Source organism: Loktanella salsilacus, assembly GCF_024206795.1.
Lineage (GTDB): Bacteria > Pseudomonadota > Alphaproteobacteria > Rhodobacterales > Rhodobacteraceae > Loktanella > Loktanella salsilacus.
The window spans coordinates 2,070,737-2,299,124 of sequence record NZ_CP072994.1 but is presented as its reverse complement, the minus strand read 5'-3'; the positions used below and the strand labels follow the sequence as shown (position 1 = coordinate 2,299,124).

The 228,388-nt window shown below is 60.5% G+C and carries 206 protein-coding genes, 3 tRNA genes, 6 pseudogenes and 1 riboswitch (2 of these 216 cut by a window edge); of the genes and pseudogenes, 132 read left to right on the top strand and 83 right to left on the bottom strand.

Annotation, left to right across the window (positions count from 1 at the left end):
* The 5 genes from KBW81_RS11175 to KBW81_RS11155 form a co-directional block, all read left to right on the top strand.
* A protein-coding gene (locus KBW81_RS11175) for a PaaI family thioesterase (RefSeq protein WP_090189192.1) crosses the window boundary here: on the top strand, positions 1-460 show its 3' portion. It extends 50 nt beyond the left edge of the window; 460 of the gene's 510 nt are visible here — the last part of the coding sequence; its start codon lies off the left edge, out of view; the stop codon is at positions 458-460.
* Position 461: 1 nt separating this feature from the next.
* Positions 462-1,778, top strand: coding sequence for an MATE family efflux transporter (locus tag KBW81_RS11170; RefSeq protein ID WP_254247220.1), 1,317 nt, complete (start codon positions 462-464; stop codon positions 1,776-1,778).
* 108 nt (positions 1,779-1,886) lie between these two features.
* The gene (dnaG, locus tag KBW81_RS11165) at positions 1,887-3,860 is read left to right on the top strand and encodes a DNA primase (RefSeq protein WP_090189197.1); all 1,974 of its coding nucleotides are present in this window, start codon (positions 1,887-1,889) and stop codon (positions 3,858-3,860) included.
* A gap of 178 nt (positions 3,861-4,038) precedes the next feature.
* Complete coding sequence (gene rpoD / locus KBW81_RS11160) at positions 4,039-6,018, top strand: RNA polymerase sigma factor RpoD (RefSeq protein WP_090189199.1); 1,980 nt, start codon at positions 4,039-4,041, stop codon at positions 6,016-6,018.
* Between the two features lie 2 nt (positions 6,019-6,020).
* Entirely contained in the window at positions 6,021-6,296 is a 276-nt protein-coding gene (locus tag KBW81_RS11155; protein ID WP_254247219.1) for an HlyU family transcriptional regulator, read from the top strand.
* A 55-nt stretch (positions 6,297-6,351) separates the two neighbouring features.
* On the opposite strand, the gene yghX is transcribed toward KBW81_RS11155, so the two are convergent.
* A complete protein-coding gene (gene yghX / locus KBW81_RS11150; RefSeq protein WP_090189203.1) occupies positions 6,352-7,239 on the bottom strand; it encodes a YghX family hydrolase in 888 nt (295 codons plus the stop codon).
* A gap of 146 nt (positions 7,240-7,385) precedes the next feature.
* Positions 7,386-8,060, bottom strand: coding sequence for an SDR family oxidoreductase (locus KBW81_RS11145; RefSeq protein WP_254247218.1), 675 nt, complete (start codon positions 8,058-8,060; stop codon positions 7,386-7,388).
* Positions 8,061-8,121: 61 nt separating this feature from the next.
* On the opposite strand from KBW81_RS11145, the gene KBW81_RS11140 reads away from it, so the two are divergent.
* The 3 genes from KBW81_RS11140 to ribD all read left to right on the top strand — a co-directional run bounded on the left by KBW81_RS11140 (position 8,122) and on the right by ribD (position 10,218).
* Positions 8,122-8,526: a secondary thiamine-phosphate synthase enzyme YjbQ gene (locus tag KBW81_RS11140; protein ID WP_254249052.1), complete on the top strand. Its 405-nt coding sequence runs from the start codon at positions 8,122-8,124 to the stop codon at positions 8,524-8,526.
* Between the two features lie 139 nt (positions 8,527-8,665).
* Positions 8,666-9,133, top strand: coding sequence for a transcriptional regulator NrdR (gene nrdR / locus KBW81_RS11135; RefSeq protein WP_090189208.1), 468 nt, complete (start codon positions 8,666-8,668; stop codon positions 9,131-9,133).
* A complete protein-coding gene (gene ribD / locus KBW81_RS11130) occupies positions 9,130-10,218 on the top strand; it encodes a bifunctional diaminohydroxyphosphoribosylaminopyrimidine deaminase/5-amino-6-(5-phosphoribosylamino)uracil reductase RibD (protein ID WP_254247217.1) in 1,089 nt (362 codons plus the stop codon). Before nrdR ends, ribD begins: the two co-directional genes overlap by 4 nt.
* Here ribD and KBW81_RS11125 read toward each other — a convergent pair.
* From KBW81_RS11125 to KBW81_RS11115, 3 genes are all read right to left on the bottom strand, one after another.
* Positions 10,215-12,233: a capsular polysaccharide biosynthesis protein gene (locus KBW81_RS11125; protein ID WP_254247216.1), complete on the bottom strand. Its 2,019-nt coding sequence runs from the start codon at positions 12,231-12,233 to the stop codon at positions 10,215-10,217. The two genes, ribD and KBW81_RS11125, sit on opposite strands and share 4 nt — an antisense overlap.
* A 5-nt stretch (positions 12,234-12,238) precedes the next feature.
* Positions 12,239-13,369: a polysaccharide biosynthesis/export family protein gene (locus KBW81_RS11120; RefSeq protein WP_245754209.1), complete on the bottom strand. Its 1,131-nt coding sequence runs from the start codon at positions 13,367-13,369 to the stop codon at positions 12,239-12,241.
* A 169-nt stretch (positions 13,370-13,538) separates the two neighbouring features.
* Entirely contained in the window at positions 13,539-14,825 is a 1,287-nt protein-coding gene (locus KBW81_RS11115; RefSeq protein WP_254247215.1) for a capsule biosynthesis protein, read from the bottom strand.
* Positions 14,826-14,967: 142 nt separating this feature from the next.
* On the opposite strand from KBW81_RS11115, the gene KBW81_RS11110 reads away from it, so the two are divergent.
* From KBW81_RS11110 to KBW81_RS11080, 7 genes are all read left to right on the top strand, one after another.
* Positions 14,968-15,564 carry a riboflavin synthase gene (locus KBW81_RS11110; RefSeq protein WP_254247214.1) on the top strand — a complete coding sequence of 199 codons (597 nt, stop codon included), beginning with the start codon at positions 14,968-14,970 and terminating at the stop codon, positions 15,562-15,564.
* Positions 15,565-15,672: 108 nt separating this feature from the next.
* Complete coding sequence (gene ribB, locus KBW81_RS11105) at positions 15,673-16,803, top strand: 3,4-dihydroxy-2-butanone-4-phosphate synthase (RefSeq protein WP_090189214.1); 1,131 nt, start codon at positions 15,673-15,675, stop codon at positions 16,801-16,803.
* Positions 16,803-17,330 carry a 6,7-dimethyl-8-ribityllumazine synthase gene (locus KBW81_RS11100; protein WP_090189215.1) on the top strand — a complete coding sequence of 176 codons (528 nt, stop codon included), beginning with the start codon at positions 16,803-16,805 and terminating at the stop codon, positions 17,328-17,330. Before ribB ends, KBW81_RS11100 begins: the two co-directional genes overlap by 1 nt.
* Positions 17,327-17,794: a transcription antitermination factor NusB gene (nusB, locus tag KBW81_RS11095; protein ID WP_090189217.1), complete on the top strand. Its 468-nt coding sequence runs from the start codon at positions 17,327-17,329 to the stop codon at positions 17,792-17,794. The genes KBW81_RS11100 and nusB overlap by 4 nt, the downstream gene beginning before the upstream one ends.
* A gap of 139 nt (positions 17,795-17,933) precedes the next feature.
* Positions 17,934-18,482, top strand: a complete 549-nt coding sequence (locus tag KBW81_RS11090; RefSeq protein WP_254247213.1) for an HdeD family acid-resistance protein — start codon at positions 17,934-17,936, stop codon at positions 18,480-18,482.
* 267 nt (positions 18,483-18,749) lie between these two features.
* The gene (locus KBW81_RS11085; protein ID WP_090189221.1) at positions 18,750-19,226 is read left to right on the top strand and encodes an MmcB family DNA repair protein; all 477 of its coding nucleotides are present in this window, start codon (positions 18,750-18,752) and stop codon (positions 19,224-19,226) included.
* Between the two features lie 4 nt (positions 19,227-19,230).
* Positions 19,231-19,641, top strand: coding sequence for a thioesterase family protein (locus tag KBW81_RS11080; protein WP_090189223.1), 411 nt, complete (start codon positions 19,231-19,233; stop codon positions 19,639-19,641).
* 4 nt (positions 19,642-19,645) lie between these two features.
* Here KBW81_RS11080 and KBW81_RS11075 read toward each other — a convergent pair whose 3' ends face one another.
* Positions 19,646-19,837 carry a DUF6324 family protein gene (locus KBW81_RS11075; protein ID WP_090189225.1) on the bottom strand — a complete coding sequence of 64 codons (192 nt, stop codon included), beginning with the start codon at positions 19,835-19,837 and terminating at the stop codon, positions 19,646-19,648.
* Between the two features lie 82 nt (positions 19,838-19,919).
* On the opposite strand from KBW81_RS11075, the gene KBW81_RS11070 reads away from it, so the two are divergent.
* Positions 19,920-19,996 (top strand) — tRNA-His (locus tag KBW81_RS11070).
* A gap of 365 nt (positions 19,997-20,361) precedes the next feature.
* Here KBW81_RS11070 and KBW81_RS11065 read toward each other — a convergent pair.
* Together KBW81_RS11065 and KBW81_RS11060 are read right to left on the bottom strand one after the other, a co-directional pair.
* Positions 20,362-21,639 (bottom strand): O-antigen ligase domain-containing protein, encoded by a 1,278-nt coding sequence (locus KBW81_RS11065; protein WP_254247212.1) that lies wholly within the window; start codon positions 21,637-21,639, stop codon positions 20,362-20,364.
* On the bottom strand, positions 21,636-23,081 hold the full coding sequence (locus KBW81_RS11060; protein ID WP_254247211.1) for a GumC domain-containing protein: 1,446 nt from the start codon (positions 23,079-23,081) through the stop codon (positions 21,636-21,638). Before KBW81_RS11060 ends, KBW81_RS11065 begins: the two co-directional genes overlap by 4 nt.
* Before the next feature lie 508 nt (positions 23,082-23,589).
* Here KBW81_RS11060 and KBW81_RS18765 point away from each other — a divergent pair.
* Complete coding sequence (locus tag KBW81_RS18765) at positions 23,590-24,969, top strand: WecB/TagA/CpsF family glycosyltransferase (protein WP_302059197.1); 1,380 nt, start codon at positions 23,590-23,592, stop codon at positions 24,967-24,969.
* 92 nt (positions 24,970-25,061) lie between these two features.
* On the opposite strand, the gene KBW81_RS11045 is transcribed toward KBW81_RS18765, so the two are convergent.
* Positions 25,062-26,249 carry a polysaccharide biosynthesis/export family protein gene (locus KBW81_RS11045; RefSeq protein WP_254249050.1) on the bottom strand — a complete coding sequence of 396 codons (1,188 nt, stop codon included), beginning with the start codon at positions 26,247-26,249 and terminating at the stop codon, positions 25,062-25,064.
* Positions 26,250-26,489: 240 nt separating this feature from the next.
* Between KBW81_RS11045 and KBW81_RS11040 the strand changes: the two genes are divergently transcribed.
* Genes KBW81_RS11040 through KBW81_RS11025 form a run of 4 tightly spaced genes read left to right on the top strand, consistent with a single transcriptional unit; the run spans position 26,490 to position 30,684 of the window.
* On the top strand, positions 26,490-27,725 hold the full coding sequence (locus KBW81_RS11040) for an oligosaccharide flippase family protein (RefSeq protein WP_254247210.1): 1,236 nt from the start codon (positions 26,490-26,492) through the stop codon (positions 27,723-27,725).
* Between the two features lie 6 nt (positions 27,726-27,731).
* On the top strand, positions 27,732-28,652 hold the full coding sequence (locus tag KBW81_RS11035; protein WP_254247209.1) for a glycosyltransferase: 921 nt from the start codon (positions 27,732-27,734) through the stop codon (positions 28,650-28,652).
* Between the two features lie 20 nt (positions 28,653-28,672).
* Positions 28,673-29,653, top strand: coding sequence for a glycosyltransferase family 2 protein (locus tag KBW81_RS11030; RefSeq protein ID WP_254247208.1), 981 nt, complete (start codon positions 28,673-28,675; stop codon positions 29,651-29,653).
* A complete protein-coding gene (locus KBW81_RS11025; RefSeq protein WP_254247207.1) occupies positions 29,650-30,684 on the top strand; it encodes a glycosyltransferase family 4 protein in 1,035 nt (344 codons plus the stop codon). Before KBW81_RS11030 ends, KBW81_RS11025 begins: the two co-directional genes overlap by 4 nt.
* A 219-nt stretch (positions 30,685-30,903) precedes the next feature.
* On the opposite strand, the gene KBW81_RS11020 is transcribed toward KBW81_RS11025, so the two are convergent.
* Positions 30,904-31,458 carry a hypothetical protein gene (locus tag KBW81_RS11020; protein ID WP_254247206.1) on the bottom strand — a complete coding sequence of 185 codons (555 nt, stop codon included), beginning with the start codon at positions 31,456-31,458 and terminating at the stop codon, positions 30,904-30,906.
* 1,033 nt (positions 31,459-32,491) lie between these two features.
* On the opposite strand from KBW81_RS11020, the gene KBW81_RS11015 reads away from it, so the two are divergent.
* The 9 genes from KBW81_RS11015 to KBW81_RS10975 are packed head-to-tail and all read left to right on the top strand — an operon-like array spanning position 32,492 to position 41,751.
* Positions 32,492-34,036, top strand: a complete 1,545-nt coding sequence (locus KBW81_RS11015) for an ABC transporter substrate-binding protein (protein ID WP_254247205.1) — start codon at positions 32,492-32,494, stop codon at positions 34,034-34,036.
* 42 nt (positions 34,037-34,078) lie between these two features.
* Complete coding sequence (locus tag KBW81_RS11010) at positions 34,079-35,032, top strand: ABC transporter permease (protein WP_090189248.1); 954 nt, start codon at positions 34,079-34,081, stop codon at positions 35,030-35,032.
* Positions 35,029-35,922, top strand: coding sequence for an ABC transporter permease (locus tag KBW81_RS11005; protein WP_090189249.1), 894 nt, complete (start codon positions 35,029-35,031; stop codon positions 35,920-35,922). The genes KBW81_RS11010 and KBW81_RS11005 overlap by 4 nt, the downstream gene beginning before the upstream one ends.
* Entirely contained in the window at positions 35,909-36,952 is a 1,044-nt protein-coding gene (locus KBW81_RS11000) for an ABC transporter ATP-binding protein (protein ID WP_254247204.1), read from the top strand. The genes KBW81_RS11005 and KBW81_RS11000 overlap by 14 nt, the downstream gene beginning before the upstream one ends.
* Complete coding sequence (locus tag KBW81_RS10995) at positions 36,949-37,920, top strand: ABC transporter ATP-binding protein (protein WP_254247203.1); 972 nt, start codon at positions 36,949-36,951, stop codon at positions 37,918-37,920. The genes KBW81_RS11000 and KBW81_RS10995 overlap by 4 nt, the downstream gene beginning before the upstream one ends.
* Positions 37,917-38,378, top strand: coding sequence for a RidA family protein (locus KBW81_RS10990; RefSeq protein ID WP_254247202.1), 462 nt, complete (start codon positions 37,917-37,919; stop codon positions 38,376-38,378). Before KBW81_RS10995 ends, KBW81_RS10990 begins: the two co-directional genes overlap by 4 nt.
* The gene (locus KBW81_RS10985; protein WP_254247201.1) at positions 38,375-39,493 is read left to right on the top strand and encodes a diaminopropionate ammonia-lyase; all 1,119 of its coding nucleotides are present in this window, start codon (positions 38,375-38,377) and stop codon (positions 39,491-39,493) included. Before KBW81_RS10990 ends, KBW81_RS10985 begins: the two co-directional genes overlap by 4 nt.
* The gene (locus tag KBW81_RS10980; RefSeq protein ID WP_254247200.1) at positions 39,486-40,391 is read left to right on the top strand and encodes an N-carbamoyl-D-amino-acid hydrolase; all 906 of its coding nucleotides are present in this window, start codon (positions 39,486-39,488) and stop codon (positions 40,389-40,391) included. The genes KBW81_RS10985 and KBW81_RS10980 overlap by 8 nt, the downstream gene beginning before the upstream one ends.
* Positions 40,392-40,398: 7 nt before the next feature.
* The gene (locus KBW81_RS10975; RefSeq protein ID WP_254247199.1) at positions 40,399-41,751 is read left to right on the top strand and encodes an amidase; all 1,353 of its coding nucleotides are present in this window, start codon (positions 40,399-40,401) and stop codon (positions 41,749-41,751) included.
* Here KBW81_RS10975 and KBW81_RS10970 read toward each other — a convergent pair.
* The 3 genes from KBW81_RS10970 to KBW81_RS10960 form a co-directional block, all read right to left on the bottom strand.
* Positions 41,708-42,463, bottom strand: coding sequence for a hydratase (locus KBW81_RS10970; protein WP_254247198.1), 756 nt, complete (start codon positions 42,461-42,463; stop codon positions 41,708-41,710). The two genes, KBW81_RS10975 and KBW81_RS10970, sit on opposite strands and share 44 nt — an antisense overlap.
* Positions 42,456-43,100: an aspartate/glutamate racemase family protein gene (locus tag KBW81_RS10965; RefSeq protein WP_254247197.1), complete on the bottom strand. Its 645-nt coding sequence runs from the start codon at positions 43,098-43,100 to the stop codon at positions 42,456-42,458. Before KBW81_RS10965 ends, KBW81_RS10970 begins: the two co-directional genes overlap by 8 nt.
* Before the next feature lie 299 nt (positions 43,101-43,399).
* Entirely contained in the window at positions 43,400-44,689 is a 1,290-nt protein-coding gene (locus KBW81_RS10960; RefSeq protein WP_254247196.1) for a M23 family metallopeptidase, read from the bottom strand.
* 318 nt (positions 44,690-45,007) lie between these two features.
* Here KBW81_RS10960 and KBW81_RS10955 point away from each other — a divergent pair, with 318 nt between their 5' ends.
* The 3 genes from KBW81_RS10955 (at position 45,008) to KBW81_RS10945 (ending at position 48,136) form a co-directional block, all read left to right on the top strand.
* Positions 45,008-46,039 carry an RluA family pseudouridine synthase gene (locus KBW81_RS10955; protein ID WP_090189262.1) on the top strand — a complete coding sequence of 344 codons (1,032 nt, stop codon included), beginning with the start codon at positions 45,008-45,010 and terminating at the stop codon, positions 46,037-46,039.
* A 163-nt stretch (positions 46,040-46,202) separates the two neighbouring features.
* Positions 46,203-47,099, top strand: a complete 897-nt coding sequence (rpoH, locus tag KBW81_RS10950) for an RNA polymerase sigma factor RpoH (RefSeq protein ID WP_090189264.1) — start codon at positions 46,203-46,205, stop codon at positions 47,097-47,099.
* Positions 47,100-47,179: 80 nt separating this feature from the next.
* Entirely contained in the window at positions 47,180-48,136 is a 957-nt protein-coding gene (locus KBW81_RS10945; RefSeq protein ID WP_254247195.1) for a Gfo/Idh/MocA family protein, read from the top strand.
* 41 nt (positions 48,137-48,177) lie between these two features.
* Here KBW81_RS10945 and KBW81_RS10940 read toward each other — a convergent pair whose 3' ends face one another.
* The 6 genes from KBW81_RS10940 to KBW81_RS10915 form a co-directional block, all read right to left on the bottom strand.
* Positions 48,178-49,998 (bottom strand): M3 family oligoendopeptidase, encoded by a 1,821-nt coding sequence (locus tag KBW81_RS10940; RefSeq protein ID WP_254247194.1) that lies wholly within the window; start codon positions 49,996-49,998, stop codon positions 48,178-48,180.
* A 55-nt stretch (positions 49,999-50,053) separates the two neighbouring features.
* Entirely contained in the window at positions 50,054-51,103 is a 1,050-nt protein-coding gene (locus KBW81_RS10935; protein WP_254247193.1) for an endonuclease/exonuclease/phosphatase family protein, read from the bottom strand.
* Between the two features lie 12 nt (positions 51,104-51,115).
* Complete coding sequence (locus KBW81_RS10930) at positions 51,116-52,705, bottom strand: ATP-dependent DNA ligase (RefSeq protein ID WP_254247192.1); 1,590 nt, start codon at positions 52,703-52,705, stop codon at positions 51,116-51,118.
* Positions 52,702-53,724, bottom strand: a complete 1,023-nt coding sequence (locus tag KBW81_RS10925) for a ligase-associated DNA damage response exonuclease (RefSeq protein ID WP_254247191.1) — start codon at positions 53,722-53,724, stop codon at positions 52,702-52,704. The genes KBW81_RS10930 and KBW81_RS10925 overlap by 4 nt, the downstream gene beginning before the upstream one ends.
* 214 nt (positions 53,725-53,938) lie before the next feature.
* A complete protein-coding gene (locus KBW81_RS10920; protein WP_254247190.1) occupies positions 53,939-54,874 on the bottom strand; it encodes an alpha/beta fold hydrolase in 936 nt (311 codons plus the stop codon).
* The gene (locus KBW81_RS10915) at positions 54,874-55,161 is read right to left on the bottom strand and encodes an SCP2 sterol-binding domain-containing protein (RefSeq protein WP_090189276.1); all 288 of its coding nucleotides are present in this window, start codon (positions 55,159-55,161) and stop codon (positions 54,874-54,876) included. The genes KBW81_RS10920 and KBW81_RS10915 overlap by 1 nt, the downstream gene beginning before the upstream one ends.
* Positions 55,162-55,233: 72 nt before the next feature.
* Here KBW81_RS10915 and KBW81_RS10910 point away from each other — a divergent pair, with 72 nt between their 5' ends.
* The 5 genes from KBW81_RS10910 to KBW81_RS10890 all read left to right on the top strand — a co-directional run bounded on the left by KBW81_RS10910 (position 55,234) and on the right by KBW81_RS10890 (position 60,141).
* Positions 55,234-55,794 (top strand): tetratricopeptide repeat protein, encoded by a 561-nt coding sequence (locus tag KBW81_RS10910; RefSeq protein WP_090189278.1) that lies wholly within the window; start codon positions 55,234-55,236, stop codon positions 55,792-55,794.
* A gap of 28 nt (positions 55,795-55,822) precedes the next feature.
* The gene (locus KBW81_RS10905; protein ID WP_254247189.1) at positions 55,823-58,660 is read left to right on the top strand and encodes a helicase-related protein; all 2,838 of its coding nucleotides are present in this window, start codon (positions 55,823-55,825) and stop codon (positions 58,658-58,660) included.
* On the top strand, positions 58,657-59,043 hold the full coding sequence (locus KBW81_RS10900) for an RNA-binding S4 domain-containing protein (protein ID WP_254247188.1): 387 nt from the start codon (positions 58,657-58,659) through the stop codon (positions 59,041-59,043). The genes KBW81_RS10905 and KBW81_RS10900 overlap by 4 nt, the downstream gene beginning before the upstream one ends.
* A gap of 51 nt (positions 59,044-59,094) precedes the next feature.
* On the top strand, positions 59,095-59,430 hold the full coding sequence (gene fdxA, locus KBW81_RS10895; protein WP_090189285.1) for a ferredoxin FdxA: 336 nt from the start codon (positions 59,095-59,097) through the stop codon (positions 59,428-59,430).
* Between the two features lie 201 nt (positions 59,431-59,631).
* On the top strand, positions 59,632-60,141 hold the full coding sequence (locus tag KBW81_RS10890) for a CarD family transcriptional regulator (protein ID WP_090189287.1): 510 nt from the start codon (positions 59,632-59,634) through the stop codon (positions 60,139-60,141).
* Between the two features lie 152 nt (positions 60,142-60,293).
* On the opposite strand, the gene purD is transcribed toward KBW81_RS10890, so the two are convergent.
* Positions 60,294-61,562 (bottom strand): phosphoribosylamine--glycine ligase, encoded by a 1,269-nt coding sequence (gene purD, locus KBW81_RS10885; RefSeq protein ID WP_254247187.1) that lies wholly within the window; start codon positions 61,560-61,562, stop codon positions 60,294-60,296.
* Between the two features lie 72 nt (positions 61,563-61,634).
* Between purD and xseA the strand changes: the two genes are divergently transcribed.
* Positions 61,635-63,092, top strand: coding sequence for an exodeoxyribonuclease VII large subunit (gene xseA / locus KBW81_RS10880; RefSeq protein WP_254247186.1), 1,458 nt, complete (start codon positions 61,635-61,637; stop codon positions 63,090-63,092).
* Here the strand turns inward: xseA and KBW81_RS10875 are convergent.
* Both KBW81_RS10875 and KBW81_RS10870 read right to left on the bottom strand, forming a co-directional pair.
* Positions 63,089-63,472, bottom strand: a complete 384-nt coding sequence (locus KBW81_RS10875; RefSeq protein WP_254247185.1) for a hypothetical protein — start codon at positions 63,470-63,472, stop codon at positions 63,089-63,091. The genes xseA and KBW81_RS10875 overlap by 4 nt on opposite strands.
* On the bottom strand, positions 63,469-64,569 hold the full coding sequence (locus tag KBW81_RS10870; RefSeq protein WP_367305284.1) for an alkane 1-monooxygenase: 1,101 nt from the start codon (positions 64,567-64,569) through the stop codon (positions 63,469-63,471). The genes KBW81_RS10875 and KBW81_RS10870 overlap by 4 nt, the downstream gene beginning before the upstream one ends.
* A 101-nt stretch (positions 64,570-64,670) precedes the next feature.
* Between KBW81_RS10870 and KBW81_RS10865 the strand changes: the two genes are divergently transcribed.
* The gene (locus KBW81_RS10865; protein WP_254247184.1) at positions 64,671-66,356 is read left to right on the top strand and encodes an NAD(P)H-dependent oxidoreductase subunit E; all 1,686 of its coding nucleotides are present in this window, start codon (positions 64,671-64,673) and stop codon (positions 66,354-66,356) included.
* Positions 66,357-66,365: 9 nt separating this feature from the next.
* On the opposite strand, the gene KBW81_RS10860 is transcribed toward KBW81_RS10865, so the two are convergent.
* Positions 66,366-67,247, bottom strand: a complete 882-nt coding sequence (locus KBW81_RS10860) for a lytic transglycosylase domain-containing protein (RefSeq protein WP_254247183.1) — start codon at positions 67,245-67,247, stop codon at positions 66,366-66,368.
* Between the two features lie 114 nt (positions 67,248-67,361).
* Between KBW81_RS10860 and ftsY the strand changes: the two genes are divergently transcribed.
* The 3 genes from ftsY (at position 67,362) to KBW81_RS10845 (ending at position 70,080) form a co-directional block, all read left to right on the top strand.
* The gene (gene ftsY / locus KBW81_RS10855; protein WP_254247182.1) at positions 67,362-68,480 is read left to right on the top strand and encodes a signal recognition particle-docking protein FtsY; all 1,119 of its coding nucleotides are present in this window, start codon (positions 67,362-67,364) and stop codon (positions 68,478-68,480) included.
* A 73-nt stretch (positions 68,481-68,553) separates the two neighbouring features.
* Positions 68,554-69,456 (top strand): DMT family transporter, encoded by a 903-nt coding sequence (locus tag KBW81_RS10850; RefSeq protein WP_254247181.1) that lies wholly within the window; start codon positions 68,554-68,556, stop codon positions 69,454-69,456.
* A 12-nt stretch (positions 69,457-69,468) separates the two neighbouring features.
* On the top strand, positions 69,469-70,080 hold the full coding sequence (locus KBW81_RS10845; protein WP_254247180.1) for an inner membrane-spanning protein YciB: 612 nt from the start codon (positions 69,469-69,471) through the stop codon (positions 70,078-70,080).
* Between the two features lie 12 nt (positions 70,081-70,092).
* Here the strand turns inward: KBW81_RS10845 and KBW81_RS10840 are convergent, their stop codons facing one another.
* The 3 genes from KBW81_RS10840 to KBW81_RS10830 are packed head-to-tail and all read right to left on the bottom strand — an operon-like array spanning position 70,093 to position 71,538.
* On the bottom strand, positions 70,093-70,422 hold the full coding sequence (locus KBW81_RS10840) for a PilZ domain-containing protein (protein WP_254247179.1): 330 nt from the start codon (positions 70,420-70,422) through the stop codon (positions 70,093-70,095).
* Between the two features lie 55 nt (positions 70,423-70,477).
* Positions 70,478-71,185 carry a glutathione S-transferase N-terminal domain-containing protein gene (locus tag KBW81_RS10835; protein WP_254247178.1) on the bottom strand — a complete coding sequence of 236 codons (708 nt, stop codon included), beginning with the start codon at positions 71,183-71,185 and terminating at the stop codon, positions 70,478-70,480.
* A 29-nt stretch (positions 71,186-71,214) separates the two neighbouring features.
* A complete protein-coding gene (locus KBW81_RS10830) occupies positions 71,215-71,538 on the bottom strand; it encodes a hypothetical protein (protein WP_254247177.1) in 324 nt (107 codons plus the stop codon).
* 102 nt (positions 71,539-71,640) lie between these two features.
* Positions 71,641-71,718, top strand: a riboswitch (SAM riboswitch).
* 45 nt (positions 71,719-71,763) lie between these two features.
* Here KBW81_RS10830 and metZ point away from each other — a divergent pair.
* From metZ to KBW81_RS10815, 3 genes are all read left to right on the top strand, one after another.
* Positions 71,764-72,939 carry an O-succinylhomoserine sulfhydrylase gene (gene metZ, locus KBW81_RS10825; protein WP_090189308.1) on the top strand — a complete coding sequence of 392 codons (1,176 nt, stop codon included), beginning with the start codon at positions 71,764-71,766 and terminating at the stop codon, positions 72,937-72,939.
* Positions 72,940-73,053: 114 nt separating this feature from the next.
* Positions 73,054-74,157, top strand: a complete 1,104-nt coding sequence (gene folE2, locus KBW81_RS10820) for a GTP cyclohydrolase FolE2 (protein ID WP_254247176.1) — start codon at positions 73,054-73,056, stop codon at positions 74,155-74,157.
* Positions 74,158-74,211: 54 nt separating this feature from the next.
* Positions 74,212-75,660 carry a TrkH family potassium uptake protein gene (locus KBW81_RS10815; RefSeq protein WP_090189312.1) on the top strand — a complete coding sequence of 483 codons (1,449 nt, stop codon included), beginning with the start codon at positions 74,212-74,214 and terminating at the stop codon, positions 75,658-75,660.
* 36 nt (positions 75,661-75,696) lie between these two features.
* Here KBW81_RS10815 and KBW81_RS10810 read toward each other — a convergent pair whose 3' ends face one another.
* The 3 genes from KBW81_RS10810 to KBW81_RS10800 all read right to left on the bottom strand — a co-directional run bounded on the left by KBW81_RS10810 (position 75,697) and on the right by KBW81_RS10800 (position 78,678).
* The gene (locus KBW81_RS10810) at positions 75,697-76,179 is read right to left on the bottom strand and encodes a hypothetical protein (protein ID WP_090189314.1); all 483 of its coding nucleotides are present in this window, start codon (positions 76,177-76,179) and stop codon (positions 75,697-75,699) included.
* Positions 76,180-76,339: 160 nt separating this feature from the next.
* On the bottom strand, positions 76,340-76,777 hold the full coding sequence (locus tag KBW81_RS10805) for a PACE efflux transporter (RefSeq protein WP_254247175.1): 438 nt from the start codon (positions 76,775-76,777) through the stop codon (positions 76,340-76,342).
* A gap of 98 nt (positions 76,778-76,875) precedes the next feature.
* Positions 76,876-78,678 carry a trypsin-like peptidase domain-containing protein gene (locus KBW81_RS10800; protein ID WP_254247174.1) on the bottom strand — a complete coding sequence of 601 codons (1,803 nt, stop codon included), beginning with the start codon at positions 78,676-78,678 and terminating at the stop codon, positions 76,876-76,878.
* A 171-nt stretch (positions 78,679-78,849) separates the two neighbouring features.
* Between KBW81_RS10800 and KBW81_RS10795 the strand changes: the two genes are divergently transcribed.
* From KBW81_RS10795 to glmM, 8 genes are all read left to right on the top strand, one after another.
* Positions 78,850-79,770, top strand: a complete 921-nt coding sequence (locus KBW81_RS10795) for a glycine--tRNA ligase subunit alpha (RefSeq protein WP_090189318.1) — start codon at positions 78,850-78,852, stop codon at positions 79,768-79,770.
* Complete coding sequence (locus KBW81_RS10790) at positions 79,767-80,294, top strand: DUF6446 family protein (RefSeq protein ID WP_254247173.1); 528 nt, start codon at positions 79,767-79,769, stop codon at positions 80,292-80,294. The genes KBW81_RS10795 and KBW81_RS10790 overlap by 4 nt, the downstream gene beginning before the upstream one ends.
* Entirely contained in the window at positions 80,294-82,342 is a 2,049-nt protein-coding gene (gene glyS / locus KBW81_RS10785) for a glycine--tRNA ligase subunit beta (RefSeq protein WP_254247172.1), read from the top strand. The genes KBW81_RS10790 and glyS overlap by 1 nt, the downstream gene beginning before the upstream one ends.
* A gap of 139 nt (positions 82,343-82,481) precedes the next feature.
* Positions 82,482-85,016 (top strand): putative PEP-binding protein, encoded by a 2,535-nt coding sequence (locus KBW81_RS10780; RefSeq protein ID WP_254249048.1) that lies wholly within the window; start codon positions 82,482-82,484, stop codon positions 85,014-85,016.
* A 138-nt stretch (positions 85,017-85,154) separates the two neighbouring features.
* A complete protein-coding gene (locus KBW81_RS10775) occupies positions 85,155-85,829 on the top strand; it encodes a cell wall hydrolase (protein WP_254247171.1) in 675 nt (224 codons plus the stop codon).
* Between the two features lie 63 nt (positions 85,830-85,892).
* A complete protein-coding gene (locus tag KBW81_RS10770) occupies positions 85,893-86,816 on the top strand; it encodes a dihydroneopterin aldolase (RefSeq protein ID WP_254247170.1) in 924 nt (307 codons plus the stop codon).
* Entirely contained in the window at positions 86,813-87,820 is a 1,008-nt protein-coding gene (gene folP / locus KBW81_RS10765) for a dihydropteroate synthase (RefSeq protein WP_254247169.1), read from the top strand. Before KBW81_RS10770 ends, folP begins: the two co-directional genes overlap by 4 nt.
* Positions 87,820-89,163 (top strand): phosphoglucosamine mutase, encoded by a 1,344-nt coding sequence (gene glmM, locus KBW81_RS10760; protein ID WP_254247168.1) that lies wholly within the window; start codon positions 87,820-87,822, stop codon positions 89,161-89,163. Before folP ends, glmM begins: the two co-directional genes overlap by 1 nt.
* Positions 89,164-89,237: 74 nt before the next feature.
* Here the strand turns inward: glmM and KBW81_RS10755 are convergent, their stop codons facing one another.
* Positions 89,238-90,152: a DMT family transporter gene (locus tag KBW81_RS10755; protein WP_090189329.1), complete on the bottom strand. Its 915-nt coding sequence runs from the start codon at positions 90,150-90,152 to the stop codon at positions 89,238-89,240.
* 158 nt (positions 90,153-90,310) lie between these two features.
* On the opposite strand from KBW81_RS10755, the gene KBW81_RS10750 reads away from it, so the two are divergent.
* Positions 90,311-91,717: an aldehyde dehydrogenase family protein gene (locus KBW81_RS10750; protein ID WP_254247167.1), complete on the top strand. Its 1,407-nt coding sequence runs from the start codon at positions 90,311-90,313 to the stop codon at positions 91,715-91,717.
* Between the two features lie 48 nt (positions 91,718-91,765).
* Here the strand turns inward: KBW81_RS10750 and ilvC are convergent, their stop codons facing one another.
* Positions 91,766-92,788 (bottom strand): ketol-acid reductoisomerase, encoded by a 1,023-nt coding sequence (gene ilvC / locus KBW81_RS10745; protein ID WP_090189418.1) that lies wholly within the window; start codon positions 92,786-92,788, stop codon positions 91,766-91,768.
* 133 nt (positions 92,789-92,921) lie between these two features.
* Between ilvC and KBW81_RS10740 the strand changes: the two genes are divergently transcribed.
* The 3 genes from KBW81_RS10740 (at position 92,922) to KBW81_RS10730 (ending at position 95,026) form a co-directional block, all read left to right on the top strand.
* Positions 92,922-93,377: an Lrp/AsnC family transcriptional regulator gene (locus KBW81_RS10740; RefSeq protein ID WP_090189333.1), complete on the top strand. Its 456-nt coding sequence runs from the start codon at positions 92,922-92,924 to the stop codon at positions 93,375-93,377.
* Complete coding sequence (locus tag KBW81_RS10735; RefSeq protein WP_090189335.1) at positions 93,377-93,826, top strand: Lrp/AsnC family transcriptional regulator; 450 nt, start codon at positions 93,377-93,379, stop codon at positions 93,824-93,826. The genes KBW81_RS10740 and KBW81_RS10735 overlap by 1 nt, the downstream gene beginning before the upstream one ends.
* Before the next feature lie 66 nt (positions 93,827-93,892).
* Positions 93,893-95,026 (top strand): aminotransferase class V-fold PLP-dependent enzyme, encoded by a 1,134-nt coding sequence (locus KBW81_RS10730; RefSeq protein WP_254249047.1) that lies wholly within the window; start codon positions 93,893-93,895, stop codon positions 95,024-95,026.
* On the opposite strand, the gene KBW81_RS10725 is transcribed toward KBW81_RS10730, so the two are convergent.
* The gene (locus tag KBW81_RS10725; RefSeq protein WP_254247166.1) at positions 95,023-96,213 is read right to left on the bottom strand and encodes an FAD-dependent monooxygenase; all 1,191 of its coding nucleotides are present in this window, start codon (positions 96,211-96,213) and stop codon (positions 95,023-95,025) included. The two genes, KBW81_RS10730 and KBW81_RS10725, sit on opposite strands and share 4 nt — an antisense overlap.
* Positions 96,214-96,322: 109 nt before the next feature.
* Here KBW81_RS10725 and KBW81_RS10720 point away from each other — a divergent pair, with 109 nt between their 5' ends.
* A complete protein-coding gene (locus tag KBW81_RS10720) occupies positions 96,323-96,976 on the top strand; it encodes a GntR family transcriptional regulator (protein WP_090189341.1) in 654 nt (217 codons plus the stop codon).
* On the opposite strand, the gene KBW81_RS10715 is transcribed toward KBW81_RS10720, so the two are convergent.
* Together KBW81_RS10715 and carA are read right to left on the bottom strand one after the other, a co-directional pair.
* Positions 96,930-98,846, bottom strand: a complete 1,917-nt coding sequence (locus tag KBW81_RS10715; RefSeq protein ID WP_254247165.1) for a glycosyltransferase family 2 protein — start codon at positions 98,844-98,846, stop codon at positions 96,930-96,932. The genes KBW81_RS10720 and KBW81_RS10715 overlap by 47 nt on opposite strands.
* Before the next feature lie 89 nt (positions 98,847-98,935).
* Positions 98,936-100,099 carry a glutamine-hydrolyzing carbamoyl-phosphate synthase small subunit gene (gene carA / locus KBW81_RS10710; protein WP_090189345.1) on the bottom strand — a complete coding sequence of 388 codons (1,164 nt, stop codon included), beginning with the start codon at positions 100,097-100,099 and terminating at the stop codon, positions 98,936-98,938.
* 158 nt (positions 100,100-100,257) lie between these two features.
* Here carA and KBW81_RS10705 point away from each other — a divergent pair, with 158 nt between their 5' ends.
* Positions 100,258-100,722, top strand: coding sequence for a GatB/YqeY domain-containing protein (locus KBW81_RS10705; protein ID WP_090189346.1), 465 nt, complete (start codon positions 100,258-100,260; stop codon positions 100,720-100,722).
* Between the two features lie 130 nt (positions 100,723-100,852).
* Here the strand turns inward: KBW81_RS10705 and KBW81_RS10700 are convergent, their stop codons facing one another.
* Complete coding sequence (locus tag KBW81_RS10700) at positions 100,853-101,341, bottom strand: DUF2244 domain-containing protein (protein ID WP_090189348.1); 489 nt, start codon at positions 101,339-101,341, stop codon at positions 100,853-100,855.
* Between the two features lie 129 nt (positions 101,342-101,470).
* Between KBW81_RS10700 and KBW81_RS10695 the strand changes: the two genes are divergently transcribed.
* Positions 101,471-101,923 carry a GNAT family N-acetyltransferase gene (locus tag KBW81_RS10695; RefSeq protein ID WP_254247164.1) on the top strand — a complete coding sequence of 151 codons (453 nt, stop codon included), beginning with the start codon at positions 101,471-101,473 and terminating at the stop codon, positions 101,921-101,923.
* On the opposite strand, the gene KBW81_RS10690 is transcribed toward KBW81_RS10695, so the two are convergent.
* Positions 101,920-102,336 carry an ASCH domain-containing protein gene (locus KBW81_RS10690; protein ID WP_254247163.1) on the bottom strand — a complete coding sequence of 139 codons (417 nt, stop codon included), beginning with the start codon at positions 102,334-102,336 and terminating at the stop codon, positions 101,920-101,922. The two genes, KBW81_RS10695 and KBW81_RS10690, sit on opposite strands and share 4 nt — an antisense overlap.
* 58 nt (positions 102,337-102,394) lie before the next feature.
* Entirely contained in the window at positions 102,395-104,068 is a 1,674-nt protein-coding gene (gene ctaD / locus KBW81_RS10685; protein WP_090189354.1) for a cytochrome c oxidase subunit I, read from the bottom strand.
* A gap of 271 nt (positions 104,069-104,339) precedes the next feature.
* On the opposite strand from ctaD, the gene KBW81_RS10680 reads away from it, so the two are divergent.
* Positions 104,340-104,729 (top strand): hypothetical protein, encoded by a 390-nt coding sequence (locus tag KBW81_RS10680; protein ID WP_090189356.1) that lies wholly within the window; start codon positions 104,340-104,342, stop codon positions 104,727-104,729.
* 11 nt (positions 104,730-104,740) lie between these two features.
* Here the strand turns inward: KBW81_RS10680 and lipB are convergent, their stop codons facing one another.
* Entirely contained in the window at positions 104,741-105,403 is a 663-nt protein-coding gene (gene lipB, locus KBW81_RS10675) for a lipoyl(octanoyl) transferase LipB (protein ID WP_254247162.1), read from the bottom strand.
* 112 nt (positions 105,404-105,515) lie between these two features.
* On the opposite strand from lipB, the gene KBW81_RS10670 reads away from it, so the two are divergent.
* The 6 genes from KBW81_RS10670 (at position 105,516) to KBW81_RS10645 (ending at position 111,517) form a co-directional block, all read left to right on the top strand.
* Positions 105,516-105,602, top strand: a tRNA-Leu gene (locus KBW81_RS10670).
* A 325-nt stretch (positions 105,603-105,927) separates the two neighbouring features.
* Positions 105,928-107,022, top strand: a complete 1,095-nt coding sequence (locus tag KBW81_RS10665; RefSeq protein ID WP_090189360.1) for an ABC transporter ATP-binding protein — start codon at positions 105,928-105,930, stop codon at positions 107,020-107,022.
* 76 nt (positions 107,023-107,098) lie between these two features.
* Positions 107,099-108,214 carry an extracellular solute-binding protein gene (locus KBW81_RS10660; protein ID WP_090189362.1) on the top strand — a complete coding sequence of 372 codons (1,116 nt, stop codon included), beginning with the start codon at positions 107,099-107,101 and terminating at the stop codon, positions 108,212-108,214.
* Between the two features lie 113 nt (positions 108,215-108,327).
* Complete coding sequence (locus KBW81_RS10655; RefSeq protein WP_090189364.1) at positions 108,328-108,615, top strand: DUF1330 domain-containing protein; 288 nt, start codon at positions 108,328-108,330, stop codon at positions 108,613-108,615.
* A gap of 2 nt (positions 108,616-108,617) precedes the next feature.
* Positions 108,618-110,282, top strand: a complete 1,665-nt coding sequence (locus KBW81_RS10650) for an ABC transporter permease (RefSeq protein ID WP_254247161.1) — start codon at positions 108,618-108,620, stop codon at positions 110,280-110,282.
* A 5-nt stretch (positions 110,283-110,287) separates the two neighbouring features.
* Positions 110,288-111,517 carry an ABC transporter permease gene (locus KBW81_RS10645; protein WP_254247160.1) on the top strand — a complete coding sequence of 410 codons (1,230 nt, stop codon included), beginning with the start codon at positions 110,288-110,290 and terminating at the stop codon, positions 111,515-111,517.
* 25 nt (positions 111,518-111,542) lie between these two features.
* On the opposite strand, the gene KBW81_RS10640 is transcribed toward KBW81_RS10645, so the two are convergent.
* From KBW81_RS10640 to KBW81_RS10610, 7 genes are read right to left on the bottom strand one after another with little or no spacing between them, the layout of a single operon-like run.
* Complete coding sequence (locus tag KBW81_RS10640; protein ID WP_090189371.1) at positions 111,543-112,472, bottom strand: AEC family transporter; 930 nt, start codon at positions 112,470-112,472, stop codon at positions 111,543-111,545.
* Positions 112,473-112,528: 56 nt separating this feature from the next.
* Complete coding sequence (locus KBW81_RS10635) at positions 112,529-113,323, bottom strand: MBL fold metallo-hydrolase (RefSeq protein WP_254247159.1); 795 nt, start codon at positions 113,321-113,323, stop codon at positions 112,529-112,531.
* Positions 113,320-114,105 (bottom strand): TatD family hydrolase, encoded by a 786-nt coding sequence (locus KBW81_RS10630; protein WP_254247158.1) that lies wholly within the window; start codon positions 114,103-114,105, stop codon positions 113,320-113,322. The genes KBW81_RS10635 and KBW81_RS10630 overlap by 4 nt, the downstream gene beginning before the upstream one ends.
* A 16-nt stretch (positions 114,106-114,121) precedes the next feature.
* Positions 114,122-115,240, bottom strand: a complete 1,119-nt coding sequence (locus tag KBW81_RS10625) for a DNA polymerase III subunit delta' (protein WP_254247157.1) — start codon at positions 115,238-115,240, stop codon at positions 114,122-114,124.
* Positions 115,237-115,848: a dTMP kinase gene (gene tmk, locus KBW81_RS10620; protein WP_254247156.1), complete on the bottom strand. Its 612-nt coding sequence runs from the start codon at positions 115,846-115,848 to the stop codon at positions 115,237-115,239. The genes KBW81_RS10625 and tmk overlap by 4 nt, the downstream gene beginning before the upstream one ends.
* Positions 115,845-117,047, bottom strand: coding sequence for a D-alanyl-D-alanine carboxypeptidase family protein (locus KBW81_RS10615; RefSeq protein WP_254247155.1), 1,203 nt, complete (start codon positions 117,045-117,047; stop codon positions 115,845-115,847). Before KBW81_RS10615 ends, tmk begins: the two co-directional genes overlap by 4 nt.
* A 20-nt stretch (positions 117,048-117,067) precedes the next feature.
* On the bottom strand, positions 117,068-117,958 hold the full coding sequence (locus tag KBW81_RS10610) for an SPOR domain-containing protein (protein WP_245754215.1): 891 nt from the start codon (positions 117,956-117,958) through the stop codon (positions 117,068-117,070).
* Between the two features lie 223 nt (positions 117,959-118,181).
* On the opposite strand from KBW81_RS10610, the gene KBW81_RS10605 reads away from it, so the two are divergent.
* The 7 genes from KBW81_RS10605 (at position 118,182) to istB (ending at position 124,809) form a co-directional block, all read left to right on the top strand.
* Positions 118,182-118,271, top strand: a tRNA-Ser gene (locus KBW81_RS10605).
* Between the two features lie 167 nt (positions 118,272-118,438).
* Positions 118,439-118,648, top strand: coding sequence for a helix-turn-helix transcriptional regulator (locus tag KBW81_RS10600; RefSeq protein WP_254247154.1), 210 nt, complete (start codon positions 118,439-118,441; stop codon positions 118,646-118,648).
* A 159-nt stretch (positions 118,649-118,807) separates the two neighbouring features.
* Positions 118,808-119,632, top strand: a complete 825-nt coding sequence (locus KBW81_RS10595) for a recombinase family protein (protein ID WP_254247153.1) — start codon at positions 118,808-118,810, stop codon at positions 119,630-119,632.
* Positions 119,633-120,137: 505 nt separating this feature from the next.
* Positions 120,138-121,289 carry a recombinase family protein gene (locus tag KBW81_RS10590; RefSeq protein ID WP_254247152.1) on the top strand — a complete coding sequence of 384 codons (1,152 nt, stop codon included), beginning with the start codon at positions 120,138-120,140 and terminating at the stop codon, positions 121,287-121,289.
* 694 nt (positions 121,290-121,983) lie between these two features.
* Positions 121,984-122,376 carry a DUF2177 family protein gene (locus KBW81_RS10585; protein ID WP_254247151.1) on the top strand — a complete coding sequence of 131 codons (393 nt, stop codon included), beginning with the start codon at positions 121,984-121,986 and terminating at the stop codon, positions 122,374-122,376.
* 116 nt (positions 122,377-122,492) lie between these two features.
* A complete protein-coding gene (gene istA, locus KBW81_RS10580; RefSeq protein ID WP_254247150.1) occupies positions 122,493-124,025 on the top strand; it encodes an IS21 family transposase in 1,533 nt (510 codons plus the stop codon).
* Entirely contained in the window at positions 124,015-124,809 is a 795-nt protein-coding gene (istB, locus tag KBW81_RS10575) for an IS21-like element helper ATPase IstB (protein WP_254247149.1), read from the top strand. The genes istA and istB overlap by 11 nt, the downstream gene beginning before the upstream one ends.
* 185 nt (positions 124,810-124,994) lie before the next feature.
* Here istB and KBW81_RS10570 read toward each other — a convergent pair whose 3' ends face one another.
* Together KBW81_RS10570 and KBW81_RS10565 are read right to left on the bottom strand one after the other, a co-directional pair.
* Positions 124,995-125,279 (bottom strand): hypothetical protein, encoded by a 285-nt coding sequence (locus KBW81_RS10570; RefSeq protein WP_254247148.1) that lies wholly within the window; start codon positions 125,277-125,279, stop codon positions 124,995-124,997.
* 495 nt (positions 125,280-125,774) lie between these two features.
* The gene (locus tag KBW81_RS10565; protein WP_254247147.1) at positions 125,775-128,225 is read right to left on the bottom strand and encodes a GcvT family protein; all 2,451 of its coding nucleotides are present in this window, start codon (positions 128,223-128,225) and stop codon (positions 125,775-125,777) included.
* Positions 128,226-128,422: 197 nt separating this feature from the next.
* On the opposite strand from KBW81_RS10565, the gene KBW81_RS10560 reads away from it, so the two are divergent.
* A complete protein-coding gene (locus KBW81_RS10560) occupies positions 128,423-128,926 on the top strand; it encodes a helix-turn-helix domain-containing protein (protein ID WP_254247146.1) in 504 nt (167 codons plus the stop codon).
* Positions 128,927-129,852: 926 nt separating this feature from the next.
* Positions 129,853-131,223, top strand: a complete 1,371-nt coding sequence (locus tag KBW81_RS10555; RefSeq protein ID WP_254247145.1) for an amidase family protein — start codon at positions 129,853-129,855, stop codon at positions 131,221-131,223.
* Between the two features lie 130 nt (positions 131,224-131,353).
* Here KBW81_RS10555 and KBW81_RS10550 read toward each other — a convergent pair whose 3' ends face one another.
* Positions 131,354-133,099 carry a S1 family peptidase gene (locus tag KBW81_RS10550; protein ID WP_254247144.1) on the bottom strand — a complete coding sequence of 582 codons (1,746 nt, stop codon included), beginning with the start codon at positions 133,097-133,099 and terminating at the stop codon, positions 131,354-131,356.
* Positions 133,100-133,298: 199 nt separating this feature from the next.
* On the opposite strand from KBW81_RS10550, the gene KBW81_RS10545 reads away from it, so the two are divergent.
* Positions 133,299-133,694 (top strand): XRE family transcriptional regulator, encoded by a 396-nt coding sequence (locus tag KBW81_RS10545; RefSeq protein ID WP_254247143.1) that lies wholly within the window; start codon positions 133,299-133,301, stop codon positions 133,692-133,694.
* Positions 133,691-133,861, top strand: coding sequence for a hypothetical protein (locus KBW81_RS10540; RefSeq protein WP_254247142.1), 171 nt, complete (start codon positions 133,691-133,693; stop codon positions 133,859-133,861). The genes KBW81_RS10545 and KBW81_RS10540 overlap by 4 nt, the downstream gene beginning before the upstream one ends.
* Positions 133,862-134,250: 389 nt before the next feature.
* On the opposite strand, the gene KBW81_RS10535 is transcribed toward KBW81_RS10540, so the two are convergent.
* From KBW81_RS10535 to KBW81_RS10525, 3 genes are read right to left on the bottom strand one after another with little or no spacing between them, the layout of a single operon-like run.
* Positions 134,251-135,183, bottom strand: a complete 933-nt coding sequence (locus KBW81_RS10535; RefSeq protein ID WP_254247141.1) for a beta-keto acid cleavage family enzyme — start codon at positions 135,181-135,183, stop codon at positions 134,251-134,253.
* A 1-nt stretch (position 135,184) separates the two neighbouring features.
* Complete coding sequence (locus tag KBW81_RS10530) at positions 135,185-136,096, bottom strand: 3-hydroxyacyl-CoA dehydrogenase (RefSeq protein ID WP_254247140.1); 912 nt, start codon at positions 136,094-136,096, stop codon at positions 135,185-135,187.
* 12 nt (positions 136,097-136,108) lie between these two features.
* Positions 136,109-136,846, bottom strand: coding sequence for a GntR family transcriptional regulator (locus KBW81_RS10525; RefSeq protein WP_254247139.1), 738 nt, complete (start codon positions 136,844-136,846; stop codon positions 136,109-136,111).
* Between the two features lie 186 nt (positions 136,847-137,032).
* Between KBW81_RS10525 and KBW81_RS10520 the strand changes: the two genes are divergently transcribed.
* The 7 genes from KBW81_RS10520 (at position 137,033) to KBW81_RS10490 (ending at position 142,986) form a co-directional block, all read left to right on the top strand.
* Entirely contained in the window at positions 137,033-138,022 is a 990-nt protein-coding gene (locus tag KBW81_RS10520) for a DctP family TRAP transporter solute-binding subunit (RefSeq protein WP_254247138.1), read from the top strand.
* 79 nt (positions 138,023-138,101) lie between these two features.
* Entirely contained in the window at positions 138,102-138,599 is a 498-nt protein-coding gene (locus tag KBW81_RS10515; RefSeq protein WP_254247137.1) for a TRAP transporter small permease, read from the top strand.
* Entirely contained in the window at positions 138,596-139,864 is a 1,269-nt protein-coding gene (locus KBW81_RS10510) for a TRAP transporter large permease (RefSeq protein WP_254247136.1), read from the top strand. The genes KBW81_RS10515 and KBW81_RS10510 overlap by 4 nt, the downstream gene beginning before the upstream one ends.
* An 11-nt stretch (positions 139,865-139,875) precedes the next feature.
* Complete coding sequence (locus KBW81_RS10505) at positions 139,876-140,643, top strand: SDR family oxidoreductase (RefSeq protein WP_254247135.1); 768 nt, start codon at positions 139,876-139,878, stop codon at positions 140,641-140,643.
* 9 nt (positions 140,644-140,652) lie between these two features.
* Positions 140,653-141,963: a histidinol dehydrogenase gene (hisD, locus tag KBW81_RS10500; protein WP_254247134.1), complete on the top strand. Its 1,311-nt coding sequence runs from the start codon at positions 140,653-140,655 to the stop codon at positions 141,961-141,963.
* On the top strand, positions 141,963-142,715 hold the full coding sequence (locus tag KBW81_RS10495) for an SDR family NAD(P)-dependent oxidoreductase (protein ID WP_254249046.1): 753 nt from the start codon (positions 141,963-141,965) through the stop codon (positions 142,713-142,715). Before hisD ends, KBW81_RS10495 begins: the two co-directional genes overlap by 1 nt.
* Before the next feature lie 166 nt (positions 142,716-142,881).
* Positions 142,882-142,986, top strand: coding sequence for a hypothetical protein (locus KBW81_RS10490; RefSeq protein WP_254247133.1), 105 nt, complete (start codon positions 142,882-142,884; stop codon positions 142,984-142,986).
* A gap of 64 nt (positions 142,987-143,050) precedes the next feature.
* Here KBW81_RS10490 and KBW81_RS10485 read toward each other — a convergent pair whose 3' ends face one another.
* Positions 143,051-143,800: a sulfite exporter TauE/SafE family protein gene (locus KBW81_RS10485; protein ID WP_254247132.1), complete on the bottom strand. Its 750-nt coding sequence runs from the start codon at positions 143,798-143,800 to the stop codon at positions 143,051-143,053.
* A gap of 383 nt (positions 143,801-144,183) precedes the next feature.
* Between KBW81_RS10485 and KBW81_RS10480 the strand changes: the two are divergent.
* Together KBW81_RS10480 and KBW81_RS10475 are read left to right on the top strand one after the other, a co-directional pair.
* Positions 144,184-144,321 (top strand): annotated as a pseudogene (locus KBW81_RS10480) (GntR family transcriptional regulator); the annotation flags it as partial.
* Positions 144,322-144,402: 81 nt separating this feature from the next.
* The gene (locus KBW81_RS10475; protein WP_254249045.1) at positions 144,403-144,885 is read left to right on the top strand and encodes a FadR/GntR family transcriptional regulator; all 483 of its coding nucleotides are present in this window, start codon (positions 144,403-144,405) and stop codon (positions 144,883-144,885) included.
* 181 nt (positions 144,886-145,066) lie between these two features.
* Here KBW81_RS10475 and KBW81_RS10470 read toward each other — a convergent pair whose 3' ends face one another.
* The gene (locus KBW81_RS10470; protein WP_254247131.1) at positions 145,067-145,558 is read right to left on the bottom strand and encodes a hypothetical protein; all 492 of its coding nucleotides are present in this window, start codon (positions 145,556-145,558) and stop codon (positions 145,067-145,069) included.
* 76 nt (positions 145,559-145,634) lie between these two features.
* Positions 145,635-146,702, bottom strand: a complete 1,068-nt coding sequence (locus KBW81_RS10465) for an IS630 family transposase (protein ID WP_254247130.1) — start codon at positions 146,700-146,702, stop codon at positions 145,635-145,637.
* A gap of 140 nt (positions 146,703-146,842) precedes the next feature.
* Between KBW81_RS10465 and KBW81_RS18795 the strand changes: the two are divergent.
* The 5 genes and pseudogenes from KBW81_RS18795 (at position 146,843) to KBW81_RS10435 (ending at position 150,939) form a co-directional block, all read left to right on the top strand.
* Positions 146,843-147,352, top strand: a pseudogene (locus KBW81_RS18795) (sodium:calcium antiporter).
* 43 nt (positions 147,353-147,395) lie between these two features.
* Positions 147,396-147,788: pseudogene (locus KBW81_RS10450) on the top strand (sodium:calcium antiporter).
* A gap of 298 nt (positions 147,789-148,086) precedes the next feature.
* On the top strand, positions 148,087-149,043 hold the full coding sequence (speB, locus tag KBW81_RS10445; RefSeq protein ID WP_254247127.1) for an agmatinase: 957 nt from the start codon (positions 148,087-148,089) through the stop codon (positions 149,041-149,043).
* A 723-nt stretch (positions 149,044-149,766) separates the two neighbouring features.
* On the top strand, positions 149,767-150,018 hold the full coding sequence (locus KBW81_RS10440; RefSeq protein WP_254247126.1) for a helix-turn-helix domain-containing protein: 252 nt from the start codon (positions 149,767-149,769) through the stop codon (positions 150,016-150,018).
* Between the two features lie 639 nt (positions 150,019-150,657).
* Complete coding sequence (locus KBW81_RS10435) at positions 150,658-150,939, top strand: fumarylacetoacetate hydrolase family protein (protein ID WP_254247125.1); 282 nt, start codon at positions 150,658-150,660, stop codon at positions 150,937-150,939.
* Between the two features lie 28 nt (positions 150,940-150,967).
* Here the strand turns inward: KBW81_RS10435 and KBW81_RS10430 are convergent, their stop codons facing one another.
* Genes KBW81_RS10430 through KBW81_RS10410 form a run of 5 tightly spaced genes read right to left on the bottom strand, consistent with a single transcriptional unit; the run spans position 150,968 to position 156,225 of the window.
* Positions 150,968-151,900, bottom strand: coding sequence for an SMP-30/gluconolactonase/LRE family protein (locus KBW81_RS10430; protein WP_254247124.1), 933 nt, complete (start codon positions 151,898-151,900; stop codon positions 150,968-150,970).
* Positions 151,897-152,838 (bottom strand): ABC transporter permease, encoded by a 942-nt coding sequence (locus KBW81_RS10425; protein WP_254247123.1) that lies wholly within the window; start codon positions 152,836-152,838, stop codon positions 151,897-151,899. The genes KBW81_RS10430 and KBW81_RS10425 overlap by 4 nt, the downstream gene beginning before the upstream one ends.
* A 5-nt stretch (positions 152,839-152,843) precedes the next feature.
* Positions 152,844-153,779 carry an ABC transporter permease gene (locus KBW81_RS10420; protein WP_254247122.1) on the bottom strand — a complete coding sequence of 312 codons (936 nt, stop codon included), beginning with the start codon at positions 153,777-153,779 and terminating at the stop codon, positions 152,844-152,846.
* A complete protein-coding gene (locus KBW81_RS10415) occupies positions 153,776-155,215 on the bottom strand; it encodes a sugar ABC transporter ATP-binding protein (protein ID WP_254247121.1) in 1,440 nt (479 codons plus the stop codon). Before KBW81_RS10415 ends, KBW81_RS10420 begins: the two co-directional genes overlap by 4 nt.
* A gap of 5 nt (positions 155,216-155,220) precedes the next feature.
* Positions 155,221-156,225, bottom strand: a complete 1,005-nt coding sequence (locus tag KBW81_RS10410; protein WP_254247120.1) for an ABC transporter substrate-binding protein — start codon at positions 156,223-156,225, stop codon at positions 155,221-155,223.
* 224 nt (positions 156,226-156,449) lie between these two features.
* On the opposite strand from KBW81_RS10410, the gene KBW81_RS10405 reads away from it, so the two are divergent.
* From KBW81_RS10405 to KBW81_RS18790, 3 genes are all read left to right on the top strand, one after another.
* Entirely contained in the window at positions 156,450-157,661 is a 1,212-nt protein-coding gene (locus tag KBW81_RS10405) for a GAF domain-containing sensor histidine kinase (protein WP_254247119.1), read from the top strand.
* A complete protein-coding gene (locus KBW81_RS10400) occupies positions 157,658-158,371 on the top strand; it encodes a response regulator (protein ID WP_254247118.1) in 714 nt (237 codons plus the stop codon). The genes KBW81_RS10405 and KBW81_RS10400 overlap by 4 nt, the downstream gene beginning before the upstream one ends.
* A 71-nt stretch (positions 158,372-158,442) precedes the next feature.
* Positions 158,443-158,643: a type I restriction enzyme endonuclease domain-containing protein gene (locus KBW81_RS18790; protein WP_367305282.1), complete on the top strand. Its 201-nt coding sequence runs from the start codon at positions 158,443-158,445 to the stop codon at positions 158,641-158,643.
* 54 nt (positions 158,644-158,697) lie between these two features.
* Here the strand turns inward: KBW81_RS18790 and KBW81_RS10395 are convergent, their stop codons facing one another.
* From KBW81_RS10395 to KBW81_RS10385, 3 genes and pseudogenes are all read right to left on the bottom strand, one after another.
* Positions 158,698-159,954 carry a tyrosine-type recombinase/integrase gene (locus tag KBW81_RS10395; protein WP_254247117.1) on the bottom strand — a complete coding sequence of 419 codons (1,257 nt, stop codon included), beginning with the start codon at positions 159,952-159,954 and terminating at the stop codon, positions 158,698-158,700.
* A 369-nt stretch (positions 159,955-160,323) separates the two neighbouring features.
* A pseudogene (locus tag KBW81_RS10390) lies at positions 160,324-160,431 on the bottom strand (IS5/IS1182 family transposase); the annotation flags it as partial.
* Positions 160,432-160,455: 24 nt separating this feature from the next.
* Positions 160,456-160,584: pseudogene (locus KBW81_RS10385) on the bottom strand (IS5/IS1182 family transposase); the annotation flags it as partial.
* Positions 160,585-160,692: 108 nt separating this feature from the next.
* Between KBW81_RS10385 and KBW81_RS10380 the strand changes: the two are divergent.
* The gene (locus KBW81_RS10380) at positions 160,693-161,046 is read left to right on the top strand and encodes a hypothetical protein (RefSeq protein ID WP_254247116.1); all 354 of its coding nucleotides are present in this window, start codon (positions 160,693-160,695) and stop codon (positions 161,044-161,046) included.
* Positions 161,047-161,178: 132 nt separating this feature from the next.
* On the opposite strand, the pseudogene KBW81_RS10375 reads toward KBW81_RS10380, so the two are convergent.
* Positions 161,179-162,317, bottom strand: a pseudogene (locus KBW81_RS10375) (IS3 family transposase).
* A 292-nt stretch (positions 162,318-162,609) separates the two neighbouring features.
* Between KBW81_RS10375 and KBW81_RS10370 the strand changes: the two are divergent.
* Positions 162,610-164,283, top strand: a complete 1,674-nt coding sequence (locus tag KBW81_RS10370; protein ID WP_254247115.1) for an FAD/NAD(P)-binding protein — start codon at positions 162,610-162,612, stop codon at positions 164,281-164,283.
* Positions 164,284-164,522: 239 nt separating this feature from the next.
* The gene (locus KBW81_RS10365) at positions 164,523-165,266 is read left to right on the top strand and encodes a DUF2461 family protein (RefSeq protein WP_254247114.1); all 744 of its coding nucleotides are present in this window, start codon (positions 164,523-164,525) and stop codon (positions 165,264-165,266) included.
* A 27-nt stretch (positions 165,267-165,293) separates the two neighbouring features.
* On the opposite strand, the gene KBW81_RS10360 is transcribed toward KBW81_RS10365, so the two are convergent.
* The 3 genes from KBW81_RS10360 to KBW81_RS10350 are packed head-to-tail and all read right to left on the bottom strand — an operon-like array spanning position 165,294 to position 166,321.
* Positions 165,294-165,689 (bottom strand): group III truncated hemoglobin, encoded by a 396-nt coding sequence (locus tag KBW81_RS10360; protein WP_254249044.1) that lies wholly within the window; start codon positions 165,687-165,689, stop codon positions 165,294-165,296.
* A gap of 2 nt (positions 165,690-165,691) precedes the next feature.
* Positions 165,692-165,847 (bottom strand): hypothetical protein, encoded by a 156-nt coding sequence (locus KBW81_RS10355; protein ID WP_254247113.1) that lies wholly within the window; start codon positions 165,845-165,847, stop codon positions 165,692-165,694.
* Positions 165,848-165,880: 33 nt separating this feature from the next.
* Positions 165,881-166,321 (bottom strand): RrF2 family transcriptional regulator, encoded by a 441-nt coding sequence (locus tag KBW81_RS10350; protein ID WP_254247112.1) that lies wholly within the window; start codon positions 166,319-166,321, stop codon positions 165,881-165,883.
* Between the two features lie 129 nt (positions 166,322-166,450).
* Between KBW81_RS10350 and KBW81_RS10345 the strand changes: the two genes are divergently transcribed.
* Positions 166,451-166,807, top strand: coding sequence for a globin family protein (locus tag KBW81_RS10345; protein ID WP_254247111.1), 357 nt, complete (start codon positions 166,451-166,453; stop codon positions 166,805-166,807).
* Positions 166,808-167,013: 206 nt separating this feature from the next.
* On the opposite strand, the gene KBW81_RS10340 is transcribed toward KBW81_RS10345, so the two are convergent.
* Entirely contained in the window at positions 167,014-167,604 is a 591-nt protein-coding gene (locus KBW81_RS10340; protein WP_254247110.1) for a rhodanese-like domain-containing protein, read from the bottom strand.
* Between the two features lie 390 nt (positions 167,605-167,994).
* Here KBW81_RS10340 and KBW81_RS10335 point away from each other — a divergent pair, with 390 nt between their 5' ends.
* Positions 167,995-169,062 (top strand): OmpA family protein, encoded by a 1,068-nt coding sequence (locus KBW81_RS10335; protein WP_254247109.1) that lies wholly within the window; start codon positions 167,995-167,997, stop codon positions 169,060-169,062.
* Complete coding sequence (locus KBW81_RS10330) at positions 169,059-170,585, top strand: caspase family protein (RefSeq protein WP_254247108.1); 1,527 nt, start codon at positions 169,059-169,061, stop codon at positions 170,583-170,585. Before KBW81_RS10335 ends, KBW81_RS10330 begins: the two co-directional genes overlap by 4 nt.
* On the opposite strand, the gene KBW81_RS10325 is transcribed toward KBW81_RS10330, so the two are convergent.
* From KBW81_RS10325 to KBW81_RS10305, 5 genes are read right to left on the bottom strand one after another with little or no spacing between them, the layout of a single operon-like run.
* Positions 170,586-171,956 carry a DUF4384 domain-containing protein gene (locus KBW81_RS10325; RefSeq protein ID WP_254249083.1) on the bottom strand — a complete coding sequence of 457 codons (1,371 nt, stop codon included), beginning with the start codon at positions 171,954-171,956 and terminating at the stop codon, positions 170,586-170,588.
* Entirely contained in the window at positions 171,953-172,360 is a 408-nt protein-coding gene (locus KBW81_RS10320) for an ExbD/TolR family protein (RefSeq protein ID WP_254247107.1), read from the bottom strand. The genes KBW81_RS10325 and KBW81_RS10320 overlap by 4 nt, the downstream gene beginning before the upstream one ends.
* On the bottom strand, positions 172,357-172,752 hold the full coding sequence (locus KBW81_RS10315) for an ExbD/TolR family protein (RefSeq protein ID WP_254247106.1): 396 nt from the start codon (positions 172,750-172,752) through the stop codon (positions 172,357-172,359). Before KBW81_RS10315 ends, KBW81_RS10320 begins: the two co-directional genes overlap by 4 nt.
* Before the next feature lie 3 nt (positions 172,753-172,755).
* A complete protein-coding gene (locus tag KBW81_RS10310; protein ID WP_254247105.1) occupies positions 172,756-173,376 on the bottom strand; it encodes a MotA/TolQ/ExbB proton channel family protein in 621 nt (206 codons plus the stop codon).
* 3 nt (positions 173,377-173,379) lie between these two features.
* On the bottom strand, positions 173,380-173,763 hold the full coding sequence (locus KBW81_RS10305; protein ID WP_254249043.1) for a hypothetical protein: 384 nt from the start codon (positions 173,761-173,763) through the stop codon (positions 173,380-173,382).
* Between the two features lie 357 nt (positions 173,764-174,120).
* Between KBW81_RS10305 and tssA the strand changes: the two genes are divergently transcribed.
* The 19 genes from tssA to KBW81_RS10210 all read left to right on the top strand — a co-directional run bounded on the left by tssA (position 174,121) and on the right by KBW81_RS10210 (position 197,495).
* Positions 174,121-175,137 carry a type VI secretion system protein TssA gene (tssA, locus tag KBW81_RS10300; protein WP_254247104.1) on the top strand — a complete coding sequence of 339 codons (1,017 nt, stop codon included), beginning with the start codon at positions 174,121-174,123 and terminating at the stop codon, positions 175,135-175,137.
* A gap of 78 nt (positions 175,138-175,215) precedes the next feature.
* Positions 175,216-175,725: a type VI secretion system contractile sheath small subunit gene (tssB, locus tag KBW81_RS10295; protein ID WP_254249042.1), complete on the top strand. Its 510-nt coding sequence runs from the start codon at positions 175,216-175,218 to the stop codon at positions 175,723-175,725.
* Between the two features lie 2 nt (positions 175,726-175,727).
* Positions 175,728-177,215 carry a type VI secretion system contractile sheath large subunit gene (gene tssC, locus KBW81_RS10290; RefSeq protein WP_254247103.1) on the top strand — a complete coding sequence of 496 codons (1,488 nt, stop codon included), beginning with the start codon at positions 175,728-175,730 and terminating at the stop codon, positions 177,213-177,215.
* Positions 177,216-177,291: 76 nt separating this feature from the next.
* Complete coding sequence (locus KBW81_RS10285; protein ID WP_254247102.1) at positions 177,292-177,789, top strand: Hcp family type VI secretion system effector; 498 nt, start codon at positions 177,292-177,294, stop codon at positions 177,787-177,789.
* A gap of 81 nt (positions 177,790-177,870) precedes the next feature.
* Entirely contained in the window at positions 177,871-178,680 is an 810-nt protein-coding gene (locus tag KBW81_RS10280) for a type VI secretion system accessory protein TagJ (protein ID WP_254247101.1), read from the top strand.
* On the top strand, positions 178,673-179,170 hold the full coding sequence (gene tssE, locus KBW81_RS10275; protein ID WP_254247100.1) for a type VI secretion system baseplate subunit TssE: 498 nt from the start codon (positions 178,673-178,675) through the stop codon (positions 179,168-179,170). Before KBW81_RS10280 ends, tssE begins: the two co-directional genes overlap by 8 nt.
* Before the next feature lie 4 nt (positions 179,171-179,174).
* Complete coding sequence (gene tssF / locus KBW81_RS10270) at positions 179,175-181,049, top strand: type VI secretion system baseplate subunit TssF (RefSeq protein ID WP_254247099.1); 1,875 nt, start codon at positions 179,175-179,177, stop codon at positions 181,047-181,049.
* On the top strand, positions 181,046-182,083 hold the full coding sequence (gene tssG, locus KBW81_RS10265; RefSeq protein ID WP_367305281.1) for a type VI secretion system baseplate subunit TssG: 1,038 nt from the start codon (positions 181,046-181,048) through the stop codon (positions 182,081-182,083). Before tssF ends, tssG begins: the two co-directional genes overlap by 4 nt.
* Entirely contained in the window at positions 182,080-184,776 is a 2,697-nt protein-coding gene (gene tssH / locus KBW81_RS10260; protein ID WP_254247097.1) for a type VI secretion system ATPase TssH, read from the top strand. The genes tssG and tssH overlap by 4 nt, the downstream gene beginning before the upstream one ends.
* Positions 184,777-184,813: 37 nt before the next feature.
* Entirely contained in the window at positions 184,814-186,943 is a 2,130-nt protein-coding gene (locus KBW81_RS10255; RefSeq protein ID WP_254247096.1) for a type VI secretion system Vgr family protein, read from the top strand.
* Positions 186,944-186,957: 14 nt separating this feature from the next.
* Positions 186,958-187,566 carry a DUF6931 family protein gene (locus KBW81_RS10250; RefSeq protein ID WP_254247095.1) on the top strand — a complete coding sequence of 203 codons (609 nt, stop codon included), beginning with the start codon at positions 186,958-186,960 and terminating at the stop codon, positions 187,564-187,566.
* A complete protein-coding gene (locus tag KBW81_RS10245) occupies positions 187,563-187,868 on the top strand; it encodes a PAAR domain-containing protein (protein WP_254247094.1) in 306 nt (101 codons plus the stop codon). The genes KBW81_RS10250 and KBW81_RS10245 overlap by 4 nt, the downstream gene beginning before the upstream one ends.
* Before the next feature lie 9 nt (positions 187,869-187,877).
* The gene (gene tagH / locus KBW81_RS10240) at positions 187,878-189,323 is read left to right on the top strand and encodes a type VI secretion system-associated FHA domain protein TagH (RefSeq protein WP_254247093.1); all 1,446 of its coding nucleotides are present in this window, start codon (positions 187,878-187,880) and stop codon (positions 189,321-189,323) included.
* Positions 189,324-189,344: 21 nt separating this feature from the next.
* Positions 189,345-190,685 (top strand): type VI secretion system baseplate subunit TssK, encoded by a 1,341-nt coding sequence (gene tssK, locus KBW81_RS10235; RefSeq protein ID WP_254247092.1) that lies wholly within the window; start codon positions 189,345-189,347, stop codon positions 190,683-190,685.
* Positions 190,686-190,703: 18 nt separating this feature from the next.
* A complete protein-coding gene (icmH, locus tag KBW81_RS10230; RefSeq protein ID WP_254247091.1) occupies positions 190,704-192,068 on the top strand; it encodes a type IVB secretion system protein IcmH/DotU in 1,365 nt (454 codons plus the stop codon).
* A complete protein-coding gene (gene tssM, locus KBW81_RS10225; protein ID WP_254247090.1) occupies positions 192,065-195,631 on the top strand; it encodes a type VI secretion system membrane subunit TssM in 3,567 nt (1,188 codons plus the stop codon). The genes icmH and tssM overlap by 4 nt, the downstream gene beginning before the upstream one ends.
* Entirely contained in the window at positions 195,628-196,227 is a 600-nt protein-coding gene (tagF, locus tag KBW81_RS10220) for a type VI secretion system-associated protein TagF (RefSeq protein ID WP_254247089.1), read from the top strand. The genes tssM and tagF overlap by 4 nt, the downstream gene beginning before the upstream one ends.
* On the top strand, positions 196,224-196,937 hold the full coding sequence (locus KBW81_RS10215) for a PP2C family protein-serine/threonine phosphatase (RefSeq protein ID WP_254247088.1): 714 nt from the start codon (positions 196,224-196,226) through the stop codon (positions 196,935-196,937). Before tagF ends, KBW81_RS10215 begins: the two co-directional genes overlap by 4 nt.
* Before the next feature lie 42 nt (positions 196,938-196,979).
* The gene (locus KBW81_RS10210) at positions 196,980-197,495 is read left to right on the top strand and encodes a hypothetical protein (RefSeq protein ID WP_254247087.1); all 516 of its coding nucleotides are present in this window, start codon (positions 196,980-196,982) and stop codon (positions 197,493-197,495) included.
* A gap of 7 nt (positions 197,496-197,502) precedes the next feature.
* On the opposite strand, the gene KBW81_RS10205 is transcribed toward KBW81_RS10210, so the two are convergent.
* Complete coding sequence (locus tag KBW81_RS10205; protein ID WP_254247086.1) at positions 197,503-199,671, bottom strand: serine/threonine-protein kinase; 2,169 nt, start codon at positions 199,669-199,671, stop codon at positions 197,503-197,505.
* Between the two features lie 31 nt (positions 199,672-199,702).
* Positions 199,703-200,296, bottom strand: coding sequence for an OmpA family protein (locus KBW81_RS10200; protein ID WP_254247085.1), 594 nt, complete (start codon positions 200,294-200,296; stop codon positions 199,703-199,705).
* Positions 200,297-200,487: 191 nt separating this feature from the next.
* Between KBW81_RS10200 and KBW81_RS10195 the strand changes: the two genes are divergently transcribed.
* Entirely contained in the window at positions 200,488-201,342 is an 855-nt protein-coding gene (locus tag KBW81_RS10195; protein WP_367305333.1) for a M15 family metallopeptidase, read from the top strand.
* Between the two features lie 6 nt (positions 201,343-201,348).
* Here KBW81_RS10195 and KBW81_RS10190 read toward each other — a convergent pair whose 3' ends face one another.
* Positions 201,349-202,005, bottom strand: a complete 657-nt coding sequence (locus tag KBW81_RS10190) for a hypothetical protein (RefSeq protein ID WP_254247083.1) — start codon at positions 202,003-202,005, stop codon at positions 201,349-201,351.
* A gap of 393 nt (positions 202,006-202,398) precedes the next feature.
* Between KBW81_RS10190 and KBW81_RS10185 the strand changes: the two genes are divergently transcribed.
* From KBW81_RS10185 to KBW81_RS10175, 3 genes are read left to right on the top strand one after another with little or no spacing between them, the layout of a single operon-like run.
* Complete coding sequence (locus KBW81_RS10185) at positions 202,399-204,102, top strand: ShlB/FhaC/HecB family hemolysin secretion/activation protein (protein WP_254247082.1); 1,704 nt, start codon at positions 202,399-202,401, stop codon at positions 204,100-204,102.
* Positions 204,053-208,354: a two-partner secretion domain-containing protein gene (locus tag KBW81_RS10180; protein ID WP_254247081.1), complete on the top strand. Its 4,302-nt coding sequence runs from the start codon at positions 204,053-204,055 to the stop codon at positions 208,352-208,354. The genes KBW81_RS10185 and KBW81_RS10180 overlap by 50 nt, the downstream gene beginning before the upstream one ends.
* 18 nt (positions 208,355-208,372) lie before the next feature.
* Positions 208,373-210,307, top strand: a complete 1,935-nt coding sequence (locus KBW81_RS10175; protein WP_254247080.1) for a caspase family protein — start codon at positions 208,373-208,375, stop codon at positions 210,305-210,307.
* A gap of 103 nt (positions 210,308-210,410) precedes the next feature.
* On the opposite strand, the gene KBW81_RS10170 is transcribed toward KBW81_RS10175, so the two are convergent.
* The 8 genes from KBW81_RS10170 to KBW81_RS10135 all read right to left on the bottom strand — a co-directional run bounded on the left by KBW81_RS10170 (position 210,411) and on the right by KBW81_RS10135 (position 220,317).
* Positions 210,411-212,744, bottom strand: a complete 2,334-nt coding sequence (locus tag KBW81_RS10170; protein ID WP_254247079.1) for a xanthine dehydrogenase family protein molybdopterin-binding subunit — start codon at positions 212,742-212,744, stop codon at positions 210,411-210,413.
* Positions 212,741-213,211: a (2Fe-2S)-binding protein gene (locus tag KBW81_RS10165; protein WP_090189902.1), complete on the bottom strand. Its 471-nt coding sequence runs from the start codon at positions 213,209-213,211 to the stop codon at positions 212,741-212,743. Before KBW81_RS10165 ends, KBW81_RS10170 begins: the two co-directional genes overlap by 4 nt.
* A gap of 454 nt (positions 213,212-213,665) precedes the next feature.
* Positions 213,666-214,658 (bottom strand): ABC transporter ATP-binding protein, encoded by a 993-nt coding sequence (locus KBW81_RS10160; protein WP_302059182.1) that lies wholly within the window; start codon positions 214,656-214,658, stop codon positions 213,666-213,668.
* On the bottom strand, positions 214,655-215,632 hold the full coding sequence (locus KBW81_RS10155) for an ABC transporter ATP-binding protein (RefSeq protein WP_254247078.1): 978 nt from the start codon (positions 215,630-215,632) through the stop codon (positions 214,655-214,657). Before KBW81_RS10155 ends, KBW81_RS10160 begins: the two co-directional genes overlap by 4 nt.
* A gap of 4 nt (positions 215,633-215,636) precedes the next feature.
* Positions 215,637-216,542 (bottom strand): ABC transporter permease subunit, encoded by a 906-nt coding sequence (locus KBW81_RS10150; protein ID WP_090189897.1) that lies wholly within the window; start codon positions 216,540-216,542, stop codon positions 215,637-215,639.
* A gap of 1 nt (position 216,543) precedes the next feature.
* Positions 216,544-217,551 carry an ABC transporter permease subunit gene (locus tag KBW81_RS10145; RefSeq protein ID WP_090189894.1) on the bottom strand — a complete coding sequence of 336 codons (1,008 nt, stop codon included), beginning with the start codon at positions 217,549-217,551 and terminating at the stop codon, positions 216,544-216,546.
* Positions 217,545-218,654 (bottom strand): M24 family metallopeptidase, encoded by a 1,110-nt coding sequence (locus tag KBW81_RS10140; RefSeq protein ID WP_254247077.1) that lies wholly within the window; start codon positions 218,652-218,654, stop codon positions 217,545-217,547. The genes KBW81_RS10145 and KBW81_RS10140 overlap by 7 nt, the downstream gene beginning before the upstream one ends.
* A gap of 73 nt (positions 218,655-218,727) precedes the next feature.
* Positions 218,728-220,317, bottom strand: coding sequence for an ABC transporter substrate-binding protein (locus KBW81_RS10135; protein ID WP_090189892.1), 1,590 nt, complete (start codon positions 220,315-220,317; stop codon positions 218,728-218,730).
* A gap of 481 nt (positions 220,318-220,798) precedes the next feature.
* Between KBW81_RS10135 and KBW81_RS10130 the strand changes: the two genes are divergently transcribed.
* From KBW81_RS10130 to KBW81_RS10100, 7 genes are all read left to right on the top strand, one after another.
* The gene (locus KBW81_RS10130; RefSeq protein WP_254247076.1) at positions 220,799-221,914 is read left to right on the top strand and encodes an MHYT domain-containing protein; all 1,116 of its coding nucleotides are present in this window, start codon (positions 220,799-220,801) and stop codon (positions 221,912-221,914) included.
* Positions 221,915-222,047: 133 nt separating this feature from the next.
* Positions 222,048-222,902 carry an FAD binding domain-containing protein gene (locus tag KBW81_RS10125; protein WP_254249040.1) on the top strand — a complete coding sequence of 285 codons (855 nt, stop codon included), beginning with the start codon at positions 222,048-222,050 and terminating at the stop codon, positions 222,900-222,902.
* 14 nt (positions 222,903-222,916) lie between these two features.
* Complete coding sequence (locus KBW81_RS10120; protein WP_090189888.1) at positions 222,917-223,411, top strand: (2Fe-2S)-binding protein; 495 nt, start codon at positions 222,917-222,919, stop codon at positions 223,409-223,411.
* Positions 223,408-225,834, top strand: a complete 2,427-nt coding sequence (locus tag KBW81_RS10115) for an aerobic carbon-monoxide dehydrogenase large subunit (protein ID WP_090189886.1) — start codon at positions 223,408-223,410, stop codon at positions 225,832-225,834. Before KBW81_RS10120 ends, KBW81_RS10115 begins: the two co-directional genes overlap by 4 nt.
* 54 nt (positions 225,835-225,888) lie before the next feature.
* Positions 225,889-226,764 carry an AAA family ATPase gene (locus KBW81_RS10110; RefSeq protein ID WP_254247075.1) on the top strand — a complete coding sequence of 292 codons (876 nt, stop codon included), beginning with the start codon at positions 225,889-225,891 and terminating at the stop codon, positions 226,762-226,764.
* On the top strand, positions 226,761-227,948 hold the full coding sequence (locus KBW81_RS10105; protein ID WP_254247074.1) for a vWA domain-containing protein: 1,188 nt from the start codon (positions 226,761-226,763) through the stop codon (positions 227,946-227,948). The genes KBW81_RS10110 and KBW81_RS10105 overlap by 4 nt, the downstream gene beginning before the upstream one ends.
* Positions 227,945-228,388, top strand: the 5' portion of a protein-coding gene (locus KBW81_RS10100; RefSeq protein ID WP_254247073.1) for an XdhC family protein. The gene runs 342 nt beyond the window's last position; 444 of the gene's 786 nt are visible here — the first part of the coding sequence; the start codon lies at positions 227,945-227,947; its stop codon lies off the right edge, out of view. Before KBW81_RS10105 ends, KBW81_RS10100 begins: the two co-directional genes overlap by 4 nt.

The window sequence follows — 228,388 nt, the reverse complement described above, 5'->3', positions numbered from 1 at the left end:
ACAGCGCCGCGATGCGATGCTGCAAAGTCTGGTGCAGGGCGTGCCCTATATCCAGTTCCTTGGTATCCAATTCGAACGCCACGGGGACGAGCTGACAGCCGTGCTGCCCTACGCGGACAAGCTGATCGGCAACCCGATGATCCCCGCCTTGCACGGCGGCGTCACCGCAGCCTTCCTAGAGGTCGCGGCCATCATAGAACTGTCATGGACGGGGATCTGGGAAGACATGGAGGCCGGCGCCGAACCCGTCCCCCGCCGCCTGCCCAAAACCATCGACTTTAACGTGGACTACCTGCGCTCTGGCTTGCCGCGCGATGCCTATGCGCGCGCGCGGGTCAACCGCAGCGGGCGGCGCTATGCGTCCGTCCATGTCGAGGCATGGCAGGACAACCGCTCGCGCCTATTTGCGCAGGCAACGGGGCATTTCCTGATGCCATTGCGCGGCGAAAAAGGCGAATAACGTGACCCTGACCCACCGGCGTGTGCTGCAAATCGCCTTGCCGGTGGTGATCTCAAACGCCACCGTTCCGATCCTTGGCGTCGTCGATACGGGCGTTGTCGGCCAGTTGGGGCAGGCGGCCCCGATTGGCGCAGTCGGCATCGGCGCGATCATTCTGACGGCCATCTACTGGATCTTCGGCTTTTTGCGCATGGGCACATCGGGCCTGACCGCGCAGGCCGTCGGCGCGGATGACACGCCAGAGGTCGCAGCCCTGCTGTCGCGCGCCTTAATGATCGGCCTCGCCGCAGGCACCGTCATCATCGCCGCGCAAGCGCTGCTTTTCGCCGGGGCCTTCGCGATTTCCCCCGCCAGCGCCGAGGTTGAAAGCCTTGCGCGGCAATACATGGGCATCCGCGTCTGGTCTGCCCCGGCTGCCATCGCGCTTTATGGAATCACCGGCTGGCTGATTGCGCAGGAACGCACCGGCGCGGTGCTCGCGATTCAGGTGCTCATGAACGGGGCCAACATCGCCCTCGATCTGCTGTTCGTGCTGCATCTGGACTGGGGCGTGCCGGGCGTCGCATGGGCGACCTTCATCGCCGAATGGGGCGGCTTTGCGCTGGGCCTGTGGCTGTGCCGCGCCGCGTTCCGTGTGCCCGCATGGCGCGACTGGCCGCGCGTGTTTGACCGCGCCAAGCTAATCCGCATGAGCATTGTCAACGGCGACATCATGATCCGGTCCGTGCTGCTGCAAGCGATCTTTGTCAGCTTCCTGTTCTGGGGTGCGGACTTCGGGGACGTCCAGCTCGCCGCCAACCAAATCCTGCTGCAATTCCTGCACGTCACCGCCTATGCTCTCGACGGCTTTGCCATCGCCGCCGAATCGCTCGTGGGGCAAGCCCTTGGCCGCCGCAATAGGCAGGCCCTGCGCCGCGCGTCGGTGCTCACCTCTGGCTGGGCCGCGGGCATCTGCGCCGCGATGGCGCTGGCCTTTGCGCTGGCAGGCGGCATCGTCATCGACACCATGACCACCGCCCCAGACGTGCAAATCGCCGCACGCTACTACCTGCCTTATATGGTCGCGGCCCCGCTGATCGGGGTCGCCGCATGGATGCTAGATGGCATCTTTATCGGCGCGACCCGCACGACCGACATGCGCAATATGATGGTGATCTCCGCCATCCTCTACTTCGCGAGCGTCATCCCGCTGATGACGGCCTTTGGCAATCACGGCCTCTGGCTTGGCTTGCTGGCCTCTTTTGTCTTTCGCGGCATCACCCTTGGCCTGCGTTACCCCGCGCTTGAACACAGTGCGGTTCCTCCTTCTTCTGGTTAGAAATACCTCGGGGGGCCGCGCCAGCGGCGGGGGCAGGGCCCCCTCTCACCTGTCAAAGTGATCGCGCACCCCCTCGACTCTGCCGCCCCCTAGCGCGATAAATGCGCCATGTCCTTGCCCCCCGGTTTCCTTGACGAATTGCGCACCCGCCTGTCGCTGACACAGGTCGTCGGGCGCAAAGTCATGTGGGACAACAAAAAGTCCAATCAGGGCAAAGGCGACATGTGGGCACCGTGCCCGTTCCATCAGGAAAAATCCGCCAGCTTTCACGTCGATGACCGCAAGGGATTCTACTACTGCTTCGGCTGTCACGCCAAAGGCGACGCCATTTCTTTCGTGCGCGAAACCGAAAACGTCGACTTCATGGAAGCCGTTAAAATCCTTGCGGACGAAGCCGGCCTGCCGATGCCCGAACGCGACCCGCGCGCGCAGGAAAAGGCCGACACGCGCAGCGAACTGGCTGACGTGATGGAACAGGCGGTGCAGCATTTCCGCCTGAACCTGAACACCTCGAACGCGACCGATGCGCGCGCCTATCTGGAACGGCGCGGCCTGAACAAGGACGCGCTGGCGCGGTGGGATATCGGTTTTGCCCCTGACAATGGCGGCGTGTTGGCGGCGCTGACGGCCAAGGGCGTGCCGGTCGATCAGATCATCGCCGCTGGCCTTGCCGCCAAAAGCGACCGGGGCGGCGCGCCTTATGACCGCTTTCGCGGCCGCATCATGTTCCCGATCCGCGACGCGCGGGGGCGGGCGATTGCCTTTGGCGGGCGGGCGATGGACCCCAATGCCAAGGCGAAATACTACAACTCTCCGGAAACCGAACTTTTCGACAAATCCCGCACGCTGTACAACGTGCAAAAGGCCCGCACCGCTGCGGGCAAGGGGCAGCCGCTGATCGTGTCCGAAGGGTACATGGACGTCATCGCGCTGGCAGAGGCCGGGTTCGAGGCCGCTGTCGCCCCCCTTGGCACCGCTGTCACGGAACATCACCTGCACATGCTGTGGCGCATTGCGCCCGAACCCATCATCGCGCTGGACGGCGATACCGCTGGCCTGCGCGCCGCGATGCGCACGATTGATCTGGCGCTGCCGCTGCTGGTCGCGGGGCAATCCTTGCGCTTTGCCATGATGCCCGCCGGGATGGACCCGGATGATGTGCTGAAACAGCAGGGCAAGCAGGCGATGCAGGACATCATCGACGCTGCGATCCCCATGGTGCAGCTGCTGTGGCAGCGAGAGACCGAAGGCAAGGTTTTCGACAGCCCCGAACGCAAAGCGGCGCTGGATAAAACCCTGCGCGAAAAGATTAAGCAGATCGTCGATCCGTCCATCCGCAGCCATTACGGCGAGGCGATTAAGGAAATGCGCTGGGACCTGTTCCGCACGCGCAAACCCCAGCAGGGCGGCAAGGCGTTCACGCCGCGCAAATCGGCCGCGTGGAACCCCAAGCAACAACCGTGGGAGCGTGACCGCGCCCCTGTGGCCAGCAACCGCAGCTCTGCCCTTGGGGCGGGGATCGGCGATCAAAGCCATATGCGCGAAGCTGTCGTTCTGGCCACGCTGATCGCGACGCCTGCGGTGCTGCCCAAGTTCATCGCCGCGCTAGAGCTGATGGATTGCAGCGATCCGAACCATGTGCAGATGCGCAATGCGATTCTGCGTGCCCCCGACGGGGCCGATCTGCGCGCAGCGCTGGAACAAGAGCTGGGCCATGACGTCGTCGCCAGCCTTGTCGGCAACCGGATGGTGCAGATCACATCGGGCCTGTGCAAGCCGGGTGACACAACGTTTGCGGCAAGCTGCCTGACGGAAAGCTTTGCCAAACTCGCCGCCAGCCGCGCCATGCCCCGCGAAGAAGAAGAAGCGCGCTATGCCATCGACGCCGCAGACGAGAGCCTGACATGGCGTATCCGGCAGGCGAAAGAGGCGCTTGATAACTCTGACGTCATCGCCAGCGGCAGCAGCGCCGAGATGGTCGTCGCCGAAAACGGGGCCACATTGGACAGCGAACAGCTGAAAATTTCCCGCGCGCTTTGGGAAAGCCTGACGATTGCAAAACCCGGCGGCGACCCTAAGTAGTATCATTAGCGGTCCGCCGGGGTGGATACTGCTTTGGATATGGTGCAACAGGGCTGGGAAATCAGCCCAATTGCGGTTGCGAATCGGACGCACAGAGCGTTGATTCGATCTAACCGAATCACCGGACCAGATGATTCGCCCTGACGCATCGTCGCCCGCGACACGAGGAGCCCGCCACATGGCCGCCAAAGATAACGACGACCGCAAGGACGATGCCGACAGCGACATCAGCCTTGATATGAGCCAGGCTGCGGTCAAAAAGATGATTCAAGACGCGCGCGAGCGTGGCTATATCACTTATGACCAGTTGAACGCCGTCCTGCCGCCCGAGCAAGTCAGCTCTGACCAGATCGAAGACGTCATGTCGATGCTGTCCGAAATGGGCATTCAGGTCACCGAAGAAGAAGAGTCCGAGGAAAGCGAAGAGCCCGCTGGCCCGACTGACATCGCCACGATCCAAGGTGGCCGCGACGTCACCCTTGGCGGCGCTGAAGCTGAAAAGCTGGACCGGACGGACGATCCCGTCCGTATGTACCTGCGCGAAATGGGCAGCGTCGAATTGCTATCGCGCGAGGGCGAGATCGCCATCGCCAAGCGCATCGAAGCTGGCCGCAACACGATGATCCTTGGGCTTTGCGAAAGCCCGCTGACCTTTCAGGCGATCACGATCTGGCGCGACGAACTTCTGACCGAAGACATTTTGCTGCGCGACGTCATCGACCTTGAAACCACATTCGGCAACCAGCTGGGCGACGACGACAGCGAAGTGCCCGTCGTCACCCCGGGTGCCGATGCGCCGTCGAAAGATAGCGATAGCGGCTCTGACCTTGACGCCGACGGCAACCCGATTGCCAAAGACGACGACGAGGATGACGACGAGCAGGCCAACATGTCGCTGGCCGCGATGGAAGCCGCGCTGAAGCCGCGCGTGCTGGAAACGCTGGAAATCATCGCCAGCGATTTTGGCAAACTGTCCGAAATGCAGGACGCGCGGATGTCCGCGACCCTGAACGAAGACAGCAGCTTTTCCACCAACGAAGAGGCGCTGTACCAGTCGCTGCGGTCGGAAATCGTGGAACGCGTGAACTCGCTTCACCTGCACAACAACCGTATCGAAGCGCTGATCGACCAGCTGTACGGCATCAACCGCCGCATTATGCAGATCGACTCTGCGATGGTGAAACTGGCCGACCAAGCCCGGATCAACCGCCGCGAATTCATCGACGCATATCGCGGCCGCGAGCTTGACCCGAACTGGCTGGAAGAGATCGGCGAAAAGGCTGGTCGCGGCTGGCAGGCGCTGATTGAACGGTCCACCGACAAGATCGAAGAGCTGCGCGGCGATATGGCCCAAGTCGGCCAATACGTCGGCGTCGACATCACCGAATTCCGCCGCATCGTGAGCCAAGTCCAAAAGGGCGAAAAAGAAGCCCGTCAGGCCAAGAAGGAAATGGTCGAGGCGAACCTGCGCCTCGTGATTTCCATCGCGAAAAAGTACACGAACCGCGGCCTGCAATTTCTTGATCTTATTCAGGAAGGCAACATCGGCCTGATGAAGGCCGTGGATAAGTTCGAATACCGTCGCGGCTATAAGTTCAGCACCTATGCAACGTGGTGGATTCGTCAGGCGATCACCCGGTCCATCGCGGATCAGGCGCGCACGATCCGGATTCCGGTCCACATGATCGAGACGATCAACAAGCTGGTCCGCACGGGCCGCCAGATGCTGCACGAAATCGGCCGGGAACCGACACCGGAAGAGCTGGCCGAAAAGCTGCAGATGCCGCTGGAAAAAGTGCGCAAGGTGATGAAAATCGCCAAAGAGCCGATTTCCTTGGAAACGCCGATTGGCGACGAGGAAGACAGCCAGCTTGGCGACTTCATCGAAGACAAGAACGCGATCCTGCCGCTGGATTCCGCCATTCAGGAAAACCTGAAGGAAACCACGACCCGCGTGCTGGCGTCCCTGACCCCGCGTGAGGAACGCGTGCTGCGCATGCGTTTTGGTATCGGCATGAACACTGACCACACGCTGGAAGAAGTCGGTCAGCAGTTCAGCGTGACGCGCGAACGGATCCGTCAGATCGAAGCGAAGGCGCTGCGCAAGCTCAAGCATCCGTCGCGCAGCCGCAAGCTGCGGTCGTTCCTGGATCAGTAACGATGGGTTGGCTGTCAAAACTTTTCGGCGGGTCTGCTGCACCAGCAGCGCCCGCCGGCGAAGACTATAACGGGTTTCACATCACGCCCCAGCCGATCAAAGACGGTCAGGTTTGGCGCATCGCGGCGAAGATTACCGCGACAGATGAGGGCACGGCGAAGACGCACGAGATGATCCGCGCCGATACGCTGCAAAGCCAAGACGAGGCGAGCGCCGCGTCCCTGCGCAAGGCCAAGCAGATGATCGACGAACAAGGGATGCGCCTGTTCGGAAACTAAACGGCACGGACTAGATTTTTGAAAAGGCGGGGGCAAAACCCCCGCCTTTTTGCTTTTACACCAGATATTTGCGGAAGTGATCCACGGTGCGCTGCCAAGACAGCTCTGCCGCTTCTTCGTCATAACGCGGTGTGCTGTCGTTGTGGAAACCGTGGTTGGCCCCCTCGTAGATGAAAGCCTCGTAATTCTTATCGTTGGCGTCCAAAGCGGCCTGATACGCGGGCCAGCCCTCGTTCACCCGCTCGTCCAGACCGCCGTAGTGGATCAGCAGGGGCGCTTGGATCGCGGGCACATCCGCCGCGTCAGGCTGGCGGCCATAGTAGGGCACGGCGGCTTTCAGCTCTGGGTAGGCGACAGCCGCAGCGTTGGCGACACCGCCGCCATAGCAAAAGCCGGTGATGCCGACGGCCCCGGTAGAATCCTCGTGCGTCATCATGAATTCAACAGCGGCAAAGAAGTCGTTCATCAATTTGGTTGGATCGACGGTCTGCTGCAGATCGCGGCCTTCGGTGTCATTGCCGGGATAGCCGCCGACAGAGCTAAGCCCGTCGGGCGCAAGCGCGATAAAGCCCGCCTTGGCCAGACGGCGGGCGACGTCTTCGATATAGGGATTCAAACCGCGATTTTCGTGCACGACGACAACAGCGGGCAGGGGGCCTTCCGCGTTCGCGGGGCGCACCAGATAGCCGCGCACATCGCCATGCCCGTTAGGGGATGGGTAGGTGATGTATTCCGGGACGATGCTTTCGTCATTGAACGACACCTGTTCGGCCAGCGCATAGTTCGGGGCCATCAGGCCAAGGATGCCCGCGGCGGTCATGCCGCCAACGGCGAACTTGGCTGCGCCATCCAGAAACTGGCGCTTGGTGATCATGCCGTGGGCGTAGAAGTCGTAAAGTTCTAGCAGTTTGGGGTCAAAGTCCTTGGCGGTCAGTCGGGTCATGTCGCATCCTTTGATGTGGCGATGGGATGCGGGCAGCTTAGGCAGAAATTGCGGCAGCCAAAGCAAAAGCGGGCGGTGATCACCAAATGATGAACGCCGCCCGCGTCAAAGGCCGATTTTTCGGCGAAAAATCGGAATGCCCAGACTTAGCCGCGCGGCATCAAAAAGACTTCGCGCACGTCGTTCACCTGCGATGCGTTCAGCGCCAGCATCACCGCATCCGCCACATCGGCCGGTTGCAGCTTGTCGGGCTTGGGTTCGTCAAAGAAGGCGGTGTTAACCATGCCCGGCGCGACGACGGTACAGCGACCGCCCCATTCGCGCATTTCTTCCGCCAGATTGCCAGCGTAGCCGTGAACGAACCATTTCGTCGCGCCGTAAACAGAGCCTTTGATATGCGCGCGGCCCGCCGCTGATCCGGTCAGAACCATATGCCCCCGCGTCTTTTTCAGATGGGGTAGGGCCGCTTTGACCGTTTTCAGCAGGCCCATGATGTTCAGATCCACCATGCCCTGCCAGTCTTCGATATTGCCGCCCTCGGCCCCGCCGCTGGATGTGCCGCGCCCGGCGTTGGCAAAGGCGGCATGCACGTCGCCATAGCGATCAGATAGCGCTTTCAACGCCTTGGCTTGGTCGTCATAGCTGGTTGCGTCGCCGGGCAACGCCATGGCGTTGTCACCAAGGTCGGCCACCAGATCGGTCAATTTGCCCTTGGACCGGGCGAACAGCCCGACGTTCCATCCTGCCGCGACGGCCTTGCGCGCGGTGGCTTCGCCGATGCCGCTGGATGCGCCCGTGATGAAGAGTGTCTTGCCGGCCATGCCGTGCTCCTTATGCTATGTGTTGCCGGCTCAACGCGCGGCGCGGGCACAGGTTCAAATGATGCAGCATGTTTTCACGATATCGACGCAAGGTCAGGGGCTTTACGAATTCACCCGCGACGTGGCGGGGTGGGTGCAGGGGACGGGTCTGCTGACGCTTTTCGTGCGCCACACCTCTGCCAGTTTGCTGATACAGGAAAACGCCGACCCAGAGGTGCAGACCGATCTGCGCGCCTTTTTCGCAAAACTCGTGCCGCCGACCACGGACCCCGCGATGGCCTATCTGACCCATACCTACGAGGGGCCGGACGACATGCCTGCCCATATCAAGGCGGCGATGATGCCTGTATCGCTGAGCATTCCTGTGGCTGATGGGCGCATGGTGCTGGGCACGTGGCAGGGCATTTATTTGTTCGAACACCGCGATGCGCCGCACCGACGTCAGGTTGTGGCGCAACTAGGGTGACGTGCACAAAAGACTCACACGCGGCCTCCATATGCGGGGGGTGATTCTGGCCCCTACCCAAAGCCTAGGGCTGCCCCTATAGTCGCTGTGGATAACTTGGGGCATACCCCAAGAGGCGGACAGAATACGAGGACTGGCTATGCGGTGCCCCTTTTGCGGAAACGTCGATACTCAAGTAAAGGATTCCCGTCCGGCAGAGGATCATGTCGCGATCCGGCGCAGGCGGTTTTGCCCGGCGTGTGGTGGACGTTTTACAACCTATGAGCGCGTGCAGCTGCGCGATCTGGTGGTAATCAAGTCCACTGGCAAGCGCGAGGATTTCGACCGCGACAAGCTGGAACGCTCGATCCGGATCGCCTTGCAAAAACGTCCCGTAGAGCCGGAACGGATGGACCAGATGATCAGCGGCATCGTGCGGCGCCTTGAAAGCATGGGCGAAACTGACATCCCATCTGGCACGATCGGAGAGATCGTGATGGAAAGCCTCGCGCGGATCGATACCGTCGCCTATGTGCGGTTTGCCAGCGTTTACAAGAACTTCCAAGCGGCTGACGACTTCGAGAAGTTCATGAACGATCTGCGCCCGAATACAAAACCAGACGCATGACCGCCGCCGCTGACGCCCGCTTTATGGCGCTGGCGCTGGCCTTGGGGCGGCGTGGGATGGGGCAGGTCTGGCCGAACCCCGCGGTGGGCTGCGTCATCGTCAAGGATGGCGTGATCGTCGGGCGCGGGGCCACCCAGCGGGGTGGTCGGCCGCATGCGGAACGCGTGGCACTGGAACAGGCCGGTGACGCCGCACGCGGCGGAACCGTCTATGTCACGCTGGAACCCTGCGCCCATACTGGCAAAACACCCCCCTGCGCCGATGCATTGATTGCGGCTGGCGTGGCGCGGGTTGTCGTGGCGATTGGCGATCCTGATCCGCGTGTGGCGGGGCAGGGGCTGGTACGTTTGCGCGAGGCGGGGATCACGGTTGAACTGGGGTTGATGCAGGAACAGGCTGCCCGCGATCACGCAGGCTTTTTACAGCGCGTCACGCAGGGGCGGCCATTCGTGACGCTGAAACTCGCTAACAGTCTGGACGGGCGCATCGCGACAGCGAGCGGTGAAAGCCGCTGGATCACGGGGCCGCAAGCGCGGCGGGCGGTGCATGCGCTGCGCGCGCGCCATGATGCGGTGCTGGTTGGCGCGGGCACGGCGCGGTCGGATGATCCGATGCTGGACGTGCGCGATCTGGGCGAGGTGCGCCAACCGGTGCGCGTCGTGATCTCTCGGGATTTGCATTTGCCGATCAACGGACGGCTGGCCCAAACCGCCCGCGCGCAGCCGGTCTGGCTGTGCCACGGCCCGGATGCCGACACCCGCGACTGGATCAAGGCTGGCGTGCAGACGTTAGAATGCACGGTCACGCATCACCGGATCGACACGCTGTCGGTGCTACGCGCGCTGGCGGATCGCGGCATCACCCGCGTGCTGTGCGAAGGCGGCGGTCATCTGGCGGCAAGCCTGTTGCAGGCGCGGCTGGTGGACGAATTGGTCGTGATGCAGGCCGGGGTCGCGATTGGCGCGGACGGGCTGCCGTCGCTGTCGGGGCTGGGCGTGCAAGAACTGCAAGACGCGCCGCGTTTCACCCTGACGGATGTGTCAGCGATTGGCGGCGATGTGCTGCAATACTGGCGGCCCGCTTAGCGCCGCCAAAGCCACGCTTGGCTGGCAAAGGCACCCTGCAATTTCGCCAGCGCGCGATTGGCGCGGCTGGGGCTAGGCAGATCGCCTGCGATCAGGCGGTCCACGACGACTTCGACCGGGCAGGGCAGGCCCGTGACGGGGTCAAAGTAGCGCGGATAATCGATCAGCACGGCATGAACGAGGGCCGTCAGGTCCGGGTTGGCGGCACGGCGCGGGATCGGCATGGCGCGATCATCGGTCAGGCCCCAGCCCGCATAGAACGGCGTGCCAAGGCAGGTGACGCGTTTGCCGCGCAAAAGCGCCTCGAACCCCAGGGTGCTGGTCATGGTCCACACCTCGTCCACCAGCCCAATCGCGGTGATCGCATCCATGCCGGACAGCACGGCGTCGGCATAGTCGGCGGCGTCCGGCACAGCGCCATTGCGCAGGCCTTTTTCCACATCGGGGTGCGGTTTATAAAGGACGACTGCCGCCGGATTGGCCGCGCGGGCGGCGCGCAGCAGGTCTGCGTTCGTGGTCACATCGGATGTGCCCAACCGGATCGAGGCATCGTCCGCCACTTGCCCCGGCACCAAAATCCGCCGCCCCGCAGGTAGGCCGCGCAGTGGGTCGGTAGTGCCAAGGTTGTATTTCGACAGCCCTGCCTTGATCAGCTTTGCAATCAGCCGGTCCGCGCGGGCGCGGGCCCCGGCGGGCAGATCGCAGGCGGCGGCGATCAAGGTTTCCAGCTGCGACGGCTGGGTTGGGTCATAGTAAATCCCGACCGGGTCCAGCACCAGCGACAGCGGCGGGATCAGGTCGGCACCAAGTCCGCGAGAGCGCAAAAAGCCATCCTCGATCCGGACCATATCGGTGTCTTGCGGCGCTTTTGACGCCCAGATCATATGACGGCGGCTGTCCACCGCTGCGGTGTCATCCTTGGTAAAGCGCATCGGTAGTTGCTGGCCAAAGACTTTTTGCAGGGGGCTGCGTTTCCAAAGGCTCAGCTTGTGTCCCGTCCAGCCGGTATGGTCGTCGCGCCACGCGCGGGCTTGGGCACCGAGGGCAGTGATCACATCCTCAAGCTCGCACAGCGTGTCGCGGTAGGGGTCGTACCATGTCGGATACAGGATCATTGCCCCTGCAAATAGCTGCGCCCGCGTTAGGCGGCGTTGCCGGCGGTCGAGCGGCATACGGTCATCGGTCAGGCCCCAGCCCATGTAGAACGGCTGGCCAAAGACGACGGGTTTATGGCCCGCCAAGATCGCCTCGAACCCCAGTTGCGACGACACGGTATAGACCGCAACGGCCCCCGCCAGCAGCGCGTGAGGCGAGATCGGATCATCGCAGAGCGTGATGCGCGGGTCGGCGTATTGGTCGGTGAAATAGCCTTGGCGGTGGCCGGCTGTGGTTTCGGGGTGGGTCTTAATGATGATGCGCGCGTTCGGATGGTCGGTCTGCGCGTAGAACAGCATTTCGCGAAAGGTGTTGGAATCGGCCTTGCTGGCGGCGACGGCCGCGTCGCCCCGTGTCTGGTCGATCACCAGCACATAGCCGGGTTCCGGGGCGGGCAGGGCGGGATCAAAGGCGTTGTATTTCGACAGATGGGCGCGGGCGATGTCATCCATCGCGGCGCGGGCGCGGTCCAGCAGGGCGGTATCGCCAAGGGGATCGTCGCGCAGGATACATTCCAGATCACTGGGCTGGGCGGGATCGTAATGCATGCCCCGGCTGTCGATCACGAGGCCCATGGGCGGCTCTCCATCCCGGCCGGGCAGGACAGAGCGTAGAAAGGCATCTTCGACCCGCACAATAGGGGCGGCGTGTTTGGCGGCGACAGCTTCGCCGCGCGGGGCGGTGGGGGAATGGCCCCAGACGCCGACGGTATCGCCGTCACTTGGCAGGCCAAGCGATATGTCCCAGCCCGCCAGCGCCAGAATACGCCGCACGCGGGTCTGGGTCAGAAAGCCGCCGTTATAAACGAAAAGCCGCCGCAGGTTTTCACCTGCGGCGGCTGATGTCAGGTCATGACGCACGCGGATCAGAGCCCGGTTGTCGACGATACGGATTCAACGGCGCTCAGCGAACCTGTCGCGGCAGCGATGGCTTTGTTGAACTGCACAAACGGCGCTTCGGTCACATAGACGGTATCGCCGTCGCGAATCGCAAAGTCGCGGGCCATGAACATGCCGTTGGGCCGGGTCAGGTCCAGCACATAGACGACGCGTTGCACGCCAGTCACGTCTTGGCCGACCAGCTGCTCTGTGATCTCTTCCGGCTCGTTGCGGAACACGAAGACACCTGTGGGATCAGCTTGGGTCGAGGACAGACCGCCCACTTGCGCCAGCGCTTCGATGGCCGTGATTTTCTGGCTTTCGAATGTCACGCGGTCCTGCGAGCCTGTCGCGCCAAGCACGGTAAAGGTGCGGCTGTCGGATTTGACGATGATCGCATCGCCATCGCGCAGGGCGACATCGTTGCGCGGATTGTTGAACAGATCGTTATAGAACACTTCGGCTTTTTGATCGCCGCGGGCCACAGTGACGCGGGCGATGTCAGGTTCAATCGCAACGCCGCCAGCGGCCGCCAGCATGGGGATCAGCGACCGGGTGGGGCGTTCAATCGGATAGACGCCTTGACCGTTCACCGCGCCAGATACGGACACGGTTGCACCGTCACCGGCCAAGCGGCGAACCTGCACTTGGGGGTCGGGGGTTTGATCGGCCAGCTTGCCCGTGATGATGCGGCGGATCGCTTCTGGCGTATTGCCAGCGGCCAGAATGCGGCCAGCGTAGGGGACAAAGATGTAGCCCTGACCGTCAACCTGCACTTCTTCCAGCACGCTGGCGTTCTGGCCTTGCGGCACCAGCAGGCCGTCATCGACGTTTTCAAAGATCGTCAGGCCCAGCGTGTCGCCAGCGCGAATCGTATCGGACCCCAGTTCCCCAGCATTCAGGAACCCGGCGGTGAACCCCAGCGCGGGGGCCACGGCGGCGATGGCGTTGACGCGGTCGTCTACGGTCAGGATGAACGCGTCACCTTCACGCAGGACAGAGCCCGCAAAAATTTCGGATTTGTTCGGTCCCACGCGGGGTAGGGCGCAAGCGGCCAGAATACCCAGCGTGACAACGAGGGCGGCGCCCCGTGAAAGGCGCAATGTCAGGAATAGCACTGCTCGGTCTCCTCGACCTGTTATTGTTCTGCCTCGGTCGTCTTTTCTTTTTAACCTACGGGAAAGACGCGGGGAAAGATAGTTTGGCAGAACGCAGGCCGGGGTCTGACTTGCGCTAGTGTTGCTTTCGTGTCGCTGCGGGATGCTGCCACGCAAGGTGTTGTGTGTTTTAGCCTACGATCCGCAAGGGCTGGCGCGGTGGCGTTTTGCCCAAGGCAAGGCTGTCGTAGGGATCGGCGTCCGCCAGCATCATATCGACGACTTGCCGCATCAATTGCCGCCGCCCGCGCGTGGAATAAAAGCCGCCGGGGACTTGGGACGTTTCCAGCAAAAACCGGCGGTAATCCTTGTACGCGCGGCTGTCGGGGCGGTCAGAGGCGGTAAAGAAGTCGGGCAGGGCCTGATCGGACACGAATTCCGGCTTGTTATAGACGGCATTGCCGAAGACCTTCAGCGGGATGCCGCGCCACAGCACCTGATGCGCGGCCGTCGAATTGACGGTCACAGCGGTGCGGGCATGGTCCAGCATCCGCGCCAGCTTGCCCCCGCGCACATAATGCACCCGGTCACTGACGCCTGCCTGTGCGGCAAGGCGTTTGATGATCCGCTTTGTCGGGCTGCGGTCATTGTCCAGCGGGTGCGCCTTGAACACCAGATGATGATGCCGCGGCGCGCCTTTGGCGAAACCGTCCATGACGACGGTCAGGAACTCTTCCATCCGGGTGAAGGGAGAGTGTTTTTGAAAGCTGGCGTCATGTTCCAGTTGCAGCAGCACCAGATGATAGGGAAATCCGCCATAGCGGATGCGCAGCGTCGCAATGCGCCGGTCCAGCGCGATATAGGGCATCAGCAGCAGGCGTTTGGTGTAAAGCCAGGTTTCCACGGCGACTGGCAATTCGCGGTGGCGGGTAAAGTTGCGGTAGTCCCGATTCCGGAACATCACGAACCAATGATATAGCGCGCCGTAAAACACGTGGTGGCGCATATCGCCCCAATGGGCGGGCGGCGTCGGCATTTCCAGATCGGACATCGCCAGCGCCGTGCGCATGTCATCAACGCTCATGTCCATCAGGCGCGAATGGCCGTTGGTGCCGCCGCGCTCGTACGTCACCCAGTAGGGGCGCATGTAGCCTTCTTCAAAGACGTGGATGCGCAGGCCAAGTTCATTTGCAATGTCGACCGCTTGGGCATGGATCGGGCGGGTGTCGCCGTAAAGCACGATATCGGTGATGTCATGCTGCGCCACGATGGCGCGAAAGGTGTCCGGCCACTGATCGTGCGGGTCGCGAAAGGGGATGTAGTCTTGCCCGCCGAACCAGAACGCCCTGTCGCCCGCATTGAACCCGACACGCCACACCTGCGCACCCGCTGCCCGCAGCATGCGCGCAAGGCGGTGCAGAAACGGGCCGTGGGGCCCTTGTAGGAACAAAAACTGACGGTTGACGGGATCGGTCACGGGGGCAATCTGACTTGGGCTTTGTAAGCGGTTAACCCTTTTGGTGGGCAAAAATAAGGCGCGTTGGCGTTAACACGGCATGCGGTGCTTGTCTGACTTAGCATGAGGGGCTACCTCGAAACAAACCGTGAAGGAGCATGTTATGTTTACCGGAATTGTCACCGATATGGGCCGTATCCTAGAGCTAGAGCAGCGCGGCGATCTGCGCGCGCGCATTGGCACCGGGTATGATGTGGACGGGATCGACATCGGCGCGTCCATCGCCTGCGAAGGCGTGTGCCTGACAGTCGTCGCGCTGGGCCGCGAGCCGCAGAACTGGTTTGACGTGGAAATTAGCGCCGAAACCGTGGGGGCCACGAATGTGGGCGCTTGGACCGTGGGGCAGACGCTGAATTTGGAACGCGCGCTGAAAGTCGGGGACGAACTGGGCGGGCATATCGTGTCAGGTCATATCGACGGCGTGGCCGAGGTTGTGGGCGTGCAGGACGAAGGCGACAGCACGCGGTTCACCTTTCGCGCGCCAGAGGCCTTTGCCAAGTTCATCGCGCCCAAAGGGTCCATCGCGCTGAATGGCACATCGCTGACCGTCAACGCCGTCGATGGCCGCGATTTTGGCGTGAACATCATCCCGCACACCAAGTCGGTGACGACATGGGGCGCGACCAAGGTCGGCGATGCGATCAACCTAGAGGTCGACACGATGGCCCGCTACGTCGCCCGCCTGCGCGAATACGACTGATGACGCAGGGTACCTGTGCATGGGCTGCGGCCTGATAGCGCTGCCACGATCTTTCCAAACCGCCTTGGCTGGGCTATTGGCCGAGGCAACACGCTAAAGGAATCCCCGATGACCCAACCTTTCGAGACGCCAGGCCCGGTTGAACGCGACTGGTCCGACGCGATCAGCAAGATTGAAGACATCATCGAGGACGCGCGCAACGGCCGCATGTTCATCCTTGTCGACCACGAGGACCGCGAGAACGAAGGCGATCTGGTGATCCCGGCGCAGATGGCAACGCCCGATGCAATTAACTTTATGGCGACCCACGGGCGCGGGCTGATCTGCCTATCGCTGCCGGGTTCGCGCATTGACGCGCTGGGCTTGCAACTGATGTCGACGAATAATTCGTCGCGGCATGAAACGGCGTTCACCATTTCGATCGAAGCCCGCGAAGGCGTCACCACTGGTATCAGCGCCCACGACCGCGCGCGCACCGTGTCTGTGGCCATCGACGCTGGCAAAGGGGCCGCCGATATCGCGACCCCGGGCCACGTCTTTCCCTTGCGGGCGAAAGAAGGCGGCGTGCTGGTGCGGGCCGGACATACCGAAGCTGCCGTTGATATCAGCCGCTTGGCTGGCCTGAACCCGTCGGGCGTGATCTGCGAAATCATGAAAGACGACGGCGAAATGGCACGCCTGCCGGACCTGATCGCCTTTGCACAGCTGCACGGCCTAAAGATCGGCACGATCAGCGACCTGATCGCCTATCGCCGCCGCCACGACAATCTGGTGCGCGAACAGTCCAGCCAGACCATCACCAGCGAATTTGGCGGTGACTGGGACATGCGGATTTACACCGACGAGACGCAGGGCGCAGAGCATATCGCGCTGGTCAAAGGCGACGTGACCACGGATGACCCTGTGCTGGTGCGGATGCACGCGCTGGACCCGATGCTGGACATCATCGGCACCGGCCCGCGCGGCCGCAGTGCCGAGTTTCATGCCGCAATGGAGCTGATCGCAGCCGAAGGTCGCGGCGTGCTGGTGCTGCTGCGCGATCTGCACATGAAAATGGTCCCCGATGACGAAGTGTCGCCCCAGACGCTGCGGCAGTATGGCCTTGGCGCGCAGATCCTGTCGTCGCTGGGCCTGCACAAGATTGAACTGCTGACCAATTCGCCCCGGCCCAAGGTCGTCGGGCTTGACGCATACGGGCTGGAAATCACCGGCACGCGCAAAATCTCGGAGATCGGATAATGGCCGGACCCTCGCACTATTCCATGCCGTTGCCGACGTTTGATGCACCGGTGAAATTGCTGGCCGTGGCCTCGCCTTATTACAAAGACATCTATGACCAGCAGATCGCAGGGGCGAAGGCCATTTGCGATCAGGCGGGCGTGGAGTTGGAGGTCATCGAGGTCCCCGGCGCGCTGGAAATCCCCACCGCTATCGGTATCGCTGAACGGCTTAGCAACTTTGACGGCTATGTCGCGCTGGGCTGCATCATTCGCGGCGAGACCACGCATTACGACACGGTCTGCAACGATTCCAGCCGCGGTTTGACGCTGCTGGGCCTGCAGGGCCTGTGCATCGGCAATGGCATCCTGACGGTCGAGAATTACGAGCAAGCCGCTGTGCGTGCGCAGGCGGATGGCCAGAACAAAGGCGGCGGCGCTGCGGCTGCCGCGCTGCATTTGATCGCGCTGGAACGGCGCTGGGGCAACGCGGGCAAGACCGTGGGCTTTACGAGCGGAAATCTGGCCAAAGGCGGAGAGACGGTATGACGATCTCGAATAACCAGCGGCGCAAAATGCGGTCTGCTGCTCGTTTCTTTGCGGTGCAGGCGCTGTTTCAGATGGAAGCCATCGGCCAGACCGTTGACGGTGTGATAACAGAGTTCGAAGACCACCGCTTTGGCGAGGTCTTTGACGATGTGGAAATGCTGGAAGGCGATGTCGACACCTTTCGCGGCCTGCTAGAGCGGGCTGTGGAAGATCAGGCGCGCATTGACCAGCTGACTGACCGCGCCTTGGTGGCGAAGTGGCCGCTGGGCCGGATCGACCCCACCCTGCGCGCGCTGTTCCGGGCTGCCGGCGCTGAGCTGATCGCTAAGGATACGCCGCCCAAAGTCGTGATCACGGAATTCGTGGATGTGGCTGGCGCATTTTTTCCCGACGGCAAAGAGCCGCGGTTTGTGAATGCTGTGCTGGATCATATGGCGCATGAACTGCTGCCAGAAGGCTTTTAAGCGCGCGTTTTGTGATGTGAAGGGGGGGGGCGGGCCCGCCCGCCCACCCCTTTCGGGGCTTTGCCCCGGACCCCAAGATACTTTAGACCAGAAGAAGCAGGGGCATTGATCCTGCGCTTTTTCTGCGAGGTATCTTGCGATGACTGATCCCCTGTCCGGCCTTCCCCCCAGTGTCATGGATGCGGTGCGCGCCCATCGCGGGCGATTCCGCAACGTTGGCATCGTCATGATCGCCGTCGGGGTTTTGGCGATCCTGTTTCCTTTGGTGTTTTCTGTCGTGGCGAAGGTCGCGCTGGGCTGGGTGTTTTTGATCACCGGTGCGGTGCTGCTTTGGCACGCGGTGCAATCACGCGGCTGGCGATCTGGCTTGCTTGCTGGCGTGATCGCGCTGATGCATCTGGCGCTGGGCGTTTATCTGGCGTTCTTTGCGCTGACGGGCCTTGTTGGGCTGACGCTGCTGCTGGGCGCGGTGTTTTTGATGCAGGGTGTGGCCGAGGGCATGATCGCCATTCAACACCGGCCTGAAAAGGGCTGGGGCTGGCTGGCCGTGAACGGCATCGTCACGCTGGCCCTTGGTTTCTTGCTGATCGCCGGGTTGCCGGGAACAGCGCTGTGGGCGGTTGGCGTCATGCTCGGCGTGAACTTTGTGTCGACCGGCATCGCCATGATGGCGCTGAGCCGGGTCTGAGGTGGCGGGAACCGCAGCGACCGTGCAGGGACTTATTCCCGAGGACCTGTATGTACAGGTGGGCACCAGATAACCGGACCAGGGTCCGGACAGAGCCAGCGCCCTCGGATTTGCTTAAGGCCACTGGAATGTAGCCCCCATACGCACGGGAAGAGCAGAAGCCCGCCAAGGGTTGAGGTAAGCCTGCGAGCGCGGTTCGGCAAGGGGCGGGATGCAAATATCCTTGGCGGCCTTGACCGATGTTTACGTTTTGTTCATATTTGCGCCATGCCTGATGATATGAACCTCCCTGTTTCGATGCCAACTTTGATGCCAGGCCAATTGCTGGCGCGGGGCGTGTCGCGCCATTTGCGGGGCCATGATTTTGTCTGCGTCGAGGAACTGGTGCCGACCTCTGGCCTGCGGGTAGATGTGATGGCGCTGGGGCCGAAGGGCGAGATTTGGATTATTGAGTGCAAATCATCCCGCGCTGACTTTCAGTCTGATTCGAAATGGCAGGGCTATTTGCCGTGGTGTGATCGATTCTTCTGGGCTGTCGGGCCGGAATTTCCGACCGAACTGCTGCCGGAAGACACAGGTTTGATGATTGCCGATGGCTATGACGCGGAAATCCTGACGATGGGACCACAAACAAAGCTTGCACCAGCGCGCCGCAAGGTCATGATCCAGAAATTCGCGCGCCATGCGGCGGTGCGGGCGCAAACGGCGCGGGATCCGGGATTCGTGCTGCCATTCGGGGGGTGATACGATGCTGACAGTGGGTTTGAAGGCCGAGGCGCGGATGGTTGTGACCGCGAATATGCTTGTGCCGGGCGTCACGGGGGTCTTTGGCGATTTTTCCACAATGCCGCCGGTGCTGGCGACGATGTTTCTGGTCGGGTTTCTAGAGGAAACCGCCATTAAATGCGTTTTCCCGCATCAAGAGGCGGGGCAGCATTCGCTGGGCACGGACATTAATGTCACCCATATCGCGCCCACGCCCGAAGGGATGGAGATCCGCGCCGAGGCGGAATTGATCGAAATTGAGGGGCGCAGCCTGCGATTTCGCGTAAAAGCGTGGGATGCGGCAGGTTTAATTAGCGAAGGCACGCATCGCCGCGCCACGATTGACGTGGCGCGTTTCAATGCAAAAGTCGCCGCGAAATCTGGCGCGGCCTAGCGGTTTAGCGCGGTTTGACAGCGCGGGCCGCTGCGGCAGCCGCGCGAATTTCTTCTGCAATTTCCTCGGCTTCTTCGGGATCGAAGTCCATCGGGACCTCTACCGTGCCCGATGTAATGAACAAGCGGACCATGCCCAGTTCGGTCGGGCCGATCTGCATGTTGGCTTCTAAATCGCGTTCGTCGTTGATACCCATCGGGGCCTCCTGTTTTTTTGGCTTTTACGCGGGGCTTTCGGCTCTTGCAATCATGGATGGGGTTCGCTAAATCCGCCGCAGTGCCGCGTTAGCTCAGTTGGTTAGAGCGCTTGATTGTGGATCAAGAGGTCCCTGGTTCGAGACCAGGACGTGGTACCATATATCCTCCTTTCATGGTTGATATTGCTGCACTCTGCTAGAGTAGCGCCGAATTTACCCAGATTTGTGCCCGAATGGCTTCTTTTGACGCGGCTTCTGTTTGCGCCGCCGTGCCCCAATGTGAACCGCGTCATAGCTAGAGGTTGCGACGGCTTAAGAATCGGTCGCGCTTTCAGGCGCGAACATGCGCGTGCGCCTCGTGAACCCGCATTCCTATGTCTATTTTGATTCCATCGATGAAAACGGCGATGTCGTGAACCTGCGCTGCGCATTGCAGTCTGGATCGCTGCCCTGGTCAATATCGCCTTCTGGTCCAAGATGGGGCTGATCGTGATCGCCAGAACCGCCGCGGTGCCGCTTGTCTTTTACCGCTTCATCGCCGCCATCGGATCCTGTTGGACCTCGCGGGCATGGACGCCCAACAAAAGCAGAGCGGGCCACAGCAGATAGGCCTCAATCTCCAAGTTCTCGCCCAAGGTAAGCAGGATGATCGTCATCATCAGCCCCATCGGCAGGCGGCCGCGTGGGCCGCAAGCCGCGTCGCGCAGGGTCAAAAGTGTCTGCCAGAGCAGTGGTACCAGCAATGCGCCGAAACCGATCAGGCCTTTGACGAACAACAAGCCGTACCACGTGTGGTGGCTGCCGATGGGCATGTATTCGACCGCGTGGGACCCCGGTTGCACGGTGCCGTGACCGAACCAGACCGCCTCTTCTCGCCAGCGTTCGGTGGCGATGCGTTGCAGCGTTTCGCGCACCCGCGTGCTGTCAGCACGCGCATTTTTGAAGGCAGAGACGGCGTCCTTGGCCGCGGCCGCCAAGGCTGCGCCGCTAATCGCGAGCGAGGCGGTCAGGCCTGACAGGACGCGCCATGCCCAGCTTTGCAGGATAAGGGGCATCATGCGCGGGGCGACGGTGCAGGCCGCCAGACCCACAAGGCCCATCCGGGATTTTGACGCAAAGATCATCAGAAGACCTGCCGCGATCCCGATACGGCGCCAGCGGCGGTCGTCTTCTTCGAGGGCAAATAGCACTTGAACAACGCCCAGTAGCGCCGCGAAGGGCGACCAAGGCGCGTAGAACTGCCAGCGCGGTGTCCAGCTGCCGGGGTCCCATGTGAACAGGTAAACCGAAAAATACTCTGGCCCCGGACCGCCAATCGCCTTGAGCGGCGAGGTGAAAATCCGTTCCGGCAGTCCGATATGGGGCGCGGCCAGCATCAAGGGCGCTAGGATCAGCGTGCCAAGGCCAACAACACATTGTCCGCGCACCAGCACGCTGCGCCTGATCGGCAGCACAGCGCCGATCAGGGGAAAAAGCGCCAGCAGCGCCCACCCCTTTGCCCAGCCGATCGTTGATTTGATCGTCTGCTTCAGGCTCAGCGACCAGTTCAGGTGTCCGGCCCACAGGGCAAACAGCATGATGGCCATGCCGATGATCCACAGCCAGACCACGACAGGCACCGGGCCGGCCGCACGCATATCTGCGCGCACGGCGTTGCCAAGGTAAAGGATCAGCACGGCCAGCCCGCCCAGCGTCCAAGCCAGCACCGGCCCCACGACGTAAAGTGCGCCGATGGCATAAAAGGGCCAGGTCCAGACTAACGTGCGATAAACCAGACGTTCGACTGGATTCAGGTCGGTCATGCCTTGGCTGCGGGCTTGGTCAGCAGCCGGCTGATCAAGGCAAGCCGGACCCAGACCATCGCAAGGGCCATAAGCATCATCAGCGTGGCGGCGATGCCAGCCGCGATGGCAAGTTTGCGATTGGGCGACGATGGGCGATCCGCCAGCGACGGATTTTCCAGCACCTGCACCAGCGGGTAAGAGGCGTAGACATCCGATTTGCTCGACTGGGCACGGGCAATGGCCGAGGCAAAGACTGCCTCTGCCACCGAAAAATCGCGCTCCAGATCCTGAAGCTGCGCGGCCGCGGCGGCCTTGCTGGTCAGGTCCGTCTGTCCGTCAGCGAATTGCGCCTGCAATGTCGTCAGTTCCTGAAAAAGCCCGGCCCGGTCGACGTCCTTGCGCACAAGGTCCGACAGCAGGTCAGCCCGGACGCCGTGCGGGGCAAGGTCGAGGGTGGAAAGTGTGGCCGTGTCCAGCCCGGTTGTCGCCGTAGCCAGTTGCAAGGCGGCAGCGCGGGCTGTGTCGCGCGCGCCGTGCGCGGCAACGACCTTGGGATGCGCCGCGCCGTATTGGGCGGATGCTGCGGCAAGTTCCGTGCCAAATAACGCGACCTCGTCGATCAGGGCGAGGTAAGAGCCGTCGGCGTAAAGCTTAAGCGTCTTGGCGGCGGCTTCCGGATCTAGGCCAAGCTGACGCGACATCGCCGCGACCGCAGCATCGGCTTCTGAAAGGGCTGCGGCGCGGCTGCGGATTTCGGTCTGCAGCGCGAGGTTACGGTCCAGCAGCACATCGTATTGCTGAACTGACAACAAACCCGTTTGATCCTGAAGCGTCGAAATCTCTGCCCGGGTCCCGGCCACAGAGTCGCGGTAGTCGGCAATCGCTTGCAGGCTGCTGCCTTGGCGCGTGTTAACCTCGTCCGTCCGAAGGGCGTCAAGTTCGCGGAAAAAGGCCGTCAGGATCGCGTCGCCGCGCGCTTGGGCATCCTGCGGGCTGCTGCCGATCATCTGAAAATGGATCAGGCTGGTTTGATTGACCAGTTCGACGCGCGGCTGGCCAAGGTCGCTTTGGCCAATGTCCAGCGACTTTGCAGCAGCGGCAAGAATGCGGTCTGCGCTCAGCAGGCGTTTGTAGGTTTCAGTCGGACTAACGGCATTGCTGGAAAACGCCGAGTTTGCAGAGGATGACGCCTGACCGATCCCGTTCAGGTTCAATGATGCAGAAGCGCCAGAGCCGGGCAGGATCAGCGAGGTAGAGGATGTGTATTTTAGCGGTGCGGTCCGCAGATAGCCCATGATCGGGGCCCAGATCATCGCGGCACCAAGAATGGCAAAGGCGGCATACCGCGGCAACCGGCCCAGATCGCTAAGCTTGCCACCGACAAAAGCGCGCTTGACCTTGCCTTTGCGGCGGCCAGGCCGGGGGGCGGTCAGGGTCGTGTCGGCTGGCGCATAAGACATGGGTTAACTTTCCTTTAACCTAGGTCCTAACAATTTGAACCGCATGCATCACTCGCCCGAAAGGGCACCTGCGGGTCGCATCGGGCGCGGTGGCCTATCCGTCCGGATAGGTCCGCAAGATCCGGCCGTGCGGGCGGTCAGCGTTTTGGTGCGCCAGTTTGTTACCTTCGCTTTGACCGCTCGCATGAACGAAAAAGGGGCGTTGTGTGCGCCTAAGCCCAGCGAATCGGGCAACTGGTCGCAGTCGTCGGCGATCAAAACGCCCATGACGGGTCCGCGGTTCAAAGGTTCCACATTCGGGCGTGCGGGCATTCGGGGCCTGATTTCCGGAAAATTTAACGCGCATTCTACTCAAAAAGTATATGCGCGTTAACCATTGGCACAGGACAGCATCACCGCATGGCTGTCGCAGTATCCTCTGCCCAGCGAATCTACCCGGTCGTTCCGTTGCACCAAACCCCTATTTTCATTGATCTGATGGCAACCGAACTGAATACCGGATGCCCAGATGAAACATGCAACTTTCGACTTCGATGCCAATGTCACAGCCTTTGCCGGTGCCCAGACCTATCTTCCGGCGCTTGATCTATCGCTTGTTGATAGCACCCTTCAGGGTGCAGTCGATGCGTTGCTTCTGCCCGGCAAGCGCAAGGCGTTTTTCATCAATGCGCATTGCTGCAACGTGATGCACCGGGACCGGGCCTATATGAAAGCGGTGCGCTGCGCCGACGTGCTGTTGCCAGATGGGATCGGCGTGGAATTGGCGGGCAGGATGACCGGACAGCGCCTTGCCGGCAACCTGAACGGCACGGACCTGATCCCCGCACTGCTGGCGCAGGCGGCGAAGGCTGGCAAGTCGGTCTATCTATTCGGGGGCACGCCGGGGACAGCGGACGCTGCGGCGGCCACCCTGATCCAGCGCATTCCAGATCTGCAGGTCGCGGGTACCCGCGACGGGTTCGCAGGTGCGCAGAACACCGACGCCGTCATCGCTGATATCAATGCCAGCGGCGCACACATTGTGCTGGTCGCCCTTGGCGTGCCGCTGCAGGAAAACTGGATCGACAAACACGCCCACAAACTGGACGCGCAGTTGGTGACGGGTGTCGGCGCGGCACTGGATTTTCTGGCTGGCAATGTCAGCCGTGCGCCCGTTTGGGTGCGCCGCGCCCGGTCCGAATGGATCTGGCGTCTGGCGCAGGAACCGCGCCGCCTTGCACGTCGCTACCTTGCGGGCAATCTGACCTTTCTGGCGCGCGCAGGTATGGCAACATTGCGCCGTGTGTCAGCGGCAAGCGCGATGCGCAGGACGCTTGATGTCACAGTCGCAGGCGCCGCCTGTGTGGCGCTTGCCCCGGTTCTGGCGCTAACGGCGATCGCGATCAAGGCAGACTCGCCTGGGCCGGTGCTGTTCAAGCAGACCCGCATTGGACATAACAGCCAGCCCTTCACGATATTCAAGTTCCGGTCGATGGTGCAGGACGCCAAGGCGCGCCGTGCGGCCCTTTTGGCCACGTCTGACCGCGACGGCATCTGCTTTAAATCCAAATCCGATCCGCGCATTACAAAGGTTGGCAAGGTGATCCGGCGTCTGTCCATCGACGAGCTGCCGCAAATCCTGAACGTTCTGCGCGGGGACATGGCAATCGTTGGTCCGCGCCCTGCGCTGCCGGACGAAGTCGCGGCCTATCCGGCCCGCGCGATGCAGCGTTTGTCCGTAAAGCAGGGCATCACTGGGATGTGGCAAGTTTCTGGTCGTGCCGATATCGCATTCGACGAGATGATCGATATGGACCTGACCTATGCCCGGTCGCGGACCATCATGCTTGACCTGACGCTGATCGCCCGCACATTCCGCGCCGTTCTGTCGGGGCGCGGCGCCCACTAACTGACTGGTCACAAAGTGGCAAAGCAGGCAGCCCTAGGGCTGCCTGTTTGCGTTTGCAGATAGCAGCCAATCACCACATGCCCGCGACGTGTTTACCTTGCCAGCAGGGTCGCGGCCCCCAAAACGCCGAAGATCCGACCGATCTCTGCTATATTTGTGACCGTGCTATCGTAACAGGCCAGCGCATCGCCGGGCAGCAAGTAGGGGTCGTAATCGTCCCGGTCGGCGCGGCGCAGCAAATCTTCGATATCGCGTTCAATCACGGCGGACACGCCGGTGATCGGGTTGCGGGTGAACAGCACCGATGATCGGTCCGCGCTTGTGCTACGCGGCCCGCCGACACAGTTCGCGTCGATCACCGCCTGCAGGTAACGCGTGCCGTATGGCACCTCTCGGACGGTTTGGCCGATGGCAGATGACGCGTTATTGGTCGCGGGCTGGGTCAGGTTCGACAGGAACAGGCTGACGCCCGGCGGGCTGATCGGGCTGGGCCGCATCAGGTCTTCTTGGAAACACTGGCGGCTTGGGACGCGGATTTCGTCGCCGCTTAGCAGCATGATGTCGACGGCATTCTGCCCTTCGAATACGCCGCGCATGTCCAGCCGGTACAGCGCACCGCCGCGCCGCACTTCAACTGCGGATATGTCGGCATCAGGCCGCACGCCGCCGACAGCGCGCAGGGCGGCGGATAGGTTGCGCCCTTCGGTCGAGGCACCAAGGGCCGTTTGACGCACGACATCAAGGCGATCGCCCATCACGCCGCCAATTTCCACCGCATGTGGTTCGAACACAGCGCCCGATACGGCCACGTTGACAGAGGCGAAATCCGTCACGCGGACCGACAGCTGCGGTGTATCGGCGTAGAAATCCTTGGAGTGCAGGCCGCGCAGGATGTCTGCCTCTACCTCGGATGTAGATCGGCCCTGCGCTTGGATCGGGTCAAGGAACGGCAGTTTCAACGTCCCGTCGCGTGACACGACGTAGGATCCGCTAAATGTCGGATCGTCGCCAACACGCACATCAAGAAGGTCGTTCCGGGTCAGCCGTTCGCCCTGCAGGATGGAAGCGGCCATCGTGCTGCCTTTGCCAAGACTTGCGCCAGCCGCGTCGACGCCGCCCAAGGGCAGACACTTTTGCGCGTTCAGCGGCTCTGACCGCAGGTACATTGCATTCTGGCGGGTCACGGCAGGGTCGCGATACTGGGCCTGATAGGCATCGCCTTTGGCCACCGCCTCGATGTTGTCGGGCGTGTCGTAAGCGGTACAGGCCGGCGTCAACATCAGGACTGACAGGGCGCAGGATAGGTGGAGTGAATGGGCCAATGCGAACCTCTGCTATCTGTCGTTGTAAGTAGCCTATGCCGATTCAACGTGACGGTCCAAGGGGCAGCTGGATCAAGCCCTATCCGGACGGGTAGGATGTTGCCCTTTTGCGCGTGTCCGCTGGCCTGAGGGGGCGGGGACAGACGGGGTAGGGTGCCTTTAAAGTTTGTTTACCGCAATCACCGGGACAACTGAAACATGCAGGCGACGTCACGATCCAAGGACCTGATCGGCAATCTGATGGCCTACGGCGCATCCGAAGTCGCGGCCAAGGCGTCGCGCCTGATCGTTGTCATCGCCGTCGCCCGGACGCTGGACTTGACGCAGATCGGTGTCGCCGCAACGGCGATGGCGGCTGGCGACATCCTGAAATCGCTGACGCAAAACGGTGTCGGCCAACGGATCATCGCCGCGCGCGACGACGCGCTAGAGGCTGTCTGCGCCACCGCACACCGGATCTTTTGGGGGTGGAGCATCGGATTGTTCGCTGTGCAGACCGCCATCGCCGCCGGCTTCTGGCTGTCGGGCGGCAGCGTGACGCTGTCGATGCTGGTTTTCCTGCTCGGTGCTGAATACCTGTTCATGCCGGCAGGTCTGGTTCAAGGCGCGCTTGCGATGCGGGCAGGCAAGCTGCGCCGCACCGCATCCATCGCGGGGGCGCAGGTCGTGGGGGCGAACCTGATGTCTGTGCTGCTGGTGCTTGTCTGGCCGTCAGCGCTTGCGCTGATCCTGCCGCGGCTGCTGTCCGCGCCGATCTGGTTGATCGCCATGCGCCGCCTGCACCCTTGGACCCGCGACGCCGCCGCAGGCTTTGCCCCGCTGCGCCCCTTCGTCGATTACGGATGGGCTGTGCTGGGGGTGGAGCTGGTCAAGGCGCTGCGGATGCAGGCTGACAAGCTGATCGTCGGCCTTTTGATGGGATCAAAGGCGCTGGGCCTATATTTCATGGCCTTCAACGCGGGTCTTGGCCTGTCGAACGCCTTTACCGTCGCCTTTGCCACGGTCCTGTTTCCGCATCTGACCCAGACCGCCAACCGCAATGCGGCTTTGCGCGGCAGCTTTCTGATCGGTGTTGGCGTGATCGGTCCGGTGGTGGTCCTGCAAGCACTGGCAGCCCCCTATTACATCCCGGTCCTGCTGGGCGAGAGTTGGGCCGAGATCGGTGACATCGTATCGATCCTTTGCCTTGTGGCGATCCCCACGACGCTTTGGACCGCCGCCGCTGGCTGGCTGCGGGCCAACAACCGGCCGCAGGTTGAACTGGCTGTGACCGTGGCGCTGGCCGCCGGCGTCATTGCCAATACGGTTTTGCTTGCCCCGCTAGGCCTGACCGTCGTCGCCACCGGCTATGCCATCACCACGACGACCATCTTCGTCGCCGCCTCGCTTCCTGCGATCCGCGCCGCCTTTTTCCCCCGTCCAGCACAGGTTTAATCCAAAATGAAATTCACAGTTGTCATTCCTTGCTACAACGCCGCTGCGACACTGCTGGACACGCTGTCCAGCATCACATCCCAGACCCACCCGGCGTTGCAGGTGATCTGCGTTGACGATGGATCCAAGGACGCGACCCGTGCCATCTTGCGCGCAGTGTCCGCGCAAGATGCGCGCGTCACGCTGGTCCGCAATCGCGGCAAAGGGCCATCCGATGCCCGCAATCACGGCGCATCATTTGCGGCACCCGGCGATGTCATCGCCTTCTGCGACGCCGACGACATCTGGTCGCGGGCGAAGCTGGCACAGCTGGCCGTCGTCTTGGCCGACCCGTCGATTGATGCCGCCTTCGGTCAGGTCGCCTTTTTCAAAGGCGCACCAGCAAGCGCATCGTCGTTTTCAACCGTGCCGCAAGGGCCGCTGACCATCCCGATGCTGCTGGGCGAAAACCCTGTCTGCACCATGTCAAACATCGCAATCCGGCAGGACGTTTTCGCAGCATCTGGCGGTTTCGACACAAGGATCGTGCACAACGAGGATCTGGAATGGCTGATCCGCGTGGTCGGAGCAGGGGCCAACATCGTCGGCACCCCCCAGCGCCAGACATGGTATCGGGCCAGCACCGGCGGACTATCCTCTGACCTTTCTGCGATGGCGGAAGGACGCGATATGGCGCTGCAGACGGCGGCCGAATTTGGCTATGCGCCGGACCGCGCCGCCGAGGCGGTGCATCAGCGTTACCTTGCCCGCCGGGCCCTGCGCCTTGACCAAGGGCGCATCAAACCGCTGCGCTATACACTGCGCGGTTTGCTCTTCAGTCCCAAAGCATTCTTTTCGACGCCCCGCCGTGGGGTGCTGACGCTGCTTGGGGCCTGCGGCGCGCTGATGATGCCGCGCAGGCTGTCCCGCCGCCTTTTTGCGCGCTGAGTTTTTAAAGGAGATCGATCATGCCCCGTGTCACCATCGTCGTCCCTGCCTATAATACCGCCCGGACCCTTGCGGGCACGTTGTCTGCCTTACTGGACCAGACCTTTCGCGATTTCGAGATCGTCGTTGTCGACGACGGGTCCAGCGACGCGACAGCCGCCATCGCGACATCCTTTCAGGGTGATCTGCGTGTTCGCCTGATCCAGCAGCCCAACCACGGCCTTGCGGGGGCCCGCAACACGGGTATCGCGGCCGCGAAGGGTGATCTTATCGGGTTCTGCGATGCCGATGACCTGTGGGAGCCGTGGAAGCTGCATGCGCATGTCCGGCACCTGGACGCGTCACCGCTTGTCGGCGTCAGCTACGCAGGCTCTGCCTTGATCGATGACGATGGCAGGTTTTTGAAACAGGCGCAGCACCCGCGCCTGACCGGGGTCGACGCGGCGCATATCCTTAAGCGCAATCCTATCGGGAATGGGTCAGCGCCGGTCATCCGTCGCGCGGTGTTTGACGCCATCGCTTATCGCCCGGCGTTCCAGATCGCGCGTGACTGGTACTTTGACGAAACCTTCCGGCAATCCGAAGACATCGAATGCTGGGTGCGGATCGCGCTGACGACCAACTGGCGGTTCGAAGGCGTGCCCGGCCTGCTGACCCGCTACCGCATCAGCGCTGGCGGCTTGTCCGCCGCGACCGATCGCCAGTTGGCCGCGTGGGAGGCGATGATCGCCAAGCTGACGCCCCTTGATCCAGCAATGATGACCCGTCTTGCCCCGGCGGCACGCGCCTACCAACTGCGCTATCTTGCGCGGCGTGCGGTCAGCGACGGTGACGGTGTGCGCGCGTGGCGGATGATCACCGACGCACTGCGCCAGTCCTGGATTCCGCTGGTCGAAGAGCCGATCAAGACCGTCACCACGGCGGTCGCAGCCCTTGCCCTGCGGCTGGGCGGGCGGGCTGTGATGGCATCGCTGCTGACACTAAAGGCGCACAAACCATGACCCGCCGTCCCACCGTGCTGCACCTTGTCGATGACACCAACGCTGGCGGTGTGATGCGCGTCGTCGATTTCCTCGTGACCTCTGGCGACCTGCAGGCGCAGGCCCGGCATGTCACGCAGCAGGTCGCCCGTGGCCGCATCCGGCCCGCGCGTCTAAAAGCGGACGTCATCGTCTCTCATCTTACCTTAAACTGGCGCGGCATGCCGGGGCTGGCTGCATTGCGCGCCGTCAATCTGCGCACCCCGATGATCCACGTCGAACACAGTTATACGGCTGGGTTTGTGACGCATAATGTTTCCTCCCCCGGGCGTTTCCTTGCGATGCTGCGGCTTGGGTTTACCAACTTCGACAAGGTCGTCGCTGTCAGCGCCGCGCAGGCGAAATGGATCGACGAAAATGCCCTGTGCCCCGCTGACAAAATCACGGTCATTCCATCCTGCGTTGATCTGCAAGCCTTTCGCGCCGTCCCTGGTCACGCTGGCCCGGTTCGGGTGTTTGGCGCGATTGGGCGCCTTGATCGGCAAAAAGGGTTCGACACCCTCATCGCTGCTTTCCGCACGCTATCAAGTCCAGACATGGCCCTGCACATCTACGGTCAAGGTGATGAAGAGGCGTCACTGCGCCGTCTTGCGTTAGATGATCCGCGCATACATTTCAAAGGCTTCTCTGCCGCGCCGACCCTTGCTTTCGCGGCCGTCGATGCGGTGATCATGCCGTCCCGCTGGGAGGCTTACGGCCTTGTGGCCATCGAAGCGTTGAGTGCGGGCAGATCTGTGATTTGCGCCGATGTGGACGGGTTGAACGATCACGCCGCCCACGGTGGAATGGTCGTGCCGCTTGGCACAAAGAGCGAGATTTGCCACGCGCTGTCGCGTGTTATGACGCGGGGGACCGGCCTTGTGGCGCAAAACCGGTCTGTGCGTGTGCTCGAGGATGCATTCCTTCAATCTTGGAGCGACCTGATAGCGCATCAAGGCGCGTCACACCGGTGGTCCGCAAGGGGGCCAGGGCTACAGCCGTCTCAAAGCTGACTTCGGTGGCAAGCTGAGTGAGAGTCTGCTGTGCGGACTAAGCAGGCCTTCCTGACAAGTTCGCCAAGGTCAGCACTGAGTACGTTCAAAAACGTTGGTTTCTGAACGTACTATGCAAACGGGAAGGGCGGGCTGGTAGCCGTTTATGTCTGTGGTCCATGAGACCCCGGGTGCGCTTTCAAATTACTGGGACGCATTGATTCAGAAGCGCGCTAACCGTCAAAGTGGTTTGATCGAAAAGCTCTCAACATCTGCAAATGTCATGTTTGGAATGTAGAACTGCGTCCCACCACCCGGAAGCTTTTTGCTGCCCCTCGCCTCGATGGCACTGTTGCGTTTACTTTGACCCCCGCTAGAGCGATCCATTCCTTTGAAGCCGCCGAACCAACCATAGACCGGGTTAGCCAGAACGATCTCGAGGATATACTCGAGCGAATTCCACTCTTCCTTGATCACTGACGTCAGACGCCCCCATTCACGGGCGGAAACCCCATTTGCTTCGGCCATCTTGAGCTTTTGCACGAGGCCGCCATCGTGCTTGTACGGAAGTGATGACGTCCACCAAGGGCTCATCGCGAAATCCGCAGGCGGCGGGTCGTTCGGGCTGACACTGGGATAGCTGTTGAATTTGTAGACCTTCATACCCTTAGGCAGCAGGTCCTTGGTCGGCGGACCGAACATAAGCTGGAATGCTTCCGATACAGTTGCGCCAGATGCCGGATCGGTGACAATCGCACCAACCTGCGCCCAATTCAGTTCTTCATTTAATGGCATTTTGTACAGAATCCTTGCTTATCTGAACCTATAAGAGCGCCGCGGCTAAAAAGCGGAGCATCCATCCAGACCCAACCGATATTCCCTAGGTCGCCAGCTTACCGGTTGACGTTGCTCTTGTTTCACAAAGCGATCAAGTCTTTGTTACCCGCTGTGCGGTGGTTTGGACTTCAGACCCCTACTTTATAATCGCCTGCGGTCATGTGATGTTGTCCGCCACTTAAGAAACGCGAGCGGATGGGGTGGATTTAAAATACGGTGCCCGCGTTTATGGCGGCTTCAAAATCCCTCGTGTGTGGAATGGTCAAAAATCTTATCGTTTCACGCGGCCACGAACCCGTTCAGGACTCAGACAGTTTTTGAACGTTTTGGCTCACAGTTGAACGCAGCGATGCATGCGCCGCGCAGCCTCAAAACAAAGGGCTCGCGCCAGCCGTTCGCTACGGACCTCACGAACGTCCGGCATAGGCCCCAGGTGACGCGCCGAGGGGATGTACACCTCGATTATGTCTCAGGTCGTTTTGAAGCAGCGGCATCAGGGCGCCAATGACCGTGGCTTAAACTCACGAACAGCCTGCAACGCGGACCACGCTTTGCTTTGCAATTTGTACAGCCAAGGCGCGCAGCGCTGCGATATTCTAAGTTTCGCGGTCCCTGTCGTTGCAGTCAGCGAATGACATTTAGCGACCTGTCCCGCTACCCCGCACTACCGAAAATAGGTGCGGACAAATTCAGATCATCACGGGGCCAGAGGTCAGGCTAGGGCAAGCAGCCCGCTAATGTGCCTCTATCCTTTCGAACTGACCTCAAATCTATCATCGCACCCGCACAGGCGCTGCAAATTTAAGCATGGCAGAATCCCTGACTGATTTCGCGCAACCTTTCTGCACGCCGGTTTGACAGGGCAGATGATTAATCGCCGGTTGGTCCCCAGCGGCAGGGTTGCCTGTCACGCCACGCACATTCGGGGAACACACGTATGATACATCGGATCAAAACCAGACTTCTCAGCTCGGCCGTCGGACTTGCGCTTATGGCGCTTCCGGCTTGGGCCGACGGCACCTTGCGGATCGGCATGACGGCCTCTGACATTCCGCTCACGACCGGCCAGACCGACCAAGGGGGCGAGGGGATGCGCTTCATGGGGTATACGGTGTATGACGCGCTGATTAACTGGGACCTGACCTCTGCCGACAAACCGTCGGGTTTGATCCCGGGCCTTGCGACGGAATGGACCGTTGGCGAGGATCAGCTGACATGGACCTTTAAGATCCGTGAAGGTGTTAAATTTCACGACGGGTCTGACTTTACGGCAGACGATGTCGTGTGGAACTTTGACAAGCTGCTGGATGATACGTCCGAACAATACGACCCGCGCCAGTCCGCGCAGGGTAAATCGCGTATTCCGGCTGTCGCCAGCTACCGCGCTGTTGATCCGCAAACGCTAGAAATCGTCACCAACGTGCCTGACGCAACGCTGCCTTACCAGTTGGCGTGGATCCTGATGTCGTCCCCTGCCCAGTGGGAAGCGCTTGGCAAAAGCTGGGATGCCTTTGCCGAAGACCCCTCTGGCACTGGACCTTGGATCATGGACAGCTTTGTGCCGCGCGAACGGGCAGAGCTGCTGCCGAACGCGGCCTATTGGGACGACACCCGCGTGCCGCAACTGGACAAGATGATCCTGATCCCGCTGCCTGAACCCAACGCCCGGTCTGCCGCGCTGATGTCCGGTCAGGTCGACTGGATCGAGGCACCGGCCCCCGACATGATCCCCGCCTTGCAAGGCAACGGATTCGAAATCGTGTCCAACACCCTGCCGCATAACTGGACGTGGCACCTGTCCCGCGTCGAAGGCTCGCCTTGGAATGACATCAACGTGCGCAAGGCGGCCAACCTGGCCATCGACCGCGAAGGCATGTCGGTGCTGCTGGGCGGCATGATGGTCCCGGCAGAAGGCTTCTTGCCGCCCGGCTCGCAATGGTTTGGCACGCCGGATTTCAAGGTCACCTATGACATCGAGGCCGCCAAGGCGCTGATGGAGGAATCCGGCTATGGCCCCGACAACCGCCTGACGGTCAAGGCGCTGATCTCTCCGTCCGGGTCTGGTCAGATGCTGCCGCTGCCGATGAACGAGTTCATTCAGCAAAACCTTGCAGAGGTCTGGATCGACGTGGAATTCGAGGTCGTCGAGTGGAACACGATGATCAACATCTGGCGTGCTGGCGCGGCTGACGACAGCAGCCAAGGTGCCCAGTCGATCAACTTTACCTACTTCATTCAGGACCCGTTCACCGGTCTGATCCGGCACCTGTCTTGCGACCTGATTGCCCCCAATGGCACCAACTGGGGCCACTACTGCGATCCGGAAATGGAAGAGCTGATCAAGCAGATTCGCACCACCTTTGATCCCGAAGAGCAGACTAAAGTCCTGCAAAAGACGCATGAGAAGTACGTCAATGACGCGCTGTTCCTGATGGTCACGCACGACGTGGCACCGCGTGCGATGAACGCAAATGTCAAAGGCTTTGTGCAGGCGCAGAACTGGTACCAGAACTTCAGCTCGATCACGATGGAGTAGAAAGGGCAGGGGCGGCCACAGCGCCGCCCCGTCCGATATATCATGTTTACATATCTTCTGCGCCGCCTCGTTTACGTGATCCCTGTCGCCCTTGGCGTCAGCCTGATCTGTTTTCTTCTTGTTCACATTGCCCCGGGCGATCCGCTGGTCGCGGTCATGCCCATCGATGCCACAGCCGAGCAAGAGGCTGAAATGCGCGCCGTCTACGGCTTTGATAAACCGCTGCCTGTGCAGTTCGGTATCTGGCTGGGAAATGCGGTGCAGGGTGATCTGGGCCGGTCCATCGCCACCGGCCGCGCCGTCGCACCAGAGGTGACGCGCGCTGTCGGCAACACTCTGCTACTGGCCGCCGCCGCCAGCGTGATCGGCTTTCCGCTTGGTATCTTCTTTGGTTTCATGGCGGGCTATCTGCGCGATACGGTCTGGGACCGGATCATCACTGCCACCGCCATCGCCGGGGTATCAACGCCGAATTATTGGCTGGGGATGGTGCTGGTCATCATCTTTTCAATCACCTTGCCGTGGCTGCCGTCTATGGGTGCGGGGCCGGGTGGATCGTCTGATTGGACATGGGATTGGCTGCATATGCGCCACCTTGTCCTGCCCGCGATCACCTTGGCCGTGGTTCCGATGGGGATCGTCATGCGCACGACGCGGGCGCTGGTGTCGGACATTCTGGATCAGGATTTCGTGCAGGCGCTTTATGCCAAAGGCATGACGAATAGCGGCGTGCTGCGCCACGTTGCCCGCAACGCCGCCCCAACGGCGCTGTCCGTCATCGGTCTGCAACTGGGCTATCTGCTGGGCGGGTCTATCCTGATCGAGACTGTCTTTAACTGGCCCGGCTCCGGCTATCTGCTATCGGTCGCGATCCTGCAACGGGATTTGCCGATGCTGCAGGGCACGATCCTTGTGCTGGCGATGTTTTTTGTCACGCTGAACCTACTGGTGGATATCGCCCAATCCATGATTGACCCAAGGATTTCGCGCGCATGACCTATACCGCAACCTCCACATCCACTGCGCTAGAGGTGCCAGCCGCCCCAACCGTCGGGTATTGGGCCGGGGTCTGGCGCCGTTTGCGCCGCGATCCTGTGTCGCTGATCTGTGCGGCGATCCTGCTGGCGCTGATCTTTTGCGCCATCTTTGCGCCTTGGCTCGGCTTTGCTGATCCATACACCGGATCAATGATCGCGCGCCTGAAACCCATCGGGACGCCGGGGCATATCCTTGGCACGGACGAGCTTGGCCGCGATATGCTGGCCCGGCTGATCTATGGCGGACGGCTGACGCTGTTCCTTGGCATCACGCCTGTCGTTGCAGCCTTTGTGATTGGCACCTCGCTTGGTCTGATCGCGGGCTATGTCGGCGGCTGGGTCAATTCGATGATCATGCGCGTGACGGATATCTTCTTTGCCTTCCCGTCTGTGCTGCTGGCCATCGCGATCTCTGGTGCGCTGGGGGCGGGGGTGGTGAATTCGCTTGTGTCGCTGACCATCGTCTTCATCCCGCCGATCACCCGCGTCGCCGAAAGCGTCACCGCATCCGTGCGCAAGCTGGACTACGTCGATGCGGCGCGCGCCAGCGGGGCGGGCAACTTTACCATCGTGCGGGTGCAGGTGCTGGGCAATGTGCTGGGGCCGATCTTTGTCTACGCTACCAGCCTGACCAGCGTGTGCATGATCATTTCCGCTGGCCTGTCGTTCCTTGGCCTTGGCGTCAAACCGCCAGAGCCAGAGTGGGGTCTGATGCTCAATACCCTGCGTACGGCAATCTACATCAATCCATGGGTGGCGGCGTTGCCGGGCATGATGATCTTCATCACGTCCCTTTGCCTGAACCTGCTCAGCGACGGTCTAAGGAGCGCGATGAATGTCCGCCAATAACACCATCACGACAGCCCCGTCATTGGCGGACATCGGCGGCCCGCGTCAGCCCTTGATCACCGCCAAGGACCTGACCTGCCACTTTCCGGTCCGCGCCGGAATACTGGCCCCGAAAAAGGTGGTCCGCGCCGTCGATGGCATCGATTTTACCATCGCAAAAGGAGAGACCCTTGGCGTCGTCGGCGAGTCCGGTTGCGGCAAGTCGACAACCGCCCGCTTGCTGATCGGTCTGGTGCCGATCACGGGCGGCAAGATCATCTATGACGGGCAAGAGCTGAACGCGGACCTTAGCCTGCGCGATCTGCGGCGCGGCGTGCAGATGGTGTTTCAGGACAGCTTTGCATCGCTTAACCCGCGCATGACGATCGAGGAAACGATTGCCTTCGGCCCCAAGGTGAACGGCGTGCCGCAGGCCGAGGCGTTGGCGATTGCCCGCGATCTGCTGGACCGGATCGGCCTTGATCCCGCGCGGTTTGCGGGGCGTTACCCGCACGAGCTGTCCGGCGGCCAGCGGCAGCGGGTCAATATCGGGCGCGCCCTTGCGATGCGGCCCCGGCTGTTGATCCTAGATGAAGCCGTGTCCGCGCTGGATAAATCGGTCGAAGCGCAGGTACTGAACCTGCTTGAAGACCTGCGGCGCGATTTTGATCTGACTTATATGTTCATCAGCCACGACCTGAACGTGGTCCGCTTCATCTCTGACCGGTTGATGGTGATGTATCTGGGCGAGGTGGTCGAGGTTGGCCCCGCAGAGGCGCTGTATCACAAGCAGGCGCATCCTTATACGGCAGCGCTATTTTCCGCGATGCCGTCAATGGACCCGGACGCGCGCACGCAGGTGCCGCCCTTGGCTGGTGATCCGCCCAATCCCATTGATCCGCCCTCTGGTTGCCGGTTTCACACCCGCTGCCCGCTGGTCAAATCGGTGTGCAGCAGTCTAAAGCCCCGCGCCATCACGCTGAATGAGGGGCATCAGGTGGCTTGCCACATCCATGATCCCGCGTCCGGGTATGAAGAGGTCGCAGCATGAGCGCGCTTGTCGAAATCGAGGACCTGACCGTCCGCTTTAGCGGCGAACGTACGGTTCATGCGCTGAACGGCGTCAGCCTGTCGGTGGAAAAGGGCGAAGTCGTCGCCCTGCTGGGGGAAAGCGGATCGGGCAAAAGCGTCACGCTGAAATCCTTGATGCAGCTTTTGCCCGGCAAGCGCACCAAGATTGGCGGTAAGATCGCCTTTGACGGCCGCGATGTGCTGAAACTCAAGGGCCGAGAGCTGGCGAACTTTCGCGGGCCAGAGGTCGCGATGATCTTTCAGGACCCGTCGCTGGCGCTGGACCCGGTCTATGCCATCGGCACCCAGATCGCCGAAACCGTCATGCGCCACGAGGGGCTATCCCGCCCCGACGCCAATGCGCGCGCCCTTGATATGCTTAAGCGGGTGCGCATTCCCTCGCCGGAACGGCGGCTGTCGAACTACCCGCACGAGATGTCGGGCGGCATGCGGCAGCGGGCGATGATCGCGCTTGCGCTGGCCTGCGGCCCGCGCCTGCTGTTGGCGGACGAGCCGACGACAGCGCTGGATGCCACGGTGCAGATGCAGGTGCTGCTGCTCCTGCGAGAATTGCAGCAGGAAATGGGCATGTCGGTGATTTTCGTCACCCATGACATTGGCGTCGCGGTTGAAATCGCGGACCGGGTGGCGGTGATGTATGCGGGCACCATTGTTGAAACCGGCACCATCGCCGAAATCATCAAAGATCCTCGTCACCCCTACACAAAGGGACTTTTGGCCGCGAACCTGCACGGCGCGGTCAAGGGCGCGCGCCTTGATGCCATCCCCGGCGCGCCGCCCACACTCGAAGAACCACCAACAAGCTGCCCCTTTGCCCCCCGGTGTCCGGTGGCCATGGCGGCTTGTCGCGCTGCCCGCCCGCCGCTGATCAGCAAAGGACCGGGCCGCGCCGTCGCATGTATATTAGAGGCAGAGAGCGTCCTATGAGTGAGATTGAAAAAAAACTGGCAGACATGGGTCTGGAACTGCCGCCCGATTGTCCGTCGCGGGCCAGCTATCTGAAATACCGCACGTGGAACGGTCTGTTGTTCCTGTCGGGGCAGATTTGCGAATGGAACGGCACGCCCAAATGGCTGGGCCCGATCACGCCCGAAACGTCGATGGAGGAAAGCCGCAAAGCCGCGCAGTTGTGTGCCCTGAACCTGCTGTTCTGCACCAAAGAGGCGCTAGGCTCGCTGGACCGCGTCAGCGCCGTGCTGCGCGTCGGCGGCTTTGTGAATGCGGGGCCGACCTATAAAACCGGACCTGCGGTCATCGACGGCGCGTCGCGGCTGTTCATTGACCTGTTCGGGGATGCGGGCCAGCATGCACGCACGGCTGTCTGCGTATCAAGCCTGCCCGAAAACGCCGCGGTCGAGGTGGACGCCGTGCTGGCCTATACATGAGGCTGGTGCCCAACGCGCTGGCGCAGCGCAGCGCGCCTTGGACGCAGGTGCAAGACGCGATCCTGTCCGATGCGGCGCTAAGGGCGGCGCGACAGGTGGTGTCATCATGGGATGGCTATGCGCCCACGCCGCTGCACGTTTTGCCGGGGTTGGCCGCGCAGGCGGGGATCGCGTCGCTGCACATTAAGGATGAAAGCGGCCGCTTTGGCATCGGCAGTTTCAAGGCGCTGGGCGGGGCCTATGCCGTGGCGCAGGTGCTTGCGCAGCACCCCAGCCCGGCTGACATCGTCGTGACCTGCGCCACCGACGGCAACCACGGCCGGTCCGTCGCATGGAGCGCGCAGCGCTTTGGCTGCCGCGCTGTGATCTTTATCCACGAAACGGTATCGCAGGGCCGGGCCGATGCGATTGCCAGTTTCGGGGCCGAGGTCCGGCGCGTGCCAGGGGGCTATGACGACAGCGTGCGCAGCGCCGCCGATGTCGCGGCGCGCGAAGGCTGGCACGTGGTGTCCGACACCTCTTGGCCCGGCTATACCGACGTGCCGCGCAACGTCATGCAAGGCTACGAGATTATGGCCGCCGAGGCCTTTGACGCGCTGCCCGCGCCGCCGACCCATATCTTTATCCAGACGGGCGTTGGCGGCGTTGCGGCTGCGGTCGCCGGTTTGGCAAAACGTCGCTGGGGCGATGCGCGGCCTTGTATCATCCTTGCCGACCCAACCGGTGCAGCGTGCTGGGCCGACAGCTTTTCCGCAGGAAAGCCGACTGTTGCGCAGGGCACTGTCGACACCCTGCAGGCTGGACTGGCGTGTGGAGAGGTCTCTGAACTGGCTTGGGACATCCTGAAGGACCACGGGGATTTCGCCATCACCGTGCCCGATCATCTGGTCGGCCCGATGATGCGCCAACTGGCCGCCCCCGCGAACGGCGATCCCGCGATAGAGGCGGGGGAATCTGCCGTGGCCGGCTTGGTCGCCTGTCTGTCTGCAGACGGCGCAATGCGGCATGCGATCGGCCTTGGCCCCGCGTCAAGTGTGCTGACCTTTGCGACCGAGGGCGCGACTGATCCCGCGCTGTACCGGTCCATCATCGCGGGGGATGATTTGCATGCGTAACCTGATCGCCGCCGTCGCCCAGATGGGGCCAATCGCACGGGACGCGCCGCGCAGCAGCGCGGTCGCGCGCATGTGTACGATGATGACCGACGCGGCGGACCGCGGTGCATCGCTGGTCGTCTTTCCCGAATTGGCGCTGACAACCTTCTTTCCGCGCTGGCATCTGGAAGGTGCCGATTTGGATCAGTGGTTTGAAACAGCGATGCCGAACGCGGCCACGCAGCCGCTGTTCGATTTGTCGGCCAAGCTGAATGTGGCCTTCCACCTTGGCTATGCCGAACTGACGCCGCAGGGGCAGCGATTTAATACGGCAATCATGGTCGAGGCGGGCCAGATCGTCGGAAAATACCGCAAAATCCACCTGCCGGGTCATCAAGAACCAGAGCCGTGGCGTCCGTTTCAGCACCTTGAAAAGCGGTATTTTGAAACCGGCGATCTGGGCTTTTCAGTCTTTGACGCACTTGGCGGCAAGGCGGGGATGTGTATTTGCAACGACCGGCGCTGGCTGGAAACATGGCGGATGCTGGGCCTGCAGGGTGCGGAACTGGTGGCGCTTGGCTACAACACGCCGCTGCATTATCCGCCCGCGCCGGAACATGATCACCTGCAGTATTTCCACAACGCCCTGTCGATACAGGCGGGCTGCTATCAAAACGGCCTTTGGGCGCTGGCGGCGGCCAAGGCCGGGCACGAGGAAGGCTGCGATCTGATCGGCGGCAGCATGATTGTCGCCCCGACCGGCGAAATCGTGGCGCAGGCCCTTGGGGTCGGGGACGAGGTGATCACCGCCCGCATCGACCTTGATCGCTGCGCCGAGATACGCCGCAATATCTTTGATCTGGCCAAGCACCGAGAGCCGCAGACCTATGGCCTTCTGACTGCGCCCAAGGCGGGGTGAGCGGGCCTTGGACGATTTAGAACATGCCGATGTCACCGCGCTTCTGGCGCAGTTCGCCGCAGGCATGGCCACGCCGAATGATGCCGCGGCGCTGGTGCTGGACCGGATCGCGCGGATTGACCCCAAGCTGAATGCCTATTCCACCCTTTCCCAAACCCTGCTGGCCGAGGCGCAGGCCGCGACGGACCGCTGGGCGCGGGGAATGCCGCAAGGGCCGCTGGACGGTGTGCCGATCGTCGTGAAGGACAATCTGGTGTCGCGCGGCTTGCCCGCGTCATGGGGCAACGCCGCGCTGTCCGCCCGCGTGGCCGCGCATGATGAGGTGCCGGTCGCGCGGCTCCGCGCCGCTGGTGCGCTGGTCATCGGTAAGGGCAATACGCCCGAATTTGCCGTCGACGGCTACACGGAAAACCTGACCTTTGGCGTGACCCGCAACCCCTTTGACCCCGCTCTGACGCCGGGTGGATCATCCGGCGGGGTGGTGGCGGCGGTGGCCTCTGGCATGGCCTTTGCGGGGCTGGCGACAGACGGCGGCGGGTCGATCCGCAGACCGGCAGGATATACCGGGCTGGTGGGGCTAAAGCCGGGGATGGGCCGCGTCGCCCGGGGCGGCGGCTTGCCGCAACTTTTGCTGGATTTCGAGGTTGCCGGACCCATCGCCCGGTCACTGCGCGATCTGCGGTTGCTGGATGCTGTGCTGTCAGGCCAAGCGGGTCGTGCGCAGGGGCGGGCACAGGGTCGTATTCTTGCGATCCCGGTTCTGGGCGATGCGCCGTGTGACCCTGTCATCCTGCAGGCTTTCGCGGACATGTGCGAGGCGCTACGCGGGCAGGGACACAGGGTGATCACGGGTGATCTGCCATATGACCTGTCGGACCTGAACGCCGGATGGGGCCATATCGCAGAGGTTGGTTTGGCCGCCTATTTCCAGCAGGACCCTGCTGTTGCTGCTGCAGCGGCGCAGAAATATCAGGCGATGGCAGCGCGTGGCCGTGCCTTTCCTGCCAGCGAATTTCAGGCCATTCAGCACGCTGTAACGGATCTGCGCCGCGCGGCGCAGGGGCTGTGGGGCTATGATGCGATCCTGATGCCGACCTCTGCCGCGCAGCCTTGGCCCGCCCATGAAAGCCACCCGGCGATGATCGCAGGCAAGCCTGCCGGGCCGCGCGGGCATGCGGTCTATACCGGTTGGGTCAATGCCGCAGGCCTGCCCGCCATCGCCTTTCCCGCGACGATTGCGGCGGGATTGCCGATGGGTCTGCAGCTGATTGGACCCGCCCAAAGCGAAGGCTGGCTGATGGACGTGGTAGAGCCGATTATAAGTCCGTTTCGCTGGCCGGATTTGCCGCCTGCAGGTTGATCGACACCTCACCAAAGCCCGCGATCCATCCGGTGACGATGGCGTCCGGCGTGAACCAAGGCAGCCCGCATAAGGACCCCGTTATCACCGTCTGACCCACCTGAAGCCCGCCGCAATGGTCCCCAAGATGGGCCAGCAACAAGGCAAGGTTCGCCAGCGCCGACCCGCCCGGCACGGTCGCGGGACCATCAAGGGTGACTTGCGCCTCCGTCCCAAGCCACGCGTCCTGGGTTCCAAAATCCGACCCGTCCCATGCGGGCATCGCGGGGCCCAGCACCAGACCGGCGTTGATCTGGAAATCGGCAAACTTCAAATCCGTCCGTGTGGCCGCGTCGCCGGTCAGGCGGGTGTCCACCAATTCCAACGCGATGCAGGGCACAAAATAATCCTGCGGCCGCGGCGGAAGGGTGGCAGCGGGCAGCGGTTGGGTCAGGGTAAAGCCGATCTCAAGCTCGACCCCTAAACAATCCGCGACGATCCGCGTGCCGCCGCCCGCGACGCGGTATCGCGACTGGATCGGCGCAATAATCGGCGGGCCGCCATCGGCCGCATGACCGACCTTGAACCCGGTCACAGGCCCAAGCGCCGCGCTGACGCGCGATTGGATCGCCAAGACTTGCGCGCGCGGCAGCACGTCCCAGTCCGGCGTGATGCGGGTGCCGTTTTCGTGGGCGTTAATCAGGGCCTGCGCAATGTCAGTCGTGTTAGGCATGTTCGCTTTCGATCAATAGGCGCAATGCACGCGCGGCGCTTAGGATGGGATTAATCAATGGCACGGGGGACGCGGCGCGAAGCCGTTCCGCCGCTGTTCCAAGGGGCCCGCCGCCGATGATGACACGGGCCGCGCCAGCCGCATAGGCCCGGTTGATCTGCGCGAGCAGGGCTGCGTCCAACGCCCCTCGGTCCGACATCAGCGCCGCAGGGTCGGCATCAGCGCAAAAGCATCCAACATAGGTGGCATTGCCCGCATGTTTAGTCATCAGGACATCAATGGGGGCGGCGAGCGCCGGGGTCGTGGTGGCGACCGCAAAGGGTTGCCCGGTCTGCGCCGCCTGACGCGCGGCGGCTGCACCAATGCCGATCACCGGGCAAGGCGCGCGCTGGGCAAGGCGGGCCGCCCCCGGATCGCCGAAGGCAGACACGATGATCCCATCGGGCCACAGGGGTAGGGCGGCACTGGCAATCAGGTCTGCCGCATCAGCAAGCGCCGCTGGGTCGGTAATCAGATCCGGACCCGACGGCGCGGTCCAAGGTGTCGGGGGCGCCCCAAGGCCAACTGCCGCGATCTGGCACATCGCCGTGGTGGTGGCCGGATTGTGGTTCGGGTTCATCAACAGGACGTGCGCCAACGTAAAACCTCGCTTTGATCTGGCTGAGATGGCCCAGCCTACGATGGGAAGGGCTGCCAGAAGAAGGGGGCGCGTTGTCTGTGCGGGATAGGACGCGCCGCAGGGCGACGGGTTGCATGACATCGCTGAAAGAAACGGCAAAGGTGCTGTATTCAGTGCGCCATCTGAATGTGCTTTGCCCTCGTTTGCCGCGCATGCGCTGCAATTGCCTGTCAGGCGTTGTTGGACGGTCGCCACTCTCGGCCGTCATCATCAGACGCTTAGAATAGACTACCAAGACCGCCGAAATGCTTTGCGCATCAACCCCTTATCGCGAGCAAACGATCAAGTTTGCTTTTCACGCTGCTTAAACGCGTGACAGAGCCTGCGGTGGCGGCACCAGCGCCCAAATCCCGCAACCGCGTGTCAGCAAGCGGTGATACTGCTTTGCCACCCACACGGATTTCGTAATGCAGATGCGGCGCGGTCGACGTGCCTGTTGATCCGGCGCGGCCTAGTTCGGTGCCAGCGGTTATGCGATCGCCGACTTTGATCGCGTCATTCAAGGCGCTCAGGTGGGCATATAGGGTTTGAACGCCGCTTCCGTGGTCAACCTCGACAACCGTTCCGTAACCGCTGCGCTCGCCCATGAAGGCCACTTTGCCAGCTTGGGTCGCTTCCACGGGCGCGCCTTGTTCGGCCGCAAAGTCCAGACCGCTGTGCATCCGCTTTGTCTTGTGGATCGGGTGCATGCGCAGCCCAAACGCGGAACTAAGCCTTGCGCCGCGGATTGGTTGCTCGAAGGTCTGCAGCAGTTCGCCGTCTTTCATGATTTGGGTCCGGCGGGAATTGTCGTCCGGCCATAAAATCTCATAGCGGCCGTCGTTCAGATCCAGTTGCGCGAAATCGATGGTCGGTTCCCCAACAACACGGTCGCCCGCGCGGTACTCGCGCCACATCACGCGCATATGCTCGCCGCCGCTTAGCTGGGTGCGCAGATCGAAGGTTTCGTCTAGGATCAGTTCAAGGTCTGTCGCAAAGCGTGTGGGAATCCCGGCGGCTTCTAGCGCGCCAAAGATCGACGTTTTCACAATAGCCTCGCCAGCGCGCGGAACACTGACAAGGTCAGGCGCAAGCCGTTCGACCGAAGGCGCAGGTGCGAAACGCGCCAAAATGCGCGAGCCATCTTCGAGTTCGAGCGTCGCCGTGTAAGGCGTGCCCGCGGGGGATGTTTTCAAAGACAGGAGTTGCCCCGGCTTTAGTTGACGTAGGTCGAATTCGGACCCAATCGCAGCGGTCACATCACGGCTGGCGTCTGTGTCGAGTCCCGCCTCGGCCAGAAGCCCTGAAAGGCTGCCACCTGCGTCGACGACGCGCGACCAGCTGACGGTGTCGGCCGCCTGTTCGGGCAAATCGGCCACGGGCGTTGTCACGGCAAAATCGTCGTCACCGGACGTGTCTTGCGCCGTACCACCTGCGGGGGACGGAAGCGCGGCGACCTCTTTGGCTGGGCCGGGCAGATTGGCCGGTTCGTCAAGCAGCTGCGATACGCTAAACGCGATGCCGCCGGTCACCAGCAGCGCTGTCCAGTATCGTAGTCTTATTAACATTGCATGTCCCGCACCGCCTCGTGCCTCTACGCAGTTTGCGCGAAATACTTTTTAGGGGTTAGTGAAGTGCTCTGCATGATTTTGCAATGAAGGGTGGGCACAACCGGCGGGACCTTGCCTTCACGCTTTGGTGTCAGGCTTTGGTGTCTGGCTTTCGCACCTTAGCGTGGTGCCGTCTTGTCCATCTTGCTAGGTGTCTGATGTACTGGCGCAGATCAGAGCCTTCGGCAAAGGTATTTAAGACCACAAGAAGCCACTGCGTGCTGCGTGACAAGGGCATGCGGGCAGGGTAGGAGGCGCGTTCAAGGAGAGACTGCCATGCCCCAGACCACCGTCGAATTCACCATCCAAGCCAATCCGCTGCCGCGGCTTGATAAAGTTCTGGCGCGCGACGTGCCCGAGGATGCGACGCTCTCACGCTCGCGTCTGGGCAAGTTGATTGCGGACGGTGCGGTGCAGGTGGACGGCGTCGTTGTGACGGACCCGCGCGCGCGGGTGGCCGAAGGGGCGCAGGTCGCAATTACCGTAGAAGAGGCGCAGGAAAGTCACATCGTAGCGCAGGATATTGCGCTGGATATCATCTATGAAGACGACGACCTGATCGTGCTGAACAAGCCTGCGGGCATGGTTGTGCATCCTGCGCCGGGCACGCCGGACGGCACATTGGTCAATGCGCTGATCCACCATTGCGGCGATGACCTGAGCGGCGTTGGCGGCATGAAGCGGCCGGGGATCGTGCACCGGATCGACAAGGAAACCTCTGGCCTGTTGGTCGTGGCGAAATCCGACGCCGCCCATCAGGGGTTAGCTGCACAGTTCGCGGCACACACGGTCGAGCGGCGCTATCTGGCAGTGTGCTTTGGCATGCCCGACGCGAATGACCCGCGACTGCGCGGCGTAAAGGGCACGAGTTTCGACCCTGGCAATATCCTGAAGGTGCAGACTTTCCTTGGACGGCACAAAAGCGACCGGCAAAAACAGGCGGTTTCGTTTCAAACCGGGCGCCATGCCGTGACGCGCGTGCGCATTATTGAAACATTGGGCACGCCGGCTGTCGCGACCTTGGTGGAATGCTGGCTAGAGACGGGCCGCACCCATCAAATCCGCGTGCATATGGCCCACTGCGGTCATGGCTTGATCGGTGACCCGGTGTATGGCGGCCGTCAGAAGCTGGCGGAAAAGGCCGTGGGGCCAGCAGGCGTGGCCGCTGCGCGCACCTTCCCGCGTCAGGCGCTACATGCCGCAACCCTTGGCTTCAAGCACCCGATTAGCGGCGAATTCATGGAATTTGCTGCGGAATTACCCGCGGATATGTTACAACTCTTGCAAGATTTGCAGTATAAGGGCTGAAAATCGCTGCTTGATGTGCATTTATGCGCAGACTTTGGTGGTGCGCGACGGAACGCACAGGTTCATACGTTGTTAAACCATTGCACCGAGGATGATTGAAAGACCGCCCTTGGACACCCATATCCATGTTAAGCCCATAAACATTGGGCAGAGGGGAACCGACATGAGCGATTATAAGAATCTTCCAGCGCCGTCACCTGAACAGGGGCTGAACCGCTACATGCAGGCGATCCGCAAGTTTCCGATGCTGGAGCCTGAGAACGAATACATGCTGGCGAAGCGTTGGACTGAAAACGAAGACACCGACGCCGCGCACCAGTTGGTGACGTCCCACCTTCGTTTGGCCGCCAAAATCGCGATGGGCTATCGCGGTTACGGTCTGCCGCAGGCCGAGGTGATTTCCGAAGCGAACGTCGGTCTGATGCAGGCCGTGAAAAAGTTCGACCCGGAAAAAGGCTTCCGTCTGGCGACCTATGCGATGTGGTGGATCCGCGCTGCGATTCAGGAATACGTCCTGCGGTCGTGGTCGATGGTGAAACTGGGCACCACCTCTGCCCAGAAGAAATTGTTCTTTAACCTGCGCAAGGCGAAAAACCGCATCGGCGCGCTGGAAGAAGGCGATCTGCGTCCCGAGAACGTGCAGCGGATTGCGACCGATCTGGGCGTGACCGAAGCCGAAGTCGTGTCGATGAACCGACGTCTGTCGGGCGGTGATGCGTCGCTGAACGCGACCGTCGGGTCCGAAGGCGAAGGCACGATGCAATGGCAGGATTGGCTGGAAGACGAAGACGCCGATCAGGCTGGCGATTATGAAGAGCGTGACGAGCTGGAAAACCGCCGCGCCATGCTGGCCGAGGCAATGGGCGTTCTGAATGACCGGGAAAAAGACATCCTGATGCAGCGCCGCCTGAACGACGAAACGATCACGCTGGAAGACCTGTCATCGCAATATGACGTCAGCCGCGAGCGGATTCGCCAGATCGAAGTGCGCGCGTTTGAAAAGCTGCAAAAGCGCATGCGCGAATTGGCGGCTGAGAAGGGGATGCTTGAGAGCGTCTAATCCTTTCGCTAGGCTTGTTCTAAATGCTCCCGCCGGTACCTCCGGTGGGAGTTTTCTTTGCCAGATGAAAAGGACACGCGATGCGTTGGGGAATACTCGGGGCGGCGAACTTTGCGCGCCAGCATATGGGGCCGGCGATTCATGCGGCCAAGGGCGCGGAACTGGTGGCGCTTGCAACATCCGATCCGGTCAAGGCGACTGGCTTTAGCGACTTTGCGCCGGGCCTGCGGGTGCACAGCGACTATGATGCGCTGCTGGCGGATGATGGGATTGATGCGGTTTACATCCCGCTGCCGAACCACCTGCATGTGGACTGGACGATCAAGGCGCTGGAAGCTGGCAAACATGTGCTGTGCGAAAAGCCGATTGCGCTGAAAGCCGAAGACATTGACCGGGTGATTGCCGCGCGGGATGCCAGCGGCAAATTCGCGGCAGAGGCGTTTATGATCACGCACCATCCGCAATTTGCCCGGGCCCGTGAATTGGTGCAGGGCGGCACGATTGGCCAGTTGCGCCATGTCGATGCGCTGTTCAGCTTTAATAACCCCGACGCGGGCAATATCCGCAATAAGCCGGACACAGGCGGCGGGGCGCTGCCTGATATTGGCGTCTATGTCTTGGGTGCCGCGCGGTTCGTGACGGGGGCAGAGCCGGTTGCGGTCACCCATGCGCGGGTCGATTTTGAAGGCGGCGTGGATGTGTTCGCTCAGTTCGCGGCGGAGTTTGAGGGTTTCACGTATTCCGGCCTTGTGTCCACCCGGATGCAGCCCGCGCAGCGTATCACGTTTCACGGTGACAAAGGGATCCTGACCATGACCGCGCCCTTTAATGCGGGCGTTTATGATCAAGCAGAGTTGGTGATTGAGACACAGAACGGCAGCCGTACGGTCGAACGTTGGCCCGGCGTGAACCAATATGTGTTGCAGGTCGAAACCTTTGCCGCAGCGGCGCTGCACGGCGCGGATTACGCTTGCCCGCTGGAATTCAGCCGCGGCACGCAGGCGATGATGGATATGGTCTACGCCGCCGGCCGCTGAATGAATAAGGCCCCGGCGCAGTGCCGGGGCCTTATGATCGTTTAGTCTTCTTCCATCGCCTCTAGCTCGTCGATCATCCCCTCGATCATCGACAGGCCTTTGTTCCAGAATGCCGGGTCAGACGCGTCAAGGCCGAAGGGGGCCAGCAGTTCGGTGTGGTGCTTGGACCCGCCCGCTTTGAGCATGTCGAAATACTTGGTTTTAAAGTCGGGATCGCCTTCGGCGTAGACCGCGTAAAGCGCGTTCACCAACCCGTCGCCAAAGGCATAGGCGTAGACGTAGAACGGCGAGTGGACGAAGTGAGGGATGTAGGACCAGAAGGTCTCGTATCCGTCTTGAAAGTCGAACACTGGCCCAAGGCTTTCGGCCTGCACCGACATCCACAGCGCGTTGATATCGTCGGGCGTCAACTCTCCTTGCGCGCGGGCGGCGTGCAGTTTGCATTCGAAATCGTAGAACGCGATCTGGCGCACGACCGTGTTGATCATGTCCTCGACCTTGCCCGCCAGCAGGACTTTGCGTTCTTCTTTGGTCTTTGCCCCTTCGAGCAATTTCTGGAACGTCAGCATTTCGCCGAACACGGATGCGGTTTCCGCCAGTGTCAGCGGCGTCGACGAGAGCAATTCGCCCTGACCCGCGGCAAGGCGCTGGTGGACGCCGTGGCCAAGTTCATGCGCCAGCGTCATCACGTCGCGCGGTTTGCCAAGGTAGTTCAGCATCACATAGGGGTGCACGGTGCTGACGGTGGGGTGGGCAAAGGCACCGGGCGCTTTGCCGGGCTTCACGCCCGCGTCGATCCAGCCGTCGGTAAAGAACGGCTTGGCCAGTTCTGCCATTTCAGGGGCAAAGTCGGCGTAGGCGTCCATGACGATCTTTTCCGCCTCGGGCCAAGTCACGATGCGGTCAGCGTCCATGGGCAGCGGCGCGTTGCGGTCCCATGTTTCCATCCGCTCTAGTCCCAGCCATTTGGCTTTTAGCGCGTAATAGCGGTGCGACAGGCGGGGGTAGGCTGCGACGACGGCATTGCGCAGCGCCTCGACGACCTCTGGCTCGACATGGTTGGACAGGTGGCGACCGTATTGCGGGGTCGGCATTTTCCGCCAGCGATCCTCGATCTCTTTTTCCTTTGCCAACGTGTTGTGGACGCGGGCAAAGAGTTTGACGTTCTTGGCAAAGACATCGGACAGCGCGCGGCTACCGGCTTCGCGCTTGGTGCGGTCGCGGTCGGTCAGCAGGTTGAGAGTGGATTCAAGGTTCAGCTGTTCGCCGTCCACATCGAACATCAGCGCGGCCATGGTTTCGTCAAACAGCCGGTTCCACGCGGCCGCGCCGACAGTGGATTGGTCGTGCAGGAACTTTTCCATCTCGTCGGACAGCTGATGCGGCTTCATGGCGCGCATGCGGTCAAAGATCGGCTTGTAGCGGCGCAGTTCGGCGTTTTGCGCTAGCAGGTCCGCCAGATGCGCGTCCTCTAGGCGGTTAAATTCCAGACTGTAGAACACCAGCGGCGTTGTGTAAGTGGTCATGCGGTCTTGCGCGTCGGCCATAAACTTGCCGCGCTCGTCATCGGTGGTGATCTGGTAGTAGCGCAGGCCCGCGTAGGACATGATGCGCCCGGCGATGATGTCGATATTCTCGTACCGCTTGACCGCGTCCAGCAGGCCAGCGGCGTCAAGATCGGCCAGCTTACCTTCGTAGTCGGTCGCGAAATCGGCGCAGGCGGCTTCGAGCCAGTCCATGTCGCGCTTAATCTCGGCGCTATCGGGGGACGGATAAAGGTCGGTCAGGTCCCATTCGGGCAGATCGCCAAAGGCGGCGGCGCCAGCATCTTGCGGGGCGTCATAGGCGATGGATCGGGTCATGCGGTCATCCTGTCTGATGGTGTTGCCTTTGACATAGGTCTTGCGGTGGGTCCTCTCAACCCTTTGCAGCCGCGTCAAAGATGGCTTGCACGGCGCCAGCGTCGCCATCGCGGGGGGCTGCGGGGGTGCCTTCGGCGCTGGTGGTCAGGCACAGATCGGCCTGCACGGGGTAATGATCTGACCCGACGGCGGGCAGGACGGTAAAGTCCAGCAGCCCCGGCCCGCCTTGCCACAGGATCTGATCCAGCGGCCATTTCATCCAGCGACTTTCGGCATCAAAGCTGACCATCGGTTCACGCCCTTGGCGCGGGTCGAGCAAGCCGCCGGTGCGCAGGGCCAGCCGCGAGGTATCGCTCCAACTGGTGGCATTGAAATCACCGGCGACGATGCTGACAGCGTCGCTGTCTTGCGCAAGTTGGGCAGCAGTCAGCACAGCGGCGTCGCGCATCGTGCTGGACTGGCCGATTTGCGGCGGGCGCGGGTGGACGCCGATGAATTGCACGGTCTGGCGCGGGTGTTCGACATCGCCGACAAACAGCGGCGTATCGCTGTCAAAAGGGTATTCAAAGCGCGCCTCTGCCAGTGGATAGCGTGAATAAACCTGCATCCCGTAGTAGCGGGCATCGACGGGCTGCGCCTGCATGACATGTTCATAGGTCTGGTTCAGGGGGGCAAGGTCCCGGTCCCAGCGGTCATTGGTTTCCATCACCAGCACGATATCGGCGTTGCTGTCCGTGATCATATCCAGCACTTGGCCCGCGTCTTGATTGCCCAGCTGCACATTCGTCGACAGCACCCGCAGGCGGCCATCATCGGCGCAGCGCGGGGTGTGGGCGACCATCTTGGCGGCGATGGGCTGATAGGGCCACAGCGTCCAGACCTGCATGCCAAGTGCCCCGAGCGCGGCGGCGGTCACGATGAAACCGCGCCAGCCTGCGATCAGCGCATAAAGCGCGCTCAGCGCCGCCAGCCCCGCTGCAATTTGCAGACGCGGAAAGTCTAAGGCGCGCACCCACCATTGGTCGGTGTTCAACTGCCCGATAATCGTGGCGATGATCAGGACCAGCAGCGGTAAAGCGATGATCCGGGTGATCCAACGACGCATCGGCGCCTCCTGTTATCCGTATTGGGCCAACATCCCCTTTAGGTCTGCTAGCGTATTCGCCTCGCGCAGCGGTTTGTCGTGGCGCCAGCGCAGCATCCGAGGGAACCGCAGGGCGACGCCGGATTTATGGCGCGGGCTGGCTTGAATGCCCTCGAACGCAAGCTCGAAGACATGTTCTGCCGTGACTTGCCGCACTGGGCCAAATTTCTGCAAGGTGTTCTTGCGTACCCAAGCGGTGATTTGCCGGAATTCCGCATCCGTTAGGCCGGAATACGCCTTCGCAAAGGGGACAAGGTCGTCGCCGTCCCAAACCGCAAAGGTATAATCGGTAAATAGATTGGCGCGGCGGCCTGATCCTTGCTGCGCGTAAATCATCACGGCGTCAATCGTCAGCGGATCAACCTTCCATTTCCACCAGTCGCCTTTTTTGCGTCCCGCAAGGTAACGGCTGTCGCGCCGTTTTAGCATCACGCCCTCGGCCAGACGGTCCCTGCTGGTGTCGCGCTGGGCGGCAAGGCTGTCCCAATCGGTGAAATCCACGGCAGGCGACAGGCGCAGCGGGGCGCTGTCTGGTGCGGCACCGACGATCTGCGCCAATCGGGCGCGGCGGTCGGCAAAGGGATGGTCGCGGATATCGGTGCCAGCGTCCTCTAGCAGATCATAGGCCATCAGGATCACGGGCGCTTCGGTCAGCAGCTTTTTGGGCACGGTTTTGCGGCCGATGCGGGCTTGCAGGGTGTTGAACGACAAAGGCGCGCCATCGCGGTATCCTAGCACCTCGCCGTCGATCACCGTGCCGTCCGGCAGATAGTCGCGCAGCTGCGCCAACTCGGGAAAGCGGTCGGTCATCAGGTCTTCGCCGCGCGACCACAGGTGATGCTCGCCGCCGCGCATGATGAACTGGCCGCGAATGCCGTCCCATTTCCACTCTGCCGACCAATCGCTGGCGGGGCCAAGATCGGCAAGATCCTCTAGCCCGTAAGCAAGGTAGAACGGGTATGGGCGTGACAGATCGGTGCTGGGATCGGTGGTTTCGATCAGCGCAGCCCATGTCGTTGTATCAGGCGTCCAGTTGCCCATCAGGCGGTGGGTCAGGTTCGCTTCGTCCCCGTTTGTTGCCTGCGCCAGCGCGCGGGTCATCAGTTTGCGGCTGACGCCGACGCGGAACGATCCGGTCAGCAGTTTGGTGAAAAGATAGCGTTGCGGGCCGGGCAGGCTGTCCCATGCGGCAAGGATGCCAGCCTTGCGCGTGTCATCGTCTGTGGCGGACAGGCGGGCAATCTCACCGATCCAATAGGTCAGCGAGCAGTCGTCACTGCCTGTGGCGTCGGGCAGGATCAGGCTGATGGTTTCCGCCAAATCGCCAACGATGCCGTAGGATTCCTCGAACAGCCACAGCGGGATGCCGCCCCGTTCTGCCGCCCATTCGCGCAGACGCGTGGCAGTGATGGTGCGTTTGGGGCGGCGGCCGGAAAAGAGGGCGACGGTCCATAACTTGTCGTCATCTGGCGCGGTGCGGAAATAGTCGGCCAAGGCAGCGACCTTGACCGTGGTCTTGGTGGATTCGTCAATGCGGGCGTAAAGAGCGGCAAACTCTTTCATGACGGCTCTGCCGCGGTGTCGTCAGCCTCGTCTACCTGCTCTCCGCTATATTCGGTGCTGACGATATGGGCGTCATAGCCTTCCTCTGCCAGCCAGCGCTGAAAGGCAGCGGTGTAGCCGTGGGTGGCGAAAATCTTGGTCGCGCCAGTTTCGCGGATCGCGGTGTTCAGCCCGTCCCAGTCGGCGTGATCGCTGACGACAAAGCCCCGGTCCGCCGCCCTGCGCCGCCGCACCCCGCGCAAGGCCATCCAGCCAGAGGCAAAGGCCGTGGACGACGGCCCGAACCTGCGCCCCCAAGACGTGCCAAGCGCGCTGGGCGTGGCGATCACCAGGGCACCCGGGTGGTCGGCACCTTTGGTTTCGGGCGTCACGCGGATGGTATCCGGCAGCTTGACGCCCTGCGCCCGCAGCACCGCGTTGGTGTTTTCCACTGCGCCATGCGTCAGGATCGGGCCGATATCGGGGTCGACGCAAGTCAGCAGGCGCTGCGCCTTGCCAAGGGCATAGGCCCCGATGATTGACGTGCGTCCCTCTGCCGCGTTGGCGGCCCACCAGGCGTTGATCTGGGTGGTTAGGGTGGCTTCTTCGAGCCATTTAAAGATCGGCAGGCCAAAGGTGCATTCGGTAATGAAGGCATGGCATTGCACCGGTTCGAACGGTTCCGATAGCCCGTCAGTCACGGTTTTATAATCGCCCGAGGCGACCCAGACCTCGCCCGCGACCTCGACCCGGATCTGGGCTGATCCGGGGACATGGCCAGCGGGGTGGAACGACACCTTGGCCCCGCCGATCTGGCGGGTTTCGCTGTAGCGGATGGTGTCGATCGACACATCGCCAAGGCGGTGCCGCATCACAGGGGCGGCGGCCTGCGTTGCCAGATAACTTTTCATCCCCCAGCGCGAATGATCGGCGTGGCCATGGGTGATCAGCGCACGGTCTACGGGCCGCCAAGGGTCGATATAAAAATCGCCTGCGGGGCAGTAAATGCCGCTGTCGGTGAAGGTGAGTACATCTGCCATGAAGCGGATTTAGGGCAGGGGGGCGGTTTGGCGAGGGGGATTTGTAGCGAGGGGGGATTTACGGCGCGGGCGGATTGCCTTGGCGGGGATCGAGCCTCCGGCGGGAGTATTTGGGGCAAGATGATGGGGATTGAACTGAGGTTTTTAGCGATCTGAGCGATAAGGGTGCCGTAGGCGGGCGGATTTGGGGGGAACGAAAGCTTGGGGACTTGGCCTAAGTATGTGCGGCGAAGAGGGCGGCGGCGGTGTCGAAGAAACGGCTGCGGACCTCTGGCCCTTCCATCATGGTTTCGTGCTTGCCGCCTTCGACGATTTCCAATGTGCCGCCGGGCCAGCGGGCCATGCGGTCGTGGATGCGGGCGGGGTCGACGATGGATTCGGCGGTGCCAAGAAAGGTTGTCGCGGGCACGCGGGGGGATGCGAGGCGGGACATGCGGCGCATATCAATCAGCGATTCGTTCAGCCAGCGGAGCGATGGGCCGCCCAAGGCGAGATCAGCGTGGGTCGCCAGTTGGTGCTGCATATGGGCGAACATCTCTGGATCAGAGGTGAGGGTGTTTTCACCCATTGCAATGCGGTTCAGGTAGGTTTCACGCTCTTGCCCCGGGGCCATGCGGGAATCGAGGCCGACGCGGCGGGCGATGGATGAGATACCCCAAGCGAAAGGACGCAGGGCGGCGGCCATTTGGATGCCCCACATCGGGGCAGAGAAGACAGCGGCGCGCACCGGCAGGCCTTCGATCAAGGCCCGCAGGCCGATGGCACCGCCCATGGAGTGCGCGATCATATAAAATGGCTTGGGCAGGCCCAGATCGCGGGCATGGGTGAGCATGGCGGCGACGTCTTTTTGAAAATCACCAAAGTCGGCAACGTGGCCCGTCGCGCGGTCGGGTGCGGCGCGATCTGATAGGCCTTGGCCGCGCCAGTCGATCGTGATTGTGGCATAGCCGCGTGCGCGCAGATCAGCGGCTGCGCGGCCATATTTTTCGATATATTCGGTGCGGCCGGGCAGCAGCAGGACTGTGCCGCGATCCGCGTCCGAAACCCAGTGACCGACGCGGATTTTCGCGTTGTCAGTGGTTTGCAGCCAATGCGCCGCCCCTGCATCCGGGCCATCCGCGACGTCCGCATGCAGGGGGGCGTACCGCATTAGGCCAGCACGGCGGCGAGCTGCATCGCCTTGCCCATGTCGCCGTCGATCGTCAGCTTGCCGGTCATAAAGGCGGCAGTCGCGTTTTCTTCGCCGTTCAGGATGCCCTCGAACGTGTCGCGGGATGCGGTCAGGGTCACGTCTGCGTCGTCGTCGCCCGCGCGTGCACCGTCCTGATCGATCATGATCGCGCCTTCGCCTTCGACAACGAACTTGGCCGTGCCGTCAAAGCCGCCGTCCATTTTTTCGTTCAACTGGGCCACGGCCTGGGTGATGACATCGCTCATGTGATTAATCCTTTGTCGCGGTTGTGAGGGAGCGCCACTGGTATCGGGCGCTGGTTACGTTACATTGGATGTATGGCCAAGGTTAGAAAAGTCATCAATCGTGCCGCTGCGGCATTTGTGCTGGGGATCCTCAGCACCGCGCCTGCGTTTGCGCAAACCGCAGAGCTGGACGCGCTGTTTGACCGGTTGGTTCAGGCGGACCCCGAAGAGACATCGCAGATCCAAGGGCAAATCGCGGCGCAATGGTCGCGCAGCGGGTCTGCTGCGATGGATTTGCTGCTGCGCCGGGGGCAGGATGCGATCACTGCGGGTGATCTTCCGCTGGCGATCCAGCACTATAGCGCGCTGATCGATCATGCCCCCCAGTTTGCCGAAGGCTATAACGGCCGCGCCACGGCGTTTTATCTGTCTGGCCAAATTGGTCCAGCACTGGCCGATATTCAGGACACGCTGGCGCTGAACCCGCGCCATTTTGGTGCCATGAGCGGTCTGGCCGTCATTTTGGAAGAACTGGACCGGCCGCAAGACGCGCTTGAGGTCTATGCGCGAATCCTAAAGATTGCGCCCAACGCGGAAGGTGTGCAGGACGCTGCCGACCGTCTGACTGTCGAAATGGACGGCGTGACCCTGTAAGGTCAGTGCCGTTCCTGCGGGGACCGATATGCAACCATCCCGCGTGACGGCCGTTTTGGGGCCGACAAACACCGGCAAGACGCACTATGCGATCGAGCGGATGCTGGGGCACCGCACGGGGGTCATCGGCTTGCCGCTGCGGCTGCTTGCGCGTGAGGTGTATGACCGGATTGTTAAGGCGCGCGGACCCGGCGTTGTCGCGCTGGTGACGGGCGAAGAACGCATCGTGCCCCCGCGTACTGCCTATTGGGTCTGCACTGTCGAGGCGATGCCAGAGGGGCTGGGATGCGATTTTCTGGCGGTGGATGAAATCCAGCTTTGCGCAGATGACGCGCGGGGCCATGTCTTTACCGACCGGCTGCTGCATGCACGCGGCCTGCATGAGACTCTGTTCATGGGCGCTGACACCATGCGGCAGGCGATCATCGCGATGATCCCAGAGGTCACGATCATGCGCCGAGAGCGGTTTTCGGAGCTGACCTATGCAGGTTCGAAAAAGCTAAGCCGGATGCCGCCAAGGGCCGCGATTGTCGGGTTTTCGGTTGAAAATTGCTATGCCATCGCCGAATTGATCCGCCGCCAAAAGGGCGGCGCTGCGGTTGTGATGGGCGCGCTATCCCCGCGGACCCGCAATGCGCAGGTCGAGATGTATCAAAATGGCGATGTGGATTATCTGGTCGCCACCGATGCCATCGGCATGGGGCTGAACCTTGATATTAAACACGTCGCCTTTTCGGCCACGACGAAATTCGACGGCCACCGGATGCGCGAGTTGCGCCCCGACGAGCTGGCGCAGATCGCGGGCCGGGCCGGGCGGCACCTTGCCCCCGGCACCTTTGGCGTGACGGGAGAGGCGCAAGAGCTGGACGAGGGGGTGATCAATCAGATCACCAATCACCAGTTCCAACCGATCAAAAAACTGCACTGGCGCAACTCATCCCTGCAATTCGGCTCTATCAAGCGGCTTTTGCAAACGCTCGAAGAGCGGACTGACAACGACTGGCTGACCCGCGTGCGCGAAAGCGACGATCTGGCAGCCCTGCGCGCGCTGGGCAATGACGAGATTATCGCAGCCCGCGCCAAGGACGGCCCTTCGGTGCGCCTTTTGTGGGATGTGTGCCGCGTGCCGGACTTTCGCGGCATCAGTAAAGGGGAACACGCGGGCCTACTTACGCGTATATTCACTGACTTGCACCAGATCGGTCATATCGACGAAAACTGGTTTGCATTGCAGGTTGCGCGGATTGACCGGGATGACGGCGATATCGACACATTGTCGAAACGATTGGCATATATCCGCACTTGGACCTATGTGGCACAGCGCAAAGGCTGGCTGCGGGACGAAAACCATTGGCGTGACCAGACCCGCGCTGTAGAAGACCGCCTATCGGATGCACTACATGGTGCATTGGCGCAAAGATTTGTGGACCGGCGGACATCCGTATTGCTTCGCCGGCTCAAACAGAAGGAGAGCCTCTTGGCTGACGTAAACGACAAGGGCGAAGTGACGATCGAGGGTGAATTCATCGGTCGTCTTGAAGGTTTCCGGTTCCGTATGGACAAAGCCGGAAGCCCGGACGAGGCCAAGACGCTGCGGCAAGCAAGCGCGCAAGCGCTGGTGCCGCATTTCCATCTGCGGGCGGACCGTTTCTATAACGCCCCCGACACGGAAATGGATTTTACCGAACAGGGTGGCCTGATGTGGGGCGATCAAGCCGTGGGCAAACTGGCCCAAGGCGATGATCCCATGAAGCCCAAGGTTGTCGCTTTTGTTGATGACGAGGCTGGCACGGATGTTGCTGCCAAGGTGCAGCGCCGCCTGCAGCATTTCATCGACCGCAAGGTTGCGACAGCGATGGAGCCGCTGCTGGCGCTGAAAAATGACGACACGCTGACCGGTCTTGCCAAGGGCTTTGCCTTTCGCATGGCCGAACACTTCGGCATCATCCCCCGCGGCGACGTCGCCGACGAGGTGAAGGCGCTGGACCAAGAAGCCCGCGGCGCATTGCGCAAGCATGGTATCCGCTTTGGTCAGTTCACTGTCTTTCTGCCGCTGCTGCTGAAGCCCGCGCCGACACGGCTGCGGCTGGTGCTCTGGTCCCTGCAGAACAACCTGCAGGAATTCCCCGAAAGCCCGCCCCCCGGTCTGGTAACAGTGCCTGCCAGCACGGATGCCCACGCCGGTTATTACGCCATGGCCGGTTACCGCGCCGCTGGCACACGTGCGATTCGCATCGACATGCTGGAACGTCTGGCCGACCTGCTGCGCGACAAAAACAGCAAAGCCGGGTTCGAGGCTGTTCCTGACATGCTGTCGATCACGGGCACCACGCTGGACCAATTCGCCGACCTGATGGGCGGCCTTGGTTATGCCGCCGAAAAGGGCGAGCGGGCGAAGGTGAAAGCCGCTGCCGCACCGGCAAAGGCTGAAATCGTCACACAGCTGGACGCCATCGGCGATTCGACGACTGGTATGGTCGAAGAAGGCAATGCGCCAGAGGTTGAGGCCGCGCCTGCGGTCGAACCCGCCGCTGATGCAGCACCTGCTCCAGCAGCAGAAGCAGACGCTGTGGCACAGGCTGATGCGCCTGCTGCAGAGATGGAGGTGTTCTACACCTTCACTTGGGGTGGCCGCGCCGCACGTCAGACGGGTCGTCCGGCTGGTCGCGGTGGTGATGCGCAGCGCAAGCAGGGCGGCGACAAACCCGCTGGCGACAAGCCGCGTCGGGGCAAGCCGCAAGGCAAGCGCGGGCCAAAGCCTGACGACAAGCCGCAAAACTTTGCCGCGAAGCCGCAGCGGACTGAGAAGAAAATCGACCCGGACAACCCCTTTGCGGCCGCCTTGCAAGGCTTCAAGCCAAGTTGACCGAAGAGCGTGACACGGTCCGGCTGGACAAATGGCTTTGGCATGCGCGGTTCTTTAAATCGCGCAGCATCAGCGCCGGTGTCATCAGCGCGGGCCATGTCCGTGTAAACGGCGCGCCTGCCCCTAAACCCGCAAGGGCGGTGGGGCAGGGCGACGTTTTGACCTTTTCCCAAGAACGCCAAGTGCGTGTGGTCAAGATCATCGCCTGCGGCACCCGCCGGGGCCCCGCGCCAGAGGCGCAAGCGCTGTACGAAGACATGTCACCGCCTGTGGAAAAGACCCCCGCCAATCCGCGATTCGACGGCGGCGGACGTCCGACAGGTAAAGATCGCCGAGACTTGATGGCCGCCAAGGGCCGGGGCGATCCATTCGCGCTTGAATGATCCCGCCCGCTGGCCTAGCAAGTCCCCCAAACCAGAGCCGGAACAACGCCCATGACCTATATCGTCAACGACAACTGCATTGCCTGCAAATTTACCGACTGCGTCGAAGTCTGCCCCGTGGACTGCTTCTACGAAGGCGAAAACATGCTGGTGATCCACCCTGACGAATGCATCGACTGCGGCGTGTGCGAACCTGAATGCCCTGCTGACGCGATCCGCCCTGATACAGAGCCGGACATGGAAAAGTGGGTCGAATTTAACCGCAAGTATTCGGAAAAGTGGCCGGTCATCATCACCAAGAAAGATCCTTTGCCAAATGCAGAGGAAATGGACGGCAAGCCGGGCAAGATGGACCTGTTCAGCGAAGCCCCCGGCGAAGGCGGCTGATTCGGTACAAAGCTGCTGCGCAAGCCTTTGGTTTTGCGCAGCTTTGATCTACCATACACGACCCTTTCGCGGGGGTGAATTTTGTGGTATGGTAAGCGCAATGCTGCCAATGACCTGACCCAATTTCGGTGCCACCAGCCCTGACGATGACGACTGTCACCGCCGGGGTCTTTTGCCGTTCGGGTCACAGAAAGGATTGCCATGAGCAAGTCAAAGAAAAAAGAGTTCCAACCAAACGAATTCGTTGTCTACCCCGCCCATGGCGTCGGTAAAATCGTCTCGGTCGAGACGCAGGAAGTGGCGGGATTTGAGCTGGAAATGTTCGTCATCGCCTTTGAAAAAGACAAGATGACGCTGCGGGTGCCGACACATAAGGCCACCGAAGTCGGCATGCGCGCTTTGTCCACGCCTGACGTCGTCAGTCACGCCATGAAAACGCTGCGCGGTAAGGCCAAGGTCAAGAAAGCCATGTGGTCACGTCGCGCGCAAGAATATGAGCAAAAGATCAACTCTGGCGATCTAATTGCTATTGCAGAAGTCGTCCGGGACCTGCATCGTGCAGATGACCAGCGCGAACAAAGCTACTCTGAGCGTCAGCTGTATGAGGCCGCTTTGGAGCGTCTGACACGCGAGATTGCTGCCGTGGCCGGCAACGATGAGAAGGCCGCAGCAGAAGAGATCGGTTCGGTTCTGGTGGGTCGCGCGGCGTAAGCCCGATCTATCAGGGAGGAGGGAAGGCCGCACTTGGGAGGGTGCGGCCTTTCTTCGTATCGGGGCTTATTTTTTAATGAAGCGAGGCGCTTAGGCGAAATGCCTGCGCCTGATCGCTGCCGATTTTCCGTCCGAAAAATCGGCAGCTAGCCTTAGCTAAGTGCGCGCCAGCCGATGTCACGGCGGCAGAACCCTTCGGGCCAATCAATCGCATCGACCATGGCATAGGCCCGCGCGTGGGCCTGTTCCAGCGTGTCGCCGCGTGCGGTGATTCCCAGCACGCGCCCACCGTTCGCGATGATCTGACCTTCGCTCGATTCGGCCGTGCCCGCGTGAAAGGTCATGTGAAAGCTGTCCTCTGGCAGATCGCCAAGGCCGTGGATCGCGGTGCCCTTTTCATAGGTGCCCGGATAGCCATTGGCGGCCATCACGACCGTCAGCGCATGATCGTCTGCCCAGTGCACCTGCTCGCCGTCCAGCCGCCCTTCGGCGCAGGCTTGCAGCAGATCCAAGACCTGACCGCCAAGGCGCATCATCAGCCCCTGACATTCCGGATCGCCAAAGCGGACGTTGTATTCCACCAGACGCGGCTGGCCGTCCTTGATCATTAGCCCGACGAACAAAACGCCGGTAAACGGCGTGCCGCGCGCGGCCATTGCAGCCATCGTCGGGCGCACGATCTGGTCCAGCGCCTTTTGCGTCACGGCGTCCGTCATCACCGGGGCAGGGGTGTAGGCCCCCATGCCGCCCGTGTTGGGGCCGGTGTCGCCATCATAGGCGCGTTTGTGGTCCTGCGCTGTGCCGATCGGCAGCACGGTCTTGCCGTCGCACAGCACAAAGAAAGACGCCTCTTCGCCGTCCATGAACTCTTCGACCACAACCTCGGCCCCGGCGTCGCCGAATTGGCCGCCCATCATGTCGTCGATGGCGGCCAGCGCTTCCTCCATTGTCATGGCGACGACGACGCCTTTGCCTGCGGCAAGGCCGTCAGCCTTGATCACGATGGGCGCGCCTTGGGTCTGCACGTAGTCCCGCGCGTCATCGCGGTGGGTAAAGTGGCCATAGGCGGCTGTCGGCGCGTCGCAGGCATCGCAGATCGCTTTTGTGAAAGATTTCGACGATTCCAGGGCCGCTGCGGCAGCAGAAGGTCCGAAAACTGAAAACCCTGCGGCGCGGCATGTGTCGGCAACACCGGCAGCAAGGGGGGCTTCTGGCCCGACGATGATGAAATCAATCGCGTTCTGCGCGGCGAAATCGACCACCGCTGCCCCGTCCAGAATGTCCAGCGCGGCGCACTCGGCAACCTGCGCGATGCCCGCATTGCCGGGCGCGACGATCAGGCGATCGCACTTTGGGTTCTGCTTGATGGCCCAGGCCAGCGCATGTTCGCGTCCGCCGTTGCCCAGGATCAGGATGTTCATGGGGGTCTCTCCGCTTGGCCTTGGTTGGGATGCGTTCTAAGGTCAGCGCCGACACACCACAAGGGCGCACCGATGGACCTTTTTGAACACGCCACCCCCGCCAGCAATGCACCCGAATTTACGGTCAGTGAAATTTCTGGCGCCGTGAAGACGATGATCGAGGGTGAATTTGGCCATGTCCGCATCCGCGGCGAGGTCGGGCGCGTGTCGCGGCCTCGGTCCGGGCATATGTATCTGGACCTAAAGGACGACCGTTCGGTTATTTCTGGCATCATCTGGAAAGGCCGCGCTGATGCGCTGCCGCAACTGCCAGAAGAAGGCATGGAAGTCGTCGCCACAGGCAAGCTGACGACCTTCCCCGGTCAGTCTAAGTATCAGATAATCATCGAAGATATCGCCCCCGCCGGGGCCGGTGCCCTGATGGCGATGCTGGAAAAGCGCAAAGCGTTGCTGCAGGCCGAGGGGTTGTTCGAAGCCACGCACAAGCAGCCACTGCCGTTCCTGCCGGACATCATCGGCGTTGTCACATCCCCCTCTGGCGCGGTGATCCGCGATATTTTGCATCGTCTGCGGGATCGTTTTCCGCGCAAGGTCTTGGTGTGGCCCGTGGCCGTGCAAGGCGCGAAATGCGCGGCAGAGGTCGCGGCGGCGATTCGCGGATTTAACGCGCTAACCCCCGGCGGGGCCTTGCCGCGCCCTGATTTGTTGATCGTCGCGCGCGGCGGCGGCTCGCTCGAGGATCTTTGGGGCTTTAACGAAGAAATCGTCGCCCGCGCCGCATTCGACAGCAACATCCCGCTGATTTCTGCCGTGGGGCACGAAACGGACACGACGCTGATCGATTTCGTGTCGGACCGCCGCGCGCCGACCCCAACGGCAGCGGCCGAAATGGCTGTGCCGGTGCGGATGGATCTGTTCGCGGCGCTGGACAACCAAGGCGCGCGCATCAGCCGGGCCGTGACCCAAGGGCTTGGCCTGCGCCAGCAGCGCGTGCGCGATCTGGCCCGCGCCTTGCCGCAGTCCGACGCCTTGTTGCAGGGGCCGCGCCAGCGGCTGGATTATCTGGGTGAACGCCTGCCTGCGGCCTTGAATGCGGCGGCGGCGAAAAAGCGGGTGCAGCTGGCGAATGCTGCCCTGCGCCCTGCGGTCTTGCAGCGCGGCATCGCAGAGCAGCGGCGCAGGCTTGATACCCTTGGCGCGCGGCTGGACCCGGCCTTGCAGCGCCGCGTGGCTGACGCCGGGGCGAAACTGGCTGGGCAACGGCTGATCCCGCCTGACCTGACTCGCAAGCGAGAGCGGCTGGACGATTGGCTGCAACGTCTGTCTGACCGCGCCGCCCGCCAGCAAGATCAGCGCCGCGCCCGTCTGGCGCAGCTTGACCGCGTCCGTGAAACGCTGGGCTATAAGGAAACGCTCAAGCGCGGCTATGCCGTGGTGCGCGCGGATGGTGCGGTCGTGACGACGGCGCAGGGTGTCAAAGATGCAGCGCAGGTCGAGATTGAATTCGCCGATGGCCGCGTGACGGTCTAGGACAGCAGCTCTGGCCCCGGGCAGACCAGCGGGATAGGGGCCTCTGTCGCCTCGAACAGCACGGTGCCGGTGGTGGATTGCGCCCGCAGACCCCGTTCGGTGCGGGTGACGGTCCAGCATTTCGGGGCCGGATCAGTGTCGTAGGTAAAGCAAATTAGCTCGCCCCGGTCGAACCAGCGCCCCGTCTGGCACAGGCCCGGCGCGGCGGACCATGTCACGCTGCGGTCCGCGCTATAAGCCTCTACCCCAAAGGGTGTGCCGTCGGGCTGGGCAAAGGTCAGGGTTTTGCCGCTGACATAGGCGTCAAAGCCATCCCCATCCAGCACCTGAGCCGCCGCAGGCGTGGCGAAGCATATCGCCAATGCCAGCGCTCGAATCATGCCTGCGTCCAGCGCCGCACGCGGCGGTCCATCACGCGCCGCCACAGCGGTGGGACCAGCGCCAGCGATGCCATTGCGGGCAGGGACCTTGGCAGGGTGGGGCTTGCCTTGTCGATATTCAGCGCCGGAAACGGACGCGCGGGATGCGCATGGTGATCAGCATGGCGCGGCGCATTCAGCATCAGTGCGGCGGAAAACCAATGCGGCGCGTTCCAGCTATGGCGGGCACCGACCGGCTCTAGCTTGCCGTCGGGGCCAGTTTTGCGCATCAAACCATAGTGTTGCACATAATCCGACAGCAGCAGTTGCACCTGCGCATAGGCGACCAGCGCCAGATATCCGGCAAACCCGCGTACGCCGCCAAGGGCAAAGGCCGCGATCAGCATCGCCGCGCCGCCGCCCAGATAGACAACATAAGGATGATGCCACGTGCTGCGTCCGACACGGTCCAGCCGCGCCGTTTCGGCCTGCATCCCTGCGCGAAAGGCACCGATCCAAGCGCGGGGGGCGTAGGCCCAAAACCCTTCGCCAAGGCGCGCGGTCGCGGGGTCATCAGGCGTGGCGACAAGGCGGTGATGGATCAGCACATGCGCCGAGGTGTGATGTCCGTAAAGCATCGAGATATAGACCCATTGCCCCAGCCGGTGCAGTCCGTGCCCACCCTTGTGGATCAGCTCGTGCGCGTTCGAATTGCTCACCTGCCCGAAATAAAGCCCCGCCGCCGCAACCAGCCCGATCGTGCTGGGCAGCCCAAGGGGACGCTGCCCGATGGTCCAGACGATCAACGCCAGCAGCGCCAGATGGCCAATGCCAAGCATGACGCATAGTGCGTCAGCGGCGGGGAATTCAGCAGTGGGATCAGCGGCTTGCGGCTGTGCGATGACAACGAGCTGGTCCAGCAGATAGGTGAAAACCGTCATGTAAAGCAGCGCCGCCAGCACCCAGACCCCGCCCTGCAGGGCAGCGAGCGCGAGCAGGGGCAGCGGTAAAAGCGTGGCGAAGGCGAACAGGAGCATGGGGAACCGGCAGGTCAGAGTTGGATTCGCCTCTGCTATACCATCATCCGCACGGCGTTTGGCGGCAAATGGCGCGGGCATGATCATTGGTCGCACCGCAGGCGTGGCGCAAGGTGTCGCTTTTCCATCGCCCCGCGCGCGCCGCCCCCTTATGCTGGCCGAACAAAAGGCGAGGGGCAGTCATGGCGCTGGATCAAAAGGACGGGGTCTGGAAATCGGGCCGTGGTAAGGGACGGCGCACGCCAAAGGGGCGGCAGCTGGTTGACGCGGCATGGGCCGAGGTGCGCGCGCTGATCGGCGACGGGCCGCACCCACGCGATATGCTGATCGAATATCTGCACCTTGTGCAGGACCGCTATGGCCACTTGTCCGCCGCCCACCTGCGCGCTTTGGCCGAGGAAATGCGCCTGTCGCAGGCCGAAGTTTACGAAGTCGCAACCTTCTACGCCCACTTTGACGTGGTCAAAGAAGAGGAAACACCGCCCCCCGCCCTGACCATTCGCGTCTGCGATTCGCTGTCTTGCGAACTTGCCGGTGCGCAGGCGCTGAAACAGGCGCTGATAGACGGGCTCGATCCCGGGCAGGTTCGCGTGCTGCGCGCACCTTGCATGGGCCGCTGCGATACCGCGCCGGCCGTGCATCTGGGGCACTACTCGGTCGATCACGCCACGCTGGATAAGGTGAAAACCGCCATCGCTGCGGGCCACATTCATGCAGATATGCCCGCATACCAAGGCCTTGATGCCTACCGCGCCGATGGCGGCTATATCAAACTGGCAGAGCTGCGCGATCACGGCGATTGGGACGCGGTGCAGGATAGCATCGCATCATCCGGCCTGCGCGGTCTTGGCGGCGCAGGTTTCCCATCAGGCAAAAAGTGGAGCTTTGTACGATCCGAAGAGGCCCCCCGCCTGATGGCCGTCAACGGGGACGAGGGCGAGCCGGGCACCTTTAAAGACCGCAAATACCTAGAAGACGCGCCGCATGTATTCCTAGAAGGCATGCTGATCGCCGCCGCTGCCGTCGATGCGGCGCGGATCTATATCTATATGCGCGACGAATACCCCGCCGCGATCCAGATCTTGCGCCAGGAAATTGCCGCGCTGGAAACCGCCCGCATTATCGCTGCAGGCTACGTCGTGCTGCGGCGCGGCGCGGGCGCCTATATCTGCGGCGAAGAGTCCGCGATGATCGAAAGCATTGAGGGCAAGCGCGGCATCCCGCGCCACCGCCCGCCTTATGTCGCGCAAACCGGTGTCTTTGGCCGCCCGACGCTGGTGCATAACGTGGAAACGCTGGTCTGGGTCTCGCGCATCTGCCGCGAGGGGCCGCAGATTCTGTCGGATGTGGTGAAAAATGGACGCAAGGGTCTGCGCAACTATTCGGTCTCTGGCCGGGTGGCACAGCCGGGCGTTTATCTGCTGCCGGCCGGATCAACGATTCTGGACGTGATCGATGCGGCGGGCGGCATGGCCCCCGGCCACACCTTCAAGGCCTACCAGCCGGGCGGGCCGTCCTCTGGCCTGCTGCCCGCCAGCATCAACGACGTGCCGCTCGATTTCGACACACTCGCGGACTACGGCACCTTCATCGGCTCTGCCGCTGTGGTGGTGCTGGGGCATACGGACAGCGCGCGCGGCGCGGCGCTGAATATGCTGGACTTTTTCGCCAGCGAATCCTGCGGGCAATGCACCCCGTGCCGGGTGGGCTGCGAAAAGGCGGTCGGCCTGATGGCCGCGCCTAAATGGGACGCCGATCTGCTGACCGACCTGTGCCAAGTCATGACGGACGCCAGCATCTGCGGCCTTGGTCAAGCTGCGCCGAACCCGATAAAATCGGTGCTGACCCACTTTAAGGACGAGGTGTAAGGCGCTGACTTAGTTTCGATAAACGGCGCAGGTGCAGCCCTGACGCCGGATGTCGTTACATAGCTTGTTCGCCTCGCGAGAGGACTGCGCGCCAACGCGGGCCATGTAATAGCCTTGCCGCCCCGACACCCGATTGCGGGTGAAAATCAGATCGACGGGCTTGCCCGACAGCGTCCCGCGGCACGCCTGCGCCCGCCGATCAAAGGCAGCGCGGGCTTGGCTTTCCGATTTGCCAAAGGCCAACTGCACACCCCACGGCGCATACGAAGGCGCGGGCGGTTTGAACTGCGTATAGGTCCGATTGCGCGCCATATCGTGACAGGCGGCGCGAAACGGCATGTCCCCCTGCAAGCGGAAATCAGGTACCTCTGGCGGGGCGTCGCGCCATGTTTCTGCCGTCAGCCCGGTGATGATCTGGACGTAATCGACGGTTTCCCGGGCCAATCCACCGCTTTTTGCAATCAACCCCGTGGCGCGGGACTCTCCACCATTATAGGCCACAGCCGCCAGCCCCGGATTGCCGAAGCGGCCGATCAGATCGCCTAGATATTGCGCTGAAAATTCAAGCGCTTCGGCCGGGTTGTAAGGGTCGCGCAGGCCCCGCATCTCAGCGGTGCTGTCGATAAACTGGGCAATGCCGCGCGCCCGCGCAGGCGATAACGCGTTGGGATCAAAGCGGCTTTCCTGCCAGATCAGCCGCGCGAAAAACGCGGGATCCATGGCGTTGACCCGCGCAAAGGCGTCGATGGCCTGACAGGTGTCGGCCACGAAATGCGCGGGGCGAATGCACTGCACCGCGCCAAATTGCCCGGTGCTACACAGCGTGCCCCCTTCGGCGCGGGCAAGGCCCGGCAAGGATAGCAAAAGGACAAGGCTTATCAGGCGCAACATGGCACCAGCTTAGACGCGGGCAGTGCCGTGCCGTCAACTGGCAGGGCGCGCACTCTTTCCTTTGCCCCGGCTTGGCACTAGCTAAAGCCAACACTTATCCGCGAGGCAGCGCTCATGGCATTTTTCAAGAAGCTGAAGGACCGCATGTTCCGGTCGTCGGACAAGCTGGACGAAGGCTTGGACGCGATTGTCAGCGCAGGGGGTACCGCACCCGAACCGACTGCGCCTGAACCTGTCGCCCCCCAACCGGTCGCGCCCGAACCTGCCGCGCCGCCGCCTGTTCCGCAACCGCCCGCGCCGACCCCGACCCCAACGCCAGAACCTGCACCCACGCCGCCCGCCGCCAAACCCGCAGGCATCCTTGGCCGCATGTTCGGCACCGAGCAAAAAGAGGTTGTGCGCCGCACCCTTGACGACGCCATGGTCGAACAACTCGAAGAGTTGCTGATCGCGGCCGATATGGGCGTGGATACCGCCCTGCGCGTGACCGCTAATATGGCCGAAGGCCGCATGGGCCGCCGCCTGTCCGTGGACGAAATTAAACAACTGCTGGCCGACGAAGTCACCCGCATCATGGAACCCGTCGCCCGGCCCATGCCGCTGTATAACCAAAAACCGCAGGTCGTGCTGGTCGTGGGCGTGAACGGCTCTGGCAAGACCACGACCATCGGCAAGCTGGCCAGTCAGTTTAAGGCGGCGGGCAAATCCGTTGTCATCGCTGCTGGCGACACCTTTCGCGCGGCGGCTGTTGAACAGTTGCAGGTCTGGGGCGACCGCGCTGGCGTGCCCGTTCTGACTGCACCGGAAGGGTCTGACCCTGCCTCACTCGCCTTTGACGCCATGGCCAAGGCGCAGGCGGATGGCGCTGATCTGCTGATGATCGACACCGCAGGCCGCCTGCAAAACCGCGCCGACTTGATGGAGGAGCTGTCCAAAATCGTTCGCGTGATCCGCAAGAAAGACCCAGACGCGCCGCACAACACCCTGCTGGTGCTTGATGCCACGACGGGCCAAAATGCCCTGCAGCAGGTCAAAGTGTTTCAGGAACTCGCGGACGTCTCTGGCCTTGTGATGACCAAACTCGACGGCACCGCCAAAGGCGGCGTGCTGGTCGCGCTGGCGGATAAGTTCGGCCTGCCGATCCACGCCATCGGCGTCGGAGAGCAGATCGACGACCTTGCCCCCTTCGATCCCGAGGATTTCGCCCGCGCTTTGGTCGGGCTCGACGCATGATCCCTTCATCTGGCCCGGAAAACTCCGGGGGGCGGCGACAGCCGGGGGGCTGGCCCCCCTGCGCGGTGCGGTAATGGGCGACTGGCTCGTGCAAATCGCCGGCACGCCAGAGGGCGCGCGGCTTGCGACACTCCTCGCGCTGATGTCCGCCGTTGCGCATGCCGCCTTTGGCGCGCTGCAAAAAGGGCGGCATGATCCATGGCTGTCGCGCGGCGCGATTGACGGCTGGCTGGTGGTCATTTCGGCCCCCGTCGCGCTGTTTGTTGTGCCTTGGCCGACGGGTCAGGTGGCGTTTCTGCTCGCAGGCGCATTGGTGATCCATTTCGCTTACAAAGTCACAATGGCGCTATCGTATGAACGCGCGGCCTATACGGTTGTCTACCCAGTCGTGCGCGGCACGGGGCCGCTGGTCACGGTATTGGCCGCGAGCGTGATTTTCCACGAACATTTTACGCTGGTGCAATGGCTCGGCGTCATGTGTCTGTCGGGCGGTATTCTGATGCTGGCTTTCGTCAACCTGCGCGAAAATAGGCTGGACTTGCGGGCCATGCAAATAGGCCTGCTTTGGGCATTGGCGGCAGGTATTATCGTTGCGATCTATACCACTTACGACGCCTACGGCATCCGGCAAGCTGCTGATCCGTTTACGTTTTTAGCGTGGTTCTTCTTTATCACCGCACTTGATTTTCCCATACTTGCCACGATCCGCTATCGCCGCATGGATAACCCGCCCGCCCTTGGGCCGCTGATGCTGCGCGGCTTTTTCGGGTCTTTCATCGCGTGGCTGTCCTTTGGCGGCGTCATGCTCGCCACTCGCCTTGATAAAGTCGGAGAGGCCGCCGTGCTGCGCGAAACCTCGACCGTGTTTGCGGCGCTGATCGGCTATTTCATTCTGGGCGAGACAGTGGGTAAACGCCGCGCCGCGCTGATGGCGCTGGTTGCCTTGGGCGCGGTAATCGTGGAAATGGGCGGCTAGAGGGAGACCAACATGGCCACGCAACCGATCAATCCGTTTCTGAAACAGGTGCTGGAACTTGGCCCGACGGTCATGTTCTTTATCGTCTACACCCGGATCAAGGACGACGTTTTTACTATCGGCGGGACGGAATATTCCGGCTTTATCCTATCCACGCTGATCTTTATCCCGATTCTGCTGGCCGCAATGGGTCTGCTGTGGGCGCTGACCAAAGAGCTAAGCCGCATGCAGATTTTCACCGCGTTTATGGTGATTTTCTTTGGCGGGCTGACGGCTTATTTCAATGACGAGCGGTTTTTTAAAATGAAAACCTCTATCGTGTATGCCGTCATCGCGGCCGTGTTGGGCATTGGCCTGCTGCGCGGCAAATCCTATATGGAATGGGCGATGGGGTCGGCCTTGCCGATGGAACATAAGGGCTGGATGATCCTGACCCTGCGCGTTGCGCTGTTCTGTGTCGCCTTGGCGCTGTTCAACGAATGGCTGTGGCGCACGCAATCGACAGACCTGTGGGTCAAGATTGAAACCTTTGCCTTTCCAGTGATCAGCATGATCTTTCTTGGTTGGCAGTTCTATGCAGTGCGTGACTACATGATCGAAGAAGACGCCGGGCCCAAAGCCTAACCGCCCTTTATCTTATCGCATTTCGCGCAGCGCCATAGAGTTGAAGCGCGCTGCAGGACTGCTGCGCACGCCTTGGCGCAGCAGATCCACAAGCGCGGGGCGCGCAGGCATTGTAAAGGCGACCCCGATACGGTGCGCGGTGACCCAGCGCACGGTGCCGGTGACCCTTTCGGACATCACCTCTAGCGCGACACGTTCGCCGCTTACGACATTTTCCACACCTTCCAGACGCGCGCCGCCCTGATTGACGTCAATCAAGGTGGCCCGTTGTCGGTCGCGCGGCGTTGTCACCGTCAGGACAAAGGCCGTCGGATAGCGGTGTTTGCGGAATTTCTGGTTCATGTTCAATTCCCCTACGATAGCAAACCAGTGCTAGCGCAGGGATATGAACATTCGGTTAGGACGGTTTAGAGAACAGCTGGTCCTGTGCCCCGCGATCCTTGGCAAAATCCCCGCGCAGCTCTGCATGCAGGGCGCGGCCGCGCAGCACGGCGGGGCGGGTGCCGACTTGGTCCAGCCAGCGTGCAAGGTGGGGTTTGTCGTCCAGCGTCTGCTGTTGGCCTTCCCACAGGGACGCCCAGCCCCAGCAGGCCATATCGGCGATGGAATAATCGCTGCCCGCGATAAATTCGTTTTGCGCTAACTGCTTGTCCATCACGCCATACAGGCGCGCGACCTCGGTGCGGTAGCGGTTCTTGGCGTAGGGCAGATCGTTGGGCGGATCCATTGCGGGGGCATATTTCAGGAAATGATGCGCTTGGCCCGCCATGGGGCCAAGCCCGCCCATCTGCCACATCAGCCACTGATCGACGGCAATCCGGTCACGCTGGGTCGCGCCGCCAAATTTACCGGTTTTGCGCGCCAGGTATTGCAAGATCGCCCCGGATTCAAAGATCGAGATCGGCGCACCATCCGGCCCGTCTGGGTCGGTGATCGCGGGCATGCGGTTGTTGGGGGAAATCGCCAGAAAATCCGGCTTGAACTGGTCACCTTTGCCGATGTTCACCAGATGCGTGGTATAGGGCAGGCCGAACTCTTCCAGCGCGATGGACACCTTCCAACCATTTGGAGTGGGCCAGAAATACAGATCAATCGGGGCGGACATAGCAGGCCTTTCGCAGCAGGCGGCCAAATTTAGCCGCGTCTGCGATGGTAGTTCCTCAGCGCCGTTGCGCAATGGCAGACTTCGGCCCGCATGATCTGGCAATATAGATCAATGCCGCCCCGCACGATCCGCCAGATCGCGCAGCCTTTGCCGCCGCGGTCACAGGCCAGCGCGGTGCGGGCGGAAAAGGTCATGTCGGCGGGGCCAAAGGTGGCCCGGTTGAGCACCAGCGACATGCGAAACAACATAACCTCGGTGATTTCGTCGTCCAGCACGTCGGGTGGCAAGGCAAAGGCGTCTTGCAAACGTGTGCGAAACGGACGGCGGCGGTCTTCGGTTGTCTGGTAGGTCATGGGCAAACCCGCGCTACATCTTGTGTGCCGTTGTGGTAGCCTGATTTCGTAACCAGCCCGTGACACCTGCGCCCGCCTTGACGCAGTTTTGCGCGCCGCCTATAGCGGACCCGTGGTGATTTGATGCCAGATTGCGGGCCACGTTAAACAATTCGCTAAAAGGGTAAGGGGTTTGCCCCGATACCTGTCGGTGTCGGGGTTTTTCTTTGCCGGAAAGGGCACGCCATGACCGAATGGAACAAGCGCACCAAAGCCGTTCACGCAGGCACGCGCCGCAGTCAGTATAACGAAGTCTCAGAGGCGATCTTCCTCACGCAGGGGTTTGTCTATGACACAGCAGAGGACGCGCAGCAGCGGTTCCTGAAGGCGGGCGAGGATGAGTTCATCTATGCCCGCTATGGCAACCCGACGACCGCGATGTTCGAAGACCGCATCGCCGCGATTGAAGGGGCCGAAGACGCCTTTGCCACAGCATCTGGCATGGCCGCCGTGTCTGGCGCTTTGATGTCTGTCCTGAAGGCTGGCGATCACGTCGTCAGCGCCCGCGCGCTGTTCGGGTCCTGCCTATATGTGCTGGAAGAGGTGCTGACCCGCTACGGCGTCGAAGTCACATTCGTTGACGGCACCGATCTGGCTCAGTGGAAGGCCGCCCTACGCCCGGACACCAAGATCGCCTTTTTCGAATCCATCTCGAACCCCGCGCTGGAAGTCGCTGACCTGCCGGGCATCGCCAAGCTGGCGCACGACGTCGGCGCGATGGTCATGGTCGACAACGTCTTTGCCACGCCGGTTTATTCCCGCGCGCTGGAACTGGGCGCAGACGCCGTGATCTATTCCGCGACCAAGCATATCGATGGGCAAGGCCGGGCCCTGGCGGGGGTGATCCTTGGCAGCAAAGAGTTCATTCGCGGCACGGTCGAACCCTATATGAAGCATACCGGCGGCTCCATGTCGCCCTTCACCGCGTGGATGCTGGTTAAGGGATTAGAGCACATGGACCTGCGCGTGCGCGCACAGACGGCCAGCGCGCTGCACATCGCCAAAGGGCTAGAAGGCCACCCCAAGCTGACCCGCGTGATCTATCCCGGGCTGGAAAGCCATCCGCAGTATCAACTGTGCATGGATCAGATCGGCGCGGGCGGCACGGTGCTGGCGATTGACGCTGGATCACAAGAGGCGTCGTTCAAGCTGCTGAATGCGCTTGGTATTTTCCTGATCTCGAACAACCTTGGTGATGCGAAATCCATCGCAACGCCGCCTGCATCCACCACGCACCAGCGTCTGCCCGCTGATCAAAAGGCACATCTGGGCATCACCCCCGGTCTGATCCGCCTGTCGGTCGGCCTCGAAGACCCGGATGATCTGCTGCGCGATCTGCTTGCAGCGCTTGACGCGGTCTAAGGAGATGTCGCACCCTTGTGGTGCGACATTATGCCAAACTGTCGCAATAAAGTTGGAAACTGGGCAGCGACGCCCCACTTAACGGGGTGAGAAACGCAAAAGGTGTGTGCTGCCATGAACATTCAGTCCCGTGACCTTGACCGCCAGCCGAGCCGTACCGAGGCAGAGGCCGCGCTGAGCCTGCTGCGGCGTTGGGCTGGCGATGCAAGCGCCGAGGAAATTGTGACCCTTGATCCGCAGATCGGCAGCCTTTTGCCGGGTCAGTCGGCGTCTGATTATCCGGCCATGGCGCGGGTCTACCCCGAGGATTTTGTGGTCGATGCCGCCTATAAAGCGACTTTGCCCGACCTGCAGAACGGCCCCACCAGCCTGATCCGGGGCGCCCAGCGTCAGATCCAACACGTCGGGATTTCCAACTTCCGCCTGCCGATCCGGTTCCACACCCGCGACGCGGGCGATCTGACGCTCGAAACCAGCGTGACGGGGACTGTGTCGCTTGAGGCGGAAAAGAAGGGCATCAACATGTCCCGCATCATGCGGACATTCTACAAGCACGCCGAGGAAACCTTTAGCTTTGAGGTGATTGAGCGGGCCTTGGACGCCTATAAAACAGACCTTGAAAGCTTTGATGCCCGCATTCAGATGCGGTTCAGCTTTCCGATGAAAGTTGAAAGCCTACGGTCCGGTCTGTCGGGCTATCAATATTACGATATCGCGCTGGAACTGGTGGAAACAGACGGCGTGCGCCGCAAGATCATCCACCTTGATTATGTTTATTCCAGCACCTGCCCATGCTCGCTGGAGCTGTCCGAACACGCCCGCCAGTTCCGCGGCCAGTTGGCCACGCCGCATTCGCAGCGGTCGGTGGCGCGGGTGTCGGTGGTGCTGGAACCCGGCCAGCAGACCGCCTGGTTCGAAGACCTGATTGAGATGGCACGCGCCGCTGTGCCGACGGAGACGCAGGTCATGGTGAAACGCGAGGACGAGCAGGCCTTTGCCGAACTGAACGCCGCCAACCCCATCTTTGTCGAAGACGCGGCCCGTTTGTTTGCCGAACAGCTGCAAATGGACCCGCGCATCGGTGATTACCGCATCGTCGCCAGCCATCAGGAAAGCCTGCACAGCCATGACGCCGTGTCGGTCCTGACCGAAGGTCCGACCTTTGCTGCACAGTCCATCGACCCGCGCCTTTTTGCGTCACTTTTCCACGTCGGTTAGGGCGGAACGCGCAGGACGCTTGACAGCGCGGCGGCGTCGATGCACCTCGGTTGAATGATTGACCTACGCCCTGTTGGATATGTAATCGGCCTTCTGGTCGCCACGTTGGGGCTGACCATGCTGCCGTCATTTATGGCGGACCTGCTGGCAGGGAACGGGCATTGGCCGGTCTTTCTGGAATCCGCAATTATCACCAGCCTGACTGGCACGCTGCTGGCCATGTCCTGCGCCAATGGCGTGACCGCTGGCCTGACCGTGCGGCAGACGTTTTTGCTGACCTCGACGATCTGGATCACGCTGCCGCTGTTTGGCGCGATCCCGTTCATCATCGGGGCGACGAACTGCGACTTCACCGATGCCTATTTCGAGGCGATGTCAGGCCTGACCACCACCGGGGCCACCGTGCTTGGCGGGCTAGAGGCGCTGCCAGAAGGCATCAAGCTATGGCGCGGCACGCTGCAATGGCTGGGCGGCATTGGTATCATCGTTGTGGCCATGGTGTTCCTGCCGGAACTGCGCGTTGGCGGCATGCAGATTTTCCGCTCTGAATCCTTTGACACGATGGGCAAGATCCTGCCACGTGCCGGCCAGATCGCGTCGCGCATTTCGGTCATCTATGTCGGCCTGACGCTGGCCTGCGCGCTGACCTACAGCGCGCTGGGTATGCCAACCTTTGATGCGGTGGTTCATGCGATGACAACGCTATCGACGGGCGGCATGGCGAACACTGACAGCTCTTTTGGGATCTACGGCGCGGGCATCCACTATGTCGGCGCTTTTTTCATGTTCAGCGCCGCGCTGCCCTTTGTGCGTTATGTGCAACTGCTTGGCGGCTCTGCCAAGCCGCTGATGCGCGACAGCCAGGTGCGCACGTTCTTTTGGATCATCATGGTCTGCGTGCTGATGATCACAGCCTGGGTCTGGGGCCGCGAAGGCCAAGTGACCGAACTGGCCTTCCGCGAGGCGCTGTTCAACGTCGTCTCGATCATTTCCGGCACGGGCTATGCCAGCGCGGATTACATGGCTTGGGGCACATTTCCGGTCGTGATGTTCTTTTTCATCGGCTTGATCGGCGGCTGCGCCGGATCGACGGCTTGTTCGATCAAGGTGTTCCGCTATCAGCTGCTCTTCGCCTCGCTCAAGGCGCAGATCCGGCAAATCCACTCGCCCCACGGCGTGTTTATTCCCCGCTACGAAGGGCGTCCGGTGGGGCAGGACGTGCTCAACTCTGTGATGGCGATGTTCGTTTTGTACATCTTGCTGGTCGGCATCTTTTCCGTGCTGCTGGGCCTGACGGGGCTGGATTTCATTACCTCCGTGTCTGGCGCAGCCACTGCGCTGGCCAATGTCGGCCCCGGTTTGGGGACGGAAATTGGCCCCGCTGGCAACTTTGTCGGTCTGAATGACACCGCCAAATGGCTGCTGGCCGCGGCGATGTGGATCGGCCGGCTGGAAATCATGGTGGTGCTTGTCATCATGACGCGGCGGTTCTGGCGCGAATAAAGCGCCCTTCGACCAGATCGGCCGAAGGGCAGGGGCCTAGGCCGTGGCAAGCCGCTTGGGTGCGCCTGTCAAAAAACGATCCATCAGATAGGACATCAGCAGCGTCATCCCGACATGGCCGACAAAGGATGACTGGGTGTAAGTGCCGAAATCCATCATAAAGCTGCGCCCGATAAAGGGTGCTAGCATACCTTGGGCGACGAACCACAAGATCAGGCCTGAAACGAGCCCGGTCAGGAAGACCCGCGCGGGCATCAGCAACCGGATCAGGTAGACAAACACGCCAAACCCGACAGAACCGATGGCAAAGTGGACCGGGAACGCGGTCAGATGCGAAATCTGCAAACCCGCCAGCTTTTCCGCAAGCGCGATGACAAGGTTCGAGGGTTGCAGCGTTGGGCCAAACAGCAGCGGCGATATAAGCCAAGCGTAAAGTTCGAACACGATCTCTCCAATCAGGCCGGCGAGGATGACAGATGCGGCGATCTGTATGCGAGGGGAGGCATGGGGGAGAAGCATTGTTATCGGGTCCTAACTGTTTGCTGCATCTGCAAGATGAACAGGTAGGTAGGAGGGGGGTGCAGGCGGGGCAATCAACGCTTCTCTGACGCGAATTCTCTTTTGCGCGACGTATGTTACCGTTTTTACGGCTAGAAGTTGGGGGGCAGGCGGCGGTGCGCTAGTCCTGCGCGGCTGCCTGCTTCCATTCGGCCAGCGGAAACATCCAGTCATAGGCCCAGTTGAACGCAAAGGCATAGGCCATGTAAAACAGCGCAAATGACACGTCCATGACAAAGGCCTGCGCCAGCGTAATGCTAAGATACCACGCGATAAAGGGCATCAGCGCGATCAGCAGGCCGCCCTCGAACAGCACCGCGTGCAGCACGCGCACCCGGCGCGATTTCAGCGTATTGCCTGTGGTCCGCTTCAGCCACAGATCGAACAGGAAGTTATAGGCGACATTCCAAAGCATCGCGATCGTCGCGCTGACGACGCTGATCACGCCAATGTCGTGCATCGGCTGGTGGAATACGAAGGACGCGAGCGGAATAACCAGCATCAAGGCGAGAACCTCGAAGCTGATGGCGTGACGGATACGGTCGGCTAAAGTGCGCATGACACCCTCTGATTAGGTGCTGGGTCGTCCCGGCTATGATCATGTCTCAGAGGTCGTCCTCGCCCCTTACATGGCCGTTTCCCCGCGCAACTTCAAGCCTACCAACAGCTGACCAGCACCGTGCTTTCGGCGGCGCGCAGGGTCAGGGTTTCGGGGGGCATAAAGGCCAGCGTGTCCGTGGTGTCAGTCGCGATCCCGGCATCAGACAGGGCCGCGACAATCCGGTCAGCATCGATGATAAAGCTGACGTCAGGCGGCAGCAGCTGGCCGTCCTGCGCGACCTTTGGCAGCAGCATCCCCAGCACCGCGCCGCCGTTATCGAACACTGGCCCGCCTGCGTCGCCGTCACGGGCGGTCAGGGTCAGACGCTTCAGGTCTTCTTCGCCATTCAGGCCGCGAATATCGGCCAGGCGGCCAAAGGTCAGCGTCGGCGTCACCAGCACACCGCCGTACGGATAACCCGCGACGGCGATTTCGGTCTGCAAGCGCGGGACCTGCGTTTGGAACGCGGCGACAGATTGGGGCGACAGCGCCTCATCCGGGGTCAGCACGGCGATGCCAAGGTCTGTATCGGTCATGGTGACCGTGGCCGGGTGGCTGCCGTCGATGCTGATTTCTTCGCAGGATTCCACAGCCATCGCATCGGTCAAAACGCGGCCTTGCATGTCGATATAGAACCCGGTGCGCGACGTTTTAGGTTTGCGGATTTGCAGGCCAGCCACCAGATCAATCGCCTGATCCTCGTCCGGGCTGGCAATTGCGGGGTCCAGCACGCCGTCGATGGCGTTAAAGCTGCCCTTCATCTCGTCCCGAATGCGGTCAAAGCGCGCAGAATCGCCTGCGGGCCAGACAAGGGCGAACCCTTTGATCTGTCCGTCCTCAAGCTGGGCCGAGACGTAGGATTGGACCTCTGCGCTTGTGCCCGCGATTTCAAAGCTGGCGTCCTTGCGGCTACGCTCGCCCTCTGGCGGGAAAATCGCCAAGGTTTGCAGGATTTCATAAAGGCCAAACAGGCGGTTCTGGTCGCCACTTTGGCTGATCAGCAGCACCTGCGCGGGAATGTCGCCCTTGGGACCAAAACGGGCAAAGGGCGGCTCGTATTCGGTAAAGCTGACAGCGCCGGTGGGGATCAGGACCTCGACCCCGGCGGCTGTGTCGCGCACCAGTTGCAGGTTCATGCCGTCCAGTACGCTGTTATACGCGCCCACCAACTGCGCGCGCTGCGCGGTGGTCAGCACGCCTGTGGGCGCAAAGCCTTGCGCCAGCTGCCATGCCTCCATCGCGCCGCGGGTGCCGCGGCCAAAGGCACCGTCAACGGCGGCGTCATAGAAACCAGCCCAGCCAAGGGCGGTTTGCAGCAGCTCTTTTTCGTCTTGGGTCAACGCCTGTTCGGACACCCGGGCGTCTTGCACGGATTCCTCTGGAATAGCCTCAACTTCAGGGGCGGGTTCCGGTGCGGCTGGGGCTGCATCAACGACTTGCGGTGCGGCATCTTCAACAGCCGGGGCGGTTTCGGCCTCTGCCTTTGCCGCAGGGGCAGGTGCGGTCACGGGCGGGCGGGCGTCGCCCGGCGCCGGCCAATACTGATCGCCAAAGCGCTCTCCGTTCGTCAGGAACGCATCGGACGGGGCCAGACCCGCTTGCCGCATCTCGCGCAGGGCAGCTGTGGCGGCCTCTCGGCTCGCATAGGGGCCCATGACGACGGCAAACCAGCTGCGGCCAAGCCGGTAGCCAAAGACATTTTCCGTCTGGCTGGCATAGACCCGCACCCGCGTATCGGCGGCGGTCTGGGTCGGTTGCGCTTCTAGCTGAATATAGGTGCCGCTCGCGGCCTGTGCGAAAGCGATTTGGGACGTCAGGCTAAAGCTTGCGGCTGCAATCCAGATTGCCAATGGTTTCATCTGCTTACAGTCCTTCATAACTTCGCACACATCACTCGCGCGCGCTTTTACCAGACACGCCCCTGCTTGCAGCACAATTCGGCGTGTTCCCGCGCAAATTAAGGCGCTGTGGCACGATTGACCCTGTGGCCTGCGCGGCCTATGCAACACCGACTTTGCAAAGAGGGCGAGATGTCAGGCCAACCGCGCAGTTTTCAAGAGATCATCCTGCGGCTTCAGTCCTACTGGGCCGCGCAGGGCTGCGCCATGCTGCAGCCTTACGACATGGAGGTCGGTGCAGGCACCTTCCACCCCGCCACGACCCTGCGGGCGCTGGGATCAAAGCCGTGGGCCGCGGCCTATGTGCAGCCATCGCGCCGCCCCACCGACGGGCGCTATGGCGAAAACCCGAACCGGTTGCAGCACTATTACCAGTATCAGGTCATCATCAAACCAAGCCCGCCGAACCTGCAGGATCTGTACCTTGGCTCGCTCAAGGCGATCGGCATCGACGCATCGGTGCACGATGTGCGCTTTGTCGAAGATGACTGGGAATCCCCGACGCTGGGCGCTTGGGGCCTTGGCTGGGAGGTCTGGTGCGACGGCATGGAAGTGTCGCAGTTCACCTATTTCCAACAGGTCGGGGGCCATGATTGCAGCCCCGTGTCGGGCGAATTGACCTACGGGCTAGAGCGTTTGGCGATGTATGTGCTTGGCGTCGATCACGTCATGGATATGCCGTTCAACGACCCGGACGCGCCGACACCGCTGACCTATGGCGACATCTTTTTGCAGACCGAACAGGAATACGCCCGTTGGAACTTTGACGTGGCCGACACCGACACGCTGCTGCAGCACTTTAAGGATGCAGAGGCCGAATGTGCCCGTATTTTGGATCAGGACGCCGTCGATCCGAAGACAGGCAAGACCATTCGCATGGCGCATCCGGCTTATGACCAAGCGATCAAGGCCAGCCATCTGTTCAACCTGCTCGACGCGCGCGGCGTGATTTCGGTCACCGAACGCCAAGCCTATATCGGCCGGGTGCGCAATCTGGCCAAGGCCTGCGCTGATGCCTTTGTGCAGACGCCCGCAGGCGGTGCCGCCGCATGATCGCGAAAATTTGGATTATCTTCATCATGTTGACAGCCCTGATCGCCGGTGCCGCCCTGTATTATCTGCAGGTCTATGCCTATTACGTCGAAATCGCACCGCAGGACGCAAATGTGCAACTTGTGTCCCTGACCAGTGGCGACGCAGAGCCGATTGCGTTCGATAACTTCAAGGCGATCGACAGCGACAGCAGCCCACTGCGCTACCGCGCCTGCTATGACATGCCCGCTAGCCTTGCGATGCTGACGGAAACTTACCAGATCGCCGACGACGCCGAACCCCGCGTCGCGCCGGGCTGGTTCGACTGCTTTGACGCGAACCAAATTGGTGACGATATCCAAGCGGGCGTTGCCGTCGGCTTTGTTGGCCAGAATGACGTAAAATACGGCATCGACCGCATCGTCGCCGTCTACCCCGATGGCCGGGCCTATGCTTGGCACCAAATCAACGCCTGCGGCGAGGTCGTCTTTGACGGCAACCCCGCCCCCGAAGGCTGCCCAACCCCGCCAGAAAGCACGCGCTGATGCCTGATCTTCTGATTGAACTCTTCTCTGAAGAAATCCCCGCCCGCATGCAGGCGCAAGCCGCCGCCGATCTGCAGAAGCTGGTCACGAATGGTCTGGTCGAGGCTGGCCTGACCTACGCCGCCGCCGCCGCCTTTGCGACGCCGCGCCGTTTGGTGCTGTCGATTGAAGACCTGACCGCAGAAAGCCGCGCCGTGCGCGAAGAGCGTAAGGGCCCCAAGGTCGGCGCGCCGGAAAAGGCGCTTGAAGGGTTCCTGAGATCCACCGGGCTGACGATTGATCAGCTGGAACAGCAAGAGGACAAAAAAGGCGCGTTCTACGTCGCCGTGATCGATAAGCCGGGCCGCAAAGCCGCCGAGATTATCGCCGAAGTGCTGGAACAAACGATCCGCAATTTCCCGTGGCCCAAGTCGATGCGCTGGGGCAACGGCACCCTGCGCTGGGTCCGCCCGCTGCATACGATCCTATGCATCCTTGTCGGTGACGACGGGGCAGAGGTCGTGCCGATGGATGTCGACGGCATCGTCGCTGGCAACACCACACGCGGCCACCGCTTTATGGGGCCGGACGCATTTTCTGTAACCTCTTTCGAGGATTACGAGGCGAAGCTAAAGCGCGCCAAGGTCATGCTGCGCGCAGAAGAGCGCGCCGATGCGATCTGGCAGGACGCCACATCGCAGGCCTTTGCGAACGGCCTCGACGTGGTCGAAGATCGCGGTCTGCTGGCCGAAGTCGCAGGTCTTGTCGAATGGCCCGTCGTGCTGATGGGCCGGATTGACGACCAGTTTCTGGACTTGCCGGCAGAGGTTTTGCAGACCTCGATGAAAGAGCATCAGAAGTTCTTCTCTGTCCGTGATGCGAAATCGGGACGGATCGAACGCTTTATCACCGTGGCCAACATCGAAACCGCCGACGATGGCGCGACGATTTTGAACGGTAACCAGCGCGTGCTGTCTGCCCGTTTGGCGGATGCAAAGTTCTTCTGGGACAATGACTTGCGGGTCGCTAAGGCTGGCATGCAGCCTTGGCTGGACGGTCTGGCCAATGTCACATTCCACAACAAACTGGGCAGCCAGCGCGACCGGATCGACCGGATCGCCGCCCTAGCGCGCGACATCGCGCCCGTTGTTGGGGCTGATGCGGACCAAGCGTTCGAGGCTGCACAGATCGCCAAGGCTGACCTGCGGTCCGAAATGGTCGGGGAATTCCCCGAACTTCAAGGGCTTATGGGCCGTTACTATGCGCTCGCCGCTGGCCGCGCCGAGGCCGTCGCCGCCACGTCCGAGGCGCATTGGAAGCCGCAAGGCCCGTCCGACATGGTCCCCACAGCGCCCGTATCCGTCGCCGTCGCGCTGGCTGACAAGCTGGACACCTTGACCGGCTTCTGGGCGATCGACGAAAAGCCGACGGGTTCCAAAGACCCCTTTGCGCTGCGCCGTGCCGCCCTTGGCGTCATTCGCCTCGTGCTGGAAAACAACCTGCGCCTGCCGCTGAACCGGATTTTCGGTGAAAATTCTTGGTCTCCGTCGCTGCTGGCCTTTTTCCACGACCGCCTGAAGGTCTATCTGAAAGACCTGAACATCCGCCATGACGTCATCGATGCCTGCATCGCAATGCCGGGCAGCGACGACCTGACGTTGTTGGTCAAGCGCGCAAAGGCGTTGCAAGCGACGTTGGAGACTGACGACGGTGAAAACCTGATCCAAGGCTTCAAACGCGCCAACAATATTCTGACGCAGGCCGAAGAAAAGGACGGCGTCGAATACTCTTATGGCGCGGACATCAAATTCGCCGAAGATCCGGCTGAAAAGGCGCTGTTCACAGCCCTTGATACCGCCGAAGCCCAGATCGCCCCAGCGATGGAGGCCGAGGATTTCGGCGCAGCGATGGCGGCGATGGCCACATTGCGCGGCCCGATTGACCAGTTCTTTACCGATGTGCAGGTAAATGCCGAAAGCCAGATCTTGCGACGCAATCGCCTGAACATGCTGTCGCGCATTCGCCAGATCTGTCTGTCAGTGGCCGATCTGACCAAAATCGAAGGCTAACGCTGCGACGAAAGTCTAACGGCGTTACCTTTTCTTTACACACGCTCATGCTGCACCCTATGCTGCGTGTGAACAAAGGATCGCCGCAGTGCAGCAAATCGACTTTCAGGACGTGACATTGATCACGCCAACCGCAGCCATGTCAGCGGCCGTACACGGCGGGCGCGCCAAATGCTTGCAGCGGCTCATCCGCCTTGGCATGCCAGTGCCGACAACGCTCGCGCTATCATTCGATGCGGTCTTGCAGATTGCCAAAGGGCATTTGCCAGATTTGGCTGCAATGCTGGACCCCTTTGGGCCAAGTCCCTTGCTATCCGTGCGGCCGTCTTCGCAAGACCCTGACTGGGGCGGGCCGGGGGCGATCCTGAATATCGGCATGAACGACGAAAGCCACGCCGCACTGTCCAAGCGCGTGGGCGAGGCAGCGGCAACGGCGCTTTATGTTCGATTTGTGCAATCTTATGCAATCCACGTGGTCCGATTGGACCCTGATGTGTTCGATTTTCCCAACCTTTCGGATGCGAGCGTTCTGCGCGCCGCGCTTGAAACCTTTGAAGCAGAGGCTGATGAGCCTTTTCCTCAGGATGTCTCGGTCCAGTTGTCCGAAGTTTTGCGGTCGATGGCGCGCGCTTGGGACGGCACGAGTGCCCGCCTGCTGCGCGAGGCGAAAGGCGCACCCGTCGATGCGGGCCTAGGTTTGGTTGTGCAGGCGCTCGCGTTAGGGGTTGGCGCGGATGAAAGCGGCTCTGGCGTTATTCAGTTCGTCAGCTCTGCCACGGGGCAGCCACAGATTATTGGCCGCTACCTGAGTCAAAGTCAGGGCCGCGAGGCGCTGAATGACCGCGCAGGCGCGATTTACCTGACCTCTGACCCGCGCGGCCCCGCGCTAGAGGATATTAGTCCTGATAATTTCGCAGCGCTTGTCAGTTACGGCGCGATTGCCCGGACCCGTCTGCGCGAAGAGATGCAGATCGAATTTACGTTAGAAGACAACGTGCTGCACATCCTAGACGCGGTGCGCATCCAGCGGTCTAGCCGCGCATTGGTGCAAATTGCTGTGGCGCTTGCCACGGATGAAGTGATCCCGCGCGAAGAAGCCGTGATGCGCGTGCCGCCCAATGCGTTGTCCGAAATGCTGCACCGGCAAGTCGACCCCTCTGCCATCCGCGACATCATTGTGCGCGGCATCGGGGCTAGCCCCGGCGCGGCGACGGGCCGGATCGTATTGACCGCTGCCGAAGCGCAGGCCAGCGCGGCGCGCGGCGAGGCGTGTATTCTGGTCCGCCGAGAGACGACGCCAGAGGATATTCGCGGCATGCACGCGGCGCAGGCCGTGCTGACGATGCGCGGGGGAATCACCAGCCATGCCGCCGTGATCGGGCGCGGCCTTGGCGTGCCCTGCGTTGTGGGTGCGTCTGACCTGACGATCGACCGCAAGCGGCAGGAAATCGTGGCCCCCGGCGGGCGCCGATTCGCGTCCGGCGACACAATTACGGTGGATGGCACAACCGGAACGGTCCTTGCGGGTGCGCCAGACATGCTAGAGGCGACTTTGGACGATGCCTTTCAAACTTTGCTGGCTTGGGCCGATGATTTTCGTGACATTGGCGTGCGCGCCAACGCCGATACGCCCGCCGATGCGCAGACCGCCAGCAACTTTGCCGCCGAGGGAATCGGGCTGTGCCGGACGGAACATATGTTCTTTGAAGGTGACCGCCTTGGCGTGATGCGAGAGATGATTTTTGCCGAAACCGCCGATGATCGCCGGGTGGTTTTGGACCGTTTGATGCCCATGCAGCGCGCTGATTTCGTCAAGCTTTTCAGCATTATGGACGGGCGGCCCGTGACGATTCGCCTCTTTGATATGCCGCTGCACGAATTCCTGCCCTACGATAAGGCAGGCCAGCGCGATCTGGCGGAACAATTGGCCATGCCGGTCAGCATCGTGACCGACCGTGTGCAGGCGCTTTCGGAATATAACCCGATGCTGGGCATGCGCGGCGTGCGGCAGGGAATCGCTGTGCCCGAAATCTATGACATGCAGGCCCGCGCCATCTTTGAGGCGGTCGCCGATGTCGCCGGGCGCGGCCTTCCGGTGCAGCCAGAGATCATGATTCCCTTGATCAGCGCCATGCGCGAGGTCGAGCTGATCAAGGGCCGCATCGACGCCATCGCAGCAGCCGTGCAACGCGAGACGGGGGTCAGCTTTGCCTTCAAGCTTGGCGTTATGGTCGAAACACCCCGGGCCGCATTGCGGGCGCAGGATATCGTTAAGTATGCATCGTTTTTATCGTTTGGAACGAACGACTTAACGCAGATGACCTATGGTCTATCCCGCGACGATGCGGGGCGCTTTATGTCTGCATATGTGCAGCAAGGCGTCTATGAAGAGGACCCTTTTCACACGCTGGACCTTGATGGCGTAGGAGAGCTTTTGGCAATTGGCGCGGCGCGTGGCCGGGCCGGGCGGCCTGATGTTGTGGTTTCGATTTGCGGCGAACATGGCGGTACGCGGGCCGCGATCGGATTCTGCAGGACTCAAAAATTCAATTATGTCTCCTGTTCTCCGTTTCGGGTGCCGCTTGCGCGACTTTCCGCCGCCCAACTGGCGCTGGCAGAGCAGATGCCCGCAGGTGGGCGCCGTGCGACCATGCCGCCAATCTCAATGAAATAAGGTGAATCGGGCGCGGATTTAGGGGCCAAGACAGGTACGGCAAGAATCTGCCAGCCCCAAAGGTGGACCATCAGATAAATTTTCCCTATGACGACGCGGCCTGTACGGGGCTGACCGTGCGGAATGAAAGCCCGACTGATGACCATCACCCTGCGCCGCACGCTGATTGCAGCGATTACCCTTGTCAGCGTTTCGATCGCCGCACCAGCGTCCGCTGAAGAAGTGATCTCTGCCCGGTTGGGTGCGGTTTTGGGTCAAGAACGTCAGGCCTTGCAAATTGTTCCCGATACCCGCCTGTCTGCGTTGACGGCCGTTCCCGAAAGCGCCCGGCGCAACGCGATGCCAACGGACGGCGATGCGGTCATGACGGAGTCGTTTTTGTCCACCATGACCACGCCCAAGGGTAATTCCGAATGGGAATGCCTGGCCGATGCCCTGTATTTCGAGGCACGCGGCGAATCGCTTCAGGGCATCTTTGCCGTGGGCGAGGTGATTATGAACCGCGTCGACAGTGCCGAATACCCCAACACGATCTGCGGTGTGGTGCATCAGGGCACGGGCCGGAAATTTGCCTGCCAGTTTACGTGGACTTGCGACAACAACTCTGACGCTATCGGCAATCCAGCCGCCTTTGGCCGCGTCGGCAAGGTTGCCAAGCTGCTGGTCGACGGTCTGCCGCGCCGCCTGACGTCTGGCGCGACGCATTACCACACCAAAGCCGTGCACCCGTCCTGGGCGAACCGCTTTCCACGCACCGCCAGCATTGGCGCGCATTACTTCTATAAGCAGCCCACGCGCAGCGCCTCGAACTAAGGTTCCTTGCGGCCTTGCGGTGTCGGCGTTATGCCGACGCCATCACAAAACGCGGGGCAGGGCATGACCGACGACATTCGACTGGCCTTTGCGCACCCGTCAGAGCGGGCCGCTGCCAGCACCGATATCCCCTATGACCGGATTTCCCTGCGGGATTATGTGGTCGAGGTCGAAATCGGTGCCTTTCAGCAGGAACGCGGCCACCTGCAGCGTGTGCGTTTCAACGTCGTGGTCGAGGTGTTGCCGCAGACTGGCCCCATCGACGACGACGTCGACCGTATCCTGTCCTATGACCGCGTGACCGAAGCCATCGGCGAAGAGCTGAAGGCAGAGCGGATCAACCTGCTGGAAACCCTCGCGGCGCGTGTTGCGGAACGCATCTTGCTGGAACCGCAGGCCGAGCGGGTGTTCGTGCGCATCGAAAAGCTGGATCGCGGTCCGTTTTCGCTGGGCGTTGAAATCATGCGCGCGCGCGGCGGTGACCGCGCAGCCGGGCAGGAACACGCCGTCGCCCCGCATCCGCGCGTGCTGTTCTTGTCGCAAGAGGCGGTGCATGCCGATCACCTGACCGGCTGGCTGGATCAGGCGATCGCAATGGACGCCCCGCTGATCGTGTGCGTCGGCGCGGCTGACAGCCCCGCCCCGCAGGCCCGCCACGCCTTGGCCCAGCGGCGGATTGATTTGCTGGCGATTGAGCAAAACGCGTGGGTCTTGGCCGCCCGCGATCCGCGCTTGATTGTGGTTGGCAGCCGGACGGAACTGGATTGGGCGATGAAAAACGGCCAGACCTGTATCTGGGCCCCGTCTAAAATCGTGCTCGATGCTGTCGACGGGCCGTCAGCGGGATCACAGGACACGGCGGCCTTGGTCGCGTGGTTTGCTGGCCAGATGGACGCGGCAGAACTGGTCTTGATTGGCGCGGACACACCGCAGGGCGCACCCGTGCCAGCACGGTCTTTACCTGTCGATGCGCCGCGCCTGACATGAGCCTTTATTACCGCCCGCTGCCGCAGCTAGACGCCGCGCGTCCGGCTGACGCCCTGACCCTTGCGGGGGGCTGGTGCTGGTTCGACCGGGTCGAGGTCTTGTCCCGCACCGCGCCGCACCGGATTGTTCCCGCCGCTGATGTGCCCCAAGACGTGCTGCTGCGCCTGACCGCGCCGCGTGCGCCGGTCGCAGGGCTGGGCATGGGCCAAGTGCAGATCATGGGCATCCTGAACGTGACGCCGGACAGTTTTTCCGACGGCGGTTCCTTCATTGCCCCCGATGCGGCGCTGGCCCAAGCCTTTGCGATGCAGGCGGATGGCGCAAGTATCATCGACGTTGGCGGCGAAAGCACACGGCCCGGCGCAGCGCTCGTGCCCGATGCCGAAGAGCTTGCCCGCACCGCCCCGGTGATCGCCGCCCTGCGCGAACATAGCGACATCGCGATCTCTATCGATACGCGCAAAGGCGGTGTTGCGCGCGCGGCGGTCGCTATGGGGGCGGGCCTGATCAACGATGTCTCTGCCATGACCTGGGACCCGCAGATGGCGCAGATTGCGGCGGATAGTGGCCAGCCGATCTGCCTGATGCATGCCAAGGGTGACCCCGAAACGATGCAGTTGGGCCCGCAGTACGACGACGTGGTCCTAGATGTCTTTGACTATCTGGCAGGCCGCATTGCCGTGGTAGAGGCAGCGGGTATCCCCCGGGATCGCATCGTCGTCGATCCGGGCATCGGATTTGGCAAGACGCAAGAGCATAACCTTGCCCTATTGCGGCGTCTGTCGCTGTTCCACGCCTTTGGCTGCCCGATCTTGCTGGGCGCTTCGCGCAAGCGGTTCATTGGCACGATCACAGGGGCGCAGGCGGCGGCGGACCGGATGGCGGGCTCGCTTGCGGTGACATTGGCAGGCGTGGCGCAGGGGGTGCAAATCCACCGTGTGCACGATACAAAAGAGGCAAAAGCGGCCTGTGATATGGCCCGCGCCCTACGAGGACAGGACTAATGGCAGATAAGATTTTCGGAACCGATGGCATTCGCGGCAAGGCCAACGCCTATCCCATGACCGCCGATATGGCCCTGCGCATCGGGGCTGCTGCGGGTCGTTATTTCCGCAATGACGGGTCCAACGGGCACCGCGTTGTGATCGGTAAGGACACGCGCCTGTCGGGCTATATGTTCGAAAACGCGCTGACGGCGGGTCTGACCAGCACGGGCATGAACGTGCTGCTGCTGGGACCGGTGCCAACGCCTGCGGTGGGGCTGCTGACCAGTTCGATGCGGGCGGATATGGGGATTATGATCTCTGCCAGCCACAACCCGCACCACGACAACGGGATCAAGTTCTTCGGCCCTGACGGTTTCAAACTGTCGGACGCCGCAGAAGAGGAAATTACCCGTCTGGTTTTTGACGGGGTGGAGCCTGCGCAGGCGAACAATATCGGCCGCGCGAAGCGGATCGACGATGGCCGTTTTCGCTATGCGGAACGGCTCAAGGCGATTTTCCCAGCGGGTATGCGGCTGGACGGTCTGAAGGTCGTGATCGATTGCGCCAATGGCGCGGGTTACAAAGTCGCGCCAGAGGTGCTGTGGGAGCTGGGGGCCACGGTCATCCCTGTGGGCACCGCGCCGAACGGGTACAACATCAACGATGGTTGCGGCTCTACCGATACGTCGGCTGCGGCGAAGGCGATTATCAGCCACGGTGCGGATGTGGGCATCTGTCTGGATGGCGACGCGGACCGGGTGATGATCCTAGACGAGACGGGCCGCGTGGCTGACGGCGATCAACTGATGGCGCTGATGGCGCATCGCTGGGCGCAAGCGGGCAAGCTGGCGAATGGCACGCTGGTCGCGACTGTGATGTCGAACCTAGGGCTAGAACGCTATTTAGAGGCGCAGGGGCTGAGGCTGGAGCGCACGAACGTCGGCGACCGCTATGTGGTCGAGGCAATGCGCAAGTCGGGCCATAATCTGGGCGGTGAACAGTCAGGCCACATCGTGATGACCGACTATGCCACCACGGGTGACGGCCTGCTGGCGGGCCTGCAATTTCTGGCTGCGATGATCGAGACGGGCCAGCCCGCATCAAGCCTGACCCATAGCTTTGAAACCGTGCCGCAAATGCTGAAAAACGTGCGCTACGCCGCTGGCAGTGATCCTTTGGCAGCGCAGGCGGTGCAGGACTGTATTGCAGCCGCCGAGGTGCAGCTGGTCGGCAAAGGGCGGCTGCTGATCCGGAAATCTGGAACCGAGCCGCTTATTCGCGTCATGGCGGAATGCGAGGACCCAAATTTGCTGTTGCAGGTCGTGGACGGGATTGTCGACGAAGTTTCGCGGGCGGGGTGAGTTTAAGGCATTGGCGGACTGGGGCTCTGCCCCAGACCCCGAGGTATTTCCGACCAGAAGAAGGGTGGCCCGGGTCAGGCGCGGGCGAAGAGTTTGCGCAGGCTGCCCCATTGGCTGATTGCGAGGCCGCAGAGGATCAGGGCAAGGGCTGCGAAAAAGCGGAGCGGCAGCGTTTCTGACAAGATCAGCGCACCGCATAGGACCGACCACAGCGGGACTTGATAGTTCACCAGCGTCATAAAGACCGAGCCTGCCGAGCGGATCACGATGACGCGCAGGAGTGTGGCAAGGGCTGTGGGAAACAGGCCGAGGAATACGATGGCGGCCATGTGCAGCGGCGCGGCGGGGCCGGGGACCCCCTCGAACAGCAGCATGGCGGGGATCAGCACGGCAGAGCCGACGCCGAGGGTCAGCGCGCCCAGCACAATCGGGTCGATTGGCGGACAGCGCCGCGTCATGATGCTGGCGATGGCATAAGAGCCTGCGGCGGTCAGGCAGGCGAGTTGGCCCAGCGGCTCCATCCCCGATCCGATACGCAGCACGCCGGGGCCGATCAGAACCAGCGCGCCCAAGAAACCCACGCAGACGCCGATCAGGCGGCGGGTGGAGAGCGGCTCGTCGCTGAAAATATGCGCCAAGGGCAGAACGAAAAGCGGCAGCGCCGCCATCGAAATTCCGGCGAAGGCAGAAGGCACATATTGTTGCCCCCACGACAGCAGGGCAAAGGGCAGCGCCGTGTTCAGCACGCCAATGAAGGCAAGGTATTTGATCAGGCGCGGCGTGAACTCTGGCCAAGGGCGGCGCATGGCCGCTTGCAGTATAAAGAGCGCCAGCGCGCCAAGCGATGTGCGTGCGCAGGCGACAGTCAGCGGGCCGTAGCCCTGCAAAGCCACGGCGACGACCATGAATGTGCCGCCCCAGATGACGCCTAATAGCCCGATCGAGGCCCAGTTGCTGGTGGTCGGGGCGGAGGCTTGGGCGGCTTGCATGGGGATGGGCAACTTTGGATTGGGAACTGGCCCTGCCTAGCGCAGGATTGCGGGCATGGGAACGCGCAAAGGGGGCGCGCGTGCCAAAGTGTCGGGCTAGGCCGCGCCGTGACGACGCGTTAGACTTGATTGCTGCGCGCAAGCAGGGATCATGGGGCATGACACAAACACATCAAGATCTTGCGGCCCTGTTTGCCGCGCATAAGGCGGCGGTTCCCGCGCGCCGCGTATCCTTTGATCGGCATGCGCGGCTGGCGGCTTTGGCGAAGCTGCGCCAAGCAGTGCTGGACCGGCAAGACGATATCATCGCCGCACTGGCCGCCGATTTCGGCAAACACCCGGTAGAGGTGCGTCTGACAGAAATCCTGCCCATTTTGCAGGACATCAGCCATGCCCGTCGCCACTTGCGGCGCTGGATGCGGCCGCGGCGGGTGTTGCCGACGCTGATGATGATCGGCACCTCTGCCCGGATCGAGGCGCAGCCGCGCGGTGTCGCGCTGATTATCGCGCCGTGGAATTTTCCGTTTCAACTGGCGCTCGGGCCATTGGTGTCGGCGCTAGCCGCTGGGTGTAGCGCGATTATCAAGCCGTCAGAGATGACGCCTGCGACCTCTGCGCTGATTGCGGACATGGTCGCGGACTGCTTTGCGCCGGATCTGGTGGCGGTGGTTCAAGGCGGGGTAGAGGCCTCGACGCAGCTGCTCGCGCTGCCGTTTGACCATATTTTCTTTACCGGCAGTCCGGCGGTGGGCAAGATCGTGATGGCGGCGGCGGCCAAGTCACTGGCTTCGGTCACGTTAGAGCTAGGCGGAAAGTCCCCGGTGATTGTCGGGCCGGATGCGAATATTGCGAAGGCTGCAAAGTGGATCGCTTGGGGGCGGTTCATCAATGCGGGGCAGACCTGCGTCGCGCCGGACCATGTGTTTGTGCATGCCAGCCAGCGCGCGGCGCTCACGGATGCGCTGCAGGGGCGGATTGCGGCGATGTACGGGGCTGATCCCGCGACGTCACCCGCTTTGGCGCGGATTGTCGATGATCGCAATTTCGCGCGGGTGACCGGGCTGATCGCGGACGCGGTCAAGGCCGGGGCGAAGGTTGTCGCGGGCGGACAGGCCGACAGGGGCGCGCGGCGGCTGGCACCGACATTGCTAGAACAGACCGCTGCAGACATGGACGTCAGCCGCGAGGAAATCTTTGGCCCTGTGCTGCCGCTTATTCCCTATGATGATCTGGATGTCGTGCTAGAGCGTATCAATGCTGGCCCGCATCCGCTGGCGCTTTATGTCTTTGGCAGCAAGGGGTTGGCGGGTGAAGTTGTTGCTGGGACCACGTCGGGTTCTGTCGGGGTTAACCTGACGGTCATGCCTGTTATCCACGGTAATCTTCCGTTTGGCGGGGTGGGCACGTCGGGCATGGGGGCGGCGCATGGGCAGGCGGGCTTTGCTGCGTTCAGCCATATGCGGCCCGTGCTGCGGAACCGCTTTCTGCCGATGTCGCTGCTGTTTCCGCCCTATACGGGGCGGGTGAAAAAGCTGGCCAAACTGGTGCAGCGCCTTGTGCAATAAAAAAGGCCCGCCAGAGTGGCGGGCCTTTTCGTTACTTATCCGGTCGGATTAGTTTTTCGCCTTGTCGACCATACGGCCGGCAGAGATCCAAGGCATCATGGCGCGCAGCTTGGCACCGACGACTTCGATCTGGTGCTCGTCGTTCGAGCGGCGCGAGGCTTTGATGGTGGGCTGGCCCACAACGTTTTCCTGCATGAAGTCACGCACGAACTTGCCGTTCTGGATGTCCGTCAGCACGTCTTTCATGCGCTTCTTGGTTTCCTCGTAGGGCAGGATGCGCGGGCCGGACACGTACTGGCCGTATTCTGCGGTGTTCGAGATCGAGTAGTCCATGTTGGCGATGCCGCCTTCATAGATCAGGTCAACGATCAGCTTCACTTCGTGCAGGCACTCGAAATAGGCCATCTCGGGCTCGTAGCCAGCTTCGACCAGCGTCTCGAAGCCCATACGGATCAGTTCGACCAGACCGCCACACAGGACAGCTTGTTCGCCGAACAGGTCGGTTTCGCATTCCTGACGGAAGTTGGTTTCAATGATGCCGGAACGACCGCCGCCGATGGCAGAGCAATAGGACAGGCCGATTTCCATCGCCTTGCCGGTTGCGTCCTGGTGGACAGCCACCAAGCAGGGCACGCCGCCGCCTTTGGTGTATTCGCCGCGGACCGTGTGGCCTGGGCCTTTTGGCGCCATCATGATGACGTCGATGCCGGGCTTGGTTTCGATCAGGCCGAAGTGGATGTTCAGGCCGTGGGCGAAAGCGATGGCAGAGCCGTCCTTCAGGTTGTCGTGGACGTACTTCTTATACGTCTCGGCCTGCAGCTCGTCCGGCATGGTGAACATGATGACATCGCACCATGCGGCAGCTTCGGCGATGCCCATGACTTTGAGGCCTTCGCCTTCGGCTTTCTTGGCCGAGGGGGAGCCTTCGCGCAGGGCGACGACGAGGTTCTTCGCACCCGAATCGCGCAGGTTCAGCGCATGGGCGTGGCCCTGAGAGCCGTAGCCCAGAATGGCGACTTTTTTGTCCTTGATCAGGTTCACGTCGCAATCGCGGTCGTAGTAAACGCGCATGGGGAATATCCCTTGGTTGGTTGCATTGAAGCGCACAATATGGATTTTCGCGGTCGGCGATAGGTCGATTTTTTGAGTATTTTTGGCAAGATGATATATATCATGCGCGAGATTGGCATTTTTCGGGATATTCATGCTTGATGACAAGGACAGGGCGCTTTTGCGCCGATTGCAGGCAGATCCAAGCCTGACGGTGCCCGAACTGGCGGCCCTTGCTGGTGTGACGGCGGGGCAGGCGGCGCGGCGGCTGGACCGGATGACGGATCAAGGGTTGATCCGGGGGCAGACGGCGGTGATCGACTGGGCCAAGCTGGGCTATCCACTGCAGGTCAGTCTGCGTGTGACGCTGGATAAGACAGTGCCAAGCGCCTTTGACGCCTTTCTGGCGGCAGCGCGCGAGGTGGCGGAGGTGCTGGAAATCCAGACCTTCCTTGGCCGTGTTGATGTGCGGCTGGTCTTGGTGGCGCGGGATTTGAAGCATTATCAGACGCTGTACCGGGACCGCATCCTTGCCTTGCCGCATATCGCGGATATCGAGGCTTTGATGGATGTGGCAGCGGTCAAATCGGACGAGAGGTTGCCGCTGTGATGCTGGACGAGACGGACCGCGCCTTGCTGACCTTGCTGGTGGCGGACGCCGGACAATCGGCCAGCGCGCTGGGGCGGCAGCTGGGGTTAAGCCAGCCTGCAACGTGGCGGCGCATCAAACGGCTGCAAGAGGCGGGGATCCTGACCGGGCGGCGGCTGTTGCTGGACGCGGAAAAGCTGGGATTTGGCGTGACGGTTTTTCTTGGGATCAAGCTGGCGACCAAGGGCCGCGTCGGGATGGAGGATTTCGAGCGCGCCGTTGGCGGCATCCCAGAGGTGCAGGTCGTCACGCATGTCTTGGGACTTTACGACTACCGCCTGCGCGTTGTGGCGCGGGATCTGGCGGACTTTGAACGCGTGCTGCGGCGGCGGATCATGACGCTGCCCGGCGTCGGCAACGTCGAGGCAAATGTCATGCTAAGCGAGGAACGCCGCCCCGGACCGCTGTAGGCGCAGATAGCTTTTGCCAGAGGCCGCTTTCCGGCCTAGCTGTTGCGGCAACGCAAGGAGAGTATGATGAACACTGCCGCCCCCCGCACCCCCGTCGATCCCGATGGCCTGATGGAATTTTCCGTTGTCTTTACCGACCGCTCGCTTAATTCCATGAGCAAGGTTTTTCAGCAGGTGATGCGGGATGTGTCCGGTATGTTGAAGGACGTCTATAAGGCCGACGCGATTGCGATTGTGCCCGGCGGTGGCACCTTTGCGATGGAGGCTGTCGCGCGGCAGTTTGGCACCGGGGCACATTGCTTGATCGTGCGGAACGGTTGGTTTTCCTATCGCTGGTCGCAGATTTTCGACATGGGCGGTTTTGCTGCTGAAACGACCGTCAAGATGGCGCATCAGACCGGCAACGACAGCCGCGCGCCCTTTGCGCCCGCACCGATTGCGGATGTCGTGCAGGCGATCCGGGATGCGAAGCCCGATGTGGTGTTTGCGCCGCATGTGGAAACGAGCGCGGGGATGATCCTGCCGGATGACTACCTGAAAGCGATGGCCGATGCCGCGCATCAGGTCGGCGCGATCATGGTGCTGGACTGCATCGCGTCCGGCTGCATCTGGGTCGATATGAAGGCGACGGGCGTGGACGTGCTGATCTCTGCCCCGCAAAAGGGCTGGTCCGCGACGCCTTGCGCGGGTCTGGTGATGCTGTCGGATCGCGCGGCAGAGCGGTTAGAGGCGACGACGTCGAACAGCTTTGCCGGGGATTTGAAAAAGTGGCGGCAGATCATGAAGGCCTACGAGGACGGCGGCCATGCCTATCACGCGACGATGCCCACGGACGGGCTGCGCGATCTGCGTGATACGATGATTGAATCGCGGGACTATGGCTTTGAGCGGCTGATGGCCGCGCAGTGGGAGTTGGGCCGCGGCGTGCGGGCGCATTTGGCCGATATGGGCGTTGCGTCAGTTGCGGCGCAAGGGTTCGAGGCCCCCGGCGTCGTGGTCAGCTATACCGATGATCCGGCGGTCAAGTCTGGCGCGGCTTTTGTCGCCGAGGGTATGCAGATCGCTGCTGGCGTGCCGTTGCAGGTGGGCGAGCCTGCAGATTTCATGACCTTTCGGCTGGGGCTGTTCGGGCTGGACAAGCTTTACGATGTGCCAGCTACCTTGGACCGCTTGCTGCCGGTGTTGACCCGCGTCCTTTAGGACGCGCCAAGGCCCAGCTTCATCAACCGATGGCGAATGGGCGCTGCATCGTGCAGCGCCTTGACGCCCATGGCCCGCAGATCGTGGATCAATGGGTTGGCTGCCATCGACGTGCGGTTTAGGGCGTCGATGCCCGTCACCCGCAGGCGCATATCGCTGTGCCGGGCCTTTTCATAGGCTGCCAGCATCGCAGGCTGACCAAGCGTGTCACGGTTTCCGACCGCCAGGTCCAGCAGGCTTGCCATATCGGCCAGCGACATATTCAGGCCCTGCGCTCCGATGGGCGGCATGACATGCGCCGCCTCTGCCACCAGCGCGGTGCGGGGGGCGGTGATGCGATCCGCGATCTGGGTGATGATCGGCCAGACCGACCGTTTGCCGACCAGCGTTAGCGGGCCATTCACGCCTGCGCTGCGGGTGTTCGCGGCGGCGGTAAAGGCGGCATCATCCAGCGCCATCAGCGCAGCGATTTTGGGCCCGGTATCCATCCAGACGACGGAGGAGCAGGGCTGGCCATCGACATCGGGCAAGGGCACCAGCGTGAACGGGCCGCCGTCGCGGTGCACCTCGGTCGAGATGCCGCCGTGCGGCTGCGGGTGCGTGACCGCAAAGGTCACAGCCTTTTGGCCATAGCGAGTGGTCGCGGCGTCGATATCATTCGCCTGCCGCACCGCCGAATTGCGACCATCTGCACCGATGACCAGTTTGGCTGATACTTGCGTTCCATCACTCAGCCGGACCAGCGCCTGATCCAGCCGCGCCACCATACTGGCGAAACCGGTGCCCGTGCGCAGGGTCACGTTTGGCATCTGCGCGATCCGGTCGACCATCACCCGGCGCAGCAGCCAGTTCGGCAGGTTCCAGCCAAAGGGCGCGTCGGAAATGTCATCGGCGACGAAATCACGGGTGGTCGCAGGCTCTTTTGCGGCGTCCACGATGCGCATGACGTCCAGCGCCGTGGCGTGGGGGGCTAGCGCCTCCCACAGACCGGCGCGGTCCAGAAACGCTTTGGCGGGCTGCAGGAATGCGGTGGTGCGCAAATCAGCGCCGCCTTGGGCGGCATCGGTCACGGGCGGGGCGGGGTCCACCACGATCACGTCAAAGCCGGCCGCGCCGAATGCAACCGCTGCGGCCAATCCAGCGACGCCGCCGCCGCTGATCACGATGTCTGTGCGAATTCTATCCATGTCCCTGATATAGGCCGCACTAGGCCATTGGGAAAGCCCGCGCCCTGCGACATCCTTGCCCGCCCGCCGTAATCGCGGCTATGGTCCGGCGAAGATATAAGGAAGCACGATGCAGGACCGCGCGACACCGCAAAAAGACGCCTATGCCCTGATATTGGAGGCGATCGATAGCCATTTTTACAAGCCGGGCGATCGGTTGGTGGAAAGCGAACTGGCCGACCGCCTTGGCGTCAGCCGCACCCCGGTGCGAGAGGCGTTGCAGCGGCTAGAGACGCAAAGCCTGCTGACCCGTGACGGGCGGTCATTGATCGTGGCGTCCTTGGATCATACGCAAATGGCAGAGCTATATGTTGTGCGCGGCACATTGGAAGGGCTCGCCGCGCGCCTTGCCGCCCGCCACGCCACGCCAGAAGAGGTCGCAGTGCTGCGCGATATGCTGCGGGCTGATCAGGCGCTGAAGAACGATCCAGACGCACTGGCCCGCGCCAATCGGCGGTTTCACAAGCAGATCCATTTGGCGTCGCATAACCGGTTTTTGGTGCAGCAGCTGGACCTTGTGCACCGATCCATGGCGCTGCTGGCGACGACATCCATCGCCGCCGAAGGGCGCGGCAGCGATACCTTGCAAGAACATGGCCGCATCGTCGAGGCGATTGCCGCTGGCGACGGCGAGGCGGCGGATGCGGCCCTGCGCGCCCACATCTCTGAGGCGTTTGTTACTCGGCTGCGGCTTGATGCGGCAAAGGTGGAGGCGGCTGACTAGGCTGCGGTCCATTCGCCGCCGCGGGTTTTGGCAGCAGGATGCCGTGGGCGGTTTTGTCCCAGTAAAACGGCTTCCACGTCAGCTCTAACAGGCCCTTGTAGACGGCTATGGCCCCGAGGGGGAAATACAGCTGCAAGGTCAGCGCCCATGGGGTCAGGCACGCCTTGCCTGCGCGGCGCAGGGCGAGGGCCGAGATGGCGAAATTCACCACTTCTGATGTGATAAATAGGCCGACCATAGTCCAAAAAGCCCAAGGCGGCAGCAGGTTCACCGCTGGATGGTGAAAGCCCAGCGGGATCAGCCAGAACGACCAGATCAGCGGTGCGAGCAGAAATTGCGAGAGCGTGCCCGCGAACAGGATCTGCACGCCCCAAAACCGCCGCGCCCCCAGATCACGCCAAAGCTGGGCGGGATTGCGCATATGGACGCAGTAGGTGACCGCATAGCCCTTAAGCCAGCGCGAGCGTTGCTTGACCCACGGCCAAAAGCGGCCATTCGCCTCTTCTTGGGTGACCGAGGGGATAAAGACAGTCTCGTACCCCGCGCGGGCAAGACGCAGGCCCAGATCCGCGTCTTCGGTCACGTTGTGGGCGTCCCAGCCGCCCAAGTTTTCCAGGATGTCGCGGCGAAAGAACAACGTCGTGCCGCCAAGGGGCACCACCAGCCCCATGCGCGCATAGCCGGGCAGCACGACGCGAAACCAGCTGGCATATTCAATCGTAAAGCAGCGCGTCAGCCAATTGGCGGCGCTGTTGTAGTAGTCCAGCACGCCTTGCAGGCAGGCGACTTTTGGCCCGGCATTTGCGAATGTTGCGGCGACGATATGCAATTGATCGGGGTCTGGCGCATCCTCTGCGTCATAAACGCCGATGATGCTGCCGCGTGCAAAATCCAAGGCATAGTTCAACGCACGCGGCTTGGTGCGCAGGGTGCCTTCGGGCACGATGATGGGGCGCATCCATGTCAGTAGGTGAGTGCGGCCAAGGGCGCGGCGGGTCGTGTCGTCGTTGTCTTCGAGCACCAGACACACATCAAGCCGTTCGCGGGGGTAATTCAGCGCCTCTAGCCGGGTGAGCAAATGTTCCGCGATGGCGCGTTCACGGTAAAGCGGGATCAGTAGGGTAATGACCGGCAGCTGCCCGCTGCCGCGGGGCGGAGGCTGCGGCGGACCCACACCGCAGAGCGCCGCTGCCGCCTTTACCGCGCCCGAGAGCACCAGCAAGATAACCGCAAGCGCCGACAACGCGGTGATGACGGCCACCGGGGCCAGCAGCGTCAGGCCCCCCAGCAAAACCGCGCCAAGGCAAGTTGCTTGCATTGCCCGGCCCGACTGCCAGCTTCGACTGCTTTGCGCGTCTGGCAGGCGCGTTTCGGCGCGGTGGGTCAGATCAGCGGCAAAGCTGTGCACCAGCGACGCACTGATCTGATCACGGGTACACAGCGCCATGCGGACGGGGCCAAAGACGTCTTGCAAGCCTTGGCGGTGCTGCAGAAAAACATCGTAGCAGGGGGCCAGTATTAGGGTGCAATTGCCAGTGGCCCGCCACGGCAGCACCATATGCGTCATCGCCCGCGCCGGACCGTAACGGCGCACAAGCGCGGTATGGGGGGGCTGCAACGCGGGATCGATGACGCGGGTGCCAAGCAGTTCGCCTTCTGCCATCAGCATGACGCGGGGCGAAACGCTGAACCGCGTGCGCAGCACATCCAGTACAGGAAGCTGTTCGTGCAGCGCGATATCGCGGGCCTGCCGGGCGGTTTTGGCACAGATATGCTGCGTGCTAAGCAGATGCCCGACCACCAGATCGGGACCGACATCTAAGGGGGCATCATGGCCGTGGGTGGGTGTGATCGTGGCGGAAACGTTCATGGCCCTGCTTTCACTGCAGGGCCATTTGGCAGATTGATCGTTAATTTGGCGTTAAATTAGGGTTAAGATGACCCTAATCCGCGTTAAGATCAGCCGGCTTTGCTGGCTGTCATCGCATCGGCAAAACGCTCGAACAGGTAATAGCTGTCTTGCGGGCCTGGGCTTGCCTCGGGATGGTATTGCACGGAAAACACCGGGCGACCTGTCATGGCGATGCCGCAGTTGGACCCGTCAAACAGGCTGACGTGGGTTTCCTGCACACCTTCTGGCAGCGTTTGGCTGTCGACGGTAAAGCCATGGTTCATCGAGGTGATTTCCACTTTGCCGGTGGTCATATCCTTGACGGGATGGTTCGCACCGTGGTGGCCGTGGTTCATCTTGACCGTCTGTGCACCCAGCGCCAGCGCCAGCATCTGGTGGCCAAGGCAGATGCCAAAGACCGGCAGATCAGCCCGTTCCAACACACCCTTGATCATCGGCACGGCATAGGCTCCGGTCGCGGCGGGATCGCCGGGGCCGTTGGACAGGAACACGCCGTCAGGGTTCAGGGCCAGCACGTCTTCGGCCGTGGCGGTGGCGGGCAGGACGGTGACGTCGCAACCAGCAGAGGCCAGGCAGCGCAGGATGTTACGCTTTGCGCCATAGTCGATGGCGACGACCTTATGGCGCGGCGCGGTTTGGGTTTTGTAGCCGTCAGGCCAAGCCCAAAGCATTTCATCCCAGCGATAGCTTTGGGCGCAGGTGACGTCTTTGGCCAGATCGAGGCCAACCAGACCGGCAAAGCCGCGGGCGGCTGCAACCAGTGCTGCGATATCAAAGTTGCCGTCCGGATCATGGGCCAGTGCGACATGCGGCGCGCCTTGCTGGCGGATCGCGCGGGTCAGGCGGCGGGTATCAACGCCGCCCATGCCGATGCGGCCGCGGCGGGCAAGCCAGGTCGTCAGCTCTTCGGTAGAGCGCCAGTTCGACGCCTCTGTCGGGTCCCACTTGACGATCATGCCAGCGGCGACAGGATCGTTCGTCTCGTCATCCTCGGCGTTGACGCCGGTGTTGCCGATGTGGGGGAAGGTGAAGGTCACGACTTGGCCCGCGTAGGACGGGTCGGTCATGATTTCCTGATAGCCGGTCATGGCTGTGTTGAAACACAGCTCGGCGGTGGTTTGGCCGGTTGCGCCGAACCCTTTGCCGAAGAAGACGGTGCCGTCGGCTAGGGCAAGGCAGGCAGTCGGTTTTGCGGTGTCGGTGGCGGTCATCCGGGGTCCCCTTTGGCAGTGCGGGCGCGCAAATTCGTGTCGTCTTACGGGGGCAGGCGGGCCGGGTCAAGGCGGTGTGGGTGACGCGGCGTTCGGGTGCTTGTCAGTGGGGTGCCGCGACCCTATGTTGCGCCGATCTAAGATATGGGACGACTGACATGGACGTGCGACAGCGACTTTCCGCAGCACTCAAGGATGCGATGAAGGCCAGAGAGGCAGACCGTCTGTCCACCTTGCGGCTGATCAACGCCGCAATCAAGGACCGGGACATCGCATTGCGCGGCACCGGGGCCGAAGAAGGGGCGACTGTGTCCGAAGGCGACGTGCTGGCGATTCTGGGCCGCATGGTCAAACAGCGCCAAGAAAGCGCCCGCGCTTATGAGGAAGGTGGCCGCTTGGAGCTGGCGGAAAAGGAGCTGTCCGAGATCAAGGTGATCGAGGAATTCCTGCCGCGTCAGCTGAGCGAAGATGAAGCCGCCGCGGCCGTTGAAGCCGCGATTGCAGAGACGGAAGCTGCAAGCCTGCGCGACATGGGCCGGGTGATGGCTGTCCTGAAGGACAAGTATACGGGCCAGATGGACTTTGGCCGCGTCGGGCCGATGGTAAAGAACAAACTGGGCTGATGGTCTGAGTTTAAGGGGTGTGCGGGCCCGCCCGCCCACCCCTTTTTTAGGCTTCGCCTGTGCCGGTGGCCACTGAACCAGTTGCGCACAGCCCGCGAGTCCCACGATATATGTGACCCGAAGAAGAACCTTAGACGCGCAGCGCGCGTTTAAGGTCATCGTAGAGCGCAAGGCGCTCCGCTGCGTCGAGGAAAGCGCCGATTTCGACCTCTCGATCACCGCCGCGTAGGGTGATGTAGTTTTCCACCGGCCCGCCCTTGGGGTGTAGGTGAACCGTCACCCAATACCGATTTGCCTGCCAATCTTGACGCGGTCCTTTGGGGTTGTGGCGAATAAGCTGTGCCACCTGCGCGGTGACGTGCAGCTCTTCTAGGACCTCGCCGCGTTTGTAGCTGAGGTTTAAGGCGTACCACAGACCCGTGAACATGATGGCAAAGAAGGGCAGCAGCGCCCAGAGCACCGCCGTGCCAAGCACGGTCAGCAGCGGCAGGGTGATGATCGTCGCCGTCGCCCCCATGAAGAGCACAAAATCCCGGCGCAGCAAGGATCGATAAGGCCAGAGCGACAGGCTCCAGTCTGGGGTCGTGTGCGGCGGTTTGGGCGTCCATTCGTAGGGCATAGCGTAGTTCTAGCAGGGGGCGATGCGCTGGCAACTGCGCCCGTTGGTCGCGCGGATGCCTCCGGCGGGAGTTTTCTTTGCAAGGTGAATGGGGATCTGTGACAAGACGTGAGTTGATTGTGAAGGGTGATGGCTGTGACTGTGATGATACGGGCTGTTCAGCCTGCGGACCGGGCGGCGTGGGGCGCGCTTTATGCGGGGTATGCCGCGTTTTATCAGGTGCCGCAGACCGAGGCGATGCGTGATACCGTCTGGGGCTGGTTGATGGATGCGGGGCATCAGACTTGCGGGCTGGTGGCCTGCGACGGGGACGGGGCGCTGATCGGGCTTGCGCATTATCGCGCCTTTGCCCGGCCGCTGTCCGCCAGCACGGGCGGGTTTCTGGACGATTTGTTTGTGGACCCGGACCTCCGCGGCAGCGGGGCGGCGGATGCGCTGATCGCAGGCCTGCGCGATATTGGCGCGGCGCGGGGGTGGACGGTGATCCGCTGGATTACGGCAGAGGACAATTACCGCGCGCGCGGGGTTTATGACCGGGTCGCGGTGCGCACGCCTTGGGTGACATACGACATCAAGATCTAGCAATCCTCGATCAGTTTAAACCGTTCCCAGACCACCAGCATGTCCGGCGCGAAGCCGCCGGTGCGGGTGAAGTAGGCGATATGGTCGGTTTGCCAGCCAATTAGGTCCGTATTTTCGCCTTCTGCCAAGGCCATCTCTGCGGTGACCTGATTGAAGGGGCAGGTGATGACCTGCTGCGTTTCAATCACGCAGGCCGGGCGGCCGTCCCAATGCAGCGCGATGTCGCGGCGGCCGGGGACGGGCATGGGATCGCCGCTTTCAAAGTCGCGCAGGGCCCCGGTGCTTGCGGTTTTATGCCCGCTGCGCACAAGCGTCAGCAGGCGCGCGCATAGGTCCGGGCCATCGCCAAAGGTGAAAGTTTCAGCGCCGGGATAGCGGTTGCGCAGGGCGGTCAGGGCGGCGGGGTCGGTCATAGCGTTACCTGAGATAGAAAAAAGGCCCCGGATCGCTCCGGGGCCTTTTGCGTTTGGATTAGTGGGCGTGGACTTTGTCCCAATCGCTCTGCTTTGGCAGCTGCTCGAACGTGTGCTCGGGCGGCGGGCAGGGCAGGGTCCATTCCAGCGTGTCTGCGTATTCGTTCCACGGGTTGTTCTCGGTGACTTTTTTACCGCGGAACAGGGTGTAGAACAGCACGCCGATGAAGAACAGGAACGACGCGAAAGACAGGAACGCACCCCAGCTGGAGACGTAGTTCCAGGTGGCGAAGGCTTCTGGGTAGTCGATGTAACGACGTGGCATACCCTGACGGCCAAGGAAGTGCTGCGGGAAGAAGGTGATGTTCGCGCCGATGAACATCGCCCAGAAGTGCAGCTTACCAGCCCATTCGGGATACATGCGGCCCGACATCTTAGGCAGGTAGAAGTAGATACCCGCAAAGATGGCAAACACTGCACCCAGCGACATCACGTAGTGGAAGTGTGCCACAACGTAGTAAGTGTCGTGATAAACGCGGTCGATACCAGCCTGCGACAGCACGATACCGGTCACGCCGCCGACGGTGAACAGGAACAAGAAGCCCATTGCCCACAGCATCGGTGTCTTGAACTCGATCGAGCCGCCCCACATCGTCGCGATCCAAGAGAAGATCTTAACGCCGGTGGGCACCGCGATCACCATCGTGGCCATCATGAAGTAGGACTGCTGCGTCAGCGACAGACCAACGGTGTACATGTGGTGCGCCCAGACGACGAAGCCCAGAACACCAATCGCAACCATCGCGTAGACCATGGGCAGGTAGCCAAACACGGGCTTCTTAGAGAAGGTCGCGATGACGTGGCTGATGATACCAAAGCCGGGGATGATGATGATGTAGACTTCCGGGTGGCCAAAGAACCACAGGATGTGCTGATACAGGATCGGGTCGCCGCCGCCTTCTGGTTGGAAGAAGGTGGTGCCGAAGTTACGGTCCATCAGCAGCATCGTGATCGCGCCAGCCAGAACGGGCAGCGCCAGCAGGATCAGCCATGCGGTGACAAAGATCGACCACGCAAACAGCGGTACCTTGTGCATGGTCATGCCAGGGGCACGCATGTTTAGGAAGGTGGTAATCATGTTGATCGCGCCCAAGATGGACGAGGCACCCGACAGGTGAACCGCGAAGATCGCGAGGTCCATCGACATGCCGCCCTCGGACGTGGACAGGGGCGGATACATGACCCAACCCACACCAGAGCCAGCCTGACCGCCGCCGCCGGGGGCCAGCATGGACGCGACGCCCAGAGCCGTACCAGCAACATACATCCAGTAGGACAGGTTGTTCATACGCGGGAACGCCATGTCTGGCGCACCGATCTGCAGCGGCATGAAGTAGTTGCCGAAGCCGCCGAACAGGGCCGGAATAACCACAAAGAACATCATCAAGATGCCGTGGTAGGTGATCAGAACGTTCCACAGGTGGCCGTTTGGCGTACAGGTGGACGCGGCATCTGTGAACAGGCGCGCGCCTTCCATGCACATGTGCTGGACGCCGGGCTCCATCAGCTCGATGCGCATGAAGACTGTGAATGCCACCGAGATAAAGCCGACAAGGCCCGAGGTGAACAGGTACAGAATCCCGATGTCTTTGTGGTTGGTGGACATGAACCAGCGGGTAAAGAAGCCCCGCTCGTCGTGATGGTCATGGCCGTGGATGGCGGCGTCTGCCATGTGGCTCTCCCTCAGAATTGGCTACGGATACAGGGGCGCGAGTCGTAGCCCCGCATCCTGAATATAGCTGGTTCTAGTGGACCGGCCTGCCTATCGCAACATTCAAAGCCGCGCAGAGCATGGGATATATTGGCGCAGGGCGCGCAAATTACGAGGGGCGGGGCGGCGGAAAATCGTAGGCCGCCGGTCGCAGGGCAGGGCGGCGGTCATAATCGTGCCGCAAAGGGCGGCTATTCGGTGTGAGCTTTCAAGTTCAAACAGGATATCTGCGATGATCCGCCACTCAAAAACGTTCTTTTATGCAGCGATTGCTGTCGCCAGCGCCTTGATGGCGCCTGCAACGGCCCAAACGCAAGGCGGTGCCGAGCCGCAGGGCGGGCAGGTGGCCTGCGCTGAATTTCTGGCAATGGAGGATGGCGAAAAGAACACAGTCGCTGCTGTGGTAGAGCAGGCATTGGATGCCGAAATCCCCCAGCCCACTGCCGAAGACCTTGCCGCGCTGGCTGCCGCGGGCATTGATCCTGCCGCCGCCGTCGCCGCTGCGCCGCCAGAGCCGGGCGAAACGATGCGCGTTATGCGTGAAGCCTGCGAGGCCAATGCTGGCGCGACCATCATGGATGCGCTGACAATGCCGCCAGAGGGGGCTGCCACCTCTAACTAAATCACCCCGATTTACGCCCGGGGCGCTGCGCCAAAAATTGTATCAAAGCTTTGGCGCAGTGCGACATCTAGGTCTGCCATGGTGACCGGCAGACCCAGATCAACAAGGCTGGTCACCCCGTGATCGCTGATGCCGCAGGGCACGATGCCATCAAAATGGCTTAGATCCGGTTCGACGTTGATCGACAGCCCGTGGAACGACACCCATTTGCGCAGGCGAATGCCAAGGGCGGCAATCTTGTCCTCTTGCACCGCGCCCGTGGCGGTCAGCGGCCTATCGGGGCGCGTGACCCAGACGCCGACGCGGCCGGGGCGAATTTCGCCTTTGACGTTGAACTGGTCCAGCGTCGCAATGACCCATGCTTCTAGCTCTTGTACAAAGCGGCGCACATCGCGGCCGCGTTTGCCGACGTCCAACATAACGTAAGCCACGCGCTGTCCGGGGCCGTGATAGGTATATTGTCCACCGCGCCGCGCCTCGAACACGGGAAAACGGTCTGGATCAACCAGATCGGCGATCTTGGCAGAGGTGCCAGCGGTATAAAGCGGCGGATGCTCCAGCAGCCAGATCGCCTCATCCGCGGTGCCGGCCGCAATCGCTTCGGCCCGCGCCTCCATAAAGGTCAGCGCATCGGCGTAAGGGACGGGCGTGTCAGAGGTAATCCATTCAACCATGACCGCTATATGACCCTGCGCGCGGGCATTGAAAAGAGCTTGGTAAAATCAGCTGCAATTCCCCCCTTGGCATGCCCGGTTTGCTGTTCTATACGCGCCGCAGCCCTGACTTGCGGTCGTGGCGGAATTGGTAGACGCGCAGCGTTGAGGTCGCTGTTCTTTAATCGGAGTGGGGGTTCGAGTCCCCCCGACCGCACCAGGGTAAACAAATCCCTAAATCGTTGAATGTCCCGTTGAACGCGGCAGCTTTTGTGGCTGCGGCGCAAGCGCGTTTGCGCGTGGCGCGCCTGTTTCGGGCGGCGTTATGCTGCTATGCGCCGCAACCCCCGGTATACTGCGCGCCGCTTTCATCGGCAGTTCGCTAGCCATTTGTCCTGCATTTTAAGCAAGGCGCAGATCAATCCACTCCATTTAGGCCGATCTCGACGTTGACCGGGAAATCAGTTGCACTTTGCTTGGGCGGTTGCTTTATTTCAAAGCTGAAGAGTGCGGGATAACCCGCCGGAGACAACGGGGAGACTGGCGTGGCGCAAAGCGACGACGCTTTCGTGGAATTTGACCACGTTCAAAAGAGCTATGATGGTGAAAACCTCGTAGTCAAAGATCTGAACCTGTCGATGCCAAAGGGCGAGTTTCTGACGATGCTCGGGCCATCGGGGTCCGGCAAGACGACTTGCCTGATGATGCTGGCCGGGTTCGAGACAGCAACTTATGGCGATATTCGTCTGGACGGCAAACCGATCAATGACATCCCGCCGCACAAACGCGGCATTGGTATGGTGTTTCAGAACTACGCCTTGTTCCCGCATATGACGGTGGCGGAAAACCTCGCGTTTCCGCTGCAAGTCCGCAAGATGAGCAAGGACGTGCAAAAGCAAAAGGTGATGCGCGCACTGGATATGGTCCAGATGGGTAGCTTTGCCGGACGCCGTCCGACTCAGCTCTCTGGTGGTCAGCAGCAGCGGATCGCCTTGGCGCGTGCGCTGGTGTTTGAACCTGAACTGGTGCTGATGGACGAACCGCTTGGCGCGCTGGATAAACAGCTGCGCGAGACGTTGCAGTTCGAGATTACTAATCTGGCGCACCAGCTTGGCATCACCGTGGTCTATGTGACCCACGACCAGACCGAAGCGCTGACCATGTCCGACCGCGTCGCCGTGTTTGAAAACGGCCGCATTCAACAGTTGGCCGCGCCGGCCACCTTGTATGAAGAGCCGCAGAACAGCTTCGTTGCGCAATTCATCGGTGAAAACAACACGCTGGAAGGCGTTGTTGCGGAAATCAAAGGTGACACCTGCGTTGTGAAACTGGACAGCGGCGAAGTGATCGACGCGGTTCCCGTGAACGTCAGCAAAGTTGGCGAACGCACCAAGGTCAGCATCCGCCCAGAGCGGGTCGAGGTCGATACCGCCAAGCTGGGCCCCAACGCCCACACGCTCAAGGCCGAAGTGCTAGAGTTCATCTATATGGGTGACATCTTCCGCACGCGGCTCAAGGTTGCTGGCATCGATAACTTTGTCATCAAGACACGCAATTCGCCCGATCAGACCAAACTGACACCGGGCACTACAATCGACATCGGCTGGCTGCCGCGGGATTGCCGCGCGCTGGACGCCTGATGTGGAACAGGGCTTTGCCGCGCCCGGCGGCATCGCCCGACAATATAAGACCGGGTAACCTAACGGGAGTTTACGAATGACTTTGAAGACAACACTTGCCGCGACAACTGCACTGACACTGGCTGCCACCGGCGTTTTTGCTGAATCGCACGCTGCAATGTCCAACGACATGACCATCGTGTCTTGGGGCGGCGCATATCAGAACAGCCAGCTGAAGGCCTATGTAGAGCCCTACGTCGCCCTGCACCCTGAAGTGAACGTCGTCTGGGACGAATCCTCGGCCGAGGCTGTCGCAAAACTGCGCGCCATGAACGAAGCCAACAACATCACTTGGGATCTGGTCGACGTCGAAGCCGCTGACGGCATTCGTCTGTGCGACGAAGGTCTGGCAATGGAAATCGACGTTGATGAGGCGCTGGCCGCTGGCGACGACGGCTCCACCGCAACGGACGACTTTGGCGATAGCCTCGTGTCCGACTGCTTTATCCCGCAGATCGTGTTCTCGACCACTGTTGGCTACCGCACAGACATGGTTGGCGACACGCCTCCGACAGACATCTGCGCTGTGTTCGACACCGAAACCTATCCAGGCAAGCGCGCGCTGAACAAGCGTCCGCTGGCGAACATGGAATGGGCTTTGCTGTGTGACGGCGTGGCCAAGGACGACATCTATGACGTGCTGGCCACCGACGAAGGTCAGACTCAGGCGTTCGCCAAGCTGGACAGCATCAAGGCAGACACCGTTTGGTGGACCGCTGGCGCAGAAACCCCGCAGCTGCTGGCTGACGGCGAAGTCGTGATGGGCTCGACCTACAACGGCCGCTTGTTCTCTGCGATTGCAGAGCAGGACCAGCCCATCGGCATGCTTTGGGATGCAGAGATGCTGGACTTTGACGGTTGGGTTGTTCCCGATGGTCTGTCCGAAGAGCGTCTGGCCCGCGTCATGGACTTCTTGAAGTTCGCGACCGACACCCAGCGTCTGGCCGATCAGGCGAAATACATCGCTTACGGTCCGGCCCGTGCGTCGTCCGCACCGCTGGTCAGCACCCACGCTGAACTGGGCATCGAGATGGCAGAGCACATGCCAACCGATCCGGCCAACGCCACCAACGTCTTTGTGACGAACTACGGCTTCTGGTCCGACTACCGCGATGACCTGGACTCCAAGTTCCAGGCATGGCTGGCCCAATAAGTCAGGCTTAGCCTGATTTAGCGAATAGGGGCGGGCCTTTGCGGGCCTGCCCCACCCCCCAAGATTAAGACCAAGACCAAGATGCCCAAGATTAAGATGCAAGGATGCACGCAATGCCAAAAGGCTACATCATCGGCCACGTCAAAGTGACGGACCCCGAAGGCTACCCAGAATATGTGGCGCGTGACACGCCGATCCTGCAATCGCACGGCGCACGTTTCATCGTGCGCGGTGGCCAGTCCGAAACGCCAGAAGGCGAAGACATGGGCCGCCACGTCGTCATCGAATTTGACACATACGAGGCCGCCAAAGCCGCCTACAACGATCCCGACTATCAAGAAGTCGCCGAGATCCGCCGCCGCTGTGCGACCAGCACCATGATCCTTGTCGAAGGGGTCTGAGCATGACCGACGCAACGCATGGTTCTGCCGCTGATAAAAGCGTGACAACCGATCCCAGTGGCCCGATGCTGGCTGCTGACGGCACGCCGCTTAAAACATCGCTGAACCGCGCGCTGCGCAAACAAAAGCGGCGCGCGCTGTTTCTGATCGCGCCGCTGCTGGTCTTTATCCTTGTCACATTCATCTATCCCATCGGCGAAATGCTGTTCCGCTCTGTCGAGAACCAGATCGTCGGTGACACCCTGCCGCGCACCGTGCGTGTGCTGGCGGATTGGGACACAGAGGCATCCGACATTCCTGGCCCGGCCGTATTTTCGGCGCTGGCCAAAGACATGATGGTCGCCACCGAGGAAAAGAACCACACGCGCTTAGGCTCGCGCCTGAACTACGAAGCCTCTGGCCTTTCGTCCCTGTTCCGTAAAACCGGGCGCGGCGTCGATGACGTCGGCGAAGGGTATACCGAACAGTTCGTGGCGCTTGATCCCGCATGGGAAGATCCGCAAACCTTTATCGACATTTTCGCCGGTCCGCGCTGGCTGGATGCGAACGCTGAATATGACGGCGAGGGGCCGCGCCCGACCTTCCGGCTGGCCGCCGGTATTGGGGAGGTGCTGCCGCAAACTGCAAGCATTTACCGTGACTTCGCCCGCGTTGTTCAGACCGAAGATGATGACAATCCGGCAGAAGAAGAGCCATGGAACGCGGTCTATCTTGCGCTGTACGAAGACCTGCAAGCGGGTGCCGTCATCCCCGCCGATATGGCGCATGCCGACATGCTGAACGCAGCGCAGGTCGCCGCCGCAAGCTTTACGACCACCGACGTGCTGGCCGACTTCGTTTCTTTCGACAAAGACTGGGCCGACCGCGATGTCTGGCGCATCATTCAAACCTATTCCGCGCCCTACACGACCGGTTACTTCCTGAATTCCGCCGACCTGCAGCTGACGCCCGATGGTGTCGCATGGCGGCCAGAGAACGAGCGCGTCTATGTCACGCTGTTTATCCGCACACTGATCATGTCCACCGCGATCACAGTGTCCTGCATCCTGCTGGGTTATCCCATCGGTTGGCTGCTGGCGAACTTGCCCAGCCGCCAAGCGAACCTGCTGATGATCCTTGTGCTGCTGCCGTTCTGGACCTCTTTGCTGGTGCGCACCTCGGCCTGGAAGGTGCTGCTGCAGGATCAGGGGGTGATTAACGATCTGCTTGTCTGGATCGGGGTCGTCGCGGACGACAACAGGCTCGCGCTGATCAACAACGCGACGGGCACGATCATTTCGATGACGCATATCCTGCTGCCGTTCATGATCTTGCCGCTGTATTCCGTGATGAAAACGATCCCGCCGTCCTATCTGCGTGCCGCCAAATCACTGGGCGCGACGAACTGGACCGCCTTCTGGCGCGTCTACTTCCCGCAATCGGTGCCGGGTATCGGCGCAGGCTCGATCCTCGTGTTCATCTTGGCCATCGGTTACTACATCACGCCGGAAATCGTGGGCGGCACCAAGGGTGTCTTCATCTCGAACCGGATCGCCTACCACATCTCGACCTCGCTCAACTGGGGTTTGGCTGCGGCTTTGGGTGCCATTTTGCTGGTGATCGTGCTGGGCTTCTACTGGGCCTACGACCGGATCGTCGGCATCGATAACGTCAAGCTAGGAGGCTGAAGCATATGTCTTCTGTTGCGTTCAACCCCGAGCAGGGCCGCCCCCTGCACCCCTTTGCCACCTTTACCTTGCCGCTGGTCGCTGTCTTTGGCGGGTTGCTGGGGTTCATTGGCGGGCAAGCCGCTGGCCTTGGCCCGCTAGAAGGGTTCATCTTTGGCGCGGTCATCGCGGCTGCGCTGGCCTTTGGCCTAACGCGCTTTGTGGCGCCCCGGCCGGGGCGCTGGCTGGCCACCGCAATCTGCGCGGCTCTTGGTTTCAGTGCTGGCGGGTTTCCGGGCGCATTGGGCGGTATTATCCTTGGCGCACTGCTGGGCTGGGCGATTTATTGGCTGCACCGGGGCGATTACCGCCAGGGCGTGCCGGTCTATGCGACCTCTGGCCAAGTGCTGTGGCACAACAGCTTTAAGTTCATCTGCGGCGCGATCTTTTTCTTTTTGATCGCCCCGATCATCACGATCATCCCGCTGTCGTTTAACGCGCAAAACTTCTTTACCTTCACGCCGGAAATGCTGGCGCTGGACCCGGCGGGCTATAGCCTGAAGCATTATGCTGACTTCTTTAGCAATGATGCTTGGCTGCAGCCGCTGAAAAACTCTTTGATCATCGCGCCCTTTGCGACGGTCATCTCGGTCACGCTGGGCACCTTGGCCGCCATCGGCCTGTCGCAATCCCACGTGCCGGGCCGCCGCGCGATCATGGCCATTCTGATTTCGCCGATGATTGTGCCGCTGATCATTTCCGCGACGGGTATGTTCTTTTTCTACAGCCAAATGGGCCTGTTCATGGAGAATTACCTTGGCATGTCCAAGACCCTGACCGGCTACATTAAGGTCATTCTGGCCCATGCCGCTTTGGGTGTGCCTTTCGTCATCATCACAGTGACCGCGACGCTGGTCAGCTTTGACCAGTCGCTGACCCGCGCTGCGGCGAACATGGGGGCGAACCCGGTTACGACGTTCTTTAAAATCCAGATGCCACTAATCTTGCCCGGTGTGATTTCTGGCGGCCTGTTCGCCTTTATCACGTCGTTTGACGAAGTTGTCGTGGTGCTGTTCGTTGGCGCTGCTGCGCAAAAGACGCTGCCTTGGCAGATGTTCACTGGCCTGCGCGAGCAGATCAGCCCGACCATTCTGGCTGTGGCGACGATCCTTGTGATCGTGTCAATCACGCTGCTGACTGTCGTGGAAATGCTGCGCCGCCGCTCGGAACGCCTGCGGGGCATGTCGCCGGGCTGATCGAGGGAAAGACTATTCGGTTTCCCTAGGGCAAGATCGCCAGCCAGCCCCAGACGGTCAGGATCGATACGCCCGTCGCTATCAGCACCGCGCTGGCAGCGACGCGGCGGGCCCGGCCGTACATATTTGCAAAGACATAGGCATTCACCCCCGGCGCCATAGCCGAGGTCAGAATGGCCGAGCGCAGTTCAGGCACGCTAAGGTGTGCAACGCCGGACAAGCCCCAGACGATAGCCGGGTGGATGACCAAGCTAATGGCCACCACGAACAAAATCGCGCGCATGTCGCCCTCTGGCCGGTAGCGATAAAGCACGCCGCCAAGGCCGAAGAGCGCAGCTGGCAGGGCAGAGCGGGCGACCAGATCGACCGCATCCGTAAACACACCGGGTAGGGGCAGGCCCGTCAGGTTCACGATCAAGCCGAGCGTGATGCCAATGATCAGCCCGTTGTGAAACATCGCTTTGATGACTTTGAGGGGCAGGGCGCGGGCGGATTGGCCGGTGTTACGCACGATTTCCATCGCGGTGATGCCCAGCAGGTAGCCAAAGGGCGAATGGATCGAGATGATCGCGTAGTTATAGCGCAACGCATCGGTGCCATAGGCGCGTTCGGTGATCGGCAGACCCAGCAGCAGCGTGTTGGAAAACAAACAGCAAAACCCGATCGCCACGCAGTCTTCCCAGTCGCGCTTGAATAGATAGCGCGCGCCAAGGATGCCGCCGATAAAGCAGACCGTCGCCCCGGTGTAGAAGGTCGCAAGGAGCGCGACGTCGAAGTTCTGCGCCAGATCGAGCTGGCTGATGGCGCGGAACAGCAAGAAGGGGATTGCAAAGGTCTGGGTGAAGCGCATCAGGCCATCGACGCCCTCGTGGCTGAAAAGCCCCTTCCAGACGGCCACATAACCAAAGCCCATAACGATAAAGACAGGCAGGATGACGACGAGCAGATCGCTCATGGTGGCGCTTTCCGAAAGGCCGGATGCCTCCGGCGGGAGTATTTATCGCCAGGTGATCAGCCCGGGAGGGTCAACGTGCGGCCGTCGTAAGCAGGGGTGACGCCGCTGGGGAGTTCTGCGCAGAGCGTGGCGTAATCAAGGTCGATATGCATGTTCGTCAGGACAGCCTGCGCTGGTTTGACGCGGGCGATCCAGTCAAGAGTTTGACTGAGGTGGCTGTGGCTGGGGTGGGGTGTGCGGCGCAGGGCGTCGACGATCCACAGATCAAGGTTTTGCAGCACGTCCCATGACGGGCCGGGGATGTCTGATACATCCGGCAGATAGGCCATGCCAGCCACGCGAAAGCCAAGGGCCGGGATGGTGCCGTGTTCAACCTCGAACGGGGTCAGGACGATCTGGCCGCCGGCACCGTTGACGATGATATCACCGCGAATGTGGCGCAGATCGCAGATCGGCGGATAGGCAGAGCCGGGCGGCGTCTCGAACGCATAGTCAAAGCGTTCGCGCAGCGCGGCAGAGGTTGGCGTGTCGGCCCAGACATCAAGGCGTTTGCGCATGTTGAACACCAGCATGCGCAGGTCGTCGATGCCGTGGACGTGGTCGGCATGAGGGTGGGTGTAGACGACAGCGTCGAGTTCGCCCACGTCCGCATCAAGCAATTGCGCCCGCATATCAGGCGAGGTGTCGATCAGCACACGCGTGGTGCCATCCTCGCCATCGCGTTCGACAAGCAAGGAGCAGCGGCGGCGGTTATTCTTTGGCTCGTTCGGGTCGCAGTCGCCCCAATGCCCGCCAAGGCGCGGCACACCGCCCGACGATCCGCAGCCTAGGATCGTGAAGCGATAGCTCATGCGGCTTTCCAGAATAGGCGATCAAAGTTGGCGCTGGTGGCTTTTGCAAAGTCGTCGAGCGATAGCTCAAACGTATCTGCCCCGACCTGCGCGGTATGGGCGGTATAGGCCGGTTCATTGCGGCGGCCCCGGAAGGGCGGCGGCGCAAGATAGGGGCTGTCGGTTTCTGTCAGGATACGGTCCAGCGGCGCGTCTTTGAAGATATCGCGCAGCTCTTTTGACTTCGGAAACGCGGCGATACCGGACATGGACAGATAGAAGTCCATGTCCAAAGCGGCCTCTGCCAGCGCGCGCGTGGATGAAAAGCAGTGCATCATGCAGGTGTATTTGCCTGCGTCATATTCCTCGCGCAGGATGCGGGCCATGTCGTCGTCGGCGTCGCGGGCGTGGATGATCAGGGGCAGCTTGGTCTGGCGGCACGCCTCGATATGCAGGCGCAGGCTGTCTTGCTGCGCGGCCTTGGTTTCGGCGGTGTAGTGATAGTCGAGACCGGTTTCGCCAATGCCGACAAACTTGGGGTGCTGGGCCAGTGTGACCAGCTCTTCCACGGTGACGGGGGCGTGTTCGCCCACGCTCATCGGGTGTATGCCTGCGGCCCAGAATACGCCGTCATATGCATCCGCAATCGCAGCGACGCGCGGGGCGTTGGGCAGTTTCGTGCAGATCGTCACCATGCGGGTGACGCCAGCGGCGCGGGCGCGGTCAATCACCGCGCTGCGTTCGTCGTCGAAATCCGGGAAATCCAGATGGCAATGGGCGTCAACGAGGATGGGCAGTGTCATAAACCGGGGGGTGCTTTCAGGCTGAGACGCTGGCCTGCGCCGTCTGTTCGATGCTTAACACCATATCAAGGATCAGCGCCGCAGGGTCAAGGTTGACCGCCCGTCCATGCCGCGCGCGAGCAGAGGCTTTTTGCTGCAGATCAGCCCATGCGCGGGCGGCGTAGTCATGCGGCGCAAGGCGGGTCAGCAGGCGCGCTTCGCCGGGGGCACCTTGGCTTGGCGGCTCGCCCAGCAGGCCAGCGCGGGCGGTACGGGCCAAGAAGTGGTCGATCAGGTCTAGGACAAGGGCAAAGCGGGTGTCGTTGACCTTGCCCGCGCAGCTTTCGGCCAGTTTGATCGCGGCGTTGCGGTCCAGATGGGGCAGGCCGCTGAGCAAGCCGATGATCTGCGCATAAAGCTGCAAGCCGTCCTGCGTCAGCAGGCGCACGGCGTCGCCGGCCGATCCGGCAGAGAGGGTGGCGAGCGATTCTGTCGCATCCGTCGACAGGCCCGCCTGTTCGAGCGCTGCGCCAAGGTCGTCTGGCGATAGCGGCGCACAGCGCAAGACGCGGCAGCGCGAGCGGATCGTGGGCAGCAGGCGCGAGGGCTGGTGCGCGACCAGCAGCAGGGATGTGCGGGCAGGGGGCTCTTCGAGTTCTTTCAGGATCGCGTTGGCGGCAGAGCGGTTCATTTCGTCTGCGGCGTCGACAATCACAACGCGGCGGCCGCCGTCGGTGGCGGACATGTGGAAAAAGTCCCGCATGCCGCGCACGGCGTCCACGGTGATTTCCGATTTCAGCACGCCGGTTTTTTCGTCCGCCGGGCGGCGTACGACGTAAAGGCGCGGGTGCGCGCCGGATGCGATCAGGCGGGCGTCTGGATTTTCAGGGTCGATGTTCAGCGATGTGACAGGGGGCGGATCGCCGAATAGGCCGCCTTCTGCCGGGCGGTCAGCCAGCAGAAACGTCGCCAGTTTCCACGCCAGCGTTGCCTTGCCCACGCCGCGCGGTCCGGTGATCAGCCAGCCAGAGTGCATGCGGCCCGCGTTCCATGTGTCCAGAAAGTCGTGCATCGCGGCGTCTTGGCCGAAAAGCGCAGGCGTGTCGCGCGGGTGCGGGGCACCGGCGATGCGGTCAGGCTCTGGCGCGTCACTCACAGGTAGGCCCGGATTTCAGAGGCGACAGCAGCGGGATCGCGATTCCCGTCGATCACGACGCAGCGATCAGCGTTGTCGCGTGCCAAGGTCAGAAAGCCGTGGCGCAGGGTTTCCTGAAAGCTTAGTCCCATATCCTCGAAACGGTCTTCGCCGCTGGACCGGGCAAGGCCGCGGCGCAGCGCAATCGCGGGGTCCATGTCGATGATAAAGGTCAGGTCAGGCTCGCGGCCGATGGTCAGCTTGTGCAGGGCATCGACGGTGGGGCGCAGATCGCCGCGCGTCGCGCCTTGATAAACGCGGGTGCTGTCGGCAAAGCGGTCGCTGATGACGATTTTGCCCGCGTCCAGCGCAGGGAGCACGGTCTTTTCCAGATGATCGCGGCGGGCGGCTGTGAACAGCAGGATTTCCGTCATCGCAGACCAGCGGTCGGTGTCACCGGTCAGCAGCAGGTTGCGTATTTCTTCGGCCCCCGGACTGCCGCCGGGTTCGCGCGTCAGGACGACATCCGTGCCACCCGTGCGCAGGGCATCGGCCAGCAGGCGGGCCTGCGTGGATTTGCCGGACCCGTCGATGCCTTCGAAGGTGATGAAACGTGGCGCTTCGCTCATGCGGGGTCGGCGGGGGCGTCAGCCTCTGCCGGGGTGTCATTCGCGGCGGCGTCGGTGATTTTGCCCATCAGCACATTCGCGGCAGTTTTCATGCGGGGCATAAAGCCGCCAAGCGCTACGTCGCGGTCGGCGACCAGCGGGATGCGCTTTTCAGGCATGCCTTCAAGGTTGATCACCAGCTCGCCCAACTGCTCGCCCGCTGCAATCGGCGCGCGCACGGGGCTGTCATAGACGACATCGGCGGTCAGGTTGTCTTGCTGCATCACGGGGATCAGCAAGGACAAATCGTTCGCCACGGTCAGACCGACCTCCTCAGCCTCGCCCATCCAGACGGAGGCGTCGGCGATCACGGTGCCTTTGGTTGCGACGTCCTTTTGCGCAAACTGGCGAAAGGCCCAGTTGACGACTTTCTCGCTTTCCTCGCGCCGCTCTGCGGTGCTGTCCATGCCCGACAGGACAAAGATGATGCGGCGGCCGTCCTGTTTGGCGGACCCGACAAGGCCGTAACCCGCCTCTGTCGTGTGGCCGGTTTTCAGACCGTCAGCCCCGATGCCAAGCCCAAGGATCGGGTTGCGATTCTGGCTGTTGGACGGCACGCGGCCATCGAACAGGAATTCCTGTTCGGAAAAGATCGGATAGAACGTGGGGTAGTCGGTGATCAGGTGATCGGCCAGCGTGCCAAGGTCGCGCATCGACATCTCGTGGCCTTTGGCAGGCCAGCCGTTCGAATTGGCAAAGGTCGAGTTCATCATCCCCATCTGCCGCGCCCGGTCGGTCATCATGCGGGCAAAGCCGGCCTCTGTGCCGTCTGGCGACAGCGCCTCTGCCAGCACGGCAGAGGCGTCGTTGCCGGACAGGACGATCACGCCGCGCAGCAGGTCTTCGACTTTGACGCGGTCGGTGGTGTCCAGAAACATGCTCGACCCGTCATAGCTGGCGGCATGTTCCGACACGGGCAGTTCTTCGTCGATGCGCAGGCGGCCATCGGCGATCGCCTCGAACGCCATGTAGATCGTCATCAGCTTGGACATGGACGCAGGCGGCAAGGGCCGGTCGGCGTCTTTAGCCAGCAGGACCGTGCCAGTGCTTTCGTCCAGCACATAGGCCGCGCGCGCAGAGGTGTTAAAGGCCTGCGCCTGCGCGCTGCCAGCGACGGCGCAGATCAGCAGGGCCGCAAAGGGGCGAAGAGTGGCAAACATGAAAAGCGCTCCGGCAGGGTCTAGTTGGTGACGGCGTAGGCATCCGGGAAGCCAAGTCCCTTGATCTTAGTCAGCACGGCGCTGCGGTCGCCCGCTGTTGGGGCGGGGCCAACGATGACGCGCCAGAAGGCTTTGCCTTGGCTGTTTCCGGCCAGAACCTGCGCCGACAAGCCGTTGTCGCGCAGACGGTCAGCAGTGGTGTTGGCGTTTGCCTCTACGCTGAAAATACCAATCTGGATGAAAGGCTTATCAAGCGAAGAGCCTGTCGCAGCGGGCGCTGGGGCCGGGGCGGGCGCAGGTGTTGCGGCGGCCAGTTCGGTCGTCACGGCAGGGGCAGGCTCTGCGCCTGTGCTGGTGGGCTCGGTGCTGGCGGGTTCCAGCGGCGTGGCGGCGATGACTTCAGGTGCGTCGAAATCAGTGATCGCAGTTTCCGTCGGCGCTGGGGCCTCTTCACGGCGCAGGGCAATCACGCTGAGCGTTGTGGGTGATCCAGCAAGGATACCAAGCGTTTCTGCCGCGTCAGACGACACTTGCAGCGCGGGGCCGGGGTTTTCCAGCTCTCGGCGGAACAGGGCACCGATCACGAACTTACCGTTGGACGGGTTGCGGATGATCACGCGCTCTGGATCGGTGACGGTGGGGTGGGCGACCCAAACGCCGCCCAGCGACGGGCGACCGTCCCACAGGCCTGCTTCTGAGATCGAAAACACTTCTGGTGCTTCGATGTCGCGTTCGACCAGCGACATGCCGTCCGTGGCAACCGCACCTGCCGCGCCGTTCCCGGTCGCGCCCGCGCCAAAGCTTGGCATCTTGTCACATCCGGCCAGTGCCGTCGCTGCCATCAAAGCCATCACCCCGGCGGTCCGCCGCAGTGTGTTCGAAGCTGCCGTGATTTGCGATGTGTCCGCCATTGCTCGCCCTTTTGATCTTTGGGCGTGGCCTACCGTTTCACACGGCCTTGATCAGCGCACACCCGTATGCGCAGCCCGCCCCCAAGGGGGAGGCCGCAATTAACCGCACCCTAGCGCTATGCCTGCCGTTTTGAAAGAGTTCCGCGCAGCCCCTGCGCGGATTTCCCCAAAGCGTGAAGTGACTTTACGCGCCCCGCAGCTTGCCTTATGACGCGCGCATCGCGGAGGCTTGGCAGAGTGGTCGAATGCACCGGTCTTGAAAACCGGCGAGGGTGTGAGCCCTCCCAGGGTTCGAATCCCTGAGCCTCCGCCAGACCCCTTTGATATTATTGGGATTTTATGGTTCAGGGTGATCCTTCCCACCATTGTTCCCACCTATAAAATTTCATAAAGATTTTTGAGAAACCCACGCAATCCCATCCGACCGGCCGCTATACATAATCAGACACTTATGTCCGCCGTTGGCAAAGGGACCCCATCGTGGCTCAAACCGTCTATCTTACCGTTCGCCAAGTTGCTGATCGACTCGGCGTCTCGACCGACTCCGTCTATCGCTGGAAGCGCCATGGTGAGTTTCCCGATGCCGTAAAGCTGGGACCGGGTTCCATCCGGTGGCGTCTTACCGATGTGGAAGCTTGGGAACTGTCACGCCCCGCGTGCTTCGCGATGACCTTCAGTGGGTTTGATTAGTAGCAGCTACCGCTGGAACGGTGCGCTAACTGCAACAGTATAAGCGCACCCCCTATCACACCTACTAACCCCTTAAAGAGTAATGATTAAACGTCTGTCTGGCTGCGCATGTGCTAAGAGCATTTCGGGCCTACGACAGATGTATTCTAGGATGAACACGTGACGAAGAAATCTTACCCCAAACACTTCCATGGTCTTGCTCGTGTGTCGACCGAGAAGCAGGCCGACGATTATCTGAGCCTGGTGAACCAGACGAAGGCGATCCGAGAATACGCCAACAGCCTCGGCGTGATAGCACCTATCCACAACGAGGAAGGCAGCGGCGGGCTTCCGTGGGAAGACCGTGAAATCCTGAAGCAAGTGCTGCGTGAGGCAAAAATGGACAACGCCGCGATCTTGGTGACCGCGGTCGATCGCTTGGCGCGGGAGCTAACTGTTTTTCACGAGATTGTCCGGCTCGGCATTCCAGTGTGTGTTGTCGGCCGCGGCAAGATCACGCGCAAGGAGCTGTGGGACGAGCTGAAGATGGCCAAGGCTGAACACGATCGCATCGGGCGCGTTGCGAAGCAGGACCACGCCGGCCGAAAGGTGTCTGGCAAGAAAGTTGGTGGCACTTTTACATACGAGACCAGCATCCGTGGCGGCATTGCAGGTTATTTGCGCGCCGGCGACCGTGACCGACGGATGTTCGAGCGACTTCGTGAACATCCGGAGTGGACTGAGATGTCCCACAAAGCTCTCGCGGAGCATCTGAATGCGGTCGGCATCCGGAACGTCGTTAAGAAGTCCGGTTTTGAGAATGACTGGACTCGCAATAGCGTCCAAAAGCTGCGGGCGCGCTACCGCCAGGAACAGGCATTCGAAGCTGACCTCGATGTTGAAGACGGCATCCCGCCCCTCGACCTGAATGGCGTGCACACGCGGGTCAGAGCCGCCGATAGGGAAAAGGAGATGGATGGTCGGTCCTCGGATGACCAGCCGTGATTGGTCGGTCTCGACAACCCCGGAGCGGCCCACAGGCGACTCTGTGGTGCCGTTGCGTGATTACCGGCGGTCGCAGGGCGCCAGACTTGTCGGCGATTCCTAAGGGCCCTCACAGCGCCTCAGACGATGGGCGCGCCGATACTGACGTCGCACAGATGGATCAGATCCACAGCCACATGGTGTCTTGTTCCCTGATCGCGAACGTCGCACAAGTGCAGCGCTCCGACACCCAGCACATAGAATTGCCCACCCTTCGACAAGAAGTGCCGTCCCTCGCGATGCAGGGTGCTACTGCAGCCTCCCCGCGCCGTCACCGGAACATGGTTTTGCCTAGGGGTGTGCAAATTTATGTCTACGTCTCCGGACGACCGTTTGCCCAGGGGTGTGCAATTCCAAATTTAAAGGTGTTTTCTTCGAGCCCTATGGGGGTGCCCACCCCCTATCACCGCATCTGTGTTCCTCATGAGGTATACCCTGGTCAGACCCATACGCGGAGGGTGGCAGCATGATGCGCGTTAATGCCCACGCCCGCAAAAGGACTGCTGAGGTAGATCACGTCGTTGGGTTGGATGCGGCTGGAGGGAGCCATGGCCTCAGCACGTCATCCGGGGCCGTGCGCGCCTTGCCCCAAGCTCTGGGCTACGTCAGGGTTTCGACACAGGACCAGTTCGACGAGCAGCATCTGGCGCGACAAATCGAAAAGGTCCTCGCACATGCGAAGCGTCGCGGCCTCGAGATTACGCTCATCTTTCAGGAGGTCGTTGATGGCGCTCTTACATCGCGAGAGGATCGTCCGGCGCTGCACAACTGTCTGGACGAGGCGCTGGCTCGTGGCTGCCAGATCGTCGCGACGAGCCCATCCCGGCTAATGCGCAGCTCAGCACACGCGCATCAGCTTTATGACCCGCATCCAGACAGGTTCGATTTCGTAGAGCCCCTGAACGTTTATGCTGATAAGCCATGGCATCTCGAGGTAGCTGACTGCCATGCTTCATTTCCGGACCACACATCAACGGGAACGATTATCGCAATGGACAAGAGCAGAGCCGCCGGCAAGAAATACGGCGCAGGCGACGGCGGTGTCGCCGGTCGTGCGGCCGCTGACAAGGTCATCAAGGCTAATAAGCAAGCGCGTGTAGAGCGCATGGCTGACATTCTCGCCGGCCACTCGTTATGGCAGACGTTTACGCGCGCTGAAGCGGGCAAGCTTTTCAGTGACGCCGGCGTTCATCCGCCTCATAGCTCCATCTCGTCTTCCGTGCCATGGACCAAAGACACCATCACCAGGCCGTTCCGCGCGGCGAAGGAGCTTCTGGCTGCTCGGAACCATATAGTGCAAACGATCCCCCTACAGAGTCCTGCCAACGCCGCTGCGCTACCTTCTGGCGGTGTGCAGCGGCCTATGTCACCCGAGGCCGGGAACTTACAAGTAACCTCTGCCACGGCAGATCACGATCCGCAGTCTTTGCCAGTGGAAAAAGCGCAAAGCACGGAGCCATCCGCCAGCAGTCATGGGGTGGCAATAGGTCAGGTCAGCGTTGGACCCCGAGCAAGCATGCCCAGCGAAATAGGCTTTCAGGACGATGTGAGGGGCGATGACAGCGAGGCCGTCGAGGTCGAACCCTGGACGAAGAATCCATTGTGGGGGCGCTTCTGAGCGAAGTGTTGCCTTGCGCACGCCTTGCGGGAAGAGGGAAATGTAAACGTTCTGCCCTAAAAATGTAAACGTTTGACAAGGTTCGTGGCTAAGGGCCGCAAGGCCTGTTTTCCGAAAAACCCTTGTAAATTAGGCTTTTCATGCATTTTGTCTTGCATGCAGGGCGCAACCCCTTTTTTGACCTTATGCAAGGCGCGGACTAGGTCAGAGGCGGTCATCGAGGCCCACGATCAGCTGTGTGAATACGTCCGATCTGCAATGCAATTATCGCTGCACTCGTCTCCACGAACATGAGCTAAGCTGCAGTTGACGCTATTTTGCTATTTGTCCCCGTGAGCCTCTGGTCACGGAGTATCAACCTGGATGGGTGGGGTAGGGGGACTGTATTGGGAATAGCCAAGCAGGCTTCGGTCTTGGCTGACTGACCAACTTCATTGCATTAGCTTACGAGAACTGCTCGGGCAGGGATTGCTTGCCGACCCAGTAAGTTTGATGAGCTCACCGGTCACTCTGGTTCAACGCACTAACATGAGGCCCCCAAGGCGACAGTAACCGATTACGTGCGGCGGAAGGCAGAATGCTTCATCCACACCATCTCGTCTGCCCCGTCGCCAGCCACGCGATTCTACCCTGTCGCATCGCCGTCGGACGGCACCGCCCTAGGTTAATGCGAACCTAGCTCAGGAGTGCAACCATGATTTTATACGTAATCACCGCCGTTCTTTTCCTGGCTATTGATGCCGTTATGCTGACGTCATTAATGAAGCCTCTCTTTAGCCGTCACCTTGGCGAAACAATGCGAGACAGCCCGATGCTCGCACCGGCAGGATTGTTTTACTTGGCCTATGTCGCGGGTCTCGTTTTTCTGGTGTCGATCCGGGCATTGCGGGACGCCGCACCCAGGCGCGCAGCGCTTCACGGGGCCATCGTAGGCGCGATGGCTTATGGCACCTACGAGTTCACTTCGATGTCGATCATGAAAGACTGGTCTTGGCAAATGGTCGCCGCCGATACGGTGTGGGGCGCAGTGCTGACCGGTTTTAGTGCATGGGCTGGCGTTGCGCTTATGTTGCGCTTTAAGGGCTAACTGTGGAGATTTCCACGCAGAAGTGAGCCGGGTAAGCGGATAATTTCCACTGAGATTTGAGCCATGTGACCTTTCCTCCAGCGCGATGCGCAATGGGGGACATTGGAGTGATACACATGGGACTTTTGAACATCATTCGACGTATGGCACTGCGCGAGAAACTATCGACCCGCGAGATCGCGCGTCGCACGGGCATGTCGCGCAACACCATCACCAAATATTTGAACGCGGGCACGATCCAGCCGCAGTTCACGACGCCGGAGCGGCAAAGTAAGCTCGATCCGTTCGCCGACAAGCTGACCGGGTGGCTGAAGACGGAGGCCGGCAAGTCGCGCAAGCAGCGGCGCACGCTGAAGCAATTGCATGCCGATCTGATGGTTCTCGGATTTGACGGATCTTACGGCCGGGTTGCGGCTTTTGCGCGTGAGTGGCGGGCCGATCGGCAACGGGATCAGCAGACGACGGGGCGCGGCACCTTTGTGCCGCTGTCGTTCCGCCCGGGCGAGGCGTTCCAGTTCGACTGGAGCGAGGATTTTGCCGTTCTGGGTGGTGAGCGCACGAAGCTGCAAGTCGCCCACATCAAGCTGTCGCACAGCCGTGCCTTTCTGATCCGAGCCTATCTGCTGCAAACGCACGAGATGCTGTTCGACGCTCATTGGCATGGGTTCCGGGTCTTCGGTGGCATCCCGGGGCGCGGGATTTACGACAATATGAAGAGGGCAGTCGATCGCGTCGGTCGCGGAAAGGAGCGACAGGTCAACATGCGCTTTCTCGCAATGGCGAACCACTATGTATTTGAGCCAGCGTTCTGCAATCCGGCCGCAGGCTGGGAGAAGGGGCAGGTCGAGAAGAACGTGCAGGATTCCCGACATCGACTGTGGCAACCCATGCCGGACTTCCCCGATCTTGCGGCCCTGAACGACTGGCTGGAACAGCAGTGTGTCGCATTATGGGGTAAGATCCCGCACGCAGCATTACCTGGGAGCGTTGCTGACGTTTGGGCCGCCGAACAAGCAGCTCTGATGCCGTTACCACCCGCATTCGATGGCTTTGTCGAGCATAGCAAGCGGGTATCGCCGACCTGTCTGATCAGCTTTGAACGCAATCGCTACAGCGTTCCAGCGTCATTTGCGAACCGCCCGGTGAGCTTGCGGGTTTATCCTGAACGTCTGGTGATCGCCGCCGAAGGACAGATCCTGTGCGAACATATGCGGGTGATCCAGCGCAGCCACCAATTGCCACCACGCACGATTTACAACTGGCGGCATTACCTGGCCGTTCTCCAGCGCAAGCCCGGTGCCTTGCGGAACGGTGCCCCCTTTTCCGAATTCCCTCCGGCCTTCAAGCAGCTGCAAGATCTCATGTTGCGTCGTCCCGGCGGTGATCGGGAGATGGTCGATATCCTAGCGCTGGTTCTGCATCACGACGAACAGGCTGTGCTGGTCGCCGTGGAAATGGCGCTGGCTGAAGGTGTCGCGACCAAGACCCATGTGCTGAACCTTCTGCACCGTCTTATCGACGGAAAGACGATCGGCGGGCCCGACATCGATACGCCGCAGGCGCTGATCCTTCAGCGCGAACCAGAAGCCAATGTCGAACGCTATGATGGCCTGCGGGCCCGGACCGCCGGAGGTCATCATGCGTCATGATCCCGCCAGCGGCGCCATCATCATCATGCTCCGCAGTCTGAAGATGCACGGCATGGCGCAAGCTGTCACCGACCTCATGGAACAAGGCGCACCAGCATTCGACGCTGCGGTGCCGATGCTTGCCCAGTTGTTGAAGGCTGAGGTCGCAGAACGGGAGGTGCGCTCCATTGCCTATCACATGAAGGCCGCACGCTTCCCGGCTTATAAAGATCTGTCAGGCTTCGACTTTGCGGCCAGTGAGATCAACGAGGCCACTGTAAGGCAGCTGCATCGCTGCGAGTTCATGGATGGTGCCCAGAACGTTGTGCTGATCGGTGGCCCCGGCACCGGCAAAACGCATGTCGCGACAGCCCTTGGCGTGCAGGCTGTCGAACATCACCGCCGCAAGGTTCGCTTCTTCTCGACCATCGAGCTCGTCAACACGCTCGAACAAGAGAAGGCAAAAGGCAAAGCTGGGCATCTTGCCGAAAGCCTCGTCCGCCTGGATCTCGTGATCCTGGACGAACTTGGCTACCTGCCGTTCAGTGCATCAGGCGGCGCGCTGCTCTTCCATCTGCTCAGCAAACTCTACGAGCGCACCAGCGTCGTCATCACCACGAACCTGAGCTTCAGCGAATGGGCCACCGTCTTCGGCGATCCTAAGATGACGACCGCACTCCTCGACCGCCTAACCCACCGTTGCCACATCTTGGAGACCGGAAACGACAGCTTCCGCTTCAAAGCCAGTGCAGCCGTAGCGGCGCAGAAAAAGAGGGAGGACAATCATGCATTGACCAAAGCCTGACACCCGAAACATAACTTAAAGGTGGCTCACTTCTCGATGGAAAACCCGGCTCACTTCCGCGTGGAAATCTACAACTATTGGCCAGAGCGTCAGTAATCGGGCATGACTCACGCATTTTGCATTGCGAAAAGATGCGGCGCGATCAGTCAAGCGCGCCGCAGGTAAGCTACGACTTCTTGCGCCGATCAACCATGCGCGAAGACCGATCCAGCGGACGCACTGGCCATCGTCATCGGTAGTTCTTCCGCAGCTTGGCCACGAATTTCTGCGATGCGTTTCTGGGCTTTTTCTGCTGTCTGCGCGTCGACATATTCAGTTATAACACAAAAGCTTTTGTCTCCTGTGCGAACCATCTGAACTCGGTCTGCGCCGACAGACATGATCATCGGCACGAATTTATCCCGTGCAAGCGTCTCATGGGCATCGGTCCAATCCGTCACGTCCCAGAGTGATATGGTAGAATAAGACATAGCATATTCCTTTTTTGCAATCCGAAGCGGAGTTGCATTCAGACACTTGCACATAAGTCGCCCTGCGTCACGCTGTGGCGCAGCATCATCCCTATAGCACCCGCGGAAATGGATGGCGTCGCAGCCGACACATCCCATTAGCCACCGTTCATAGATGGCGCAGCAAAGGTCTGCTTGCCGCCGTCTCTTCCAGATGCCGCGCAAGCGAGACGAGAGAGGATGCACCCGCGGCGAACGGCAGGAAGGTCCGCGAACCGGGCCTTGGTGCAAAGCGCAGCGAAGGTCCGCAAACCGCCCTTAGTGTCGTCAACTATGAACACAGGTGAGCAGTCACCACCGACATTCTCGGTTCATAGTATCGGACCTTCATAGTGGGCATGTCGAGTGTCGGCAGTGGGGACATTGCGGACTTTCCTTGCGACAACATTTAACCCCGGTCTTCGTCCAGCTGTAGTTGGACGAAGACAAGCGCAGTGCAACTATGCCGAGACCTTTCTACACGCGAATGCGTTGCGATTTTGGGTCATAGAGCGGGCTAAGCGACGCCTCAGCACCGACCATACGGCCGGCCACGTCGATCTGATAAGTCGAGGTCAGCATCTCTTTCACGGTCTCGCCTGCGTGGCGGCAGGGCACATAGCCAAGGCCCACGGCACCGCAGAGCGCATGACCGTAGTTGCCTGAGGTAAGGTAGCCCACAATCACGCCGTCGCGCAAAATCGGCTCGTTGTGGAAAAGCAGCGGTTCGGGATCGGTCAGGCGGAACTGAAGCATCCGGCGCGCGAGGCCGTTCTCGCGTTTGCGCAGCACGGCCTCGCGTCCGATGAAGGTGCCTTTGTCTGTCTTCACTGCAAAGCCAAGGCCCGCCTCCAGCACGTGGTCTTCGTCGGTAATGTCGTGGCCGAAGTGGCGATAGCCCTTCTCGATCCGGCAACTGTCCATGGCGTGCAACCCGCACAGCTTCAGCCCGTGATCCGCACCGGCTGCAACCAACGCCTCGAACACATGCGCGGCCTGATCAGTTGGGATATAAAGCTCCCAGCCCAGCTCTCCCACGTAAGTCACGCGGTGGGCGCGTGCCAAGGTCATGCCGACCTCAATCTCGCGCGCAGTGCCGAAGGGATGCACATCGTTCGATAGATCTGCGGGCGAGATCGCGCTCAACAGGTCTCGCGCATTCGGACCCATCAAAGGCAGGACAGCCTCGGCTGCGGTCACGTCGGTGATGACGACAAATTCATCGCCAAGATGCCGCCGCAACCATGCCAGATCCCGTTGCAGGGTCGCCCCCGGCACCACCAAAAAGAAGGCGGTTTCCGACATTCGCGTAACGGTTAGATCGCATTCGATCCCGCCACGTTCGTTGAGCATCTGGGTATAGACGATCCTGCCAATGGCCACGTCCATCTGGTTGGCGCACATCCGCTGTAAAAAGATCAGTGCATCGCGTCCCTCGACCCTGATCTTCCCGAACGAGGTCATGTCGAGTAGCCCCACGGTTTCGCGCAAAGCCATGTGCTCGGCGCGGGAATTCTGGAACCAGTTCGGTCGGCCCCAAGTATATTCATATTGGGCTGTCTGACCTTCATCGGCAAACCAGTTGGCGCGCTCCCAGCCGGCGACTTCACCAAAGACAGCACCACGCGCTTTCAGATGCTCGTGCAACGGCGAACGGCGAATGCCGCGCGAGGTTGCCATTTGCCGATAGGGAAAGTGATCGGCATAAAGCAGACCCAGCGTTTCGGTCACGCGCTCTTGCAGATAGCGGCGGTTCTTTTGGAATGGCTGCGCACGCCGGATATCGACTTCCCACAAATCGAAGGGTGGTTCGCCATCGTTCATCCATTGCGCCAGCGCCATGCCAGCCCCACCTGACGACACGATCCCGATTGAGTTGTAGCCCGCCGCCACCCAATAGCCCGTCAACTCTGGCGCTTCGCCCAAATAGTAGCGGTCATCCGGCGTAAAGCTTTCAGGCCCGTTGAAGAAAGTGTGGATGCCCGCCTCTGCGAGAATTGGCATTCGGTTGACGGCCGCTTCCAAAATCGGCTCGAAATGGTCAAAATCCTCGGGTAGTTGGTCAAAGCAGAAGTCCGCTGGAATGCCATTCATGCCCCAAGGCTTGGCCTTCGGTTCAAACGCACCCAGCAGGATCTTGCCCGCATCTTCCTTGTAGTAGGCACATTCGTCCGGCACGCGTAGCACCGGCAATTGGGCAAGCCCCGGGATGCTCTCTGTCACGATGTAGAAATGTTCGCAGGCATGAAGCGGCAGGGTGACACCGTTGCGCGCGGCCAGATCGCGGCCCCACATGCCGCCGCAGTTCACCACATGTCCGGTGGCGATCGTGCCCGTCTCTTCGCCTTGTTGCCAGGTCACGCCGGTGACACGGCCATCAGCCTGCGTGACCTCGTTCACAATCACGCCCTCGACAATCTGTGCACCCAGCATTCGCGCACCCTTGGCCAAGGCCAACGCGATATTGCCGGGATCGGCCTGCCCGTCGCCCGGTAGGTGCACGCCAGAGACAACATCTTTCATGTTCAGATGCGGATAGAGCGACAGGATGTCCGACGGGGAAAGTTCGTTCACCTCGACCCCAAAGACACGCGCCATCGCAGCCTGACGGCGCAACTCCTCTTGCCGTTCAGCGCTCAGCGCCACTGTGATCGACCCACATTGGCGCAGGCCTGTCGCCAACCCGGTTTCTGCCTCCAGCGTGCGATAAAGATCGGCGGAGTATTTCGCCAAGCGCGTCATATTCTGGCTGGCGCGCAACTGTCCAACAAGGCCTGCTGCATGCCATGTCGTTCCGCTGGTGAGTTTCTTGCGCTCCAGCAGCACGATATCTGTCCAACCCAGTTTAGCCAGATGATACGCGACAGAGCAGCCAGAGATGCCGCCGCCAATGATGACGACACGCGCAGAGGATGGGAGGACGGCCATGATGGAGACTCTTCCAAGGGATGCTTCGTTATATCAGGAGCCGCCGCACTAAAAAATCAACACATATTTTTAGTAGATACGATATTTGTTCCAAATTATTTCTTCATCGGTATGTTTGGCAGGCAATGCAACGCAAGGAGACGCCGTTGGACAGTTACGTGGGCTCGGACATCCGCGCCATGCGCAGGTCGCGCCGCATGACCCTGCAAAACCTGGCTGATGCAATCGGTCGTTCCCCGGGGTGGCTGAGCCTGATCGAACGTGGGCAGGCGCAGCCGGCGATCAATGACCTTCGGCAGATTGCGGCGTTGTTCGACGTCAATATCTCGTTCTTCTTTCGATCGTCTGGACAGGATGATCAAGAAAGAGGGCTTGTCGTGCGCACGCAAGACCGAAGTCCCTTGGGAACACCCGAAAGCGGACTGGTAGAGGAACTGCTGTCGCCCACTTTAAGTGGGTCCTTTGAGATGATAAAATCGACCTTCGCACCGCAGGCGCGTTCTGGAACAATAAAGCCGTTACGTCCAACTGAGCACGGCGGCGTCCTGCTCTCGGGTGAACTTGATCTTATCGTTGACGACATGCGGTTCAGTTTGGCCGTAGGCGACAGTTTCCAGTTTCAGAACAAAGACTACGCGTGGGAAAATCTGGGCGATGTTCCAGCCATCGCAATCTGGGTCGTGGCACCGCCAGTTTATTGATGCAGAGAGATGACCAATTCGGCAAATACAGAAGCGGGTCAATCACATACATTTTGTGGTCGCGCACGATCAGAATGAAAAGGCCTATAGGAGCCATCGGTTGAATGAGATACGCGCTGCCACTCTAAGCACTGCGGAACGAAACGTGGTTAATATGGGCTGCTTCCTGACCTTCGCTGGCCAAGCGCAAACGGTAGGCCTAGGACGCTATAGAAGGGGTTCTATCGAAAGGCTTGCGCAACCTGCTTAGTTTCCGCTGATGACAGGTGTCGGTTTTTCGTGCCTACGTGTGACGGAGGCGATACTAATCAGCACTGCCGCCGCAAGTTAAAAAATGGAGGCTGTTTCGCGATGAATTCGTGGCGTCGTTCAGTTCTGCCAACGCCACAGGATGCGGGCGAGAAATGGATCAGCATTCAGGGATCGTCGGACAGGACCACACACAGACACGTTCTCACAGACAGCCGATCAGGTTTGTTGCCGTCGACACGATGCCGGCAGCACCCAAGACCTGTGGAGCTGCGTCGGGCAGACTAAAATCACCAGCGACTCTCAGGGCTGCCGCAGGATTCGAAGTCGCTGAGCCGCTAACGGTGTAAGTCATTGCATCGACTTTGCACTGTAGGTGCGCTGCCAGTGGCCCTAGCACGTATAAGCATGCGTATTGATCGCTCGCTGCAGCTCGAGCCTTGAAAAAGTTGGTTGCGTCCAAGTTTGTGCCCGCCAACTGTTGGAGCACTTCCTACGAACGCTCATCCTAATGCAATAACGAGAACCGGCAAGTTGATGTAATTCGGTCTCAAAATATTGCTGCTTGTGGCATTGAGAGACGGTGCATGGCAAAACAGAGCTGGTGCAATGGCCGCCCAGTCAGGTTAAACTTTATTCGTGCAGCCGCCGCGGCTGGAACAAATGGGGTTCTGTCCATGAGCGAATTTTCTAAAATGAGCGTTGCTGACTTGAGCCGAGAACTGGGTCGCAAGGCATTTTCGCCAACGGAGCTCTTACGCGATGTTTTGCAGCGTTATGAGAAGCTCGAACCCGAGCTCAACATGTTTGCGTATTTCGATCGAGAAGGTGCTCTCGCTCAGGCCGAAGCGTCAGAGCGCAGGATCATGCAGGGCGAGAAACTTGGTGAGCTCGACGGTATTCCGACTTCTGTAAAGGATCTCATTGCAGTCAAAAACATGCCGATGAGGTTCGGATCAAAATCATCATCAGCCGACCCTGTGGCGATCGATGCCCCAGCCGTCGAGCGCCTTCGTGCCGCCGGCGCTGTCATCCTTGGAAAATCAACGACAAGTGAGTTCGGCTGCAAGGCCGTTGGCGATAGTCCACTTTCAGGCGTTACCCGAAATCCGCTCGATCCCAACCTGACGCCAGGCGGCTCAAGTGCGGGAGCTGCCGCAATGGTTGCTGCTGGCCTTGTCCCTTACGCGATAGGCACCGACGGTGGTGGATCGATCAGGATACCAGCAGCGCTGACCGGAATTTTTGGCATAAAGGCACAGTTCGGTCGCGTTCCTGTATATCCGGTTTCCGCTACGCCCACACTTGCCCATGTAGGCCCTCTGACAAGGTCGCCAGACGACGCGGCTACAGTCCTTGGTGTAATTTCAGGGTTTGACCGCCGTGATCCATTCTCCGTCAGGGAGAGTGTTCCCGATTTCAACAACGCCGTAGCGCAGCAACGCGATCTGCGCATCGCCTGGAGCCCGACGATGGGGTTCGGGCGTGTGGATTCTGATGTAGCGGTGTGCACTGCTGCCGCTGTCGCGCGACTTGAGCGGCTTGGCTATAATATCGAGCAAGTGGATGTGCTTGATGCCGACCCTATCGAAATGTGGACTTCTGAGTTTTACGCTGGGGTTGGAACACGCCTAAGAGGCATAATTGACGTGCAGCCAGAGCTTCTTGACCCGGCGGTTCTGAAGGTTTTGCAGAAGGCATTGCAGCAAGAAATGCAAAGCTATTACGAAAGTGTCTTCGCGCGGTATGCCTTTCGGGAAAAGATGCGACAAGTCTTCGATAAATTTGATATTTTGCTGACGCCAACACTGCCTGTCTCCGGAGTTGAGGTCGGGCGTGATGTTCCAGAAGGATATGAAGACAAGTCGATCGTGTCCTGGGCGACGTTTACCTACCCATTCAATTTAACCGGAAACCCAGCAGCTTCGATGCCGGTAGGCCTTACATCCAAGGGACGTCCAGCCGCGCTTCAGGTTGTCGGGGCCACGTTCGACGAAGCATCGATCTTTTCTCTGTGTGGTGCGATCCAGCGAGAAGGTATGTCGTAGGGGTGAGAACGGCAGTGCAAAAGTTTGCCACGGAAGTGGCGGGACAGTCCCCTGTCGATAGCATGCAAGTGATACGGCAAACGATGGAAGTTGGGGCAAGTTGAATTGGCTGAAAAGGAATGGCTTCGAGTCAATGTCTGCCCTCACAGTTGATCAAAACCGTAGCCTCACGAAGCTGATCCGCCAGATCTTCCGGCGCAATTTGTTCGGCAGCGTCCGTCGTTTCAACTTCGACGTCGTTCAATCCCGCGAACATTGCGCCAATGGCACCGCGAATGCCGAAGTTGATGCTCTGCGGCTCTGCGCCCGTTAGCCGTTTCGTGTAATCATAATCGAGACGAGATACGACGATCCCCACCACCCTGCCAAAACGGTCGACAATGGGGCCGCCTGAGTTGCCAGGCTGGACAGGGGCAGAGATCTGCATCTGCGTCGCGTCCTCTAGCCCTTCCATTGAAGAGATGCTGCCACGGGTGATGTTCAACCCGCTCAAGATGCCCTGAAGTGGAAAGCCTGCCACGGTGATGTCGCTGTTGAGCCGAGCCGGTTTTGCAGCGAAGGACAGAAAGTGTGCGGCTTGACGAGGAGCCACAGGAGCAAGAAGCGCTAGGTCAAACGGTTCTGACGCCGCGATTACGCGCAGGGCCTCTCCTTCGACCGTCAGCGTGTCACAGTCTTCAATGACGTGGGCATTGGTCATGATCGCTGCATCGGCATTGATATAGAAGCCTGAGCCGGTTGCCGAGAAGCGTTCCGTTGGAGGAGGCGCAACATGTGGGGGTGGGGCATTCGTCGTGGTGGCGACTTCAGCACTGCGGCCGGCTTCATATTCAGAAACGGCAGCATCAACGAGCTTCATGAGATAGCCGCTGTTCGTGATGTCTAGCGATGGAGCTCGGCCGATCTGAAAGCCCGAGGACATCAGGGCAGGGCGGTTACTTTTGTCCTCAAGCTGGTTCACTATGTAGATGGTCGACCACAGCCCATCTGCCGGATCGCGCAAGGAACGAGCATAGAAGTAAAAGCTGCCGGACTTTGTCCCAGTGACAATCAGACCATTAGACTGGCTTTCATAAAGTGGTCCCCAGTTATCGGATTCGCGGCGGATGGTCAGATGGAAGTCGACTACATCTGTCTGGTTCCCGACATAAAAACGCGTCGCAATGGACCCGTCGTAGCTATCAATTTCTGTTGTTCGGGTCTCGGTGTTATCAAGCGCAGCCATGGTGGCCGCCGGATAATAAATGCTGGCGTTGATTGCCGGCATGTAGAGGTTGGTCCAGCGGTCTTCCTCGATGGCGTCGGCTGTAAGGATCGCAAGGATGGCGGCGCTACGGTTGGTGTCCAGCCAGCCTTCTTCCTTGAGGAAGGCCTCATAGGCATTTTGGCTCCCGTGGCCCCATTCGCCGTCTGTCTGCCCGCTGTAGGTGCCTTGCAGCGTCAGACCTGCTTGCAGGTATCGTTTCTCCTGCTTTGTCAAAGGTCTGGCATCAAAGGGCGCGTCTAGACTTGCGGTCGTGCTTGATGAACTTTCCGAGGCCGTGTCCGCAGGGCGGCTCCAAGCGACGCTGACATAGGCCTCTCCGGTCGAGCAGTAGCTATCCGAAGGAATGGCTGCACGTCCGGCCAAGGAGGCCACGAAATCGCCCGATCCTATGTTCGGAATGGTGCCAACCGATATCGCATACCACCCGTTACTTGAGGCATAGATCGCTACGGCATCTATCGCGTTGTCACGGATGTAGGCGACGGAATCTGGCACGGACTGGCGTGACGCTACGATGATCGCGCAATCGCCGGGCCTGACGAACTCCGCCAAGGCAGCAGTCGGACAAACGAGTGAAAGTGCAAATGCGCAGAGCTGTCGGGCGAACAAGATAGGTTCTCCTAGTAGTTGATACAACGTTAAGATGTGCTGACCAACTTCGTCAAATATATGTCTTAGCCGAGAAAGGATCTGTTGCTTGTGTGACTTGCGGAGCTCTGCCAGCAGCTGTTCCCAAGCAGACCCATGACGCTGCTCGCTATAACGTTAGTGTAGCAATGAGCTGCGTGATTTTATGGTAAAATGACAAATGAAACGACCATTCGCTGATACCGACCTTGCAGCCTTCATCGCCAAACGTGTGTTGGAGTTGCGGCCGAAGTCGCAAATCGACATCGCGGGCGAGGCGGGCTTTGTGAACGCCAACGTGCTTTCTATGTTGAAGTCCGGCGCGACCAAACTGCCGCTCGATCGTGTGCTGGCACTGGCGAAGGCGTTGAAGTGCGACCCAAAGCGCCTTTTCCTACTCGCACTCCAGCAGCGGGGCAACGAGACCGAGAAAACCGCGATTGCAGACATCTTCGGCACTGTCGTGACACGAAACGAAGTGATTTGGTTGGAAGAGTTGCGCGATGCTTCCGGTCGCAGCGACCCGTCCCTCACGAGCCGCTCGCGCGCCGCACTCCGGGGGATATTCTCGAAATGACAGAGCATGGTGATGGGACGTTCAAAATGTCGGACCGCCGTCCTCTGACGGATGCAGAGTGGGAATGGGTCATGATGGTGCGCGCGATTACGGGTGGTCGGTTGCCACCCATGACGTTCAAGCTGACGCAAGAGTTGCAGCTACTGCTTGAGGAGGGAGCGGGCTGATCCTGAGCCATTGCGCGCCTGACATCTCGTCCAGCTTCATCACTTCGGTAATTGGTGTGCGGGACACCGTAGCAACTAATTGGGAGGAATGGCTCGTCATCCGTAACGATGTCCTAGAAGGGGGTGCGCATGCTGATGGGGATGCCTCGGGGTGCCGCAACGTGGGGGTGAACAATTCTTCCCATCCGAACCATGCCATCAACAAAGCCCCTTACACCCGATCTTCATGAAGACGGGCCATGGAGCAATCATGCCTGCGGTCGAGATGACGCCGTAGTTCATTCATATCCAGTGATCGCAGCAGGCCATTTAATGTTTGTGTCCCCAAGCCAGTTGGAGGAGATCAGTAGCTTGGGGTTCGGTTGCAAAACAATAATCAGGTCCTTGCCCTAGAAACCTACTGCGTCCGCACCTTTCAAAGCGAGAATTTCCCGCGCTTCGCTAGGCGTGGCAACTTCTAGGCCAAGGCCTTCGATGATCTGGCGGGCTGCCAATACTTGTTGGGCGTTGCTTTCTGCCAGCTTGCCTCGGCCTGCCCATAGCGAATCCTCCAGCCCAACGCGAACATGGCCGCCGAGGGCTGCCGATATTGCGGCAATGTTCATCTGGTTCTTGCCAGCCCCCAAAACTGACCAGCAATACTGATCCCCAAACAGGCGGTCGGCTGTGCGCTTCATATGCATGACGTCGTCGTAGTGGGCACCGATCCCTCCCATGAGGCCAAAGACTGTTTGAATGAACAGTGGACCTTTAACGAGCCCCGCGTCGTGGAAGTATTTCAAGTTGTAGAGATGCGCTGTGTCGTAGCATTCGAATTCGAACCGGGTGCCTTGCGGCGACAGCGTTGTTAGGATGTGTTCGATGTCCTCAAAGGTGTTGCGGAACAGGATTCCTTTGTTGCCCAGATAGTCGCGTTCCCACTGGTGCTTCAACTGAGCGTCGAAACGAGCGAGCATCGGAAAGAGGCCGAAGTTCATAGAGCCCATATTCAATGAAGCAAGCTCAGGCGCCCAAGTCTGCGCCGGGCGGACCCGCTCCTGAATGCTCATTGTTGGTGCGCCGCCAGTCGTGATGTTTACCACGCAATCTGATCGCTGCTTGATGACCTGCAGAAAAGGCGCAAAGGCTTCCGGTGTCTGGTCAGGGCGGCCATCGTGAGGATCGCGGGCGTGCAGGTGGACGACGGCGGCACCCGCTTCGGCCGCGCCGATGGCAGCATCGGCAATTTCGGAGGCCGTCACCGGCAAATGCGGCGACATGGACGGGGTGTGGATCGCGCCCGTGACGGCGCAAGTGATGATAACTTTGCCTTTAGTAGTCATGCTATTTGTCCTGTGATGTAGATGTAAGAAAGCGAGATAGGGCTGCCAGTCGCTCGTCGCGTTGACGGCTTAGGGTCGGCACCTGATCCGGAGATGGTAGGGTGGCGGCAATCGATTGCGCCGTCTCAGCTGCAAACGCTTCGCCCCGAGCAGCCGAATCGCTCAGACGCGCCATCGTCGGCCCGTAGCGATCCAGATAATCGGCGATACCACCAGGGGCGTTCAGGTTGATCGTGGCGAGGGGCCCCATCAGCGTCCATCTGCGGCCCAGGCCATGTGCTATGGTATCGTCCAGGCCTTGTGGCGTAACGATGCCCTGCGCGACAAGCGACAGGGCCTCAGCCAACAGGACAGCCTGCAGGCGATTTAGAACAAAGCCGTCGATTTCTTGGCTGAGGCGCACAGGCACTTGTCCGATGTTACGCATTAGCGCCTCGGCCCGGTCCATGACGTCGGCCGCGGTGTCGGGCGACGGACAAAGTTCGACAACGGGGATCACGTGTGGTGGGTTCACTGGGTGCGCAACAAGGATGCGCGAGCGCCCTTTCAGCTCTGAGGCAAATTGAGAAGCTACGAGAGCAGAGCTGGATGATGCCAAAATAGCTTCGGGGGGGGCTAATCGATCAAGATCAGCGTAGATCTGCTGCTTGATTGCCAGTTGCTCGGGTCCATTCTCTTGCACCCAGTCCACTCCTTCAAGTGCGGCTTGCATGTCGGAGGCTGTTGTAATGCAAGACAATATGGCCGGGTCTTCGCCGGCCTCAATGCAGGTTGCGTGGAGTGCGTCCATCGCGTTTTCCAAAACGGACGGGCTGGCATCCCAAATGCTGACGTTTAATCCTGCCCGTGCGAACACGATGGTCCAAGCGCGTCCAATAAGACCGCATCCGATTATGGCGACTGTTTGTGACATGATAACGAGTTCCTAGGTGAGAGCGGACATGCTGGTGGGGAGGTCAGAGGACGCAGTTAGCGTAAGCTCAAGATCAGATGCTGCATCGGAAATGTCGCGCATGATCGCGGCCTGGAGAGCGTCGGCATCGCGGGCTTGAAGCGCCGCCTCAGCGGCTCGGTGACTTTCCATGGATCGCTCGAAATGAAACGGTGCAGTGACGGCGAGGCGGATAAGTGGGCCGACGCGCAACCACATTCCTTCGATGGTGCTCATCAAGATGGGTCGATTGGCAGCTCTGTAAATCAGCGCGTGGAAGCGCCAGTTGCTCTCTAGATAAAGATCCGCGTCGCCCGCATCTGCCGCTCGCTGCATGATTGCGCTGGCGTTTGCAATCAGCCGGATCTGCGCCGGACCGATACCTTCGATGGCCTGGGCGGCCGCAAAACCTTCAAGCTGCAGCCGGATATCCCGGATATCGGCAAGTTGATCTGCTGTCAGGATTGGAACGCGCAAGACGCGGTTGCCGCCAAAAACCTCTAGTCCGCCGTCGCTTTCTAATTGCCGCAACGCCTCACGCACTGGGGTGACGCTTGTGCCTAGAGCAGCGGCGGTTCGGCGTAGGCTGATCTCCTCGCCCGGACGAAAGATGCCGCTGATAAGCGCTTCACGCAGGCGCAGATAGACCTGCGCTTGCGCGGTTGTCCCATCGGTCAAGGCCAGCGGGCCAAGCCTCGACCTGCTGTCGCGTTCGGCAGTGCGATCCATCATATTCCTCCCTGAACTGCGATCACGGTTTATATGAAAATCGCATCTCGATGAGATAATGTCCATAAAAATCAGAAAAATATTTGTATTGACGCAGTGTCATTCGTCGCACTAGCTTCAACTGAGATCACAGTTTGGCGGGTATGGACGAGGTCCGTCGAAAATATTTTAGGATTGGGAGGTCCAAACATGATGCAGAAATTCACATTCGCAGGGGTCACGATGTTGGCTGGATTGCTAAGCACAACGGTGCTGGCCCAACAGACGCGGGTATTCGATGTCAGCCTGCCATTAGGCGCTGAATCTCATCAAGCGGTCGGTGTCCTCAAGTTCGGTGAAGAGCTCGATCGCCTTTCGGAAGGTCGCCTCACGATTCGACCTCATTACGACAACGCACTTGGTGCAGAGCGTGAGGTGGTCGAAGGAATCGGCTTTGGTCTGATCGACATGGGTATCACCTCGACCGGGCCAATGGGCGGCTTTGCCGAGCCGTTCCTGTTGTTCGATTTGCCCTACATCTTCAAGGATCACGCACAGGCCTATGGCTTCCTAGACAGTGAGAATGGTGCTGCCATGGCGCAGACGCTGCAGGATGCGGCAGGCGTAAAGATAATCGCATGGATGGAAAACGGGTTCCGCAACGAGACGAACAGCGTCCGGCCAATCACTGAGCTGTCCGATTTAAACGGTATCAAGCATCGCACCCAAGAAAGCAGCGTGCAGGTTGATACGTGGACAGCCCTTGGCACCGATGCAGCACCAATGGCCTGGACTGAGGTCTTTACTGCCTTGCAGCAGGGGGTGATGGAAAGCCAAGAAAACCCAATTCCGACGATCTACGATGTTAAGTTCTACGACGTGCAGGATTATCTGGCGATGACTCAACATGTCTATTCTCCGGCCCCCCTGATGGTTGGGGCGCAGCTTTTCGAAAGTATGTCCGCCGAAGATCAAGCGATCATTTTGGAAGCAGCCGCACTTGCGACGCCGGTGCAGCGTCAGGCGTCGCAGGACATGGAAGCTAGTCTTGTGGGAGAGTTGGAAACGCTAGGCATGGAGATCACTAAACCTGATCTTGAGCCTTTCCGTGCCGCGGTTCAGCCGGTGATCGAAAAGTGGAAAGAAACTGTCGGCGCAGATCTTGTCGATGCCGCGATGAACTTCCCGTCTGAAAACTAAGACATGGATGGTGAAAGGGAAGCGATGGTTTCTCTTTCATCGCACCTTGCCAACGAATAATAAATGCAGGAGGTCGCAGATGCAAAACGCACTGCGCACGATCGTTCGCGGCGTCGACTGGGTGAATTGGCTAGTTGGCTGGCTGCTCGCAGCAATGATAATGGTCATGTCCGTTCTCATCAGCTGGCAGGTTTTTGCTCGCTACGTCATGGGCAACTCGCTTAGCTTTTCCGAGGAGGTGTCGCGTTTTTCCATGGTCTGGATGGCGATGCTGGGTGCGGCTTATGCCTACCGCTATGGCTCGTTGATCGCGGTCGACCTACTGACGATCATGTCCGGTCCTGTTCTTAGCCGAGTCTTACGCCTGACAGTCGCAATAGCATCCTGCATATTTGCCTATGTTCTGTTGACACAGGGCTGGGCGATTACGGAACGGGTCGCAAGTCAGACGGCACCCAGCACGCGGGTTTCGATGGGGTGGCTTTATGCCTCAATGCCAGCGGGGGCGGCGCTGATACTCGTAAACGCTATCGGGATTGTCGCCGCGGACTTCGCCGGGGAAGAGGTTACACGATGATTGCGCTATTATTCGGCCTCCTGTTGTTTCTTTTGTTGCTTGGCGTCCCTGTCACCTTTGCTCTTGGATTAGCTGCTGTCGTTACAATCTGGCAGGGCAATATCATGCCTCTGCTGATCGTCCCGCAAGAAATGATCCGCTCGATGAACTCCTTCCCGCTGCTCGCTATTCCGTTCTTTATCTTAGCAGGAAATCTGATGCAGGCGGGTGGCATCTCTCGTCGTTTGGTGGATTTTTCTAAGACCCTTGTTGGTAGCACCACGGGTGGTTTGGCGATGGTGGCAATCGTCACTTCCGCTTTCTTCGCTGCGATCTCGGGCTCTGGTGCGGCGACAACTGCGGCCGTTGGTGCCATTTTAATCCCTGCCATGATCGCACAGGGCTACAGCGCATCATACGCTGCGGCTAACCAAGCGGCAGCGGGTGCGTTGGGTGTCATTATCCCTCCTAGCATCCCCCTGATCCTCTACGCCATCTCGGCGAACCAGTCGGTCGGTGACATGTTCGCAGCTGGGTTCCTGCCGGGCTTTATTGTCGTTCTTTCTCTGCTCATTTACGCTTGGTATCACGCCCGTAGCCAAACAACTCTTCCAGAAGAGCCCGCCAACCTTAGCCGCATTCTGCGTGCAGGGTGGTCGGCGCTGCTTGCACTTCTTATGCCAACATTGATTCTGGGCGGAATTTATGGCGGTGTTGTCACCCCGACAGAGGCTGCTGTCGTTGCCGTTGTTTACTCGCTGGTCGTAGGCGTCGTAATTTACCGAGAACTGCCCTTTAAGGAAATTCCGGTTATCTTGCGCGACAGTGCAGTCACCTCTGCCGTGATTTTATCGATCATCGCAGCCGCTGGGCTTTATGGACGGGTCATTCTGTCCCTGCAGGTGCCGACTGTCATCTCGAACTTAGTGGTCGGTGCAATTGATAGTCCGTGGTTGTTTATCATCCTCGTAAACGTCCTGCTTTTGATTGTTGGTATGTTCCTCGAGGCTGCTGCGGCCATTCTGATCTTTACGCCAATCCTATTGCCAATCGCGCTCAGCTTTGGGTTTGATCCGGTCCACTTTGGCGTGATCATGATCGTCAACTTAGCAATGGGCATGTTCACACCGCCAGTCGGACTGAACCTGTTCATCGCTTCAAATATTGCAAAAACCAGCATTCCACGGATTGCGCGATCGGTGGTTCCTTTCGTGCTGATTCTGATGGCCGATCTGATGATCATCAGTTTCGTGCCGTGGCTGTCGCTGGTCTTTACTGGAAAATAGGACAAATCATCATGGATCTTTCTCTAACAAATGCCCGCGTTATCGTGACAGCGGGAGCAGGCGGCATAGGCCGCGCTATCGTCGAAGGTTTTATGGCCGAAGGAGCACATGTAGCGACCTGCGATATTGATGTGTCCGGGCTGGACAGTCTGCCTGACGGTGTCTTTCACCGCGCCGTCGATGTCTCGGATGCTGTCGCCCTCGGAACCTTCATGGATGACGCAGTGCAGGCCTTGGGTGGACTGGATTGCCTCGTCAACAATGCAGGGATTGCCGGACCGACCGGGCGGATTGAGGATATCCTCTTAGATGCTGTGCAGGAGTGCCTGAACATTTGTCTAATTAGTCAATTCACTACGATTGGATGCGCAGTTCCGCATCTGCGAAAAAGCGCCAATGCGTCGATCATCAACGTTTCGTCGCTGGCGGGGCGCCTCGGGTTTAAACTCCGCAGCCCTTATGCAGCGGCAAAGTGGGGCGTGATCGGCCTTACGAAGTCGATGGCGATGGAGCTAGGCGATGATGGCATTCGCGTAAATGCGCTGCTGCCCGGCCTAGTTGCGGGCGATCGACAACGCCGAGTGTTAGAGGCGCGTGCAAACGCCCAAGGCGTTAGTTTCGAAGAAGCGGAGCGCGATGCCTTCGCTCGGACATCAATCAAGGAATACGTCACGCCGGAGCAGCTGGCCGATCAGGTTGTTTATCTGGCCAGTGCGCGGGCTCGGACAATTTCAGGGCAGGCCATATCGGTTTGCGGCGATACTGGTATGTTAGGATAGGATTATAACATGACAATCACTTACCTCAAGCGTGGCAAGTCGACCGAAGAACGTGGGCAGGATGATAGCCTCACCCGTGCAACCGTCGAAGATATCTTAAAAGACATCGAAGTGCGCGGTGATGTCGCGGTGCGCGAGTTGAGTCAAAAATTTGACAATTATGCCCCAGATAGCTTTCGCCTGACTACAGCCCAGATCAACTCACTAATCGCGCAGCTGACCCCGCAAGAGCTGGACGATATCAAGTTTGCTCAGGATCAAGTCAGGCGCTTTGCACAGGCCCAGAGGGCGTCGATGCAGGATATCGAGGTCGAGACGCTGCCTGGTGTGATCCTTGGCCACAAAACGATCCCCGTGCAATCCGTCGGATGCTATGTTCCGGGCGGCAAATTCCCGATGGTAGCCTCTGCCCATATGTCGGTGCTAACGGCGGCAGTCGCAGGTGTTCCGCGCATCGTGGCCTGCACACCTCCTTTTAAGGGGCTACCTAATCCTGCCGTCATTGCCGCGATTCACCTAGGTGGCGCACACGAAATCCATGTTTTGGGAGGCATCCAAGCGATCGGTGCGATGGCGCTGGGAACCGAGACAATTGAGCCTGTCCACATGCTGGTCGGCCCTGGTAACGCTTTCGTGGCCGAGGCTAAGCGCCAGTTGTTCGGACGCGTTGGAATTGACCTATTTGCCGGACCCACTGAAACAATGGTCATTGCGGACGATACCGTAGATGCAGAAATTTGTGCGACGGATCTACTTGGACAAGCGGAGCATGGTTATAATTCGCCAGCAATTTTGGTCACAAACTCGCAAAAACTAGCAGCGGCAACCATAGCCGAGATTGATAGGTTGCTGACGATCCTGCCGACGGCCGAAACAGCCTCTGTCAGCTGGCGCGACTATGGCGAAGTTATCCTTTGCGACAGCCATGACGAGATGCTCGCCGTCGCCAACGACATTGCCAGCGAACATGTGCAAGTGATGACCGACCGTGACGACTGGTATTTGGAAAATATGACGAGCTACGGGGCATTATTTCTTGGCCCCCGCACAAATGTTGCCAACGGCGACAAGGTGATTGGCACCAACCATACGCTACCAACGAAGAAAGCAGGTCGATACACCGGCGGGCTGTGGGTCGGAAAGTTTCTCAAGACGCACAGCTACCAGCGCATCACGACCGATGCAGCGGCGGCGCAGATTGGAGCCTATTGCTCGCGGCTTTGCCTGCTAGAAGGCTTTGTCGGACATGCAGAGCAGGCGAATATCAGGGTGCGGCGATATGGAGGCCAAAATATTGCCTACGGTGGTGCGGCAAAATGATGGCAGCGAATTTTGACCTATCGGGCCGTCGCGCACTGGTTACAGGTGCTGGCCGCGGTATCGGGCGAGGCGTGGCAGAAGCATTGGCTTCTGCCGGCGCGCATGTAACTCTTTGTGCGCGGTCCGAGACTGAAATTGACGAGGTTGTTGCTACTATACTGGCGTGCGGCGGCCAAGCTGACGCGCTGCTGCTGGATGTGACAGACACGCAGCTCTTCAAGTCGCGACTTGCGGAAAGAGAGCCTTTCGACATCTTTGTAAACAATGCCGGGACAAACCGCCCAGCCTTATTGGAGGACGTGACGGAGGAGGATTTCGATCTCATTATCGGATTGAACCTACGGGCCGCTGTATTTGCTGCGCAAACTGTGGCCCGCGGCATGGTGCAGCGCGGGGCAGGCGGGTCGATCATCAACATGTCCTCGCAAATGGGGCATATCGGTGCCGCCAAGCGCAGCATTTATTGTGCCTCCAAATGGGCGATCGAAGGTTTCTCGAAAGCACTGGCGATCGAGCTGGGTCCAAATAATATCCGTGTCAACACGATCTGCCCGACCTTTATCGAAACACCTTTGACAGCGCCCTATTTCCAAGACCCAGACTTTCGCAAAGAAACCCTTGGGAAGATCAAGTTAGGGCGGTTGGGGCAGGTTCAGGATATTGTTGGCGCGGCAGTGTTTCTAGCCTCGGACGCCTCAGCTATGACAACTGGTTCAGCAGTCATGATCGATGGTGGATGGACTGCTGAATAGCTAAAACTATAGTATCAGGTTCAACGATATCTTGAAAAACATGGGATTTTCGACTTAATGACCTTTCGGTTCAGTCCATGATTGGCTTTAACGGCTGCAACTTCGACCGAAGTCGCAAATCGATATCGAGGCCGAAGCGGGCTTCGTAAACGCCAACGTGCTTTCGATGTTAGAGTCAGGCTCAACCAAGCTGCCGCTCGATCGCATGCCGGCACTTGCGAAGGCGTTGGAATGTGATCCAAGCTACATCCCTTGGCGCGCGAAAGCCTAAAATAGCTTTTCAAAGTGCCTCTGTGCCTTGGAATACCGCAGTGTCACGACTGCGCCAAGATTGTTCAACGCAAGAAGAACACTAAGGCCATTGTCGCTCCAATACAGGTCACAAAATAGCGCAACAGGTCGGTTCGCACGATGCGGCGGGTCAATCTAGCGCCAAGATACCCGCCAACCGCCGAACTCACCGCCATGATCAAAGCCTGTTCCCATTCAATCAAACCTGCGCTGATAAAAGCCAACGCAGAGACGAGCGAGACTACGGCCGAAAGGACGCTTTTCAGTCCGTTCATGCCGTGTAGATTTACGTATCCAATAAAACCAAAGGTCGCGAGCAGCATAATTCCAAGCCCGCCGTTGAAATAGCCCCCATAGATCGACACCGTCACAATGGCAAAAGCCGAACCGACGGCTCCGACCTTTCCCGCCCCTCTTTGTCGTAAATGCCGCAAAATGAACGGCCCCAAGGCAAACAGGATGGTAGCAAGTAGCAAAAGCCATGGCACAACCCACAAGAAAGTATCACCTGGCGTAACAATCAGAAGCAAAGCACCAATGATGCTGCCAATAACGCCCATGAAAACGATGACGATAAGTGAAAGCGCGCCTTCGGCCTGCATATCATGGCGAAAGCCCCACGCGCTGGTTAAATAACCCGGTAGCGCTGCCAAAGTCGCCGTTGCACTGGCGCTAATAGGCGGCACGCCGACGTAAATCAGTGCTGGAAAACTGATAAATGTTCCGCCACCAGCCACGGCGTTCAAAAGCCCTGCGGCCAAGCCGGCGAGCGCAAGAATTGAAATTTCTAACATTATGGAGCTTTCCATTTGAGGTTTTAGATACAGAAGAGTTGCGGAATCGATCACCAGAAAGGCGCATCACGCACTGGTTACTACGCAACTGTGTTCGGCAGCGCCGCGGACATATGCGCCGAAGGCTGAGGTGCTGCGAGTTGATAAACTGAACCGTTATTGAGGCGCTTCGATCGAGATATGCCGGTAACTTTTCTCGTCACAATAAGGCTTGCGTTTTGGGAGCTGCTAATGACCTGAGCATTAATTTCTTCATCCCTGAAAAGGGTTGTGGCACCGGCCATTGGTTTTGATCGGTAATATTCATTTCGCCTCTTGCTTTCGGATGACATCGTCTCTTTCAGCTCATATAGTGGTCTGCAAATTGGTCTAAGAATGATGCCGTGACGAAAAGTATAAAAACCGTTCTTCCAGAGCTACGCTTTGCCCTTGAGAGTGTCGCCCCTGTCGGTGGAGACCGATTGCCGTCTGAGCGGGAGTTGTCGAAATCGCTGGGGTGCAGCCGCGAAACGCTCCGGGGCTGCTATGATATCCTAGAGGCAGAAGGCAGCCTTTGGCGGCATGTGGGGCAAGGCACTTTTCGGGGCCGCCGACCACGGCACATGCCGGTCAAAGAGACGCTTCTTGTGGAAGGAGCCACGCCCCCGGATTTGATGCGCTCGCGTCTTATACTGGAACCGCAAGTCGCGGCCGAGGCAGCCCAACATGCTGATAAATCGGACGTCATAAAACTTCGCAGCAAAGTGGCGGGCGGACGCGCAGCCCGAGACAGATCAGAGTGTGAGCAAGCCGATGACGCGTTTCACCGGGCTATCGCTGAAACGTCGCGCAATCCTGTTCTAGTCGGCTTCCTTATCTACCTTTCGGGTGCCCGCAGACGCGTTGTGTGGCAACGTGAATGGGATCGCACCTATCGGCGCATTGCACCCAATGAATTCCAGACAATTCACAGCGATCAACATAGCAAAATCGTAGATGCGATCGAGGCTGGCGATCCTGCCGCTGCCCTAAGAGCAATGGAGGCACACCTGAAGTCTATCGAAGTGATGATACTCGACAGCAGACCCCATCAAAGAAGAGAGTAGTCCGACGATATAAAATCTATCTGGGCAGGCGTAGTCAGTAAGCTTGGGCTCGTTCCGAAGCTTCACCTCAGTCAGCACCGAGCTCTGGAGTTCGGAGAGCCGACCCTTTTCTGCGGCTAGCAGCCATGTCCACTGTGCGAGCGTTGTAGACATTTGATCTGATCCGAGAGTTTTGACTACCTTAAAACGGATCGACGATCCCATCGACTTCCAGGCCCTGGTTGTTTTCGGTAACGGTTCCATCCTTGTTGAGGAAGTAACTCACGGCACCGGACCCTTTTGGTCCAGGCATGACCAGCATCAATCCTTTGGCGGTGCGCAGGACTTCACCTCTGTCAGAGCAGTTGCCGAACTGGGGGGAAGCGCGCAGGCCGGTGTCTTCGAGTGTGCCCCAGATATAGTATCCGGCGCAGTCGTGTTCGCCTGTTGCCAGAAAGATCAAAAACGAATTGCCCGACAGGGCTTCTACCTCTGGAAAATAGGCGCTTTGAAATGTCAGCGTGTCCACATCGGTGGCGAGTGTCAGATCATCGTTCACGGACGTCCGCGTCATCAGGACAGAGCCAAGCGGCAGTCGTATTTCGGTGGAATCGTCGGCAAAGGCCGGACCAGCAACCAGAGATACCGTCAGCGCAAGGCAGGACATGGCAGGGCGGACACAAGTTTTTCTCATCGGGTTCATTTTCTCATGGCGTTCCGCTGTCAGATAGGGCGGCACGTCATGACATACACCGATGAGTATACCGCCACTACTTCAAAACCCGAAAGTTTTCGTAGGTTATGACGCGGAAGTTGTCTGAGACCTTGTCGCGGAACTTCGTCCATTCCTGCGGGATGGTTTCACGCATGAATGCAAGGATGGCGTCGGCGAACTGCTTTTGACTTGGGTAGTAGCGATTGTGGGTAACGTATTGATGCAAGACGGCCCAAAGCCGCTCAATGGGATTGAGATGAGGGCAGTAAGGCGGCAGCTGGATCAGATGGATACGGCAAGCTGCCCTGGCGAGGAAGGCTCTGACATCGGGCCCTTTGTGGTAGGCCGCGTTGTCCCAGATGACATGAATGATGCGCTTGTCAGGGTTGCGCACTTCGATCTTGGTCAGAAGCTGTGCTGCACTGACGCCATCAACGGTTGTGGGCTCGACAAAGGGTGCATCGAAGGTTTCAAGGTTCACAGCCCCATGAATATTCACACGACCGCGCCCTGCCGTGCTGAGAACCGCTGGATTTGATCCTACCTTCACCCAGCCAAACGCAGGCTTGGTCTGGTATTCCGGATGCACCGCATCGGCGAAGTAGACGGCTTCATCCGCTGGTAACTCACGCATCAGGCGGTCGTAGAATGCGATGAAAGCGGCCTGTTTTTCCACGGATGCCACGCGCGGCAGGGGCTTGGGCTTGCGGTATTCAAAGCCCAGTCGGGCCAGAAGTTTAATGCAGCCAGAATGGGAATAGTTCAGACCGCACTCAGCTGCGACATGGGCCCTGATCTCGACCGTCGAGCGACAGAAGCGTGCTTCCAGCCAGGCGCATAAAGCAACCTCCTGTGCCTGTGTCATACGGGACTGACCGCCTTTCCAGCCGTCGTAGGCAAGCGCATCCCAACCATCTTGCAGGTAGGTTTTATGCCAGCCCCGGATGGTATCGTCGTCTAAGTAGAGAAACTTTGCGATCCGAGCACAGCTTTCCCCGTCGTCGAGCAGCAGGATCGCATTTGCCCGGCGGGCAATGCCGTGGTCCTCGCGCTGGCAACGCACGCAAGCCTCAAGCTCGAGGCGGTCTGCTGAGGAAAGAAAGCCGGGGCGGATCATAGGCATAGCTGAATCGTTCCAAACCCAGCCGTCAAGTCACCAAATTCGGCTTCCGCAGGACTCGGAGTATAGCGCCTTTTTTTCGGAAATTGGCAGCCCGGCGGATCGGGGGCTTGCATTACCATGTGGAAAAAAATCGTTCGCAAATGCTCTTGGGTCACGCGATTGTCACGCCTATTTCGGCGTGGGCGGACGAACTGCCTGCGAGGGTTGTTTCGTTGGATTACATCTATGTTGTGGCCGGACTGATCGGCCTGTTTTTCGGTGGCGAGGCGCTGGTGCGCCGCAGCGTCGGGATTGCCCGGCGCATGGCGATGCCGCCAATGCTTATCGGCCTGACCGTAGTGGGGGTCGGGACTTCGACCCCATAGCTACTTGTCTCGGTTCAGGCCGCGTTGCGCGGTGTGCCAGACATCGCGGTTGGCAATATTGTCGGATCGAATATTGCCAACATTCTGTTGATCGTCGGTCTAACGAGTCTGGTCTGGCCGATCCGAGTCTCTGGCGCGACGCTCCGGCGCGATACGTTTGTCATGGTCGCTGCGGCGATCGCCTTGGTGCCGATATTTGCAACGGGCGAGATCGGTCGACTGCCGGGCGGCTTGCTGGTCCTCGCCCTGGCTTGCTACCTACCTGCAACCCGGCGAGGCCGGTGATGACGACACTGACACGTCTGTTCCGTCCTCCATACTCGTCTTGATGTTCGGGGCCCGGTTTCTGGTCGTTGGCTCGGTGTCTATTGCCTGCGGCTTTGGCGTGTCCGAGGCGTTCATCGGCCTGACAATCGTGGCGGTGGACACGTCCATTCCTGAACTTGCCACATCCATCATTGCGGCTTTCCGGCGTTAGTCGGGAATCGCTATCGGCAATATCGTCGGGTCAAACATCTTCAGCGTGCTGGGCATTCTGGGCGTGACGGCGCTGATCAAGCCTGTGCCTGTTGCCGACAGGTTCCTGACGTTCGATCTGCTAATCATGATTGCGGCCTCGTTGGTCTTGACTGCGGTGCTTTTGACACGCCACGTTATCGGTCGCGGAATGGGTTTCGTCGTGTTGACCGGATACGTGGCCTATGTGTGGTCAACGCCGTGAGGGGATGATCGCCATCACACGGTGAATGTCCCGGCTCGATGCCTCTTCTACCGCCCGAGTGTCACGCCGGAACATGCAAGGCGAATTTGACGTCATGACAGATCCTGTGGCTCCATATGGTCGAAGTGGCCAGACCACAGCAGATCGCACTTGGTTTCATATCCCACTTCTGCACACCTGATGGTTGTTGGGATCAGCAAAGGCTGACAACCAGACCTAAAACAGGTGAGAAAAAGTTGTGTGCCAGCACTGATGCACTACTCACCTTCAAAAGCGAATTTGAAAAAGGACCCAAGGCATGACCGATTTTCACCAACCCGTCGACGCGTCACTTGTCCCACGCTTTGCCGGGCACGCGACGTTCATGCGGCTGCCAGCGGTGGCTAGCGCGCAAGGCCTCGATATCGCGTTGATCGGCATTCCCTGGGATGGCGGCACCACTAACCGTGCCGGTGCGCGTCACGGCCCGCGTGAGGTGCGCAGCATGTCCAGCCTGATGCGCCGCGCGCATCACGTCTCCGGAGTAGTCCCGTTTTCGGTCGCGAATGTAGCGGATGTGGGTGACCTTCAGATCAACCCGATTAACCTGACCGACGGGCTCGCGCTAATTCAACGCGGCATGGCTGACATTGTGGCGACTGGTGCAATCCCGTTGTCGGTCGGCGGAGATCACCTGACAACGCTCCCAGTGCTGCGGGCCGTCGCGGCTGGCGGTCCAGTGGGCTTGATCCATTTCGACGCTCATTCAGACACCAACGACAGCTATTTCGGCGACAATCCTTATACGCATGGCACACCATTCCGGCGTGGTATCGAAGAAAGGCTGATCGACCCCAACCGGATGGTTCAGATCGGCATACGCGGGTCAGTCTATGATCCGACCGAACACGACTGGGCCCGCGAACAGGGGATCCGTGTCATCTACATGGAAGAGTTTGTTCAACGCGGCGCTGCCAGCGTAATGGAGGAGGCTCGCTCCATAGTAGGTGATAGTGCAACTTATGTGACCTTTGATGTCGACAGTATCGACCCTTCGATGGCCCCCGGCACCGGCACGCCGGAAATTGGTGGCTTTACCACCCGCGAGGCGCAAGAAATGCTGCGCCTTCTGGCAGGCGTCAATATCGTCGGGGCCGATGTGGTTGAGGTGGCACCGCCGTTCGACGTCGGTGGAATGACCGCATTAGTCGGGGCGACAATGATGTTTGAATTGCTCTGCGTGATGGCCGACATGATCGATGCGCGCAGGCGTTGAAGCGTATCTGGGTCGGTCGTGGGGATCTGTTGCACACGCTGGGGAGACGGGGGCGTAGCCCTTGGTCTCTGCAACATAGCCGGTGTCCGTCTCTGGCTTTGCAGTCCGGGTTGTTGCTTGTTCTGGCACATCTGGGTTGGTCGCGGAATGTCGCACAACGACGACACCAAGCGATCACGACGAAGATCGCGCTGCTGCAGCAACGTGGCGGCAAGAACAGCTGGTGGAAATTTCGCGGCAATTGGCACTGCGGTTCGGTCTTTCCGGCGTCTCCAAAGACACGTTCGCACAGACGGTCGAGCGATATGGTTGACGTCGAAAAGATACCAGCAGCACCCACGTATCGCGCCGCCGCGTCGGGCGGGCCACCAGCGACTCTCGGGCGGCCCCTAGGATTCGATGTCGGTTGCCCGCTAACCACCAGTGAGTCATTGCATCGACTTTGCACTGTAGGCGTGCTGCCAGTGGCCCTGGCACGTATGGGCATGCGTATGGATCGCTCGCTGCTGCTTGAGCCTTAAGGAAGTGTCAGCGCATCACGATTCTTTTCGCCCTGATCAGTCTGATTTTTGCGTTGACAGAGCATCATCAAGCGTAACGGGCGCTGCCTGTCACCGCTGACGATTTGGCACTGCCGCACGTAAGTCCCAACAAGACCCATGACGCTGCTCGCTATAACGATAGTGTAGCAATGAGCTGCGTGATTTTATGGTAAAATGACTAATGAAACGACCATTCGCTGATACCGACCTTGCAGCCTTCATCGCCAAGCGCGTGTTGGAGTTGCGGCCGAAGTCGCAAATCGACATCGCGGGCGAGGCGGGCTTTGTGAACGCCAACGTGCTTTCTATGTTGAAGTCCGGCGCGACCAAACTGCCGCTCGATCGTGTGCTGGCACTGGCGAAGGCGCTCGACTGTGACCCAAAGCGCCTTTTCCTACTCGCATTCCAGCAGCAGGGCTACGAGACCGAGTAAACCGCGATTGCGGACATCTTCGGCACTGTCGTCACACGAAACGAAGTGATCTGGTTGGAGGAGCTACGAAAGTCCTCTGGTCGCAGCGACCCGTCCCTCACGAGCCGCTCGCGCGCCGCACTCCGGGGGATATTCTCGAAATGACAGAGCATGGTGATGGGACGTTCAAACTTCCCGACCGCCGTCCTCTGACGGATGCAGAATGGGAAGGGGTCATGATGGTGCGCGCGATTACGGGTGGTCGGTTGCCACCCGTGACTTTCAAGCTGACGCAAGAGTTGCAGCTACTGCTGAAGGAGGGAGCAGGCTGATCCTGAGTCACCGCGCGCCTGACATCTCGCTCCGCCCCATCACTTCGGTAATTGGTGTGCGGGACACCGTAGCAACTAATTGATGGAGGAATGGCTCTACATCTGTAACGATGTCCTAGAAGGGGTGCCCATACTGATGGGGATGCCTCGGGGTGCCGCGATGACGGGGTGAACAATTCTACCCATCCATGCAGATTTTAAGCGTGGCACCGCCTAACGTTCGGGCAATTATCGCCCTGCCACTTGCGTGCGTCGCGGTGTGGGTCAGTGGACCAGGGAGAAAACTACGAAAGCTTCGACAAAATGGATCCTTGGCTGGTGACGCGGGATGAGGTCGCCGATCGCCAAGGACCTGTCGCTGTGGCTGATCGTGAATGGCGCGACGATGCAGGACGTATCGATCCAAATTATGGTATGCAGCGCCGCCCGCGTGACCAGCTACCTGTCTCGGTTCATCACGCTCCATACCGGCGACATCATTTCGACCGGCACGCCGCCGGGCGTCGACATGAGGAGGAAACCGCGGCGCTATCTGAAGCCGGGCGACGTGGTGGAACTCGGCATCGTGAGTCTGGCCCGGCAACGGCAGGATGTTGTCGCCGACCGGTGACGGTTGCGGCACCGTCGCGTGGGTCGCATCAGATCGCGCGCGACCGAGTCCAGGGCTCTGCGCCTTCGGCATCGACGAAGATCCGATAGACCGATGTCGTCGCCGTGATGAAGAGGGAACGGCCATTCTCACCGCCGAAGCAGACGTTTGCGACGATCTCGGGCACCAAGATCTTGCCCAGCAGCGTGCCGTCGGGCGCGAAGCAATGCACCCCGTCCCCCGCCGACGACCAGACGTTGCCATCCAGATCGACGCGCAGCCCGTCTGGCAGACCACAGTCGAGCGTGGCAAAGATTCCGGCGTCCCGCAGCGTCGCCCCTGCGACGTCGAACTGGCGGATGACGCTGGGCACGGACGCATCGTGACTCGACCCGCTTTCCGCAATGTAGAGCCGGGTTTCATCCGCGGAGAAGGCCAGCCCGTTGGGCTGCGCGAAGTCGGAGACGACGGGCGCGACGGCACCGCTTTCCGGGTCAATGCGGAAGACATGGCGGGCCGCCAGTTCGGCCGGGGCGCGGTAGCCTTCGAAGTTCGAGATGATGCCGTAGGTCGGATCGGTGAACCAGATAGCACCGTCCGACGACACAACGACGTCGTTGGGGGAATTGAGCCGGGCACCTTCGTGGTCACGCGCCAGCACCGTCAGCGCCCCGTCATGTTCCGTCCGCACGACGTCCCGCGTCCCGTGGCGGCAGCTCACTAGACGGCCCTGACGGTCGCGCGTGTTGCCGTTGTTGAACCCGGACCGCGTGCGAAAGATCGACACGCCACCCTCCGGGCTCCATCGCAGGATGCGTTGCGACGGGATATCAGAGAACAGCAGGCAGGCGTGATCTCCGAACCAGACTGGCCCTTCGGCCCATGTTAGGCCGCTTGTGATCCGGTCTAGGCGCGACATGGGATGGACGAGGTCCAGAAACCGATCGTCGTGGACCAGCAGGTGAGGCGGAAGGGCGATCATGCGCGAACCCTTCTGGTGCTGGCGGCGATGACGATGCCGATGATGATGAGGCCCGTCAGCAACAGGCGCACACCGGCCCCGAAGCCGTAGGAATTGAGCATCGACACAACAAGGAACAGAAAGAGCGACGCCCCCCAGATGCCCGGCACATTTGAGTTGCCGCCCGCGATCGAAGTGCCACCGATCACGACGACCGCGATCGAGCTGAGCAGATATTCCTGCCCCATGTTCAGAGAGGCCCCTCCGGAAAAGCTGGCCAACAAGTAGCCCGCGACCGCGGCCAGGACCGCGACAGTCGTGTAGGTCACGGCACGCACGAGCTCTGTCGGGATCCCTGCAAGGCGCGCGGCGCGCAGGTTCTGACCGGACCCCAGCAGCCAGCGCCCGAAGACACTGCGTTCCAGAACGATCCAGACGACAACCGACAGCACAAGACCGATCAGGGCCACGTTGGGAATGCCGATGGTTCGCCCCGTTGCAAAGTCCGCCAGCCCGGCCGGCGGCTTGATCCGAAGCCCACGGTTCGACCAAATCGCCAGCGACTGATAGATCAGCGAGGCGGCCAGCGTGGCGATGATTGGCGGCAGGCGCAGCAGGTAGATCAGCGCGAAGTTCGCGAGCCCTGCGCCGCAGCCGACACCGACTGCGATGGCCATGCCCAAGAGAGCGGTGCCCGGATCTGACCCCATCCCCTTCAGTGCCACAGTGCCGGCAAGTGTCATTGTAGCAGGAATGGACAAGTCGACGTTGCCCGGTCCCAGCGTGATTACCATCATCTGCCCCAGCCCCACGATGGCCGTGAAGGCACCGAAGGACAGGGCGGCGTAGGCCAACTCGCCCGCACCGCGGCCCTGGGTTAGACCCATGATGAGGGCGAAGGAGGCGGCGGCCGCGATCCAGGACCAGATCCAAGGCCGCCCAATTAGAGTTTTCACCATCGTCATCATCCTGTGCTCCGGTCGCGGCGGGTGAAGATCAGCCGTGCGGTCAGCACGAGGATTAGGATAGCGCCTTGGGCACCGATTTGCCAGTCCGGGCTGAGCCTGAGGAACGTCAGGAACGAGGCCGCGAGGGCGAGGGTCAGGGCACCGATCACCGCGCCGACGGCGCTGACCCGGCCACCGACGAATTCTCCACCCCCCAGGATGACGCCTGCGATCGACAACAGGGTGTAGCGCAGCGCGATGTTGGCATCTGCCGAGGTCGTCAGGCCGACCAGCGCCATGCCTGAGAGCACGCCGAAGAATCCGGCGAGCGCGTAGGCCAGCGCCTTGAGCCGCAGCAGCGGCCAGCCCGCCCGTGCGACGGAGGCTGCGTTGCCGCCAACGCCGCGCAAGACCGTCCCGATCCCCGACCGCATGACGAGGACATGGGACAGGGCCGAGATCAGCACCGCAGCGACAACGGCCATTGGCAACAGGGGCGGTTTAACCGTCATGACGGACCGCAGCCACGCGGGCGCAGTCCCGCCCGGGGATGGCAGGATCATCAGTGCCAGCCCGGTCCAGACGAAGGACATGCCCAGCGTCACCACGATGGCCGGCAATTCCAGCCGGTGGATCAGGGCACCGAGGAACGCATAGGCGGTGATGAGCGCGAGGAGGATGCTGACACCAACGATGGGCTGATCGTTCAAATACGTCGCGGTGATGCAGGCCACGAGGCTGATGAACGCACCCAGCGACAGGTCGATGTCGTTGACCATGATGACCATCATCTGCGCCAGGGTCGCCAGCGCAATCGGGACCGCGAGGTTGAACAGCAGGTTGACCCCGAAATAGCTCATCGCGCGGGGCTGTAAATAGAAGGTGGCGGCCAACAGCACGATCAGGGAAACGGCCGGCAGCAGGATGCGATGCCGCGCGAACAGGCGGATCACGCGTCCGGCTCATGCATGGCAAATGATGCTTCGAGGATGCGTTCTTCGGTGATGTCGGTGCCCGTCAGCTCGGCCGAGATAGCGCCGTTGCGGTAGACGAAGACACGGTCGCACTGGCAGACTTCTTCGGTCTCGGTCGAATACCACAGGAAGGTGCGGCCGCGTGCGGCCTCGGACTTGATCATGGCATATATGTCCTGTTTGGTTCCGACGTCGACGCCCCGCATCGGATCGTCCATGATTACGATTGGCGCGTCGGATGCGAGGGCCCTTGCGAAGAGCACCTTCTGCTGGTTGCCGCCCGACAGCGACAAGACCGGATTGTGCACGTCGTCGGTGCGGATTCCGATCCGCGTCTTCCAGTCGGCGGCGACGCGCGCCTCTGCCTGCCGGTCTACGAGGCCGCAACGGGCGGACTGAGACAGGATCGAGAGAGTCGCGTTGCGCAGGATCGACCACAGCGGCAGGATGCCGTCGCGGCCCCGGTCTCCGGCGACGAAGACAACATCCGGAACCTTCACCCCGCGCCAGGCGGACGTCCGGTCGAAATAAAGGCGGGCCAACGCCTCGGCCTGGCCGTGCCCCGCAAGGCCCGCAAGGCCCACAACCTCGCCTATCATGGCTGTCAGTCCTTCGTCGGTGTGCAAGGCTTCGTCCGTCGGGGGGGGGGGGTGCGTGACGACTTCGCCCGCTTTTGCAGCAACATGGCCCATCTGCTCAACCAGTGATGCCCGCGTGAAATCGGCCGTAGGGCGCGTGGCGACGATCTTTCCGTCCTTCATCACCACGATGGTCGAGGCAACCCTGAAGATTTCGCCCATCATATGGGAAATGAAGACTACCGCGCCGCCAGCGGCACAGAAGGCGGCGATATGGCTCAGAAGCTGGTCCGCGATCCCCGCATCCAGCGAGGACGTCGGCTCATCGAGGATAACCAGCCGGGCGTCGCGCCCGCGAGGGGCAAACCCGATGGCGATTTCGACCATTTGGCGCTCGGCGATGGTTAGTCGATCGACGGCGGAGTCCGCGTCGATCCCGTGATCAGGAAAGACAGTGTCTAGGCTGGCCGCGATTTCCGCGCGTGCGCGTCCACGCCACCCGGCCCCCTTCAGGTCGCTGTGAGAGATGCGCAAGTTTTCCGCCACGGTCAGGTTCGGACAGAGCGACAGTTCCTGAAAGACCGACCGCACCCCGGCTTCAATCGCCCTAGTAGTGCCCTCGGCAGGAAAGCTGACCTCTCCCGCCGAGGGGGCAAGCCCGCCGTTGATCAGGTTGACCAGCGTAGATTTGCCGGCCCCGTTGTGGCCGACAAGTCCGATGCACTCCCCCGGGCCGATGGACAGACTGACGCCATCAAGCGCCTTGACCGGGCCGAAACGTTTTTCGACTGCGGTCAGGGCGACAATCGGCGCACCGGGGATCGTGATACCGGTCATGGAGCTTACTTCGCCCCTTCGATGACGGCCTTCGCATCTGTCAGTTCATAGGACGTGCTGGCGACCGATCCTTCGGGAGTTGCGGCGAGCGATTCATCCAGCGTATCCTGCGTGACGGTCAGGAACGGCACGGTCAGATCCTTGGGCACGTCAGCGCCGTCGAGGATCTGCTGCGCGACCCAGAAGGCCAGCGATGCAACACCCGGCGCGATGGACACGGACATCGTCTCGTAACCGTTCTCGTCGCGCTGCTTTGCCCACCACAGCATCTCGTCCTGACGGTTGCCGAGCACGATCAGTGGGGTTTCGCGCCCTGCGGCGGCAAAGGCCTCAGCCGCGCCATAGCCGTCACCGCCCTGCGTGACGACACCGACGACATCCGGCAGCGACGGCAGGATGCCGGCCACTGCCTTCTGCGCTACGTCTTGCGCCCAGTCGCCGTGGACCGACCCGCTGATCTTGAACTTCGGGAATTCCTCGACGCCCTGGTGGATGCCGGCGGAAATCTCGTCGTCGACGAACACTCCGGCCAGGCCGCGAATTTCCAACAGGTTGCCGCCCTCGGGAATGCGGCCGGCCAGGTATTCGACCTGCATGCGGCCCATTTCCTTAAAGTCCACGGCGATCCGCCATGCACAGGGCTCGGTCACGATTCCGTCGAAGGACACAACGGTCAGGCCCGCGTCGCAGGCTTCCTTAATGGCGCCGTTCAGTGCGGTCGGGGAGGCGGCGTTGACGACGATGGCGTCATACCCCTGCAGGATCATGTTCTGAATCTGCGCGGCCTGTTCGGTCGCCTGGTTCTCAGACGTGGTGAAGGCATCGGCTGCCGCGACGGTGCCGTCGGCCACGGCAGCGGACCCGGCTGCCTCCCATGATTCCAGCATGGCCTGGCGCCACGAGTTGCCGGCGTAGTTGTTCGAAAGGGCGATGCGTTTGCCGGATGTCTCGGCATGGGCACCGGATGCAGCCATGGCAATGGCCGCCGCGCTGAGCAGCAAGGTCTTCATTCGACAGTCTCCTCCCAGAGATGCGCCAATCAGGGCATGGCGCTGGTTTCGGTGCCGCCCTCCCGGCGACGATCCTGGCTGCATGTTCTGCGTGACCGGTTGACCTGTAAAGTCCGTCACCTGCACAAAAGGTGCGGGAACCCGCATCGCTTGTGCGGATACGTGGGCTGCGTGTGCGGCGCGGAACGGTTAGGGTAACTACGCAGCTGGCGGGGGGACGCAAGATGAAGGACCAGACCGCACCGGCCATCGCGATCCTGCAGACGCGCGACATCCTATGGCGGATCTCGGCGCATCTGGCGCGTGAGACGGAGATTCAGGCCGCACTCACCGCCGTTGCCGCGGTGATATCAGAGGTTTTGCCGCACACGCATTTCGACATCTGCCTGTCCGACGGCCCCGGCTGGCTGGTGTCCTACGAGGTCGGCATCAAGACCCGCTGGTCGCGGCGCCGGACGCAGTTGGCCCATTCGCCCGTGCGAGCGCTCTTCACGAAAGAGCTGGATCACATGCTGTGCAGCAACGCGATGGAGGACCCGCGCCAGACCTTTCCCGATGCCGCGAGCGAGCCGATCTTCAGCCACGCCCTGCGGTCGCGGGTCCACGTGGTGATGAAAGTGATGGGGCAACTGATCGGCACGCTGAACATCTCGCACAGCCGGATCGGGTTGTTCGACGCTACGTCCGTTCAAATCGCGCAGCATCTGGCCGATGTTTTGGCCCCCTACATTCATGCCCTGCGCCTGATCGAGAGGGCGCGGCTCGACGCCCGCGAGCGGTCGCAGGTGCAGTCGCGGGAGGAAGGCTTGCGGCGCGGGGCGTCGCGGCTGACACAGGCGCTGGAACAGGAGCGTCAGCGAATCGGCATGGACCTGCACGACCAGACGCTTGCCGATCTGACGCGGCTCCTCCGCACCGTAGACGCAGAGGATCAGCCGCTGGACCGCGCCGCGCTGAATGACGGCCTGTCCGCCTGCATTCGCGACCTGCGACGGATCATTGATGAGGCCGTGCCGTCCCAACTTGTGCTGTTCGGCTTTGCCCATGCCATCGAGGAACATCTGATCAAGGCCGTGGGAGCCGACCCCTGTGCCGTGACGCTGGAGGACCGGACAGGAGGGGCCATCGACCGGATCGACCCGACCGTGCGGACAGCTCTGTTCCGCATCACGCAGGAGGCCGCGAACAACGCGGCCCGTCATGCCAAGGCCGACCGGATCACGATCACGATGGACGTGATGCCCGCCGGTGCGCTGCGCATCGTGGTGCGGGACGACGGGATCGGCATGTCCGGGCAGGTCGGCGCGCGACGGTCGGGCCTGTTGCACATGGAAACCCGGGCCAGACTAATCCTTGCACAGTTGGACATCATAGAGGATGCGGGCACCTGCGTGACGATCACGCTGGACAGTGCTTCGATAGGGACGGCCACATGAAACTTCTGATCGTCGAGGACGACCTCTTTCACGCTCAGTTCATGCTGGACACCGTGTCCTCGGCCCTGCCGGAAGTTTCGGAAATGACCCACGTAGATTCGGGCAGCAAGGGCATTACTGAGGCGTGCCGGGGGCGATACCCCGCCGTCGTCCTGGATTTACAGATGCCAGGCCAAAGCGGCGTCGAGGTGGCTCGGAACATCTGGGCCAGACAGCCTGCGACGCGGATCTTGTTCTGGACAAACTACGCCGACGAAGCCTATCTGCGGGGCATCCTGCGCATCGTTCCGGACGACAGCGCCTACGGGTATGTCCTCAAGACGGCCTCGACCGCTCGGCTGCACCTGGCCCTGCGCGCCGTGGTGATCGAAGGGCAGATCATGGTGGATCCCGAAGTCCACCGCTTTCAGGCGCGGGCCGGCACCGCCCGCGACGGGATGACAGATTCGGAATACAACGTGCTGATCGACCTTGCACTCGGCATGACCGACAAAGGCATCGCGCAAAGGCGCGCGATGTCGTTGCGGTCTGTCCAGAACCGGTTGCTGTCGATCTACCAGAAGCTCGAAGTGGAAGAGGACGACCAGGGCCTGATCAACAAGCGCGCTCGTGCGGTCTATCGCGCGCTTCTGACACGCACCATCAACGCGGAAACGCTAATCGCGGCTGAACAAGCGCTGGACATGTGGCCTAAGAAGCGGGGTCGCTAGCTGCCAAAGTAGAATGGCTCGAGCTCGGGACGCGCGGTCGCTAACCCACGCCCTCGCAGTCGATCAGCCCGGTGGCATCGCGCAACTGGTCGGCGAGGACTTCCGGCGCGATCTCAAGAGGGTCAGCGCACTGCTGCCTAATCCGACGGATCATCGCGACCGAGCTGGTTCAGACCGTTCGAAACAACTCAGGCACAGACTGGTGGCGTCCAGAAAACGTGCGAGCTAAGATGCGCGTGGTGGTCAAGCAGATCCTGCAGCGCCACGGCTAACCCCCGGACTTGGCGAAAGACGCCATCAAAACCATGCTCCGGCAGGCGGAGGCGCTAGCGGCGGAGTTCAGATAGCAGGAACATTTCCCAAGCTTCCATCATGGCTCTACGCCGATCAATCATATCACCGCGCCGGTAAGCTAGCTGAACATCACTGCCGACTTTATGTGCGAGAGCAATTTCGGCCATATCAGATGGAAAATCAGTTTTCTCTGCCACCCAGTCGCGGAATGTAGACCTTAGACCGTGCGGCACAGCGGCTCTGCCGGATACTGGATCGATCCAACCTTTGCGGTCTGACTGTTTTTTAGATTCCTGCATTCTTCTCATTACAGCCGATAGGGTCATGTCCGACATTTGCTTTTGTGACTGACCCGGAAATATGAGGTCAGTCCCCGCTTGGCGCGGCAGTTCTGTCAAAAGTTTTACTGCCGCCGGTCCTAGTGGAATGCGATGTTCTCGGGACATCTTCATTCGGTCGGCAGGGATCGTCCATACCTTGCTAGGCAGGTCAATTTCTTGCCACACTGCCCCACGTATTTCACCCGATCTCGTCGCGGTAATGGCTAAAAACTGGAGCGCAATGGCTGAGACGCCATCACGCAATCTCAAAGCTTCAAACCAACCAGGTGCGTCTTTCAGTGATAATGCCGGGTGGTGGGACGTCTTTGCTACCTTAGAGGGAGCAGGAAGGAGCTGTTGAAGATTTCCAGACCATCTTGCTGGGTTCTCCCCGGTTCGATGGCCTGCCACAGTCGCCCATGCCAGCACGTTCTCAATTCGACTTCTAAGCCGCTTCGCCGTTTCGGTTTTATCCAGCCAGATTGGTTGGAGGATTTGCATGATGTCTGCGCGCTCAATCTGGTCAACAGGCTTATTTCCAATGATCGGAAAGGCAAACTTTGTTAAAGTTGATGGCCACTGTTTCGCGTGCTTGGCGTTAGTGAACTCCTTCGCTCTTGTTGAAGAAAGATATTCATCTGTGGCCGCACTGAACGTCATGACTGGCTTCGCTACGATGTTCTTCGCTGTGCGCGCATCAACGCGGTCAGCGACTGGGTTTTCTCCCGCCCGCACTAGTTGTCGCAGTCGAAGGCTTTCGAGCCTGGCATCGGCAAGTGATACTTCAGGAAAAGGCCCAAGCCCGAGCTCATGCCGTTTGCCAGCAACTGTAAGGCGGAGTATCCATGACTTAGTGGTGGTCGCTGTTACGTTGAGATATAAACCCGGCACACCACCTACAGTATGCATACCTTGCACGTTCAACCGCTTTACGTGCAGCGCACCCAATTCAGCAGCTAGCTTTCCCATCCCACCATCCATCCCACCATTGAATGAGCAACCAGCTACATCTGCTTGCAACAGGGTGCAATAGAACGTATTATTAACATGCTAATTTTATTGAATTTTTTTTGATATGAAACAAGCTGCATCCTTTTGCAACATGTTAATGGCGGCCTGAGCCTCCGCCAGATCATATTTTTGACTATTTCGTTTGGGTCGCATTTAGGTGGACCCGATGCCTTGTATCGTTGACGTTTCAGGCGATCGTTGACCGCTATAAATTTCTTTCGATCGCGCTGGCATCCGTGCCTTGTGTGGCTCTAAAAGCGGTATGATTTATGGCGACGCTGTTGCGCAAATCAGTTGAAGGACGGTTTTCCCCTTTCCCAGACGGATTTATCGCAGGGCTTTCGTGACAGGAATACCAAGAGCGGTGTAGCCGTTCAGGACCGCGATGCGCACCTGAACCTCTGCGACCTGTCGGTCAAAGTCGCGTGTCGTAAGCGCCGGCCGCGGTCACGCTGCCGACCGACCTCTTTTTCCAGAAAGTTCGACATCCCAGTTCATCTTGGGATCGCAGCAGATTGTCAGTGAGCCGCGGCGCTTTAGTGCCGCGTTTTAGTCAGCCCAGTTCGTCGTCTTATAGGTAGGCGATGTGTTTGCTCATGTGGGCCAGCTACCACCATGGATTCACGACATGAATTCAACCTGTATTTGTGCAACATCGACCCGCAGAGTGGCAAACAGCATTGAGTTAATAGCTTAATGCATGCAGTTCCGGCTACGATCTCGGCCAACTTTGCATCGGGGTCTGTTGATGTTGCGACCGCAAATACCGCAGGTGGCATCAAAGAGAACATTTCAGTGACTGGGATGACGATTGCCGGAAACGAATTTAGCGGCGGTAATTTCGCGGTCACCCATAACGGCGCAGTCGTGGATGGAACAAGCTTTGGTACAGTCGCTAACGGCATGTTTTATGGCTACGATACAGGCACTGGCGGTCCTGATGAGTCATGCTTGCGCGTGGCGCGTTTGTTGTCTTTGATAGATATTCTCGCCACGGCTCTTCGTTGGGTGTTTTATCGTACACTCCTTGGTGGTTGTGATGCCAACTGAACGACAGATATCTGTCGACGATAAGCCGGCTGCAAAACCGGCCCGGCAGAAACTTTTGTTGAAAGTCTTAAAGAGGTGGTTCGGTTTGTCTGAACAGTTTCTGGGCGTTTCTTAAGTGGTTTTCCGCCTTGGTTACGCCGCTACCGCATCTGGCAGTTGCTGATTGAAGTAGGCCTGATCGGGCGTTTTGCCGTCAAGCGATGAGTGAGGTCGTCGGGTGTTGTAGAAGCCGAGATAGCGCCCGATGGAAGCGCGGGCTTCCGGGACGCTGTCGTAGGCGTGCAGATATACCTCTTCGTATTTGATGGTCCGCCACAGGCGCTCGACGAAGACGTTGTCGCGCCACGCCCCTTTGCCATCCATGCTGATCTTGATCTCCCGGCTCGCCAGAACTTTGATAAATTCGGTTGATGTAAATTGGCTGCCCTGATCCGTGTTAAATATCTCGGGCTTGCCGTATCGGGCCAGCGCCTCCTCTACGGCCTCAATGCAGAAGTCTGCCTCCAGCGTGATCGACACACGCCAGGACAGCACGCGGCGGGTGAACCAGTCCAGAACGGCAGCCAGATAGATGAAGCCCCGCGCCATGGGTATCTATGTGATGTCCATCGCCCAGACTTGGTTCGGCCGGGTCACAGGCAGGTTCCTAAGCAGGTAGGGGTAGATCTTGTGCCCCGGTGCCGGCTTGGAGGTGTTCGGTTTGCGATACAGTGCCTCGATCCCCATGCGCTTCATCAGCGTGCCGACGTGCAACCGGCCCACTTTGAACCCCTCCTGCACCAGCAGACCTTGCAGCATTCGGCTGCCCGCGAAGGGGAACTCCATGTGCAACTTGTCGATCCGGTGCATCAGTTTCAGATTAGGAACTGACACCGGGCGCGGCTGGTAATAGACACTGCCCCGGCTGATCCCTAGCACGATGGCCTGCCGGCTGACGCTGAGCTTTGCTGAAGGATCGATCATCTTTTTACGCGCGGCAGCAGGCCCGCCTTGCCGAGCGCGCCGGACAAAAAATCATTCTCCAGCGCTAGCTCTCCGATCTTGGCATGCAGCGTCTTCACGTCGATCACCGGCACCAGATCAGCCTTCGAGGCATCGCCGAATACCCCGGTCGCGCCTTCCAGCAATTGGTCACGCCACTGCTTGATTTGGTTTGGATGGACGTCAAAGTCCTGCGCCAGCTCGATCAGAGTTCGTTCACCCTTGATAGCGGCTACAGCTACTTTGGCCTTGAAGGCCGGACTGTGATTCCGGCGCGGTCGTCTTGTCATGGTCATCTCCTCGCTTGCAGCATCATGCTGCCGTTGCGCGGAAAATCCACTTATCCCTACTGTTCAGTTTTCCCGAGCCACCTCTTAAAGAGTCTGGGATGGAAGAAAATCTTGGCCACGCCAAGCGCGAATGGCCACTTTTCGAAAGACGCAAGCAGGGTCAATTTAGGGACAGGACGGTGACTTGTCGCCTTACCTGTGAAACTTACGATCGCCTTGGGAACAACGGATCATTTACCAAGTTTGCATCATACGAATGGCATCACGTCATTTGCTTTCACAGGACTTTCCGATGCTTCTTGATGAACGCATATCAGATCACCCCGCACCGCAATCTGGCGCAAAGGGGCCAGCAACGCATGACAGCATCGCAATAATTGGGGCAGGGCCCACGGGGGTCTATACCCTGATGGAGCTGGTAAATTCGGATACGCCGCTTTTCATCGCAGTCTTCGAGAAAAGCAATATGGCTGGCGTAGGTATGCCCTATTCGCCTGACTATGCGACCTATGACATGCTTGCCAATATTGGCAGCATTGAAATCCCGCCACTGACGGAAACATATCTAGAGTGGCTCCAAAGGCAGCCGGACAGCTTTCTGCGACCGTACGGCGTTGATACGGACACGTTGTCAGAGCGGGGGTTTTATCCGAGGCTCCTTTTGGGAATGTTCTTTCGTGACCAGTTTGAACGGATCCTGATGCAAGGTCGAGAGAGGGGGCACAGGATCGTTGTCAGGGAACGTCACGAGGTGATTGACGTTTCGGTCAGCGTTATTGGCGTAGACGTTACGTTTGAACGTTATGATGGTCACCGGGACACCGTGTCCTACGACCGTCTTATCGTCGCCAGCGGCCATGACTGGAGCGCGCCTGATCTTCCGGATGGTGTCGTCCTGCCCAACCCATGGTCGGGATTAATAGATACCGATAGCGTGGGCCCGAAGATTGGTATCATCGGAACATCATTAAGCGGCATTGACGCAGTTGTCGCCGTCGCAGGCCGCATTGGTCGCTTTGTGCGCTCTGATGATGGGTTGTCGTTTGAACTGAATGGCGCTGAAGACGACACGCGTATCACGATGCTGTCTCGTAACGGCCTATTGCCCGAAACGGACTTCTACTGTCCGCTTCCCTATGAGCCCCTGGATGTGTTCACTGACGCCGCTATTGCAAGCGCCTGCGCGCTTGGCAGTGCGGGGCTGTTCGACCGGCTGTTTCATCTCTTTATGCAGCAGCTAAAAGTCGCGGATCCGACGTTCGCGGCTTCGGACATGATGAACGGTGTTACGGCTGACACCTTTCCGCTCGCGGTCTTTGCTGAGCGTTTGAAATCGGATCCCTTCGTTTGGGCCCGCCGGGATTTGCAGCAGACGCAACGCGATAGTGTCAGCAAGCACACGGTTGCTTGGCGCTACACCATACTGAGGATGCATGAGCCGTTTTCAGACCTATACGCACTTATGACAGACGCGGATCGGGACCGGTTTGATCGGGGATTGCGCCGGGTCTTTGTCGATAACTACGCCGCGGTTCCACCCCTCTCGATGGAGAGGCTTTTGGCATTGTCGGATGCGGGGATCTTGGATGTCAGGGCGTTGGGAGAGGACCCGTATGAGGTTCGGACGCTGGAAGACAACAACCAGCTTGTCGTCATGAATGCGCAAGGCAGACAGGTCTTCGACACCCTCGTTGATGCCAGGGGCCAGCGCGCGATGTCACTGCACGACTTGCCGTTTGCCACACTACGCGAGCAGGTTGCGACTGTCAGCAACGCCAACAGATCGCAAGATCCGCTTCGTGGTGCGCTTACTGAGGGCTTTGGTTTACGCTTGTTTCAAGGCAAGCCGAGGGTGTTTCTGGCCGCAATCAGTTTCCTGATGTCCAGCAAACCATTCGTTCAAGGACTGCCAGGTAGCCATGAGATCGCAAGCGTTGTGGCCCGCAGCGTACTAGAGGTCGCCTAGGGCTGCATGTGAGGCTTAGGTGGTCAAAGCGTTTTATCTGAATTTGGCAAATAAATAGCGCGGCGGATAACAGCGGTTTAGGCAGGTGCAGCGTCCACGCAGCTGCTGCAGAAAAATCCACGAAGAAAAGGACCGACTCAAGCCCGCAAGTCTAGCGCCAACGATTCCGCGCCATGCTGCTGTTGACCAGAACGCTTTAACTGATTTCGATAGGTTTCAGGCCTCACGCCAAGGATCCGATGACGGTTTGCCTGACTTGTCTGGTTGGGAGTGCTATACGAACGCAGACACGTCTTAAGGTCAGCCGTGAAACAGGAGGCTGCCAAATGGTAGAACCAGAGACATTTGCGTTCCTTACTGAACTTGCGTTGAACAACCGCAAAGCGTGGTTGGACGACCACCGCACAGAGCGCGACGACGCTTTGCGCAATTTTACTGGAATTGCGATAACGCTGCACGACTATGCTGATCGTTTTGATCATTCCGTTGCGACGACAAGGATCAAGCCAAAGCAAAGCTTCACCAAGTTCTTCCAAGAGCCGCGGGACCGTATCGGACGCGCGATGTATCGCGCGGATGTGGATGTCTTTGCCAATGCCGGTGATCCAGCAGAAGACTTTGGATATTATCTCCATATCGAGCCAGGAAATTGCTACGCCGGTGCCGCCCTTTTTCAGCCGTCCAAGGACGCGTTGGCCAGATTGCGCAATCGCCTTCTTGATGATCCAGCAGGCCTGAAAGACGTGTTGGATGACCCTGAGTTTAGCAAACGTTTTCCAGAAGGATTGGTGACGCGAAAAGCGTTAGATGCCTTGCCAGAAGGTTTTAAGGTGCGGGGTCCCACAGTACCCTATTTCAAAATGGTTGGTTTGGGGTGCCGCGCTAGCCTGCCAGACACTGACATGCTGGATGATCAGGTGATTGACGAACTGATCGAGATCTTTCGCGTCGCTAGCCAACTGGTGCGCTACTTCGACTGGTGAAGGGCATTGTTCGCGCGGGATTCCGCATCAGCCCAAGTAGGGCACCGGGTCAGCGTCTTCGGTCCGGGGTAGACCAAAGCTCAATCCGCGCCCGATCCGGTGCGCCAGCGCAGACCATGCTTGAGCGAGGTGCTGGGGTAATTCTTCGGCCAGCACCGCGTCGAATATCGACAGCCAAACGGGAAAGTGTTGCGCCTTGACGTCGCCTGCGGCCCGGTGAACCTGCATCGGGTTGCCGTCATAGCATCGTTGCAACAACAGGGCATTGCGCCAAAACCGTCCGATCTTTTCTTCATGGACCGGCCAGTCCGCAACGTGTCCTGCAAAGATAGGCCCAAGGGCTGGATGCGCCCGGACACGTTGATAGAACTGCGCCACGACACGGTCGATTTGTGCCTCGGACACGGGGATGCGCGGTGGCATGGTCACACCACGACGATCCAGACGATGATCAGGCTCGCCACCAGATAGACCAGCGTATTGACCATCCAGCGGATCAGACCAGCCTCGCCTTCAGGATCAACGCCAAGGCGTTCGCAAGCTTTTGTGCCGGGCCACAAGAATATTTCTGACATCGTCATGGTTCACACTCCTTCATGAGTATCGCGTTACGATTAGGTCGTCGGTCTTGTTGCGTTAAAGGCTGGAAATAGCGTCATGAATCCCGTTCCGCTGCGACAAAGTTCGGCCAACGTGTAGCGATCAATGACAGCTAGAAAGGCGTTGGTGGCTTCCTCTAGAACGGGGTTCAGCCCGCACCCCGGCGCGATGATACAATTTGCACAATCGGCCATCGTAAAGTCGTCTTCCATCGTGCGGACAACCTCGCCAACTGTGATGTCAGACGCCGGGCGGGCCAGCTGAATGCCGCCGTTGCGGCCCCGCAGACTTTGCACAAAGCCCAAGCGCCCAAGGTCGTGGACAACCTTGGTCAGGTGATTGTGCGAAATGCCGTAGTCGGCAGATATTTTCGAGATCGCACAGAACTGGTCAGGCTGGGCCGCAAGGTACATCAGGACGCGTAAAGCGTAGTCGGTATAACGCGTTAGCCTCATCGCGTTATGCTGGCATCGAGAGAATACATGTATTGTCCTTGTATGTTCCAGAGCGTCTGTATGTCAGGCCTTATACATGTATTATTTTTACATGTATAGTCTTTTAACACAGCCGAAGAGAGCTTTGAAATGACAGCAGCACTGAGCCAGCGCACCATCGACATCGTGAAGTCGACCGTTCCCGCGCTAGAGGTGCATGGCGTCGCGATCACCCGAAACATGTATGAACGGCTGTTTCGCGATGATGACATCAAGGCGTTATTCAATCAGGCGCATCAGGACGACACAGCATCGCACCCCAAGGCGCTGGCAGGGCTTCTTGACGGATCGGTTCACGCGATGGCGGATCAAAGGTGGCAGACCCTCACCGTATCAAAGCGCAAAGTCTGCCGCACATTGGGTCAGCGCCGCTTAACGCAGCGCAGGGTGCCCTGGGGTTTACCGGACGAAGCGCGGTTGACCTATGCCATCACCGCACTGCCCTAGGAATGCGGACGTTCTGGATGCCGCATGATGACCGGGATGCTGAACAACAGTGGCTGGCATGTAAATCACCTGCCGGGCAGTGGTTAACCCGGCAGACCAAAGGCCGACCATGTGTTAACATTCAAACCGGACCACCCGATTGGGCACACCAGAACAGGGCTCGGTGTATCGACGCGCTGAACGCCGACGTTGTCCGTTTTGGGCCGTTACTCGCCCCCAATCACGGTCAGACCAAGCAGGCGCCAAACTTGCATGCCGCCGCGATAATAAGAGATGCGGTCTGCGGGGTATCCGGCGTTGACCATATTGCGGATCGCGGTCGGTGACTGGCCGCACCAGACGCCGTTACAAAATAGCGCGACGGGCTTCGCCTCCGTGCAGTCCCAGCCGTCGAAATCCGGCTCGCATCCCAGCTGGCCCAGCTCGTCCACGACGTAGGTATAGGGAATGTTGATCGCGCCAGGAATCGTGCCGCCCTCGAACCAGTCGCGGGTGCGGCTGTCCACGACCACGGCCTTGGGGTCCTGTAACATGTCGATCAGTTCCAACTCTCCGATTGTGGTCACGCCTTCCGCGGGGCTGTGCGGTTGAATGCAAAACTCGGGACAGGGACGGGAGGTCAGCGCCCATTCGCCGCTCACCTCATTGTTCTTATCTTGGATCCTATCGATCATCACCGGACCGTGCCCTGTTTGCACAGTGACTGACGGCAGGTCCTTGGTGATGCCCACCACACTTTCCGCCATCGCTGTCCCAGCAACCAGTGTGAGTGCGATTGTCAAAGCAAGGTTGTTCATATCTTTGTCCTCCAGATGCATCCACGTTCTGGGACTTACCATAGCCGCCAAATGGCGTTTCGTCACCGAAAGGTTCTCGGTCCCATGTTGGCCAACCACTGTTTAAAGGTATTCCGCCGCAGCGCTGCGGTAGCAAACAACCTCACGGATCCCAAAGATTTAAGCCAGATTGTTGGCACCAGTTTGAGTGCGAACGTCTAAGACGAACACGAATGGCCGCCTTGTAAAGTTCCGCGTGAAAAGTGCCCTCGGGCCGGCCTTGTCTGCTGTGACCCCGCCCGAAAGTTAACGATTTCAAACTAAGGCTATCCGCAGGGGCAAAACGGACCTAACATAGTTTTGGTTTCGCTCTGACGTTGATCAGAGTGAACGTTGAAGGAAGTGGCGATCATGTTGATGACGACCGACCTGACGATCAAACGATGTTCTGCGATGCTTTTGGTGCTTGGCCTTGCGACCTTTGGTGCGGCGAAAGCGAGTGCGCAGGATGCTTTTGCCAGCGGCTGGACGCTGACCCCGGAAATGTCGAACCTGCGGTTTCAATCGGTGAAAAAGCAAACAGTCGTGGAATCCAGCACCTTTGCCACGCTTCAGGGTAGCATTGATGAAACCGGCAGCGCCAAGGTGACGGTGCTTTTGGATTCGGTCGATACTACGATTGACCTGCGCAATGTGCGGATGCGGTTTTTGTTCTTTGAAACCTTCTTGTTCCCAGAGGCGACGATCACAGCGCAAATTGATCCCGCCGCGCTGTCTGATCTGCCGCAAGTGCGGCGCAAGGTGATCCCGATCACCTACACCCTTGATCTGCACGGCGTCACCAAAACGCAGGATACAAATGTCGTCGCCACCTTGTTGACCGACGACATGGTATCGATCGCGTCTGATGCGCCCATATCGATTGCCGTGGCCGACTTTGATCTGGCCACCGGATTGGACAAGCTGCAAGAGGCGGCTAATGTCGAGATTATTCCATCAGCGACGGTCAGCTTTGATTGGATATTTGCCCGCAATACTGGAACGGCTGCCCCGGCACCCGCGCCAGCACCTGCGTCCGTCGCATTAGAGTCGACAGGCAATTTTGACAGCGAGGCGTGCAAGGGCCGGTTCGAAATTCTGTCGCGGACTGGTAATATCTACTTTGCGTCAGGCTCTGCGCGGCTAGAGGATAAAAGCGCGCCGTTGCTGGACAGTCTGGCTGATATCGTCGCGCGCTGCCCCGGTATGGTGGTCGAGGTGGGCGGTCATACCGACTCTGTCGGCAGTGACGCGCTGAACATGACCCTGTCAGAGGCCCGCGCGGCGTCTGTCATCAGTTATCTGGTGGGCACAGGGCTGACCCGCGACGCCTTGGTCAGCAAAGGCTACGGCGAGACGACGCCGATTGCCGACAACACAACCCAAGAGGGGCGGTGGAAGAACCGCCGCATCGGATTTACGGTGCTTGAAAACGAATGATGAAAATCTGGACTTTGATCATTGCTGCGGCAACCCTGATCGCGGCGCAGCCTGCTTATGCGGAAACCCGGCTCGCCTTGGTGATCGGGAACGGCAATTACACCGCGATTGGGGCGCTGGATAATACCGTGCCTGACGCCACGCTGATGGCGAAAACGCTGCAAGAGCATGGGTTCGAAGTGACCCTATTGACCGATACCGCGCAGTCGGACCTGACGCAGGGGATTTCCCAGTTCGGGCGGGACTTGCGGGCCGCCGGGGGTGATGCGACGGGGCTGTTTTATTATGCTGGGCATGCGGTGCAGTCCTTTGGTATCAATTATCTGCTGCCGACGGATGCAGCTTTAATTGACGCCGCTGACCTGTCGCTTGTCGCCGTTCCGGCTGATGCGATCCTGCGTCAAATGCAATCGGCACGTAACAAGACCAATATCGTTATCTTGGATTCCTGCCGGAATAACCCATTCGAGAACGTCCGAAATCTTGACGACAACGGTCTGGCTGAAATGAATTCGCCGACTGGCACGTTCTTGTCCTATTCAACAGCGCCCGGCGCTGTGGCGCTAGACGGATTGGACGGCAACAGCCCCTTTACCAAGGCGTTGGCGCGGGAAATTCCGGTGCCCGGCGTTCCGATCGAGCAGACCTTTAAAAAGGTGCGCGTGTCCGTCATCGCCGAGACGGCGGGGCTGCAGACGCCTTGGGATACGTCATCGCTGACCAATGAATTCATCTTTGCGCCAAAGGCTGCACTGACGGCGGAACAGGTCGAGGAACAACAGCTTTGGAATTCTGTGCAAGGCAGCAGTGATCCGGTTCAGGTCATGCTGTTCCTGCGCGGGTATCCCAACGGGCAATACCAAGTCGAAGCGCGGGCCTTGTTGCAAACCCTGATGACTGCAGAACTGGCCCCCACGCCAGAAGCCCCGCCAGTTGTCGTCCCTGCGCCCGAAGCAGCCCTTGTTGCGGCTGCACCGCAAGCACCGTCAGCGAGCGAGGAAGAGCTGATCGCACAGGCGCGTCGGAGCGGAACGGCAACGGATTATCAGGCCTATCTGGACGCCTTTCCGCAGGGCATTTTTGCAGAGCTAGCCAGGTTCGAGGTCGAAATTTTGGCGCAGAAAAGCGACGCGGCGGCTGTTGCTGCGGCGGAGCCTGCGCCAACAGAACCAGCAGATGATCAGGTCGCGCTAAATCGCGCCTTAGTGGCGCAATCTGGCAATGACGTGATGGGCCTGACCTTCACCACGCCGTTCCCAGTGGGCGGACCGCCTATCGAAGGGTTAAGCATCCCAGAAATCGTCATGCTGTCGCCCTTGTATTCACCCATCGAAGGCCTGCCAGAAGAGCTGTGGAAGACGCAAACCTGCTCTTCCTGCCACGCTTGGACAAGAGAGGCGCTGTGCACACAGGGCAAAACCTATGTCACGGCGGCAGACGACAGCGCGGTATCCAAAGATCACCCCTTTGGCGGTGTCTTTAAGCGCGGCCTGAAAGGCTGGGCTGCGGCGGATTGCCCATAGTTAGCCCGGCTGCGTTGTGATGAAAAAATAGACCCATTCGCCTTTGAAATCCGGATCGCGGGCGCGAGCGTCCGCGACTTTGGATTTCAGGAAGATCAGATAAGGGCCTGCAGGTTCCTGCACCGGGCGGGGGCCATCATACAGCGGCACCGAGGTCGCGAAGGCAGCGGCGATCTCCTGACCAAAAGGCGGTCCAATCGTCAAAAGCAGGAACGGTTGATCATCCCTATCACGCCCCACCGACATCGGTGCCTTAGCGGGAATCATCCGCAGCGGCACAACATCGTTGGGTTGCAGGTGGATCACGGTGCCATCGGCAACAAAGTAGTCAACGTAGATAAAGCTATCGTAATCGGGACCCGCCAGATCCAGCTGTAGGGTCTGTCCGTCACTATAGGTATAGTTTTGCGCAAACCCGTCTTGCCCGATCACGCGGGGATTTGTCAGCTGCTCTGTCGATTGCGGCAGGTCGATATCGGCGATCCCTGTCAGCGCGCCGCATTGGGGGCGGGGCAAAATCAGCAGATTGTCTGACAGCGGGATTGCGTCCCCGACTTGCGCGCGCAGGGCCGCTAGGACAGGCCCGCGCAGGGCATCCTCAGGTATGTGACCTGTCAGTTCCAGATTGCCGGTATCAGGGTTGAAAACGGTTTGAAGCCGCGCGCAGGGGACGGCGGCAAGGATGCCCGCAATGCCGTCGCGCACCTGTAGCGATTGATCGCTTAAATCGCCCTGCTGTGAAAATGCGGCAATGGCGGCAAGGGAGGTCGCGCTGACGACGGTGTCGCCTTCGCCAGACCATGCCAACGCCGCTGTCTTGATCTGCACGGGCAAAGGTGGCTGTTGTGCGACCGTTGAAGTTGGTTCCTGCGGATTGACTTTGGCGCTGGCGGCAAGACTTGGCACCAAGAGGGCCGCGTTGGGCGCATGGGCTTCGGCTTTTGCTGCCACCGGGGGTAGAGCAGCCAAGGCCGGGCCGTTGGTAGACTGGTCCGTCAAGCTGGGCGCAGTCAGGGCCGTCGCTGTCAAAGGCCGCGCAGCTTGCGCCTGCGGTGCGGCGGTAGGCGCTGCCGGTTTGGTTGCAGGCAGGCGCGGCGCTGCCACGGGAATTGGTGCGGCTGCGGCTTGCGGCACGGCCCCCTGACGGGCTGCGGTGGCAGATGCCGCGTCCTCTTGCGCGGCTTCGCCTGCCGCTTCGGCCTGTGGCGCGGATGTACGTTTGACCTGTTGCGACGCGATGGTCATGGCGGTCTTTGGCATCGTTTGGTCAACCGACGGCTCTGGCACCGTGCCATAGGCCAAGGCCGCCAACGCCGCCCCGTGGGCCGCGATAGAGCCTGCAATCGCAAGGGTGGCGCGGCGCAGGGTCACGGGGACAGCGGCGGCGTGACGACAAGGACGATATCGCGCGCGCCAAGCGCTTCGATCTGGGCGACCAAAGGCAAGACTGCTGACAAGGGCGCGGCATGATGCGCGTTCACCCGGATCAGTTGCGACGGAGTGGCCTGCAAGATGTCGGTGATCTGCGACAGCACGGCGCCGCTGTCCAGCGCCTGACCGTCCAACGCCAGCGCCCCATCTTGCGCGATGGCAAGCGTCGTGCCGCCGCCGGGCATGTCGCTGCCGGTGGTCGCCGTCGCGGGGGACAGCTCGAACGGGGCCGTGGCATCCATCCGGCCAATCAGCATGAAGAACACCAGCAAAAAGAACACGACATCAATCAGCGGAATTATAGTCTCTGGCGCGGTGCGCCGGGGCATGCGCGCAAGCTTCATGGGGCAGCCACCTGAACGACGCGCAATGTGCGCACACCGGCAGAGGTTGCGACATCCATCAGCGTCACAAGGGACTGAGTGTCAGCGTTCAGCGAGGGTAAAATCAAGACCGGTGTATCAGCGGGCAGGGCGGCAAGCTGCGCTGACAAAACGTCATAGGCCAGCGGCTGGCCCCGCAGATACGGCAGCCCATCAGGCCCAAGGCGGATCATGACCGGGGTGGCGGCATTTGGCGCGCCCTCAGTCCCCCCCGCGCTCTGCGTCATCGGGATCATGTCGAGGTTCAAATACGTCGATGTCACCATGAAAAACACCAGCATAATCAGCAGGACATCAACCATCGAGACCAGAGAGATCAGGCGCGGCGAAGGTATTCGGCGGCGCAGCTGCATGGCTTAACCGTTGCCATCAAAGCGGGTGAAAAGCTGACCAACGCCGGTTTCGATCTTGACCGCAGCACGGTCCACCTTTTCCGACAAAAGCGTCGCAGCGATCGCGGCGGGGATCGCGACGATTAGACCCGCAGCCGTCGTCAAAAGCGCGGACCATATGCCAGCCGCCAGCAAGGACGCATTGGCCGCGCCCTGCGCCAGCGCCAGTTCCTGAAACGCTTGGATCATGCCCAGAACGGTGCCCAACAACCCAAGCAGCGGGCTGATCATCGCGATCAGTTCCAGCAGGCGGATATGCCGCTGCATCTGCGAAATCTCGGCGTTACCGCGCCACTCAAGCTCTGCGACCAGCGCCGTGCGCGGCCGCGCCGCATCCAAACCTTGCATGGCGGCGCGGGTGATCCGGTCGGCAGGTACGGCGGTGCCATCAAGGCTTGCCATGGCGGCGTGATGATCGCCGCCGACAAAGGTTTTCATCGCCGCATCCCGCCGGGCGTCGCCGCTAGCAACGCCGCGCAGTTGCAGCGCCTTTACCACAATCAGCGCGACAGAGCCGAGCGACAGCATCAAAAGAAGCAGCACGATCGGCCCGCCGGCCCGCATAATGTCCAAGGTCGATTGCATCACCTATTTCACCAGACCGGCCGTGGTGCGGCTGACAAGGTCCAGCACCGGAAAACAATCCATCTGATCTTCGTTCTGCGGCTGGCAGGACGCGATATCATGTAGAAAAATCTCTGAAATGGCGTCGCATTCAATGGCTGGAATTTCGAACAGTTTCAGAGTTGTGCGGGCGGCTGGCAGGGGGGCTGCCTCAATCGACAGAAGCTGATCAATGATGCCGGACTGATCAAGGATCGCCAGCGACATTTCAAACCCGGCAAAGCTTTTCCCGGTGTCGTTTCTGAACAAAAAGAAAGCCCGGCAGCTGCCGTCATCCGCGGATTCGAATTTGTTCAACTCGACCGTCAGCTGGCCTGATTGCGCAGGTGTCTGGGCCAGTGCCGCCATCCCGCCAAAGGAAAACACGATCACGGCGGCGATGCTGGGTTTTAGGAAATGACGCATTTGATCCCTCCAATGATCCACCTAGGAAGGACGATGGGCGCAGAACCACGGGTCGGTCAAGGGAAAGTCTTGGGGCGAGGTAAGTCGCAAACAGACTAAAGATAGATTGACCTGCGAGCCAAATTCCCTAAGGTAAACTAAGGCGTGATCGACAGTGATGATGATTTATCAAATCAAAATCGTGTGATCTCGCTAAGTTGGTTTCCGAGTATCACGACAAAGTCCGGCTGCCTTGCCGGTGACGAATGAAGTGATCTCGCGCGCTTTGCGCCCGGGTGGATGACGGGGGGATGCGACGCTTTGGGTTTGCTATTAACGACATTGGGCGACGACGCGCCAAGCGGCCCCAATCTGGAATACGAACAGGTTTATGCAGCCTTAGAAATGGCCGCTCAGCCTGGCGAGGAACGTCAGGCTGGCAACGATATTATCGAGGCCGAACCGCCAAATTATGCTGACGTCATCACCAAGGCGAACGCGGTCCTAGAACAAAGTCACGACCTGCGGGCGGCGGTTTACCTGGCCAATGCGGAACTTCGCGTGAATGGCCTGACTGGCCTGGCCGAGGTCACAAGCTATGTGCGCGGCTGCCTTGAGCAGTTCTGGGACAGCTGCCATCCGCAACTGGATGCAGAGGACGACAACGACCCCACCATGCGTGTGAACGCGGTGTTGGGGTTGTCGGATGCGGAGCTGGTCAAAGGGTTGCGTCTTGCCCCCCTGACGCAAAGCAATGCGTTCGGCCGGGTCACGCTGCGCGACATCGACATCGCCTCTGGCGAGGCAACGGCGAATGGTGCGGAAGACCGCGTTTTGGACAGCGCCAGCATCGCTGCAGCGTTTCAGGATACGAACAGCGATGTCCTGCAGGCAATCTTTGTGGCGGCGCGAAGCGCGCTTGATGACCTCAAGGCGATTGACCAGATCTTTGACGACAACATTCCGGGGCAGGGGCCTGATCTGGGCGCAGCGCAGAAAATGCTGCACCGTGCCGTGACACGTCTGGCGCAAGAAACAGGCGGCACCGTCGAAGCCGTGGTGGAGGCACCCGTGCAAGAGGTTGCCTCCAGCGCGCCGACTGCCAGCGCCGCACCTGCTGCGCCAACCGGCGCAATCAGCAGCCCCAGCGACGTGGCGGCGGCATTGGACAAGATTCTTGCCTATTACGCGACCTTCGAGCCTTCGAGCCCACTACCCATTTTATTAAATAGGGCCAAGCGCTTAGTGGGGGCGGATTTCATGACAATCATCATGGATATCGCACCCGGGGGCCTAGAGACGGTCAAGATGGTCGGCGGTCTGACAGACGACGAATAATCACAGCCTGTGCCCCAGCGGCGCAGGCTTTTTCATTTGGGCCGGTTCACGGCCCGAAATATCAACCAAACGGAGAGCCTGATGTCGAGTTCACAGAAGTTCATCGCACGCAACCGCGCCCCACGGGTCCAAATCGAATACGATGTGGAATTGTATGGTGCCGAAAAGAAGGTGCAACTGCCGTTCGTCATGGGAGTGATGTCCGATTTGGCAGGCAAATCGGAAGTGGCGCAGCCCGGGATTGCTGACCGTAAATTCCTGGAAATCGACGTCGATAACTTCGACAGCCGCATGAAGGCGATGAAGCCCCGCGCGGCGTTTTCCGTGCCGAACGCGTTGACCGGCGAGGGTAATATGTCCGTCGATCTGACGTTTGAAAGCATGGACGAGTTTTCGCCGGGCGCGATCGCCGCAAAGGTCGAGCCACTGAAAAAGCTGCTCGATGCACGCAACGAGCTGAGCAATTTGATGACCTACATGGACGGCAAGCCGGGCGCAGAAGAGCTGATTGCCGATGCGATGAACAACCCCGAATTGCTGAAATCGCTGGCCGCGACGCCGGCCGCCAAAGATGATGCGGAGGAATAAACATGGCTGACGAAGCAAAATCTGCAGAAGCCGGTGCCGTAGAAACGCAGGAACTGGATTTCGCCAGTTTGTTGAATAAAGAATTCAAGCCGCGCACGGACACGGCGAAAACCGCTGTTGAATCTGCGGTTAAGACCTTGGCGCAGCAGGCGTTGGAAAATACCGGATTGATTTCAGACGATGTGCTGCATTCGATCGAGGCGATGGTCGCCGAAATCGACCGTAAGCTTAGCGAGCAGATCAACCTGATTATCCACAACGAGGAATATCAGCAGCTCGAAAGCGCATGGCGCGGTCTGCATCACTTGGTGAACAACACCGAAACCGATGAGATGCTGAAAATTCGGGTGATGAACATTTCCAAAAAGGATCTGTCCAAGACGCTGCGCAAATTCAAAGGCGCGGCTTGGGATCAGTCACCGATTTTCAAGAAACTGTACGAAGAAGAATTCGGTCAATTCGGCGGAGAGCCTTATGGCTGTCTGGTCGGCGATTATCATTTCAACCATTCAGCCCCCGACGTGGAACTGCTGGGCGAGATGGCTAAAATCGCGGCAGCGGCCCATGCGCCGTTTATCACCGGTGCCGACCCCTCCTTGATGCAATTCGATAGCTGGCAGGAACTGACCAACCCGCGCGATTTGACCAAGATCACAGGTACGCCGGAATATGCCGCATGGAATTCCCTGCGCAATTCCGAGGACAGCAAATATCTGGGTCTGGCGATGCCACGCTTTTTGGGCCGTGCCGCTTACGGCGCGAATTCAAACCCTGTCGAAGAGTTTGCTTTTGAAGAAGACACAGGCAATGCCGAGTCCGAGAATTTCGCTTGGGTGAACGCGGCTTACGGGATGGCCACGAACATCAACCGCTCCTTCAAGGAATATGGCTGGTGCTCTCGGATCCGGGGGATCGAATCCGGCGGCACTGTCGAAGGTCTGCCGACCCATACCTTCCCGACCGACGATGGCGGTGTGGATATGAAATGCCCGACTGAAATCGGTATTTCGGACCGGCGCGAGGCGGAATTGGCCAAGGGCGGCCTGATGCCGCTGATCCACCGCAAAAACACAGACATGGCGGCCTTTATTGGTGCGCAGTCTTTGCACCGTCCGGCAGAATACGACGACCCCGACGCCAGCGCCAATGCGGCACTTGCGGCGCGTCTGCCTTATTTGTTCGCGACCTGCCGCTTTGCGCATTACCTCAAGTGTATGGTTCGCGACAAAATCGGTTCGTTCAAAAGCCGGGCAGATATGGAACGCTGGTTGAATGACTGGATCTTGAAATACGTCGACGGCAGCCCGGCAACATCAAGCGAGCGGACAAAATCCGAAAAGCCGCTGGCCGCTGCCTCTGTCGAAGTTTCCGAAGTCGAAGGTAATCCCGGGTACTATCAATCGAAATTCTTCCTGCGCCCACATTATCAGTTGGAGGGTCTTTCAGTGTCGCTTCGCCTTGTGTCGAAGCTGCCGTCTGAAAAGGGCTAAAGCGAATGGTGCGCGGCAGTGGGCCGCGCACCGTCTTTTAAAGCGGACATAGCCGCACAATTTAAGGAGACGACACATGGCCGTTGACATGTTTCTAGACATCGAAGGCGAAATTCAGGGCGAGTCCCAAGACAAGGAACACAAGGATACGATCGACGTCCTTGCATGGTCGTGGGGCATGAGCCAAAGCGGATCTTTCCATGTCGGCGGCGGCGGCGGTGCTGGCAAAGCCAATTTCCAGGATTTGTCGATCACGAAATGGATCGACAATTCCTCTGCCGAATTGATGAAGTATTGCGCCAATGGCGACCACTTCCCCAGCGCCACATTGTATATACGCAAGGCCGGCAAGGTCCCGCTGGAATATCTTGTCATCAAGATGGGCAAAATGATGATCACGTCAGTGTCGACCGGCGGGTCCGGCGGCGAAGACCGCCTGACCGAGAATATCACGCTGAACTTTGCCGAAGTGAAGGTTGAGTACAAAAAGCAGAAAGAAGACGGTTCGGGCGAAGCGGCGAAGGAATTCCCGTGGAACATCGCCAAGAACTCGGCCGACGTGGATCTGAAGTAATCACGACCGCGAAACAGGTGGCAAGGCGCTGGATGGTTCCAGCGCCTTGCCACACATTGCCCCTTGTCCGGAGGACAACACGTGACCGTCGATCCACGCGAATTTTTGAAGCAGAACGACCTGCAAGGTGCCCTTGCGGCGTTGCAAGATCAGGTGCGCGCCAAGCCTGGCGATGCAAAATTACGGATTTTCCTGTTTCAACTGCTGTGCGTCATGGGCGACTGGAAACGGGCGATTATGCAGCTCAAGCTGTGTGCCGAACTGGATGCTGCCGCGATCCCGATGGCGCAAACCTACCGCGAGGCGATCATCTGCGAGGTTTACCGCGAAAAGGTCTTTGCGGGCGAAAAGGACCCTTTGATTTTTGGCGAGCCGCAAGAGTGGGTCGCCCTCATGATTGAAGCCAACCGCGCGCTGGCGCAGGGCCATCCGAGTAAGGCAAACGAATTGCGCGATGCTGCGTTTGCGCAGGTTCCGGATGCCGGCGGCACGCTGAATGGCGAACGGTTCGATTGGGTCGCCGACGCCGATATGCGCCTTGGGCCGCTGCTGGAAATCATCGTCAACGGCAAATACTTTTGGATGCCGTTCAGCGCGATCAGCACGCTGACCGTGGACGCACCCGAAGACCTGCGCGATTCCGTATGGACCGCGGCAAACCTCACCTTGCAGAACGGCAGCGGCTTTGTGGCGTTGATCCCGTCCCGCTATGTCGGCACCACGGCGTCCGGTGATCCAATGGCGATGATGTCGCGCACCACCACGTGGACCGACCTTGGCAACGACACCCATGTTGGCACCGGGCAACGCCTGCTGACGACAGGGGATAGCGATGTGGCGATCATGGACCTGCGCGAACTAAAGATGGATGCGGTGATGACGGATGGCTGACAAGACCATCACCGAACGCCTGCAACCGTCCTTGCTGGATCGGTTGACGGATGACGAGCCGGGCAACAAGACCGAGAGCCGCGATAGCCGTGTGATCAACCTTGGCCGCCTGCGCGACATCGTGCGCCGCGATCTGGCTTGGTTGCTGAACAGCAGCAATATGGATTCAATCCTGGATTCAGAGGCCTATCCCCATACCTCGCGGTCGGTTCTGAACTACGGCATCCGGGATGCCTCTGGTGACTTTTCGACGGAGAATCGGGCCGACGCGATCCGTACGGCGATCGAGCTGGCGATTACCCGGTTCGAGACGCGGATCATTCCCGGTACCTTGGAAGTCACAATGCGCGAGACCAAAGAACGCAAGCGGGCTGTCGTGGATTTCGACATTCACGCGGATATGTGGGCGCAGCCTGTCCCGATGGAGCTGTATCTGCGCTCTCAGGTGGATCTGATCACCGGTGAGCTGTCCTTGGATAGCAGGGCGTAGCGTCATGGATACACGCCTTCTTAAACACTACGAGGCTGAACTGGCCTACCTGCGCGAAATGGGCGCGGAATTTGCCGGGTCGTTCCCCAAGATCGCGTCGCGTCTTGGCATGGACGGGGTCGAGGTGTTGGACCCCTATGTCGAACGCCTGCTGGAAGGCAGCGCATTCCTGTCGGCTCGCGTGCAGCTGGAACTGGAAATGCAGTATCCGGCCTTTACCACGCACCTGCTGGAAATCATCTATCCGCATTATCTAGGCCCGACGCCGTCAACGATGATCGCGCAACTGCACCCCGATATGAGCAACGCTTCGTTGGCCGACGGTCATGTGCTGCCGCGCCATACCACGCTGCGGTCACGGCTGGTCGAAGGGGCGCAAAAGGGATGCATTTATCGCACGGCGTCTGACCTGACCCTTTGGCCGATCGAGATTGCAGAGGCCGAATATATCGATGGGCGCGGCGAGCTTGTCGCCGCCGGCGTCGCGGGTGACAGCGATGCGCGCGCCGCCGTGCGTCTGCGCCTGCGCCGTCATGGCGGTGCACCAATCGGTGAATTGCCGCTGGATAAGCTTAGTTTGTTTCTGGGCGGCAAGGGCGTGCGCGGCTGGCAGTTGCATCAACTGCTGTGCACTGAAACGACGGGCGTTGTGGCGCGCGGCGTTGATCGCCGGGCGGATTGGACGGTGCGCCTGACGGGGGGCGTCGTGCCGCGCGGGTTCGAACGCGACGAGGCGCTGCTAGAAACCCCAAAGCAAAGCTTTGACGGATACCGCTTGCTGCAAGAATATTTTGCAATGCCCGAACGGTTCCATTTCGTGGATGTGACCGGGCTCTCTGCCGGTTTGGCGCGAACCACGGATGACGCGATGGACGTCTATATCCTGCTGCGCGACGGCCTGCCTGATATTGCATCTGGCATCACCGCAGAGGCGTTCTCCCTCAATTGCGTGCCAGCCATTAACCTGTTCGAAAAGCGTAGCGACCGGGTCCACATCACATCGCGCGACGTGGCGCATCATGTCGTCGCTGACCGCACCAGCCCGCTGGATTTCGAGGTTTTCTCGATCTTGTCGGTCAAGGGGATCAACGGCGAAGGGCAGGACGACATCACGTTCCGGCCGTTCTATTCCGCCGACGATTTCTCGCCTGCTGGCGATAGCCACGCCTCTTATTACACGGTCACGCGCAAGATGCGGCAGCGCACCGAAAAGGAACGCCTGAAAGGCGCGCGCACCAGCTATCTTGGCTCGGAAACCTACCTTAGCTTGGTCGACCGGAACGAGGCACCTTATCCCGCAGACATGAACCAGCTGTCGGTGCGGGCACTGGTGACGAACCGCGATCTGCCGATGATGCTTCCGACCGGAGAGACGGATTTGTTCCATCTGCCCGACGGCGGCCCGGTGCAGTCGATCACGACCCCCGTCAGCCAAACACGCCCGCGTCCGACTTTGGCGCAGGGCGATGCGGCGTGGCGATTGATCAGCCATCTGAGCCTCAACTACCTGTCCATTGCTGACACCGATCAAGGCGAAGGCGCGCAGGCGCTACGCGAACTGGTCGGCCTTTATGCACCCAAGGGCGACCGCGGGATTATGTTGCAGATGGAAGGCATCGTATCAGTATCAAGCCGCCCCATCGTGCGGCGGATCAGCGACGGGGTGCTGTCCACAGCGGTGCGCGGTCTGGAAATCACACTGGTCTTTGACGAAAGCTTTTTCGAGGGCACCAGCGTCTATCTGCTGGGTGCCGTGCTGGAACGGTTCTTTCGTAAGTATGTGACGATCAACAGTTTTACCGAAACAGTCCTGCGCACACAACAAAACGGAGAAATCGCGCGATGGCGACCAGAGACAGGTCTGGGGCGGATCATTTGACGCATTTCCAGCGCCTGATCGACGACCCCGAGAGTCATCACATCTTTCTGGCTTTGCGCATTATCGACGCGCAGTTCGGTGATGCGCCCCGCATGGGCGAATCCCGCCGCCCGCGTGAAGACGCGGTGCGTTTGGGACAAGAGCCGCGCATGGCGTTTCCGCCCACCACAATCAGTGCCTTTAAAGCCCCCGGCACCGCGCCCGGCAAGCTGACGAACCGGTTCTTTGGCTTTTTCGGCCCGCACGGCCCGCTACCGCTGCATCTGACGGAATACGCACGCGAGCGGCAGATCAACCACCGCGATCCGTCCTTTGTCGCCTTTGCGGATATGCTGACCCACCGGCTGATGTCGCTGATGTATCGCGCTTGGTCCACGGGGAACCCGGCGGTTGATTTTGACCGCGGCACGGACACTGAATTTAGCCGCCACGTTGCCGCATTGGCCGGGTTTCACGGCACGGCATTAACCCAGCGCGACGCGATGCCGGATCTTGCCAAACGGCACTTTGCCGGACTGATGGGCTCTGCCGTTAAAAACGCCGAAGGGCTGGTCGCGATCCTGTCCGGCTTTCTTCAGGCGCCTGTGCGGATGCAGGAATTTATCGGATCGTGGCTAGAGCTTGAGGCAGACGATCAGTGGCAGCTTGGTAAAGGTGGCGGGCTGGGACAAACCACCAGCATCGGTGCCCGCGTCTGGAGCCGGAACGCAAAGTTTCGCCTGATTATCGGACCCGTGCCGCTGGCCGACTACCAACGCCTGCTTCCAGGTCAGCCGACGATGAACAAGCTGGCCGCGATTGTTCGCAACTACGTTGGGGACGCGCTGGATTACGACGTGAACGTCGTGCTGAAGGCGTCCGATGTGCCGCAATCCGTCTTGGGGCAATCGACCCAGCTAGGCCTGACCAGTTGGCTGGGGCCGCGCAAAAGTTCGGCCGATGCCGGCGAGCTTTATCTTGAACCGCAACATCTTGGCGAACGGGCCCCGCGCGACATCGTCGCGCCCCGTGTAATCAAAGGAATGAACCCATGACAGAGATCAGCCGCGTCGCCCTTTTTGGCAAGCTTAATGCGCTTGGGTACAAATCCGTCGAGGGTGCCACGGTCTTCTGCAAAATGCGCGGCAATCCTTATGTGGAAATCGTACATTGGCTGGCGCAGATCGTGCAGCTGCCGGACAGCGATTTCAAACGGATCATGGATCACTACAAGATTGATACCGGGCGGCTGGCTGCGGATATGACGGCGGCGCTGGACGCTTTGCCGCGCGGGGCCAGCACGATTTCCGATCTGTCGCAGCACCTAGAGGACGCGATGGAACGGGCGTGGGTTTATGGCTCGCTGCTGTATTCATCGTCGCAGGTGCGCACCGGGCATCTGGTACTTGGGATGATGAAGACCAAGAATTTGCGCAATATCTTTCTTGGGATTTCACGCGAATTCGCGCGGATTTTGCCCGATGATCTGGCCGATAACTTTGCCACTATTACCGATGGATCACCCGAAGAACGGCTGGTGCCCCAAGACGGGTCCAGCACGGGCGGCGGCGCTGTCCCAGGAGAGGCCTCTGGCGCGATGTCGCCGGCATCAATGGGCAAGGAAGAGGCGCTAAAGCAGTTCTGCACCGATATGACCCAGCAGGCGAAGGACGGTAAAATCGACCCCATCGTCGGGCGCGACGAGGAAATTCGCCAGATCGTCGACGTGTTGATGCGGCGCCGGCAAAACAACCCGATCCTGACCGGTGAAGCCGGCGTTGGTAAAACCGCCGTCGTCGAAGGCTTTGCCCTGCGGATTGCGCGCGGCGACGTGCCGCCCGCGCTGCAAGGCGCGCGGCTGCTTGCGCTGGATGTCGGCCTTTTACAGGCTGGTGCGAGCATGAAGGGCGAGTTCGAGAACCGGCTGAAGTCGGTGATCGAGGAAGTTCAGGCCTCTACCACGCCGATCATCATGTTCATTGACGAGACGCACACGCTGGTTGGCGCGGGCGGCGCGGCGGGTACTGGTGATGCGGCGAACTTGCTGAAACCTGCATTGGCGCGGGGCACGCTGCGGACTATCGGCGCGACGACATGGGCCGAATATAAGAAACATATCGAAAAAGACCCGGCACTGACCCGGCGTTTTCAGGTCGTCGCCGTCGAAGAGCCCGGCATCGCCAAGGCCATCATGATGATGCGCGGCATCGCGTCGATGCTGGAAAAGCACCACAATGTGCAGATCCTAGACGAGGCGATTGCGGCGGCGGTCGAACTGTCGGCGCGCTATATCCCTGCGCGGCAACTTCCCGATAAATCCGTCAGTGTGTTGGACACAACCTGCGCCCGCGTGGCGATCAGCCAACACGCCGTACCGGCAGAGGTGGACGACGCCCGCAAGCGCATCGATTCACTCAATACCGAAATGGATATCATCGGCCGTGATGAAACGGCAGGCTTTGACGTGGCCGAACGGCGAGCAGGTGTGCAGCTGATGCTGGACGCCGAACAGCAGCGTTTGGCTGATCTGAACGTGCGCTGGGACGCCGAAAAGGCTGTCGTCAAAGACATTTTGGACCTGCGGGCTAAGCTGCGCGACGACGGTGCCCCGGTGGACGGGGCAGAGGCCGAGGCGCTGGCTGAGTCCAGCGATGCGGACCGCGCCGAATTGATGACCCAATTGCGCGCCAAAAACGCAGAACTGCACGCATTGCAGGGCGAAATCGCCTTGATCCTGCCGATTGTCGATCAGCAGGCCGTGGCCAGCGTCATCGGCGACTGGACCGGCATTCCGGTCGGCAAGATGGTCAAGGACGAGCTGGACACAGTCCTGAACCTTGAAACCCATTTGGCCAAACGCGTGATTGGCCAAGATCATGCGATGAAGATGATCGCCAAACGTATCCAAACCAGCCGCGCCGGGCTGGATAACCCTAACAAACCGATCGGTGTTTTTCTGCTTGCTGGCACATCCGGCGTCGGCAAAACCGAAACCGCGCTCGCCTTGGCAGAGGTGCTCTATGGCGGCGAGCAAAACGTCATCACCATCAACATGAGCGAATACCAAGAGGCGCATACGGTTAGCTCTCTGAAAGGCGCGCCTCCGGGGTATGTGGGCTATGGCGAGGGCGGCGTGCTGACCGAAGCGGTGCGGCGCAAACCTTATTCGGTCGTGCTACTGGACGAGGTCGAAAAGGCCCACCCGGATGTGCACGAGGTGTTCTTTCAGGTCTTTGACAAGGGCGTCATGGAAGACGGCGAGGGCCGCGTGATCGATTTTAAGAATACGCTGATCCTGCTGACGTCTAACGCGGGGTCTGACCTGATTATGGACCTGTGCATTGATCCAGAACTGATGCCGGATATCGACGGGCTGACCAAAGCCATGCGCGATCCGCTTTTGAAGGTCTTCCCGGCTGCGCTGCTCGGGCGCATGGTAACCATCCCGTATTATCCACTGTCGCCGGATATGATCGGCAAGATCACAGCGCTGCAATTGAACCGGATTCAAAAGCGCGTCACGGAAAACCACAAAGTGCCATTCAGCTATACCGATGCGGTCGTGACCGAAATCGTAAGCCGCTGTCAGGAACTGGAATCCGGTGGCCGCATGATCGATGCAATCGTGACGAATACAATGCTGCCCGACATTTCGGCCGAGTTTTTGAACCGGATGATGCAGGGCAAAACGGTCAACCGGGTCGCGATTGACGTCGAAGACAACAATTTCACCTATCATTTCGACTAAACTCAAACCGCCCCGCGCCTAACCAAAAGAGGAACCAATGGCCACGCTGTTCAATTCGGCCTTTACCTTTAAGGGCCAGAAAAACCCGCAGGATATCAAACTGCTGGCGACCGCTATTGAAGGCGGGATCAGCACTGTGCCCGTCGCTTTTGTCGAGTTTCTGGCAAAGGACAAGGCGCTGGACCTAGGAGACATTGTCGGCACGCAGGCTGGTGTTGCGATGTCCGGGGAAAAGGGCGGCACGCAGCGGTTCTGGGGCACTTGCATCAGCGCCGAGGCGAAAGGCGTTGTTGATGGCCGGGGCCGCTACCTTATGGAATTGCGGCCTTGGCTTTGGTTTCTGACACGTTCGCGGAACAATCGCATTTTCCAGCAGATGAAGGCGACTGCGATCATTCAGGATATTCTGGGCGACTACGGCTTTAGTGGCGACCTGGCCATCAAACACTCGAATACCGACATTGAACGGGAATATTGCACGCAATATCGCGAAACCGATTATGACTTTATCGTCCGCTTGTTAGAGGACGAAGGGTTCTATTACTATTTTGACCACCAAGAGACCGGCGTGAAGATGATTATCGCCGATCAGGTCAATACCCACGAACCCCCGACCGCCGATGACAATGTGCCATTTCGCGAACTGCAGGGCGGGGGGCGGATTGAACATTTCGGTCAATGGGGCGCGGTAGACCGGGCTGTCACAGGCAAGGTAACGCTGCGCGATTATGATTTTGAAAAGCCAACGTCTGACCTGACCGTCAGTGCGTCCATCGAAAGCGGATCGCACCCGTATAAGGGTTATGAGGATTACCGCTATCCCGGTGGCTATATCGCCGCCGACAAAGGAGAGAGTAAGGCCGCCGCTTTGATCGAGGCACAGGCGGCGGGCCATAAGACATGGCGCGGGACGGGCAATATTACGCATTTGACGCCGGGCAAGGTGTTCGAATTGACCGATCATCCGCGCCACAAAACCTCCGCTGACAGCGTGTTTATGGCCACGAAAGTCACGCAGTTTTTCCGCTCAGAGGTGGACACCGACAAGCTGGGGGAAACCCTATTGCAGGGCTTGTATGCATCCACGATTGCCGCGCAGGAAAACGTGACGATGACCTGCGAGGCAGTACTGAAATCCAAACCGTTCCGGATGCCTGCCAAGGTGCCGCGCCCCCAGATGTCCGGCGTGCAGACCGCAAAGGTCACTGGCAGCGCTGGCGAGGAAATCACGGTTGATAAATATGGCCGCATCAAGGTGCAGTTCCATTGGGACAGGTCCGGTAAAATCGATGAAAAGTCGTCGTGCTGGGTGCGCACCATGATGCCGTGGACCGGTAAAAACTGGGGTATGGTGTCTTGGCCGCGCGTTGGGCAAGAGGTCGTTATTCAGTTCGAGGAAGGCAACCCGGATCGCCCGCTTTGCGTGGGGATGCTGTACAACGCCGACACGATGCCGCCCTATGAATTGCCCGGCAACGCGACGCGCAGCGGGATCAAGACCAACAGCTCTAAGGGGGGCGGCGGTTATAACGAGTTGATGTTCGAGGATAAGGCAGGCGACGAACTTGTCCGCATTGGCGCGGAAAAGGACTTTGTCCAGACCGTCCAGAATGCGGCCCATGTGCGCGTCGGATATGCCCAAGAAAAAGATACGAAGGTCGCAGCAGCCCAAGACAAACGCAGCATGAAGCTAGAGGTGGAAAACCACCTTGATGAGATTGTCGATCAGGGTGACCATAGCTTTGAGGTCAAGACCGGCAGCCAGACGATTAAGATCAAGACCGACAAGACGGAAAAGATCGAAGGCAAGTCAAAGCTGACTGTGACGGGTGATGTCACAGAAGACATTGAATCCGGTGATTTTTCGCAGACGGTCCAATCCGGAAATGTGGACCGCAAAGTTAGCCGCGGCAATGAAACTGTCAAATTGGGCACCGGTAATTTTTCCGTCAAAGCCGATGCGGGCAAGATCGACCTGACCGCGATGACCTCTATCACGCTGACCGTCGGGCCAAGTTCAATCAAGATTGCCCCGGATGGCGTGACGATCAAAGGGCCGATGATCACCATCGACGCAAGCGCGTCGGTCGCGATCAAGGGTGCGATCACCGAGGTCAAAGGAAGCGGGATGCTGACCCTGAAGGGCGGCATGACGATGATCAATTGATGAAAGGGGCAGGGATGACCAATCGGTTCGACGATCTGAAAAAAGTGCCCTCCCAACCAGCGGTGCGCCTGTTGGCCATGGAAAGCGCCAAGCTGACGACAAAGCTGACGACACCGGCGAACGCGAGTGTGTCGGACGTTATGACCGCCTTGGCGGGCGAGGCGGCTTATGTGGATATGCTGCGGCTGATGTCCGTGGCCTTGCCTGCACGAGAGCGGACGTGGTGGGCGTGCCTCGCGGCGCGCGATCTAATCGGTCCGGTGGACAAAGTGCCGCTACCTTTGGAGCTGGCAGAAGGATGGGTGCGCAAACCAAGCGATGCAGCCCGCACGGCGGCCCGCAATGCTGTCGACCTTGCCGATATTGATGATGAAACAGTGCTCTGCGCCACCTGTGTGGTGTTTTGCGATGACAAGCTGGGGCCGGGCGATCTAGCGCAATATCCCGGACCGCCGGGGGCCGGGGCCGTTGCTGCCTTTGCCATAAACGTCAAGGCTTTGGCCTGCGGGGCGGGCTTCGGGGAAACCGCTGACGTGCTGATCAATCGCGCCTTGGACATCGCGCGCGGCGGGAACGGCCAACTGGCACTGCCACCACGACCCAAGAAGGAACCCACAGCATGATGCCCTGCGCCCGCATAACGGACATGCACGTCTGCCCGATGGTGACCCCCAGCGTGCCGCCGATCCCGCACGTCGGCGGGCCGGTTGCGCCGCCCGGATTGCCGACTGTGCTGGTCGGATTGCTGCCAGCGGCCCCGATGGGCAACATGGCGATTTGCGTCGGCCCGCCAGATGTCTTGGCCAAGGGATCGGCCACAGTATTGATCGGAAGCAAGCCCTGCGTGCGCATTGTCATGGATACAACGGCGCATGGCGGTATGGTGGCAGGACCCGGCTGTCCGACGGTAATCGTAGGTGGATAAGACGTTAAAATGACTGTGACTTTGCATTTCCAATCGACTGGCATGATGCCAACCAACGGCAAACCGTTCCGCATGGTCGGCGGCGCGATGACGCTTGGCCGGTCGGATCAAAACGACATGGTGCTGCCGGACCCGGACAAGGCGATCTCTGGCCGGCACTGTGCGATCGAGGACCACGGCGGCAATATCGTCGTCATTGATTTCAGCACCAACGGTACCTTTTTGAACTATGGCAAAATGCCTTTGGGCAAGACGCCGACGCCCTTGAACGACGGCGATATCCTGTCGATTGGCCGGTACGAGTTGTTGGTGGAAATTGCAGCGGCGGACACCGGGCCAGTCTTGACCGATCCTATGGATGACTTCACATCCGGCCCCGTATCATCCCCCCCCTTCGCTCCTGCCGCGACTGCGGCAACGGGCGGCGATATGGCGGATTTCATGGACCCGTTAGGGGATGACGACGATTTTCTGGACGATTTGCTGGGCGGCCCGATTGCCGGGCCATCGGGCATCCAGCGCGATGTGTTGGGTGATGATGGTTTGTTGCCGCCGCTCGGCGATGACGACGATGATTTTCTCAAACCAGCGCCAGAACCTGACCGTCCAGCGCAATCGTCCCATTCGTCGTCAATGTCGGACATGATCCCAACACCCGCCCCGGCGACCAGTACCATCCCGGACGATTGGGATCTGGATGTACCCTCTGGTGCCGACGACCCCTTTGCCTTGCCAGATGTGGTGCCTGATGTTGTGCCGGACCTTATACCGGACACGTCGCCACCGCCGCCTGTGATACCTGCAGCGCAGGAACCGGTGTTTGCCGACATTCCTGCACAGGCTGCTGCAACGCAGCACTCGGGCGGATCAGATGACGCGGCACGCGCCTTTTTAAAGGCGCTGGGTGCGGACGATCTGAACATTCCCGACGCAGAGCTGGCACAGACGATGACCCGGCTGGGCGGCGTTCTGAACACGATGATCGGCGGGGTCCGCGAAATCCTGATGACGCGGCAGTCGATCAAATCCGAATTCCGGATGCACCAAACGGTCATTTCGGCGGGCGCGAACAACCCGCTGAAATTCTCGGTCAGTGTGGATCAGGCGATCAACGCGATGGTGCGCCCTGCGGTCAAAGGCTATCTGCCCGCCGCCGCCGCCGTTTCAGAGGCGCTGGACGATATCAAAGCCCACGAGGTGGCGATGATGACCGGGATGGAGGCTGCGCTGAAAGGCGTGCTGGCCCGGCTGGACCCCAAGCGGCTGACAGAACGCATTGCGGCAGATAGCAGCTTGCGGTCCGTGCTCAGTAACAAAAAGGCCCGCTATTGGGACGTGTTTGAAACCCAGTATTCCGAAATTTCGGATCAGGCGGAGAACGATTTCCACGAGCTGTTTAGCAAAGAATTCGCGCGCGCCTACCAAGACCAGCTCGAAAGGCTCAAGACCAAATGATGGATACAAGAAGGAGCGTTTATGTCTTGGGATAGCAAGGTTTTGTGGACTGAGGGCCTGTTTTTGCAGCCCCACCACTTTCAACAGGCCGACCGCTATACCGAAGCATTGGTTGCGGGGCTTGCCCGCCGGATTACGCCCTATGCATGGGGTGTCTCGGCGCTTGAAATTGATATGGACGTCCTGAAGGTTGGGCAGTTTGCGGTCAAATCCTGCGCCGGACTGACCCAAGACGGCACTGTGTTTCGTGTGCCTGGCGCCGACGATCACCCCCCCGCGCTAGAGGTCCCGCCCGGCACTAAGGACTGCGTTGTTTACCTGAGCATCCCGCAGCGCCGGGAAGGCGCGGCAGAGGCTGATCGCACCGGGGCCGAATTGTCCAACACCCGGTTTCGCATGGCAGAACTGGAAGTCACGGATACCGCCGGGTCCGGTCGCAAGGCCGCCATGCTGACCGTCGGCAAGCTGCGCCTGCAATTTGCGCTGGATGTCGACGATCTTGCGGATCGCCTTGTGATCCCCATTGCCCGCATCGTCGAGGTCCGGTCGGACCAAGAGGTCATCTTGGATGGATCGTTCATTCCGTCCTGCCTTGATATTCGCGCCGCCGCGCCGCTGATCGGCTTTTTGCAAGAGCTTGAAGGTTTGCTAGCGCACCGCATGACCGCGCTCGCTGGGCGGATTGCGCAAAATGGGTCGGCCAAGGGTGCGGCGGAAATTCAGGACTTTTTGCTGCTGCAATGCATCAACCGGCTGTTGCCCGTGATGCGGCACAGCTTGGCGATTGAAAACGTGCATCCGGTTCAATTCTACCGCGATTGCGTGGCGCTGGCTGGTGAGCTGTCGACCTTTATGGCCCCGCAGAAACATCCGCCTGAATTTTCGCCCTACCAGCATCATGATCTGACGCTGACGTTTTCGACGGTGATCCGATTGCTGCGGCAGTATCTGTCGTCCGTGCTGGAACAGACCGCCGTGTCGATCCCGCTAGAGCCGCGTAAATACGGCATCTCGGTCGGGGTGATTGCGGATCGCAAGTTGATCAGCACGGCGGGCTTTGTGTTGGCTGTCAGTGCCGATGTGCCAGGCGAAAACCTGCGCCGCCACTTTGCCGGGCAGGCCAAGATCGGATCGGTCGAGGAAATTCGCCAGTTGGTCAACTCTGCCCTGCCGGGGATTCCCATGCGGCCGTTGCCCGTGGCACCGCGCCAAATCCCTTACAGCGCAAATGTGGTATACTTTGAATTAGACAGCGACACGCCGATCTGGGGCAAGATGACAACCTCTGGCGGGATCGCGGTGCATGTCTCGGGTGAATACCCGGGGTTAAAGATGGAGCTCTGGGCCATTCGGCACGGGTAGGATGAAAAAAAGATGACGATGTCTGACGACGACCCGTTTGCAGAACCAGACGACACCGAACGCACGGTGATACGTCCCAATCCGGGTGGCCGTCGTCCTGCCGCGGCGCCGCCGCAGGCCGCCCCGCAGCCGCCGGATCCCGCGCGCAGCACCCCTGCGCCGCGGATGGCTGGCGGCGTAGATGCGCCGACCTTGACCGGCATGAACCCCTTGAACGCGGCCGCCGCGACCCTGTTTGCACTGGTCGGACGCATTCGCAACCGCGCCCAGCATCCTGACCCCGACGCCCTACGTCTGTCCGTCGTCGCCGAAGTGCGCGCGTTTGAGGTGCGCGCTCTGCATGAAAAGATCGACCCATCGGCGATCAAAGTGGCCCGCTACGCAATCTGCGCGACGCTGGACGATGTGGTGCTGAACACGCCCTGGGGCAGCTCTTCGCAATGGGCGCAGCAATCTATGGTCGCGACGTTTCACCGCGAAACCGTCGGCGGCGACCGCTTTTATGACCTGCTCTCGCGTCTGGAAAAGGACCCGGGCCGCAATCTGGACATGCTTGAGTTCCTTTATATGTGCCTGTCGCTGGGCTTTGAAGGGCGGCTGCGCGTCGAACAGGGCGGCGCTGAAAAGCACACCGAAGTGCGGCGCGGATTGGCCCGGATCATTCGCACGCAGCGCGGCGATCCTGACCGCAATTTGTCACCGCATTGGATGGGGCTCGACCTGCCGCACCGTATCTTGTCGGCGTGGAAGCCGTTCTGGATTTCCGTCGGTGCCGTGGCCGCAATCCTTGTCGCAGGCTTTATGACGCTGTCCTATTTGCTGAATGCGCAAACCCAGAATGTCATTGGTCAACTGTCGGTGCTGGACCCCGGCGGGGTTGCGACGCTGGAACGGCGCGCGCCGCCGGTCCCAGTCCCCGTGACAGCCGCCGACGATGATGCCGCCGTGCAAGCCGTCACCGAATTTCTGAAACCTGAAATCGACGAGGGTCTGGTGAAGATACTGCATGACGCCAATACGATCACCGTCCGGATTGCCGGAAATGGCATGTTCCGGTCAGCGTCCGACGCATTGGTGCCAGAATTCTCAACCCCGCTGGAACGGGTCGCGGCCGCGCTGAAAGACAGCAAGGGGCCGATCATTATTGCCGGACACTCTGACGCGTCACCGATCAGCAGCTCGCGGTTTAAATCCAACATGGAACTGTCGCTCGCGCGGGCCGAAACGGTGCGCAAGACGATTGCCGGCCTCTTTGCGGACCCCGCGCGCCTAAAGGCCGAAGGCCGATCAGACCGCGAACCCATCGCCACGAACGACACCCGGGATGGCCGCGCGGCCAATCGGCGTATCGAAATTGTCCTCATCAAGGAGCAGCAGCGATGAGGGTCCTTCGGTTTCTAGGCTCTGGTATCGGGATCACACTGATCCTTGGTGTAATCCTGTCGCTTTGCCTGTGGTTTGTTGGCGGCTATCTGGGGTTTGGCGACAGCCACCCCTTTGACAGCGTGCTGGGCCGCCTTGTCGGCCTCGCGGTGCTGTGGATCGCCGTGCTATTAATCATCCTACTGATCGTCTTGCGCGCGTCCAAAAAGGACGAGGCACTCACGGATGATATGGTGACGATGGCTGACACCGTCGCCATCGAGGACGAGGTCGTTACCGCCGAACTGGGCGAAATGCGTGATAAACTCAAGACTGCATTGACCGGTTTGCGCAAGTCAAAGACCGGTCGCCGCCATCTGTATCAGGTGCCGTGGTATATCATTATCGGCCCGCCCGGTGCAGGCAAAACGACGGCGATTGTGAATTCCGGTCTGAAATTCCCGCTATCCGACGAAGGTGAAATTGCCGCGATTGGCGGCGTTGGCGGTACCCGAAATTGCGATTGGTGGTTCACCGATAACGCCGTGCTGGTCGACACCGCTGGTCGCTACACCACGCAAGACAGCGACGCCGAGGCCGATAACGCCGCTTGGCTCGGCTTCCTTGGCTTGCTGAAAAAGCACCGCAAACGGCAGCCGATCAACGGTGCGATCATCGCGATCAGCCTGTCCGATCTGTCGATGCAGGACGAGACGACGCAAAAGGCCCATGCGCAGGCCGTGCGGCGGCGGCTGCACGAATTGCGTGAAAAGCTGGGGGTGCATTTCCCGGTCTATATCCTGTTCACAAAAGCCGACCTGATTGCCGGATTTAGTGAATTTTTCGACGGTCTGGCCAAGGACGAACGCGAACAGGTTTGGGGCTTTACGCTGCCCTTGGCAAAAAAAGGCAGCAAAACGCCCACCGTCGCGGCCTTTGATGCAGAGTTTAACTTGTTGATCCAGCAGCTGAATACGCAATCGCTAGAGCGGATTCAGGCCGAAACTGACCCGCAACGCCGCAGCATGATCGCTAGTTTCCCGTCGCAAGTCGCATCCGTGCAGACCGTGGCGCGCGATTTCCTGACCGCCTTGTTTCAGGACAACAAATACGAACACCGCCAGATGCTGCGCGGGGTGTATTTCACATCCGGCACGCAAGAAGGCACGCCGATTGACCGTCTGATGATGGGCATGTCGCGCACCTTTGGCATTGGCCGTCAGGCCATTGGCTCTGGGCGGGGGACCGGGCGGTCGTTCTTTTTGACGCAGTTGTTCGACAACGTGATCTTTAAAGAGGCGGGACTTGTGTCCGCCGATGACAAGGTCGAGCGGCGCTACCGGCTGACCAAGGCTTTGTCCTATGCATCGGTTGTAATCGTGGCGCTCGGCATGGGCTCGCTCTGGGCGCGCAGCTATTTGGGCAATCTTGCGATGCTGGACAACACGCAAGCCGGGATTGTGAGCTACCGCGAACAAGCAGCCCTGATCCCGCCCAGCCCGGTGGGGGATACGGACCTGATCTCGATCCTGCCAGCGCTCAATACCCTGCGCGACATGCCCAACAACCCAAGTGCACGGCCCGTTACGCGATCTGCGGCGCTTGAGTTCGGCCTGTTTCAGGGCCGGGTGATCGGCAACGAGGAAAAGCTGACCTATCGGTCCGCGCTGAATACACATTTCCTGCCGCGCCTATTGCTGCGACTTGAAAATCAGATGCAGGCCAGCATTAACGATCCCGATTTGCTGTATGAGACGCTGAAGGTCTATCTGACCCTTGGCGCGGTTGGGCCGTTAAACCCCGATCTGGTGACAAAGTGGATGCAAGCGGACTGGGAAACAGCCTTTCCCGATGCCAGCCGCGACCAGTTGCGCGCTGACCTGACGCAGCATTTGACGGTGCTGATGGCCGCGCCGATGCAGCCCATTGCGCTGAATAATGATCTGGTTGCAGCGGTGCAAAATGTCCTGACGCAGATGCCGCAAGCGCAGCGGGTTTATAACGCGATTATCAGCTCTCCGGTCGCTGCGGACCTGCCTGAATTCCGCCTGACGGATGTTGGCGGGCCGTCAATCGGCAAGGCGTTTAGCCGGTCATCGGGCAAGCAATTGAACGACGGCATTCCCGGCATTTACACCAAAGCAGGCTTTAACGAGGTCTTTTTAGAAGAAGCGCTGACCGTCGCCGCCCGTATCCAAAGCGAAAATTGGGTCTTGGGCGATGCCGGGCAAGAAGAGCAATCCGAATCCGCGCTGATCAACATGAGCCGCGACGTGCTGGGGCTGTATTACGACGACTATATCCTCAGCTACGACCAACTTTTGGCCGACATCGACGTCATCCCAATGAGCGATCTGCCCAACGCGGTTGAAGTCACCAACGTTTTGTCAGGCACAACGTCACCTATCATCAATGTCCTGAACGCGGTGTCGGCCGAGACGATTTTGACCGAAGCCGAAGGGCAGGGCAGCACAGCCGACGCAGCCGCCGCCCCACTGGGCAACGCGCTTGCACGGCGCACGCTGTCCGCGAAAAGCCGCCTTGTCCTAGAGGCGATGATGTCGGTGCAGGCGGCGCAGACTGGCAAACCCGCGCCAGAGCCCGGCGCACCGATCGAGGCGCATTTCGCGTGGCTGCACAGCCTGACGGCGGAACCTGACGGCCAGCCGTCGCAACTGTCGGGGCTGATCGATATCCTCAAGGACGTCTACCAAGAGCTGAGCAATCTTAACTTTGCAGGTGGGGTGGGCAATCCGCAGGCGACCAGCACGGCGCTGCCGCAGTTCCAAGCGGCGGCAGGACGGATTGACGACGGGCCAATGAAACGTTGGGCTTCTCAAATCACGGTGGGGTCCAAGGGGATCGCCACCGAAGGTACGCGGGCGGGCATCAACGACAGTTGGCAGCAAACTGTGCTGCCGCTGTGCCAGCGCGTCACCACAAATACCTATCCGTTTGAAAAGCGGGCCAATGCTGATGCGGGACTGGCGGAGTTTACGGAATTGTTCCGCCCCGGCGGGCAGATGGATGCCTTCTTCAAGGCCAATCTTGAAAAGCTGGTGGATGTGTCCAAAAGCCCGTGGACGTTCAGACCGGGGGCAGGGACTGACCTTGGGGTATCGCTAGCCGTCTTGACCCAATTCGAAAACGCAGCCCTGATCCGCGCCGCATTCTTTGCCGGATCGCCATCGCTGACGCTGTCGTTCCAACTGACGGCAGAGGCGCTGGACCCCAAGGCCGAAGGCATCGTGTTGGACATCGACGGGCAGACCGTCGGGTTCGTTCATACCCAAGGCACGCCGGGCACCGTGGCCATGCAATGGCCCGGCAGCGTCGGCGCGGCGCGGGTTAAATTCTTGCCGCAACAGTCCAGTTCCGAAAGCGAAATTGTGCGCAACGGGCCTTGGTCATTGTTCCGGATGCTTGACGTGGCAGAGGTGCGCAACACAAGCGCGCCAGACAAAAAGCGCGTCATCTTTAACCTTGGTGGCCGGATCGCGATTTTCCAGATGCAATCCGGCGGGGCGATCAACGCCTTTAGCCTTAAGGCGATCAGCGACTTCAGCTGCCCGACGTCGTTTTGAACGCCGCGGGTTTCGCAGCATACGGCAAAATTCCCGCGCTTGGGGATTTCCTGCGGATCAATGCGCCGCAGTCATTTGTCACGCCTTGGGATGCGTGGCTGCAAAGCGCCCTGGTTGCGGCCAAACAGGCCTGCGGGGATCGATGGCAAGAGTGCTATTTTTCCGCGCCGATCTGGCGGTTTACCTTGGCACCCGGGCTGGCGGGGCCAGATGGCGTTTTGGGTGTGATGATGCCGTCCGTGGACCGGGTCGGCCGCGAATTTCCGCTGACGCTGTTTGCAGCAGCAGGTCCAGATCCAGTCGCTGCACATCATGCCAATGCGCTGACCTTTGCCAACCTCGAAGATATCGCCCTTAATGCGCTGTCCGACGACACCAGCCGCGATGGATTGGCCGTCGCCTTGGCACAGATTGCCGCGCCGCAGACGGGCGGCAACCCGCAGCAGGCGCGCCGCAGCATGTGGTCGGCGTTGACCCCGGATGGCTCGCGATCCGTTGCCTTTACCGGACTGCCGGACCCCGCCAACTGCACCGGTTTTTTCGATCTGACAGCGGCAGACTGGCCTGACGTGCAACCACAGGATCTGACGGTATGACCCGATTGCGCCACACGGCGACCACCCATGTGGGCAAGGTTCGCAAAGTGAACGAAGACAGTATCCTGTCACTGCCCGAACAAAAGGTCTGGGTCGTCTCGGACGGGATGGGCGGTCACGCGGCGGGGGATTTCGCGTCGCAAACGGTTGTGGATACTATCGCCACTATGCCACTTCGCGATGGCCCCGCAGAACAGATGCAGGCGCTGCGCCAGTCAATCCTGACCGCCCACGACATAATCCTTGCGGAAATTGACGCGCGCGACGGGGGCACCATTGGTGCGACGGTGGTGGCGCTGATGATCTCGGACGCGCATTTCGTCTGTTTTTGGGCCGGTGACAGTCGCCTGTATCGCCTACGTGATGGCGTAATTGAAATGCTGACGACGGATCATTCGATTGTGGCTGGCCTTGTGCTCAGCGGTGATTTGACCTGGGATGAGGCGGAAAAGCATCCCCATTCCAATGCGATCACCCGCGCCGTTGGCGTAGGTGACGTGTTGGAACTGGACAAAGTACGCGGCGCGTTGGAACGCGGCGACAGGTTTTTGCTGTGTTCAGATGGTTTGACCAAATATGCTGGGTTCGAAACCTTGCGCGCCGCTTTGCAGGATACGCCGATTGAAATGGTGACAGATAAACTGTTGACCATCGCGCTCGATGGCGGCGGCGGCGATAACATCTCTTTTATCGTTGTAGATGTAATTTAACGAGTCCGTTGATTTTTTTAAGTAGTATCAAAGGAGCACGTCATGGGTGTATCAAGTCACACTTTCGATAAGGGAATGGTAGAGGCAGCGCTTAGTCGCTCTGGCGGCGTCGGGCTTGGTGCCTATGCTTACGGGCCAGAGCTGCCAGCAAGTATGCGCAACGCCAAGCCGACCGGTAAAAAAGTTGGCCATGTCTATATCCACGTCAAAGGCGATGGCGACAATCTTGTCGGGGCGAATGCGGGGCGCGATGACCGATCCTTATTCGCCGACACACAGACCGCCGTGAATGCCATTGTCGAGGTGTTGGCGACGGCGACCTGCAAGTCTGCATTGGGCAGGCTTGATCAGGACCCGCAGCCCAATGCACAGGAATGGATCAAGTCCATTCCCGTGACCGGGCATTATTACGGCTATGCGGCGGGGCAAAACGCGACCAAACGCAAGATAGCCACGGTGGCGGTCAACATGCGGTCGCATGGTGACGCGCTGTTTATCTCCTCTTGTTATCCCGACAGCTTTCAGGCGGCCCCTGCGCCTGCACTCGCAGGCACATGACCTAAATCTAGGGCTGCGCAGTCGTCAGGATGCTGCTGTCCAGCGATTGGACCGTCCCGACGGCGTTCTGGAGTGCGGCAGCAAAGCTGTCCGCGCTCTCTGTTGTGGGGCGCAGGCCGTCGAAAATCTGATCGTCCGCATGGATCACAACGACCTGCGTTTTGCCCAGGGTCGTGTCATCCACGGTGAACGCCAGCTTGGTGCCATCCGCAGCATCGGCCAGCGGATAGGCGACGCGGACAGTGACCTCTCCTGCTTGGCCCGCGCGCAGACTGGCGACGCTGTTGTCTGTGATCAAGATGTTGGGCAGCAGGTGGAACACATTCCCGGACACATCCAGCGCGGATACAAACAGAAACCCATCGGTCGTGTCAGCGGGGATCACGACGTCAATGACGGGGTTATCACCGACCAAGTATTGGCCTTTGGGGTTCATGCTGTTGTCAGCGCCGTTCAGGAACTTGATCGCGATCCCGCCGGATGGGGCGGCGGGCAGGACCGTGGACATCAGGCATAAGGTTGGGTTCAACACCTCGACGTTCATGACAAGGTCACGGTCGCCGATCTTGTCCGTCAGCGCGCCCGTGAGCGATGAAAGAGTTTCTGCGCTTGCGACTTGGCCCAGCACCAGCACCTGCCCACCCGCCGGGTAGCCAAGGGGCGGGGTGTCGACCAATTGCAGCGCGCCACAGTCCGCTTGGCTTTGCAAAACTGGGGTCAGATCAGAGGCCGGCAATATCGGCAGGTTCAGCGTGATCTCTGCGGTGCCCGTCAGTCCGGCGGGCATGTTGGCCGCACTAAAGGCCGCGTTTAGGCGGGATTGTTCGGCGGCGTCATCGGTTATCCCGGTGATTTTGACCACGTTCCCGTCCGCAAGCACGCTCCATTCCGGCAGGACAGATACCTGCCCGATAATCTGGACAATATCCTCGCCCCAGGTCGGTGTGATGTCGCCGGTCGACAGCGTCAGATCGCCTGACCCGCCCAGTTCGTCGACCAGCGCCAGCATGTCATCACGCGCGGCTTCTGACGGGACATTTCCGAAAATCTGCGCGCTGCCGTCGGCGGGTCTGGCCGCGACAAGGGTGTAAGGGTCTGCAACGGGATAGACTGGGCCGCTGACTGGGGTCAAATAGCCGAAAAAGAAAACGCCAGCCCCGGCGACGCTGGCGGCAAGCGCTGCCAGAATGCCATATTTCGCACCGTTGCCGCCTGTCTTTTTGGGTGCCGCAGGCGTCAGCGCAGGCTCTGCCTTGGCCGCAGGTTTGACCGTCGTTGGCCGGGGGGCGATAACCGTCCGCTCTTCGGTCTCGTCACCAAAATCAATCTCGGCTTCATCAACGTCAGAGCCAGTAGGCTGGTCAATTTCCGCCAAGACAGCGCGGGCCGTTTGCAACCGCGCCTCGCGGTCGGGGTGGGTCATCTTGTCGATCAGCGATTTCAGCGGCTCTGGCACACCGCTTGTGTCCAATGGCAAAGCCTTGCGTTGGATTACTTCCATCGGGTTCGCGCCGATATTGGGGGGCTTGCCGTTAAAAGCCGCCAGCAAAAGCGCCCCAAGCGCATAGATATCGGCACGCTCGTCCGTTTGCCCGTTCAACTGTTCCGGCGCGGCATAGGCGTATTTGCCTGCAAATTCGTTACCGACAATGGTTTCCGCGCCGGGGTTGGTGTCCTTGGCGATGCCGAAATCGATAATCACGGCGTCGGACGGTTTGCCATGGCGCAGGATGATATTGTCCGGCGACAAATCGCGGTGCACGATATTTTTGGCATGGGCCGCGATCAGCCCTTCGGTGACGCGCCGCGCCACCACCAGCAGATCGGCGGCGGACATGCCGCCATCTTTGATCTTTTGGTCCAGCCCGGGCCCTTCGACGTAGTCCATCACCAGATAGACAAGGCCCGCATTGGTGCGCTGATTGTCATAATACCGCACAACGGCGTCGTGGCGGATTTCGCGCATTTCTTCTTCGCGCGTCATCAGCGCAAGGAAATCTTCGTTGCGCGAATACTCTAGCCGCAGCGCCTTTAGCGCGACAACCCGCCCCGATATTTCGCTTTTGGCGCGGTAGACCTCCGACGTGCCGCCACGGCCCAAGACCTGATCGATCTTGTATGTATTGTTCAGGATATCGCCGATTTGAAAGATGCCACGGTTCGGGTCTCTGTTCATGCGTCTATCCTGTGCTTTACAGCGTCTGGCTTTAGCTTAACGCCTGAAATTCGACGCGTCGGTTGGCGTCGGCTTTGGGGTCGGAGGGGTCGAACAAAAAGCGTTCACCAACGCCAAGCGCTTCCATCCGGTCGAGCGGAAAGGCGCAGTCGGTTCCAAGGAAACGCTTCACTTCTTCCGCGCGCAGCTTTGACAAACGCTCGTTATAGGCGTCCGAGCCAGAGGCGTCGGTATGGCCCAAAATCCGAATGGCTTGCACGTCGGCCGCTTTTAGCGCTGTGCAAAGGGTCATCAGTTTGGGTTTTTGGTCTTCGCGCAATGATGCGGAATCGAAATCGAATGATACGTTGATATTGACCTGATCCTCTTTGGGGATGGCCGTCGCAATGCTTTCGATACTTGCGGTGGTCGCTGGCGCTTCAGCCGTAGCTGGCGCTGCGTCCGGTGCCGCCGCGCCGGGCGTCGCAAGCACAAGGCCGCGTGTTTTCTGGCGATCAAAGGCGTCCTTGATTTCGTCCGCGCTCATCTCGTCTGAGGTTTGGGCAGCAGCTGGCAGCGCGGCCAAAGGGGACAGTAAAACCCCAAACGATAAAACGGTGGTCAAATAGATCAGGCGATATTTCATGGCAAAGGACCTTCATTAAGACTAATCTAGTGAAGGTTTAAGCCTACACCGGCATAGGGTTCAGTGTCACTGAATATCGGCCTTACCCTAAAGACTGAAAGGCGCGGTGCATAATTGACATAGGCCGAACCGTGCCGCACCCTGTCCGCCGAAGACAAAGAAATGATGAAGGGGCGATAGCTTTGCGGATTGTGCCTGTCATTCTTGTTGCCATCGGGGCCTTAACTGTTCCGTTGATCTGGATCGCCGCGCAAAGCGCTATGTCAACGGCGGCCCCCGCGACGCTCAGCGAAGGTGGCTCTGCCATCGATAGTGGTGCCCGGATCGAGATTGAGGGCCTGCGCCAGCAGATCGAAGGGTTGCAGGCCCAGATGGGCGTTATGCAGGAACAGATCCAAACCATCGCATCCCGTCCCGCCGTGATTGCGCCGCAGCAGGATACATTTGTGCAGGTGCCGGAAAGCCAAGGTTTCGTACCTGACGGCGACAACGCCATTCTGGACGCCTATGCGCAGGTCGTCTTGATCGCAAACCGCCGCGAGGTGAACCCCGGCATCAATGTCGGTAATTCGCGGTTCCTAGAAGGGTTCTTGGGCCGCCCGCGTCAGCACCTAAGCAACGACTGCGAAGCGATGGATAATCCCAAGCTGAAGTCCCTGCTGCGCGTTGAATCCGTGGGGCCGATCAGGGTGCAAATGCTGCAGCCCGCTATCGATAGCCTCAAGCGGGTCTTTCGCAACGTCGAAGCCACCGACCCCGATCTTTATGCACGGATCAACACGGCAGGTTCGCTGTGCGTGCGCCAGATCCGCGGCACGGTCGGGCGGACATCGACGCATTCGTTTGGATTGGCCGTTGATCTGAACATCGACGGCAAGCTCGACACGCTTGGTGACGGTAAAACCCAACTTGGCCTGACGATTTTGGCGGACTTTTTCCGCGAAGAAGGCTGGGTCTGGGGCGCTGGCTTTACCCGCGAGGATTCAATGCATTTCGAAGTGTCGCGGCAAATGCTAGAGAAATGGCGCGAAGAAGGCAAAATCTGACGCGCCTTAGTCTTCTGTCACTGCGAACGTCCCGACGGTGCTGCGATGCGCCAGTATTTGCGTCTGATCCCCGTCGACAGCCACCACGGCCACTGCCTTGTCCCGGCCCGGCGGAAATTTGTCCGACAGGCGGATTAAGTCCCTGCAGCGATAGGTATTGCACACATCAGACCGCCAATCGCGCGGCAACGTGCAGCCGGTGCGCGACTGGAAAACACAGGCATCTTTGACGGACTGATCGGGCAGGGCGGCGACGTAAAAGGCAATGACCTCTTCCATGCCAAGGTGCGGATGCAGGTGAAACAGGTTTTCGAACACGCTTTGCGCCAGAAACGCATGTCGGCCGCGCCCTTGTTGACAGCAATGGCCCTGACAGGCCGTGCAACCGGCCAGTTCGATCGGTGTCGGTATGTGCAGGGGCGGCGGTGCGACGGGACCGATCGCCGACGTATGTCTGGCGCTGTCATAAGCTGTGGCAACCGTCGTTTCCAAATGCGCTATGAACGCCGCGCGCGCATCATCTGGCAACGCGGTGACTGGGTTGTTCTGATAGGGGACGATGCCGGTTTTGACCGCGCCTGGTGTGACACCCAGCGTCCGCGCGATATTCTGAATTGATTTTTTAACGATAAATTCTGCAATTGTGCGCGTTTTTTTGATCACCTTGCGTTCTTTTGCTTCGCGCTGGATGGCCGTGTCATGGGCGAACTTCAATGCGCAGTTCATGGCTCCGCAGTGACCGGGATTGATTTTCTGATGTACCGTAATCCGGGTTTTGCAACAGGGACACTGCGGCGGTGTGACGCCATAATGGTTGGGCAACTGTGTCAAAGGTCGATCCTATCAGTAGGGTCGCAAAGCGGTGCGCCTACACTGGCAGACGGGTGCCGCCCCTGTCACCCCTGCTATCACCCAAAGGGCGGCGGGTTTTTGGGCCACAGTCTGCCAAATTCGTCAAAACTGGGGCCGGCGGCGGTCACAGAATCGTCAGATTGACGTATGTTAAACAGGTATTTTGCCGAAAACTGTTTAACAAAAACCGGGATAGGCAGCGCTATGACGTCTTCTAGATATTCTCTGCTTTTGACCGCAACGCTTTCAGTGGCTGCCCTGACCTTCCCTGGGCAGGCGTTCAGCCAAACAGCTAGCGAAGTCACGCCAGACAATTTTCTGCCGCCACTGCAAAAGCTAAACGGCACGCTTGTCTTCAGCGGCGAGGCGGGGACGCAGGCGCCCGAGGGCAGCGAAACCATCGGGATCACACTATCGGACGTCACGATAGAGGGCGCTTTGCCCGCCATGAGCGACGCAAACACGGCCTTTCGGGACCGCCTGACAGGTGGCCGCGTGCCGGTGTCCGAACTGTTCGATGCCACCGCCGCGCTGGAAGAGGCCTATGCCAATGCGGGCTTGGTCCTGACGCGGATCGTTTTGCCGCAACAATCGCTGCGTGATGGCGGTGTCCTGAAGGTCACGGTTGTGAATGGTTTCGTCGAAACCGTCGACAATGCCGCCGTCCCGGACGCCGTGCGCGGCCGCCTTGATGCGCTAACCGTGCCGCTTGTTGACCGCGCTGGGATCACCTTGAGGGAGTTGGAGCGTCAGCTTTTGCTGGCCGGTGATGCCTCTGGCGTGGCGTTAAGCACGGCATTGGCCGCTGGCACGCGCCCGGGCGGCACCGTCTTGGCGTTGGACGCGCAATTTCGCCAGATCACCGGATTTGTGGGGGCCGACAACTTTGCCTCTGACGACATCGGCCGCCCGACCATCAATCTGGGGGTCGAGGCGAATTCTTTGCTGGGCTTGGGCGAGACGTTTTATGGCAGGCTGACGGCATCGCCCGACGGCGCGTTGTCAGACAGCCCGCGATACCGCGTCGGTGCAGTGGGTGCGCTGTTCCCGGTCGGATCGTCCGGTATGACCCTGAACGCCGAGCTAACCAGCAGCCGCAGCAATCCGCCCAGCGATGTGGTCGACACGACGTCCGAATTTGATCGCCAATCGTTGCGCTTGATCTATCCGGCGATCCGGTCGCGTGACGTGAACCTGTCCTTGCAGGCCACATTGGATCACCAGACCGACCGGCAAGAGATTGTCGTCTCGTCCAGCAGCGCCACGATTTACCGCGATGACATTACTGTGCTGCGCCTTGGCGGCAATGCCAGCCAGCAACATGACGCAGGCGCGATGACCGAAGGCGGTCTGACACTGTCGCAGGGCCTTGATATATTCGGCGCACGGTCTGGCGATGTGACACCGCTGTCGCGCCAAGGTGCTGGTCCGGTGTTCACCAAGCTTAACGCCTCTGTCCGGCACCAACGGCCATTGAACGAAAAGCTGTCCTTCAGCATCAGCGGGCGGGCGCAAACCGCGTTCGGTGACGCGCTTGTCACGTCAGAACAATTTGGCATCGTCGGCGCAGGCGATCTGTCGACCTTCGATTCCGGCATCCTGCGCGGCGACAGCGGCTATGTCGTCCGCTCTGAAGCCGCGATGCCGGTCCAGACCGTTTTGGCAGGGCGCAATGCAGTTTTCGCGCCCTATGCCTTTGCGGGATTTGGGGCCGTCAGCATCGCGCAACCCACTGCGCTAGAACAAAAGACTGTCAAAGCGACGTCGTTCGGCGTCGGCTTTGATCTGGTCCTGCAAGGCAATTCGCCTTTCCGGGCGGACACCATTCGAGTCGAATTTGGCAAAGGGAGCCGCGACGATGGCGACGACGAAAATCGGTTCAGCATCTCGGGTAACATCCGCTTCTAATCGCAAGCAGCGGGCGTCGCGCCTATTTGCGGCCTTGATCTGTTGCACCTCGCCGCTGGCGCTGATGGCGCAGGACCTGCCAACAGGTGGTCAGGTGGCCGCGGGCGGTGTGCAAATTGGTACGCCGGGCGCGGGCGGGATGACGGTCACGCAGAGCACAGACACGGCGATTGTGAACTGGAACAGCTTTGACGTTGGCGCGGGCCAGACCCTGCGGTTTGACCAGCCCAATACCGATGCGGCAATCCTGAACCGTGTGACGGGCGATACCGGCACCGATATTCACGGACGGATCACCGCCAACGGGCAAGTTCATATCGTCAATCCCAATGGTATTTTTATCGGCTCGAACGGCATGGTGCAGGCGGGCGGCGGCTTTGTCGCGTCGACCCTTGATATCACCGATCAGGATTTCCAAAGCGGCACCTACCGCTATCGTGGCGATGGGCAATCGGGCACCGTCGTGAATGGCGGTACAATCCAGATCGGGCGCGGGGGCTATGCAGCCTTGCTGGGCGGGCATGTCAGCAACACGGGCCGGGTCAGTGTGCCGATGGGCCGCGTCGGGTTCGCGTCTGGCGAGCGTGTGACGCTCGATGTGTCGGGCGATGGCTTTTTGCAAGTCGCGGTGCCGACCTCGGCCGAAAGCGCCGAAGGCCAAGCCTTGATTGAAAACGCGGGCACTGTGTCTGCCCAAGGTGGCCGGATCGAGATGAAAGCCGCCACCGCGCGTCACGCCGTGCGCAACGCCATCAACCTGTCCGGCGTGGCCGAGGCATCGTCGGTGTCCGTGCGCGGCGGCACCATCGTTTTGGGCGGCGGCGCTGGCGGTCAGGTCAGGGTCACAGGCCGTGTCACCGCACGGTCCAACCCACCGCGCCGCGATGTGGTTGTGACATCCGTTGTGCGCCCCGTGGTCCGGCCCGGCGGGCAGGTCACTGTCACTGGGCAGCAGATCACGCTGGACGGGGCCACTTTGGACGTCAGTGGTACGGGCGGCGGCGGATTGATCCGCGTGGGCGGCGATTTTGCAGGCGGCGGCCCGCTGCCACGCGCGGCGCAGCTGACTGCGACGGCGGGTACCACGGTGCGCGCCGACGCGCTGACCCAAGGGGATGGCGGGCGGATTGTGTTGTGGTCCGATGTCCTGACAAACGCGGCAGCCACGTTTTCCGCGCGCGGCGGCCCGCAGGGCGGCAACGGCGGCTTTATCGAAGTGTCCAGCGCGGATACCCTGAACTATAGCGGCCGGACCGATACCCGTGCGCCGCTGGGCGATTTCGGCATGTTGCTGCTCGATCCGCGCAATATCACCATCAGCGCCGGCGCTGGTGGAGAGTTGACGCTAGAGGACGATCTGTCCCGCACCGATGTGACGCTGGACACCAGCGACAGCTTGGGCCTGTCGAGCTTTGATGCCGGCAATATCACCATCAACGCCAATATCGACTGGACCGCTAGCACCACTTTGTACCTGTTTGCCGACAACAATATTGTGCTGAACCGGGCGATCAATGGCCCGAACGGCGGGCTGTACCTTGGCGCGGCGAATGCCATCACGACGGGGGCCGGGGGCCGCGTTGATGTTGCGGATTTCGTGCTGGCGTACGGTGACTGGTCGCAGGTTGGCACGCTTCCGGCCTTCGCAGCAGATAACTTTGCGATTTATAGCGGGTCATTCCTGCGGGCGGCAGCAGGCAATGGCGGGATAATTCCCTACCGGATCGTTGACGTGTTCGGCCTGCAAGGCGTTGGTTCGTCGAACACCTTGCTGTCAGCCAACTACATCCTTGGCGCAGATATCGACGCGAGCAGCACATCAGGGTGGAGCCGGTCACCGTCTGGCACTTACGGGTTTCAGCCAATTGCAGGTGTCGAGCCGGACTTTAGCGGCGACTTTGACGGCAATGGCCATAGTGTGTCCGGCCTGACGATCGTTCAATACGAAGTGTCCGAAGGCACCTTCGTCTCTGACGCCAGCATGTTTGGCACGATCGGTAGCAACGGCAGCGTGTATGACCTGACGCTGACCGATTTCGACATCGCTGGATATTCCTCTGGCGCTGTGGCGACCACTAATTTTGGCGATATTCGCGCAGTCAGTGTCACCGGAAACGTATCAGGCGCGGGCGGCGCTGTGGGCGGTATCGTCGGGTCTAACTATGGGACCATCAGTGACAGCCGCGCTGACGTCGATGTCTTTGGCGATGCGGGCGTTTTTTCTGACGTGTCAGCCTTTCGGCCTGCGGGCGGGGCTATCGGCTATAATGCAGGGATCGTCGACCGTGTCCACGCCTTGGGCGATGTGGCGATCAGCGATGAAGTCACGTCCGACACCGCCCTGTTGGCGGGTGGTTTTGTTGGTCTGAATGACGGCACCATCCGCGATTCTTATGCGCGCGGCGCAGTGTCTGTCACCAATCGCGGCGGCGGCACGAGCAGCACAATCAACGCGGGCGGTTTTGCCGGCGCGATGGAGTCCTCTGGTTCAATCGCACGGTCATATGCGACTGGCCGGGTCACGACCGCCGTGTCAGGATCGCCGTCCAGCGTCGCGGTTGGCGGTTTTGCCGGCAGAAACGCTGGCGCTGCGACACCGTCGAATTTTTGGGATGTCACCACCTCTGGCCGCACGAACAGCGCCGCCGGGACCGGCCTGACAACAGCCCAGTTCCAGAACACCGCGTTCTTTATGGCCTATGCCGCAGCGCGTGGCTGGGTCTTTACCGGGACGGGTGCTGTTTGGGCTCCGGGGCAGGCGGGCTATTACCCGGTGAACTACACCACGTCGCCCGTTGTCTTTGTCGCGCCGACGGCAATCTCTGTCATCTATGGCGAAACGGATACGACCGTCGCGCCGGGGACCATCACGGGCGGCCCTGCGTCTTATGTGTTCGATGATCCGGCCGATGTGAACTTTGCCCCGGGCGATCTGTTGGGCAATTTGGTGTTCGCCAATACGAATGTGGGCACCACGACCTATGGTCTTGGTCTGGCCCAAATCGGTTATCCCGGCAGCGAAGTCTTCACGGTTGTTGTGCGTCCGGCCACGGCCACGATCACGCCGCGCGCCTTGACGATTACCGCGAATGACGCGGCGACGACCTACGGGCAAGGCGTGACATTCGGCTTGGACGACGTGACCGTGGCGCAAGATAACGGCACCGACGCGACGGGTCTGGTCGCGGGTGACAGCGTTACAAACATTACGCTGCGCAGCGACGGCGCTGCGGTGAATGCCAATGCGTCAGACACGCCTTATGACATCACCGCATCTGGTGCGACGGGCACTGGGCTTAGCAACTATACCATCACGTATGTTGACGGCGATCTTTCCGTTGGCCGCGCCGCCCTGACCATCACCGCCACCGATCAAAGTAATATTCAAGGCCAGACCTTTGTGTTTAATGGCACCGAATTTACGGTCGTGGGGCTAGTCGTCGCCGGCGATAGCGTCGATTTCGCCCAGCTTGGCAGCGCGGGGGCGTCTGCCACTGCGACGGCGGCTGGCAGCCCCTACGTGATCAGCATCAGCGATGCATCGGGTAGCGGGCTAGGCAACTACGATATCACCTATGTTGGCGGCAGCATGACGGTTGCCGCGCCGCCACCACCGCCGCCGCCACCACCTGCACCTCCGGCCCCGCCGCTGCCAGTGGTTCCGGCACCGATCCCTGTGTTCAGTTTGCCCAATCCGATGGATACAATTTCCGCGAACATCGATTTGGGCCGCACCACCGTCGCTGGCGTCGCAAGTGCTGGCGGTTCTGGGATTGTCGCGGCGGCTGATACCTTGTCCAAGACCCGCAACATTGCCGACGGATTGACCGGCGCTGCACAGTCCTGTCCAGCCGATGATGCAGATGTCACCCGCTATTTGGCCTGCCTGTCTGCAGCGCTGAATGACTTCGCCGGTGAACTTGACGCCATCGCGGTCGACTTGCCGCCGGGGCTCGCTAATGTGGCGCAAATTGTGCAGGATGCGCGCAGGAAAATCGACGCGGCATCAAGCCGGGCCCAACGCCGTCTGGCTGGTGCCACATCAGCGGCCGAACGCAGCGCCATCGGCAAAGACGCCGTGAACGAGGCACGTGCCGCACTTAGCACAGCGGCGAGCGAAATTCGCAAGGCGATCAGCCTTGTGCGGGTCGAGGACCCAGAGCTTATCGGCCTGCAGCGCGAAACGATCATCACAGTCGCGTCGGCCGTCGATAGTGTGAATATCGAGCTGTCGCGCGCAGTGGGCCTTTGAATATCAAAAGGTAGAAATATGCGAATGTTGCGATTGGGCCTTGTTTGCCTGCTGAGCCTTTGGATGGCGCGCGCCACCGCAGAGGAGCGGGTGGCGCTGATCGTCGGCAACTCTGCCTATGAAAATGTTGGCGGGCTGGAAAATCCCGTAAACGACGCATCCGACATTGCGATCGCGTTAAAAGGTCTGGGATTTGACGTCCTGCTGGGCACCGATCTGCGCCACGATGAAATGACGCAAATCGCGCAGCAGTTTGGCGACATGGCCGCAACATCCGACGTCGCCTTGTTCTATTACGCCGGGCACGGGTTTCAGGTGGAAGGCACCAATTATCTGATTCCCATTGATGCCGCCATCACCCGCCCCGAGGATGTCGCCACGCAAACCATAGCGATGCAGGCGATCTTGAGCGCTATGGACCGGGCACCGGGGCTCAAGCTGATTGTCTTGGATGCCTGCCGCGACAACCCCTTTGGGGCCGCATTGAAATCTGATCCCCGGCTGGGTAGCGGCCTTGCGCGGGTCGGCACGGCTGCTGATTTCATGTTCGCCTATGCCACGCAGCCCGATAACGTGGCCTACGACGGCACCGGGCGAAACAGCTTTTTCACCGAAGCGATGTTGAACCATATCTACACACCCGGTCAGGATATCTCTGATCTGCTGATCAACGTGCGCCGTGATGTGCTGGCGGCGACGGGGGGCAAGCAGATCCCGTGGGACAATTCATCGTTGACCCGGCAATTCCGGTTCGACACTTCGCCGCCGACCGCATCAGAGGAAACGCTGCTGTGGCAGGTCGCCGCCAGCGCCAAGGACCCGCAATTGATGGACCTTTACGTTCAGCGCTATCCGCAGGGCAAACATACCGGCGACGTGCTGGCCTTTTTGGAAACCCAAAATGGGTCGCTGACACGCAATCTGGCACCGGGGCCTGTGGACGCTGATGCACAGGCGGAACGGCTGTGGACGCTGGCGCGGCGTACGCGGATGCGGCCCTTGCTAGAATTCTACCTGCAACAATATCCCGCAGGCACCCACGCCGCTGAGGCGGGGCAACTGCTAGATGCCATCCCGCGGGCCGATGATGCGTCCCCGGGCAACCTGTGCGAACGCTTGGCCACAAATCCCCGCGATGCGACGGCGACAACCGCTGGCGTCAGCTTTGACGCCCTGCAGCGCAACGCGATCACCGCCATTCAAGCCTGTAGCGCTGCGGCGACGCAGGCCCCTGAACTGCCGCATTACGTTGCCCTTTTGGCGCGGGCAACGGCGGCCAGCGGCGATATGGACCGCGCGGTTGCACTGTATCAGCGGGCCGCCGATGCGGGCGATCTGCGGGCGATGGTCAGTCTGGCCCAGCTTTACGACAGCGGCACCGGGGTGGCGCAGGACACAGCCAAGGCGCTGGAATGGAATGAACGTGCCGCCGCTGGTGACAGCCCCGACGCGCTGATCAATCTGGCGGTTTCGTTGTTTGAGGGGGCAGGGATTGCGCAGGACACGGGCCGCGCCGTCAGCCTGCTGCGCCGCGCATCGGGGGCCGGTTCGGCGAAAGCGACGTTCAACCTAGGTGTTCTGGCACAAGACGGCGCGATCGATACGCCAGACGCGGCGCTGGGCTATTTCCAGCGGGCTGCAAAGGACGGCGAAACCGGCGCTTACCGCGCGGCCGCCATTCTGCTGGACGAAGGTCGCGGCATTGCCAAAGACCCTGCCGAAGCCGCCAATATGCTGCTGCAAGGTGCCGCCGAGGATCGCGGTGAAATCCTTGCGATGTTGCGCGACAGTGCGGGTGAATGGAGCGCGGAGACGTTGAAAGAGATGCAAAGCCGCCTGAAGGCCGCGGGATTTTACAACAGCACCATCGATGGCGTGCCGGGCCCGAACCTGATGGACGCGTTAGAGCAATGGCGCGGCGGCGGCTTTAACGCAGCCGTTTTGGTGCACTAGCCAAGGGCGGCGCAATTTTCATTGCGCACCGCGGTCTCATTGAGAACCCGGACGCTCAGCCGATAAATTTAGGGCACCCGTTTTCACGGACGCCCTCTTTTCTTTACGCCTTCAGTGCAGCCAGCACATCATCGGGCCGGATCGGCAGGTGGCGCAGACGCGCGCCGACGGCGTTATAAATCGCGTTGGCTATCGCGGGTGCGATCACGGTAGTGCCGGGCTCGCCCAGACCAACCGGAACTTCGGTGCTTTCGACGAAAGCGATTTCCAGCTCTGGCGTGTCGATCAGGCGCAGCGGGGTATAGCCGCCAAGGTTGCGGTCGACGACGTTGCCGTCCTCGATCATGGTGCCTTCGTGCAGCGCCATCGACAGACCCCAAAGCGCCGCGCCTTGGCACTGGGCCAATGCGCCGTCGGGATCGACGACCGTGCCGCAGTCAAAGGCCAGCCACATCTTTTCGACCGTCACATAACCGCGTTCGCGGTCCACGTGCAGCTTGACTGCACCGGCGGTCCAGGTCGGCATACCGCGCGACTGGCCAAAGGTTGTGGCGATACCAATCGCCGTATCTGCGGGCAGATCAGCCGTGCCATAGCCCGACATTTCAGCGACGCGGCGCAGCACTTCGGCCTGACGCAATGCGCCGCCAACAGCGTTCGGGGCGGACCCGGCGTTGCTGCCTTCGGCTGTCAGGTGCTGCAAGCGGAACGCGACCGGATCGGTGCCGACCTTATGGGCGGCTTCGTCCATAAAGCTTTCGACCGCAAAGTTGGTCCAGCCCGGTCCGACCGACCGCAACCAGCCGGGACGGAAGGTCGCGTTGGCCAGATCGTTTTCAAGCGCCCGCACCTTGTGCGCGCCGACGTTGTACCAATGGTCCGCGCCGTCGATGGCGAAGGGGTCATAAGGCACATCGTTCACTCCCTTGGGCATAAAGCCCGGTGCCAGAACGCCCGTGGGCCAGCCAGCGGCGGCGTGGTGTTCCATGCCGGTGACAGCGTTGCCTTCGCCAAAGGCCATCCGCAGTTTTTGGATGCTGGGGGACCGGACGCTGTCGAACTGGGCGTCGTCTTCGCGGAAGAACACCAGTTTGACCGGCTTGCCGCCAAGCGCCTTGGACGCCAGCGCCGCAGGTACGGTGTAGTCGCCGTTCAAACGACGGCCAAAACCACCGCCCAGCATGTAGCTGCGCATCACGATCTTATCGGCCGGGGCTTCCAGCGCTTCGGACAGGACGGGCAGGATCAGCGATTGCCACTGGTTGCCCGTGTGGATTTCCCACATGCCTTCGTCGTTCTGGAACACGGTCGCGTTCACCGGCTCCAACTGAAAGTGCAGGACGGTCTGGGTGGAATACTCCGCCTCTAGCACGTCAGCGGCACCTTCGAATGCAGCAGTTGTGTCGGGGTTGTCCGTGGGCAGAATGCTGCCCGCGGTGTCATCCGCGATCAGTGCGCGGGACCGGTCGTTGATCTGCGCTTCGTTCACGTTGGCGGTGTCGCCTGCGGCCCATTCGACGGCAATCGCCTCTGACGCCCATTTCGCGGCCATCAGGCTTTCGCCCAGCACCACAACCCAGCCCGGCACGGTGCCAGAGGGGTCTTCTAGCGTCAGCGTCTGCAAGTAGCCTTTGACGTCCTTCGCGCCGCTGTCATCGACAGAGGTGACGGACGAGCCTAGGCGCGTCGGCGGCAGCAGCGGCACGCCGTAGACCATGCCGTCAACCTTGGCATCAAGGCCGTAGATCGCCTTGCCGTTGGTCTTGTTCTCGATGTCCAGCGCGGTGACGTCCTTGCCGACAAGACGCAGTTCTTCGTGCGGCTTCAGGGTCAGCGCCTGCAGCTCTTCTTCGGTAAAGGAACGGTCAAGGCCAGCGGCGACCAGATCGCCGTAGGTGATCGAATTTGTGCCATCGGTCACAACGCCATCACGCGCGGTGCAGGTCGCCGGATCGACGCCCCACTGGGCGGCTGCGGCCTCGATCAAGGCAGTACGGCCAGCGGCGCCTGCTTGGCGGTAAACCGGCCAGCTTTGCCAGATCGACCAGCTACCGCCGGTGACCATCAGGCCCCACTTCTCGTCGGTGTCGACGTGGGTGATGTGGACCTTGTCCCACGACACTTCCAGCTCGTCCGCAAGGATGCGGGCGATGGCGGTGCCGACGTGCTGGCCCATTTCGGCGCGGATAATGTTGACGTTCACTTGGCCGTCAGTGTCGATCCAGTACCACATCGTCGGCTCGAATGTGTCGCCCACGGGCTGCACGGGCAGGCCGTCAGCGGCGACAGGGTTCATCGCGGCGTGGGATGCGCGCGGAAAGCCAAAGGCGACGCCGGTTGCTGTCATCGACACCAGAAAGCCGCGGCGCGTCATGGCAGATGCGGCTGCGGGGGCGGATGTGCCTGTCGTCAGGCGGGACATAAGTTTGTTGCTCATTGGTTTTGCGCTCCGGACATTGCGGTGGCCGCTTCGCGCACGGCTTGGCGGATGCGGGGATAGGTCATGCAGCGGCACAGGTTGCCGGTCATCACGTCGTCAATATCCTGATCCGTTGGGTTCGGGGTGTCCTGCAGCAAGCTGGCGGCCTGCATGATCTGGCCGGACTGGCAGTATCCGCACTGCGGCACGCGCAGATTGCGCCACGCCTCTTGCACGGGGTGGTTTGCATCCGCGTCCAGACCTTCGATCGTGGTGACCTTCAGGCCCGCGATATCGCCGACGGCGGTGATGCACGACCGGGTGGCTTGGCCGTCGATGTGCACGGTGCAGGCACCACACATGCCGATGCCGCAACCGAACTTGGTGCCGGTCAGGCCGATTTCGTCGCGGATCGCCCAAAGCAAAGGCGTCTGCGGGTCAGCATCGACGCTGACCTTCCGTCCATTGATTTCGAATTCTATCATGTCGTGTTCCTTAGATATCTTTGCAAAGTCAGGTTTGGACGGGTCCGGTGCAACCGACCGGGCAGAGCGCTGCACCGCGCCAGAGAGCTTACTGCGTGACATCGGTATCCCTTCGTCCAGACCACCGCCGCGATGGCTGAGGTGGCGGCGTATAAGGGATAACGCCTGCGGGGGGAAAGGGGGGGCACCGCGTAGCAATTACGCAAGATGCGGGTCAGGCAGCGGCGAATTTCGCTGCGGTTTCGCTGGGCAAAATTAGATTAAGATCGACCTATAAGTATTTAATAATACTTGATAAAAGTGCATTGATGACGTATTGCAAAAAATGCCACTGGGCGCTGTTTTTAACTTCAAGGGTGCAAATTCGCACATATGGTCGTGCGGCGCTGATTGGCGGTTGCGGTGCCAAATCGGCAGCTTGTGTCGCCCGGCGCATGCACCGGGCGACACGGCATTAGCCGGCGTTTTCGGGGAAAAAGCAGGCGGCTGAATGCGGGGCGGCGCCCAGTTCTGGCGTCTTGGCGCGGCAGGTGTCCTGCGCCTTCCAGCAGCGCGGGGCAAAGGCACAGCCGTTCGGCACGGCCAGCGGCGACGGCAACTCGCCCTTCAGCTTGATCCGCCGCTTTTCCGCGCCGGGGTTCGCCTGCGGCGTCGCCGACAGCAAGGCGACAGTGTAGGGATGCTGGGGCGCTGCAAACAGTGCGGCCTTCGATCCACGCTCTACCGCGCGGCCCAGATACATCACGATCACCTCGTCCGCGACGTGGCGCACGACGCCCAGATCGTGGCTGATGAACAGATAAGCCAGTTGCAGCCGGTCTTGCAGTTCCGTCAGCAGGTTCAGGATTGCGCTTTGGATCGACAGATCCAGCGCCGAGACAGGCTCGTCCAACACCAGCACCTTGGGGTCCAGCATCAACGCCCGCGCAATCGCGATCCGCTGCCGCTGCCCGCCAGAGAACATATGCGGATAGCGGTCGAAATGCTCTGGCCGCAGACCGACCAGTTGCAGCATCTCGCGGGCTTTTGCCTCGCGCTCTGCCTTGGTCAGTTTGGTGTTGATGACCAGCGGTTCCATCAGGATGGTGCCGATGCGTTGGCGCGGGTTCAGCGATCCGTAGGGGTCCTGAAACACGATCTGCACCGACTGGCGCAGGTCGGCCCAATCGTCTGGCAACACCTGCTTGCCGTCCAGCGTCAGGGTGCCTTCTGTCGGCTCTTCGATCATGGCGACCATGCGGGCGAGTGTGGATTTACCGCAGCCGCTTTCGCCAACGACCGCCAGCGTTTTGCCGGGGGTCAGTTGGAAATCAAGGCCAGCTACAGCCTTGAGCAGGCGGGGCTTGCGCATAAAGCCGCCGCTGACCTCGTAGTGGCGCTGCAGGGCTGTCGCCTGCATGACGGGGGCTGTCGCAGAGGGCGCTGTCATCACGGGGGCGTCGGTCATGATGCGATCCTGTCGGCTGTGTTCAAAGGATAAAAGCAACGGGCATGGCCCAAGTCCGCGCCAAGGGGCGGGGGCGGTGTGGTCTTGCAATTTGCATCCGAGAATTTGCAGCGCGGCGAGAACAGGCAGCCTGCAGGGCGGTCGAACTGGCCGGGCACCACGCCGGGGATGGTCGGCAGCAGACGCGCCGTGGCGCGTTCGGGCTGGGCATCCAGCAAGGCGGCGGTGTAGGGGTGGTGCGGCGTGTTGAACAGATCGGCGACGGGCTGCTCTTCGACCTTTTGGCCGGCGTATTGCACGCTGACCCGTTCAGCCGTTTCGGCCACGACACCCATGTCGTGGGTGATCAGCACAAGGCCCATGCCGGTTTCATCCCGCAGGGACGCCAGCAGATCAAGGATCTGCGCCTGAATGGTCACATCCAGCGCCGTCGTCGGCTCGTCTGCGATCAGCAGCTTGGGTTTGCAGGCGATGGCCATGGCGATCATCACGCGCTGGTTCATGCCGCCGGACAGCTGGTGCGGAAAGGCGGACAGGCGCTTTTCCGGATCGGGAATGCCGACCTGTTCGAACAATTCGACCGCGCGGGCATGGCGTGCTTTGCGGTCCATTTTCAGGTGAAAGCGCAGCGCCTCTTTGATCTGCCAACCGACGGTAAAGCAGGGGTTCAGGGACGACATCGGCTCTTGAAAGATCATCGCAAGGTCTTTGCCGATGATCCGGCGGCGGGCGCGGGGGTCCATGTTCAGCAGGTCTTGGCCGTCAAAGGACACTTCGTCTGCGGTGATCTTGGCGGTCCAAGGCAGCAGGCCCATGACGGCCAGCATCGACACGGATTTGCCAGAGCCGCTTTCGCCAACAATGGCGAGGATTTCGCCATTGCCGATATCTTGGTCCACGGAATCCACCGCCCGAAACGCGCCAGAGGCGGTTGCGAATTCGGCGGTTAGGTTTCGAATGCGTAGCAATGTCATTGGCTTAGCTCCGCTTCAATTTTGGATCAAGGGCGTCGCGCAGACCGTCGCCCATCAGGTTGATCGCCAGCACCGTGACCAGGATCGCAAGACCCGGAAAGGTCACAACCCACCACGCGCGCAGGATGAATTCACGCGCTTCGGCCAACATGGTGCCCCATTCTGGCGTGGGCGGCTGCGCCCCCATGCCCAGAAAGCCAAGGGCGGCCGCGTCAAGGATCGCAGTGGAAAACGACAGCGCCGCCTGCACGATGATCGGCGCAAGGCAGTTGGGCAGCACGGTGACGAACATCAGCCGCATCAGCCCGGCACCCGCCACGCGGGCAGAGGTGACGTAGTCTTTTTGCCGCTCTGACAACACGCTGGCGCGGGTCAGGCGGACGTAGTGCGGCTGCAGCACGATGGCGATGGCGATCATGGCGTTGACCAGCGATGGCCCCAGAATGGCGACCAGCACCAAGGCCAGCAGCAAGGACGGAAAGGCCAGAATGATATCCATAATCCGCATGATGATCGCGTCCAGCCACCGCGGCGCAAAGCCCGCGATCAGACCAATCAGGATACCGCCAGAGGCCGCGACCGTGACAACGACGATGCCCACAAAGAAGGAAAACCGCGCGCCCACGATTAGCCGCGACAGCATGTCCCGGCCCAGCGGGTCCGTGCCAAGGATGTATTTATAGCTGCCACCTTCGAGCCAGAACGGCGGTACCAGCGTATCGGCGCGGTATTGCTGCGTGGCGCTATGCGGCGCGATCCACGGGCCAAAGACCGCCAGAATGGCAAAGATGACAAAGATCACCAGACCAATGACGGCCCCGCGATTTTCACGAAAATAGAACCAGAATTCCCGCAGGCGGCCCGGACGGGCGTGGACCATTTCGGCTTCGGCAGAGAGTGCATCATCCATGTCAGCGCTTCCGGATTTTGGGGTTGATGACGCCATACAGCATGTCGACGGTCAGGTTCACGATCATCACCATGACGGCGATCAGCAGCAGGCCGCCTTGCACGACAGGATAATCGCGGCGGAAAATGCTATCGACCATCCACTTGCCGATGCCCGGCCAGCTAAAGATCGTCTCGGTCAGGATCGCGCCCGCCAGCAGGGTGCCGACGGACAGGCCGATCACGGTGATCACGGGGATCATGGCGTTGCGCAGGGCGTGCACGCCGTTGATACGGCCCGGGGACATGCCCTTGGCGCGGGCGGTGCGGATGTAATCCTCGCCCAGCACTTCGAGCATGGCGGACCGTGTCTGCCGCGCGATGACCGCCAGCGGGATGGTGCCCAGCACGATAGTCGGCAGCAGCAAATGCCGCACAGCAGAGGTGAAGGCACCGCTTTGCCCCGATGCGACAGAGTCGATCAGCATAAAGCCGGTGGCGTTGGGAAAGTAATACAGCAGGTCGATCCGGCCCGACACAGGCGTCCAGCCAAGGTTGCCGGAAAACACGATGATCAGCAGCAAGGCCCACCAGAAGATCGGCATCGAATAGCCCACCAGCGCGGTGGACATCAGCGCGCGGTCTAGGAACTTGCCCCGGTTCACCGCAGCAATGATGCCCGCTGGCAGGCCAAGGGCGATGGCAAAGATCATCGCGCAGATCGACAGCTCTAGCGTGGCGGGGAAGAGGGTGAAAAACTCGTCCCAGACCGGGCGTTTCGTGACAAAGGACGTGCCAAGATCACCTTGCAGCACGCCAGTCAGGTAGTCCCAAAACTGCATATAGATCGGCTGGTCAAAGCCGTATTGCGTGGCAAGCTCGGCGTAGCGTTCATCGCTTAGGCCGCGTTCGCCGGCCATAACAACGATGGGGTCGCCGGGCAGGGCGCGGATAAAGCTGAACGAAATCAGCGTGACGCCGATAAAGGTCGGGATGAAGGTCAGCAGCCGACTGAGCGTGTATTTCAGCATTTCAGCACCGTCAGTTCCTTTGTGAAATGGGTCAGGGTTTTGTATCCGTCTTCGGTCACCAGCACGTCATCTTCGATGCGCACGCCGAAATTTCCGATCTGATACAGACCCGGCTCGTTGGTATAAACGGTGCCCGCTGGCAGAACCATGGGATTACCGCGCATGATATAGGGGGCCTCGTGGACTTCTCGGCCCAGACCGTGGCCCGTCTTGGTGCGGATGCGGTCGGCGTAGGGCGTCGCCTCAAGCACCGAAATCACCGCGTCATCGATGTCATGCGCCGAAACGCCCGCGCGGGTGACGGCAAGCCCGGCCAGATTGGCCTGCAGCACGGCGTCATAAACCGCACGGCCCTCGTCGGTGACGTGATCTAGAAACACGGTGCGGGTGATGTCGGCGCAAAAGCCATGCTTGCGCGCGCCAAAGTCGATCAGCAGGGCATCGCCCGCCTTTACATGGTAATCGCTGCGCGCCTTGGCGTGGGGGCGGGCCGATCCGTCGCCAGCGGCCACAATCGGGGCAAAGGACAGATCGTCGGCCCCTTCGGCAAAGAGCATTTGCACCAGCGTCTGCTCTATCTGCTTTTCGGTCTGGCCAAGGCGCACAGAGTCCAGCGAGCGGGCCAGCGCACGTTCAGAGATATCAATCGCCTCTTGCAGGGCGGCAAGGTCGGCGGGGGTCTTGATCATGCGCAGGGCGGAAATCTCGCGCTCTGCGTCGGTGATCGTCAAATCAGGTTGGGCGCGCAGCAGGGCGTGATGCACAAAGACGCGCATGACCTGACCCTCTACAGCGAGCGAGCGGATGTTCAGATGCTGCGTCAGCGCAGCAAAGGCGGCGTCATAGCCGTCCTGATCGCGCCAATCGAACACGGCCCCGTCAAAGCCGACCAGATCCCAGCTGCCCAGTTCCAAGTTCGGCACCAGCGCTGCGGCAGGGCCATTGGCGGGGATGACCAGCAGGAAAGGACGCTCATGGCTCATAAAGGCATGGTCCACCGCGCGGGTGAAATTCGGTCCCGGCACCAGCGCTATAGCATCGACCCCCAATTGGGCGGCGACGGCGGCATAGGCGGCGAGGCGGTCAGCAAGGGTTGCGGCCATGGGCAGGCTCCACATCATAAAATAGGGAAGGGGCGGCATACCAGATGCCGCCCCCTTGGTTTACGCGAAACGCTTACTCGGACAGGCCGACAGCGTTAAAGATGTGACCACCCAGCGGGTGCACGACATAGCCGTCCACTTCGGGGCGCATGGTCATGTAGACGACGGAATGGGCGATGGTGGCCCAAGGTGCCTGGTCCTTAAAGATGGCCTGCGCCTCTTCATACAGCGCCGAACGCTCTTCTTGCGTTGGCAGGACTTTGGCCTTCTGGATCAGCGCGTCGAACTCTTCGTTGCACCAGTTGGCGCGGTTAGAGTTGCCAACGCCGTCGCAGCCCAGCAGCACAGCCAAGAAGTTGTCGGGATCACCGTTGTCACCAGTCCAACCCAGCAGCACGGCACCGTCACGGTCAGCAGCTTTGGACCGCTCTAGGTACTCGCCCCACTCGTAGGATACGATTTCCACGTTCACGCCGATCTTGGACATGTCGTCCTGCATCAGCTCTGCCATGCGGCGGGCGTTGGGGTTGTAGGGGCGCTGCACGGGCATCGCCCAGATCTTCATCGACAGATCGGACACGCCTTCGGCTTCCAGCATCGCCTTGGCGGCTTCTGGATCGTACTGGTCGTCCTCGATCGCATCGTTATAGGACCACATGGTTGGCGGGATCGGGTTCTTGGCGATTTCGCCCGAGCCTTGGAACACGACGTCGATGATCGACTGCTTGTCGATCGCCATGTTCAGCGCCTTGCGCACGTTGGCGTTGTCAAAGGGGGCGACGTTGGTGTTGTAGGCCAGATAGCCCACGTTCAGGCCTTCTTGTTCCATCACGACGACGTCGTCTGCGTCCTTCATGGACTGCACGTCAGCCGGGTTAGGATATGCCATGACGTGGCATTCGCCCGCCTGCACCTTTTGGTAACGCACCGATGCGTCCGGTGTGATCGCAAAGATCAGGCTTTCGACGCGGGCCTTGTCACCGAAATAGTCGTCGTTGCGCAAATAGCGGATGACGGCGTCTTTCTGGTAGGCTTGGAACGTGAACGGGCCAGTGCCGATGGGCGCTTGGTTCACCATCTCAGGCGTGCCGGCTTCCATCATCGCGTCAGAGTATTCCTTGGATACGATCGACGCGAAATCCATCGCCATGTTGGCGATAAAGGGCGCTTCTGGGCGGGTCAGGTTGAACTTGACGGTATAGTCGTCGACCTTTTCGATGCTGCCGACCAGATCGGGCATCGACATAGAGCTGTAGTATTCCCACGTGCCGCCGGAATAGCTGTTGTATGGGTTTTCAGGGTTGCCCTGACGGTCGAACGAAAAGATCACGTCGTCCGCGTTGAAATCGCGGGTCGGGGTGAACTGGTCGTTGGAATGAAACTTCACGCCCTGACGCAAGTTGAACGTCACGGTCATGCCGTCCTCGGACACATCCCAGCTTTCGGCCAGACCGGGCAGAACCTCTGTGGTGCCGACTTTGAATTCGGTCAGGTGGTCATAGATTGGGTGGCTGGACGCGTCGAAAGTCGTGCCAGACGTGTAAAGCGCCGGGTCAAAACCTTCGGGCGATCCTTCGGAACAATAGACCAGCGACTGGGCCTGCGCGGCCACGCCAAACGTGGTTAGCAGCAAGCCTGCGGCAACGGAAATTTTCAATGACATTAGTGTCTCCTCACTGTTGTTGATCGTTTTTTATGCAGCCAGCAAACCAAGGCCCGGGGCAGTCCGTTGCTATGGGCCGGCCTGCCGCAGCAGGGGCCAAACAACCGGAATTCCCAAGCGCCGTTGCCTTTGCGTCAATCAAAGATTTGCTTAGACAAACCCCGGTTTCAGCGCCGGTCCTGCAGCCGATGGTGGCTTGGTGCAGTGGCTTAGCTGAAATTGTGTGCGTTCACAGGCGCGAGAGCAAGCTGAAAAAACACGGCCGTCACGATCATTGCGATAAGGCAAGAAAGTTGCACATCAGGTGTGTTTTGCGATCATTTCAGCGGCAACGCGGCAGCGTTTTGTATGATCCTATCGCACATGATTTGGCCCGGCCTAGGCTGACCCTAGGTTGTATCGGCCCGTAGCGACAAAGCGCAGCGCCTATCGCGGGCGCCAGCGCGTTGATTTGTCGCAAGATTGGTGCCATCAAGCGCGGATGGAATTTCTGGACGTTGGTCAAAATAGCTGGCTTGTCGCAGCCTCTGTGGTGATCGCCCTAGCGGCGGGTTTCACTGGGCTAACGCTATCAAAGGATCTTTCAAAACAAGGCGTTGCGCAGCGTAAGCGGTCTGTTGCTGCCTCTGCCATCGCGCTGGGCGGCGGCATCTGGTCGATGCATTTTGTCGCCATGCTGGGCATGCAGATGCCGATTTTGTTCTATTATGACGCGGCGGTGACGCTGGCCTCGGCCTTGCTGGCGATTCTGATCGTTGGCACGGCGCTGCTGCTATTGCATTTTCGCGACCGTACCCCGGTGACGGTGTCCGCTGCGGGTGCCTTGGTGGGCTGCGGTATTCTGGCGATGCATTACCTTGGCATGGCTGGGCTGCAACTGTGCAAGCCCGTTTATACACCGCTGGGGGTGGCGATGTCGGCGGTATCGGCCATCGGGCTGTGCATCGGCGCGTTCTGGGTGGCCTACGGCAAACGCACCAATCGCAGCATCTTGCTGGGGACCCTGTGCTTTGCCCTGGCGGTCTGTGCGGTGCATTTCATCGCGACAGCCAATACGCAGTTCGTCGCCGTACAGACGCTAGATGAATTCGGCCCGGTCATGAGCAATGAAACCTTGGCGCTGGGCGTGATCGTATCAAGCTTTGTGATCTTCGGCGGGTTCTTGTGGATGGGCGTGACGTTCTTTGTGCCGCCTGCATCTGTGTCAGCGCCCGTCACGGCACCTGCCGTAATGACACCTGTACCTGCGCCCATCGCCGCGCCGCGCCCTTTGCATATCCCCTGCGAACGGCACGGCGTCACCCACATGATTGACCCCGTCCAAGTCGCCTTTGTCCGGGCCGAGGGGCACTACACCAAAGTCTATACCAACGACGCCCAGCACTTTTGCGCGTGGCCGATCACAGAGGCCGTTAAGCGCCTGTCAGACGCGGGTTTTATCAAGACGCATCGCAGCTATTTGGTGAACCCTGCGCAGGTCAAAGGGTTCGAGCGGACAAAGGATCAAGGCCTGTGCCGCTTTGCCGATGGGCACTTGCCAGCAGTCCCCGTCAGCCGGTCACACCTGAAGGCTGTGCGCGACACGCTGGGCGTATAGCGCATCGCCATTCGTGCGCCAAACGGCGCCATTCGTGCAAAACACCCTGCGTTTCATTGAATTTCACAAGCATTGCCCCCGGCCAAAGGCCAGCCTGACTGCAGAAGACTTTGCGGATTTGGGAGGAGATGCAATGATACCAGCGGCGTTTGAATACTATAGGCCGACCAGCATGGAGGGCGTTTTGGCCCTGCTGCAAGAGCATGGCGACGAAGCTCGCGTGCTGGCGGGTGGCCACAGCCTGATCCCCATGATGAAGCTGCGGATGGCGGACGTGCCGCACCTGATCGACCTGCAAGGCATCGCTGGCCTGAGCGGGATCACCATTGACGGCGGCACCATCCGCATCGGCACAATGACCACGCAGCATGACATCATCGCCGACGCGGCCCTGACCGCCGCAGCCCCGATCATGGCAGAGGCTGCTTTGCAGATCGCAGACCCGCAGGTCCGTTATATGGGCACCGTCGGCGGCAATGTGGCGAACGGCGATCCGGGCAACGATATGCCGGGCCTGATGCAGTGCCTTGATGCGCAGTTTCACCTGATTGGCCCGGACGGCGAGCGTACTGTCGCGGCGCGCGACTTTTACGATTCCGCCTATATGACGGCCCGCGAAGACGACGAAGTGCTGACCGCGATCACCTTTGCCGTGCCCGTCGGCGGCCATGCTTATGAAAAGCAAAAGCGCAAAATCGGCGACTACGCCACCGCCGCTGCTGCGGTGCTGATCAGCAAAGAGGGCGGCAAAGTCGCCGCTGCGTCCATCGCGATGACGAACCTGAGCGACACACCCGTGTGGTCAGAGGCCGCTGGCGCAGCGCTGGTCGGCACCGACTGCGGCGCGGAGGCGATCAAGGCCGCCGTCGCGGCAATGCTGGCTGATATTGACCCCACCGAAGACAACCGCGGCCCCGTCGCATTCAAGCGCCACGTCGCTGGCATCGTCCTTGGCCGCGCCATCGCCCGCGCCTGGTCCCGGGCGTAAGGAGGAACACACCCATGTCAAACAAGATGCACGTCAAACTGAACGTGAACGGCACAGACCACGAGTTTCTGGCCGAACCACGCGAATTGCTGATCTACGCCCTGCGTGAAAAGCTGAACATCACCGGCCCGCACGTCGGCTGCGAAACGTCCCATTGCGGCGCCTGCACCGTCACGCTGAACGGCAAATCCGTGAAATCCTGCACCATGTTCGTGGCGCAAGCCAATGGCGCGGAAATCACCACCATCGAAGGTCTGGGCAGCCCGGACGCGCTGCATGTGCTGCAGGAAAACTTTAAGGAACATCACGGGCTTCAGTGCGGCTTTTGCACGCCGGGGATGATTACCCGCGCCGCCAAGTTGCTAGAGGAAAACCCGAACCCGACCGAAGAAGAGGTCCGCTTTGGCATCGCTGGCAACATCTGCCGCTGCACGGGCTACCAGAACATCGTGAAATCCATTCTGTCCGCAGCCTCGGAACTGAATTCAGCTAAGGAGGCGGCACAATGAAGGACGAAGTCACACGCGAGGACCGGGTCGCTGGCCTAAAAGGTCTGGGCTGTTCGCGCAAGCGCGTCGAGGATGCCCGCTTTACCCAAGGCAAGGGTAACTATGTCGACGACATCAAGCTGCCCGGCATGTTGCACGGCGATTTCGTACGCTCGCCCTATGCCCATGCGCGGATCAAATCGATCAACATCGACGCCGCGATGGCGCTGCCCGGTGTCACGGCGGTCCTGACCGCCAAGGATCTGGAACCGCTGGGTCTGCATTGGATGCCGACGCTTGCAGGTGACAAGCAGATGGTGCTGGCCGATGGCAAAGTGCTATTTCAAGGGCAAGAGGTCGCCTTTGTCGTCGCCGCTGACCGCTACATCGCGGCGGACGCGGTAGAGCTGGTCGAGGTCGAATACGAAGAGCTTGAAGTCATCGTCAACCCGTTCAAATCGCTGCAATCCGATGTGGTTCTGCGCGAGGATCTGATCGCTCCAGACGGCTCTATCCCCAATGGGGCCCATGGCCCGCGCAAGCATCCCAACCATATCTTCACATGGGAAGCCGGAGAGTTAGAGGCCACCAATCAGGTGATCGACAACGCCGAAGTCGTCGCCGAAGCCGAGATGTATTACCACCGCACCCACCCGTGCCCGCTGGAAACCTGCGGGTCGGTTGCATCGATGGACAAGGTCAACGGCAAGCTGACGCTGTGGGGCACATTCCAAGCGCCGCACGTTGTGCGCACCGTCGCCTCGCTTTTGTCGGGCATCGAAGAGCATAATATCCGCGTCGTTTCCCCCGACATCGGTGGCGGTTTTGGCAATAAGGTCGGCGTCTATCCGGGCTATGTCTGTTCCATCGTCGCATCCATCGTCACCGGCGTGCCGGTGAAGTGGGTCGAGGACCGGATGGAAAACCTGATGTCCACCGCTTTTGCCCGCGACTATTGGATGAAAGGCAAAATCAGCGCCACGAAAGAGGGCAAGATCACAGGCTTGCACTGCCACGTCACCGCAGACCACGGCGCATTTGACGCCTGCGCCGATCCCACCAAGTTCCCGGCCGGTTTCATGAACATCTGCACCGGGTCCTATGACATCCCCGTCGCCTATCTGGGCGTTGATGGCGTCTACACCAACAAGGCACCGGGCGGCGTGTCGTATCGCTGTTCCTTCCGCGTGACCGAGGCTGTGTATTTCATCGAACGGATGATCGAAGTCTTGGCGATCGAGCTGAACATGGACCCGGCAGAACTGCGGTCGATCAACTTCATCAAGAAAGAGCAGTTCCCCTATACTGCGGCGCTGGGCTGGGAATACGACTCCGGCGATTACCAAACCGCGTGGGACAAGGCGCTGCTGGCCGTCGATTACAAAGGTCTGCGCGCGGAGCAGGCAGAACGGGTCGCAGCGTTCAAACGCGGCGAGACGCGCAAGATCATGGGGATTGGCCTGTCGTTCTTTACCGAAATCGTCGGTGCAGGTCCGGTCAAGAACTGCGACATCCTTGGCATGGGCATGTTCGACAGCTGCGAAATCCGCATCCACCCAACAGGCTCTGCCACGGCGCGGCTTGGCACGATCTCTCAGGGGCAGGGGCATGCGACGACGTTTGCGCAAATCCTTGCGTCCGAAATCGGTCTGCCCGCCGATAGCATCACGATCGAGGAAGGCGACACCGACACCGCGCCTTATGGTCTGGGCACTTACGGCTCTCGCTCTACCCCAGTTGCAGGGGCGGCGGCGGCGATGGCTGGGCGCAAAATCCGCGCCAAGGCGCAGATGATCGCGGCCTATCTGCTGGAAGTTCACGACGACGACGTGGAATTCGACGTGGATCGCTTCGCCGTCAAAGGCGCGCCAGAGCGGTTCAAGACGATGAAGGAAATCGCCTATGCGTCCTATCATCAGGCCATTCCGGGGCTAGAGCCGGGTCTAGAGGCGGTCAGCTATTACGATCCGCCCAACATGACCTATCCTTTTGGCGCTTATGTCTGCGTCATGGATATCGACGTCGATACCGGTGTGCCGGAAATCCGCCGCTTTTACGCGCTGGACGACTGCGGCACACGGATCAACCCGATGGTGATCGAAGGCCAAATCCACGGCGGCCTGACCGAAGCCCTTGCCGTCGCACTGGGGCAAGAGATTGCCTATGACGACATCGGCAACGTCAAAACCGGTACGCTGATGGACTTCTTCCTGCCAACCGCGTGGGAAGTGCCCAACTACGAAACCGACTTTACCGTCACCCCCAGCCCGCATCACCCGATCGGCGCAAAGGGTGTGGGCGAAAGCCCGCATGTCGGCGGCGTGCCGTGCTTTTCCAACGCGGTGCAGGATGCGTTCCGCCCGTTCGGCAACCGTCACACCAACATGCCGCATGACCACTGGCGGATTTGGCAGACCGCCGCGAACCTTGGCATGCACGACTAAATGACCCATCGCGGGCTGCAGACCCTGCAGCCCGCACCTTGGGGAGGGGATCCAATGACCTTTAAGACGTTACAAACGGCCATGGCCGAACAGGGGTATATTGCCTCTGGCGATCTGGCGATGGCGCTGCATCTGTCGCTGCAGCTGGGGCGGCCGTTGTTGCTGGAAGGGGCCGCAGGCGTCGGCAAGACCGAAGTCGCCCGTGTGCTGGCCGCCGTGCAGGACACGCAGTTGATCCGGCTGCAATGCTACGAAGGCTTGGACGCGGCGCAGGCGATCTATGAGTGGAACTATCAGCGCCAACTACTTGCGATCCGTGCAGCATCCGAGGATGGAGAGACGGGGCGGCAAGTTGAGGCGCGTATCTTTTCCGATGAATTTCTGTTGGAACGGCCCTTGCTTAAGGCGATACGCCAGACCAAAGCGCCTGTACTGCTGATCGACGAAATCGACCGCGCGGATGAGGAATTCGAGGCTTATCTGCTGGAAATCCTGTCGGAGTTCCAAATCACCATCCCAGAAATGGGCACGATCACCGCCACGACCCGCCCCATGGTGATCCTGACCGCCAACGGCACCCGCGACCTGAGCGATGCGCTGCGCCGCCGCTGCCTCTACGCCCATGTCCCATACCCCGATCTGGAAACAGAGCTGTCCATTTTGGTCACGCGCTATCCTGATATCACCGACCGCCTGTGCGCCCAGATCGTCGGCTTCGTGCAATCCTTGCGCAAACAAGAGCTGGAAAAGAAGCCCGGCATTGCCGAAATGCTCGACTTCGCCGCCGCCCTGATGGGGCTTGGCGTCGCGGACCTGACCGATGATCCTGCAATCTTGCAGGCGTCACTGGCGACCTTGCTGAAAACGCAGATGGACCGGGACGCGATCCCAACCGAAATCGCCCAGCGTCTGGCCGGGAAAGCGGCATGACCCTTGTGACCAAATTCGCCGCCCGCGATCCGGGGCCAGCTGCGCGCATGACCGGCTTTGCTCGGCACTTGCGCGACCACGGCCTGCGCCTTGGCGTCGGAGAGACGGCATTAGCGATAGAGGCGCTGTGCCACGTCAATGCCGCCAACCCAAGTGAGGCGCGGCGTGCCCTGAAATCCGTCTTTACCGGATGCACCGAGGAAGCCGCCCAGTTCGACGGGCTGTTCGACAGCTACTGGATGAACGGCGGGCGGGTGAAAACCCGCGTCGTGCCAACCGCGCCAAACGCCCCGAACGAGCACGCCCATTCAACCCGCGAGGCGAACGCGGCGGGCGATCCCAGCGACGGCGCTGGCGATATCAGCGCGCCGGACGGCGGGACAGGAGAGGCGGACGCAAACGGCGAGGGCAAGCTGGTCGCCACCGACATCGCGAACCTATTCAAAAAAGACCTGCGCGACATCGTACGCCCTGACGACATTGCAGAGGCTGAAAAGATCGCCCTGCGCCTTGGCGCGGCGATGCGCGATCGCAAATCCCGCCGCCGGGTTGCGGCGCGCAAGGGCGATCAAATCCATTTTCGCAAAGCGATCCGGCAAAGCTTAGCGACGGGGGGCGAACCCTTTGCCTTGCCGCGCCGCCACCGCCCGGACCGGACACTGCGCGTCACCGCGATCTGCGATGTGTCCGGGTCCATGACGGTCTATTCGCGCATCTTTCTGGCTTTTCTGGCAGGTCTGATGCGCGCCGATCCCCGCGCGGATGCCTATCTGTTTCACACCAAGCTGGTCCGCATTACCGAAGCGCTACGCGACAAGGACGCCCTGCGCGCCCTTGCGCGGTTGTCGCTGCTGGCGGACGGCTTTGCGGGCGGGTCCAAAATTGGCGATAGCCTGAACACCTTTGCGGGCACCTATGGCCGCCGCTTTGTCGATAACCGCACCGTCGTGATGATCCTGTCCGACGGCTATGACACCGCCGCGCCCGACGGTATTTCGGACGCGCTTGCGCGGCTGAAAAAGCGCGGCTGCAAGATTATCTGGCTGAACCCGCTGAAAGGCTGGGACGGCTACGCCCCCACCGCGCGCGCCATGGCGCAGGCTTTACCGCATCTTGACCTGTTTTGTGCGGCCAACACGCTGGGCGATCTGGCCGCCCTTGAACCTGAATTGGCACGGCTATGACACCCAAACAGATCATGGAACACGGGCTGCAGGACGGCACAGACGTCTTTGCCATCGCCACCATCGTGCGCACGGCTGGCACCACCGCCGCCAAACCCGGTGCTAAGGCGCTGCTGCGCGGTGACGGCACCATTATCGACGGCTGGCTGGGCGGGGGCTGCGTCAAAGGCGCGATCAAGGCCGCGACCCTGCGCGCCTATGCCACCGGGCAGCCGCAGCTGATTTCCGTCGCCCCGGAAGAGGACCTTGCCCGCCAAGGCGTGCATGCCGGCGATGACAAGGACGGCGTCCGCTTTGCCCGTAACGGCTGCCCGTCAAAGGGCACTATCGACATCTTTATCGAACCGCATCTGCCAGAGCCTGAATTGTGGGTCATCGGCGCATCCCCGGTGGCGCTGAAACTGACCGCCCTCGCGCCACATTTCGGCTGGACCGTGACA

Coding starts and splice junctions, on each gene's coding strand:
- dnaG (WP_090189197.1), top strand. CDS start 1,887: ATGTCCTTGCCCCCCGGTTTCCTTGACGAATTGCGCACCCGCCTGTCG.
- rpoD (WP_090189199.1), top strand. CDS start 4,039: ATGGCCGCCAAAGATAACGACGACCGCAAGGACGATGCCGACAGCGAC.
- KBW81_RS11155 (WP_254247219.1), top strand. CDS start 6,021: ATGGGTTGGCTGTCAAAACTTTTCGGCGGGTCTGCTGCACCAGCAGCG.
- yghX (WP_090189203.1), bottom strand. CDS start 7,239: ATGACCCGACTGACCGCCAAGGACTTTGACCCCAAACTGCTAGAACTT.
- KBW81_RS11145 (WP_254247218.1), bottom strand. CDS start 8,060: ATGGCCGGCAAGACACTCTTCATCACGGGCGCATCCAGCGGCATCGGC.
- KBW81_RS11140 (WP_254249052.1), top strand. CDS start 8,122: ATGCAGCATGTTTTCACGATATCGACGCAAGGTCAGGGGCTTTACGAA.
- nrdR (WP_090189208.1), top strand. CDS start 8,666: ATGCGGTGCCCCTTTTGCGGAAACGTCGATACTCAAGTAAAGGATTCC.
- ribD (WP_254247217.1), top strand. CDS start 9,130: ATGACCGCCGCCGCTGACGCCCGCTTTATGGCGCTGGCGCTGGCCTTG.
- KBW81_RS11110 (WP_254247214.1), top strand. CDS start 14,968: ATGTTTACCGGAATTGTCACCGATATGGGCCGTATCCTAGAGCTAGAG.
- ribB (WP_090189214.1), top strand. CDS start 15,673: ATGACCCAACCTTTCGAGACGCCAGGCCCGGTTGAACGCGACTGGTCC.
- KBW81_RS11100 (WP_090189215.1), top strand. CDS start 16,803: ATGGCCGGACCCTCGCACTATTCCATGCCGTTGCCGACGTTTGATGCA.
- nusB (WP_090189217.1), top strand. CDS start 17,327: ATGACGATCTCGAATAACCAGCGGCGCAAAATGCGGTCTGCTGCTCGT.
- KBW81_RS11090 (WP_254247213.1), top strand. CDS start 17,934: ATGACTGATCCCCTGTCCGGCCTTCCCCCCAGTGTCATGGATGCGGTG.
- KBW81_RS11085 (WP_090189221.1), top strand. CDS start 18,750: ATGCCTGATGATATGAACCTCCCTGTTTCGATGCCAACTTTGATGCCA.
- KBW81_RS11080 (WP_090189223.1), top strand. CDS start 19,231: ATGCTGACAGTGGGTTTGAAGGCCGAGGCGCGGATGGTTGTGACCGCG.
- KBW81_RS11075 (WP_090189225.1), bottom strand. CDS start 19,837: ATGGGTATCAACGACGAACGCGATTTAGAAGCCAACATGCAGATCGGC.
- KBW81_RS11065 (WP_254247212.1), bottom strand. CDS start 21,639: ATGACCGACCTGAATCCAGTCGAACGTCTGGTTTATCGCACGTTAGTC.
- KBW81_RS11060 (WP_254247211.1), bottom strand. CDS start 23,081: ATGTCTTATGCGCCAGCCGACACGACCCTGACCGCCCCCCGGCCTGGC.
- KBW81_RS18765 (WP_302059197.1), top strand. CDS start 23,590: ATGAAACATGCAACTTTCGACTTCGATGCCAATGTCACAGCCTTTGCC.
- KBW81_RS11045 (WP_254249050.1), bottom strand. CDS start 26,249: ATGTTGACGCCGGCCTGTACCGCTTACGACACGCCCGACAACATCGAG.
- KBW81_RS11040 (WP_254247210.1), top strand. CDS start 26,490: ATGCAGGCGACGTCACGATCCAAGGACCTGATCGGCAATCTGATGGCC.
- KBW81_RS11035 (WP_254247209.1), top strand. CDS start 27,732: ATGAAATTCACAGTTGTCATTCCTTGCTACAACGCCGCTGCGACACTG.
- KBW81_RS11030 (WP_254247208.1), top strand. CDS start 28,673: ATGCCCCGTGTCACCATCGTCGTCCCTGCCTATAATACCGCCCGGACC.
- KBW81_RS11025 (WP_254247207.1), top strand. CDS start 29,650: ATGACCCGCCGTCCCACCGTGCTGCACCTTGTCGATGACACCAACGCT.
- KBW81_RS11020 (WP_254247206.1), bottom strand. CDS start 31,458: ATGCCATTAAATGAAGAACTGAATTGGGCGCAGGTTGGTGCGATTGTC.
- KBW81_RS11015 (WP_254247205.1), top strand. CDS start 32,492: ATGGCGCTTCCGGCTTGGGCCGACGGCACCTTGCGGATCGGCATGACG.
- KBW81_RS11010 (WP_090189248.1), top strand. CDS start 34,079: ATGTTTACATATCTTCTGCGCCGCCTCGTTTACGTGATCCCTGTCGCC.
- KBW81_RS11005 (WP_090189249.1), top strand. CDS start 35,029: ATGACCTATACCGCAACCTCCACATCCACTGCGCTAGAGGTGCCAGCC.
- KBW81_RS11000 (WP_254247204.1), top strand. CDS start 35,909: ATGTCCGCCAATAACACCATCACGACAGCCCCGTCATTGGCGGACATC.
- KBW81_RS10995 (WP_254247203.1), top strand. CDS start 36,949: ATGAGCGCGCTTGTCGAAATCGAGGACCTGACCGTCCGCTTTAGCGGC.
- KBW81_RS10990 (WP_254247202.1), top strand. CDS start 37,917: ATGAGTGAGATTGAAAAAAAACTGGCAGACATGGGTCTGGAACTGCCG.
- KBW81_RS10985 (WP_254247201.1), top strand. CDS start 38,375: ATGAGGCTGGTGCCCAACGCGCTGGCGCAGCGCAGCGCGCCTTGGACG.
- KBW81_RS10980 (WP_254247200.1), top strand. CDS start 39,486: ATGCGTAACCTGATCGCCGCCGTCGCCCAGATGGGGCCAATCGCACGG.
- KBW81_RS10970 (WP_254247198.1), bottom strand. CDS start 42,463: ATGCCTAACACGACTGACATTGCGCAGGCCCTGATTAACGCCCACGAA.
- KBW81_RS10960 (WP_254247196.1), bottom strand. CDS start 44,689: ATGTTAATAAGACTACGATACTGGACAGCGCTGCTGGTGACCGGCGGC.
- KBW81_RS10955 (WP_090189262.1), top strand. CDS start 45,008: ATGCCCCAGACCACCGTCGAATTCACCATCCAAGCCAATCCGCTGCCG.
- rpoH (WP_090189264.1), top strand. CDS start 46,203: ATGAGCGATTATAAGAATCTTCCAGCGCCGTCACCTGAACAGGGGCTG.
- KBW81_RS10945 (WP_254247195.1), top strand. CDS start 47,180: ATGCGTTGGGGAATACTCGGGGCGGCGAACTTTGCGCGCCAGCATATG.
- KBW81_RS10940 (WP_254247194.1), bottom strand. CDS start 49,998: ATGACCCGATCCATCGCCTATGACGCCCCGCAAGATGCTGGCGCCGCC.
- KBW81_RS10935 (WP_254247193.1), bottom strand. CDS start 51,103: ATGCGTCGTTGGATCACCCGGATCATCGCTTTACCGCTGCTGGTCCTG.
- KBW81_RS10930 (WP_254247192.1), bottom strand. CDS start 52,705: ATGAAAGAGTTTGCCGCTCTTTACGCCCGCATTGACGAATCCACCAAG.
- KBW81_RS10925 (WP_254247191.1), bottom strand. CDS start 53,724: ATGGCAGATGTACTCACCTTCACCGACAGCGGCATTTACTGCCCCGCA.
- KBW81_RS10920 (WP_254247190.1), bottom strand. CDS start 54,874: ATGCGGTACGCCCCCCTGCATGCGGACGTCGCGGATGGCCCGGATGCA.
- KBW81_RS10915 (WP_090189276.1), bottom strand. CDS start 55,161: ATGAGCGATGTCATCACCCAGGCCGTGGCCCAGTTGAACGAAAAAATG.
- KBW81_RS10910 (WP_090189278.1), top strand. CDS start 55,234: ATGGCCAAGGTTAGAAAAGTCATCAATCGTGCCGCTGCGGCATTTGTG.
- KBW81_RS10905 (WP_254247189.1), top strand. CDS start 55,823: ATGCAACCATCCCGCGTGACGGCCGTTTTGGGGCCGACAAACACCGGC.
- fdxA (WP_090189285.1), top strand. CDS start 59,095: ATGACCTATATCGTCAACGACAACTGCATTGCCTGCAAATTTACCGAC.
- KBW81_RS10890 (WP_090189287.1), top strand. CDS start 59,632: ATGAGCAAGTCAAAGAAAAAAGAGTTCCAACCAAACGAATTCGTTGTC.
- purD (WP_254247187.1), bottom strand. CDS start 61,562: ATGAACATCCTGATCCTGGGCAACGGCGGACGCGAACATGCGCTGGCC.
- xseA (WP_254247186.1), top strand. CDS start 61,635: ATGGACCTTTTTGAACACGCCACCCCCGCCAGCAATGCACCCGAATTT.
- KBW81_RS10875 (WP_254247185.1), bottom strand. CDS start 63,472: ATGATTCGAGCGCTGGCATTGGCGATATGCTTCGCCACGCCTGCGGCG.
- KBW81_RS10870 (WP_367305284.1), bottom strand. CDS start 64,569: ATGCCCGCGCCATTTGCCGCCAAACGCCGTGCGGATGATGGTATAGCA.
- KBW81_RS10865 (WP_254247184.1), top strand. CDS start 64,671: ATGGCGCTGGATCAAAAGGACGGGGTCTGGAAATCGGGCCGTGGTAAG.
- KBW81_RS10860 (WP_254247183.1), bottom strand. CDS start 67,247: ATGTTGCGCCTGATAAGCCTTGTCCTTTTGCTATCCTTGCCGGGCCTT.
- ftsY (WP_254247182.1), top strand. CDS start 67,362: ATGGCATTTTTCAAGAAGCTGAAGGACCGCATGTTCCGGTCGTCGGAC.
- KBW81_RS10850 (WP_254247181.1), top strand. CDS start 68,554: ATGGGCGACTGGCTCGTGCAAATCGCCGGCACGCCAGAGGGCGCGCGG.
- KBW81_RS10845 (WP_254247180.1), top strand. CDS start 69,469: ATGGCCACGCAACCGATCAATCCGTTTCTGAAACAGGTGCTGGAACTT.
- KBW81_RS10840 (WP_254247179.1), bottom strand. CDS start 70,422: ATGAACCAGAAATTCCGCAAACACCGCTATCCGACGGCCTTTGTCCTG.
- KBW81_RS10835 (WP_254247178.1), bottom strand. CDS start 71,185: ATGTCCGCCCCGATTGATCTGTATTTCTGGCCCACTCCAAATGGTTGG.
- KBW81_RS10830 (WP_254247177.1), bottom strand. CDS start 71,538: ATGACCTACCAGACAACCGAAGACCGCCGCCGTCCGTTTCGCACACGT.
- metZ (WP_090189308.1), top strand. CDS start 71,764: ATGACCGAATGGAACAAGCGCACCAAAGCCGTTCACGCAGGCACGCGC.
- folE2 (WP_254247176.1), top strand. CDS start 73,054: ATGAACATTCAGTCCCGTGACCTTGACCGCCAGCCGAGCCGTACCGAG.
- KBW81_RS10815 (WP_090189312.1), top strand. CDS start 74,212: ATGATTGACCTACGCCCTGTTGGATATGTAATCGGCCTTCTGGTCGCC.
- KBW81_RS10810 (WP_090189314.1), bottom strand. CDS start 76,179: ATGCTTCTCCCCCATGCCTCCCCTCGCATACAGATCGCCGCATCTGTC.
- KBW81_RS10805 (WP_254247175.1), bottom strand. CDS start 76,777: ATGCGCACTTTAGCCGACCGTATCCGTCACGCCATCAGCTTCGAGGTT.
- KBW81_RS10800 (WP_254247174.1), bottom strand. CDS start 78,678: ATGAAACCATTGGCAATCTGGATTGCAGCCGCAAGCTTTAGCCTGACG.
- KBW81_RS10795 (WP_090189318.1), top strand. CDS start 78,850: ATGTCAGGCCAACCGCGCAGTTTTCAAGAGATCATCCTGCGGCTTCAG.
- KBW81_RS10790 (WP_254247173.1), top strand. CDS start 79,767: ATGATCGCGAAAATTTGGATTATCTTCATCATGTTGACAGCCCTGATC.
- glyS (WP_254247172.1), top strand. CDS start 80,294: ATGCCTGATCTTCTGATTGAACTCTTCTCTGAAGAAATCCCCGCCCGC.
- KBW81_RS10780 (WP_254249048.1), top strand. CDS start 82,482: ATGTCAGCGGCCGTACACGGCGGGCGCGCCAAATGCTTGCAGCGGCTC.
- KBW81_RS10775 (WP_254247171.1), top strand. CDS start 85,155: ATGACCATCACCCTGCGCCGCACGCTGATTGCAGCGATTACCCTTGTC.
- KBW81_RS10770 (WP_254247170.1), top strand. CDS start 85,893: ATGACCGACGACATTCGACTGGCCTTTGCGCACCCGTCAGAGCGGGCC.
- folP (WP_254247169.1), top strand. CDS start 86,813: ATGAGCCTTTATTACCGCCCGCTGCCGCAGCTAGACGCCGCGCGTCCG.
- glmM (WP_254247168.1), top strand. CDS start 87,820: ATGGCAGATAAGATTTTCGGAACCGATGGCATTCGCGGCAAGGCCAAC.
- KBW81_RS10755 (WP_090189329.1), bottom strand. CDS start 90,152: ATGCAAGCCGCCCAAGCCTCCGCCCCGACCACCAGCAACTGGGCCTCG.
- KBW81_RS10750 (WP_254247167.1), top strand. CDS start 90,311: ATGACACAAACACATCAAGATCTTGCGGCCCTGTTTGCCGCGCATAAG.
- ilvC (WP_090189418.1), bottom strand. CDS start 92,788: ATGCGCGTTTACTACGACCGCGATTGCGACGTGAACCTGATCAAGGAC.
- KBW81_RS10740 (WP_090189333.1), top strand. CDS start 92,922: ATGCTTGATGACAAGGACAGGGCGCTTTTGCGCCGATTGCAGGCAGAT.
- KBW81_RS10735 (WP_090189335.1), top strand. CDS start 93,377: ATGCTGGACGAGACGGACCGCGCCTTGCTGACCTTGCTGGTGGCGGAC.
- KBW81_RS10730 (WP_254249047.1), top strand. CDS start 93,893: ATGAACACTGCCGCCCCCCGCACCCCCGTCGATCCCGATGGCCTGATG.
- KBW81_RS10725 (WP_254247166.1), bottom strand. CDS start 96,213: ATGGATAGAATTCGCACAGACATCGTGATCAGCGGCGGCGGCGTCGCT.
- KBW81_RS10720 (WP_090189341.1), top strand. CDS start 96,323: ATGCAGGACCGCGCGACACCGCAAAAAGACGCCTATGCCCTGATATTG.
- KBW81_RS10715 (WP_254247165.1), bottom strand. CDS start 98,846: ATGAACGTTTCCGCCACGATCACACCCACCCACGGCCATGATGCCCCC.
- carA (WP_090189345.1), bottom strand. CDS start 100,099: ATGACCGCCACCGACACCGCAAAACCGACTGCCTGCCTTGCCCTAGCC.
- KBW81_RS10705 (WP_090189346.1), top strand. CDS start 100,258: ATGGACGTGCGACAGCGACTTTCCGCAGCACTCAAGGATGCGATGAAG.
- KBW81_RS10700 (WP_090189348.1), bottom strand. CDS start 101,341: ATGCCCTACGAATGGACGCCCAAACCGCCGCACACGACCCCAGACTGG.
- KBW81_RS10695 (WP_254247164.1), top strand. CDS start 101,471: ATGGCTGTGACTGTGATGATACGGGCTGTTCAGCCTGCGGACCGGGCG.
- KBW81_RS10690 (WP_254247163.1), bottom strand. CDS start 102,336: ATGACCGACCCCGCCGCCCTGACCGCCCTGCGCAACCGCTATCCCGGC.
- ctaD (WP_090189354.1), bottom strand. CDS start 104,068: ATGGCAGACGCCGCCATCCACGGCCATGACCATCACGACGAGCGGGGC.
- KBW81_RS10680 (WP_090189356.1), top strand. CDS start 104,340: ATGATCCGCCACTCAAAAACGTTCTTTTATGCAGCGATTGCTGTCGCC.
- lipB (WP_254247162.1), bottom strand. CDS start 105,403: ATGGTTGAATGGATTACCTCTGACACGCCCGTCCCTTACGCCGATGCG.
- KBW81_RS10660 (WP_090189362.1), top strand. CDS start 107,099: ATGACTTTGAAGACAACACTTGCCGCGACAACTGCACTGACACTGGCT.
- KBW81_RS10655 (WP_090189364.1), top strand. CDS start 108,328: ATGCCAAAAGGCTACATCATCGGCCACGTCAAAGTGACGGACCCCGAA.
- KBW81_RS10650 (WP_254247161.1), top strand. CDS start 108,618: ATGACCGACGCAACGCATGGTTCTGCCGCTGATAAAAGCGTGACAACC.
- KBW81_RS10645 (WP_254247160.1), top strand. CDS start 110,288: ATGTCTTCTGTTGCGTTCAACCCCGAGCAGGGCCGCCCCCTGCACCCC.
- KBW81_RS10640 (WP_090189371.1), bottom strand. CDS start 112,472: ATGAGCGATCTGCTCGTCGTCATCCTGCCTGTCTTTATCGTTATGGGC.
- KBW81_RS10635 (WP_254247159.1), bottom strand. CDS start 113,323: ATGAGCTATCGCTTCACGATCCTAGGCTGCGGATCGTCGGGCGGTGTG.
- KBW81_RS10630 (WP_254247158.1), bottom strand. CDS start 114,105: ATGACACTGCCCATCCTCGTTGACGCCCATTGCCATCTGGATTTCCCG.
- tmk (WP_254247156.1), bottom strand. CDS start 115,848: ATGAGCGAAGCGCCACGTTTCATCACCTTCGAAGGCATCGACGGGTCC.
- KBW81_RS10615 (WP_254247155.1), bottom strand. CDS start 117,047: ATGTTTGCCACTCTTCGCCCCTTTGCGGCCCTGCTGATCTGCGCCGTC.
- KBW81_RS10610 (WP_245754215.1), bottom strand. CDS start 117,958: ATGGCGGACACATCGCAAATCACGGCAGCTTCGAACACACTGCGGCGG.
- KBW81_RS10590 (WP_254247152.1), top strand. CDS start 120,138: ATGATGCGCGTTAATGCCCACGCCCGCAAAAGGACTGCTGAGGTAGAT.
- KBW81_RS10585 (WP_254247151.1), top strand. CDS start 121,984: ATGATTTTATACGTAATCACCGCCGTTCTTTTCCTGGCTATTGATGCC.
- istA (WP_254247150.1), top strand. CDS start 122,493: ATGGGACTTTTGAACATCATTCGACGTATGGCACTGCGCGAGAAACTA.
- istB (WP_254247149.1), top strand. CDS start 124,015: ATGCGTCATGATCCCGCCAGCGGCGCCATCATCATCATGCTCCGCAGT.
- KBW81_RS10570 (WP_254247148.1), bottom strand. CDS start 125,279: ATGTCTTATTCTACCATATCACTCTGGGACGTGACGGATTGGACCGAT.
- KBW81_RS10565 (WP_254247147.1), bottom strand. CDS start 128,225: ATGGCCGTCCTCCCATCCTCTGCGCGTGTCGTCATCATTGGCGGCGGC.
- KBW81_RS10560 (WP_254247146.1), top strand. CDS start 128,423: ATGACCCTGCAAAACCTGGCTGATGCAATCGGTCGTTCCCCGGGGTGG.
- KBW81_RS10555 (WP_254247145.1), top strand. CDS start 129,853: ATGAGCGAATTTTCTAAAATGAGCGTTGCTGACTTGAGCCGAGAACTG.
- KBW81_RS10545 (WP_254247143.1), top strand. CDS start 133,299: ATGAAACGACCATTCGCTGATACCGACCTTGCAGCCTTCATCGCCAAA.
- KBW81_RS10540 (WP_254247142.1), top strand. CDS start 133,691: ATGACAGAGCATGGTGATGGGACGTTCAAAATGTCGGACCGCCGTCCT.
- KBW81_RS10535 (WP_254247141.1), bottom strand. CDS start 135,183: ATGACTACTAAAGGCAAAGTTATCATCACTTGCGCCGTCACGGGCGCG.
- KBW81_RS10530 (WP_254247140.1), bottom strand. CDS start 136,096: ATGTCACAAACAGTCGCCATAATCGGATGCGGTCTTATTGGACGCGCT.
- KBW81_RS10525 (WP_254247139.1), bottom strand. CDS start 136,846: ATGATGGATCGCACTGCCGAACGCGACAGCAGGTCGAGGCTTGGCCCG.
- KBW81_RS10520 (WP_254247138.1), top strand. CDS start 137,033: ATGATGCAGAAATTCACATTCGCAGGGGTCACGATGTTGGCTGGATTG.
- KBW81_RS10515 (WP_254247137.1), top strand. CDS start 138,102: ATGCAAAACGCACTGCGCACGATCGTTCGCGGCGTCGACTGGGTGAAT.
- KBW81_RS10510 (WP_254247136.1), top strand. CDS start 138,596: ATGATTGCGCTATTATTCGGCCTCCTGTTGTTTCTTTTGTTGCTTGGC.
- KBW81_RS10505 (WP_254247135.1), top strand. CDS start 139,876: ATGGATCTTTCTCTAACAAATGCCCGCGTTATCGTGACAGCGGGAGCA.
- hisD (WP_254247134.1), top strand. CDS start 140,653: ATGACAATCACTTACCTCAAGCGTGGCAAGTCGACCGAAGAACGTGGG.
- KBW81_RS10495 (WP_254249046.1), top strand. CDS start 141,963: ATGGCAGCGAATTTTGACCTATCGGGCCGTCGCGCACTGGTTACAGGT.
- KBW81_RS10490 (WP_254247133.1), top strand. CDS start 142,882: ATGTTAGAGTCAGGCTCAACCAAGCTGCCGCTCGATCGCATGCCGGCA.
- KBW81_RS10485 (WP_254247132.1), bottom strand. CDS start 143,800: ATGTTAGAAATTTCAATTCTTGCGCTCGCCGGCTTGGCCGCAGGGCTT.
- KBW81_RS10475 (WP_254249045.1), top strand. CDS start 144,403: ATGCCGGTCAAAGAGACGCTTCTTGTGGAAGGAGCCACGCCCCCGGAT.
- KBW81_RS10470 (WP_254247131.1), bottom strand. CDS start 145,558: ATGAGAAAAACTTGTGTCCGCCCTGCCATGTCCTGCCTTGCGCTGACG.
- KBW81_RS10465 (WP_254247130.1), bottom strand. CDS start 146,702: ATGCCTATGATCCGCCCCGGCTTTCTTTCCTCAGCAGACCGCCTCGAG.
- speB (WP_254247127.1), top strand. CDS start 148,087: ATGACCGATTTTCACCAACCCGTCGACGCGTCACTTGTCCCACGCTTT.
- KBW81_RS10440 (WP_254247126.1), top strand. CDS start 149,767: ATGAAACGACCATTCGCTGATACCGACCTTGCAGCCTTCATCGCCAAG.
- KBW81_RS10435 (WP_254247125.1), top strand. CDS start 150,658: ATGAGGTCGCCGATCGCCAAGGACCTGTCGCTGTGGCTGATCGTGAAT.
- KBW81_RS10430 (WP_254247124.1), bottom strand. CDS start 151,900: ATGATCGCCCTTCCGCCTCACCTGCTGGTCCACGACGATCGGTTTCTG.
- KBW81_RS10425 (WP_254247123.1), bottom strand. CDS start 152,838: ATGGTGAAAACTCTAATTGGGCGGCCTTGGATCTGGTCCTGGATCGCG.
- KBW81_RS10415 (WP_254247121.1), bottom strand. CDS start 155,215: ATGACCGGTATCACGATCCCCGGTGCGCCGATTGTCGCCCTGACCGCA.
- KBW81_RS10410 (WP_254247120.1), bottom strand. CDS start 156,225: ATGAAGACCTTGCTGCTCAGCGCGGCGGCCATTGCCATGGCTGCATCC.
- KBW81_RS10405 (WP_254247119.1), top strand. CDS start 156,450: ATGAAGGACCAGACCGCACCGGCCATCGCGATCCTGCAGACGCGCGAC.
- KBW81_RS10400 (WP_254247118.1), top strand. CDS start 157,658: ATGAAACTTCTGATCGTCGAGGACGACCTCTTTCACGCTCAGTTCATG.
- KBW81_RS10395 (WP_254247117.1), bottom strand. CDS start 159,954: ATGGGAAAGCTAGCTGCTGAATTGGGTGCGCTGCACGTAAAGCGGTTG.
- KBW81_RS10380 (WP_254247116.1), top strand. CDS start 160,693: ATGCATGCAGTTCCGGCTACGATCTCGGCCAACTTTGCATCGGGGTCT.
- KBW81_RS10370 (WP_254247115.1), top strand. CDS start 162,610: ATGCTTCTTGATGAACGCATATCAGATCACCCCGCACCGCAATCTGGC.
- KBW81_RS10365 (WP_254247114.1), top strand. CDS start 164,523: ATGACGGTTTGCCTGACTTGTCTGGTTGGGAGTGCTATACGAACGCAG.
- KBW81_RS10360 (WP_254249044.1), bottom strand. CDS start 165,689: ATGCCACCGCGCATCCCCGTGTCCGAGGCACAAATCGACCGTGTCGTG.
- KBW81_RS10355 (WP_254247113.1), bottom strand. CDS start 165,847: ATGACGATGTCAGAAATATTCTTGTGGCCCGGCACAAAAGCTTGCGAA.
- KBW81_RS10350 (WP_254247112.1), bottom strand. CDS start 166,321: ATGAGGCTAACGCGTTATACCGACTACGCTTTACGCGTCCTGATGTAC.
- KBW81_RS10345 (WP_254247111.1), top strand. CDS start 166,451: ATGACAGCAGCACTGAGCCAGCGCACCATCGACATCGTGAAGTCGACC.
- KBW81_RS10340 (WP_254247110.1), bottom strand. CDS start 167,604: ATGAACAACCTTGCTTTGACAATCGCACTCACACTGGTTGCTGGGACA.
- KBW81_RS10335 (WP_254247109.1), top strand. CDS start 167,995: ATGTTGATGACGACCGACCTGACGATCAAACGATGTTCTGCGATGCTT.
- KBW81_RS10330 (WP_254247108.1), top strand. CDS start 169,059: ATGATGAAAATCTGGACTTTGATCATTGCTGCGGCAACCCTGATCGCG.
- KBW81_RS10320 (WP_254247107.1), bottom strand. CDS start 172,360: ATGAAGCTTGCGCGCATGCCCCGGCGCACCGCGCCAGAGACTATAATT.
- KBW81_RS10315 (WP_254247106.1), bottom strand. CDS start 172,752: ATGCAGCTGCGCCGCCGAATACCTTCGCCGCGCCTGATCTCTCTGGTC.
- KBW81_RS10310 (WP_254247105.1), bottom strand. CDS start 173,376: ATGCAATCGACCTTGGACATTATGCGGGCCGGCGGGCCGATCGTGCTG.
- KBW81_RS10305 (WP_254249043.1), bottom strand. CDS start 173,763: ATGGCGGCACTGGCCCAGACACCTGCGCAATCAGGCCAGCTGACGGTC.
- tssC (WP_254247103.1), top strand. CDS start 175,728: ATGGCTGACGAAGCAAAATCTGCAGAAGCCGGTGCCGTAGAAACGCAG.
- KBW81_RS10285 (WP_254247102.1), top strand. CDS start 177,292: ATGGCCGTTGACATGTTTCTAGACATCGAAGGCGAAATTCAGGGCGAG.
- tssE (WP_254247100.1), top strand. CDS start 178,673: ATGGCTGACAAGACCATCACCGAACGCCTGCAACCGTCCTTGCTGGAT.
- tssF (WP_254247099.1), top strand. CDS start 179,175: ATGGATACACGCCTTCTTAAACACTACGAGGCTGAACTGGCCTACCTG.
- tssH (WP_254247097.1), top strand. CDS start 182,080: ATGACAGAGATCAGCCGCGTCGCCCTTTTTGGCAAGCTTAATGCGCTT.
- KBW81_RS10255 (WP_254247096.1), top strand. CDS start 184,814: ATGGCCACGCTGTTCAATTCGGCCTTTACCTTTAAGGGCCAGAAAAAC.
- KBW81_RS10250 (WP_254247095.1), top strand. CDS start 186,958: ATGACCAATCGGTTCGACGATCTGAAAAAAGTGCCCTCCCAACCAGCG.
- KBW81_RS10245 (WP_254247094.1), top strand. CDS start 187,563: ATGATGCCCTGCGCCCGCATAACGGACATGCACGTCTGCCCGATGGTG.
- tagH (WP_254247093.1), top strand. CDS start 187,878: ATGACTGTGACTTTGCATTTCCAATCGACTGGCATGATGCCAACCAAC.
- tssK (WP_254247092.1), top strand. CDS start 189,345: ATGTCTTGGGATAGCAAGGTTTTGTGGACTGAGGGCCTGTTTTTGCAG.
- icmH (WP_254247091.1), top strand. CDS start 190,704: ATGTCTGACGACGACCCGTTTGCAGAACCAGACGACACCGAACGCACG.
- tssM (WP_254247090.1), top strand. CDS start 192,065: ATGAGGGTCCTTCGGTTTCTAGGCTCTGGTATCGGGATCACACTGATC.
- KBW81_RS10215 (WP_254247088.1), top strand. CDS start 196,224: ATGACCCGATTGCGCCACACGGCGACCACCCATGTGGGCAAGGTTCGC.
- KBW81_RS10210 (WP_254247087.1), top strand. CDS start 196,980: ATGGGTGTATCAAGTCACACTTTCGATAAGGGAATGGTAGAGGCAGCG.
- KBW81_RS10205 (WP_254247086.1), bottom strand. CDS start 199,671: ATGAACAGAGACCCGAACCGTGGCATCTTTCAAATCGGCGATATCCTG.
- KBW81_RS10200 (WP_254247085.1), bottom strand. CDS start 200,296: ATGAAATATCGCCTGATCTATTTGACCACCGTTTTATCGTTTGGGGTT.
- KBW81_RS10185 (WP_254247082.1), top strand. CDS start 202,399: ATGACGTCTTCTAGATATTCTCTGCTTTTGACCGCAACGCTTTCAGTG.
- KBW81_RS10180 (WP_254247081.1), top strand. CDS start 204,053: ATGGCGACGACGAAAATCGGTTCAGCATCTCGGGTAACATCCGCTTCT.
- KBW81_RS10175 (WP_254247080.1), top strand. CDS start 208,373: ATGCGAATGTTGCGATTGGGCCTTGTTTGCCTGCTGAGCCTTTGGATG.
- KBW81_RS10170 (WP_254247079.1), bottom strand. CDS start 212,744: ATGAGCAACAAACTTATGTCCCGCCTGACGACAGGCACATCCGCCCCC.
- KBW81_RS10165 (WP_090189902.1), bottom strand. CDS start 213,211: ATGATAGAATTCGAAATCAATGGACGGAAGGTCAGCGTCGATGCTGAC.
- KBW81_RS10160 (WP_302059182.1), bottom strand. CDS start 214,658: ATGACCGACGCCCCCGTGATGACAGCGCCCTCTGCGACAGCCCCCGTC.
- KBW81_RS10155 (WP_254247078.1), bottom strand. CDS start 215,632: ATGACATTGCTACGCATTCGAAACCTAACCGCCGAATTCGCAACCGCC.
- KBW81_RS10150 (WP_090189897.1), bottom strand. CDS start 216,542: ATGGATGATGCACTCTCTGCCGAAGCCGAAATGGTCCACGCCCGTCCG.
- KBW81_RS10145 (WP_090189894.1), bottom strand. CDS start 217,551: ATGCTGAAATACACGCTCAGTCGGCTGCTGACCTTCATCCCGACCTTT.
- KBW81_RS10140 (WP_254247077.1), bottom strand. CDS start 218,654: ATGGCCGCAACCCTTGCTGACCGCCTCGCCGCCTATGCCGCCGTCGCC.
- KBW81_RS10135 (WP_090189892.1), bottom strand. CDS start 220,317: ATGTCATTGAAAATTTCCGTTGCCGCAGGCTTGCTGCTAACCACGTTT.
- KBW81_RS10130 (WP_254247076.1), top strand. CDS start 220,799: ATGGAATTTCTGGACGTTGGTCAAAATAGCTGGCTTGTCGCAGCCTCT.
- KBW81_RS10125 (WP_254249040.1), top strand. CDS start 222,048: ATGATACCAGCGGCGTTTGAATACTATAGGCCGACCAGCATGGAGGGC.
- KBW81_RS10120 (WP_090189888.1), top strand. CDS start 222,917: ATGTCAAACAAGATGCACGTCAAACTGAACGTGAACGGCACAGACCAC.
- KBW81_RS10115 (WP_090189886.1), top strand. CDS start 223,408: ATGAAGGACGAAGTCACACGCGAGGACCGGGTCGCTGGCCTAAAAGGT.
- KBW81_RS10110 (WP_254247075.1), top strand. CDS start 225,889: ATGACCTTTAAGACGTTACAAACGGCCATGGCCGAACAGGGGTATATT.
- KBW81_RS10105 (WP_254247074.1), top strand. CDS start 226,761: ATGACCCTTGTGACCAAATTCGCCGCCCGCGATCCGGGGCCAGCTGCG.